The following is a 230,686-nucleotide window of genomic DNA, read 5'->3' as shown; positions in this document are numbered from 1 at the left end:
GCTATTAGTTTTATTTCCGCTATTTAACACTAAAAATGGAATATTTAATTCGTTTTTTATCGGGCTGATAGCCGCTGGTGACCTAGGAAACATGCTTGATAGATTTATCTTTGATGGACATGTAAAAGACATGTTCTACACCCCATTTTTAGAAAATTGACTTGATCGCCAACTTGGAACATTTAACTTTGCCGATGCCTGCGTATTTGTTGGAATGATTTTAATTTTTTTATCAACTTTTATCTTTTTTATAGTTGAATTAGTTTCAAAAAACAAAAAGAAAAAAACTGGCAAAATAATCGATGATGATACTAGTGACGATATTCCTACAATTATTAATTTATAAAAGACGCTTATAGCGTTTTTTATTTTTCAAAATGTGAAAAAAATTATGAAAAATATTTTTTATTTTTAAAAAAATATAAATATAAATCTGCATTTTAATGGAAGCAAAATTTTGGCCATATTAATTTAATTAACAAATTAATAGCCAGCTAATTAATACGCAGAAAAAATTTTATTTTTTTGTTAAATTTTATCAACATCCCTGACATATAAAAGCTCTAAATTACAGAGACAAATACATAAAATAGGAGTTTTATGAAAACAAAGAAACTAAATTTACTTAAAGTTGCTGCATTCGGTGTTTTACCTGTTGCATCAGGGGTGGCTTTAGTATCTGCAACTTCAAGCGTAAACTCTACAAATGCAAGATCAAATAATTTTGGATCTTCTGATGAAGATTTTGAAAATAGAGTTGATTTTACACTTAAAGATGACTGTTGAGGAGTTGGCAGCTTCAACTATGCTGGAGGAAAAAACGCACTGATAATGATGCAGAACGTGCTAAATACAATCGTGTAAGCAACGTTTTCATGAACACAGTTACTAAGTCAGATCACAACTGAGAAACTTGAACAAGTATTCCTGGTGTTGACAATTACGTTAATTTCTATAACGCGCTAAATCCTTCAAGTAAAGTATTTGACAGAAACAACTAACTTAAAGATCAAAAAGAATGAGAATTTACATTAAATTCTGCAAATGTATCAAAAAATACCAATTGATTAGCTTAAGATCAAACTTGAGGATTAATGGTGTCAAGGGATATGCGTATTATTCCAGAATCACTTGAAATTCTTGCAGTTCCCCAAAACTCAAAACAACCAGCAAGTGATTTTGACAAATACGCTTGAAAATTAAAAGATCAAAAAGATCAGTGAAAATACCAAACTCAAAATGACTGAACATATATTGACTACAACGTTGGATTTAAAAATAGCACAGTTAGTTCAATGAGCATGTGACATAAGTCATACTTTGGTAGAAATAAATTCTCTTCAGAAGCTAACCGTTGAGAAGTAGCTTCTTGAGCAGAATCAAGAAAACACCTTCAAGAACACAACGGATTAGGACTATTTTTCTTAAACCGTATGTATAACCTAAACAAAGCATGACAAGAAAATGTTTATAAAAGATGAAAAGCAAAAGACATGCTTCCAACACCTAAACTTTCTTGAAGAAGTAAAAATAGAGAAAGATATTCAAAATATACCGGTGCAGGTAACGGAGACGCTTGAGCAGCTAAAGCACAACAACAACTTAATGACTTCTATTACAGAAGCTTTAATAGCGTTTACTTAGCTGGTGTAGGTGAAACTTTAACATTAATATTAAAACAACACATAGACCGTTACAAAAAAGAACAAGGTTGAAAATACGTTCTTCGTTTCAAAACCGAATCTTCACATAAATATTACACCGAAGAAACCGCGCGTTACTACGATAAATTTAAAGCAGGTTCAAGCGGACAATCATTTGTTGCATTAGGATATTCAACAAACGATTGAAACTACCAAACAAAATACCAATACAAAGCGCTATTTTTATAAAAAGCAGACCGTACAGGTAACGAAAAATTTGACGTTAACGTTAAAGAAATGGTTGATCCTACAAAGGATTTAAACTTCCTAAAGCAAGCTTTAAACTAGTTAACGAAACTCTTAAAGCACTAGCAGTTAAAGATCCATATGTTCCAAAAATGAACAAAAACGACTTTAACTGAGACTTTACAAACCAACGTGAACAAAAAGTTTACGAAACTCAAACACTAAGCGCTAGAAGAGCACAATCAAGTAACTTTAACGTCAAATTCGAAATGATGTGAAGTCCGCTATTATCAGTAGATCCTAATACTATGGAAAAGATGAATGAAACCAAAGAAAACTTCTTTTCAAAAAAACTGATCTACAAGTTACAGTACAAAACCCTGCAGATGGACTTCAATTTGGAGTACGTGTATAAAAAGACTTAGATTTAGCAACCAACAAGTTAAACTATAAAGTTGTTTATTACCCACTTGCAGATAAATACTTTGACAAATACCTAGATTCACTTGGATGAATGCCAAAAATACCTAAAAGATTTATTTGTTGCAAAAGATAAAGGTGCAGATTACTATGCAGTTGAAGCTTTAAAAGAAAAAGCAAAAGATCTAAACTGAAAACTAGGTAAATCATGAGAAAAATGACGTCAAGTTGAATCATGAATAAAATCAGATGAATTTACTTCATCAACAGACACATCAGGAAAATCAAAAGCTACAGATGCACTAGCTAAAGCTAAGAAATTCCTAGAATCAGGAGAAAATGGACTTACTTTAGAAAACTTTGAAACTAAATTAAATTCAGTTTCTTCAACCTTAAATTTAAGTTCACTTAAATTAAAACCAGAACCAAGCCAAAAAACAGTTAGCCAAAAGTCATACGACCAATTAGTTTCAGAAGTGTCAAAACTATTATATTTAAGTAGCCTTGAGAAATCAACCTATTTACAAAAACTAAAACAGTCAGATACCCTACAACAAATGAATTTAGTCGGAGCTAAGCTCTAGAAGTTGACTCTCTTCTACAAAAAGGATTCACAATGAGATTCCAATTATGAAGAGCAGGAAAAATACGCGAATTCTGAGCGGTTCAAAATCAACTAACAAAAAGAGTTAAAGATAAAGGAACTCTTAAAAAAGCAGTTCAAGCTAGTGCAAAAGCATTAGGACAAAAATAAATTCATTTTTCATTTAAATAATATTTAGAGAAGTTACATTTAGTAACTTTTCTTTTTTTATTTTTTTATAAAGAAAAAAATATTTTGTGTTATAATATTTCTAATAGTAGCCATAGCGAAGGTTTGCACCTGATACCATTCCGAACTCAGTAGTTAAGCCCTTTAGCGCCTAAGATAGCTGAAAAGCAAAAATCGGGAGCTGCTTTTTTTTATTTTTTTAAGAAAAAATTCAAAATAATAAAAACATAAAAAAATTAATTTAATAAAATTATTACCATGGCCAGCCTAAATAGAAAAAAAATTGCAAAAACCAGCAATTCTACTGCAAAAAAAACTAAAGAAAAATCTGAAAAACCTAAAAAACTAAAAGACGATTTTTCAATTAATTTTCACAGTAAAAATCAAATTCAAGATAATGCATTTTTAGAAAATATTGAAAAGGTAGAAACTCAACTTAGTAAGTCAAAAATCGCTAAAACTCTAGCCGCAAGAAGAGGGCCTTTTACTTTTAAAAAGTTTTGTAAAAACTACTGAAAAAAATTATTTTTAATCTTTTTAGGAGCTCTGATTTTTAACCTTGGAATTCAGGTTTTCCTTTCAAGAAGTGAAACCATTCCATCAGGGCTTACCGGAGTTGCGTCTTTACTACAATTTTCAGTTCCAGAAACAAAACCATATTTTGCCATTATTTATTTTGCAACCAATATTCCACTATTTTTAATTTTTTGAAGAAAAATTCAAAAGAAAAACTTTTTATATTTAACTTTAATTTTCATGGTGTTCCAAATTTTAATTAACTTCGGACTTACCTTGCCACAAGTTGAAAAATTCATTCACACTGTAATTAATTTCGTTTCATTTGACTGAACTAGCACTAAAGCTTATGAGATGAATTTAACATTTTTAATTTTATTAAACTGTACCATTGGGGCTATTTTTGTTGCAATTGGAATTTCACTAATTTGAAAAGCTGGCGGATCAACAGGTGGAACCGATATCATCGTTTACTACTACACAACAAAATACAAAAAAAGCATTGGAAACATTTCAGTTTTAGTAAATATTATTTCAGGGATAATATTTGTTACTATATTTAACTTTTTACGTCCAAATGTAACTCAAGGTGAATATCCTTATCCTATTGTTTTTGGACTTAGAGAGTTTTCAACCTTTTTATATATTTTTATAGTAGGACAAACCATTAACATTTTATATCCAAAATATAAAAAAGTTACTCTATTAATTATTCCATCAGATATTCACAAAGTCATTGCTTACTTTAGATTAATTAACTATTGACACTCATATAGAATCATTAAATTTAGATCAGGATTTACCGGTAATATATCTTATAAAATTGAAACCACCGTTTTACTTCTTGAATCTAAAGAATTAATTCAAGATTTAAAAATAGTTGACCCTAAAGTTTGAATTACAGCAACTACTATTCATAGTCAAAGCGGAAACTTTTTAACATCTTATGTTGAAGAGTAAAACTTTTAGGCTAATTTTCCTTTTTTAGTTTATTTTAGAAATTATTACTTTATATTATGGGAGGTAATAATTAAAATAAATCAATTACAAAAATTAGATAAGAGTCAGTTATCCGAAATCGATCCAGGACTAGGACCAATCGCATTAGGAATACTTACTAGCATCCCACTAATTGTTCAGTCAATTTCTCCCGTAGTGGGACTTATCAAAACAAGCCTTTCACCATATGGGGAAATAAAAGACAAAATGGTTTCTTTTAAATGAAGCTCTAACAATACTAAGCGCCTAACAAACACCTCAGCTTCTAAGAAAAATAGTGACTTTTTAAACTCATATGTAGGTTTTTAAAAATCTTTTTAGAATAGAAAAAAAGATTTTAAATGCATTATAAAATGCATTTTTTTTATTAAAATTTAACCCAATAAAAATATTTAATTTTGCTATAATAAAAAAGTTACCGAATAGTAACCGTTCTAAAAAGGTTTTCAAGCATTTATGCACCTTAAAGACGAGCCACTTATAAGGAGACATTTTAATGTTTGCAATTATAGAAACTGGTGGTAAACAAATTCTTGTAAAAGAAGGTGATTCAATTTACGTTGAAAAACTAGAAGGTCAAGAAAAAAGCGAAGTTAAATTCGATAAAGTTCTTGCAGTTAACGACGTATTTGGAAAACCATATGTAACTGGAGCTGTTGTTCACGGAACAATAGAAAAGCAAGGTAAAGCAAAGAAAATTGTAGTATATCGTCATAATCCAAAATCAACCCACAAAAGAAAATTAGGACACCGTCAACCTTATACATTAGTAAAGATTACAAAAATCAAAGGGAAGTAATTAAATGGCAACAACCAAAGCCGGTGGTTCTACCAAGAACGGCCGTGACTCTCATAGTAAACGGCTAGGCGCAAAATTATACGACGGTCAATTTGCAAAAGCAGGTGCAATTATTTACAGACAAAGAGGAACTAGAGTTTTCCCTGGTGTAAATGTGCAACGTGGTGGAGACGATACATTATTTTCACTTGCAGATGGTTACGTAAAATACGAGAATAAAAGAAATCGTAAATACGTTTCAGTTTATCCAGCAAAATAAATAAAAATCAAAAATTGGGCTTTTGCCCAATTTTATTTCGCAACAGCTTGGATTTGAGTTATTAAATTAGCTCCCGATTGAATTAAGTGGTTATTACCATCTTTTTCATCAAGCGATCCTGGAAAGCAGTTGATATCTTTCCCTAAATTTAAAAACTCGCTTACAAGATTATTAACTTTACTATCTTTATAGCTAGAAAATATCACTAGGCTATTAGCGATAGCGGCTGATAATACATTAGACTGCCTAAAGTTTATTTTTCTAGGATGATCATCGATTGGATATTGTGAAATAATTAAATTATTTTCTAGATTTATATCATCAAATTTACTTGAATTTAATCCTTCTTTAGCGATATAAATAATTGATGCATTTGCATTTTTGAATTCATCAATTAAATGCTTTTCAGAAGCATATGAATTAGTAACTAAAATAGAATTTTCAGTTAGAGTTTTAATATTTTTACTTAAAATTTCTTTAGAGTATTCTGAATTCATTTCATCAACTAAATATAGCCGCTTTTTAGTTAAATCATTAAGAAGATTGATATTACCTTTGTAATATAAAACAAATGGTGGATAGTGAACCATGAAAAGCGACGAAGGATAATTTAAGTCAAATATACTAATAAATTTAATATCGTTTTTTAAATAGATATTAGTTATTTCATCGATTTCACTTTTTCTGAGTTTTTCTTTATCTTTTAAACCTTTATAAATTAAATAGTTATCACCTTTATGTTTATTAGATAAATATAAAAGAATGTTATTCATATTGCCTCCATGCATTTTTTTCTACTATAAAAAGCAAAAAAGTGCCATAGAAAACAAAATGTGGAAAATCGTTTTGATTTTCCACTTGAATTATTAACTAAAAAAATAGAAAGGAGAAAAGTTTATACTTCGACTTTATGAAATTTAAAGAAAAATATAAATCTAGAAACCTAAAAAATTAACAACTTATAAATTTTTACCATTGGGTAGCTTTTTAAAAAAATTACCCATAATTATTATACAGACAATACTAAAGGATAATTGCTATGGAATCAAAAAATTACGAAATAGTTGCAAAAGAGCTAAATATTACTGTTTCACAGGTAGAAACAGTACTAAATTACTTCAAAGAAGGAGCCACAGTGCCTTTTATTGCAAGATATCGTCAAAGCCAGACCAATAATTTAAACGAAGAACAAATTTATGCCATTCAAAGCCTATATTTATATGCCAGTGAGCTTAGCAAGCGTAAAGAAAAAATAATCGAAAAGCTTAAAGAGCTTAATTTATTAAACAATGATCTTGAGCAAAAAATTAATTCTTGCACCAAAAAAAGCGAACTGGAATCTATTTATGAACCATATAAATCAGGAAAAATAACTAAAGCTAAAATGGCAATTGAATTAGGATTAATGCCGCTAGCTTTAAAAATTTGAAACAATAAAAATTCTAGATTTGATTTAAATTTTGAAGCTAGAAAATTTTTAAGCGATAAACTAAAAACTTTAGATGAAGTTATTTTAAATGTTAACTATATTTTGAGCCAAAAAATTAGTGAAGATTTTGATCTTAGAGAAAAGCTAAAAGAAAATATTTTAGCTTACGGAAAACTCATTTGCAAGAAAACTAAAGAACAAGACGAAAATGATAGATTTAAAAATTATTATCAATATTCAACACCTATTAAATATGTTAAAAATCACAATATAATGGCAATTAATAGAGGAAGCAATTTAAAGAAAATAAAGTGAGATGTTTACCTTAATTTTGAAATTTTAGAAAGAATTTCCTTAAGAAAAATTACTAAATTTAAATTCAATGAAGCCTTATTAAAAGATGCAGTTAACGATGCTTTAAAAAAACTAATTTTACCTAGTTTGAAAAATAAAATATTTAGCGATTTATTCGATGAGGCAGAGAAAAAATCAATTGAAATTTTTTCTAATAATGTTGAAACTCTACTAAGCGCTCCTGCGGTATCTGGGCACAACATATTAGCTATAGATCCTGGTTATGTAAGTGGATGTAAACTGGCCGCTCTTTCAGAAAAAGGAAGCGTTTTAGAAATAGCAACCATTTATCCAAATGAACCTAGAAGTAATGTTTCACAAGCCAAAACCAAAGTTTTAGAATTAATCAAAAAACATAATATTACTATCATAGTAATAGGTAATGGAACCGCTTCAAGAGAAACCGAGCAATTTATTAATAATTTAATTCAAGAAAATAATCTTGATAATATTTACTTTTGCATAGTTTCAGAAGCAGGAGCTTCGGTATATTCAGCTAGTGAAATTGCAATCGAAGAATTTCCAAATTTAAGCGTTGAAAAAAGATCTGCAATTAATATTGGAAGAAAATTTTTAGATCCATTAAATGAACTTGTAAAAATAGATCCAAAGTCAATTGGAGTAGGTCAATATCAACACGATGTAAATCAAAAAGAACTTCAAAATTATTTAAATTTTAAAGTTCAAAAAGTAGTTAATAATTACGGAGTTGATTTAAATAGCGCATCAAGAGAAATTCTTTCGTATATATCAGGTCTTGGCAAAAAAACTTCCCAAAATATAATTAATTATAGAAACAAAAATAAAAGTTTTAAATCAAGAGATGAAGTTTTAAAAGTTGATGGAATAGGCCCAAAAACTTTTGAACAATCTATTGGTTTTTTAAGAGTTTTTAATTCAAGTAATTTTTTAGATAAAACCGCAATTCATCCAGAGTCATATAGCCTTGCCAACAAGATAATTAGTGAATATAAATTAATTCCATCTGAAGAAGGAATTAAAAACTTAGAATTAAATGCTAAAGAATTATCAGAAAAATATAGCTCTTCAATTGAAGAGATAAATTTGATTTTATCTTCACTTAAAAATCCAACTAAAATAATTAGATCTTCAAAGCAAGGATACCTCTTAAAGAAAAATTTAATTAATTTAGAAAATTTAAAAATTGGAGATATAGTAGATGCGACAATTGATAATATCACCGATTTTGGATTATTTTGTTATATAGGTTTAAAGGAAAGTCTTTTTGTTCATATTTCTAATTTAGCTAAAAAAGGAAATATCTACGAATCTTATAACTTAAATAATTTAATTAAAGTTGAAATAACTGAAATAAACAAAGAAAATAAAAAAATTTCTGGCAAAGAAATTTAAAAAGCAAATAAAAAAAGCATAAGCTTTAATTTATTATATTTGTAAATAGAATTTGGCTTGGCTTATTGTGCGCATTCTATATATAATGTATTAAATTAGGTAATCTAGGTGATATTTAAGCCACTAATGGTTTAAATATTTTACAAATATATGATTAAAACTTATACTTTTTAAAATAACATTTAAGTTATTTGAAAGAAATTATAACACAAAAAAATAAAAACAACACATAAATTTTAAAAATTTTTTAAAAATATTTTTTTAGTATTTTTTAGAAAAATTTTTCATGATTTTTATTTTTTATGTTAAAATATTTTCAATAGTAGCCATAGCGAAGGTTTGCACCTGATACCATTCCGAACTCAGTAGTTAAGCCCTTTAGCGCCTAAGATAGCTGAAAAGCAAAAATCGGGAGCTGCTTTTTTTTATTTTCTTTTTTAAGAAAAAATAAAAAATAAAAAATTATAATTTTAAAATCATGAAAAAACTTAAAAAACTATTTCTATTTTCTTTAGCGCCTATAACTGCTTCAGTTGCAGCGTTTTCACTAAGTGCAACTGTGGCATCAAATACTAGCGAATCTGAACTTAGCTCGCTTAAATTTTTATCAAACTCTGATAAAGATGTTTATAGAAAACTAATTGATCAAGCCCAAAGTGATAATGATAAAAAGTCAATATTAAACGAAGCTAAAAGCGTTAATACTGAGCTTTTAGCTTTATCACAAATTACATCAGAAGCATCGCTACTAACCGCTAATGTTTCTAATTTAATAAAAACTATTTCAGAATCAAAAGTTTCAAGTAAATACGCAGATTTATTAAGCGCTTTATATTTAATAAATAATGCTAATAGCGCCTACAATTCAATTAAAGGAAATAAAACTACTTATAACGCATCAAATATTGCTAGATTTACAGTGGAACAAACTTCATTTTTATCAAATTTATTAGAACTTTCAAATTTTGAATTATTTGAAACCCTTCAAAGTGATAATGCGAGTCTAAATGATTCAGTTGCGTTTTTAAATACTTTTAAAAATAAAATCCTACTTGAGCATAAATTTTATGCAAATATGCTTTTAGGAATAGCAACAGGGCAAAAAGCAGTATTTGATCTTAGCGTTGCCGTTTTAAAAGATCAATTTCCAAATCTAAAAGAAAACTTAGAAAAAACCACATATTTTATTGATAGTAAAAAACAATTAAATTCAAATGCTGATGTAGAAAATAGATTAAAAGTTTATGACTCATTAAACGTTGAAGATAATGGTATTTTAAATAGTATTAATTTCAACACTAGCATGGCTATTTTAAATAATAAAACTCTTTTTGATCAAGCAGTTAGATCATCAAATAGTCAAAATAGATACTTTTTAATAATTACTGCAGTGCTGCTTGTTTCTCTTGTTGGATTTGCAATCTTTATTAACGCTAAAAAAAGAAAAATGATGCAAAAAAGAGAACAAGAAACGCTTCAACAACTTAAAGCTGATGCACAAAATCTAAATAAAGAAACTTCAGAAGAAACTTTTTTAGATGAAACAGAAGTTTTACCAGAAGAAAAAGCAGAAAAATCACTAGAAACTAAATCAGAAGAAAAATCAGAAGAAAAATCAGATAAAACTACCGAAAAAAAGAAAAATAAAGCTAGAAAATCGTAAAATCTAGCTTTTTTTTGCAAATTTTTGAAATATTTGGCCTTAAATTTAGTAAAATTTAAAAAGTGGAGTTTGATGAAAATTACATTAATTTCTTTAAATAATTTTAGCGTTAAAAAAGTATCTAATTACCTTCAAGATTTATCAAATCAACTAGATCAAAATTTTGAGGTTGTTTTTTGTTTACAACGACTTTCTAAAAGTTTCGAGGTAATGAAAGAAATTAATTCATTTGCTGCAGGCGATCTTAAAAATAAAATTAAAATTGTTTATTTTTCTAAATCAGTAACATGCAGCGAAATGTATCTACAAGCTTTAAATGTTGCTAGTGGCAATTATAGTGTAGTTTTAAATTCTGATGCTTCATTTAAAAAAGATTTTGTTACAAAAGTATTATCAATAATCAAAAAAACTAAAGCAGATTTAATTGAATATCGTCCTAGACTTTTTGGAGTTAGCAAATATAAACCAAATTCAAGACTTCAAACCAAAGTTCCACTTGATATTGCTCAACATAAATTAATTTTTGCATATAGTTTTCCATTTTTATTTAATAAGATTGTAAAAACTGATCTTGCAAAAGAAGTTAAAGTTAGAAAATTTAAAGATGACTTAGATAATAAGTTTTTAATTGAACTTAATTATTTTTTATTACTTCTAAGTAAAAAATATTATTACTATGATGAAACTTTAACTAAAGAATATGTTAGTGAACATTACATTTTTGACTTTCAAAAATTCAGGCTAAGCTTTAAAAACATTAAAGCTTATTTAAAAGAGTTCAATTTAGATTTTGAAGAAGAATTTCAATATGCTAAATATTTCTTTTACAAGCTATTTTCAATAGCACTTGTTTCTGATATTCATCCATATTACAAACTAAAAAACAAAGCCTTTGATACTGACTTAAAAATAAGTCATTCAATGGAGCAATTTAATAAATTGTTCAAGTTTTTAGAAGCACTTGAAAAATCTAAAAACTTTGACAAGTTTCTAGAAGAAAACAAATACATGCTGCATCCGATACAGGAAACTAAAAACCTTAAAAAGAAATTGCACAAATTAAAAATACATAAACTTTTCCAAGAAATTTAATGTATCAAAACGCAAATTTTTCAAGAAGGTTTTTCGCCTCAATTTTTGATTTCCTTTTAGTTTTATTAATTTGTTTTTTATGTTTTTATTTGACTTCAATTCGCTTTCTTGCTTTAAATAAAAATTTTAATGATTTTGTAATTTACTTGCCTTTTATATTGTGTCTGGTTTTTATTTGACAATACTATTTTATAGTGCCAATAATTACCGAAGGTTACACTTTATTTTTTATTATTTTTAAAATTAAAATAATAAATCAAGAAACCAAAAAATTTAGTGCTCTAGCGCTTACTTTAAGAAATATTTTTGGAGTATTTTACTGAAGTATTTTAATTGTTTTGTTTTTGATTTTTCTAAAGCCAAGTGATTTACTGATTCAAAACAAAAAGCTTTTTTTTGTTGATAACGAAAATACAAAATTAATTCAAAGTTTATTTAAATATTTAAGTGGACTTTGAGGGATGCTTACATCTTTTAATTTTCTATTCATACTTTTTAGCAAAAAAAAGCTTTCTCTATTTGATTTAATGTCAAAATCAAGAGTAGTTATTAATAAGAAAATAATTCCAATTACAGAGGAAAAAATAATTTTCAAACCTAAAGTTTATATTTATCGTAAATATATTTATTTTAGTGACTTACAATTATAGTTAGGAGCATAAATGATAGCTTTTAAGAAAAAAGATTTACTAGATGATTTAAATGAAAAACAACGTGAAGCCGTTGAATATTTTGATTCTCATCTTAGAATAATAGCCGGAGCAGGAACCGGGAAAACAAAAGTTTTAACCAGAAAAATTTTGTATTTAATTTTAGAAAAAAAAGTTGATCCTAGCAAAATTTTAGCTGTAACTTTTACTAATAAAGCTGATAAAGAAATGAAAGATAGAATAAATTCAAAGTACTACGATAAACAAAAAGTACTTTTTGAAAATGTCTTTACGCTTCATTCATTTTGTGCACAAGTTCTAAGAAAATATATTAACTTAATTGGTTTTTCTAGAAACTTTCCAATTCTAGATGAGCTTGATAAAAAACAAGTTCTTCAAGATCTTTATGTGAAAAACAAAATTACAAATCATGAAGTTAGCTATAGCAATATGGCTAAATATATATCATGAGCTAAAAATAATCTACTTGATCAAAAAGATTTAATTGCTGAATTAGAAAAGCAATTCAGCGGAGATGCAGTTTCTAAAACTATTGCCAATGTCTACCAAGACTATCTAAATTACATGGCAGAAAAAGGTGCTCTTGATTTTGATGATTTAATTTTGCACTGTAAAACTCTTCTTGAAATGCATCCTAATGTTGCTGCAAAAATTGCAAGACATTTTAACTACATTTTAGTTGATGAGTTTCAAGATACCAGCGATTTACAATTTGATATTTTAGAAAAAATAATTGATAAATCATCTCAGTTAACTATCGTTGGAGATCCTGATCAGACAATTTATAACTGAAGAGGTGCTTCAGTTGATTTAATTTTAAATTTTGAAAACATTTTTGAAAATTCAAAAACAATTGTTTTAGATACTAATTATCGTTCTACTAAAAAGATATTAGCGTCTGCTAATAAATTAATTAAAAACAATAAAAATCGTTTTTCAAAAGATTTAATTACCAATAATGATGAAGGTAATGATATTGAATTCTACCACGCCTTTAATACTGAGGCAGAAGCTCAATGAGTTATTTCAAAAATTAAGCTTCTTAAAAAACAAAAACACCAAATTAAAAATATTGTAATTTTATATCGTTCAAACTACTATTCAAGAGCATTTGAAGATGCACTTTTAGGTGAAGGAATTAACTACAAAATTTTTAATGGATATAAGTTTTATCAAAGAACAGAAATTAAAGACGTTTTAGCATTTTTAAAAACTATTTTAAATAAAGATAGCATTGCGCTAAAGAGAATTATTAATGTTCCTGTTCGTGGAATTGGGCCTAAAACCGTTGAAAAAATTGAAGCCTTTGCGGAGAAGAATAAAATTTCTTTATATGACGCTTTATTTACTCATTTTAAAGAGCTGCCATTAGGTAAAGAAATTATTCTTAAAAAGATTTATCCATTTATTAAAATCTTAAGAAAATACCAATTAATTTCTGAGAAATATCCACTTCCTGTAATTACTCAAAAACTACTAGAAGAATTAAATTACCTTGAACAAATTAAAGGTAATCAAAATGAAAACCAAAATGCAATTGAAAACGTTAAAGAATTAATCAGCGTTTCAATGAAAAACTATTTTGAAACTAATAAAGAAGCTACTGCTATTGACTATCTAAATCAAGTAAGCCTGCTTTCAACTACTGGAGAAGATGTTGAAGGAGATGATTTTGTTTCTTTAATGACAATTCATGCCTCAAAGGGACTTGAATTCGATAATGTTTTCATAGTAGGATTAACCGAAGGAGTTTTCCCTAACTATAAACATTTAGAAGATGCTAAAGAAAATAAACACAAAACTAAAACAGAACTAAATAAAGGTATTGAAGAAGAGCGTAGACTTGCATATGTTGCAATTACTCGTGCTAGAAAAAACTTATTTGTAAGTGATTCAAGAGGATCAGTTTATGCGCCTATTATTCATGAAAAACAAACTTCAAGATTTATTCGTGAAATGGGAATTGATTTTGAAAGCTTTCTTGTCGATAAAACCAGTAAATTTAGTCACTATCTTAGTGAAGAAGAAAACAAAAATATTAAAATCATTGTAGGTGATGCAGTTAGCCATACTAGGTTCGGCGAAGGTATTGTTCAAGAAGTTAATGATTACGATATTGTTGTAAAATTTGTCCATGAGTCTGCTCCGCTGACTATTAAGAAAAATCACCCTTCAATAAAGGTTTTAGCAAGATAATGAATTCCATTTATATTTTGATTCCATTTATAGTTATTTCGATGACTATTTTTTTATTTATCGTTATTAAATTTATTTACCTAACTAAAAAAATGGAACGTGGAGTTATTTTATTTAAAATTGACTATCTTAATAAAAGAGTTTTAAGATTAAATAAAAAAAGCAAGTTTTTTAACACTGTTTTTGATTCTAAAAAACTTAACTTTACAACTTCAAATTATTTAAGTTTAAATACTTTCTACGATTTAATTAATAAAGAAGATTTAACTAAAATTAAAGACTATTTAGACTTTCAAGTTAACCAAAAAGAAAAAATAGATTTTAGAATTAGTAAATCTGCATCAAAGCATTTAACATTTAAAGAAAAAATTATTTGAAAAATTAAAAACACAAAAAACAATTCTATTTCTTTTGTGCTAACTATTAATCCGTCTCAAGATGCAATTTACTATTGCACATTAAAATGAGAATTTAACAATCAAAACAAAACTAAAAAAATAATAGAAGACAACAGCGAGAGCTACGTTAGAGCAATTAAAACAAACAAAAACATTGCTGTTTTAGCTTTTTCTTTAAAGACTTATTACTATATAAATTCGATTAATTTATTTGATATTTATAAGATTGTTTTCTTTTTAAATATTCCTAAAAAAAGTCTTAGATTCTTTCAAAAAGATGGCTTATTATTTTTTGTATTTCCTGATGTTAAAAGTAGTAAATATAGAAAATTATTAAGCTACGCTAAAAATATTCAAAGTCTTTCGCTTGCTAATAAATATTTTATTAATGGAACAATTTTTAAAAATAGAAATTATAAAACTCTTGATGATAAAGCACTAATTATTAAAAAAGCTCAATTTTGTATTTTTAATTTATTTAATTTAAATATATGTAAAAAAACAAATAACTTATTAAAGTTTAATTCTAAAACAACCGAAGAAATTGAAGTTAAAAATAAAGAGAGTTTAAACGTTTTTTACAATCTTGATTTACATGCAGAAGATACTAATTCATTTTTAGATTTTCATCGTAATTTAGAAGAATATATTCATGAAAATGCAGTAGCTAAAAACTTTCAAATTAAAAAAAGTTATTTATATAAATATGGCAGCGAACCAAAGCAAGAATTTTCACCAAAAGATGTAGGTTATGCTGATGTTGAAATGACTAACATTAGAGAATCTGATCAAAGATTTTTTAGAAACATTCCTTATTTAAATTTTGTATTTGAACCAATTTGATTTGATTTCATTAGAAAAAAACAAATTGAATTATTAAAAGAAGAAAATCTTAAAAAAGATTACGTTAAAAAAACAATGGTTAAAGTTTCTCAAGAAAGTTATTTAAATAATCCAAATAACTATATTGAATCTTCACCATCGGTTGTTATATATAGTTATAAAAATAATTTTGAAAGACAAAAACTTTCTAAAATAATTTCGCAAAATAAACAAAACAAAGTTGCGACTTTTTTATATATAAAAGAAATCGATAGATCAACTCTTCACACCGTTAGTGTTTGTGATTTTAGTGCAGTAATTATTGCTAAAGAAATTTCAGAAAAAATTCATAATAATGAAACGCTATTAAATTGCATTAGTTTAATTTCACTTTGCGAGAAAAAAAATATTGGAATAATTTATGAAAATGCTCCTGAGAAATTAAGCAAAGCTCTAACAAACATGGCAAAAATGAATTTTGTAATCGATAAAATATAAAAAAATTATGAAATGATTTTCATAATTTTTTTATTCCCCATCATCATCTTCATCGTCGTCATCTGAATCTAGTAAATCAAAGTCATCTAAATCCATAAGCTTTTGAAGTGAGTCAATTTTTTTCTTTTGATTTTTAGATATTTTTTTGTTTTTATTATCGAGAATATTAACTTTAGAAACTAAATTTTTTGGTTCAGTTTTATCATTTAAAAATGAAATTCTAAGGTTTTTAAATTCAGGTTCTTTTAATTCATCAACATAAAAGAATTTAATAACTGTAACTGGATCTCTTCTTTTTTTTCTATGGAAAAACGAATAGATTCTATCTTTGACAATATACTCTAAATCTTTTTCTTTAAATTCTGGCGTATTTTTAATGTAATGAAGCACAGCACCATGAGTTATTCTTTTGATTTCTTCAACTTCATCTTTAGAATTTTTCATTACAATTGTACCTTTAGAAATAAAGGTAGGTCTTGCCACAATTGATTTTGTTTTTTTGTTAATTAAAAAAACCATATTAACAAAACCGCTGTTTTTAAGTTGATTTCTTTCAGCAATTACTTTAGCTGAATTTTCAAGAACTTTTTTACCGTCAATATATACTGGTCCAAATTCTACTTTTTCATTTGTTGCAGTAATTTTTTCATTGAGCATGTTATAAACGATTCCTTTTTGAATCACTATAACGTTTTCTGGATTAACTCCATTTTCAATTGCGGTTTTACCATGGACCACGCTCATACGATATTCACCATGGTATGGAAGAAAATATTTAGGACGAGTTAATTTAAAGATTTTATCGTGTTCATGTCTATATGCATGTCCTGATGTATGTAAATATCCATCAACACCATTTTCTTTAATGATTGCTCCTAATTTATATAAACGATTAATTAAAAGCTCAATAACCATTTTATTTCCAGGAATAGGACTAGATGAAAAAATAATTAAATCGTTTTTCATTATTTTAATGCTTGCATGTTTTCCATAACTCATTCTAGCTAGCGCAGCAAGTTGTTCACCTTGAGATCCTGTTGTTAAAATAACAACTTTATTATCAGGAATTGATTTAAGTTGTTTCTTGTCAATAAAAACGTCATCAGGTGCATTAATATAACCTAACTTTCTACCAACTTTAACACCTTGAATCATTGAACGACCAAAGGTAATAACTTTTTTATTTAATTTAGCAGCAAGTTCGATTATTACTTTAACTCTGGTTAAATTTGAAGCAAAGGTTGTTATTATTGTTTTTCTTTTAGCTTGCTTCATGTAATATGAAATATCAGCTAAAATGTCTTTTTCACTTGGTGAATGATTAGGACGCATTGCATTAGTTGAATCAGAAAGCAGCGCTGTTAATTTTTGATTTCCAATTTCATATAATCTTTTAAAATCGGTGTAATTACCAATAGGAGTATAGTCAAATCTAAAATCTCCTGTACACATTATTGATCCATTAGGGGTTGTAATTCTAACTCCAAAAGCATCTGGAATTGAATGCTGTGCTGTTCAGAAATCTACTTTACAATTGTTTGCAAATTTATGAACATCAGATTTATGAATTTCAATAAATTCAACTTTTTTTGTGATTTTATGTTCATCAAATTTAAGTTTTAAATATTGAATTGCAATTCTAGGAGCAAAGATTTTATTTAAGTTAGTTTCTTTAACTAAATAAACCACACCACCAATGTGATCTTCATGTCCATGTGTTATAAAAAGGCCTTCTATTTTTTTACCTTTTTGTTTTAAGTAAGAGTAATTAGGAATAATTCCTTTAACTCCAGTGTTGTATGTGTCGGCAAATTTAATCCCGGCATCTATTATAAAAATATGATCTAAATGCTCAACTAAAAGAGTTGATTTCCCAATTTCTTCAACTCCCCCTAGAGCAACAATTCTAGTTGGATTCATTAATATTTGTTTTCCTATCAAAGAGTAAGCAATTAAAATAAAACAAAAAATTATAAAAATATAATTCTTATTTTTTAAATTATTTAAATGTAAAAATAAAATAATATAATAAAAATTCTCTTGCAATATAATACTATAAAACCAGTTAAATTTAATAAATAACTTTAAAAAAATTACAAAAAATTGCAAAAAAACACTATTTTAAGTGTTTCTTATTTTTTAAAGTTTAATTTATTTCCTGAATCAATAATATTTATAGATTCTAAATAAGTTTTTCACCTGCTATAACCAGTTCTTTTTTTAAGGTCAAAATTTTTAAATGTTGTTTTAAGTGAATTTTGTAATCTTGAAAGTTTGGGATTTGTAGTATTTTTCACATAATTAATTACAAAATTATTAATAGCTTTACCATTTATAGCTGATAAAAAAACTGTTTTATTTTCTTTTCTCAATCAAAAAGAGTTTTTATATTTTGTTTTTAATATTTTTTCTAAATTATCAGTTTTAAAAAATGTTTGTAACAAATCTTTACTATCTTTTAATTTGTTTTCTAAAGATTCAAGTTTTATTTTTTCTTCTTCAGATTCTTGTTTTACAAATTGGGTAACAAAATTAAAAAACTGTCCTCTTGATTTAAAAAGTTTTTTAGAATCATCAACAATTATTTCTTTATTTTTAACTTCTTCAACTTTTTCAGTTTCTGTATTTTGTGTTTCAGAATTTTCAACTAAAACAGCTTTTTGTACTTCGCTAGTTATTTCGTTTACGTTTGCTTTCTTAAGTTTTTTTCTATTTCTTTTTCTTCTTCTTGAATTCTTTTTTTCAGCTTGATTTTCGTTATTAGATATTTGCGCTTCTTGAACAACTAATTGTTTTTCAGGAGCTATTTTTTCTTCGAGTAAATCTAATAAGTAATTTTCATTGATATTTGTTTCTAAATCTTTGTTTGTATCGATTGGGTTTTCTTCGAAAACTTCATGTGCATTTTCTTTGAGTCATGGACTAGCGACACTTTCACATGCTAAAATAACGTATTTATTTTTTGATTTTAGTTTTTGTAAAAGATAAACAAAATCGCTATCGCTTGTTGCAATACAAAAAATATCTATATCTTTTTCATATAGAATTTGCATTGTTTCAATTATTAATCTTGGATCCGCTGTACTTTTTCCGTCTATATATTTTTGTTGATAGACAATTTCTAATTCATGAAATTTATTATTTATTTGACTCTTATCTGAGGTAATTAATTTTACAATTGCTAAATTACCACGAAATTTAAGTCCTTTAATTAAGCTAATTATTGATTTTTCGCTTGATAATAATACTATAAAAAAATAATAAAGAGTTTTGCTTTATTACTTCCATATTGTAAAGTGCAAGTTACCATTTACAATTTTTATTAAATTTTGGGCTATAAAATTTACCTTACAATATCGACGAAAAAATTAATTTTTAATTTTTATGTTTTTTTAAAGTAATTAAATTATATATTTAGTTTAACTTTATTTTCCGCGTAGTTTTAATTTAATAAAAAATGAACAATAAATTGTTCATTAATTTTATTTTTTATAAAAATGAATATTCTGAATTTCTATTCATTGTGCGAATAATAAAATTTAAAAACCAAAAATTAAATATAGAAATAAAAATAATTGGAAAAGCTCAAGCCATGCTAATTTTCTTAGTTAAAAAATGAAAGTTGGTAAATACATCCAATAATGAATAAGGATTAAATAAAGAAAACGGAATTTTCACTAAAAACTTTTTAAAATTTAATTCTGAACCAATAAAATCATGAGCTTCTTTATAAGAAATACTATATAGGCCTTCGCGATCAAAATCAATTCTATTCAATAGTCCTGAAAAATCTAATATTAATGAAATGAAAATAAAAATTCAAATTAACGACAAAATTCATTTATTTAAAATAAAAGAAGCGCTGACAAAAACTATTGCTGTAAAAAAAGATAAAAAACTCAAAATTATGTGACTAAAATATTTGTTATTTAAATAGAAAAAATTATCTATTGAAATTACACAAAAGGTTTATATTTGAAATAAATATTATTTCATTTCCTTATATAAGAGCCAAATAATTGTTTTGGTCTAAAAAAATATTGATCTAGCAATTCGTTGTAAAAAAATCCATTATCTATAAAATTATCGTTATTCAAACTGCTAGATAAATTTAACGGAACAAGAGTAATAGGTGCTCTTTCATAACCAAAAAATTCTAAATCACTTTCTGAAAATTCTTTTTGTCATGGAATTTCATATGTATTAGAAGAATTACCTTTGTATCCTCAAGAATTATATTGCTATAAATAATCAATTGGTCACAGAGAAACTAAATTAATAATTAAAAATACAAAAAATCAAAAAATAACTAAATAAATCCCTAAATACTTAATAGATTTTTTGTTTCCATTTAATAAAATAATTCTTTTGTAATAATCGCTTTTATAAAATTTTCTTAAATAATAACTTCAAATAACTATTGGTAAAAAATAAAAAACAATAAAACAAAAAAAATTAAACTTTTCATATTGAAAAAGTTGAAATGCTAAATTTATTCAAAATAAAACCCATTTAAATTCAAAAGAATCTCTATTGGCAGGAGCAGTAAAAAAGCTTTAACAGAAAGTTGATTATAAAGATAATAATAAGAAAGAGTAAAGAAGAAAAAATATATAAAAATTGCAATAATAGAATAAGCAACTGGAATTGCCATTTTTTTTAAAAAATATTCTATAAAACATTTTTTCTGAAATTTTTTGTTGCTCTAACATGATATGCCATTTAAAAAAAATTTTTTTAATTATAAAATTGCAAAATGCAGTTTTAATTTTATTTTTTAACCTAATTAAATTATATATTTAATTTAACCACATTGTAAAGTGCAATGCACCCCTCTCAAAAAATTTTAATTTTTTTTGGAGTTTTTTGTTAAAACTCACTACTAAAAGAAGGAAAAATAAAATATTAAAAAATAAAAAGCCAACTTTTTAAAAATCGGCAATTTTATTAAATTGTAAGTGGTAAGGTTTACCTTACAATATGAAAATATTTTTTTAGTTAGATCCAGCTTGACGGTATTTGAAGTTTAATGTGTAAGTTCCAACTACGTGTGTATCAACTGCTTGAAGAAAATCTCCAACGTAGTATGGTTTATCTAATTTATGTGATAGCCCATCTGCGTCTTTGTATTCAAGTTCGCTTGCATCTACATCAAGACCAAATACTGTTAAAGTATAAACGTGATCTTTGTCAGGAGGATATGGCCCAAAGTATTGGGCAGCGTCTTCTAGCTCTAATGATGTAAACATTTCAGGAAGAATTCCATTTAAGCTTGATCCTTTTTCTTTATTTTCTGTTACTAAAGTTTTTGAAACTGAAGAGTTATATCCTTGTCATAATAAGTTGCTAGGCATTGCTTTTCCAAGATTTTCTTTTAAGTGATCAAAAGCAAGTTTAGAAGCAGCCTCTGATACAAAGTTTTCTTTAACATTAACTGCAACTCAGTGAATAAAAGGAAAACCAATAACTTTCATTGCATCAAAATCCTCAAGTAAAAGAGCATATGATTTAGCATTTGGCATTTTGTCTCATTTTAATTCAAATGAGTGATCTGGAAAACGAAATGAAGCTTTACCGTGAGCTCCATGAACATCGTGTAGATATCCATGTTCGTTAACTGATTTAGATTTTATTTGTGTTTTATTACCTAATTTATGCATTAGTTCTCCTTATTGTTTATATCAGAAATTAACAGTGTATACATCAACAACGTGATCTAGCATTGCTCTATTTAAATCACCTAGGAAAAATCCTTTTTCTAGGTTTAATTTATCTGTATCAAGACCGTATACTTTTAATGTATAAAGGTGTTTTTTATCAGGTGGCATTGGTGGGAAATAATCACAGGCTTCTTCAAAGCTTGAAGCTTTAAAGGCAGCAGGAATACATTCAACATGAACTCCATTTGAGTTTTCTCCAGCACCTGGAACTCTAGAATTAACTCCCATTACTCATTGAGTTTTTTCTAGGTTTTCACCATGTTTTAAATGAGTGCTTGTAACGTTAGCGGCAGCAAAGTGAACAAAAGGTTGCCCGATTACTCTAGAAGCTTCATAGTCAACTAAAGTTAGTGCGTATGATTTAGCTTTAGGCATCTTTTTTCAGTCTAAATCAAAGACTAAAAATCTACCGTCTTTGCTTTGTACTCCTTCAGGTTTAAGTCAAAGTTCTTTACCTTTAACTTCAAAAAATTTTGAATTTACGTACATTTTTCTCCTTATAATAAATTAAGCTCTCTGGCTTGTTTTTCAAGATCTTCTCTAAAATCTGGATGTGCCAAATTAATTAAAGCTCTTGCTCTTTGGACTGTATTTAATCCTTTTAAATTAACAGCTCCATATTCAGTTACCACTCAGTGAACATCGTTTCTTAAAGTGGTAGTTGGCCCTGATAGCCTTGCAACAATTTTAGAAAATTTTTTATTTTTAGTAGTTGAAGTTAGGGCTATAATTGACTTTCCGCCTTGAGACATATAAGCTCCACGTACGAAATCAACTTGGCCTCCTGTTGCAGAAAATTGGTGACCATTTAAATACTCAGAATTACATGCTCCAGTTAAATCAATTTCAATAGTTGAATTAATAGAAACAAGATTATCTATTTTAGAAATTACGTATGGATCATTTACGTAGTTTACTGGAAAAGATTGAATAGTTGGATTTAAATGAAGCTCTTCATACATTTGCTTGTTACCAATAGCAAATGTAAAAACTGAAATATTTTTATTTATTTTTTTGTATTTGTTGGTAACCACTCCGGCTTTGATAAGACCTATCATTCCGGTGGTTAAAACTTCTGTATGGATTCCTAAATCTTTTTTATTATATAGTTCATTGCAAATTGAATTTGGAAGACCACCAATTCCCATTTGAATGCAAGCTCTATCTGGAATAAATTCACTAACTATTTTTGCAATTGTTTCTTCTTCAGGAGTTGGAGGAAGATCAACTACTTCTTGAAGAGGAGAATCGTGCTCCACTATAGCGCTTACATCACTAACGTGAATTAAATTATTTTCTCCAATTACAAAAGGAATGTTTTTATTTACTTCAACTATTACAGTTTTAGCTAGCCTTACTGCTGTTGAAGAATAATCATTAGAAAGGCCCATTGACATGTAACCATATTCATTCATAGGTGAAACCATTGTCACAAATGAATCAATTTTTAGATTTTCACTAAAAATTCTTGGTGAATCTGAAAAGTGTGCTGGAATGAAAAATACTCTTTTTTCATCTAAGCTTTCTTCTTTTTGACGTTTTAAAATTTTACGCTCAGTATCTTGCATGAAAAAAGTATTAGGCACTATTTGTTTGTTAAGATCAAAGTCTAATATTGTATCTGCGGCATTTTGCTTTGCTGAAAAATAATAAGCGTTGATTTTAAAGTCTTTATCGCTTCTGGCGATATTTGCAATTTCTTCTAGAATTTTTCTAGGTTGCATGAAATGCATTGAAAAAGCTAAATTGGTATTTGATTTAATAAATTTTTTAACTTCAGAAGAAGGTATTAATTTTTGATTGTAAATTTCTTTAAAAATTTTATTTGCCATTAGTAGTTGGTTTGGCTTTCAATTTTATTGTTATCTCTTTTGTAAACTAAAACTGTTCTTTCAAATGAAATAACCACTTCATTTTTTTGGTTAATTCCTTTAGTTAAAACAGTTACAATTCCTTGATCAGGACGTGATTTTGATTCACGTTTTGAAAGCACAGTGCTTTCGGCGTAAATGGTATCTCCTGCAAAAACTGGAGCGGTTAGCCTTACTTTATCTCAACCTAAATTAGCCACTACTTTTCCAGATACAGTATTAACTGACATTCCGGTAACTAGCGCCAAAGTATAAGTTGAATCAACTAGCAGTTTTTTTCACTCAGTTTGAGAAGCATAATGCTGATCAAAGTGAACTTGTTGTGGATTTAAGGTAAGAAGCGTAAATCATACGTTATCTACATCTAAAATTGTCTTACCTGGACGATGTTCAAAAACATCACCAACGTTAAAGTCTTCATAATATAAACCAGTGGTTTCTCTATAACGATTTTCACCAACTTTTTTATATCTTGAAACATTAGTTGCGTCTTGCATTTATTCTCCTAGAGCTTCAAGTAATTTTCTTGCTTTTTTTGCCATTGCTTCATCGACCATTTTGCCATTGTATCTTGCGGCACCTTCTTTCGAAAGAGAAATGATTTCTCTGGCTTGCATAATTTGCTCACTTGAAATTTCTAGCGTAGAATTAACCTCTGCAATTTGCTTTGGAGTAATTATTGCTTTGCAATAAACTCCATTGCGTTTTAAATAATTTAAATTTGCAATTAAGGCAAATTCACTACTTAATTCAAAGGTAGGAGCTTCTATATAATTAAAGTCATTTTCAAGACATTTTTGAATAACTTTTAGTGAAATAGATTCAATTAATTCTGAATAAATTTCAACGTTATAATCGCTTGCTAAATCGGCTTTACCAACCATGAAACCAAAGAATTTATCTTCAGGTTTTAGTAGGGCGATTAAATTATTTAAATCTTTAATTGCTTTTTTGCTTTCTAACATTAAAACTAGTTTGGCCTTTGAATTATATTTAGCTAGTATGTCTTTTAGCGTTCAAAGTTCTGCTTTATCTTCAAATTTAGGAAAAATAATAAAATCAAAATCAAGTCCATTTTTAAATAAAAAAAACAAAGAACTTTCATAGCTTTCTTTACTTACACGTAAAGCTTTTTTGAAGTCTTTTTCTTTAATTTGATTTCAGTAACTTTTTAAATTTTCAAGGGCAATATCTTCTTTTCCGTATTCAATTCCGTCTTCAAGGTCGTAAATGACTACTGAAGGTGATACTTCAAGAGATTTTTCAATCAATTTTGCTTTATCTGATGGACAAAACATTCAAGAATTTAATTTATAAGATACTTTGCTCATAATTTTTATCATATCTAAAATATGATGGTTAAATTATACAACTTAAAAATTGCAAAAAATAATAAAAAAGCCGCATTTAGCGGCGGTTTTGTTAATTTATTAAGCAGCAGGCGCTTTTTCTTTTTCAACTTTTTCTGCTACTTTTTTTGTATTTTGGCTAGCTGGAGCGCTAACTAAAGATCTATGAACTCTAATTCTTGCAACAGCAAATGGTAGAAGAGCCATTAATCTAGCTCTTTTAACTGCTAAAGTAACTTTTCTTTGGTGTTTTGCACAGTTTCCTGTTGCTACTTTAGGTTTAATTGAACCAACTGCATTTACAAATTTCTTTAAATCTTCAACGTTTTTGTAATCAACGTATGTTAATTTATTGTCACAGAAATGACAGGTTCTTTTTTTGTTGTGGTAACCTTTTTTACGTTTATTGTATGCCATTAAAATCCTTTATCTAAATCTATATCATCGTTTAAATCATCGGTTATATTTTCAAAGTCATTTGCTGAAATTGAATCATCGTCTTCTTCAGTTTCTGCTCTAGAAAAAACAGCAGAAGAAGAAATGTCTTTTTCTTCAATACTTAAGTTAACACTTTGATTTAAATCTGAATAAGTATTTGCTTGATAAGAAGCTTTATTTTGAGAATAATTATTTTGGCCATAATTTGTAATATTGACATAGTTTTTACTTGCCAGTATTTGAACATTATCAACAAGAATGTCAATTGATCTAACTAAAGTACCTTCATTGTTGTTGTAACTATTTGACTGGATTTTACCTTCAAGAAGAATGGTATCTCCTTTTTTTACATATTTACATAAAAACTCAGCTTGATTTCTTCAAGCTACAAATGGTAAAAAGTCACTTACTCTTTGAGTATTACTTGTGGTGTATCTTGTTACAGCAATTGTATTTCTTGCATAAGAAATATTGTTTTTAGTTTTTTGAAGTAAAAAATCATTTGTTACTCTTCCAACTAAAATTACTTTATTTAAATCGGCCATTTAGTTTATCCTATTTTTCTTCTTTAGTTTCTTTTGGTTTACTTACAACGGTTTTTTTGGTTACGCTTTTAGAGAAGCTTTTCTTCTCTTTACTGAATTCTGATTGTTCTTTAGATTTTTGTTGAGGTTCTCTTTTTCTAAACTCTCCTGCTTGACCATGATGTGATCTTTGATCTCTAAAGTCATGACCAAATTTTCTGTGAGTTTTGAAAACTTTATTTAAACCTTTTTCAGTATCTAAATTAACAACAAGATGTCTTCAAATTTCTTTGTTGATATTTGATAGACGAATAAATTCTGCAATATTTTTTCTTTCAGTTTCTAAGTTAACTAAAAAATATTGCGCATGTTTGGTTTTATTAATTTCGTAGGCAAGCTCTGTTCTTTCAAGTTTTTCAGCCTTTTTAAAATCGTCATGAAAAACTGATTTTAAAAAACTTTCAACTGTTGAAGTACTTGTCTTAGGACCTACTAAAACCATGATTTCGTATTTAGTTTTAATAATTAAAATCTCCTTTTGGACGTCAGAGTTATCTAAAATAACTAAGGAGTAAAAGTACTCTTATCTATTATAAACTTTTTAATTTTTTTAAGCTGGTAAATTTGAAAATTTATAGGCCCATTTTTTGGTGCTTTTCAATAAAATATTTTTTAAAAAAAGTTTTTTGGTTAAAATATGCATTATATTTAAAATAGTCACTTTAGGAATTTAAATGAATAAATTAGTAATTGTCGAATCACCAAATAAGGTTAAAACCATCCAAAAATATTTAGGAAATGACTACAATGTTATTTCTTGTGTTGGTCATATTTATAAAATGAAAACCTCAGGACCTTTTGGTCTTGGAATTGACTTTGAAAACTGAGAACCATTATATGAATTTGATAGCACAAAGAAAAAAGTCGGTAAAGAATTAAAAGACTCACTTAAAAAAGCGCAAATGGTTTATATTGCAACTGACCCTGACCGTGAAGGTGAGTCTATCGGAGAGAATTTAGTTTCATATTTAAAACTAAATGACAACTACAAAAGAGTTACATATAATGAAATTACCAAAGATGCTATTTTAAAAGCCTTTGATAATCCTCACGATTTAAATTGAGCTTTAATTAACGCTCAAAAATCAAGAAGAATGCTAGATAGAATTATCGGTTTTAGATTATCTAAACTGCTACAAAGCAAACTTCAAAATGCACCAAGTAATGCTTCAGCTGGAAGAGTTCAATCTATCGCGCTAAAACTTGTAATTGATCGTGAAAGAGAAATTTTAGCCTTTGTTCCTACTAAATATTGAAAATTAAACGCGTTTTTATTAAATGAAAATTCACTTAAAGCTCAATATTTTAATGAAGAAAATTCAAGTGGACAAAAAGAGTGAATTTTTGAAAGCCAAATCAAAGAAGTTAAAGAGTTTTTTGAGAAATTAAAAGACAAAAAAGTTAAAGTTACAAAAATTAATGTAACTGAAAAGAAAAATAAAGCTTTAGTTCCATTTAAACAAGCTGCAATTTATAAAAGAAGTCCATATTCAGCGGCAATGACTCAAAGCACACTTCAAAAATTATACGAAGGTTATGGTGATGGCGGGCTAATAAGCTATCCAAGAACCGATTCAACTAGGCTATCTCAAACCTTTGTTAATCAAGCTAAAAAGTTTATCGAGTCTAAATACGGAAGCGAGTTCGTTTCTAGTGAAGTAAAAGGTTTTACTGGTGATCAAGATGCCCATGAAGCTATTCGGCCAACTGATTTAAATCTTTTACCTGAAAATCTTGAAAAACTTTATCCAACAATTTCTAGCAACGAAGTTAATTTATATAAATTAATCTACGAGCATACTTTAAAAGCTTTAATTAAGCCTCCTGTTATTAAATCAAAACAATATATTTATCAAGTTGATAAATACTTATTTAAAAATTCATTTGCTACCGTTACTTTCCAAGGATACTACTGCGTTAGTGCACCTGAAGAAAAACAAGAAAAAGATCCGAATTTCGAAATTAATCAAGAAGTTACAGTTAATAATTTTGCATTTGAAGATTTAGAAACCAAGCCTACTCCTAGATATAACGATGGATCGCTAATTGAAGCTCTTGACGATATTAAAGTCGGAAGGCCTTCAACTTTTGCTTCAACTGTAAAAATAATTAAAGATAGACAATACGTTGAAGTTTTAGATTCAAATGCAATTAAGCCAACTGATTTTGGAATGATTGTATTAGATAAACTAGTTAATAATTTCCCTGAAATAATTAATGAAAAATATACAGCCGAAGTTGAAGGTCAGCTGGATTTAATTTCAGAAAATAAATTAGAAAAAAATCAAGTAATGCATGATTTTTACACTAAATTTAATGAATTATATGATCAAGTTGCTAGCACAATGGAAAAAACAAGGCTAGAAGATAACTTCCTTGATGAAGATTGTCCTGATTGTTCTGGAAAGCTACTGATTCGTTTAAATAGAAAAAAACAAAAATTTATCGGATGTAAATCATTTCCTAATTGTACCTATACAAGAAGCTATGAAGATCCTAATGCTAAAAAAAGATATTATAGAAATTATAAAAATACAAACAAGTCAAATTAGTTTTTATTAATATAATTATTAATATAGGCAATTAATATTAATGAAAGTTTCATTGAAAACATTTAAAAAAATATTACTAATATCGACATTAACTCTAACTTCAATAGTTAGTTTTTCTGCTTATAGCAGCGTTAATATTAATTCAAAGCAAAATGTTTCCGCTGTAGACCTAAATAAAGTTCAATTAAATTCTGAAACTGCAGCTCAAAATTCGCAAGATAAAGTTACTAAAGAAAAATTAAAAAGTCTCTACGATGAAGTTGTAAAACTTGATAAATCTAATTTAGAAACAAATCCTTTAAATTCGATTCTTTTAGTTTTATATAACGAAGCAGATAAAAATACTTACGTTAATTTATTAACTGAAGTTAAGACTTTATTAAGTAATGAAAGCGCTACAGAAGAACAATTAAATTCTGCTTATGAAAGATTAAATGCTTTCAAGAAAAAACTTGATGAAAACTATAAAGATGCACTTGCGTTTTTAAATACATTAAGTTATTTATTAAGCGATGAAAGACTTTATTTTATTAATCAAGTTAATGCTGCAAAAAATAATCCAAATCAAGTAGCGCATTTTGCTCAATACGCAAGCGCGCTAAATTCTCAAGTTAAAGATGCAATAGATCAAATTGCAACTCTTAAAGCATTAAATGAATCACAAGTTTCTAGATTTAATGTTAGTTTAATTGCTAATGCAAAAACTCAAGACGAAAGAAATAAAGTAGTTCAAGAAGCAAGAGAATTAAACGAACAAATAACTGCTTTAGCTAATTTAGTTAATACTTCAAATTTAAATAATTTAAATATCGAACAAATTGAAGCTAAATTAAAAGAAATGCAAACTAAAGGCATTGACACTTCAATTTATTCTTATTTATTAGACAATCAAAAAAAACTTAAATCACTTCAAGATTTATATTCAAATTTAAATAATTATTCATATGAAAGTTCAGAATTTGATTCACTAAGAGAAGAAGTTTTAAATAATTTTTCAAATGGTGTTTTAGTTAAAAGTATTGCATTTGAATATTTAAATAAAATAACAAATCTTCAACAATACCAAGCACAAGTTATAGCTCAAAAAAGTTATGATTACATTCAATTTGTGCAAGCAATTTTTAATGGTAACGAAGAAATATTTAATCAATATTATGAAACTGAATTTAATAAAGATTATCCAGATTTAGGAGAATTTTTAAAATCAAATTCATTTTTTGAACTAGAAGAAAAAGAAAGCCTGCCACTTAGTTATTTTGAAAAATTTGACAAATTAAATTTTAAAAATTCTAATCCATTAGTTGATTCTGCAATTCAAAAAAGAGTTGTTAATTTCAAAGAAAATCAACCAATAAATTACAATTACTTTTACTTTTTATTTTTAGCATTCCCGATAGCATTTTTACTAGCTGGATTTTTAATTTTAAAATTAACAAAACCTAAATTTACAAAAAAGAAATAGCAACATAACCACAAGATGAATAACAAAAAACCTATTTATTTACATTTAAAAACTGAATTTTCTTTTTTAAATTCTGCCATTAGATTAAATAAATTATTTAATTTAATTGAGAGTCAAAAAATTGAATATTTAGCAATAACAGATAAGGAAAATTTATACGCACTTCCTTATTTATTAGAGTTTCGCGAAAAATATAAATTTAAATTAATAATAGGTTGTGAATTCGAATTAGATAATAAACTTGAAGTTATAATTTTAGCTAAAAATTTAGCAGGATATAAATTAATAAACGAATTAATTTATCAAAAATCAAACAATAATTCTATTAATCTTTCTGATTTAAATTCAGAAAATATTTTTGTTATAGATTCAGATACAAATGGTTATTTAAAAAATAAAAAAAGCTTAGAAGTTGAACTTCCAAACTTTTTTTATAATTCAAAATTTCAATTAGAAAACAAAGACAATGTAGTTTATGCGCCTGTTAAAAAAATAATTGATAAATTTGAAAACTTTACCTTAAATATTCTTGACAAAATTAGAGAAGAATTTAAAGAAAATAATAACTTTGACGATTTTTATAGCGAAGAAGAATTTAATGATTTAGATGAAAAAATTTATCAAAATACATTAAATTTAGCTGATCAATGTTTTGAATTAGAAATTGATAAAGAAATTAAGCTTCCTGAATTTTCAAGTAATTCAAAGGAAGAAATCGAAAGCAAAATTAAAGCATCAGAAAGAACTAAATATTTACTATTAAACTACGATAAAGATTTAGTAATTGAAAGAATTAATTATGAGTTTTCAATTATTAAAGAACAAAATTTTGTTGATTATTTTTTAATAATAGCTGATGCATTATCATGAGCTAGAAAAAATAAAATAAGTATAGGACCAGGAAGAGGAAGCGTTTCTGGTTCTTTAGTTGCATACGTGCTTGAAATAACTGATGTAAACCCTTTAGATTTTGATCTGCTTTTTGAAAGATTTTTAAATACCAAAAGAGTTACTTATCCTGATATAGATATCGATATTCAAGACGATAGAAGAAGTGAAGTATTAGATTATATTTTTGAAAAATACGGACAAAAAAGATGTGCTCTAATTACTACTTTTTCAACACTAGGCGCTAAAAGCGCAATTAAAGATGTTGGTAGAATGCTTGGGATTTCAAATTCTGAAGTTAATTTAGTTACAAAAACAATTAATGACTTTGATAAAAACTTAACTTTAGAAAGTGAATACAATAAGAGAAATTCGAAATATAAAGCAATAGTTAGTAAATACGAAAACCTTCATGAATATGCAACTTATATTGAAGGACTATATCGGCAAACTGGAGTTCATGCTGCAGGTATTGTTATTGCAAATAACGATATAACAAATTACTTTCCAATTAATAAAGTTTTAGATAAATATAATCAAGTTCAATTAAGCCTTGAAAACTTAGAAAAATATGGGCTTATAAAAATAGATTTTTTAGGATTAAAAAATTTAACCATTGTTAAAAATATTGAAAATCTAATTAATCCTAAACTTCATTTTGATAATGTTATAAATCAAAACTTAAATAAATTTATTGATCATAAAACTTTTTCAATTCTTAATGATTTAAAAACCGAAGGAATTTTTCAACTTGAATCTGATGGAATGAAAAGAGCTATCTCACAAGTTAAAATAGATAGCTTTGAAGATATATACGCGATTATTTCTTTATATAGACCAGGACCATCACAATACATTCCAATATATGGAAAAAATAAAAAAGATCCAAGTCAAATTGAAAAAGTTCATCCAATTTACGACAAGATAGTAGCTCCTACTTTTGGAATAATCGTCTACCAAGAACAAATAATGCAAATCGCTCAAGAAGTAGCTGGTCTTTCGTTTTCAGAAGCTGATTTACTTAGAAGAGCAATATCGAAGAAAAATTCTCAAGAACTTAAAAGCTATAAAACTAAATTCTTTGAAGGTGGAGCTAAAAATAATGTTTCATCAGATCTATTAAATAGAATCTATAGCAACATTGAAAAATTTGCTGATTATGGATTTAATAAATCGCATGCCGTTGCTTATGCAGTGCTTGCTTTAAAACTTGCATTTTATAAATCTAGATATCCTTTTATTTTTTATAAAGTTTTACTTGACAATTCATTTTCTTCGCAAGAAAATACTTCAAAGTATGTTCAAGAAGCAACTAAACTAAAAATAAAAATAAATGCAGCTGATATTAACATTTCAAGTTTAAATACAGTTGAAGAAAATAATAATCTTTATCTTTCATTTTTAACTATTAAAGGTTTTGGAGAAAACTCTGCAACTAAATTAATTCAAGAAAGAAATCGTGCTGGTAAATTTAAAAATTTTTTTGATGCTGCAATTAGGCTAGGAATGATTGGTATCAAAAAAGCAACTCTGTCACTTTTAATTAATGCAAATATTTTTAGAAGTTTTGGAAATATAAATACTTTAATTAATTCATTAGAAGACGTAAGTAACTTTGTTGATTTAATAAACAAAAAAGTTAAAAAAGCTTTTATGGCTTTAGATAAAAGCGAACAAACTGATGGAAAATGAATTAGTTTATATGAAGACTTTGCAAGAGAAGAACAATTTCCAAATATCTTAGATGAAGTTGAAATTTCAGATAAAGAAATAATGGATTTAGAAACTAAAGCTTATGGAATTTCTTTAAGTGTTATCGATGAATCAAAAGTTGAAAATGAATTCTCGCTTAATTCACTTAATGAAAATGAAACAAGAAATTTTAACGTTATCTTAGAAGAATTTGATGTTAAGTTAAATACCAATAGTAAAAAAGTTAAAATAAATGATGGTAAAGTTTCTAAGTTTGCATTTGTAAGTGATTATTCACTAAGCATATTTAATAAAGAGTTATTAAATAAAAAAATAAATGTAACAGTTACTCTTAAAAAATCAAGAAGTAACTTTAAATACTTGCTATTAGAAAAATGGAGTTTATAATGGAAAAAGCTTTAATTATTGATGGAAATTATTTAATGTTTCAATCATTTTATGCAACATATAGAGGTGATATAAATGTCATTTTAAGAACAAGTAATGGAACTCCTACAAATGCAATTACTTTATTTTTAAAACAGCTAGTTAAATACTTAGTTTTTTATAAACCAGATTATTTATTTATAGCCTTTGACGCAAAAGAAAGAACTAAAAGACACGAACTTTTAGATGGCTACAAAGCTAATAGAATTAAAGCTCCACAAGAGCTATTTATTCAATTTGATTTAATTAAAGAAATTCTAAAAGAAATGAAAGTTTTTTACTATGAATCAACAGGTGATGAAGCTGATGATTTAATAGCAACATTTTGTAAGAATTTCGAATCACTAGAAAAATTTATTTTTTCAAGAGATAAAGATTTGCTTCAGCTAGTAAATAAAAATACAAGAGTATTTTTCAAAGACGAAGAAGTTACATATTTAAATTTTTTTGAAAAATATCAAATTAATCCAGATCAAATAATTGACTTTAAAGCACTAAAAGGAGATTCTAGCGATAACCTTCCAGGAATTAAAGGAATTGGTGATAAAACAGCTATTAAATTATTAAACGAATTTAAAACTTTTGAAAACATTTATCAAAATTTAGATTCAAAATTAATAAGTGAAAAAGTTAAAAATAATTTATTAAAAGGTAAAGAAAATGGAATGCTTTGCTATCAACTTGCTAAGTTAAATTATGAGGTTGAAGTTTTACCTAAAAATTTAGATTTATTTAAATTAAATATAGATTTAAAAGCTTCTGAAAAAATTCTTGATGAGCTTGAACTTAATACAACAAAGAAAATGCTTTTAGATAAAAGATGATTGCAGTAGTTGGAAAAGTATGTTCTGGTAAAACAACATTTTTAAAAAAACTAGAACAAGAAGGCAAAAAAGTATTTATCGCAGATGAATTTGTTAAATCTTTATATGAAAACAAAGATTTCTGCCAAAAAATACAAAAATTAATTAATTTTGATTTATTAACTAAAAATAAACTTGATAAATTTAAAATTAAAAAGTTATTTTCTGAAAATAAAGATCTTTTTGAAGAATTTGAAAAGCAAGTTCATTTAGAAGTTTTTAAATATTTATCAGAAAATAAATTTGATTTTGCCGAAATACCGGCATTAAATTCAAAACATGCTAATTTTTGCAGTCTTATTAGCAAAATTTATGTGCATAAAGTCGACGAAAACACTAGAATAAAATTTTGTAAAAAAAGAAATGTGGATTCTGAAGCTTTAAAAATTTTAGACGCGTTAAATTCTTATAATTGGACAGATTTGAAAAATTATAATGGAATTTTAGTTGTGGATAAGTTGTAAATAATTTTATTTTTTTAAGATTTTTTGAAAAAAAGTTTATAACATTTCCATTTTGTTTTTTATAATCATTAAGACTTAATTTTAGAAAGGGTTTTTTATGGAACAAACTAAAGAATATTCATTGAAATACGATAATTTAAAAATCTATTCAGAAACTGATTTAAGTGAATATGATTTAGTTAATCTTAGAAAACTTTATTCTCCAATTATAGGTAGCGTTGCTATCTCTTTATATTCACATTTTTTTGATGCATTAAGCAGTCCAAATAATGTTAATTCAATAAGCTATAGAGATTTAAGTTTATTTTTATTTGAAACACCAGAAAAAATTCATGATGCAAGAAAAAAACTTGAAGTTTTTAACTTAATTGAAGTTTTTGAAAAACATGACGAATACAGCATCATAATTAAATTAAATAAACCTGAAACTAAAGAAAGATTTAAAAATAATTCACTTTATTCAAAATACTTAAGAAAAGCTCTTGGTTTTGAAAAAGCAAATCAACTTCTTTCTAGTTCAACTTTTAATTTTAATGATAAATCACTTACAAATGTAACATCAGGATGAGTTGACTTTTTAGATCAATACAAAGATTATTCATTCCAACTTGATCAAAACTTAAAAAACAACAAAATTGAATTCATTAAAAGTCAAATGAAGAATTACTCATTTGAGGATGAAAACATTTATTTAAATTCAAATTCATCAAGTTATAACCTAAATTTAGTAACTAATGAAAAAAATAATAATTTATATGAAGTAATCAAAAAAGAAAAAGTTGATTTTTATCTTCAATTCCAACATGGAATTAAACTAAGTGAAGAAAAAAATACTTTACTTAAAAATAAAATTTCATTTTGAAAAAGTCAAATTTTTAATGAACATATAATTAATTTAGTTTTATTTTTAACATCTAAACTTCGTAAGTTTAATAAAGTTGAATCTTGATATTTAGAAGTTGATAAATTAATTACAAAAATTTGTAAAAAAGAAGCTTATTTAAATTTTGAAATGGCAGAAGAATTTGTAATTAAAACTTATTTAGAATCAGATTTAGATAAAACTTCTCTAAACACTTACATATCTGAAAAAAATAATTATTTTAAATTCAAAAAAGCAGTTTAAAAATTTCAAGTCTAACTTGATTTTTTTATTTTTTTAGTTAATTATTTTTATTATAATTAAAGAAGAAATTTAACAATTGGAAACAAAATTATGGATCAGCAGAAAATCATTAAAGAAGAAAAAAATAACTTACTTAAAAACAAATACATTGCAAAAAAAGTTGCTGAATTAAATATAACTGATGATGAAATTATAGAAAACGCACTTAATTTTATTGTTATGGAAAATAGCATAAAAGATAGCGATTCTGCATTTTTATTTGATGTTTATCGTGATGAAAACAATAAAATTAAATTCTATTGAAAAGTAAGAAAAAACGAAGCTGCTCGTCAGTGAAAAATTGAAAGAAATTTAATTCTTACTTCAATTTCAAGTCCTTATAATACAAATTTTATTGATAAAAACTTTTTTGAAAAATATAAAGATATTGCTTCAAAAAGAATTTTAAAATATGCCAAAACTTTTGCTGAAAATCTTAAAGAAAACAAAGAAATTCCAAGTATATTTTTTACATCACAAGGCACTGGTCAAATAAGTGATTTTATGTCTAGTTTTGCTCTTCATTCATCTTTATATGTTAGAACAGCTTACATTAACATAAATGACTTAAATGTTTTTTATAAGAATTCATTTTCTTCAAATTCTCAAAATAATTATTTTGAAGTAGATAAATTAGATGAAGTAATTAAAGAACTTTCTGAAGTTCCTGTTTTAGTTTTAAATGAGCTAGGAATTAGTAAATTTACTATTAATTTTTTAAATGCAGTTTTAATGAAAATTTTAGAAAACCGTTATAAAAATAATAAAACTACATTAGTTAGTTCATATCAACCAATTGATAAATTAAGCAAAAAATTAGTAAATAATGAAACTGATAATTTATTTTTAGAAACTTGTTTTAATAAGTTTTTATTCATCTTAGATAATTTATGCACTCAAAAAGAGGCTTTAAAATGACAAAAATAGTTTTAGCTGGTACTCCAGAATTTTCAGTCCCTATCTTTAAAGAAATAATTAAAAATTTTGAAGTAGTTGCAATAGTAACGCAGCCTGATAAACCAGCTAAAAGAGGACAAAATCTTCAAGAAAGTCCTGTTAAAAAATTAGCTTTAAAATACAATTTAAAACTATTTCAACCAGAAAAAATATCGATGATATACGAAGAGCTTAAAGAGCTTGATTTTGACTATATGCTTACCGCTGCATTTGGTCAATATATTCCTGAAAATATTTTAAATTTACCTAAAAAGTTTCCATTAAATATTCATGGTAGTTTGCTTCCTAAATATAGAGGAGCAGCCCCTATTCAACATGCACTATTAAATAACGAAACTGAAACCGGCGTTCAGCTTATTATAATGACCAAAAAAATGGATGCAGGTGATATTTTAAAAGAAGCAAAAATAAAAATAGAAGAAAGCGATATTTCTTTAACTTTATTTGAAAAATTATCAAATCTTGCTGCTGAAAATATCGTTTCATGAATTCATGATTTAGATCAAAATAATTATCAAAGAATTATTCAAGATGAATCTAAAGTAACGCTAGCTAGCAAGCTTTTAAAAGAAGATTCTTTTTTAGATAAAACTAAAACCAAAAAAGAAAATATAGCTAAAATTAAAGCCTTTGCACTTAATCCTGGAGCTAGATATATAAACGAAAATAATAAACTAGTAAAAGTTTATTTTGCTACTGAAAATAAAATAAAAAATGCGCCAGTTTTTACTTGCGTAGATGGCGACATTTTTTTAAATGATTATCAAATTGAATCTAAAAAAAGAGTAACTCTAAAGTAGATTTTCTGATTTTAAATATTCAAGCACTTGTGTTTCTGTTTCAAGTGATAATGCGTGGTTTGCGATTTCTTTTGCTCTTGCAAAAGTTGTATTTCTAACTAAATCTCTAATAGATAAAACGCTAGATGCTGACATTGAGAATTTATCAAGACCTAGTCCTAATAAAATCATAAATGCTCTTTTATCTCCAGCCATTTCACCACACATTCCAGCTCATTTTCCATATTTATGAGCCCCATCGATTATCATTTTAACTAGTTTTAAAATTGATGGATTTAATGGTTGATATAGATATGAAACATTTTCATTCATTCTATCGCTGGCCATTGAATATTGAATTAAATCGTTAGTTCCTATTGAAACGAAATCAGCGTATTTACAAAACTGCTCAGTTAAAACGGCTGCTGCTGGGGTTTCGATCATTAAACCAAGTTCAATATCTTCTCTTTTTGCGACTTTAGGATTTGCGCTAGAAACTTCTTTATAGCATTCTTCAAATGTATTTTTAGCTCTTAAAAATTCATCTAAAGTTGTAATCATTGGAAACATTACAGAAACTCTACCAAATTCTGATGCTCTAATTAAAGCCTTTAATTGAGTTTTGAATACATCTTCATTTTGAAGGCAGAATCTAATAGCTCTAAAACCTAAAAATGGGTTAAGTTCTTCTGGAAATTTGTAGTATTTTAGAGTTTTATCTCCACCGATATCTAGAGTTCTAATTACAACTCTTTGATTATTCATTTGCTCAATTACTTTTTTATAAGCTAAAAATTGCTCATCTTCTGTTGGTCAATTTTCATTGTCCATGTATAAAAATTCACTTCTAAAAAGACCAATACCTTGAGCGTCGTTTTCTAAAACAGATTCAACGTCATTAGGAGTACCGATATTTCCTTCGATTTCAATTTCGTGTCCATCGGTTGTAATTGATTTTTTACCTTTTAGTTCTTTTAACTTGTTAAGATAGTCTCTATAAAGCTGTTCTTGTTTTTTGAACTCTGCAATTTCAGCTTCGCTAGGGTTAAGTAGCACTTCACCTTTAGTTCCATCTAAAGCTAGAAGTTGTCCATTTTGAGCATGCTTCATAATTGAATTAGTTCCAACCACTGATGGAATTCCAAGGCTTCTAGCCATAATAGCTGTATGTGAAGTAGGTCCACCGATATTGGTTAAAAAACCTTTAACGTATTTTTTATTTAGCTGAACTGTTTGACTAGGACTTAAATCCTCGGCAACAATAATTACTTCTTCGCTAATTTGAGTTAAATCAGTTTCTTCGATGTTATTTAGTGCGTATAAAAGTTTTTTACATACATCACGAATATCAGCTGCTCTTTCTTTCATATAAGCATCATCCATGCTTTCAAAAATAGCAGCAAAATTATTGTAAAAACTTTTAGTTGCATATTCAGCAGTATAGCTATTGATATTAATATCGTTTCTAATAGCCTCTAGCGCTGATGGATCTTCTAAGAAATTTAAATGCGCTTCAAAAATAGCAGCGTGCTCAGAACTTGATGCAAGCTTAGCAGATGCCTGAATTTTAGTTTTAACTAATTCTCTAGCATTGTCATATAGCTTTAGCTCCTCATCTTTGTTATTTGTCTTTTGAGTAATATCAAGAGGAAGTTCTTCAATTTTAAATACTTTGGCAATTGCAATACCTTTTGATGCGGCAATACCTTTTATTAACATAAATCTCCTATTTTTTCTATTTTTTATATTATATAAAATTCGCTCTTTTAAAAATAAAAGCCCTGTTGGGCTTTTATTTGAATTATTAAGCTTTATATTTTAAACCAAGTGCTCTTAAAACTGGAACTAAAACAAAGTTAAATGGTTTGTTAAAGTGAGGAAGGAAAAATACATCAGTTAATGCAAGTTCAGGAAGAGTAAGTCCTCTTTGAATTGCAAGAGCTAGCATATAAATAATTTCAGCATGAGAATCTTGTCCTCAAGAACCAACTTGAGCTCCAACTAATTTAAGTGTTTTTGTATCGTATACGATTTTACATGCCGCTTTTTCATAGTGAGCCATAAATTCTGGACGATCATTATCTTCAAAATAAACCTCAGCTAAGTTTTCAAGGCCATTTTTTTCACCTAATCTTTTTGTAAATCCAGTTGATGCATATTTACAGTCAAATACGCTAACAGCATTAGTTCCAACAACTCCTGGGAATTTAACATCCATTCCAGCAAGGTGCAGAGCTGCTACGATTCCGGTTTTAACTGCGTTTGTAGCTAAAGCTACGTGAGCATAGTCGTTTGTAATTACGTTTTTAAGAGAAGCTGAATCACCAATTACATAAACGTTTTCATCTGAAACTGATCTTTGGTATTCGTCAACTTTAATTGCTCCATTTGGAAGTTTTTCAACATCTTCAACAACTGCAGTTTGTGGTCTAAATCCGATGCAAAGAAGCACTAAATCAGCGTCATAGCTACCTTTGTTGGTTTTAACCCCAGAAACATGCACACCATCTTTTGAAGTAAATTCTTCAACACTTTCACCAAGACGAAGATTAACTCCACCTTTACGCATGTTTTCTTCCATTTTGTCTGTAAATTCAGGATCAAAATAGTTAGGAACAACTCTATCTTGAACGTCGATTAGAGTAACATTTTTTCCTCTAACGTGGAAAGCTTCAACCAGCTCAACACCAATATATCCTGCTCCAACAACTACTACGTTTTTAACGTTTGGATCTTTTGCTTTGGTGATTATTTCCTCAGCATGTTGGAATAACTTAGAAAGTAAAACATTTTTTAAGTCTTTACCTTTAAATGGAGGAACTATAGGTCATGTTCCTCCAGCAAAAACTAACTTATCGTATGAATCTTCGAATTCTCTGCCTGTTTGTAAATCTTTAACAACAACTTTTTTGCTTTTTCTATCGATTTTTACAACGTCGTGTTGTGTGTGAAGTTTAACTCCGTATTCTTTTGTTAAAACTTCTGGAGATGAATAAAATAATCCAGCTGGATCTTTAAACATTCCTCCAACTCAAACAGCAATACCACATCCTAAAAATGATACGTTTGTATTTCTATCATAAGCTACAACTTCAGCTGATGGATTTACTGTTTTTAAGGTTCTTAAAAATGAAGTTCCGGCGTGATTTGCACCAACAACTATAATTTTATTGTTTTCCATAAGGGCCTTTCAAATATTTTTATATTTAACGGTTATATTTTACAACTTTCAACAAAAATTATCACGAGAAAATTTAGCGTAATTATCTTAATTTATGGCAGTTTCTGCATCTTGCTTCATACTCACTATCACCTAGTAAATTTCGCTCATTATTATCTACTTTTCTATAGGTCATATTAGCCACTCCATGGCAGTTCATACACACCGCTTTTAGCTTTTTAATTTTATCAGCAAGGCAGCATAATTGCGAAACAACTTCAAAAGGTTTTCCTAAATAGTCCATGTCAAGTCCTGATACTATGACTTTGTATTTTTTTTCGATTAGCTTTTGGATTTCAGCAACTATTGACATATCAAAAAAATGCACTTCGTCAAAGGCAATCACTTGAGTGTCTTTTTTGATGTGGTTTCATATATCTTTTGGATCTTTTAAATTAATAGTTTTCATTTTAGATCCAGTACGGCTTACTATATGATTAACGCTCCATCTAGTGTCAAAATCGGGCTTAAATGAAAGCGGTTTAAAACCTGCAATTTGATTTACATTTAAAATTCTAATTATTTCATTTGATTTTCCGGCAAACATAGGTCCGGTGATTACTTCAAGCGAACCGATATCGTATTTTCAACGCATATATTTTTCCTTTTGTTATTTTTTGGTTTAATTAATTAAGATACTATAAATGATAAATTGTTATGAGAAAAAAAGCATCTTTTTCTTTTGAAATTAAAAAAGAAATTTCAAATCAAGTTAAAAAGAAAAAAGAAATTAGAACTTTCATTAATGGAGTTATTTATTCCAATTCAATTTTAAAGAATAATTTCTATATTTTAAACTTTAAAAACAAGCAAGCTCTAGATATTATTTTAAAACTATTATCTAAAGCTCAAATTAAATATGAGTTTGAAAATAATTTAATCAAAATCAGTACTAAAGACTTAGAATTAAATTTTGATTCATATTATGAAAATTATTTAACTTTCTTTTTTTCTGGGATATTTTTCGGATCAGGATCGCTTAATTTAAGCGTGGGATCTTTTCATCTGGAATTTTCATCTAGATACTATGAAATTTTAATACAAATTCAAAAAAAATTAAATGAATACGATTTTAATTTTAAGTTGCTTAAAAGAAATCAAAAATATACCCTTTACATTAAAAAGCAAGAACAAATTCTTGATTTTTTAGCTGCAATTAATGCCAAAGAAGCATGGTCGCTAGTTCAGCAGCAAAAAATCGATAAAGATATGAATAACGCTTCAAATCGAATTAATAATTTAGATTTTAAAAATGAGAAAAAAGTAACTAAAGCATCAAGTGAATTAATTAAAAAAATTAATTTTATTTTAAATAAAAAATTAAATTATTTTTTCAATGAAAAAGAAATGCTTTTTCTGCAAGAAAAGCTGCAAAATAAAAATGCATCGCTGGCAAGAATGTGTGAAATTATGCAAGAAAAGCATAATTTAGAAATTACTAAAAGTGGGCTAAACCACTACGTAAGAAAAGTAAATAAAATTTATAAAGAAAATAAAAAAGCTCGCTTATAGAACTTTATTTTGTTAAAATATATACACTTTTTGATTGGAACTAATGAGATTAAAAAGATTTAGAAACTTTATAAAAAATAAACTTTATAAAGTTAATAATTCAGTTAATAGATATAAACTTAGTTTTAATAAAACTATTTATTTATTTTTAGCCTACTTTGTGATCATTTTGATTTTTAGTTTAATTTTATATTCTCCTATTACTCAAAATGAAACCTTTGCAGGGCAAAAAATAACTCCGCTAAATTATTTAGATGTAGTCTTTACTACATCAAGTGCTTTTAGTGATACCGGGCTAGTTATTGCTGATTCATATAATCAATGAAATATCTTTGGTCAAGCTTTAATTGCTACCTTGATTTTTTCAGGTGGAATTGGAGTTTTTGCACTAAAGATTTTTATTATAAATTGAATTTTTAGAAAAACTAAAATTACTCTCACTGATATGAACCTGATGCAATCAGAAAGAGGAGGAAGTGGTTTTAGAAATCCAACTCAAGTGGTTATTACTTCTGTTAAATTTTTAATTGCAGTAACTATTATTTTTGGATTTTCACTAAGTTTTTATTTTTATTTCACTGACGTTAAAATGACTCCCGGAATTAAAGATTATTTAGGAAGTAATTATATAAGTCCTAAAGGATCTTGAAGCCTGGCTTTTAGATTTGGATTTTTCCATACAATCTCGGCTTTAAATAATGCCGGTTTTGACATTATGTCATCAAATTCTATAATGCCTTATTATGGTGCAGTAGAGCTGCAAATTTGTATGATAATTCTACTTATCATCGGTGGAATTGGTTATCCGGTTATCTTTGATATCAAGCTAGCCATTGAACATAAAATAAAAGGTAAAAAAGGAAGACATCGTTTTAGTTTGTTTTCTAAAGTTACTTTCGTTATTTACTTTTTAGTTTTTGCAATTGGTACTCTTTTAACTTTCCTGCTAGAGACTACTTCAAAAGATCCGCATACTTATTGAAATAAAATTTATGTCCCAGATGAGCTAATGGCTGAATACAATCAATATTTATCTGATAGCAGCCTAGTTCCTAGCTCGCAGCTACAACATTATTTGAATAATGGCCAAATGTATGGAAGTGTATTTCAAAAGTCTTTTGGAATAGTGTTTATCAACTTTTCTTCAAGATCAGCCGGATTTACTTCTGTTGTAATTAGTGATTTTAGTTTTCCTACAGTGCTACTTATAGGCCTTGAAATGATTATCGGCGCTTCTCCGGCTTCAACTGGTGGAGGAATTAGAACAACTACTTTTGCGCTATTTATAATGGCCATAATTAGTATGTTTAGATCAAGAAAAGACATCACTTTATTCAAGCGTCAAATTTCAAAAGAAAATACCGAAATGACTTTTAAAGTTATCGCGCTATCGACTATATTAATAATAATAGGAACATTTATACTTTCTACTTCACATAGTTTATATGGCGGAAAATTAAATAATATTAATTTAACTGGAATCTTTTTCAACGTAGCTAGCGCCTTTGGAACTAGCGGCCTTTCCGCCGGTGGAATAAGCAAATTAAATGTCGCCTCAAAGATAATGTTGATTATAATTATGTTTGTAGGACAATTTGGAATTTCGTCAACGCTTCTAGTTTGAAAAAGAAAGAAAAACAAAGAAAGTCAATTTAAATATTTAGAAGAGGAATTAGCAATCGGATAATTATGAAACTAATCAAAAAAAATAATTCACAATCAAATGCAATTTGTGTTATTGGAGCTGGAAGATTTGGTTCAGCTGTTATTACTCAATTAATTGAAATCGGTAAAGAAGTAGTTGCAGTTGATAAATCAGCTGATAATTTAAAACAATTTAAAGACGAAATCGATGAAGTAGTTATTTTAGATGCAGCCGATATAAAAGCGCTAAAGGCTATTAACATTCAAAGATTTGAAACAGTTGTAGTTGCCGTTGCCAATATCGATAACATCGAAATAGTATCAGCTTTATTAGAGCTTAAAGTTGCCAATATAATTGCTCGTGCAAGCACAAAGCGTCACGCTAGAGTTCTGCGTCAAATGGGAGCCAATATTATCGTTAACCCCGAGCAAGAATCAGGAACAAGAACTGCGGTTATTGCAGCTAATGAAAACTTTGCACTTTATTCAGAATTTCTTCACGAACTTGTTGATGATTTTGTTATTGGATTTTCAGATGTTAAAAATCCAACTATATTCGATAAACCTATTAAAGATTTAAATTTCCCTGCGATGGGAGTGACTGTTGTTTTAGTTAGAAGAAACGGACAAACTTATCAAATAACAGGGGATTTTGTTTTAAAAGAAAACGATCAAGTTTCAATCGTTGGAAAAATTCCAAGCGTTAATTCAGTCTTCCAGTGACTAAATAGCGTTAACTAAAAAAAGATAAAACAAAAAGTACTTTTTACAGTACTTTTCTTTTTTGGTTTTTATTAGCTTGTACCTTCAGGTAAAACAACTGGATTTGTAATTGTGCTTCCGTATTTTTTGTTTTGATCTGTTAGCGCTTGAACACCACCACCTGTGTTGGTAATTAATCCAGCTTCTTCTGGGTTAGAGCTATTGGTAAAGTTAATTAAAGCATTAGTTCTAAATTTATATTCTTCAGGAATAACATTTACTCCTGAGGTAAATAGATTTGTAGTTTCGCCATTTTTTAGAATCTTAGCTAAAGCCTCTCTATATGATGTTCTTTGATCTTTTCCACCACCGTAGATTAAATCGTATTGTGGAAGATTATATGATCCATAAACACCACCATAGTTAGCTCCTTCACTTCTAAAAGCTTGAATTAGTGAAGTACCACTACCGGCTCCGGCTCTTATAGCGAAGTTAATTCCTAAAACTTCATTATTTAAATCTCTAAGAGATGATCCTGAAGCTCCAGGAGCAGGTCTTCATGATTCAAGTGAATATGCAAGACCATAGTTTAGATAATTACCTTGTTGATATGATGAAGTTTTATCTTTAATTTGTTTAATGTTAAAACCAACACCTTTATTAATTACTGGGTTTGTAATAAATAAATCGTATATACCAGGATATTGAACAAAGTTTCTTAAAATCATTGAACGATTTAATCTATTTCCAAATTCTTGGTAGAAATTTCTTCCTTTTTGAGGTTTATTTGTTCATAAACTATTATCATTTTCTGCTAATAATATTCCTTCACGACCAGCATATTTAGCAGGAAACTCTGCTCTTAAATTAACTAAATCATCTTTTGCAATAGGATAACCAAGTGAAACAAAGTTAGCAACAATTCTACTTACTTGAAGTTTTTGTTTATTTGCATCGTTTGTTACTGTAACTTTTTCGTTTGTTAAATCTTTGTATTGATAGAAAAGAGAGTTTTTAGCAAATTTAATTTGCTTATCTTGCTTTTCAGTAGATGCATATGCATTAGTCATGACTCTAGCTAATTCTTGAGCTGAATTAACTGTCATTTCTTTTGCAGGTTTATCACCAACACTATTTTTTGTGTATTTAAATTCACCAGTTACTTTTGAAAAATCTATTTCTAAAACTGCAAAATCAGCCATTTCTTGGTTGTTTAAATAATCTTTGTTATGAGTTGATGTTGTGTCTAGATAATCTTTCGGAGAAGTTTTTAGAAAATCGTTAGCTGTATAAACAATATTAACTGCTGAAGCAGGAAGAGTTACAAATTTCATTCTGCTATCAGCTGAAACAGTATTAAGTGATGTTTGAAGCGGAACATCACTATCTAAAATAGCTAATGTTACATTTTTTGTAAGTCCAGAAATTTGAGCATTTAAATCTTTAAGTTTCTTTTGTAAAGGAGGAGCTAATTCAAAATTTAATTGATCTGCTCTTGCTTTAAGAGCTTGATCATTTTCATGTTCTTTTGTTTGAAGTTTTCTGTAAACCTCATTATATTCATTTTGTAATTCATCTATTTGCGCTTTAACTTTTCTAGCTTCTTTGATTAGAGGTTTTTCTCTTTCTTCATCATAGATACTTGTAAAGTCAGATCCAAATGAATCAGTTTGAGATTTAGTAAATGTTAAATCACCTATAACGTGTATGTTAGTTGCGATATATCATTTTGTAGGGTAAGATGAATCAGTTGGTTTTACGTAGTCTAAAATTCATGCTGTACCTTTGTTTGATTTTAATGTATTTTTACCAGTACCTTCAATATCACCTTTAACTTCATTTACATAATCACCTTTAACTTCATTTACATATGAAATTGAATAAGTTTGAAGAGCAGTATTTTTATATAAATCGTTTGGTAGAAATCTTGATCTTCCATCAAAACCACTTTGTTCTGAATTTCAAAATCCTAAAGCAGGGCCCGAAACATTAGGTGAAATTTCTAATCCAGAACCTGAATATGTTGTAAATCCTTTTAAATAAGAAGTTACAAAATCAGGAAGTCCTAATTTAGTAGCTTTATCATCGTAAGCTTGTACTGTTCCAAAACCATTTTTAATATCTGAAGGAACAAATTCTTGCTTTGGATCTATGTCATATTGGCTTTTTAGTCCGTTTAAATATGCTTTGTTGTCGACTTCGTATCTTTTGGCAATTGATAGTTTTGTATAATCGGCTCAACTACCTACTAGTTTAGATTGAACTGGATCGATGCTTCCGTATGTTCGAGGCGAATCACCACCTTCACCGGGCCCTCCAATAGTAGGAGGTAGATCTATAATTCCACCGTCTTTATTTCCGTCTTTAGGATTAGTTGGTTTTTTTTCTTCTTGTGGGGCGCCACAAGACATTGCTGCAGCTGTTGATAATATTGAGGCTGCAATTAAGGATGAAAAAAATATTTTTCTTTTAATTTTATTTTTCATTTTTTACCATTATTTTTCTATGTATAAAATTATAAACTTTTTTAAAATAATGGTTTATTTTTTTGGTTATTTTAAAAAATAAAACACCTTATTTGTGATACTTTAAATTATTTTTAATAGTAAAGGCTCTATATATTTGTTCAATTAAAATTACTCTAAATAGTTGATGAGGAAAAGTTAGTTTTGAAAATGAAATTTTGTTTTCAAAATAACTTTCAATAACTCCATTAGATCCACCAATTACAAAAGTGATATTTGCATCATTAGTAATAAGCTTTGAAAACTCTTCAGAGGAATAATTTTTACCTTTAATGCTAAGTAAAAATACTGTTGAATTTTTTGGGATTTTAGAAAGAATTTCCAGAGTTTCTTTTTCTTTTTTTACTTTTAAATTTTTTAAAGTATTTTCTTTAATTTCAATTAAATTAAATTTAGAAAAAGCAAAAATTCTCTTTGCATATTCATCAAAGAGTTTTTGAAAGTCTTTTTCTAATTTTCCAACTGCAATTAAATTAATTGTCATATTTCTTATAAGTTTTTAAATGGAAAATTAGCATTTGAATATCACTTGGATTAATTCCACTGATTCTATAAGCTTGGGCTATGGTTTCTGGTTTAATTATTTTTAATTTATCTTTAGCCTCTGTTGCTAAATTTAAAACTTTATCGTAGTTTATATTATTTGGAATTTTAATTTTTTCAAGATTTTTCATTCTTGAAGCATCTTGTTTTTGTTTTTTAATATAACCTTCAAGTTTTATTTTAATTAAAAGTTCATTTTGATATTTATAGTTTTTTAAAATATCTTTTGGATTAATTTCAGGTCTAAGAAGAAGTTTTAAATAACTAGTAGCTTCTTTTATGTTGTATTTTTTAGCTATATTAGAATTAGTTGATAAATATTTTTTAGATAAATAATTTATTTTGCTATTTATGTTTTTATATTTCTTTTGAATTTGGCTATATTCATCTTTGCTAATTAGCCCTAATTTATAACCGTATTTGCTTAGTCTATAATCTGAATTATCATGTCTTAAAAGAAGGCGATATTCAGCTCTTGAAGTTAGCATTCTATATGGTTCTTTAGTTCCTTTAATAACTAAATCATCAATTAAAACACCAATATAAGCATCGCTACGGTTTAAAACAAGCGGCTTTTTGTTTTTAAGTTTTAGCGCTGCATTAATTCCGGCAATTAACCCTTGCGCGGCTGCTTCTTCGTATCCACTAGTTCCATTGATTTGACCAGCTGCAAAAAAGTTTTTAATTACTTTAGTTTCTAAAGAATGTTTTAAATCTAAAGAATTTAAAGCGTCATATTCAATTGCATATCCATACTTTTGAATTTTTAAATTTTCAAGTCCTGGAATTGTTTTTAAAAATTGCATTTGAATATCTTCAGGCATACTAGTTGAAAGACCATTTAAATAAATAATGGTCTCATCTAAAGTTTCAGGTTCGAAAAATACCTGATGACGATTTCTATCACTGAATCTAACAACTTTATCTTCAATGCTAGGACAATATCTAGGACCAGTTCCTTTGATAAGTCCTGAATACATTGATGATTTATCTAAGTTATTTAAAATAATTTCATGAGTTTTTTCATTAGTATAAGTTAAATAACAAGATACTTGTTGGTTTAATTTTTTATTTGATCTATTTGAAAAATTTAAATCATTTGTATCTAAAATTTCTTTTTCAACTTTTGAAAAATCAATTGATGATTTATAAATTCTAGCTGGAGTTCCAGTTTTAAATCTTTGAAGTTCAAAACCTAATTTTTTAAGTGACTCGGAAATTTTATTTGTAGTTTTTTGTCCATCAGGACCAGATACCGTTACCGAACTTCCTCTTAAAATTTGAGAGTTCATATAAGTTCCGGTAGTTAGCACGCAAACCTTTGCAAAGATTTCCTCTCCAGTGCTTAATACTACAGATTTAAAAACTTTTTTATCTGCTTTAATTTCGTATACGCCAGCTTCTATTAAAGTAATATTTGAGTTTTTTTGCAAGTCTTCACGAATTAATTTTGAATATTTTTCTTTATCAATTTGTGCTCTAATGGCTCTTACTGCAGGTCCCTTTGAGTCATTAAGCATTTTGATTTGAATCATGGCTAAATCTGAATAATAACCTTGAATACCACCAAGGGCATCTATTTCACGAGTGATTATTCCCTTAGCAGGCCCTCCTATAGAAGGGTTGCAAGGCATCATGGTTATTTTAGATAAATCGAAAGTAATTAATGCGACTTTATTATTACTTTTAGCTAAAGCAAAAGCAGCCTCGACTCCTGCGTGGCCAGCTCCGATTACTATTGCGTCAAAATTATTATTCATATTATTCATTTATAACTCTAGCTCAAAGTTGATAGTATTTTCCTTTTTGTTTGATTAATTCTTTATGGGAACCGCTTTCGATTATTTTTCCATTTTCTAGAAATAAAATTTTATCAACATTTTTAATTGTAGATAATCTATGTGCTATTGTAATTATAGTTTTACTTCGCATTAATTTGTTAAATGATTTTTGAATTATCTCTTCAGTTTTGGTATCGATATTAGAAGTAGCTTCATCTAAAACTAAAATATTAGTATTTAAATAAGATGCCCTAATAATTGAAAGCAGTTGTTTTTGACCTTCAGATAAACTAGATCCTGAATCCTTTAAAAAGTTTTGGTATTTATTTTCTGAAAGATTAGAAAAGTTATTTATTCCATATGATTCGGCTATTGAAAATACTAAATTTTCGTCATAATGCTCTGATCCATAGGTCATATTATTAATTATAGTATCGGTAAATATTGATGATTCTTGCATTACCATACCAATAGATTTTCTTAATGAATTTTTTTCAATGTCTTTGATATTAATTCCATCAATAAAAATATTACCCCTATTGATTTCATAAAATCTATTTAGCAGATTTATAATAGTGCTTTTTCCAGCTCCGGTAGGGCCCACTAAAGCAACTTGTTCACCAGGAGAAACTCTAAAAGAAACTCCATTAATTTGATTACTATTATCTTTGGTATTTTTGTAATTAAAATATACATTTTCAAAAACAATTTCACCACTTACTGGTTTGTATTCAACTTCATCATTTTCTTTAGTTATTTTTCAAGCTGAAATTCCAAATTTATTTTTAGCGTTTGTTTCTTTTCAAGTATTTTCATCAAAAACTATTTTTACAAGAGTTACTTTTCCAGAATTACTTTCTTCTGCAACATCAAATAAAGTGAAAATTTTTCTAGCTCCTGAAACTGCATTTATTCAAAGATTAATTTGTTGAAATACATCAGTTATAGGACGCGAAATTCCTCTAGCAGCTTGTGCTGAAGAAATTACAACTCCTAGAGTTAAACCTTTAACGCTAATCGGGAAGTTTTTATCAAGAATCATAAAAGCACCAAGGATTGCAATTAAAATAAAAGCAAAGTTTGCGATATTAATTGCTATAGGAAATAATAAATTCGAATAAGTAGTAGCTTTACGATCTGCCGATCTAAGTTCGGTGTTTATTTTTTGGTAATTTTGAATTACATTTTTTTCTTGTGAAAAAATTTTAACTTCTCTAATTCCTGAAAAATACTCTTCCGCAAAACCAGTTGATTTATTAATATAGTTTTGTTTTTTAATAAAGTTTTTACTTGAGTGAAATGTAAAAAAACCAGAAATTAGCAAAATAATAAGTAAAAAGAAAATTGTAATTAATGCAAAAAATCAGTTAATAAATAGAAGCGTAAAAAATAGTGAAAATGTTATAAAAATTGTATTAATAACATTAGGAAAAGCCCCAGTTAAAAACTGGCGCATAACGTCAACATTTGCAGTAAAGTTAGCTAGAATTTCACCTTTAGATTCTGAATTAAAAAATTCTAAAGGAAGTCTTTGCATGTGAGCATAAAGTTCTCTACGAAGTTTTCCAATAGTTTTAAAAGCAATGCTTATCATTATTCTTTGATAAAGATATTGACAGCTAGGAACAAGCAAAATAATAAAAAACGAAAGCGTCATTATTAAAATGAAATAGTTATCGTCAAATTTAAAATCAGGGTTATATTTTCCATTTATTAAAAATAAATTATCAGGTTGTTCAAATAAATTTTTAATAATTAAATTACCGATAAAAAATTGTCAATAAACTACTCCACTAGCTGTAATTAAAACAAGAAGAAATACTAAAAATAATTTAAATTTATTTTCCTTCATGATATATTTTGAAATTCTAATTAAACTTTGAAAGTTATTTAGAGGTTTTTTATTTTTAATGTTTTTACTATTCATCTAAATTACCTCAAGTTGTTTTTTGACTTTCGTTTAAATTAAAATATCATTTGCAATTTTCAAGTAAATATTTATGACTTCCTTGTGCTAAAATTTTTCCATTTTGCAGAACTATAATTGAGTCTAAATCTTTAAGTGAACTAATTTTTTGTGAAATTATAATTTTGGTTAAATTATTAATTTCACTATCTAAAGCTTTTTTAATTTGACTTTCTGTTTTAAAATCTATTGCAGAAGTGGCATCATCTAATATTAAAATTTTAGGATTTTTAAGAAGTGCTCTAGCGATTGAAATTCTTTGTTTTTGACCACCGGAAAAGTTGTTTCCTTTTTGTTCGATTTTATGATCAAAACCTTCATCTAAAGAATTTATAAAATCATTAATTTGAGCAATTTTGGTTGCTTTTTGCATTTGTTCTAAAGTTAAATCTTTAGAAGCTCATTTTAAGTTTTCTTTAATAGTTCCTGAAAATAAATTAGTCTTTTGTAAAACTAGTGAAATATTGTCTCTAATTTCATTTAATGAATAATTTTTTAAATCATTATCATCAATTTTAACTTGACCTTCAGTAGGATCATATAACCTAGCAATTAGCGAAATTAAAGTTGATTTTCCTGATGCAGTTTCACCGATTATTCCAAGACTTTGTCCGGCTTTAATTTCTAAATTAATATTTTCTAAAGCGTATTTAAAATCTGCTTCATCATATTTAAATGAAACGTTTTCAAATTTAACGCTTCCATTATTTATTTTTAATTTTGAATTTTCATTATAAGAAAGTGAAGGTTGAAGAGATAAAACTTCTTTGTTTCTTTTTCATGATGGAAATGAAGCAAAAAACACTCCAATAACTGCTATAAAAATTGTAAGCCCTGTAGTTATTTGTCAAATATATGCTGAAAATGAAAGAATATCACCAAACATAACATCACTACTTTGATTTCTAATTAAATTAACTCCATATAACCCGATAAAAGCTAGTGCACCAAAGACTATCCCGAAAAATATTGGTTGGTTAAAAGCTAATATTTTTTCAATTTTTATAAAAAAGTTTATAACTTTTTTATTAATAGCTTCAACTTTATTAGCTTCAAAATCTAGCGTTGCATATGACTTAATAGTTTTAATATTTGCAATGTTTTCTTGAATTTTTAGATTATATTTATCGTATTCTTTAAAAGCCATTCTAAATAAAGGCGCTACAAATTTTAGCGATACTAAAACAAGCACTACAAACGCAGGAATTGAAACCGCAAAAACAATTGAAAGCGTAGGACTTGAAATAATTGCAAGTACAAGCGGACCTATTATTAATACAGGCGCTCTAAAAAATGCAATCATCATAAAGTTATATGAATTTTGGATATTGGTAATATCGTTATTTAATCTATTTAAAAGTGCTCCTGTTGGAAATTTGTCAAATTCTTTAAATGAAAATTCTTGAACGTGACTAAATAATTTATACCTTAAGTTTTTAGCTAGCAAAGTAGAACCTTTAGATAAAAAGAATCCTCTTAAAAGACCAAAAGTTAAAGCAATTAAAGCTACGCCAGCTAGAATTAAAGCGTATTTTTTAATTTGCTCTATATATAATTTAGTTAAACCTAAATCAATGAGTTTAGAAATTAAAAATGGAATTAATATTTGAGTGATACCTTCTATAAATAAAAATAAAATTGTTAAAAAGAAGGTCGCTTTCATATTATAAAAAAGACTAAAAAATGAAATATTTTTAGAGTTAATATCTACTTTATTTGATTTTTTAATCATAAGAGTTAAATTTAAATTAAATTATACTAGTTTAAATTTGAAAATTTATAAAATTCATAATTAAAAAAGCCCTAATTTGTAGGCTTTTTCAACCCGTATTGTAAAGTGCAAGTTACCATTTACAATTTAATAAAATTGCCGATTTTTAAAAAGTCGGCTTTTTATTTTTTATTAGTTATTATTTTTTCTTTTTTGAGTATTTATGAATTTTGTTTCTTGGTACAAATCCTTTAGCTCTGGTATATAGTGGCATATCTTTAGGAATTGATTTCATAAATATTTGTTTCAATTATATTCATGAAACATTTCATTTGGCTGCTTTTAATTTTTTAGAAATTTTCTTCAAGTTAGATTTAATATGTTTTAAACTTTTCAAATTTCAAGGTCATCAATTTTTTCAAAGTTGGGGCTTTTTTTTAAATATCTTCGAATGTATTCGTTGATATTTTAGGTAGTTACTTTTTGATGTGAAGCATGAGGATCAGCTTTATAAATATAAATTTTAACCTATATCCTATATAGAAAATTAAGTTAAATTTTCAGCCTTGATCTATGGTAATGGATTTGACATTAAATTCAATAGCCTTTAACTAAATTCCAAAGTTCTAGATTAATGTTTCATGGATTTTTAGTCATTATTTTTTAATTAAAACAAATCTGGTGAGTCTTTCTTGGAAAACTAGTAAATGAGCCTTAGCTTCTCTTTTACCTTTGATTAAATCCGCTTCATAGTGGCCGAATTTTTTCTTTGAGCTATTTTAAAAGGCCTAACTCAGCGTTTTCTTACTAGTCGCTCTTGGACAGATTTTTGCTTTTTGCCGCCAAATACATAATTACTTCTAAGTAAATTTTTGCGATTTATTTTTCAATTTTTTGAATTAATTCAATTGTAAATCGTTTTAATTGAAGGACATTTAATGTTATAGTTACGCTTGATAAATTCCACAGTCCTTTCAACTGGAATTTCTTTGGCGTTATAAATTTTTAAGAATTTTTCTTCAAAGTCTTGGAATTTATAAATTTTAGATTTAAGTTTAAAGTGGTTTTTAGCGAATTCTAATGTCATGTTTTTTCTGAGCAAACTTGGCACCATAATCATATTCACTTGAGTTTTTCTAATTTCTTTAATCAATGAAGAATGACAAATTTCGAGATCTTTAGCCATTTTTCTAAGAGAAAAGTTAAAGTTTTGTAACAAGAATTCAATTTTTTGCGAATATCATAAGAAATTCGTTTATAATTTTTAAAGGTTTTAAATGAATGCTCTCTTGAGAGCATTTTTCTTTCTTTTAGTAGTGAGTTTTTAATAAAAAAACTCTCAAAAAATTAAAATTTTTTGAGAGAGGGGTGCATTGCACTTTACAATGTGGGATTAAAAAAGCCCTAATTTGTAGGTTTTTTCAATTATTAATTAAGATTTAGTTCTATTGTAGTAATATGAATCAACTAAGCTTTGTAGATCTTGTGAAATAGGTTCTATTCCTTTGTAATCTACTTCATCAGTTTTTACTATTTGGTAAATATTTAAAGCATTTTCGTCTTGACCATCAAGAGCTGATGCGAAATAATTTCTTTTTATAAATTCGTAATCGATATTTTGAGTTGGATCGTAATTTATATGATCGTAGTTATTTAAATTTAAATATTTTTCAGTAAGTAAGTCGCTATATTGATCTTCTGAAATATCAATAAACGCAAGCGCATTTGCAAGAAATTGACTTAGTGATTCTTTAAGTTCGCTATCTTCTGTTGAAGTTGGATAATAATCTTCGCTAGTTAAGTCTTCATAATTTTCATTAACTAAATTTACTAAATATTTATCTTCAAAATTATCTTGCTCTTCTAGCAGATCTTTCAGTGAATTATCTTTGTAAGCGCTAACTATTTTATCTAATAATTCGTCTTTATTGTCTTTTAGATAACTTAAGAAAATGCTTGGATAAGGATTTATTTTTTCTTCGAAATCTGCATCAGGATCATCTTGCATTTCATAAAAACTATCAAATTTATCTTTGTTTTTAGCTAAAGCTAAATTTAACATTGAATAATATTTATCAAGAGTTTCTGTTGCAGCAGATTGTTCAAAGTCATTATCTTCTGCAAATGATTCAAAGTTAATGTTACGGAAGTCTTTTCAATAATCTGCCACGGCGCTTTCGGTTAATACTTTTTGTTGAGTTTCAACTGAATCGCTATCGCTGATTAAATTTTTAGCAAGTAGGTCTTTATATTGAGTGTAGATATTTCCTACGTTTTTAATTCATGAATTTCTAAGCGTATCGTAGATTAATTCATTGGTTTCATCGTTATTAGTTGCTGCCACTACTAGTCCATCAACTAATAAAAGATTGTTTTTAAATTTAACAACTCTAATAGCTCCATCACCAACGCTTTCAAAGTTATCTTCTCCATAGTATGCATCGATTGCATCTCCGTTATACATTAGTGAAGAAGTAATGTCAAATCTAGTAGGATCTAGAAGTGTATTAACAATTTGAAGTCCATCACCTTCGAAGGTAATTTTTTGATTGTCTTTAACGTCGTTAGAGGTTCCATCTTTAATTAAATTAGTAAATGAATCGATTTGATTTTTGTAGTTATCAAAAGTTACATTACCGGTGTAGTTTTTATCAGTTGAGCTTCCATTTTGCAGCCTAGTATAAGCCGATCCATAAAGCATGTTATCTCTAACAGCATCGGTTCAAATTATTTCTTTGTAACCGATGAAATTAAGTATTTTTAAAAGATTAACCATTGAATTTTTATCTCCGGTTAAATTCATATCTGAATAAATTAAATCAAAGTTAGCTGAGCCATCTTCGAGCTTATATTTTTCAGGGATATTAACTTTTTTAATGTTGTATGCCAGAACTGCATCTTGAGAATAATATGGAAACATATATTCTCAAAGATATTGATCTTGGCTTTTGTTTTTGCTAATTTCATTTAGCGCTTTGGTGTAGTATTTATTATTAAAGTGATTTCAAATTTCAGGCTTTAAAATTAGTTGCATGAATTTTTGAAGAGTATTAAAATCTTTTAATTCAGGTACTCCGAAAAGTTTTGAATAATCGATTTTTTGAATGTGGTTATTTTTAACTAAATTAAATGCAAAGAAATCTGAACCAATTCCAGCAACGGCTTTATTATTTATTAAAGCGTTACTGAATTGTGAAATAGTATCAAATTGTTTATAGTCAAAGTTTTTATCAATAACTCTTAAATTTTCATCTGAAATATATGATTTATAGTTTCAAATACTTGGTTTATATTTAAAGTTAATTTTTCCAGCAACAAGACCAGAAATGGTAGCAACTCCAGCTAGGGCTGCACCAGAATAAAGAAGAACTTTTTTATTTAGTTTCATTATTTTTTCTTTCTTGCGTTAATAATAGTATAGATTACATTACCAACTAAAGTAATAATTAAAACTATAGAACCTAAAATTAAACCTCAAGTTTGAAAAGCTCCTTCATATAGTTTTGTTCCTAGTGTTGAAGTATTAGAAACAGTTCTAGCGATAATAAAGTCATCAATACTAAATACAAATGAAACAACAAAAGTCATTAATATTGATGGAAGCATATAAACAAAATAAGTTTTAAATCAAGAACGTAGTTTTGAATATCCTAAATCTTGTGATGCTTCAAATAAGTTGTTATTAAATTTATAGCTTCTAGGTAAACTAAGTGAAATTCCATAAGGAATAACCATTACAACGTGTCCTACTATTACCCGGAAAAATCCTTCTGAATCAGTTGCGGTAATTCCGAAAAATAAACCAAATACAAGTACAAGTCCAATTGCTGTAATGTTATCTGGATTGACAAGTGGAATATTAGAATTACTTAAAACTGCAGGTTTTGCAAGTTTATTTTTTTGACGATATAAAGCATAAACAGTAATTAAAGATAAAAATACGTTTATAAATCCAACGATGAAAGCTAGCAGGAAGCTATTAACAGCTGATGCGTCTCTACCGAAGTCAAAAAGATTACGTCAGTTTTCAAATGTTCCTTTAGTTCAAGTGGTATTGAATTCTCCTTTAGGAGTTTCTTGGTTAAAAGAAAATACAAGTCCAAAAAATAAAGGAATATAAACAGCTAGCAGAATCACATAAATATATGAACTTCTTAAAATAGTTTTTCAGTTTGAAAAATCACTTAAGTAATTTATGCTTCTAAAAACAAAGTTTTGATTATTTTTATTCATATACCGCTCCTTTTTTGAAGTGATAAATTACTTTAGGAACTATTAATATAAGTAGGTAGGTTCCGATAAATATCGCACTAACTACAATAACTAAAGCTGAACCACTAGATAAGTCAAATGGATTTCCAGGATTAATTTTTTCGTTGATTAATTCACCAATTAATTGATTTTGTGAACCATCTGGAAGAAGTTTTCGAGCAACGACAAAAGTAGTGGCGCTGGCTAAAAAAATCATAGCAATTCCACTTAATATAGCTTTAGTAGCATAAGGAATAATTACTTTGAAAAATGTTTTAAAGTTAGAGTATCCTAAATCGTTGGATGCTTCTACTATATTTTTAGGCATGTCTTTAAAAACAGAATATAAAGGCATGATCATAAGAGGTAGATTTAAATAAACTAAACCTACTACTATAAATCACTCTGAGTTTAAACTCTTTGGATCTCCTGCAAATAGTGCAAGGAATAATCCTTTAATTGAATAAATTCTAGCAATTGTAAAAATTGCAAGAGGACTAATTATTAAAGTTAAAGCGTAAATTTTAAAGAATTTATTTTTGCTCTTTGATACTCAATAAGCGTAAATAATTCCAATAAATAAACAAATAATTGAAGCTATAAAACCAAGTTTTAAGCTACGAAGAATAATGTTTCAAGTGTTACTTTTTTTAACTAAAAGTCAGTTATCAAAATTATTTTTAGGAGCAATTGAATTAACTAAAATTAAAACAATTGGCAGAAGAATTAGTAAAATCGCAATTACAAAAAATGGAATAAGTAAAATTAGTTTTTTGTTGAAAAATTCGCCTTTAAAAATTTTTGAATTAAAAATCTTTTTTAGCATAATCTCATTTAGGATCTTTTTTCATTAAATGAATTGAATCAATAGTTCAGCTTAAGTAAACTGTTTCATCAACAGCAAAATTTTTAGCTGTTTCAACAAAAATGTAATTACTGTCTTTTAATTCTACTTTTATATAGTAGTAACTTCCACGGTAGATAGATTCTACGATTTTACCTTTGATTTTATGTTTTGTATTTTGTGTTTGATTTACGATATCGATATCTTCTGGACGAATAAGTGCATCAACTTCTTCGCCAACTGCAAATTCATCTTCATCGTGAATTGTTTTAAATTCTTTATTTAATAATTCTACTTTTGAATCTTTTAAGAATTTAGCGTTAAAGATATTTGAATTTCCTATAAATTTAGCAACTCAAATATTTCTTGGATAGTCATAAATTTGTTTTGGAGTATCGTATTGTTCAATTTTTCCTTCACGAATAACTGCGATTCTATCTGAAAGCTCAAGAGCTTCATCTTGATCGTGAGTAACGAAGATAAATGTAAGTTTTAATTCTTGTTGAATTTGTTTTAAAAACACTTGCATTTTTTCTCTAATTTTAGCGTCTAAAGCTGATAGAGGTTCATCAAGAAGAAGAATTTCAGGTTCAATAATTAAACTTCTAGCAAGAGCTACTCTTTGTTTCATTCCACCAGAGAGTTCTGTAATTTTTTTAGTTTTATTATTTTGTAGGCCAACCAAATTAACAATTTTATCAACTGTTTGGTCGATTTCTTCTTTTGTTAATTTACGTTTGAAATATTTGTTTTTGAATTCTTCTGTTTTTTGTAAAACATAAGATTCTCAATATGAATATTTAAAATCTGAATCATCCAGTCATGTTTGACGTTTTTGGTGTTTATATGTTCCTGGTTTTAAAACTTTAAGCTCGTTTTCGTATTCTTCTTGAAGCTTGTCAAGATTTTTCATTTCTCTTTGAGCTTTTTCAGTTCAAACTTTAATTTTTCTTTCAAGAAGATTTTTGTGTTCTTCTTTTACGTTTTCTTTTGGAACTCTTTTAAGTTTGAGTCCATACATAATATTTCCTTCAACGTTTAGGTGAGGAAATAGTGCGTAATCTTGGAAAATAGTTGATAGATTTCTTTTGTGTGGCGATAAATCCTTAATATCAACTCCATTAAATTTAATTTCACCTCTAGTAGCTCATTCAAAGCCACCAATTAGACGTAAAATAGTGGTTTTTCCAGAACCTGAAGGTCCTAGAAGTGTTACAAATTCACCACGTTTAATATTAAGGTTAACATTGTCTAAAACTAGTTTTTCATCAAATTGTTTAACAATGTCAATAAGTTCAATAACGTTATTATTCTTAACGCTTTTCGTTGTATTATTTTGCAAAAAAAAGCCTCCAATGTTTAAGTTATTTTAGATATGAAAATAATGTACCTTTGGTACGAAATAAAATAAATTAAACTAAAGAGGAGGCTGTATTAAAAAGATCCATGCTATACTCATTTACATCTTGATTTAAATCAGGATAATGTAAATCAGAAAAAACTCACAAAATATTTTTTGTGCGTAAAATTGTCATTACAAGATCTTTCTTCATGATTGCAAAATTATAGCAAAAATAAGATTATAATATATAAAATTACAACAAATTTGTAGTGACTTTTTTAAAAATAAAATATGTGAAAAATTTTTTTAATTGCACCGAAAAAAGCCAAGATTTATTACTTTATTGGTTTAATTTTTGCCTTTATTTGAGCTGGAATTGTAATGATGCTTCCAGTTTTATTAAGTCAATTTTTATCTCTTATTATTCAATCAGAAAATAATGCTCAATTAAGTATTAAATTATTTGCTTATTGAACCATATTTCAAGGCAATAATTTTAAAGATGCAATTGTGTTTTTGATAGGCATAACTTTTGCATTAATAGTAGCTGGATTTATTTCAGCTTTTTTAAGTTTATTAATAGTTACTTGAGCTGGGGAGATGATTTCAGCTAATTTAAGAAATATTTTATTTGCCAAATATCAAAAGCTTAGCATTAAAGATATATCGAATTTAGGTGTTGAAAATTTAATAACAAGAATCAACGATGACGTTGGTGTTTTTTGAGATTTTTTAATGCAGTCAAACAATGCTTTTGTGCGTGCTCCATTTTTTATTGCATTTGGCGTTGTATTTGCACTATTTACTGATTTAGAATTAAGTGTTTCTATTTTTATAATTTTGCCTTTTTTATTTTTCACTTTAACTTTTGTTTATTTAAAAACAAAATCACTAATTGTTAAAAATAAAAAGAACTTAGAATCAATGACCAAAAACGCAAATGATAGCGTTTCTGGAATTAGATTTATAAAGTCATATAACTTACAAAATTATCAATTTTCAAAATTTAAAAATTCAACTAAAAAATGAACTAGCACTGAAATTAAAACGCAAAAATATTTAAATATAACAACTCCTGTATTTTTCGCGCTTATTAATTTAATTAGCGTTATTGTTTATGTTTTTGCAAGTAAGCAATTAAAGTTTAATCCTAGTGACTTAAATTTAATTCCTAAAATAAATGTATTTATTGAATACGTTATTTTAATTTCATTTGGAGTTATGATTTGCAGCCAGTTTCTAGGAGTGTTTTTTAAAGCTAAAGTAGCTTCTAAAAGAATTATTGAAATAATAGATATGCCTTATGAAAATTTAAATGTAAAAAACGGAATTGATTTAACTGATAAAAATAAATATTCAATTACATTTAAAGATTTAAATTATAGATATCACATTGGTTTAAATAATGCATTAAATGATTTAAATTTTTCTCTTCCTGGAGGAAAAGTTTTAGGAATAATAGGCCCTACTGGTAGTGGTAAAAGTACTATTGCTAATTTATTAATTTACAACATGAAATATAGCGATGGCCATATTTATATTGATGATAATGAAATCACAAAAATAAATACAAAATCACTTCATGAAAAAGTTGGAATTGTTTATCAAGATTCAATTTTATATTCAGGAAGTTTAAAAGATAACATGCTTTTTGCAGTCGAAAATGCAACCGATCAAGAAATTGATTTTGCTCTTGAAAATGCCTGTGCTAAAGATTTTGTTTATAAACTTGAAAACAATTTAAATTATGAAATTGAAGAAGGTGCAGTTAATTTATCTGGTGGGCAAAAACAAAGAATTTCAATCGCTAGAGCACTTCTTAAAAATCCTAAAATTTTAATATTAGATGATTCGCTATCAGCTTTAGATAATATAACTACTCAAAAAATAATAAGTAATATTAAAAATAATTACAACTCAACAATGGTAATTATTTCGCAAAAAATAAATGCTATAAAACACGCTGATTTAATTTTGGTTTTAGATAATGGAAAAATAACAGAACAAGGTAACCATTTAGAACTATTATCGAAATCAAAATTATATAAAGAAGTTTATGAAAATCAAATGGAGGAATAATGAAGCTTAAAAAGTTAAATAAATCTTTTTATGATAAGTCTTATTATCAAAGTGAAAAAATTCCTACAAGAAAGATTTTAAAAACTTTATTTAAATACGTTCTTTATTATAAAAAAGAGCTTTACATTGCAATTGTTTATTCGCTACTGCAAACTGTTTTTTATACAATAGGAGCTTTTTTAGTTGGAAAGATAATTGGAATATTTTTCGAGCCTATAATTTATGGTCAAAAAGCTATTTCAGATTTTGGTGATTTAAATTTTTTCTTTTATCTATTAGGTCTTAGTTTATGTTTTATTTTGTATGCTATTTTTAGATATTTAGAACTTAGATCTTATATTGATATTTCTTATAAAACAACGCAAAATTTAAGAAAAGAAATTTATCATAAACTCCAAAATACACCGCTATATTATTTAGATACAAAAAAAGATGGTGATTTAATAACTCTTTTAATTATTGATATCAATAATGTATCTAATTCACTATTTCAAACTATTTCAGGATTTTTTAATAGTTTACTGAGCTTAATATTTGCAATAGTTGCAATGAATTTAGTTTCATCACTTTTAAGTTTGATTGTAATGCCTACTGCCTTTTTAATTTACTTTTCAGTGTTTTTATATATTAGAAGATCACAAAAGCATTTTCATGCAAACACTCAAGCTTTTGCAAGGTTAAATTCTTTTGTTAAAGAAATGCTTAATAACGCTAAAGTTACAAACGTTTTTCATAAACAAAAATTTGTTTATAAGAACTTAAAAAAAATAACAAATGACATTCAAAATATAAGTTATAAAGGTGATGTTATTTCAAGAAGTTTTGATATTTTTTACAGCTGAATATCAAACTTATTAATTTTATTAATATCGGCTTTATGCATTATCTTTTATTTGAATAAAACAAATGTATACGGTGTTTATGGTTTTGGAGTAGATGACGAAGGAAAAGCAACAGTATCTCTTATAGTTACTTATATTGCAATTAATTGAAGCTTCATGGTTCCATTTCAAGGTTTTCTTTCAATGTCATTTACTATTCAAAATGGAATAGCATCTGGAAATAGAATTTTTAAAATACTTGACATTCCTCAAATGGAAAATCAAGACAGTAAAATAAATATTAAAGATGTAGTTGGCGAAATAGTTTTTGATAATGTTTATTTTAAATATCAAAATTCAAATAAGCATCAACTATTAGGAGTTTCATTTACTGCTAAGCCTAATACTATTACTGCGATAGTAGGTCCAACCGGTGCTGGGAAAAGTACAATCATTGGATTAATTAGCCAGTTTTATAATTATGAAAAAGGTCATATTTATTTAGATGGAATAGAGCTTAAAGATATTTCAAATAAATCATTAATTGAAAATACAACAATGATTTTGCAAGATTGTTTTTTATTTAATGAAAGTGTTTATGAAAATCTTAAAATAGTTAATCCTGAAGCTAATAAAGAAGACGTGGTAAGTGCGGCTAAAATAACTAATGCTAATGAATTTATTTTGAATATGGAAGATTCGTATAAAAGTATTATTAAAAATAATGGTCAAAATATATCGCATGGTCAAAAACAACTTTTAAATATAACAAGAGCGTTAGTTTCTAATAAAAAAATTGTTATCTTTGACGAAGCTACTTCAAATATTGATTCAAAAACTGAAATGGCATTACAAAATTCATTTAATAAATTAATGAAAAATAAAACAGTTTTTATAATAGCTCACAGGCTTTCAACTGTTAAAAATGCAGATAATATTTTAGTGGTTAATGACGGTAAAATAATTGAAAGTGGTCCGCATAAAGCGCTGCTAAAGCAAAAAGGATTTTATTTCAATTTATACTACTCTCAATTCAACAAATAAAAAATTTGCTAAATAGCAAATTTTTTCATTTTCTGATTTAAAACAATTTCTTCGTAAGTTTTTAATTCGTCAAGTTTTGATTCAATTCTTAGAGTTTTAGCTTCAGTAGGCTTAGTTACTGGATTTTTAGGAGCAAATAACTCGCAAGCTTCTTTTGATTTTAAAATTGAAATATCATGCGTTTCAATTACTTTAGATAAATTAATAATTTCATTTTTATCGTAAGTCAAAAGGGGTCTTAAAATTTCGTTTTTAATGCTTGATCCAATTACTGCCATTGATTCATTAGTTTGCGATGCAACTTGAGCTAAGTTTTCTCCATTTGAAATCATTAATATTTCGTTTTGTTTTGCAAGCTCTGATGCAATTCTATAAAAACTTCTTCGCATTAAAATTATTTTAAATGACTTAAATTCAGTAAATTCAATATAAGATGAAATTAAAGAAAAATCACAAACATATAAATTAGATTCTTTTTGATATCTACTTAAAACTTTAGTTAAGTTTTTAATTTTATCTATTGTAGTTTCATCTGTTTGAGGAGGAGTTACAAAAGTTAAAAAATCAACTTTAAATCCTCTTTTCATTAAAAGATAAGCAGCAACAGGCGAGTCAAATCCACCGCTTATTAAATGAAGAACTTTTCCTGAAATTCCAACTGGAATTCCACCAATTCCATTTATTGATTTATCAAAAACATAAACACTATTTTTTCTAATTTCAATATTAAAAATTTGATCTGGATTTTTTACATTTACTTTTAAATGTGAATTTTTTAATACAAAGCCACCTAATAAATTATTTAATTGATCTGAATTTAATTCAAAACTTTTATCATTTCTTCTAGCTGCAATTTTAAAAGTTGATGCATTTTTATTTATCAGCTTAGCAATTGCGCTTTGAATATCTTCTAAATTTTTATTAGTTTCTATTACTGGTGAAAATGAAGAAATACCAAAAACGTATTTTAGATTTTTTAAATTTTCTTCTGAATATGGAATATACATTCTGTCAAATTCCATTTCATATTCTGTATTTAAAATCTCTTTAATATTTGAACCTAATTGTTTTATAAAGGTAGTTCTATTTTTACCTTTTAAAACAAGTTCACCATAACGAATTAAAATTTTTTTGTACATACTTAAATATATTTCTTAATTTTTAAATAGGCTTCTTTATATAAAAAGTTATTAATATCATTTTCACTTTGTTTTAAAGATGCTAAAAATTGTTTTTCTTTTTCTTTGGCTTTTTGTTTATCTAATTCATCATTTAAATTTAAATTTTTTGCAAAATTTATTTTAATAAAATTATGCATTTTAAAATAAAATTCATTGATTGCGATCATATTTATAAAGTATTTTAAATATTCAAAATATTCAGTTTTTAGTCTATCGTCTATTTCTTTTTTAGTTTCTAAAATTTTATTTGTTTTGTCAAATAAATAAATAAAGTGATAATACTTATTTTTAATGTTTTCATCTTTTAAATTTATAAATTGTGAATTGGCAATTTGATAAAAAATTTTAATTGATTTTTGAAAATCAAAATTATTATTTTCATTAATTTCTTTTAAATTAATATTTTGAGTTGAAACTTTATTATCATAGACTTCTAGTTTTTTTCAAGTTTCTATAAATAAATCAAATTCATTAAATTTTTCATCTAAATTTGAATTAGAAGTTTCTCTTAAACATAATTCAATTAAAGTATTTAAATTTTGCTCTATAAATTTATATTCGCTTGATTTGTCTAAATACAAATCAAAAACTTTTTTATTTAGAATTTTATATTTTGAATTTAAAACTGAAAGTTCTTCCAAATTTAGTTGCTTTGCGTTTTTCTTAAATTCACTACTTAATATTTCTAAAAGGATGTAATTGATATTGTCAACGCTTAAATTAAAAAAGTTTTTAGCAATGTTTTTTAATTTCTTAAGTTGAGCTTCACTTTTTATATTAAATTCTTTTGGATTTAAAAATATATTTTTTACTTTTAAAAAATAATTAACATGTCTTAAATAAGAAATAAATAAATCTCTTGATAAATCTCAGTTTTCTAAAGCTTCTAAAAGATTGGCTTTATCATTTTGAAAACCAATGCTAGCTATTAATTTTCTAAATTCGTTTTGTTTGTTTTTAAAATAGTTTTTAAAGTGCTTATCAAAGTAATTATTTTCTTTATAAATTTGATCTAAAATTTCAAGTTTTTTATTAGCTTTAAGTTGAACTTCAGTTATAAAATTTGAAAGCTTTAAATAATTAGAAACTACGTTTAAAAATAGCTCATAACTATTCATAAATTCTAAATAATTTTTATGAATTAAATTATGTTGCTTAAATGATTTATAAACATTTCATTTTTTAAAAATGAACAAAACATTTTGTTTTTGTTCGCTGTATAATTCTTTGCTTTCTCTAGCCTTATTTAAATAAAAATTAGCTCTATTTAAATTTATTTTTTCTACAGTATTTCTTTCGTTGAATTTTTCAGATCTCATTAATAAAATTTCTAAAGTAGAAAATTTTTTATTAATTGATTCATGATTTAAGTTAACTTTTTTACCTAAAAACACTGAAAAATATCAATAGAAAAGAATGTATATTGAAATTAAAATAAATAAAACTAAAATTATTATTAGTAAAAGAATGTATCACATTATTTTTTATGATGAATATGGTAATCGCTACGGTATAGATAGTCATCAATAGCTTCAGCCAGTCCGCTTTGCTCTACTGATGATGTATAAAACTTAGCATGACTTCTAGTTAAATCATCTGAATTTTCCATTGCATATGAATAACCAGCTGCGTCAAGCATACTTATATCATTTGGACTATCTCCTATAGCCATAACATCTTTTAAATCAGCATGAATTAAATTATCACAAACTCATTTCATTCCTGATGCTTTTGAAACTCCTTTGTTTGTGATTTCAATATGTGTATTTAAATTAACAATATTTAAATTTGTGTCAAGTTTTACTGCTTCTTTGTAAAATGCTTGAATTTCATCTCTAGTTCCATAAACTTCGATTTTATATAAATCGTCATTTAATCTTCCATCGGTGATTCAATCACTATATTCACAGAAGTCACTTAAAAAATCATAAACTTCTTTTGATGCATTTTTTAAGTAGTATTGATCAATACCAAAATAATATAATGTTTGATTTAATTTATCTGATAAATCAAAGATTTTTTTAGCTTGATCTTTGTCCATATACTCAACATGAAGTGCGCTTTTGGCTTCATTATCATAAATAAGAGCACCATTTGAACAAATCAAATATCTTGAGTTTAATTTAGTTGCTAATTTTTTAATTTTATCTAAAGGTGGATTTCCAGTATTAATAAAAAAAGAAACATTTTCTTCTTTTAATAATTGGCACCTTTTTTTAACAGTTTCTGTTAAATTCTTAGATGGAAATGGATAAATAGTTCCATCAACATCGCTAAATACTGCCCACTTTTTCATAATTATTTTTTATTATAATAAAAAAAATAATTAATGGTAAAATATTTATATTCTAGGCAGATGGTCGCGTAGCTCAGATGGACAGAGCACGAGCCTTCTAAGCTTGTGGTCACAGGTTCGAATCCTGTCGTGATCGCCATATGTATAGACACCAAAAAATAAGGCAATTTGCCTTATTTTTTTTATGAATTATTTTCTAGTTCGTCTTCAACGAAAAACATTTCAGATTGCAGATCTTCTTGGAGTTCTTTAACCATTTCGCTAGGCTCTTCTAAGTTTAAAATATTTGTTTTAACTTTGGGAAGCAGAATTGTTTTATCGTTGAAAATGCTAGGGATGTTAAGTTGCTCTTTTGAGCTGGCTTTAATATTTTCTGGTTTATTTTTTCTAAAACTTTTTAGCGAATTATCTTCGTGTTCTACTATTTGATGAGTTCATTTTTGAAAATCAGTAATTGTAGAAAATATGTAATGTTTTTTAGTTGTAGAAATATCAATCATTTTATTTGCGCTTCATGATTTATAGTTTGTAAGCATTTCAAATTTATGATTGCTTCCTTTTAGAATTTCTTTAACAATTGGATTAATTGGTCTTCTAAAAATTTCGTTTTTATCTCCACCTTCTAAAAATGAATTATTAATAAAGAAATGAATTTGATCACCAAATTTTTTAAGAATATCTAAATTGCTAGTTATTAAAACAGTATTTATTTTAAATAGTTCTGAATAAGATTGAATTTTCTCAATATATAAATTTCAATTCATTTCAGGGCTAAATTCTAGTAAATCTATAAAGATTATTTTTTTACCTTCAATATAAGAAGTTAAAAATTTTGTTTTTATTAAAAAGTCTTCATTGCTTGAATTAAAAACATCAATTAAATCTTTGTATTCAAAATTATTATTTTTAATTAATTTATTTAATTTAAAAGTTGTAAAGAAAATATTTAATTTATCTTTAGTTATTTTGAAACCTGGAAATTTTAAATTGTGAAATAAATTATTTAATTCTTTAACAAAAAATAGTGAAAAGAAATTATTGTTAAATTCTTTTATATATTTTTCAAATTTTTTTTCCTTTGAATCTAAAAATAAATTATATTTTTTAGAAGTATTTTCAAAGATATGTTTTTCTACTCCTAGCACTTTTTCGGTGTATCTAAAGTATCTTAAAAATTCATCAAAATCTTTTTGTTTATTAGCGTTTAATTTAATTGCTATTTTCTCATTTTGATCTTTTAGTCATTGAAGTTCTGCTTTGGTTTTTTCTTCGTCTTGATCTAAATTATGTTTTAAAATTTTAAAGTTATCAGGAAAGTATTTAGAAAAAATTTTATTTTTTAAATTAGTAATATCTTTTTCTAAATTTTTAAGCTTTTCATTTATTTGAATTTTTCTATTTTCTGAAATTTCTAGATATTCATTTATATCTAAAACAAATTCGTAGTTTATTAATCTATTTAAATAAAATAAACTTTCTTGTTTTTTGTGTTTTTTATCTTTTTCAATTAGATTTTTTGCAGCAAAAATATTACCTTCATTATTTAGTTGTTTATGAAGGCTAGCAAGTTCGCTTTCGAAAAGATAATTTAATTTATTTTTGTAATATGAAAAGGTTTTAATTATTTTCTTTTTAATTAAAATTTCAATTTTGATATTTAAAATTTCTTCTCTGTTTTTTAAAAGAAGAAGCTTTCTTTTTATTTTAAGTACTGCAATTTCTTTTTTAATTTTTTCTTTAATGAAATTAATATATTTGTAATTGCTAATTAAAATATCGTCTTTATATTTTGAATAAAAATCTAAATCGTATTCTTTGGTTTTGATATTTATTTTATTTTGAAGTGATTCAGGAGAATTATTTTGAAGGTATTCTAAATACTCTTTTTTTCTTTTGTTTTTATTGACTTCTTTTTGTTGTTCTTTTAAAAGAAAAATATTATTTTCACTTGTATAGCTTTCAATTAAACTTTCTATTTTTTCGTAAAGTTTAAAATAGGTTTTTACTAGTTCTTCATTAGCAGATATAAGGGTATTTCAAAAGTTATATAAGTGAAGCTTATAATCAAAATTATTTTCTAAATTTTTAATGCTCGAATTAAATTCTTTATATTTTAATTTTATGTCTTTAAAAATATTAGTTAAAGGTTCGATGAATTCATGACAAACTTGACAGAATTGATTTTTTAAAATATTGTTTTTAACTTTATTAAAAGAAAAAAAGTTTTCAAGTTTTTCGTTTTCGGTGTTGTTTAATAGCTTTAAAACTTTGTTAGACAAGAAAAGAAGAATATTTTTGTTTTTAGAAAAAATATCTTCTTTTTTTGCAAGATTTCAAATCTCAATATATTTTTTAATTTTATTTTTATCAATAGAAACGATGTTATTGCTTTTTTCGTTTTGATAGTCATAAAATGAAACTATAGTGTTTTTACTATAGTTAAATTTATTTAAATAATTCATCAAACTTTTTTGATTGTAATTATCTGTATAAATTACAGTTTGTAGATTTTTAATTACTTCAAAATAAGGAATGAAAATATTATTTTTAGCTAAATTATTACTAAAAAAGTTTTCAATTGTAATTATTTTTATTTCTTTATTTTGTTTCATTTTTAGCTGCTAGTATTTCAAGATAAATCAGCGTTTTTATTAACAAGTTTAGAAATAATTGAAAATGAATAGTAAATAATTATTATGTTGAATCAAATTTTAACAGGAGCTAAAAATACGTGTTGGAAAATTCAAAGGAATATATCTTTAATAGAACTATTTCCAAGCGCAAATAAATCAGCAAATGAAAGAATTGGAAGGTTAACTATTTCTAGTACTGCGCTAAAAATAATAATTGGAACCATAACTAAATATCTAGATGATTTAATTTTGAATTTTCCATAAATACACAAGCTCATCATCATGATAAGTCCGGTGGTAATTAAAGCAACAATGATTCATCTATTTTTAACCGGCGACTTAACAAGGTAAGCATCAGGAATTAAAAATCCGATTGTAATAATCTCAAATAAGATAATGATGGAAAGAATCATCAGCGCAATAATTAAATTAATATTTTTAATTAAATTAATCGTTCCAAAACGCTTAATATATTCTTTTTTGTTGTTATAGTAAATTATTTTAGAAGCATAGTAATTTGCTTCTTTTTCTGAATCAGGATTAGTAACGGCAACTAAATAACTAGTTGAATAAAGTTGAATTTTGCTTTTGTATAGCTTAGTTCTAAAGTCAGCTCCAAAGGCATAGTTTATAAATCTAAAAAAGAATCATGAAAATAGCCCTGGAATAAATCCATTCATTACAACTACTAAAGTATAAAGCGGATTATAAGTTGTTGGAGGGATATAAATTAAGGAAATTAAATCAGATACAAGTCCTATAAAAATTCCAATCACAGGACCAAAGATAAATCCTGAAATTTTAACCGGTAGGCCTATAAAGGCTACCTTATAAGTAGAAATTCCCGCAAATGGTGCAATTTGCACAGATATGATAGTAAATGTAACAGAAACAGCTATCAAAATAGCTACAAAAACAATTTTTCTAGTAGTTCATTTCCCTGGAAAAGAACTTTTAAAAAATTTTCCTACTTTTTCTGTGAAATTTTTCATAATTTAATTTTTTAATATGTTTTTTAACTATATAGTTAAATAATGTCTAAATAATACTATATTAATTGACAAAAAGGTTAAAAATTATCAAATTTTTACTCTTTTTTCAGGCGCTAAATACATTTTGTCTTTTTCGCTTGTTTGATATGTTTCGTGGAATAAATCAGTATTCATTAAGTTAACGTTAGCTCTAGCTTTAACAGGAGCATGAACGTCGGTGTTTAACAATTGAAGAGCGGTTTCTTTTTTGTATTTTGCTTTTCACATTGAAGCTCATTTTTCAAAGAATTTTTTAGCGTTAAAGTCTTTTTCTTTTTGCGCAGCTTCTAGGGCACATGAAAATCCGCCCATGTCGGCAATATTTTCAGAAACAGTTAACTTACCGTTAACTTTTCCGTAAACATCTTGGTATCCATCGAAGAGCTCAATTGCTTTTTGAGTTCTTTTTTCAAATTCTTTATAGTCAGATTCAGTTCATCAATTTTTTAATGAACCATTTTCATCAAATCTAGCACCGTTATTGTCAAATGCGTGTGAAATTTCGTGAGCGATAACTGCTCCGATTCCACCGTAGTTTTCACTTCTTGAATTTTTAAGGTTATAAAATTCACCATTTAAAATGGCAGCAGGGAAAACTATATGATTTCCAAATGCATTAAAGTAAGCATTTACTAAAGCAGGTGACATTTTTCATTCTTTATTATTAACTTTTTGAGTATATAAAGAAAAGTTATAATCATGCATTACTTTAGCAATATTTACATTATTTTCTCAAAGGCTTTTGCTTGAGTCAATTTTTAAATGATCAAAGTATGGTTGAAATACTTCAGGTCATCCGATCATAACGTCAAGTGAATTTAATTTAACGATAGCTTTTTTAATGGTTTCTTTACTCATTCAAGTATTTTTTTCAAGTCTTGATTTATATATTGAAATCATGTTTTTGATCATGTCTTCAATATCTTTTTTAGCTTCGCTACCGAAGTATTTTTTAGCGTAGTATGTTCCAAAAGGAATATCAAAAAATCCATTTGCAAATTCGTATGCATATTTTTTAAGTTCTTTGATTTTTTCAACACCAGTTATGGTTTTTGAAAATTCAAAGTGAACGTGTCTATTAGCTTCATCTAAAAGTAGAGCTGAAGCAACTAAGTTTTTAACAAAAAACATTGCGTGGTAATTTTCAAAATTATCGTCGCTATATAAATCACTAAAGTGATCTAAATATCTAGGGTTAGTAACTGATACAACTTTAACTTTTTTATCAGTTAAAGATTTAACCATTTCACTAGTATTAAATCTTTTGGTTTTTTCAAAAATTTCTTCAGGTTTAGTTGGGTTATAAAATTTAACGTAATCAGCTTTTTCAAGTGGAGTTTTAACAACTTTTCTTAAAGCTTCATCAAATTTAAGTGCTTTTTCAACTAGTTTTTCGCTAAAGTCTTTATCTAACCCAAAGTCATGACAAAATGTTTTAACCATTTTCTTTCATGCTTCAAGTTGCTTAGTAGCATTTGGTGATGAATATGATTCAACTGAAGGAAGAACAAGTGCTGGTTCACCTAATCAAAACGCATAGTGGCTGCTATCTACAAAATCAGGACTAACTCCAAATTCTAATGGTAGAAAACTATATTTATATTCATTTTTTAGTGTTAATTTTTGAAAGTCATCAAAGTTTTTTAAAGCTAAAATTTCATCAAGATATTTTTTAGCAGGTGCGTAGCCATCTTTTTTTCTTTTTTCTACGTCAAAAACTAAAGAATATAGCTTTACATATTCTTTTACGTATTTATCTTCTGGAAGCTCTTTTGCTTTGGTTGCTCAATCGTAGCTCAAATCAACTAAAAGTTTTTCGATTTCTAAACTTATAATTGAAAATGATCCTATATTTGATCTATCGGCTGGAATTGGTTCCTTTTCAAGTCATTCGTAGTTTAAATGACCATAAAAATCATCTTTTAAATTTGGTTTCATAATTCTCCATTTTCTAACAAAAATATATTGAAATTATTTTTGTAATAATAAAGTATTTTAATACTTTTCAGTTTATAATTTATAAATAATAATTGCAATAATAAAATTAAGAAAGTAATTATGAAAAAAGTAAATAATTTTTGAAAAAAATTAACAGCAGCAAAAACTAAAGCTATTCAAAAACAAAATGAAGCTTCAAAAAATAAAAAACAAGAAAGTTTAATTGAAATGCGTCTTGAAGAAATCAATAACGCAATTTTAGCCTACGAGCATAACGTTGTTGATTTAGATAGCAAAGAAGCTCAAATGGCCCTTCCTTGATATAAAAGGCAGCTATTTTTAAATCTGCTAGGCGCTGGCGTTACTATTTTACTTATGGTTTTTCTTCTGGTTTTAGCTTACTTATTAGGTGGAATTGTTTAATATGAATTCACAAATTGAAAATCTAGCTAAAGACGTTAGCAAGTTAAGCGCTAACAATAATTTAGTTTTAATATTGCTAGGGGTTACTCTTGGTGCTTTTTTACTTTTTTCTGCAATTATTTTAATTGTCTTTAAAAATAATTTTAAAGACTTTTTCAACAAAAAAAATAGACGTAAAAAATATGAGTCTTTAGGAAAAAGCTCTCAAATTAGACTTATAAACCAATTAAGAGAATCAGTTACTTATTTTAGTGAAAATAAAATTGGTGCCTTAATTACTATTGAAAATAGTGAAAAGCTAGATAATCTAAGAACTGATGGAATAATTTTAAATGCCAATATTTCTTCAGCTTTACTAATTTCTATATTTAATAAAAACTCTCCGCTGCATGATGGAGCAGTTATTATTAGAGATAATAAAGTCTATTATGCTTCTACTTTTTATAAAATAACTTCTAAATCGCTTTCTTCTGAATTTGGATCTCGTCATAGAGCTGCGATGGGAATTTCTGAGCAATCAGATGCAACTACTATTGTTGTTTCAGAAGAAACTGGTTCAATTAAAATTTTTAAAAATTCTACAGTTTATACAATTAAGCTTGAATTTTTCCAAGAAAGTTTAATTAAATATATTTCTGAGGAATCTAATGCAAAATAAAACAATTGAATTAAAAGAAGAAATTTTAAACAAAATTAGAGCCAAAGAATTTATTCACATTAGAAACTTAACAGAAGACTATCCAATTGCAGATATCGCTGAATTAATTAGCGATTTTTCTTTACAAGATAAAATTTTATCTTTAAGAATTTTAAGAAAAGATGACGCCGCGGATTTATTTGCATACTTTGACATTGAAACTCAAATTGAAATCGCTAAATCTTTTAGTGAAGATTGAGCGATGAAAATTTTGCAAGAGCTGCAAACTAACGAGCTAGCTAACATTTTAGAAGAGCTTCCTACCAACATTGCTTCATCGATTTTAAAATTAACCCCTCCTGAAAAAAGAGCCGATATTAATTTGATTTTGTCTTTTGAAGACGAACAAATCGGTAGCATTATGCAAGTTGATTTTTTAACTCTTCAACCACAGTGAACTGTTAAAAAATCAATATCAATTATTAGAAAAAAATACAAAATTAATCCTGATATTTCTTCTGATATTTATATTATAGACGGCCAAGGAAAGCTATTAGGCTGCACTACCATTAGTGATGTATTTTTAAATAACGATAGCGTTTTAATTGAAAATATTTACGATCCGGTTAAAAGCGTTTTTGCTTCAGATAATAAAGAAGATGCAGCAGCCATCTTTACCGATCAAGATAGAAATACTCTTCCGGTTATTTTTCAAGATGAAAGAATTGTTGGGATTATTTCATCAGATGATGTTATAGACGTTATTCAAGATGAAGCCACTGAGGATATGTATAAACTTGCGGGGATATCGGCCGCTTCTGCTGAAGATAGCTATATTAAAAACTCTATTTTTAAAGTTGTTAAATCTAGAATTTTTTGACTTATTATTTTAATGATTTCATCGACTATATCACAGTTTATAATTCAAAAATTTACCGATATATCATCAAATGTCGTAGCTAACTTGCATTTATCGATTTCAACAGGATTAATAGTTGGGCTTATTCCAATTATTTCAGGATCAGCCGGTAACGCAGGATCGCAAAGCTCTACAACAATTACCCGTTCAGCGGCAATAGGCGAAATTAGCTCTAAAAGCTTATTTAAAGTTTTAAAGAAAGAATTTTTAGTAGGCCTAGTCATTGGAGCTATTATGTTTTTTGCAAACGTAATAAGGCTAATATTTTATTTTTTAATTTTCAATGAAGGTTCGCAAGTTTGAACAATAGCCTTAATTATTTTTGCATCATCGCTATCGCTACTTATCGTGATATTAATTGCTAAAATCATGGGAACTATAATTCCACTACTTGCAATTAGATGAAAAAAAGATCCAGCAGTTATGTCAGCTCCAATTCTAGCGACCTCAACTGATGCGATTTCAACATTAATATTTTTTGGACTTAACATAGGAGTTTTATATTTAGGAAGTGCTTTAAATGTTTTTGCATAGAATGCCAAACTAATATATAATTTAAAAACATGAACGACAATCAAAATGAAAAAAAAGTAGTCGATCTTGATGAAGTGAAATTTAATGCCAACAAATACGTTGAGGCAAAAAGAGAAGCTTCTGAGTATAATAAAACATTAAAAGAAATGTTTAAAGACACCGAATCTGAGGTAACTCAATATTTAGATAACGGTGGTCAATTAACTTATAAATATGTTGAAGCAAAGCCTGGCTTTGACTATAAAGGTTATAGTGCATTTTTACAAATGCAAGTATCAAGAGGCGTAAAACTTGACGAAGCTCAGCTTGAAGAATACAAAGCGCAATTTGTAAAGCCTGCAGCTTCAAAATGAAAATTAACAATAAAAGCAAAATAAGGAAAATATGGATTTTTTAAAAAATGGTGCACTTTTATACGTTGTTTTAGGGTTTTTAATATTTGGTCTTGTTGGGTGAATTTTATTTACTTATATTAGAGATAAAATCAATAAAAAGAAAATTCATTTAGCTGGTGTTGAACTTGATAAACTAACAAAAAAATATTTAGCTAAATTTGATGTTGAAATCAATGAAGTAATTGCACAAAATAAAAGATATTTAGAAAAATTTGTAGTATCAGTTGGTGAATACAAAATGGGAGAGTTAACTAATTTTTCAAGAAAAAAAGTTATTGAAATTTTAGAAGATTCTGATTTTAAAAACTATGTTTTAGAAAATCCCAAATATGCAGAATTAGTTAAAAACCTTTCTGAACTCAAAGACGTGAAAAGTAATATGTGAGAAAGCAAAGCTCTTCCTAATTTAACTTACTTTTCAAATGAACTAAAAAAATTAACTTCAGTTACTTTAACTGAAGAAGAAGAAAGAGAAATTAAAGAAAGGGTAGCTTTATCTTATGGAGACAACCTTAGAAAGAAAAAGAAAACTTCCTAATTTATTAACACTTTTTAGAATCGGACTTTTTGTTCCGCTTCTTATTTTTATTCTGCTAGCAGTATACGCTGATGTAAAAAATGGATATTTAATTTTTAATTCATTAATACTAGTAACTTTTGTACTTGCAATGGCTACAGATTTTTTAGATGGATATCTTGCAAGAAGATGAAACGTAGTTTCTGAAACTGGAAAACTTTGAGATCCTCTTGCAGATAAAATAATAACTACAACAGTTCTTATTTATTTAGCAGGAGCTAATTTCGTTCCGTTTTGAATCGTGGTATTAATAGTAGTTAGAGATCTGCTAGTAGATGGTCATAGAGTTGCAATGGCGCAAAAAAATATAGAAGTATCCGCTTCTATATTTGGAAAAATAAAAACCATAGTAGTTTCACTTGGAATAGTTATGGTTTTAATGCTTAACTTAATATTTGTTGATTTAATTCAAAGTAATATTTCAAGTGGTAATGTTGCAGGTGCAAAACAATACCTACCTTACATAAATCCAAATCTAAGATCATACCTTGGACAAGCGCTAAATACATTGCCTGTGCCAAATGTTGATATGCCAAATAATGATGTTCTTAGAACTAGTGAATTGCTTCATAACTTTTTAAATGTTAATACAGTAGATCTAGCCGATAATACAAAATACATATTAGTAACAAATCTTGCTCTGCTTTTAGGAATGTTAACTTCGCTATTATCTGGTGGAATTTATTTAGCAGATTTTTACAGAAAAAATAAATCTTAAAAAAATTGAAATCAAACACTTAATAATAAAAATAACGCAAGTAATGCAATTGCCGATATAGAAGTAATTGCCATTCAATAGATTCTTTTTTGTTTTTTAAAAGCCAATTTATCTTCTTCGGTAAATTGGTTTTTTTCTATTATTAATTTAACTATTTCTTTTTTACTTTTTAAAGGAACAGTTTCAATTTTTTCTAAATCAATTAACTGAGTTTTAGTATCAAATTCATTTGAGAAATTTTGGCTAGTTTCTTGACTTGCTGAATTTAAATTATTTTCGCGTTCGTTATTTTTATTCATTTTTTAATTATAAATTTTTATATGCAAATTGTTATAAAAAAATATTACTTTCTGTAAAGAAAATAATATTTAAAAATTTTAAGATTTAGGATTTATAAGTTAAAAAATAACTCGGATAGTAAAAAAACAAAAAGTAATTAAAGTTAATATTTAAATAAAAGGGAAGTTACAAAAACAAATTTATTATTGCTTGATGCCACAGAGCAATTAGATTAATAGATAGTTTTGTATATGTAAATATTTTGCAAAAAATGTAAAATATAAAACTTATAAATCTTGATATTAATTCTAACGCTAAAAATATTTTTATGCAAAAAATGTGAAAAATTTAATTTTTATTTTATATTTTTAGCAATAAATTAATTTCTAAAATTAACCAAAAAAATTTTAAAAAAAGTAATTTAATTTTTAATTTTTGTATTATAATGTTATGGCAATTAATTATGGGGGGGTAGCAAAGCGGCCAAATGCGGGTGGCTGTAACCCACTTTCTTAGGATTCGGGGGTTCGAATCCCTCCCCCCCCACCATTTTGCCTCATAGCCAAGCGGTAAGGCAACGGGTTTTGGTTCCGTCACGCGTTAGTTCGAATCTAACTGAGGCAGCCATATCACCTTTAAGGTGATTTTTTATTTTTATTTGCGTATAATTAGGTAAAAATATGAAGCAATTAGAAAAAATAACACCATTAGAAAAAGATTTTGCACAGTGATATACAGATGTTGTAACAAATGGTAATTTAATGAATTACGGTCCTGCTAAAGGAACTATAATTTATAAACCAAATTCATATGGTATCTGAGAAAATATTCAAAAAACTTTAAATGAAGTGTTTAAAAAACATGGCGTTGAAAATATCTACGCTCCTCTTTTTATTCCTGAATCTTTATTTAAAATTGAAAAAGAACACGTGCAAGGATTTAATCCTGAATTAGCAACAGTCACTCAAGTAGGAAACAAAAAACTTTCAGAAAAGTTAATCGTTAGACCTACTAGTGAAGTTATTTTTGCTAATTTATTTAAAGAAGATATTAATTCATATAATGATTTACCTAAAATTTATAATCAATGAGCTAACGTAGTTCGTTGAGAAAAAGTTACAAAACCATTTTTGAGAACTAGAGAATTTTTATGACAAGAAGGTCATACTTCACATTCTAGCGCTGAAGAAGCTAGAAGCTTTACTGTAAAAATGATTAAAGAATACGAAAAGTTTCTTAAAAATTATTTAGCAATTCCAGTAGTTAGCGGTAAAAAAACTTGCAATGAAAAATTCGCAGGAGCCGTTTCTACTTATACCGTGGAAGCTATGATGAAAGACGGTAAAGCTCTTCAAGCAGGAACAAGCCACTATTTAGGCCAAAAGTTTTCACGTCCTTATGGAATTTCTTTTAAAAATAAAAACAACGAAGAAGATTTTGTATATCAAACTTCATGAGGAGTTTCAACTAGACTTCTTGGGGCTATTATCATGGTTCATGGTGATAACCGCGGGGTTATTATTCCTCCAAAAATAGCGCCAATTAAAGTTGATATTTTAGAAATTCTAGCTGATAAAAATCCAGAAGTTTCAAAAGTAGCTAATAAAATCTATAAAGAGCTAAGTAAAAAGCTTTCAGTTAGATTAGATGCTTCAAATAAATCACCTGGTTTTAAAGCATCACAAAGTGAAATTGAAGGCGTTCCTTTAAGAATTGAAGTAGGTCCTAGAGATTTAGAAAATAATTGCGTTACATTCGTTAGAAGAGATACTTTAGAAAAAACTAAAGTTGATCTAGAAAACGTTAAAAAAGAAGTAAATAATTACTTAAAATTAATTCAAAATAATTTATATCAAGCTGCTAAGCAAAGACTTAAAGAAAATACAGTTTACGCATATAATTACGAAGATTTTAAAAAGCATATTGCTGATAATAAATTTGTAGTTGTTCCATTTTGTTGCGTTACTAAAAAAGAAATTGAAATCAAAGAAGAAACCGGAGCTACTCCTAGATGCATTCTTAAAAAAGTTAAACCTAGAGGCGTTAAACTTGAATGCGTTTGCAAAAGTGATGGTTGCTGCGACGATGATAAAGCAATTAAATATGTAGTTTTTGCGAGAGCTTATTAAAAAAATGCCATTGGCATTTTTTAAATTTACTCTTCTTGGGTTTCGTCTTTGAATTCTAATTCTAATTGCGGATCTTCTTCCTCGTAGGTAAAGTCTTGAAGTCTTTGAGCTTGTTCGATGTTATTGGTTACTTTCAAAATATCGTAGCTTATTATTTTATTTCTAACAGTTGATAGGTGAGTATTTAAAATTATATTAATTGAATCTTGCATCGCTTTAGAAGCTTTAGAAATATCACTTGCTTTTTTTAGAATTATTTCTAAATTTGACTCAATATGTTTTAGCGAATTATTAAGCATGTTTTCTTTAAATTTTTCAAATTCTTCAATAATTATTTTTTTATCTTTGAATACTTTTTGAAGTTTATTTACTTCTGCTTTTTTCTTAATAAATTCGTGAATAATATCTAAAACTAATTCTAAAAATTGATCTCTAACTATAAAAATATTACGGTATTCAATATTTTTATCTTTTTCAATAAAAAAAGTTTTTTCAGGTTCTAACTCAGTAACTAAAATTGCAAAATCACTATTACTTTTCTTTCTTTCTTCTTCAAGTTTTTTAAGGAATTTTTCATTTTTTTGACCGGTATTTTTAACTAAAGATTTAACCTCAATTACAACCTTACCAATCATTTGTTTTTTGTTATTAATTCCACTATTGTTATAAGTAACATAAAAGTCTGGCTTTCCCTTTGAACCGTCATCTTTTTCCATAACTTTAGTTGCTTTTTTAACTTCGGTTAGTTGATCAAATGAATATTTTTTAGAAAGAATATTATTAACTCACATTTCATATTCTTCACCGGCTTGTTTTACATTTGCAGTAAAAATTCTTCTTTGATCTTTAAAACCATCGATATAACCTTCAAGTTTTTTATTTTCACTTTCAAGGTTTTTATTTTCGCTTTTAAGTAATTCAATTTGGTTTTTTAATTCGTTATTAAATTCACTATTCTTTTGATTTAATTTATTTATTTCTTCATTTTTTTGTTTTATTAAATCGTCACTTAAAGCTTTTTTCTCTTTTTCAATTTTATTCATAAGCTCATTTTGTCTTATTAAAAATGATGCATTCATTTTTTTGATTTCATCATTTAATGTGATAATTTGTTTATTAAGATTTTGATTTGTTTGATTTTCTTGCTTTAAAATGTCATTGAATTTTTCGTTTTGCTCTTTTAGTTGTTTTAATTTTTCCTCTGCTTCTTTTTGAGCTTCTGAAAGCGCTAATTTTCTTGCATTAAAAATATCGTTTTGAAATTTTTCTTTTTCTTGAAAGATTTGATCTTCTAAATATTTTTTAGATTTTTTTAAGTTATCAATTTCAAGAAAAATTTCCTTTTCTTTATTTTTATAACTAGCTTCAATTTGACCCTTTACTTTTTCGATTTCACTTTCAAATTTTTGAGCAAATTCTTTTAATAGTTCTTTTTCTTTTTGTTGATATTTTCTAACAAAGCGTACGTTATTTTCAATTGTTTCTTCGAATTCGTTTTCTCATTGTTCTTTTGTTTTCTTATCTAGATTATTTTTAAACTCTAAAACAAACGATGCAATTTTTTCATGCTCATTTTGATCAAGGCTTTTATTTAAAATAAAATAATCGCCAGCTTTGGCGTCTTCTTTTAGTTCAAATTTCATTTCTGTGCCATTGATTTCGACAAGCTTAATGTTTCTAATTTCTTTTTGCATGTTTTTATTTTATAAGATTATATTGCTATAATTTTTAAGTGTTTATTACAAAAGAATTAATTGTAAAAAAATCTCGTTTTGTTTCATATTTAATTGATTTATCGCATATGAAAATTGAAAATGTAAATGCTGAAGTTAAATCAATTATTAATAATTTTAAAATTAAAAATAAAAAAGCAAGCCATGTTGTTTATGGCTTTATTTACAATAAAAATAACACAGAAATAATTGGTTTCTCTGATGATAAAGAACCTAAAAATACAGCCGGTAAACCTATCTATGAACTTTTAAAATTAAAAAACAAAAACAACCTATTGATTGTTATTGTTAGATTTTACGGTGGCATAAAATTAGGTTCAGGCGGGCTTATTAAAGCTTATCGCCAAAGCGCTAATTTATTATTTAGTGAATAATTATTTTTTATTTTTTTGATCAGTATTGGTTTTTAAAATATTTAAAAATGCTTCTTGTGGAACTTCAATGCTTCCAATTTTTTTCATACGTTTTTTTCCGGCTTTTTGTTTTTTAAGAAGCTTTTGTCTTCTAGTGACATCACCTCCGTATAACTTAGCGGTAACGTCTTTTCTATAAGCTTTAATGGTTTCACGAGCAATTATTTTTCCACCAATTGTAGCTTGAACTGGAATTTCAAAGTTTTGTCTTGGAATTTCATCTTTTAGTTTAATACATAATTCTCTAGCATGCTCATATGCTTTATCTTTATGAGCAATAATCGAAAAAGCATCAACTTTTTCTCCGTTTAGTAAAATGTCAACTTTTACTAAATCAGATTCTTTATATCCAATTAATTCATATTCAAAAGAAGCAAATCCTTTTGTATATGATTTCATCTTGTCAAAGAAATCTAGTATGGTTTCTGATAGCGGAAGCTCGTAGACAATTTTAGAACGCTTGTCATCTAAAGCTTCTAGGCTAATATAAATACCACGTTTACTTTGACAAAGTTCCATTAAATTTCCAATGTATTCATTTGGAATAAATACGGTAGCTTCAATGTAAGGCTCTTCAATTTTTTCAATGGTACTTCTATCTGGCATCATTGTTGGATTTGATACAAATTCAATTTCACCATTGGTTTTAAAAATTTTATATTCAACAGAAGGAGCTGTTGCAATAATTCCAACGTTATATTCTCTATCAAGTCTTTCTTGCAAAATTTCCATATGAAGAAGACCTAAAAAACCAACTCTAAATCCAAAACCTAAAGCTTTAGAAGTTTCTTGTTCTCAAACAATTGAAGAATCACTTAAAGAAATTTTCTCAAGACTCTCTTTTAGCTGAACATAGTCTTTAGTATCGATTGGATAAAATCCGGTAAATACCACTGCCTTAATTTTTTTATAACCAGGGAGTGCTTCTTTGGCTGGATTATCAATATGAGTTATTGTATCTCCAACGCTAATTTCTTTAGCGTCTCTAATAGCAGCTGATACTCATCCAACTTCACCAGATTCTAAAAATTCTTTTTTGGTTTCACTTGGATTTTTAACTCCAAGTTCAATTACATGGTAAGTATTACTTTCATCATGTTTACGTGACATAAACATGAATTTATCACCAACTTTTAATTTTCCTTCTTTAATTCTTATAAGAAGCACAACACCTCTATAAGGATCAAAGTAACTATCAAAAATTAAAGCCTTTAGTGGCTTTGAATCATCAGCATCAAGTGGTGATGGCACGTATTCAACAATGGCATCAAGGAGTTTATCTACTCCAAAACCAGTTTTAGCTGATACTTCAATTGCATTATTGGTTGGAATTCCAATTACATCTTCAATTTCTTGTTTTACTCTATCAACATCGGCGCTTGGAAGATCTACTTTATTAATTACTGGAATTATTTCAAGTTTGTTTTCTATCGCTAAATAAACGTTAGCTAAAGTTTGTGCTTGAATTCCTTGAGTGGCGTCTACTATTAAAAGCGCTCCTTCAGAAGCGGCAAGAGACCTTGAAACCTCGTAGGTAAAATCAACATGTCCAGGAGTGTCGATTAACTGAAAAATATAATCTTTATATTTAAGCTGAACTGCATTTAATTTAATGCTAATTCCTCTTTCCTTTTCCAGTTCCATTGAATCAAGAAATTGATTAGTTAGCTCTCTTTTAGAAACCGTATTGGTTAATTCTAAAATACGATCAGCTAAAGTAGATTTACCATGATCGATATGAGCTATTATTGAAAAAGTTTTAATTTTATTTTTCTGCATTTTTAGTAATTTATTATATTATATTTTATACCTAATTTACAGACATAAAAAACTTTTTTATAGCTTTATTTTTGGAAAAGATTGTATAATTTTTGCAGCTTTATATTCAATAAGCATTTTGATTAATAGGAGACTTATGACAAAAACTGAATTTATTAAAGCAGTTTCAGACAAAACTGGACTTACAGTTGGAGAATTAAATAGAGTTTTCGACGGTTTCGTTTATGTTCTGCAAGAACAACTTGTAGCTGGTGAAAAAGTTCAACTTTCAAATCTTGGTATCTTTGATGTTGCTACAAGAGCAGAAAGAACAATTAAAAATCACTTCACTGGTAAAGAACAAGTAGTTGCTGCTAAAAAAGTTGTTAAATACAAACCATCAAAATATTTAACAGACGTTGTTAACGAATAATTATTGCAATAAATTCAACACTCCTGGAAAATTCAATTCAATTTTTATAGAATTTTCTTTAAGCTCTTCAAAATGAAGAGATTTTTTATTTTTCTTAAGTTCGCTATCTATATACATCGGATCGACTTTGTAAAATTCGTTTTGCTTGGAAAAATAAAACACAAAAAAAGCAATAGCTCCATGGCTTTGCATCAAGATCAAATATTCTAATTGGTGCTGCTTAATATTTTTTAAAATAAATTTATCTTCGTTTGAAGTCTTAGCTTCAAAGCAGATGAATTTCCCATTAAGCATTCCGATATAATCGACCGTGCTTTTGCGTGAAATAATCGAATTTTCTAATATGAATTTATTATTTTTTTTTTAACGCTTGCAAACGTTATAGGAAGACCTTTCTTTTCAATGAAAGCTAGGTTATTTTCTCAAAAGAAAGAAATGCTTTTATTAATTATAGTTTCAAGAAACATGCCGCGATTTTTGTTTGTCATCGATAATAAAATTAAAAAAATAAAAATTTGCACATAATTTGGAAATTCCTAATTTTTTTCTTAATTTATTTATTAAAATTATTAAATATAAGGACTTTAAAATAGATGAATAAAAAATTAATCGTTGGTAATTGAAAAATGAATTCAACTTTTTCAACTACTAAAGAATTTTTAAAAGAATTTCAAAGTTTATATTCTTTAAATTCTAAAACTTACAATCAAAAAGCTACCTTTGCAGTAGCAACACCTTTTACAAATTTAGCTGCTTTAAAAGATAATGATTTAAATTTAAAACTAGCAGCTCAAAATATGTCATTTTATGAAAAAGGAGCATATACTGGTGAAGTTTCAGCTGATATGCTTCTTGATTTAAATGTAAGCTACGTTATTTTAGGACATTCAGAACAAAGACAATACCACGCTGAAACCGATGAAAACGTAAATAAAAAAGCAAGACTTGCTTTAGAGAAAAATTTAACACCGATAGTATGCGTAGGTGAGACTTTAGAAGAATACCTAGCTGGCAAAACCAAAGAAGTAGTTAAAGCCCAACTTGCAGCTTCACTAAAAGACCTTGACGTAACTAAAGTAATAGTTGCATATGAACCTATTTGAGCCATTGGTACTGGAAAAGTAGCCACCGCTCAAATCGCACAAGATGTTTGTAAGTATATCAAAGAATTAACTTCAAAGCAAACCGTAGTTCAATATGGTGGAAGCGTTAATGCTAAAAACATTTTTGAGCTTAGCAGCCAAGAAGATATTGATGGTTTTTTAGTAGGTGGTGCCTCACTGAAAGCTACCGATTTTTCGGATCTAATGCTTAATTTAAAATAAACAAAAAATTCTCTTAAAATTGAATTATTTTTCAATTTTAATTTTTTTGTATTTTTTATAAAAAATTTTTTATTTTTTATGTTAAAATTATTTAACTTTGCTGATTTTTATAAATTTTATATATTTTGGCAAAATTTTTTATTTATATCCTAGAAATAGTCAGAGGTGTTTTTATAATGCAAAAAGACAAAAAAAATTATAAGCTTCGTAAATTTGGCCCAATCACAGAAAGACGTGATTATTCAATTACCAAGCACTCTCTACCAGTTGGAGATATTTTAGCTACAAGCAAAAAAAGTTACCAAGATTTTATCAACAAAAAAATTGAAGAACTTTTAAATGAAATTTATCCAATTGAAGCTTCAAATAAAGAAGCTAGCCTTGAATACGAGAAAAAAAGTGTTAAATTCGAGCTTCCATTCAAAAAAGCAGAACACGAAAATCTTCAAATTAAAACCTGTAAAGCTAAAAAAACAAACTTTAGCATGAAAGTTTATATAACACTTAAAAAAGTTGTTTCACAAACTGGAGTTGTTAAAAAAGAAAAAATTCTTTTAGGAGAAATTCCATACATTACTTCTTCTGGAAGTTTTATCATTAACGGTAGTGAAAAAGTTATAGTAAGTCAGTTGATTCGTTCTCCTGGTGCATACTTTGGAGTTTCTGTTAGAAACAAACAATCAGAAGACTTATTTAACAAACTTGAAATTCTTCCAAGAATTGGATCATGAATTGAAGTTTCACATAAAGTTACCTCTGCTAATTTAGATGCTATTAAGATTAAAATCGATAAAAATAAAAATATTAATATCGTTACCTTTCTAGCATCTTTTGGTCTTTTAGCCGACGATATTCGTTACCTTTTTGGTAAAAACGAAGTTCTAGAAGAAACCATTAGAAAAAATAAAACAATCGATATCACCGAATTTTCTAGACAAGAAATCATGGATCTTTGTCAGGAAAAAATCTTTAGAATCATCCGTAAAGGAGATAGAATCTCAGAAGAGTCTAAAAGATCACTTCTTTCAGGAATGCTTTTTGATAAAAAACGTTACAACCTATCAAAAACCGGTCGTTACATGCTAAATAACAAACTTTCTCTTGTGGAAAGAATTACCAATACTTATTTAGCTCAAAAAGTAGTATCGCATTTAGGAAATACCTTTGACGTAGGAACCTACGTTACTTATGAAATTGCTAAGGAAATTCAAGAATCATTCGAAGCTAAAGCTAAAGATAATAAAAGCAATCTTCATTTAGAAAAAATTCCAAATATCAACCCTGATGATGTTTACTACAAAATTAATAAAGACAATAAATCACTAAATAAAAGAATTAATATTGCCAGAATTAAAATCTGACCAACTAAGCGTGCAATGGACGCAAACGTGACTCCTTCTGAAGTTATAGGAAACGATCCTAAAGCTACTGAAGAGCATCTATTGCTATCAGATATCATCGCTGCAATTAGCTACTATTTAAATCTAACCGTAGGAATTGGTCAAGATGATGATCCAGATTCACTTATGAATAAGAGAATCGTATCAGTAGGAGAGCTTCTTGAAGGTGAATTAAGAATTGCTTTATTAAAATTAGAAAAAGCAACTCGTGAAAGAATGGGTGCTAAAGAGCCAGATAAAATTACCGCGAAAAATGTTACAAATAATAAGCTTATAACTAACCAAATGAAGACATTTTTCAACACTTCAAAACTAGCTCAATTCATGGATCAAATTAATCCTTTAGCTGAAATTTCAAATAAACGTAGAGTTACATCCCTAGGGCCTGGTGGACTAAATCGTGACACTGCACAATTTGAAGTTCGTGACGTGCATTCAACTCACTATGGAAGAATTTGTCCAATTGAAACTCCTGAAGGACCCAACATAGGTCTGATTTTAAACTACGCCATTTATTCAACCGTAAATGAGCTTGGATTTTTACAAACTCCATACTATAAAGTTAACGATGGAGTAGTAGATTACAATGACGTTAGATATCTAACATCATACGAAGAAATCGGTTATGCTTTTGCTCAATCTTCAGTTCATGTTAATGATAAAAATGAAATCATTGATGAACAAATTACCATTAAAAAAGACTATAACTATATCATTGGTTCACCAAAAGATATTGACTTTTTAGAGGTTTCTTCTAAACAAATAGTATCCGTTGCTGCTGCTGCAATTCCATTTTTAGAAAACAACGATGCTAACCGTGCACTTATGGGATCAAACATGCAACGTCAAGCAGTTCCTTTAATTGAAGCAGAAGCTCCGCTAGTAGCCACCGGTATAGAAGCTGATATTGCTAAATTTAGTTCATATAACATCGTAGCTAATAACGATGGTGAAGTAATTTACGTGGATGGAACTAAAATTCAAGTTAGAACCGCTAAAAAAATCGATACATATAATCTTAAAAACTTTGAAAAATCTAACCAAGGAACAATTATTCAACAAAAACCTATTGTTAAAGTAGGAGACCACGTTAAAGAAGGTGATTTATTAGTTGATGGATCTTCATTTAAAGATGGAGAAATGGCGCTAGGGAAAAACCTTCTAGTTGGATTTACAACATGAAATGGATATAACTTCGAGGATGCGATTATTATTAACGAGCGTCTTGTTAAAGATGATGTTTTAACATCGATTTATATCGAAGAGCAAACCATTCAATTTAGAATTTCAAAATCAAGTGAAGATATCATGACTCGTGATATTCCAAACGTTTCAAAATACTCAATGAGAAACCTTGATGAATTTGGAATTATTAAAGTCGGATCAGAAGTAGTAGCTGGCGATGTATTAGTAGGAAGAATTTCTCCTAAGGGAGAAGAAAATCCATCTCAAGAAGAAAAACTTCTTAATGCAATTTTCAACCAAAGACCACAAAACTATAAAGACACTTCTTTAAAAGTTAAAAACGGACACAACGGAACTGTAATTCACGTTGAGGTTTTAAGCCGTGAAAATGGTGATATTTTAGAAGACGGACTTGATTCAATTATTAAAGTATATATCGCCCAAAAAAGAAAAATTAAAGTCGGTGATAAAATGGCAGGTCGTCACGGAAACAAAGGGGTTATTTCAATTATTCTTCCAGAAGAAGATATGCCTCACTTAGAAGATGGAACACCGCTTGATATTATGCTAAATCCTCAAGGTGTTCCTTCTCGTATGAACATCGGTCAAGTTTTAGAAATGCACCTTGGAATGGCTGCTAAAAAATTAGGCACAAAATTCGTAACTCCTTCTTTTGATGGTATTAAAAAAGAAACCATAGAAGATCTGCTTCAAGAAGCAAATCTTGATAAATCAGGAAAACAAGTAGTAATTGATCCTATTACTGGTGAAAAATTTGACAATCCAATTTCTGTTGGAGTTATTTACATGCTTAAACTTAACCACATGGTTGATGATAAAATGCATGCTCGTAGCGTTGGGCCATATTCACTTATTACTCAACAACCTCTTGGAGGAAAGAGTCAAAATGGTGGACAAAGATTTGGGGAAATGGAAACATGAGCGCTTGAATCTTATGGAGCTTCAAATATCTTGCAAGAAATTCTTACCTATAAATCAGATGATATTTATTCAAGAAATTTAGTTTATAAAGCGCTAGTTAATGATAGTGCTATTCCTAACCCTGGAATGCCTGAGTCATTTAACGTTTTAAGCAACGAGCTTAAAGGTCTTCTTATGAAGCTAGGAATTACCGAAACTGAAAGCAATAGCGACGAATTAATTCAACACTTTGATCATTTAGGAGTAGAACATGAGTAATACATTTTCAAAAAATAACGTAAAAAAAATTAAACAAATTTCATTATCACTAGCTACTAATGAAGATGTTTTATCATGATCAAATGGTGTTGTTTCAAAACCTGAAACTATAAACTATAAAACCTATAAACCAGAAAAAGATGGTCTTTTTGATGAAATAATTTTCGGACCAGTTACTGATTTTAAATGTCCTATTTGCTTTACAAAATACAAAAAAAGTGACGAAAATACAATTTGTAAAAGAACTACATCTTGTGAAAAAATTCAACCAAAAATTCTTCCTAAAATTTCAAGAAGAAGCAGAATGGGTCATATTGCACTAAATAATCCTGTAGTGCACTTTTGATTCTTTAAAATTAACCACTCTACTATTTCAAAATTATTAGGACTCAAAGTAGCCGGAAGCAATAAACCAGTTACCAAAAGTGATTTAGAAAAAATTATTTACTATAAATCACATATCGTGCTAGAAACCGGTGGATTAAAATCACTACAAAAAAATACCATAATCGATATTAACGACGCTGCCGATATTTACGCTGGCGCTTTAGAAGAAATTCTAGAGTTCAATAAAGATAATAAAGATGGCTACGAAGAAATTTTAGATACACTAAATGATCTAAAAGAATATGCCGCTTCAAAAACCGGTCAAGACTATGGAATTGACTTCTATGAATACAACGAAATCATTGAAGAATATTCTCAAGCAAAAATAGGAACCGGTTCTAAAGCTATTGAATATTTACTTAAAAATATTGATCTAGAGAAAGAATCTAAAGAAATTCAAGATGAAATCGATACCATTAACGATCAAAATAAATATGAAATTTCATCATCTGAAGCTCTTAAAAGAAATAAGCTTTACAAACGTTTAGCAATTATTAAATCATTTTTAAAATCAGGACAAAAACCTGAGAATCTTTTAATTTACAATCTTCCTGTTATTCCAGCAGATTTACGTCCTTTAGTTCAACTAGATGGTGGAAGACACTCAACTAGTGATATCAATGAGTTATACCGTAGAATTATTATTAGAAATAACCGTCTTGAAAAATGATACGAATCAGATGCTCCTGTTTTAATTAAGCAAAATGAATTCCGTATGCTTCAAGAAGCCGTTGACGCACTAATTGATAACTCACGTAAAAAACCAGGGCCAGTTACTTCAAAAGATGGTCACCCTTTTAAATCTATTTCAGATGCTCTTGTTGGTAAAAAAGGTCGTTTCAGACAAAACCTTTTAGGAAAACGTGTTGACTATTCAGGTAGAAGTGTTATTGTGGTTGGGCCTCATTTAAAAATGTATCAAGTGGGAATTCCTAGGGATATGGCCGCTAAGCTTTTTGAGCCTTGAATTATCAATAGAATAATGAAGGAAGAAGAAGGAATTAATTCAGTGAAAGCTGCTAAAAAATTAGTAGACTCACTTAATCCTATCATTTGACCTTATGTAGAGCAAGTTTTAGAAAATCGTCCTGTTTTACTAAACCGTGCTCCTACACTTCATAGGCTTTCTATTCAAGCCTTTCAACCTGTTTTAATTAGAGGAAAAGCTATTAAAATTCACCCTCTAGTTACAACAGCTTTTAACGCTGACTTCGATGGGGACCAAATGGCTGTTCACGTTCCTATTTCTAAAGCCGCCGTTAGAGAAGCGCAAGAATTAATGCTAGCTTCTAAAAATATTTTGGGGCCTAAAGATGGAGAGCCTATTATTAACCCATCTCAAGATATTATTTTAGGTCTATATTATTTAACAATTGAAAAAGCTAACCAAAAAAATGAAGGTAAATTCTATCCTTCATTTAACGAAATGATGCTAGCTTATGAAAACAAATACATTAATCTAGCAACTAGAGTAGTGCTTCCTGTTAGCGCTCTTAAAAAAATTAGCATTCTTCAAAAAACAGATGCTCCTTATATTTATTCAACCGTTGGTAAATTTATATTAAACAACGCCTTTCCTAGAGATTTTGATTTTGTTTTTGGAAAAAGAGTTACTGAAAAATTAACAAGCACCAACGAGCATGGCGAAGAAGTAGTTAGCCTTAAAACTAAAATCGATACTTCTGAGCATGACATTAAAAGATACGTATTTAACTATGGAGATAACTTCACAGCTAAAATTAAAGAAGCAGATGTTAATCTTCCATTAAATAAAAAAGAAATCGCTAAAATCGTTAGAAACATTTACGAAAAATACGTTCCGATTGTAAATATTGAAGATATTTCACAAGTAATTAATAAAATTGATAAAACTCAGCTAGATAAGCTTCACGAGCTATGCTCTGAGCTTAAAGACTTTAACGGAAACAAACTAGAAGATAATAGAATTCATCTAGAACTTCTTGTGCGTTTAATTAAAGAAGAATTTCTTAAAATCCAAGATCAATATTTTGCCAAAGATGAAGAATCTATTTTTAACCACCAATATTGAGAGTTAAAACATTACACAAAGCTTTTAGAAAGAGTTTGATTTAGATATTCAAATTATGTTTCTACTGTTTTAGATGTAATTAAAGATTTAGGATTTAAATTCTCAACTAAATCTGGAATTACAATTTCAATGAATGACATTGTAACTTCAAAAACTACTAAAGAAAGAATTAAAAAAGCTGAAGAAGAAACTGAAACTTTAAAAGATTACTTCAAAAAAGGATATCTAACCGATGACGAAAGATATACCTTAACAATTAAAAAATGATCAGACGTTAAAGAATCAATTGAAAAAGAACTTAAAAAAGTAGTTGATTCTAACTTAGATAACCCGCTATTTATGATGCTTTCATCAGGAGCTCGTGGAACTTATTCAAACTTCACTCAGCTAGCTGGTATGCGTGGACTGATGAATAACAACACCAAAATTCTTAAAGCCGATGCTGAAAACGATCGTGTTGTTAGATCGATAGTTGAAATTCCAGTTAAATCATCATTTTTAGATGGACTAACCGCTTATGAATTCTATTCATCAACCCACGGGGCTAGAAAAGGGCTAACCGATACCGCGCTTAATACCGCTAAGTCAGGATACTTAACCCGTCGTTTAGTTGAAGTTGCTCAAGGTGTTGTAATCCGCGAAGAAGACTGTGGAAGTGACTATGGTTTTGTAGTTAAAGACATTAAAGACACCAAAACTAACACCATTATCGAATCACTTCAAGAAAGAATCGAAGGTAGATTTACCGCAGTTCCAATTTATGATCAAAACGGAAAATTAATAGTTAAAGAAAGCGAATTAATAACTCCAGAAATAGCTAGTGAAATTGTAGTTAAAGGAATTACCAAAGTAGAAATTAGATCTGTTTTATCATGTCATACAAGAAATGGATTATGTAAAAAATGCTACGGTAAAGATTTAGCAACCAATAGAATAGTAAATATTGGAGAAGCCGTTGGAGTTATAGCCGCGCAAAGTATAGGTGAGCCTGGAACTCAGCTAACCATGCGTACCTTCCATACCGGAGGGGTTGCAGGTGGAGAAGATATAACCGGTGGATTTGGTCGTTTAATCGAACTTATCGATGCATATGACCAACCATGAGGAACTCCTGCTGAAATTTCAAGACACTACGGTAAAGTTAAAAAGATCGAAACCCAAAAGAATAAAAAAGGTAAAGAAAGCGGTCAATTTAACATTTCAGTTGAATACTTTGATGAAGATGGAAACAAACAAACTCATCAATACTTAGTTAAATCAAGTCAAAGACTTCGTGTAAAACAAGGTGATGAAGTTGTTGCTGGACAAAAACTTTCAGAAGGACCTATCGTGCTAAACGAGCTGCTTGAATCAGTAGATACCAGAGCGGTTCAAAACTATATTCTTAAAGAAGTTCAAAAACTATACCGTCTTCAGGGAATTGCAATTGCCGATAAATATATTGAAATTATTATTCGTCAAATGCTTTCAAAAATTTCAATAATCGATCCAGGAGATTCAAGTTTCTACTCAGGATCTCTAGTGGATACTTTTGTATACCAAAAAGAAAATGGAATTCTACTTTCACAAGGTAAAAAACCTGCCTATGGTGTGGTAAAAATTAAAGGAGCAAAACAAACTCCGCTACTAAGTGATTCATGACTAGCGGCAGCATCATACCAAGAAACTGCAAAAATTTTAGTTGATGCCTCTATTGCAAAAAGAACTGATAATTTAGAAGGACTAAAAGAAAATATCATTATTGGATATAAAATTCCAGCCGGAACTAATTCCAATTTCGAAGAAAATGGAAAATATAACCTTAAAGAATTTTCAAGTTACTTCCCTAATAAATACGATTCAACTCCAGAGCTAAAACTAGAAGAAATCACCGATGAAAACATCGAAGAAGAATTCGATTATTTAAAAGAAAACACTATCTCAGAAGAAGAATTCGAAAACCTAGATGACGATACTATGTATCACTTAGAAACTAGTGATGAATTCGAAGATGAATCTTTTGGTGAAGATGACTTTGAATACAGCGAAGAATAATCTAAAAATTTGAAAAAACGAAAAAATAGCTATTTTAATGGCTATTTTTTTTATTTTTTTGTATAATAGCAACTATGAGTTCAAGTTATTTAAAACTAGATTTTAAGTTAAAAAATCAAGTAGTGCCTTTTGAAAGTTATCAAAAGCAAGTAAGTCAAATTCACAATGCTGTTAAAAGCAAATCAGTAGAAGAAAAAGACTGACTTGGTTGACTTAATTTAGCTAGCGATTACAACAAAGAAGAATATGCCAAAATGGAAGAAAAGGTAGCGCAATGACTTAAAGATAAAGTTGAAGTTGTTGTAGTTATTGGAATCGGTGGATCATATCTAGGAGCAAAAACCGGATATGAATTTATCTTTGGTAAATATTCAATTAAAAAACCACAAATGGAACTAGTTTTTGCCGGAAATGATATTTCAGCTGAAACTTTAGTTGCAAAGCTAAACTACGTTAAAGATAAAAAGTTTGCAATTAATGTTATTTCTAAATCAGGAACAACTCTAGAGCCATCTATTGCCTTTAGAGAATTTAGAAACCTATTAGAACAAAAAGAAGTTAATCCATGAGAATATATAGTAGCTACCACTGATAAACAAAAAGGAGTTTTATTTGAACTAGCTACTGCTAAAAAATACACCAAATTTGTAATTCCAGATGACGTAGGAGGAAGGTTTTCAGTTCTAACTGCAGTAGGACTATTTCCTTTCTTATGTGCTGGAATTGACGCTAAAAAAGTTCTAGAAGGCGCACGCCAGATGAATAAAGAATTATTTAGCGAAAATGTTATGGAAAACGCTGCCTATAAATATGCCGTTGCAAGACACTATTTACATAAAGAAAAGAAATACGCAGTTGAAATTTTTGTATCTTATGAACCAAAACTAAGATACTTTGCCGAATGATGAAAACAACTCTTTGCCGAAAGTGAAGGTAAAGACGGAAAAGGTCTTTGACCATCATCAGCGATATTTTCAACTGATTTACACTCACTAGGCCAAATGATTCAAGATGGACCTAAAATTTTATTTGAAACTGTATTAACTTTAGAAAATCCAGCTTATGATATTACATTTAAAGACAATGTAATCGACTATGATAAGCTTAATTATCTATCAGATAAAAAACTTTCTGAAGTTAATAACGTGGCATTTAATGCAACTATGGAAGCACATAGCGATGAAGGAAATGTTCCAAATATTTCTATGCTATTTAAAGACTTTAGTGAAGAAACTTTAGGAGCGCTATTTATGTTCTTCATGCGTGCCGTTACCATGAGCGCTTATCTTCTTGGAGTTAATCCATTTAATCAACCTGGAGTTGAAGTTTATAAAAAGAATATGTTCTTTTTACTTGGAAAAAAATAATTTAAGCAATGATATCTAAAAACAAAAAATATTTATCTGCAAAATATTTTGCATTTTTTACAATAAACTTTGTTGTCGGATTTGGATTTATTGCAACAATTTTTAATGTATTAGAAAAGAAAGTTTATGGTTTTGTAGTGCTTGCTGCAGCTAGCTTTATCGCCTTTGGTGTGCTGCTAGTATTTAGCCGGCTTTCAGATACCTATAAAGAAACCTATGGTGGATCTTATGCCTATTCAAAAGATTTAATGTATGAAATCGATTCGAAGGGCAATAGAGTTTTAGGAACTAAAAAAAGCCACCAAGTTTATAAGCATTTAACTTTTTTTACCGGTTGAACGCAATTTATTCAAGGGCCAATTTTATCGGCTACTTCACCTATATTTTTAGTTGCTATATTAGAACCATTTTTTAGAAATAGCGATGGAACTAGCAATGAAGTAACTATTAATATTATTAGAGGTGTTTCATTTTTAGTTTATATTATTTTAATTTTAATTACTACTTTTGGACTTAGAATCAACAGGTGAGTAGTTCTAGCGGCTGCTTCTGTAAAGTGATTAATTTTATTATTCTCACTAATTTTAGGAGTATATCTAATTTCTCAAGGAAATATTTACTCAAGCAATCTAACCTTAACTAAAAGCGATGAAGAAAAAATTAGTTTTTATTTAGTTATATCATCAGTTCTTACCTTTATGTATGCATATGGAGGAATTGAAGGAGTTTCTGCAATTTCTAAAGACGTTAAAGCTAAAAGCTTTAGAAAAATTCTTATGTATTCATTTGTATTTATTTTTGTATTCTACGTGGTGTTTTACTTAATACTACTAGGAATTAAAACTGAATACAATGGACAAAAAATAGATCAAATTAGAAACATTTTCTCAGCTGTATGAGGATTATCTGGTGCCGTATTTTTTGCGGTAGGAATATTCTTCCAACAAGTTTCATCTAAAATTTCAGGAACTGTTACTGTTGCTCGTAGCGTAGCTCCAATGGCTGAAGATAAATTTCTGCCAGTATCACTTGCTAAGACAAATTCAAAAAATGAATTTAAAAATGCAATTTGATTTTCAACTGCTATTACCATATTTTCTTTAGTAATTTTTTATGTAATACCTTTAGTTTTAAAAGCTAACGGTTATGAAGAGCCATCTTCATATTTATCACAAGTAGTAAACATTGGAACCATTCCATTTTTAGTGCAATATTTATTAACCTTTATAATTGCATTTATTCTTGAACATAAAAAAAGAATTACTAAAATTCCACTTTGAGAAAAAATAATTTACGTTTTAGCTTCAATTGCAATTATTGTAGTTTTAGCGGTTTATATTTTCCCAGTTATAGCTAATGAAAAATGAAGCGCAAGCAATACTATAACCTTAGTTTCATATTCAGGATTTACTCTGCTTGGTTATGTATTTTATTTTGCAACTAGAAAATACTACAAAAACAAAAAACTTAAAAATAATTAAAGCTATAAAGAAGACTTATAAAAAAGTCTTTTTTATTTTTATAGTATAATTAAAATATATGAGGCTTTATAAAAGAGTTAAAGAATTATTATTGCCGACACAATTAATTGATAAAAATCTAAATATAAAACTTGGATTTATAATGTGATCGCTACTGATATTTTCATACGCATTATTTGTCGTTAATTGAGGATTTGTAACCGGTCTTAATGGACAAGGTGGAAACGATCCTGGAATTCTTAGCTCTTTTTTTAAAGATGGCGACAAGCCTAGCTCTTTTGAAGTTCAAGCCACCAATTGAGCCATCACTTTGGGCAGAGGATTTGGTTCTATTTTAATAGGCTGAATGATAGTTAAATTTACTCACAAAAACTCAGTTGTAATTGCGCTTAGTTTGTGTTTATTTGCTATTCCTGCACCATATATGCCTAGCTATGCGCTTTTTGTTATTTTTAGAACCATTTTTGCAATTGGTGGATCTACTTTAATGATTTTATTTCAGCCATTGGTTACCGCTTATTTTAAGCAGAAAACCAAAGGAATGCTTTCATCATTTTCAACTTGAGGATATCCGATAGGAGCTATTATAGTTTTAGTTCCTTTCGCTTTTAATATCGAAAGCGCAAAGGTAGTAAGAAGCCACTGGCAGCTTATATTACTGATAAGTTCATCGCTATATTTAATACCTTTGATTTTATATTTAATATTAGGACAAAGATTTGATTTATATAGATCTTATGTAATTTCTTTAAAAGAAAAACATTTAAAGGAATTAGTTGCTAAAGGACTAGATTACCAAAGACCAACTATTAAAATGTTTCTTCGCAAAAAATCAACTTATAAATGAGCGATTTTTTATGGATCATGACTTATTGCCGTAACTCTTCCATTTGTAACAATTAGAGATCAGCTACCTAATTTAGTTTTACAAATTTATAATCACAAAGACGTTTCGATTAAAGAAATAAGAGCGCTAGCGCTACCGATCATTGCTCTTTGACTTATTTTATTTAATGGTGCTATTATTTTAGCTCCTTATACAGTTGGGCTTTGAAATAGGTTAAACGCTAGAAGAAAGCCTTTTATTATTACCATTTTATTAATTGGAATATTGCTATGAATTATTTCGATACTTTGTTTTATTTTTTTAGTAGGACCTAATTTAGATAAAAATGCAATTAATAAAAATATAATTCCATGAAGCGTTTCTATTCCGTTTTTAGTTCTTGGTTTTTTTGCAGGACTATTGCTATGAGGAATTCAAGGAGTATTTTTAAATAATCCTCATGAAATACCTGAAAATACATCAGAAAAAATTGCAATGCAATTTGGTTTTATTTGAGGATTTGGATATTTCTTTTTTACAATGCTTTTGATTATAATCTCGCTTCTAGAAGATTTTACTAATCATAATCTAGCGCCTTGATTATGATTTTCTCTTACTATTATTTTTACAATAATAGCCCCAATAACTTGGTATTTTATGAGCGAAACAAAGCCAGATGCGCCACTAATTCCAAAGCGAAAAAACCAATAAAAAAAATTATGCTTTTTGAAAGGGCATAATTTTTTTTATTGGTGAAAAACATATGGTGGAGATGAGGGGAGTTGAACCCCTGTGCACACTTAAATCCAATTACACGTCTACAGTTTAGCTTATTAAGTTAAATAATAAGCAATAGTGAATTAACTTTTATTTAGGAAAATATTTAACATTAAGCAGCCTAAATTAATTACTTAATGCGAGCCTTTAAACCTATTTTATTACTAAGGCAAATAATAAAACAACTAGATGCAAAAACTATGCGTATGCTAGATTTGAATTAAATGTGTATAAAGAAGGAGAAAACTCTTGAGTTACTTCTTCTACTTGTGATTGTTTGTTTCCGTTTAAGAAAGCCTAGTGGCATTATAGTCTGCCAAACTACTGCAATGTAATTTTCTCTAAATATGGCGAATCCGGTACATCCCCATATTTAGAATTTTAATATTTTTTTTAATTTTTTTTCTACTTCTTCTTTTTTAAGTTTTTCTCTTTTGTCGTATTTTTTAAGCCCGCGACCTAAAGCTAGCTCTACTTTGATAAGTGAATTAGAATTAAAATAAATTTTAGTTGGAATTAAACTTAAATTTTTTTGAAGTTCTTGTTTTATTTTTAAAATTTCTTTTTTGTGTAATAGAAGCTTGCGATTTTTGGTTTCTTCAACTTTAAGAAGCATATATTTTTTAAAGTAAGACTCTTTTAAAAACACTTCATCTTTATAAATACTGCAATATGCATTTTTTAGCTCAACACTAGATGCCCGAGCTGATTTAACTTCTCATCCTTCTAGCTTGATTCCTGCTTCAAAGGTTTTTAAAATTTCATAATTTCTTTTAGCGTTTTTATTAGTTGCTATTATTTTCATGTTTTTTTCTATATTTATCTTTTTGTCTGAAGTATCTATCGTGAAGAGTAAAAGTAAGTTGAGATGAAAATAACACTAAAGAAATAGATTGTCAAGTTAAAGCACCATATAAATTAATTAGATCAAAGTTACCATCAAGTTGTTCTTTTCTAATTAATAAAGATCAATATGAAATTCAAATAAAGTTATTTATAACATAAAGCGCATACATTCAATATGAAACGCCTTGTCATTGTTTGGTTCTTATTGAGTATATATATTGCGGAATAAAAGCTAGCGTAGTAAAAGCAGGAGCTACTAGCGAAAATATTAAAGAGACTTTATCGCTTACCCGAAATTCTTTAATTGCAAAATGTAGCGCCGCAAAAACAATGGCCACCACAAAAGTTAGTAAAATAGAAAAATTAGCTCAAAAGAATTTTTTACTAGTACGATTTACGTCATATTTATGAAGGTAATACATTCCAGCTCCATTGATAAACAATGAAGATCCATCGGCTGCTATTACGTTTCATGTATCTGATTTATTTAGTGACCCATAAATAACTCAAAGCACTATTCCAATATGCGCAACTCAAAAAGAAAAAAAGTTAACGTGCTTGGCTTCTTTTTCTTTAACAACTTTAATTAATTGCGGCAATGAAAGCAGTAAAACTGAGATAATTGTCATTCACTGAAATACTAGTAAAGCATCTTTTAACATAGATATTAATTATAAATTATTTATTATAAAAAACTCTGTTAAAATTATAAAATTTAGTAAAATTAATAGGCATAATTCAGCAGGCTACTACTAGGAAATTAATATTTACATGCTTTAATGCAAATTGAAAGTATAAAAAGCTGTAATTTGAAATCATTGAGTAAATATTAACCCTAGGAAGCAGTCTTACTCTTTTATGCAGAAAAGAGGAAACAATGTCACGTTACACAGGACCTTTGTTTAAAAAATCACGTCGTTTTGGTTACTCTATCTTAGAAACAAATAAAGAATTTTCAAAAGGTAGAAAAAGAACCTACGCACCTGGTCAACACGGTAATAAAAGAGTAAAGCTTAGTGATTACGGGCTTCACTTATATGAAAAACAAAAAGTTAAATTAGTTTTTGGAGTTTCAGAAAAACAACTCCTAAAAACTTATAAAAAAGCTGTTAAATCAAAAGAAATTACCGGTACTGTTTTACTTCAATTACTTGAAAGTAGATTAGATAATTTAGTTTACAGAGCTGGTTTTGCTACCACAAGAAGACAAGCAAGACAGCTAGTAAATCATGGTCATTTTACAATCGATGGTAAAAAAGCAAACATTCCTTCAATGCAAATTAAAACTGGAACAACAGTTGTATTAAAAGAAACATCAAGAAAATTAAAATTAGTTCAAGAAGCGCTAGAAATGCAACCAGCATCTGCTTGAGTTACAAGAAAAGATTTTCAATTCACCTTTGATAGAGTTCCTGAAAGAACTGAAATGCATAAAGATATCAAAGAAGCATTAGTGGTTGAGTTCTACGCAAAATAGGAATAATATGAAAAAAGATCTTCACCCACAATACTATAGCGTTGCTGTTAAATGTGAAACATGTAAAAATGAATTCACATTAAAGTCAACCAAAAAAGAATTTAAAATTGATGTTTGTTCAAAATGCCACCCAGTTTACACTGGAAATAGATCACAGGCAAAATCAACTGGAATGATTGAAAAATTCAACCGTCGTTTAGCAAAAAAAGACCAACAAAAATAATTCAAAAAAGCCATTATTGGCTTTTTTATTTTTCGTTTTTTTAACCTGAGTTTCCAAGTTGGAAGCTCTTTTTTATACCTTTTACCTTATTACTTATATACATAGTATATAAGTACATTTTTTAATTATTTTAATTTTTTACAATGATTACAATGATAATAATTTATAATATAAATATGAGTAACTACATTCTGTATAAAAGAAAAAACCCAAAAGAAATTTACATTGCATTAGGAATATCAAAAGGATACGGTAAAGGGATTGGTAATTTAGTTGGATTAGGTTATTGAGAAGAAATTAAAGAAAAATATTCTCTACAAAACATCGATAATTTAAAACAAATTGCTAGATTGGTCCCTGTTTCTAAAGATAAAATTGAAGTTAAAACCAAATTTTTTCAATTGCTTAACCCGACATCTGTTGAAACAAATGTAAAAAACGTTGGTATTGAATTGATTTATAAAGTAATTAAAGAACTAGATTTATTTAAAAGATTACCGAAAACTAAACACAAATCTTTAGAAGAAGTATTGGAATTTATTGTTGCAACAAGAATAATTCAACCAAGAAGTTATATTTGTCAATACAAAAACAAAAATGACTTTTTACATAAGATAGATATAAAAAAATCTTCAATTTATAACTATTTCGATACTTTTTTAGAATATAAAAATGCAATTTTAGTCAATATTTATAACAAAATGCAAGAATTGACAACTAGAAACGCAAAATTAATGCATTTTGATAATACAACTATTTATTTTCAAAGTTTTTCAAGAGATGCTTTGAGACAAAGAGGTTTTTTCTAAAGATGGAAAGCATGATGAAGATCAAATTGTTGTGGTTATGGCAGTTGATAATAATGGCATTGCTTTTCACTATAAAGTTTTAAAAGGAAATACTACAGATTCTAAAACTCTTGTGAAATTTTTAATCGAAATGCAAAGAATTTACAAAACAAAAGACATAATAATTGTTGCTGATAAAACTATTAGTCAAAATGCGAATTTAAGATATTTAGAACAAAAAGGATATAAATATATACTTCAGAAACGTATTGATATTCTTGGAAAAGAAGATAAAGCATTTATAGTAAATAAACAAGGCTTTGTTCAAGAAAATGAGTATTTTACTAAATCTAGATTCGTTTAATCTATTTGAGCTAAAAACAAAAATAAAAAAAGAGATAGCGATACATTTAGAAAACAATTTGTCTATTTTAGCCCTTCAAAACAAACTTTAGACAAAATAAAAAGACAAAATCTTATTAATAAATTGAAAAAAAAGTCTATTAAAGGTGAATTGCCATTAAGTGCTTTGGCTTCTGAATATAAGAAAAAGTATATGGATGTAGATGGTAAAACAGTAGCAAGATTAAATATTGAAAAAATTAAAAAAGTGGTTAATGAAAATGGCTTTTATATAATTGAAACGAACATAACAAATTTAAATTCAAAAAAAGCCAATGAAATATATAATAGACAATGAAAAGTGGAAGAAAGTTTTAGAAGCTTAAAATCAGCAATCGAAGTTAGACCGATATACGTTTATAAAGACGAGCATATTCAATCTCATGTATTTTTATGCTTTTTGTCTCTAATTGTTTTGAAATATTGCATTTATAAATTAAAGAAGTTTTATAAAGATAATGAAGAGATCCAAAAACTGACAATGAATATGTTTATAGATGCATTGAAACTTATAACAATCACAACAAAGACTGTCAATGGTAAAATTGTAAGTGAAATCAAGAATAATTTAGACCCAGAACATAAGCAATTAAACAAAATATATAGTGATTTTCAATATGCGGTTAATGGTCTATCATTGTAATTTAAAAGCGCAAAAAACGAATACACCTATAAATAAGGCGTATTCGTTTTTTCTTCATTGCAACTTGGAAACGCAGGACGAGTTTGATTCTCGTATTTGACACCATATAAAACAATGGTTTGATATGCTTATAAAGGCTATTCAAACCTTTTTTTATGCTGGAATTGGCAAAAATTAGTAGTTATTTTATATATTCAGCAAATTATATTAGCATTATATTATTAACCTATGAAGTTTTAGTTGTCGATTTTTCGTAAAAAACTTTTTTATCTAAAGACATAGCTTTTAATTCTATTTCTAGTAATAATGTGTAATTTAACATACTTTTATTATATAATTTGGTAAAGGTAATTTTATGCTTAAAGAAATATTTGGTAAAAAGATTAAACAATTAAGAATTCAAAAAGGAATGTCTCAAGATAAACTTTCAATCTTAAGCGGAATTGATAGACCACAAATTTCAAAAATTGAACAGGGCAAAATTAATGTGACTCTAGAAACTATCGAAAGAATATCTATTGCATTAGGTGTTAAGTCATCGAAACTTTTAGATAATAAAACGACACTCCGCCCTTTTGTTAAATGGGCAGGCGGAAAAACTCAACTTTTAGATAAGTTGTATTCATTAATGCCTAGAAAATTTAACAATTATTATGAACCATTTGTTGGCGGTGGCTCTTTTTTCTTAAGTTTGGCTCCAACAAAATCTGTTATAAATGATTTTAATAGTGAATTAATCTGTGCATATAAGTGTTTTCAAAATGAAAAATTATATAATAAATTGATAAATGAATTAATTAAACATGAAAAAAATCATTCAGAAGAATATTATTATCAAATTCGTTCAAAAGATAGAGAAACTAATTTTTTAAATCTACCAATTTATGTTCGTGCTGCCAGAATGATATATCTAAATAAAGCTTGTTTTAATGGTTTATATAGAGTTAATTCAAAAGGTTTATTTAATGTTCCTTCAGGAAAAAAAACAAAAGTAACAGTCTTTGACAAAGATAATTTTAAATCATTGAAAAAATATTTTACAAACAATGATATTACTATTTTAAATGACGATTTTACTGAAGCAGTTAAGAAAGCCAGAAAAGGTGACTTTGTATATTTCGATCCTCCTTATGACACAATAGAAAATAAAAAAACATTTACTTCATATTCAAAAAATAATTTTGGAAAGAATGAACAAAAAAGACTTGCAAACATTTATAAAGAACTAGATAGTAGAGGTGTTAAGGTTATGCTAAGTAATCATAACACTGCGTTTATTAATGAGTTATATTCGAAATTTAAAATTCATATTGTAAATGCAAAAAGAATGATTAATTCAAAAGCAGATGAAAGAGGAAACGTAGAGGAGGTTATTATTACTAATTATGAATAAATCTTATTTTTATCTATAAATAATACTTTTGTTCTTTATAATAGCGAATCATTTAAACTATTAAAATAATTTAAAAAGTGTTGATATGATTTTGCTTACCCAACATATTTTTTATCAAAATCCCATTTTACTCTGGAAATAAGTATCAGTTAATAAAACAGACTTAGATAAAATTTTAGCAATTCATGATAAAACAAAAATTAAATAGAAAGTGAATAGAGACTTGCAAAGAAATTTTAAAAGATGACGTTACATTTAGATTAGCGGTGTCTTTCATAATATTTATTGTATCGGAGTTTTCCTAAAACTAAAAGTTTTTTCAATAATAAACAATATTATTTGAATTAGATCAAATATTGTATCAAATTTAGCGCATAAATGTTTTATTAGTTTAATTTCCGAAACGATTTTTTAGTCTAAAAACAAATAACTTCTAACAAAAAACAGGCATACTCTTAATTATCAATTAATGAAAGATGAAAACAACTACAAAGAAATAAAAGCAGTTTAAATTTTGTTTCCTATTAAAAAATGAAAAAATACAAAAAAATATTCAACTCTAAACTATTGTCTAAAAATTGTCTACAAATAAATGTAGTTTAAATTTTATATCCATTTAATGCTAAGATGTTGGAAAAATTATATTTGAATTGATTATAATGTTAATTATTTGGAAATATCAAAACAAAAATATTTCGATTCGATGAAAAAGTGATAAAAAATGAGAAATTTTAATGAATGATTGTCAACGATGAGAGATAGCATAGCAACCTATGATTATTACACTGATTTTAAAAAAGTTTATACTAATACTGATTCTATAAAAATAGAACTAAACATTTTGAATAGTCTAATTGGTTCATCTTCTATTAGAAATGATTTTTTGACGTTGTTGAAACAATACCCTGAAGTACTAAAAGCAATTCCAATTTTAATTGCTAAAAGAGAATGTGAAATTAAAGTTACTGATATTGAAAGCACAAAAATATTTAATTTTATTAATGCCAATTATTCAGCTGAGGAATACGCTGATTTTATGGAAAATACAGGTCTTTTTGATCTTATCTCGAAGCATCTAATTAATAATCTTTTTGATTATGTAATGGGCGTTGAAGTTGGAATGGATACTAACGCAAGGAAGAATAGAACAGGTGATGTTATGGAAAATATCATAGAATCTTATCTGGTTAAATCCGGCTTTATAAAAAATAAAACCTATTGAAAAGAAATGTGTAAAAGTGATATCGAAAAAATTTTTGGCATTGATCTTTCAAAAATAAGTAATAATGGTAAAACAGAAAAACGTTTTGATTTTGTTTTTATTAAAGCTGAAAAAGTATTTGCTTGTGAATGTAATTTTTATAATAGTGGCGGTTCTAAACTTAATGAAACTGCTAGAAGCTATAAAAATCTAGCTTTAGAAGCAAAAGAAATATCCAATTTCACCTTTGTTTGGTTTACTGATGGAGTTGGTTGAAATTCAGCTAAACATAATTTAGAAGATACCTTTGATGTATTAGACACCATTTATAATTTAAATGATTTAGAAACTGGTAATTGTGCAGTTTTAAATGACTAACGATTTAATTTATAACGTTATTTAATGAATCAAATTTAAAGTTGTATTTGAATAATGTTTTTTATACTTATACCTATTTTTAAGGATAAATCTTATTCTAGAAAGTACATATTTTAAAGTTTTGGGGATTTTTCCTAAGAAAATAGAAAATATTGTTGAATAATATAGATTGATTAAGAGTTAAATAATCGTACTAAAATGATATTTTTTATCATAATAATAGTGGACGATGTGAAATAAATTATTATCAAAGAAAATAATTCTGACAATATTAAACATGGAATAAATACTTTAATAATTGATTCATTATTTTAACAGAAAGTAAAATTTATTTTTATGAATTCAGTTGTGTAAAAATAATTGTTTAACTAAGAGAAAAAATTAGAATAATAACCCGAGTTTCCAAGTTGGAAGCTCTTTTTTATACCTTTTACCTTATTATTTATATACATAGTATATAAGTACATTTTTTAATTATTTTAATTTTTTACAATGATTACAATGATAATAATGTATAATATAAATATGAGTAACTACATTCTGTATAAAAGAAAAAACCCAAAACAAATTTACATTGCATTAGGAATATCAAAAGGATACGGTAAAGGGATTGGTAATTTAGTTGGATTAGGTTATTGAGAAGAAATTAAAGAAAAATATTCTCTACAAAACATCGATGATTTAAAACAAATTGCTAGATTGGTTCCTGTTGGAGAAAATAAAATTGAAGTTAAAATCAAATTTTTTCAATTACTTAACCCGACATCTGTCGAAACAAATATAAAAAACGTTGGTATTGAATTGATTTATAAAGTAATTAAAGAACTAGATTTATTTAAAGGATTACCGAAAACTAAACACAAATCTTTAGAAGAAGTATTGGAATTTATTGTTGCAACAAGAATAATTCAACCAAGAAGTTATATTTGTCAATACAAAAACAAAAATGACTTTTTACATAAGATAGATATAAAAAAAATCTTCAATTTATAACTATTTCGATACTTTTTTAGAATATAAAAATGCAATTTTAGTCAATATTTATAACAAAATGCAAGAATTGACAACTAGAAACGCAAAATTAATGCATTTTGATAATACAACTATTTATTTTCAAAGTTTTTTAAGAGATGCTTTGAAATAAAGAGGTTTTTCTAAAGATGGAAAGCATGATGAAGATCAAATTGTTGTGGCTATGGCAGTTGATAATAATGGCATTGCTTTTCACTATAAAGTTTTAAAAGGAAATACTGTAGATTCTAAAACTCTTGTGAAATTTTTAATCGAAATGCAAAGAATTTACAAAACAAAAGACATAATAATTGTTGCTGATAAAACTATTAGTCAAAATGCGAATTTAAGATATTTACAACAAAAAGGATATAAATATATACTTCAGAAACGTATTGATATTCTTGGAAAAGAAGATAAAGCATTTATAGTAAATAAACAAGGCTTTGTTCAAGAAAATGAGTATTTTACTAAATCTAGATTCGTTTAATCTATTTGAGCTAAAAACAAAAATAAAAAAAGAGATAGCGATACATTTAGAAAACAATTTGTCTATTTTAGCCCTTCAAAACAAACTTTAGACAAAATAAAAAGACAAAATCTTATTAATAAATTGAAAAAAAGTCTATTAAAGGTGAATTGCCATTAAGTGCTTTGGCTTCTGAATATAAGAAAAAGTATATTAATGTAGATGGTAAAACAGTAGCAAGATTAAATATTGAAAAAATTAAAAAAGTGGCTAATGAAGATGGCTTTTATATGATTGAAACGAACATAACAAATTTAAATTCAAAAAAAGCCAATGAAATATATAATAGACAATGAAAAGTGGAAGAAAGTTTTAGAAGCTTAAAATCAGCAATCGAAGTTAGACCGATATACGTTTATAAAGACGAGCATATTCAATCTCATGTATTTTTATGCTTTTTGTCTCTAATTGTTTTGAAATATTGCATTTATAAATTAAAGAAGTTTTATAAAGATAATGAAGAGATCCAAAAACTGACAATGAATATGTTTATAGATGCATTGAAACTTATAACAATCACAACAAAGACTGTCAATGGTAAAATTGTAAGTGAAATCAAGAATAATTTAGACCCAGAACATAAGCAATTAAACAAAATATATAGTGATTTTCAATATGCGGTTAATGGTCTATCATTGTAATTTAAAAGTGCAAAAAACGAATACACCTTATTTATAGGTGTATTCGCTTTTTTCTTCATTACAACTTGGAAACGCAGGAAAAGCAAGCTTTTATGATTGATGATTCATTAACTATTGAAAAATTATTAAGTACTCAAAATTCGCAATTATTAGATGCTGTTAGATATACAGTAGGCGAAGGAATTGAAAAAGTAGTTACTGATTTTGCTGCAGAAGTGGCTCAACAAATGAATAAATAATTACTTTTAATAATAAATTATTAAAAAAACGACTTAAATACAAAATAAAAAAGTCGATTTTTTTGAATTATATATAATTAAATTATCTCAATTAATAATGAAATTATATTATTGATAAAAGGAATAAAATGAAAAGAAAATTTAAATTATTATTAGCTCTTAATGCCTCAAGCATTTTTGTTTTAACTCCTTTGCTTACTGCTTGTGTTAATCGTGAGGCTATAAATGAAGAATTAAAACGTTTAAATGCTAATAATTTTGACTTTAATTATCCTAATAAAAATCAAACTTATGCATTAGATGTTAAAGCAGAACAGTTTACAACTAATTCTAATGATCAAATAGAATTAGTTGAACCAAAAATAATTGAGCAAGTTAATCAGGAAGCTAAAGCAACTTTACAATATCGTTTAAAAAGTTTAAAAACTAATTTAAATGCTGAAATAATTAGTGATATTTTAACTAAAGAAATATCTGGATTTAAACAAGGTTTATCTTTAGAGGAATTAATAACTAATGAAAAAGAAAAATTAAATAAAACTAATTTTACTTTTGATTATCCTGATAAAGAAAACACTTTTACCGAAGAAGCTAAATTAGAAAAAATTCAAATTAAAACAAATAATAATTATCAAAATGAAGAGTTAAAAAATCTTACTCATGATTTAAAAACAAATAGTATAAGTTTTGAATATCAAATTTTTATAGAAAATTTTTATGGACAAAAAATATCTTCAAATGTTAAAAAAGTTACTATTTCAGGATTTAAAAATAAACAAACTTTTGAAAATCAAAATAGTGTAGATACTTTTTTAGCATCTTATACAATTGCTGAAAATCCTTTAATTAATCAAGATTTAAATATTAAACTTTATTCAACTAGTATTTCAGAACAAAATGCTCCTTATTTTTTAAATTTAGTAAATGATAAAGAAATAAATTTAAAAATTAAAAATATCAAAATAGATGATAATAATTTAAATCAAATTAGTTTTACTTTAGTGGCTCAAAAAGGTGATTATACTAAAGAAGAACAAAGAACATTTACTTTTAAAAATGATGTAGCTTCTTTAACTAATGGTTTGAGTTTTAACTCAATTGAAGAATTATATGATGTAGATTATGCTTTTTTAAATTCTCTAGCAGGAAATGATTTAAGAAATAAAACTAATTTGTTAAATAGTGCTTTTAGTAAAAAAGTAGAAAAATTAAATAATTTATTTGATTATGAAATTAATTGACAAAAATCAAAAAATGATATAACACAAGTAGAAAAAAAAGTTAGAGATGTTAATCGTCAAGTAAAAAATGCTAAAGCTTTTGTTTTAAAATGAAATTTAGTTGTTGATGTTAAATTAAATGGTAAAACTATTAAAAGTTTTAATAATTTAAAAACAGCTGATAATCGTAATCAACACGATTATTTTGGTGGTAATTATTTATATACTTATTTACTTAATGATGATTTTAATGTCACATATAAACCTAGTCAATATTATTTAACCAATGCTAAATTTAATAATAATAAAACGGATGAAGTTTTATTAACTTATATTAATAATACTGCTGAAGAAATTAAAAAAACTAACGAAAAATATAAAAATATTACTACAACAGGCAGATATCCTACTTTAAATCAAAATGATGCATTAAGCAGAGAATTATTCAAAGAAATTGTTCTAAAAAGCTTTGATTTTAATCTTAATGGTTGACAAATTGAAGAAGTTGTAAGTTATTTAAATAATGATACTGATAAATTTAATTATTTTTATTTTCAACCAAATAATTTAGTTAAATTATTATTAAAATTAACTAAGAATAATCAAGTTGTTTATTTACCTCTAATTTTTAACAATTTTAATTATGATATTAATCAATTAGAAGATGCTTTTTTTGTTAATTTAGTTACTGGAAATAATATTTCTAAAATACTTTCACAAGTAAAAATTAAAAAAAATAATGATACACATCAAAATTATTTAGCTTCTAAAATTTATGATAATTTAAATGATTTTTATGAATTGCCTGCTAATGGACGCTATCAAATTAAATTTTTAACTAAAGATCAAACTAGACTTGGTTTACCAAATAAACCAGTTCAACACTTTAACGATATCAAAGGTGAAGCAATTGTTCAATTTGGCTTATTTGAAAATGGTAAATATACTGGCATTAGCACTTTAGGTTATACTTTAAAATATTTTAAAACTATAGAAGAAAGTGATTTTTATCCAGCGAGAAATTGATTTAGTGCAAATGATTTTAATGATGCAACCAAATATACAAAACCTCAAGCAAACATTATTAATGAAATAGGTAAAATTAATAGTACAAACTTTATTTATAATTTTGTACAAGGTTCACCAAATAATCAAAATGATTTAAGAACCAGAAGAACTTTGGATCCTAAGTTATTAGTAGAACAAAAAGCTTTTGCACAATTAAATCATTTATTAACTATGGTTAATAACAATAGTTCACAAAAACAACATGATTTAATTAAAAATTCAACAGATTTAGTAAATAATGTCAATATAACTAATTTATTAAAAGATTATTATGTTTATTACTATGATGTTAACAATCCTAAAGAAAATAGTTTAAGTTTTAAATTAGGTTTTATTAACAAAACTAATAGTAATATAAGATATAGCGCTAATAAAGATATTACTTTAGAAAATCTTTATAATGATTATCAATTAGAAGCTTATCCTGAAGCTTTAATAAACAGTATTACTTTGAAAAATTTCAATGTTAAAGTAGATGTTCTTAAAAATCAAACGTCAGCAACATTGTTAAATTATTTTAAAACTAATAAAAATATTAATAATAATTATTTCAATTTAACTGAAATAAGCTATAACAATTGAAAATTACCCAATTGAAATGATTTAAAAATAGCTGAAGTAAAAAATATTGAAAATAGAATTTTTGTCAGACTAAAATATTCAAAATACATTTTTCCACAATATGTCAATAGACCTAAAGATATTTTAGGTGATACATGATATGAAATTGGTCATTTTAGTGATTGAACAGATGATAATTTAACTGATGAACAAATTTTAAACTTTTTAAGTGCTCAATATAATATGAAAAAAGTCTTTTTAGCTAATGGTAAAATTTTAAGACAAAGAAAAATTAAATTAAATTACAAAGATAATTATTTTGATTTAAGCAATAACAAAAAAGAGATTACTTGATTATTTAAAAAAGATTATTATAACCCATTATTAAAACAAGATAAGGTAACTAATGCTAAAATCAATTTTGAATTTTTTACCAATATTTTATATTTAGACGAGAATCGTTACAAGAGAGTTTTAGATTCTCAACAAAATTTAAATATTACTTTAGATTGAAATGAATTAGTAAAACAAAAAACTCTTATTTTTAAAAAAGAAACTCAAAGTGTTAATAATATTAAAATTGATTTTACTTTAACATTTACTTTAAATGAAGAAGGTATTCATTTTAGTTATAGATTAAGTGATGATAATGATTATTTAATAGTTGCAAATAATATAGCTGAAACTCTTTATTATCATCAAAAAACTTTGCCAGAAGTTAAATTCGATAAAAATAAAGCAATTTACTTTAATCAAAATTTTGGAGCTAATATTAACATTCAATACCAAAATGAAATTGAAAACGAGACTTTTAGCAAATATCAAAGTAATAAATTTGATTATCAAAATTTAAGTATAACACCTGAAAATATGCCCTTTTATATTTATAATGAAGCTTATAATCATGGTGAATTATTTAAATATAATCCTAATGAAAATTTAATTTATAAATGACATGAAGGATATAAACCTTCAGTTGAATTTATGCATTTAAGTTATGATGATCAAAGAATTAAAGATATTAACAATCGAGTTTTAGCCTTTAATAATGGTTCTTCTTTAATGCTTGGTAAAGTTAATAAAGATAAACAAGATGGCAAATATTACTTTATTACTAATAATCATGTAGTTAATAACAATAATACAATTGAAACACCTTGAGAAAATGCCTGAAAAACAAATGCTAATTTCACTTTAAATGGAACTAATAAACATGTTATTTCGGCTGATGCTAAAAAAGGTGTAGACAATGAAAACGCTACTTCTACACCAATTTTTACTTTCTGAACAGGATATAAACAATATAATGATGACGGCGAAATACATGTTGATAGTAAAGATAAAAATAAATTAGCTGTTTTACCTGATTTATCTACTTACATGATTGATGTTAATAATATTATTAATAATCTTAAAAAACAAGGCAAATTTAGCGCTGCTTTATGATTTGAAAATCTGAAAAAATTACCAAATTTAGGCATAAGCGATTACAATAAAGATAATATTACTTATTTTTTAGAAATGCACAAAGCTGTTAATAAAAGCCCTAGTTTTGAAAATAAATTGAATTTTTCAACTAATCGTTTAATAACAGGTTTTCCTGGTTATAAACAAATTGGTTATATTTATAATGATAGTACTATAGGAAGAGCAAGAGAAAGTTATCAAAGAACTTCTGTAGAAACTAGTTATGCCCCAATATTCTTTAGAGGCGGTTTAAGTGGTACGGGAGTAGTAGATGATAGAGGTAATTATATTACTAGTTTAAATGCTGCATCATTCTATAATTTTGCTACTTCATATTACAATTATTCTGTAGCTTGAAATAATGATAAAAATAAATATGAAAAATTTAATTGATTTGGTTTTGCTCCTAATATTGAACAATTATATAAATTAGCTAATAAAAATTCTCTTGCTTCAACTTTTTTAAAATTAAGTTCTTGAGATAGTACAATCGAAATACCTGAATGAGTATTTAATCCTAAACAATTACACAAAAATTAATTATTGATATTAAAAAATAAATTAAATCATAATATCAAGTAATATTAATTTCATAAATTTAAATAAAATTTTTAGAAAATTTATTATTAAATTAAATATTTAAATTATTAAAAATACGCATTTTAAAAACTAAAATGTGTATTTTTAATATATTTGACTAGAAATAATTTATTTAAAAATTAAAACCTGAGTTTCCAAGTTGGAAGCTCTTTTTTATACCTTTTACCTTATTACTTATATACAATGAGAAACTTTGGATTTAGAATTTAGAAAAGAATATGATCAAGCTAAAAGACAAATTGATAAAGGTTTTTAGGAACTACAAAACAAATTTCTTTAACACATTTTAATGAAAATACGCCATTAAATCAATGATTAAATGTTAATGATTTAGCTTACACTGCAGAAAAATTTACTTTAAACCAGAACAAGTTAAATTAGTTTATGCTGGTGTAGATTTTCTTAAAACAAGTCCTAAAGATTATATAGATCCTCCTTCTCCAATTAGTCAAATTGAAGAATCGGCCGATTTTGCTGTTCTTGAAATCGATTTTAATCATCCAAGCGGTGTAAATGATACTTACAAATATACTACAAGAAATACCTTACAACCAACAAGCGATCAAGAAAATGTTGTAGAAAATGCCAGAGAATTAGCTAAAATAGCTACTTCAAATTATGCAAATTGAGAGAAAAAAGATCAAATTAGTTTTATTTCTAAATCTTTAAAAGCAACTTATGAAGAAGATCAAAAAGCTATTATTAATGATGTTACACTTACTAATGGTCAAAAAACAAATGCTAAAAAAGCTAGTTTAAACTTTATTTCAGTGGGATTCCCAATTTCTTCAACTGATAATCACTTAGAAAAAACTTATGATACTGTTGTTGATCAATTAGAAGAAGATAGTCAAAGTTTATGAATTAATAAACCAATTTATATAGCTGAAGGTAAAGAAAATAGTATTATCGGAACTAAAGAATACGGCGGTATTTAAGTATTAGAAACTTTTTAAATATGCCCGGAATTACTGATTTTACTATTTCTAATCCTTTAATTCAAGCTGAAAAAAATGTTGGTTATGTTTATAATTTTATAAAAGATACTGAGTCAAATTATCAAGCTAATCAATATACTAATTATGGATTAGGTTATTCTCTTAATTCATGACAACCATTAGGTGGGGCTTCTGGCTCAAGCTTAAGAACAATTGATAATAAAATCGTAGGAACTAATTTTGCTACAGCAGATGGAGCCGGTGTTTCTTTAACAGCATTTACTCAAGCTTTTAGAAGTGAAGGTGAAAGTTACAATGGTTTTTATGGTAAATACCAATTAGAAGAATATGATTTAATTTATGGTGGTGGTAAAAATCAAAGAACTTCATACCGTCAAGCCTTAGAGTCATTAAACGCAAATATTAAAACAGCATTATTCCCTAATGGAATAAATAAAATTCCAGAAGAATTTAAATTCAAAAATTAATAAAATTTTAATATTTTATGGAGGAAGCATGATAAAAGCAAAAAAGATTAAATTATTAATTAATTTTGGTGCTATTAGTATTTTAGGTGTTGCTGGAGCAGTAACGGCTAAAGTTATAATTGATAATTCTAGTGATAAAGCTAGAGACTTAAATGTTATTATTGTTTCAAGAGGTGATAAATCAGTTTTAAATTTAAAAAATGTTGAAACTGATGATATTAATTCCTCAAATAAAGATAACAATTTAAAAGAAATAAAAGAAGAAACAATAACTCCTGTAGTTAACGATAAAGAAGAAAATCAAGTTGAATCTCCTGTGGAACCTGAACCTCCTGTGAAACCTAAACCTGAGCCTGATCCGGAACCTATTCCAGAACCCGAACCTAAAAAACCAACAATAGAAGATATGTTACCTCAATCTTCTGAAGGTATTGTTAATATAAATAATTTACCTGATTTAGATTTTAGTACGCTCAAACCTGTGGAAACTCCTAAAGGTCAATTAAGCGAAACAGAAAAAAGAACTATCAAAACAGCAATAAATAATTTAGTAAGAATTTCTCAAAATATTCCAACTAAATTCACACAAGAACAAATTGATGAAATTAATAAATCAATTAATGATATAAGAAAATTAAACGCTTATACAAAAAATGAAAAAGATAATGATTGAAGTTCTTTATTAAATGGTTTAATTGTAAATGATGGTAGAACTACTGAAGAAAAAGCAAATGCTATTGGCTGACCTTATAAAGATAATTGGCACAATTATTCGTTGTCATTTAAATTAATGTGAGAAAACTATCAAAGAGATCTTGATGCTATGTTAGCTAAAGGTATGGTTCCTAGTTTACAATGAGGTTCATTCGGTAATGTTTGAGGTTTTGCTGATCATAGTGATAACGTAGTAAGAAATAAATTAATTGCAGACAATAATAGAAGATATTTTCCTTACAATACAGAATATAAAAGAACTTCTGGTGTAATTCGTAATTTAGATTACGAAGGATTTAGTAAAACAGATGTAACAAATAGTTATAGAAATTACGGTGCGGAATCAAATAAAGGTATTACTGTATTAGAATATACTCCAACTAGTGATTATGCTAAATCACAAGTTGGCACAAAAAGAGTTATGGCAGTACTTGATGCAACAAATAGAGAAGGATACAATAGTTTCCTTAAATTCTTACAAGATGCAACAAGAGCAGGCAGAAAAATTGATGGTATTGTTATAAGGAACATGGGATTAATTGATAAAACTCAAGATTTTAGCCAAATTCTTTCTAAAATGCCTGATTCAATTCAAAAATTAACGCTATTTTTCGAAGGCAAAGACACTTCATCATTAATTGGTTTGAAAGACAAAAAAATTCAAGAAATTGATTTATATAATTCAAGCAATACTATAGCTGATGATTGAGCTATAAATCCTTATGCACTTAAAGGAGTAAAAAATATTACTTTTGATTATAACTATGACATAGGTTTTCCTGGCATACCTGGTAATAATCGTGATATGCCTGGATCAATAGTATTTAATACTTTAAAATTTGATAAAGGTATGTCATTAAATCAAATTAATGAAGGACTTAAAATTGCTCTTAACGATAGATTTGGTGAGAGAATCTTCCAAGGTCAATTTGGAGATGGCTCATGACCAACTTACTTAGATTTTTCAAATATACCAGAAATAAGAAGTTTACAAGATATGAATTTTTATGATCGTGTTTTTAAGAAATTAACTTTATTTAATAAGACTAATGTTTTCACTGTTGATGCAAAAACGCTTCATTTACAACAATGATCAGCTTTATTAATTAAAGGACCCGATCGTCCTAAGTTAATGTTTGTTTCTCCTCAAAAAGTTGATACACTTTATATAAAAGGTAACGCGGTTGATTTAGGCAATAATTGAGGTCCAGAACTTTATGGATTAATTGAATCAGGCAAAGCAGTTTTCAATACTGTATATGTGGACAATGAAGTAATGGCAAATACATTAAATAATTCTCAAGCCTTTACTACTTTTGGTAAAAGAGCAATTGTAAAACCAAGCAACTTTGATACTAATGGAGGAAATAGTGAAATCATCTCGTTTGAATAATTCAAAAGTTTTAAGATTCAATTGAGAAAAAGAAAATATTTTAAGAGTTATAGCTTTATCTACTCTGTTTATCTTTGTTGTTATTTTTGGCTTCTTATTTGAATTTGCTATGAAGCATTTAAGTGTTAATTTACTTTCTTATGAAGATTTGTTTAACACTTCTTATACTTTACATAAAGGATCAAATTTCTATGTATTTTATACTGTAATTCTCTTTGGTCTTTTAATAATAATAAGTACTATGAAAAGTTATTTTTTAGTCAATAAAAATAACTTAAAATTTTCTAAATATATTACATGGTATGTTATTTATAATTTTTATGCTTTAGCTTTATTAGTTTTATTTGCTTTTAGTTTAAATGTTAATTCTAATACACAAGCTAATACTTTATTAAGAAATTCTTTTGTAATTATTCCATTATTGATTATTGATTTAAGTTATGATTTCTTTAGTTTAAGTATGCAAAAAAAATACTTTACTTTAGATTTAAAAAAGATTATTTTAGAAATAAGTTATTTATTAATTAAAATTGTTTTAATTGTAATAGGTTTTTATGTTTTACAAGTTTTTTTAGCTGATAAACAAATTACCGCAATATTTATTAATAATTCTTTTATTAATCATTTACAAAGAATTTTTGTTGTTACACCAATTTATAAAAATTTAATTATATTTGCTTTAATTTTTGTTTTTGCTTTAATGATTGCACATAAATTTTTTGCTAATAAAAATAAAATCTTTAATTCAGTTATAAGAAATAAAATATTAAAACACTTAGTTCAAAACTTTTTAATGTTATTTTTAGCATCGATAATTTTTGCTTTTTATGCTTTATTCAAAACTAAAACAAAAGAATTAATTTTTAAAATTGAAAATAACAATGAATTAATTATTTTTGTTTTAGTAATTTCTTTAATTATTTTATTATCTTTAAGTTTTATCTTTTTAACTATTTTTTTACAAAAATGATTTAATAATTTCGATCAAAAAAAATATTTTATTTTAAATTTATTAATTAATTCTTTTTTACTATTAATTGCAAATTTATTATTAAATTTTCAAAATCGCTTAATAATTAATATTACTTGTTTAACTTTAGTATTTATTAATTATTTAACTCTACTTTTAAAAAATAAATATAAGTTAAATTCTTTTGAAAATTTACTTCTTTGTTTTTATCTTATAGCGGGTAGTGCAATTTTGATTTTTAGTAATTTATTATATTTAACTACGAATGAAAATAATTATTATTTATTAGTTTGAACACATATTTTTGATATAGCAACCGTATTTGTTTTAGCTTCTTTAGTTATAAGTTTATTAATGGTAATTTCACCAATTATTTATGCTATTTTAACTAAAATAATTAAAAATATCATAAATAAAGAAAACATTAAGAAAGGCAAAGAACATGTTCAAAAAGCATCAAAAAAATCTAACTAAAAGTAAAAAAATAAGCAATAATCAAAAAATTATTCTTGAATTTAATAAAAAGGCTCAAGAATATAAAAACAAAATTTTACAAGAATTTAATAATGTAAAAAATACTAATAATTTTATTGACTATGAACAATTTTGAAATTCTTTTTCTTTAAAATTCAATCATTCTGAAGAAGAATTAAAAAATCATTTATTTACATTATTAAAAAATTTCTTTGTGTCAAAAAAGAATTTAGTTTTGGACCAATTTGTTTTAACTTTTAGTCGTGATCCAAGATTTAATTTGAATGCTTTTGTACCTAAAATAGATTTTAAAGCTAATTCAAATGTTGCTGACATTGATTTAACTTCAAATAATGATGCAATAAAAGCAAATTTAAATACTTTTTTAAACAATTTATTAGATAACAATTTTAAAATTGAGTTTTTAAGAGATTGTATTATCTTTAAAAGTCAATTAGGATATAAATTATTTATTGGGGAAAAATTTATCGATGAATAAAAAATCTATTGAAACTAGATATAATTCCTTAAAAAAAATTTATAAAATTGTTGAATCTAACAAAAATATTACTCTAGTTAATTTATTAAAACTTTCTAGATCAATTAGTTTTTATTTAGATCGTATGAATTATTCTAAATACATAATTGAAGAAGTTTTAAAAAAATTTAGTTCTGATCAAGCTACTTTAAATAAAAAAAATAATTTAATTTCTTTTACTAAATTAAAAACTTTATGAGTTTATATTAGTGAAGAGGAAAAATATAGTACTAATTCATATCAAAAACATGAAAAACATTTAGTTAATGTTATTGATAAAAATAATGATCAAATTATTGTAATTGGTGAAAGAGCAATTAGATTTGCACAAAAACATAATTATCACATATTATTCAGTTACAAACAAAATGAAATTACTTATTTAAGTCAAATTCTACCTAAAATTATTATTAATAGTTTTCAAACTCAAGATTTTGTTAATTTAAATGTTATAATTAATTCTTCAAAAATCAAACAAAAACATATTCAATTATTACCTATTTACGAAAATAATTTTGTCTTAAAACATCATCAATCTTCATCTTTATTTAAATCAAATTTATCTTCTCATAAAATAGGACAGAATTTAGATGAATTTATCAATTCTGAATTAGAATCATATTTAATTTTTGCTTTATATACTTTATTAACTGAATCAGCATTAATTTACGAAAAATATAAATTGGTTGCACAAAATAGTACTTTAAATGACCTTGAAGAAAAAATTAAATTTCAAAAAAGAACATTATTGAAAGCTAAAAGAGAAAAAGAAATTGAAGAAATTTCTATTTTATCTAAGAAAAAAGATTTATTACATGAAAAAGGCGGACAAAAATAATGATTCAATTAAATCTTTTATCTGCTAAAAATATTCAAACAACAGTAAAAGCAACTGATTTTAAAGTTAATTTTAATTTAAATGATAAATGAAATAAAATTGAAAATAATGCTTTATTAAGTTTTCAAAATGTTTTATGTTCTTTAACTTATAATAAAAAAGAATATTTTATTTTCTTTGATTCATTATTAATTCAAAGTAATAAAGGTCAAATAAATTTATATTACAATCAAGAATATTTTGTTTATGAACAAAATGATAAAAACAAAAATGAATTAAAAAAACTTAATCAAGAATATAGTAAATTGAAAAAAGACATTCTTTTAAAAACATTTCAAATTAATGAGAATAATAACGCAAGCAATATTGCTAATTTACTAATTTTAAAACAAAAAGCTTACCGTTTAAAAGCTCAAATTTATTTCTCTCTTTTCGCATGTGAGGAACCATGAAAATAAAAAAACTTTTATCTTTTGCTCCTATTATTAGTACTATTCCAATTGTTTTTGTTTTATCAGCAGAAACAGATAATAATTCTAATAATAATAATAATAATAATGAAAATGCCCCTAAAGAAAAAACTGATTTTGTAGCAGCAAAAGAAAAACAAAAACAAATAATATCAGAGAGATTGCCCGAAATATTAGATAATGCTATTAAAAATATTGATTTAGAAATAGCAGAATTAGAGAGAAAAAACGAAGTAGAACCCAATATTGAAAATTTAGTAAAAATAGCTTATCAAAAGAAAGTCATTCAATATTTGAATAATAATAAAGAAAAAATGGTTGCTGATCCATTGGCAAATGGATTAAATTTTATTTTTGATGATCTTTTATTTAGTCCTTCTTATTATTTTGCTAATGTTAAATATTTAGGAAATCCCTATGATAATGTAATGATTGGTGAAAGCAATCCTTTAGATTATGCTAAAACTAAGGATATAGATAAAAACAGTAAAATTGATTATGGAGAAGAAAAAAAACTTATTGAAAATAATTTAACTCAAGAAAAAATTTTATTGCAGCATGGAACTTATTTAACTAATTTTGCAAATGATTGAAAAACTATTTTTGTAAATGAAAATGATTTTCCTAATTATGAAAATAATCAAAAAAGATTCGAAGTTAAAGCAGATGGGTCAATAGAACTATTACCTCCAGAAGGTTATGAAAATTTTGATAGTTTTATTGCAAATAATATTAACAAAAGATCATTAGAGTTTGACTTAAAACAAAATAAAGAATTCAATGAACCAGAAGAAATGCCACAGCCTCCAATTCCTCCTATTTTACCAATAGATCCAGAACCTGTGGAAGGTATTGAAATTGATGTGGCTCAAGAAAATGTACCGCGGCTAAGTCCTATTTTAAGAGCTGATTATTTATTAAATAGTAATCAAAATTTAATTAATTTATTAAATACTAATAGTACTATTTTTAATCAAGACGCAATTTTCTTTTTTAATCCTATTTTACAAAATATTAGTTATCGTGTTATTGAATTAAGAGAAGATCAAAATGGTAATTTACTTGCAAAAATTCAACTAACAAATAATACCAATAACACACAAACTACTTATGAAAGAACAGTAACTAAATATAATGATAGTAAATATGTACAATCATTAGAAGTTGCTTCTAATGCAATAAATCAAATGATGCAATATTATTACAATGCTTTAAATATTAAAGCCGATTTAGATTTAAGCGTTTTAGGCAATCGTAATTTATCAATAGCAGTTTTTAATCAAATTTTTCTAGCTATACAAACAATAAATTCATCTCAATTTAAAATTTTACAAGATGCGTTAATTCAAGATCAAAAAAATAATACAACTATTAAAGCTAATAATGAAACTTTTACTAATGAATTAACAAATGAAAATTTAATTAGTTTAATGGCGGATTTATTTACTAATTCTATTCATAATCAAACTATTTCTCGTTTATCATACTTTAGTTATTTAACAAGTACTTATCGAGAAATTTATAACAATTACTTAAAACAATTAAAAGATGTTCAATTAAATGAACTTATTACTAAAAATTTTGCCTTATTAAATTTAAATATTGAAAATTTAAATAAAGCAATTAATTCTTTACCACTTTTAATTCTTGATTTAGATCGCATTAATAGTGAAAATAATTTTGATCAAGAACAATTTAAAGCTTTTAATACTAAATTAGCATTATTACAACAACAATTTTTAAATTTAGCAGTTTTAACACAAAATAAAACTTTAGATCAAGATAATTTAGAACAAGAAAGTTCGCAATATTTAAAAGCTTATAATGATTTAATTATCAAACAAAATTTAACATCAAATGCTACAAGCACTACTACTTTAATTACTTTAGGTGTTGTCATTGCCGTTTTAATTGTTAGTGTGATTACATTAAGCATTATGAATTCAACTACTAAAAAACAAAAAATAAAGGAATTAAATAATGGAAAATAAATTATATATTTCAGCTGTTTCTGATTATGTTGTTGAAATAAGCGGCAAAAGTTCTTTTAAACAAAATGAACTTTATCATTTAGCAAATAATAAAGATGCTATTTTAATGGTTATTTCTGCTAGTGAAGATAAAGCTTTTTGTTTAATTAAATTAAATCAAGAAGATTATAAAATTGGTTCTGAAGTTGTTAAAGCAACCAATAGTAACCAAACTATTGAAACTACTAATGATTATTTTGGCAAAATTATTGATATTTATGGCAAAATATTACACCAGCAAGAATTTATTAATTTAAATTTAATTAATTTTCTTCCTCAAAAAAGTCATATTTTTAATGTAAATAATCATTTAATGACTTATTTACCTTTAGAAGAACAATTAAATACTGGTTATTCATTAATTGATTTACTTATACCTATTGGTAAAGGACAAAGAGAATTAATTATTGGTGATAGAAAAACAGGTAAATCATTTATAGCTTTAAATACTATTATTAATCAAAAAGATAAAAATGTAAAATGTATTTATGTAGCAATTGGTCAAAATCAAAATGAAATTGCTAATGTTTATGCTTTATTAAAAGAACATGATGCACATAAATATACCATTGTAATCAATGCTCCAAGTGAAAAACCATATGAACAATATTTAGCTCCATACATAGCAATGGCTCATGCTGAAAATTTATCTTATGAAAATGATGTTTTAATTGTCTTTGATGATTTAACTAAACATGCAAATATTTATAGAGAAATTGCTTTATTAATTAACAAACCAGTAGGTAAAGAAGCCTTTCCTGGGGATATGTTTTATGCTCATGCGAGATTATTAGAAAGAAGTGGTAAATTTAAAAATCGTAAATCAATTACTGCTTTACCAATATTACAAACAGTAGATAATGATATTACTTCTTTAATTGCTTCAAACATTATTTCTATAACTGATGGACAAATTGTAACTAATAGTGAATTATTTGCTTTAAATAAATATCCAGCTATAGATGTTAATTTATCTGTTTCTCGTATTGGCAGTTCAGTACAAAATAAATTAATGAATAATACTGCTAAAACAATTGGTAGTTTATATAAAGCCTTTAAAAAACAAGCTAAATTAGTAGCTGTCAAATACGATTTAAATGATGATATTAATTCTTTAATGCTTTCTGGTGAACAAATTGAAAAAATGTTTAATCAAAAAGGTATTACTTCTTACAATGAAAAAGATATTTTCTTAGTTTCAAAGTTAATTGAATGAAATCTTTTAAATAATTTAAATGATGATGATATTCACTTGGCAATTAGATTTTTAATTGCTTATGAAAAAGAAAATGCTGAATGTGCAAAAGTAATTAACGATTTAATTAATAATCAAGTTAAAGATGAAAATTTAGTTAAAGAATATTTTGTTTATTTACTTGCTAAATTCTCATTAAAATACAAATTAAATTGAAAAATAGTAGCTAAAAAAGTTTTTGCCATTGTTGACGAAAAAACTTTAGATAAAGTATATAAACAATTATTCGGAGATAAATAATGAGTGCTAAAATAACTAAAATTTGATCTGATGTTGTACAAGTAAGTTTTACTAATGAAGCTTTACCAGCAATTAACACTTTATTAAAAACTGCTAATAATGCTTATTTAATTGTTAAAAAAGTCATTGACGAAAAAACTCTTTTAGCTGTTTTAGTTGATTCACAAGATAATTTGGCAATTGGCCAAGAAATTCAAGTTCTAAATCATTCATTCCAAGTGCCAGTTGGCAATTTATCTAAAGGACATATTTATGATATTTTAGGTAATAATTTAAGTAGCCCAGAAATTACTAATGTTACTAAAGTTGAAATGAATTCAACAATTAAAAATAATACTAACTATACTAAAAAACACCAATTATTAGTTACTGGTATTAAAGCAATTGACTTTTTTGTGCCTATTTTTGAAGGGGATAAAATTGGAATTTTTGGTGGAGCAGGTGTTGGTAAAACTGTGTTAATGAAAGAAATTATTTTCAATTTATCAAAACAAAAAGAAAACACTTCTGCTATTTTTATAGGTTCTGGTGAACGTTCAAGAGAAGCTATTGAACTTTATAATGATTTAAGCGAATCTAATTTAATGAAAAATTCAGTAATGTATGTTTCTCGTATGAATGAAAATCCTGGAGCAAGAATGAGCATTGTTCCAGTAGGTATTACAGCTGCTGAATATTTAAGAGATAATAATAAAGAAAATGTCTTATTATTTATTGATAATATTTTCCGTTTTTTACAAGCTGGAAATGAAGTTGCCGCTTCTTTAGATAAAAAACCTTCAATCGGTGGTTATCAAGCAACTTTAAACACTGAAATTTCGCAAGCAGAACAAAGATTATTTAATAATGAAAATGGTTCAATTACTTCCTTTCAAACTGTTTTCTTACCAATGGATGATTTGTCTGATCCTTCAGCTGTAGCTGTATTTAATCACTTAAATTCTTCATTAGTGCTTTCAAGAGAAATTAGTGCTAAAAATATTTTTCCTGCTTTTGATCCTTTAGTTTCTTCATCAAATAATGTTAATCCTGAATTCATCGGTCAAAGGCATTATAATGCCATTTTAGAAACTAAATATATTTTGCAAAAATATAAAGAAATCGAAGATGTTATGTTAATTTTAGGTTTTGATGAATTAGACGATGAATCTAAAACAATTGTTAAAAAAGCTTTACAATTACAAAAATTCTTCTCACAAAATTTCTATACGACAGAACATTTTACACTTAAAAGTGGTGTTTTTGTTAAATTGGAAGATACAATTAGTTCAGTTGAGAAAATTTTAAAAGGTCAATTTTTAGATTTAAATCCAGAAAAATTCTCATATATTGCTTCAGTAGATGATATTAAAATTTAAAAAATAAAAAATTCATTTTAGAACTTTTTACTATATAGAAAATATATTGATTTGATTAATTTTGCTTTTAAAACAGCATTTTGATCAAGAAAAAAAGTAATCTTAAACTTTTTATAATTCATTAGAATTATAATTATAAAAGAAAATTTTTAATTTTCTTAAGGAGTATTATGAAATTAAAATTCAAACATTTACTTTTAGGTAATGTTTTGTTGTTAACTGGATTAACACCTTTGATGGTAGCTTGTGTAAATACAAGTTCTAAAAAACAAATAGATGATAAAACTAATCCTACAACTCCATCAGACGAAGAAAAAAGAGCTAGCGATAAACACGGAGGTTTAGTAGAAGTACAACCAGAAAGACCTTCAATTAACTTACCAGGCACTAATCCAACTAATCCGACAATTCCAACTAATATACCAGGAAAACCACAATTGGCTATTGATAATATTGAAGCATATAGAAAATTATCAACAACTGAAAAAAATAAAGTTGATTTAGAGGGCTATGTTAATGCTTTAAGTAGATTACATGGTGGATTAGAAAATGTGCAAAATATTATTTCTCAACGTTATAACATTCCTGCTTTAAATGAAACTCAAATTCAAACTTATAATCAAAAAGCCGCAGCAGCAAATCAACCTGATTATGCTAGTGCTCTATTAAGAAATTTTTCTATAGTTAATGATAATAATTATTTATATGTAAATCCTATTAGAGATTCATCAAAAGCTGCTTATTGAAATTCAACACCAGGTAATCGTGGTTTACCAAGATATTTACCTAATGAGATTTATAAAAAAGCAGCAATGCAAACATATGCAATTGAATTTTTCAATCGTAATTCAGAATTAGAAAAAAATCCCAAAGGTATCTCAAAAGCTTATTTAACTTACCGTGGTACTGCATGGATTTTAGATTATGAATTAGATAGTAATGGTTATCCTACTAAATGATATTTAGCAACTAACGCTCACGTAGCAGCTGGTTTTATGAAAGCTAAAAGTGATGGTTCAAGATTTACTAACATAGTTGATTTAAATGCTGAAAAAAAACGTTTTGAAAAAGCTCAAAAAACTTTTGATGAAGGACAAACTAAATGAGAAAAAATAAGTAAAAATTATTTAGATAAAATTGAAAGATTGCACGCTGAAGTTAATAGATATCATGGTTTAAAACAACAAGCTGAAACAAACGGCAATGCTGCTAAAGTTAGCGAATATGAAAATTTAATTAAAAAAATCCAAGATAATGATTTACCTGCTGCATATCAAGAAAAAGATAGCAAAACTTTAGAAGAATGAAATAAATTACCTTTTGAATATCGCAAAGCTTGATCAGATTCACAAGAAACTCTAAAAGGAGGTTTCTTGGGAGAAACTACAAGTATTGTTATTAGTCATTTTAATCAAAATACTCCTTTAAACCAATGATTAAGAACTAATGCAGTAGCTCCAACTGTAGAAAAATTTACTTTTAAACCAGAACAAGTTAAATTAGTTTATGCTGGTGTAGATTTTCTTAAAACAAGTCCTAAAGATTATATAGATCCTTCTTCTCCAATTAGTCAAATTGAAGAATCGGCCGATTTTGCTGTTCTTGAAATTGATTTTAATCATCCAAGCGGTGTAAATGATACTTACAAATATACTACAAGAAATACTTTACAACCAACAAGCGATCAAGAAAATGTTGTAGAAAATGCCAGAGAATTAGCTAAAATAGCTACTTCAAATTATGCAAATTGAGAGAAAAAAGATCAAATTAGTTTTATTTCTAAATCTTTAAAAGCAACTTATGAAGAAGATCAGAAAGCTATTATTAATGATGTTACACTTACTAATGGTCAAAAAACAAATGCTAAAAAAGCTAGTTTAAACTTTATTTCAGTGGGATTCCCAATTTCTTCAACTGATAATCACTTAGAAAAAACTTATGATACTGTTGTTGATCAATTAGAAGAAGGTAGTCAAAGTTTATGAATTAATAAACCAATTTATATAGCTGAAGGTAAAGAAAATAGTATTATCGGAACTAAAGAATACGGCGGTAGTTTGAATCCTACTTTAAGTATTAGAAACTTTTTAAATATGCCCGGAATTACTGATTTTACTATTTCTAATCCTTTAATTCAAGCTGAAAAAAATGTCGGTTATGTTTATAATTTTATAAAAGATACTGAGTCAAAATATCAAGGTAATCAATATACTAATTATGGATTAGGTTATTCTCTTAATTCATGACAACCATTAGGTGGGGCTTCAGGTTCAAGTGTAAGAACTATTGATAATAAATTAATTGGTATTAACTTTGCTACAGCAGATGGAGCCGGTGTTTCTTTAACAGCATTTACTCAAGCTTTTAGAAGTGAAGGTGAAAGTTACAATGGTTTTTATGGTAAATACCAATTAGAAGAATATGATTTAATTTATGGTGGTGGTAAAAATCAAAGAACTTCATACCGTCAAGCCTTAGAGTCATTAAACGCAAATATTAAAACAGCATTATTCCCTAATGGAATAAATAAAATTCCAGAAGAATTTAAATTCAAAAATTAATAAAATTTTAATTATTTTATGGAGGAAGCATGATAAAAGCAAAAAAGATTAAATTATTAATTAATTTTGGTGCTATTAGTATTTTAGGTGTTGCTGTAGCAGTAACGGCTAAAGTTATAATTGATAATTCTAGTGATAAAGCTAGAGATTTAAATGTTATTATTGCTTCAAGAGGTGATAAATCAGTTTTAAATTTAAAAAATGTTGAAACTGATGATATTAATTCCTCAAATAAAGATAACAATTTAAAAGAAATAAAAGAAGAAACAATAACTCCTGTAGTTAACGATAAAGAAGAAAATCAAGTTGAATCTCCTATGGAACCTGAACCTGACCCAGAAGAATCTAATAAATATTTTAGTGATGTAACTAAACCAATAGAAAATCCTCAACCTGAACCTCCTGTGGAATCTAAACCTCCTGCGAAACCTGAAAAACCTGATGTAAGTAAATTATTACCTAATTCTAATCCTGGATATGTAAATATAGATAGTTTGCCGGATTTTGATTTTGCTATTGATAAACCTAAAGAAAATCCTGTTGGCAAATTAACAGAAGAACAAACTAAAACTATTAAAACTGCAGTGTCTACTTTAGTTAATTTAACTAAAGATTTACCAGAACAATTTACTAATGAACAAATTGAACAAATTAACGATGCAATTTATAAAATAAGAAAATTAGGTGCAGCAACAAAAAATGAAGGCAAAAAGGATTGAACACTTTTATTAAAAAATTTATATAATAATGATGGTAGAACTACAAGCGAAAAATCTAAAGCTATAGGTTTTCAAATTATCAATGATGCTTACAATTTACCTAAAGAATTTAAAGATATGTGAGCTAATATTGAAAGAGATTTAGATAAATTTTTAGCTAAAGGTATGGTGCCAAATATTCAATGAGGTTATACTGGTAATTCTTGAACCTTTATAGATCATTCAGATAATGTAGTAAGAAATAGAATGATATCAAATCATCAAAATAGATATTTTGCATATGATAGTGAATATAAACGTAATTCTAAAGTTATTCGTGATTTAGATTATGAAGGTTTTAAAAAACAAGACGCAACTAATAGTTTTATTCAATATGGAGCAGGAAGTAACATTGGTATAACTGTTTTACAATATACACCTGAAGGCGAATTTGCCAAAAGTAAAGTTCAAGGCAATCGTTTAATAGCTGTTTTAGATGCATCAAATGTTGCAGGTTATAATAATTTCCTTAACTTTTTGAAAAAAACAGAACAAGCCGGACAAAAATTGGATGGTATAGTTATAAGAAATATGGGCTTAATTGATAAATATCAAGATTTTAGCAAAATATTAGCTCAAATGCCAGATTCAATACAAAAATTAACTTTATTCTTTGAAGCTAAAGACACTTCATCATTAATTGGTTTAAAAGATAAAAAAATACAAGAATTAGATTTATATAATTCAAGCAATACAGTAGCTGATGATTGAGGTATTAATCCATATGCTTTAAGAGGAGTAAAAAATATTACTTTTGATTACAATCATGAATCAATCACTACTTCTACGGTCCAACCTAATAATAAAAATATGCCCGGTTCTATAGTATTTAATACCTTAAAATTTGATAAAGGCATGACCTTAGATCAAATTAATGAAGGACTTAAAATTGCTCTTAAAGATAGATATGGCGAGAGAATTTTTCAAGGAGCATTTGGTGATGGTTCATGACCTACTTATTTAGATTTTTCTAATTTACCTGAAATTAGAAATTTAAAAGACATGAATTTTAACACTAGAGTATTTAAAAAATTAACTCTTTATAATAGAACAAACGTATTTGAAACTGATGCTAAAACTCTGCACGAGCAACAATGAACCGCATTATTATTTAAAGGTCCTGAAAGACCAAAATTGTATTTTCTTTCTCCACAAGAAGTTAATACCTTGTATATAAAAGGTAATGCCATAGATTTAGGCGATAATTGGGGTAGAGAATTATATTGCTTAATCGAAGCAGGAAAAGATGTTTTCCAAACAGTTTATGTAGATAATGAAACAATGGCTCAAGTATTAAATAATTCACAAGCTTTTAGACAATTTAATAAAAAAGCAATAGTAAAACCTGCAGGCTTTAATAATAGCGCTGATAATTCTATTGTTTCTTTCGAATAATATAATTAAAAAACTGCTATATAAGCAGTTTTTTAATTATTGTTTTTCAAAAATAAAATAAAAAAGAATAAGTTTAATACTTATTCAAAATCCATATCAATGTTTATTAATTTTAAAGTATCTTTATGCACTTTAGCCATATGAGATGTTGATGCTTCAAATTGTTTTAATTCATTATTATTAAAATTAGGTTTAACACTTAAATACTCATAACCATTTTTTCCAACAATAACTGGTATTGAAATATAAATTCCTGCGTTTTTGTAATTAGCAGGTAATTTTACACCAATATTCATTACTTGTTTTTTATTATTTAAAATAGCATCAGTAATTTCATATAAAGATGTTCCAATACCAAATTGAGTATTGCCTTTTCTTGAAAAAATATAGAAAGCTTCATCAATAGTTTGTTTTAATATTTGATTTAATTCGTTAGATTTAAGTTTCTTGCTTTTAAGTAAATTTTCTAAAGTAGCATCTCCAATTTTTACAGTAGATCAAAGAGGAATAGCGCTTGAACCGTGTTCTCCTAAAATACTTGCCTGTACAGAATCAGCATTAACATTAAATTTTTGAGCAATAAATTTTTTAAAACGTGCGGAATCTAACAATGTTCCTGTAGAAATAACTTTTTTAAATGGTAAATTTGACGCATAAGTAAATACTGAAGCCATAACATCACAAGGATTAGCCGCAACTATAACTATACCTTTGAATTTAGCTTCTTTTAATTGATCACCAAAAGACTTCATTAATTTTGAATTAGCCTCAGCTAGTTTTAAACGATCACTAAAATCTTTATTAGCAGGAATTGATGCAGTAACAATTACTATGTCAGCGTCTTTGGCTTCTTGTAATAATGTGCCTACCTTAAAAGTAGAATTATTACGAGGCATTAGAGCAATCATATCTTGAAAATCATGTACATGAGCTTGGCAAATTTCTTCATTTTTATCAACAAAAACAAAATTTGCTTGCAAACCTCTAGCTAAAGCTATATTGACAAATGTAGTACCTACATTTCCCATACCTATAACAATAATTTTTTTCATAAAACCTCAGTTATTTAATTATTAATAAAATATCTAAATAAAAATAAAGTTCAGTACTAATTATACTAAATTTATTAATTTATTTATTGTTTAAAAATAATAAAAAAAACTTCGTTTGAAACGAAGTTATACTTTGATATGGTGGCTCCGGCAGGAATCGAACCAGCGACACACGGAGCTTTAGTCCGTTACTCTACCAACTGAGCTATAGAGCCATGGCGGTCCAGACGGGAATTGAACCCGCGATCTTCTCCGTGACAGGGAGACGTATTAAACCACTTTACCACTGGACCATAATGGTGGCGGAGGTTGGACTTGAACCAATGACCTCAGGGTTATGAGCCCTGCGAAATACCAAACTTCTCCACTCCGCGATATATAAATTTGTTTTGGCGTTTTCGTTAGAAAACGAATGACGGGTGATGAGAGATTCGAACCCTCGCGGGCCCGTGAAGCCCCTGACAGTTTTCAAGACTGTTCCCTTCAACCAGGCTTGGGTAATCACCCATGGTGGACCCAACAGGATTCGAACCTGTAACCAACCGGTTATGAGTCGGTTGCTCTAACCGTTGAACTATAGGTCCAATTAACAGTTAGGCATATTCCATAATTGGGTAGCGTCGATGAGATTCGAACTCATATGCTTTTTGTCTCTAATTGTTTTGAAATATTGCATTTATAAATTAAAGAAATTTTATAAAGATAATGAAGAGATCCAAAAACTGACAATGAATATGTTTATAGATGCATTGAAACTTATAACAATCACAAAAAAGACTGTCAATGGTAAAGTTGTAAGTGAAATCAAGAATAATTTAGACCCAGAACATAAGCAATTAAACAAAATATATAGTAATTTTCAATATGCCGTTGATGGTCTATCATTGTAATTTAAAAGCGCAAAAAACGAATACAGCTATAAATAAGGCGTATTCGTTTTTTTCTTCATTACAACTTGGAAACGCAGGTTTTATTTTGCCTTTTTTTAAATTTGTAAACATAACAAAGACAAAAAAACAAAAGCATTTCTGCTTTTGTTTTTGGTTTTAATTATCAGTTTTTGAGTTTGAAGTCGTTTGCATTTTCTGGCATTCTACCAAGCTCAAGAGCTAGATATAGAATGTATGAAACTTTAAATGATCTTCAGTTTCTGTCAAATCTTTTCTTGTTTTCGTAGTATACGTAAGCAAGCATTTGACTAGGACGATAATTATATATATTTACATTTTCAGTGTAACCGAAGATGTAGTATCAGTGGTATCTAGCGTGATTGTATCAGTATTCCATACCGATTGTTTTTAGTTGTCTATCACTTGGACGGCTTCTTAAAATGTTATCTCTATATGATCTACCATTGCTGTATTTACGTTTTAGAACTTCATCTTGTGCTCATCAAAGACCGTATGCTACGAAGTTTGAAACTGTAAACGCATTAGCATATGATCAATACATGTAATTTGAAATTCCAGGTTGAGTTCTAAGGAATCATAAGAATAAAGTAGAAAGCCTAAACATTGCTTTATAGTTGGCATTGTTTTTGTAATCAAAGCTTTTTCTAGCATTATAGCTTAATTTAATATAATCGTTGAATAATCCTTCTCACATAGGAATAAAGAATGTTCCAATGAATTCTTTAAATCCTTGTGATACTGCTCATATTAAGTTGGTATCAAGACTAAGTCCATAACCTTGCGCAGCAGCTGCTCCTCCTGAGTTTGATCCACCTTGATGTGGGCTTGCATATTCTTCAGGAGTTAGAATTCTTCTTAGTTCAGGGAAAATACCTGTGTTTCTTCTTGAGTCACTTCTATCAAATAATAAGTTTATAAATGCAACGTAGTTTTGGTTTCCAATACTTGAAATAATAGTTTGCACTCAATCTTTTTTACGAAGAATAGAATTAAGTGAAATACTTTTTTTGTCGCTTGTTAAAAATAGTGCAACAAGTCCTTCTTTAAGTGAGCTTGTCATGGTTTGCATGATGTTTTCACTCTTAGTATAGTCAACATTTTTTACCGCTTGGTATACTGAATCGATAATTCTACTTGCGTAGTCATTATTTGGTGAATTCTTAGCAACACCTGCTAAAAATCCTTGAACGAAGTTTGAAATTACAGGAATATCTGAATTTCTAAGTTTTCATCTATTTTCGTTTAGTTTTTGAACTAATATTGCAGCAATTCCATCATAAATTTTTTTGTCTTTGCTGGTCATTAAATCACGAACTCAAGCAATAATTTCATTTTTAACGTAATTTGATACTTGTGAATTTTCTCTAAATAATTTATTTATAGCTTCACCAAATGAATTTGCATTGCTAAAGTCGGTAATTCTATCTAGAATGTAATTTGAAAATGTTGTTGCTAAATTTCTAACGTGGCTATCTGATAAAGCACCAGCTACCAATTCGTTAACTCTAGTTTCGTCTTTAAATCCTAAAATTCTAGCTACATTTAATTTAGTTGCAATACGTTTAACACTATCTCTTGAACGTAAAATTTGTTGTAATAAGTCATTAACTGCGTTTTTGTATAATGCTTTGTTATTGCTAAATGTTGCGTTTCTTAAGATTTTAGCCACAAATGAAAAGTCATTAAATGGAAGGTAATCTTTCATTGTAGCATTTACTTGATTTGCAACTTCAGTAAAGTTAGATGATTTTAATACTGCATCTCTTATCATTTTTCCAAGAAGAACTGGAATTTGAGTGCTTTCAAGGAATGAACTTAAATTACTGGTTGTTTTTAAAATTGCATCTGTTAGAGCTTTTGATTTGTTAATTCCTCATTTAGTTAATACACTTCAAAGAGCATCATTTAATGCACCTTGAACTTTTGGATTTTTAACAGCATCTAAAATAAAGTTTTGAAGATCAATTACAAGTGCATGTTGATTATCTTTAACATATTTTTTAAACACTCCAAAGTATGTGGTTACATCTTTTAAAGGATTGCTTTTTCTTGTATTAAATACATAGTTAAAGATTCTATCTGCTTGATCACCAAGTTTAACGTTTTGGAATACTGTATTTACAAATTTAACAAATACGCCTTGATCAAGAGCTTTGTCTTGAACTTGATTTCTTAGATTTGAATCAAGTCCATTTCATAACATGGTTCCTAAATCAAATGTTGATTGCATTTGTTTAATCATGTTTTTCATCAATGTAGAAAGTTGAATTCTATTTAAGAATAACTCTCTTTCATTGATTAAGGTTTTTAATAAATTAACAACTTTAGTTTCGTTATCTTTAGAGAATACATTTTGTAAAGCAGTTAATGATACTTGAACAACTTTGTTTAAATCAGTTTGAGCTGAAGCTTTTGATAATTCTTCAAGTGATTTATTTAAGAATGGTGAAATTAGATTTAATTGCTTATCTACAGGTTTTAATACAGAAAGCAGTGCTCCAACAAGACCTTTTTTATCGTTAATTCCTTTAAATAAAGGTTTTAGTTTAGGATCATTATCAACATATGAAACTAAAAGATTTGAAAGTAGATCTCTAAAACTTGAATCTTGAGTTAATCCAAGAAGAGCTTCTTTAATATCTTTAACTAAAGTAGCATTTACACTTTTATCGTTAAATATTAATTTTAATAAGTCGTTGTATGAACTTGTAGATTTAATTGAATCTGTTGCTGCAAATACTCTATCAACTAAAGTATTAACAACTTTTTGCATACTTTCATTTTTCAGAGCTAATTGAAGAGTTGTTGCAAGTGTGTCTTGTGAAAGGTTAAATTGTGAAACTAATTGTTTTACAAAACCAAAGTTTAATAATGAAGATTTAATAAATTCAGGATTATTTGAAAGGTTTGTAATTAATTTCTTAACAATGTCTTTAATGGTATCTTTTTGACCTGCAAAGAAGTTAGATGAAATAAAGTTTTTGAAAACTGTATAGTCATTTAGATTTGCAAGTTCAACTAATTTAGAAGATAAATTATTGAATGTAGTTAAAACGTTTTTGGTTGTTTGTAAATCTTTAAAGAAGAAATCAGTAACTTTGGTTAGGATTCCGTTTGATTCTATAAAAGGATAGAAGTCTTTAGCTAGTGAATCTACTAACTTATCAACTTTATTTTGTTCTACTTTAACACCGTATTTATTTAAGAAGTTATTTAATACTACTTTCAATACTGCTTTAAGGTTGTTATCACTTACTAGAGTTTTAACTAAGTTTAATGCAGGTGTTTTTAATTTAGTTAAGAAGGTTGAATCTTTGACAAAGTAGTTAAATAATTTAACTGGATCATCAAGTAAATCAACTCAGCTTGAATCTTTTGTTAATACGTCAAATGCACTTTTTACAATTGAATCAAAATCAGAATTATTTAAAAGTGTATTTAACATTTTAACTAATGAATCTTTTGAAACATTTTTTAATAGATCAAGGTTTTTAGTTAAGTTATCAACTTGTGATGAAATTGCATTATTTAATACATGGTTATCTTTTGCAAATACGTAGATTCCATATACTAATTTGCTTAATGATTTTTTGTCTTTTGAAATTTCTTTATTGTCTAATACTCATTTAATTAATGGTTTAAATTGAGTTTTAAACATTACTTCAACTTGAACGCTAACGTCAGATAGCATTGAGTTTCAAGTTTGATCTAATGTTGTTTTTTTGTTTTTTGAATTTTCAAGTGATTTAACAGCAACATCTACATTTAAGCGGAATTTAGTTAATAATCTAGGAAGTTCTCCAATTATAACTTTTAAGTGATTTATAACTTTAGTATCAGAATTTAATTTAGCAGGTGCAAGAAAGTTTTTAGCAACATTTACTAATGCGTTTTGAACTTTTTCATTACCTAAAAGACTGTCAAATAATGTATGCGCATTTACTTTTAATTGATTGAAGTCTAATGCTTTTAATAATGAAGTTAGTAAATCATTAAGGTTTTTAACGTTTTTAAATTCTTTAAAGTTATCTACTAAATTATTTGCAAGTTTTTTAAGTAATTCTTTTGCTGCACCGTTGCTAAATACCGCTTTTAATAAGGTATTTAAATCTGAACTTGAAACAAATTTATTAACTGGATTATCTTTTAATAATACATTTAATAATGCATTGTAGTCAAAGCTTTCTAATTTATCAATTACATTAGTAAATAAAGTTTTTAGAGTATCTTTATTATTTTCTACTGCGTTTGATTTAACAAATGATGAAAGTGCATCTGTTGCAAAGCTAGTTACATTTCCAAATTTTGAAGTAACAGCATTATTTACAAGATGTCATATATCTCAGTTTTTGTTATTATTTCTATCGTTTGCATATAGATCAAGGAATTTATTTATTGCTGAATTTAAAATTTCACCAACTTTATCATAACTTCCAGCTCATGCAAGTAAGTCGCCGCTTAATTTTCCAACTTTTTCTTTAGTTAAATTAGTAGTTAATTGATGTTTGGTTAATAGTTTTCATAAAACATCGTTAACTGCATTTTTGAATTCAGTTAAGTTTAATGATGATTTAACTAAATTATTTAAATCAGTTTTAAATTTTGAATTTTGAGCTTTTAAGTATGTTTTTAGAACGTCAACTAATGAATTTGCATTATCTAATGAATTAGGATTATTTAAGAAGTATGTTGCAAAGTTTGCAACTAAAGTAGCTGTTGAATTATTTCTTAAAACAGCTGATAATAGATCTTTAAATTCTTTTTTAGAAACAAATTCTCTATTTAATAAGTTTTTAGCATTTTGTGGAAGATTATTTCAAACTAATTCTGGAAGATTTAAATTCTTAACAGCATAGTCAACTGCGTTTTTAACAAATTGAACGTAGTTATTTCTTTGTTTTTTAACTTCGCTATCTTTAAGAATAGTTTTAAGTAAATTAATTAATGTTTTTTCATTACTTAAGTCAACTACTGATTTTAAATCGTTTGTAACTGATGCAAGAATTGAATTTAAATTAAGTTTTTGTGGATTTGATAATTTTCCAAGTAGTAAATTAACAACATTTGATACAAGATTTAAGTTTTGATCAAGAGGTTTAAAAAGTCCAATTACACTTGAAAGGAATTGTTCTTGGTTTGTAACATTATTTAATAAAGTTGATAGTTTTGGATCTTTATTAATAATTGAAAGAACCACTTTTGAAACTTCAGATTTAAAGCCTGAATTTTGTGTAAGTGATAATAGCGCATCTTTGAATTTAGATACGAAATTAGTTTTGAAGGTTGAATCATTAAATACTTCTTTTAATAGATCTAAGTATGATTTAGTTTTATCTACTTGTCCTAGTGAAGTAAATACTCTATCAATTAGAAGTTTTGTAGCTTCTGCAAATTTTGAATCGCTAACTACAAGGTTTAATACCTTAGCAGCTGAATCATTTGAAAGTCCTAATGAAGAAACTAGGTTTTTAACTGGTTCAAAGTTAAGTAAATTTGTTTTTACAAAGTTAGCATCTTTAAGAAGTATAGTTGAAGCTTGTTTTACAAGGTCTTTTAGAGTTTCTTTTTGTGATTTAAAGAATTTTGAAGTTACTAATTTTTTAAATAAATTGTAATCAGTTAAATCAAAGAAGCTGCTAAATTGGCTTGTTAAATTATTTAATGTAGTTAATAGATTTTTGGTTTTTGCTAAATCTGTAAAGAAGAAAGTGTTAACTTTTTCTAGAATTCAATTAGATTGTAAGAATGCATATAAATCAGTTGAAAGTGAGTCAACTAATGCTTTAACTTTAGAAGCATCTAAATTAAGTTTGTATTGTTTTAATAGGTTAGTTAATATTTGACTTAAAACTGATTTAAAGTTAGCATCACTTAAAAGAGTTTTAACTAAGTTAAGACTTTGTGTTTTTAAGGTGTTTACAAATTTATCATCACTTACAAAGTGATTAATTAAATCAAGAGGTTTATTTAATTTATCAACTCATGATGAATCTTTGGTTAATAATGCTAAAGCATTTTTTAGAACAACGTTAAATTCAGAACTATTTAATAAAGTAGTTAAAGCACCTGATAAAGCAGAGCTTGATACATTATTAAATAATGGATTGCTTTGTTTTAGTTTTTTTAATTGACTTAATAGAAGTGAATTTAATAAGTTTTTATCTTTTGCAAAAGTAAATAGACCGTATAATAAATTATTTAATCCAGTTTTGTTTTTATTTACTTCAGCATTATTTAGAAGTCATTTTGCAATGTCTTTAAATTTAGTTCCAAGAAGTGAATTTACTTTTTCAGATAATTTTTTAGATAACTCAGCTCATGTTTGATCTAGGTTAAGATTTTTATCTTTTGCATTTTTTAAAGTATTAAATGCAAGGTCGATAAATTCTTTATCTAAACTGAAATGTTTAACTAATTCTGGAAGTTGTTTTACTAAAACTCTTAATGCTTTTAGAGCGTCTTTATAGTTTTCTAATTTTGCAGGTTTTAAGAATCCTTTAACAAGATCAAATAACGCATCTTGCATTTTTGTATCAGAAAGTAAATTAGAGAAGAAGTTTTCTGATTGAGTTTTTAGAGTATCAAAGTCAACTACTTTAAGTAGTTTGGTAAATAAATCGTTTGCACTTGTTGCACCTTTAAGTGAATCTAGGTTATCAACAACGCTTCCAAGAAGTGATTTTAATAAGGTTTTACTTTGTTCTGTACTTAATACTATATTTAATAGTTTATTTAAATCACTATTTGATACGAAATCATTAACTGGTGTATTTTTAACAAGAGTTGATAATAGTGATTCTAAGTTAAATGTTGATAAATTATCAGCAACATTACTTAATAGTTTTTTAAGAACATCTTTGTTTTCAGTTAATGCACTAGATCCAGCAAGAGAAGATAAAACTTCTGCTGCAAAATCAGGAAGATTTCCAAAGCTTGTGCTTAGTGAATTTGTAACTAGTGAAACTAAATCAACACTTGATCCAGCTCCTGTAAAGTATCCATTTACAAATCCATCAACTAATGAATCAAATAAAGTTTCAAATTTAGAATAACTACCTGATCAAGCAAGTACGTCATTGGTTAGTTTTTCTAATTGCTCTTTTGTGATTCCATTTGTTAAATTATTTTTATTTAATAGATTTCAAAGAAATTCGTTAACTGCTTTTTTAACTTCAGTTGAATTTAAAGAAACATTTACTAATTTTGATAAATCAGCTTTTAGAGTATTTTTATTATTTTTTAGATATGTTTTTAATACATCAACATATGTTTTTGCGTCACTAAGTGATGTTGGATTATCTAAGAAGTATTTAGTTGCATTTGCCACTAAATCAACTACCGCTTCATTTTTAAGAACTTTTTCTAATGCATCTTTGAGTGTTCCTTCAGAAACAAATGCTGAAGTTAATGCATTTTTTAATCCTTGAGGAAGCGAATCTCAAACTAGATTTGTAACGTCTAAGTTATTAAGAGCAAATTTAGCTGCGTTTTTAACAAATTGAACATAGTTATCTTTTTGTTTTTGAACTTCAGGATCGTTTAATACAGCTTTTAGCAGATTAACAACTTTTTCTTGGCTTCCTAAATCTAATAATGATTTTAAATTGCTTAATACTTCACTAGTAAGCATATTTAAATTAAGTGATGATGCGTTTTTAAGTTTTGCAAGCACTAAATTTAAAGTAGATGAAACTAAATCAAGATTTTCATCTAAAGGTTTTACTAGTCCTACTAAGCTTGATAAAAATCCTTCTTTATCGGTTATTTTATCTAGAAGAGTTGAAAGTTTGCTATCTGATGAAACTATTGAAGTTAATACACTAGCAACTTGTGTTTTAAATTGTGGATCTTGTGAGAAGTCAACAAGAGCTTTTTTGAAAGCAGTTACGAATTTAGTGTTAAAGTCGTCATCACCAAATATTAATTTTAATAAGTCTAGATATGAATTTGTTGAATCGATTTTATCTAGTGAATCAAATACTTTATCAAGAAGTAAATTAGTTGTTTCTTTAAAGCTTGGTGTATTGAAAACAGCTTTAAGTAGTTTTAAAGCAGCGTCATCTAAAAGCCCAAAACTAGTTGTAGGTTTTTTAACAACGTCAAGGCTTAATAAATTATTTTTTACAAAATCTTCATTAGCTAGTAGTGAAGTTGCAACTTGTTTTGTAATATCTTTAATTGTGCTTTTTTGATTTTTAAAGAAATCTGATTTTACAAGTGATTTAAATACTGAATAATCACTAAAATTAACAAGTGATGCTAAATTACTTGTTAAATTATTAACAGTTTTTAGAAGATTTTGTGTTTTAGCTAAATCATCAAAGAAGAATTTAGTAGCTTTATCTAATATTCCGCTATCTTTTAAGAATGGGAATAAATCATTAGTAAGTGATAAAGATAAACTATTTAATTTAACAGGATCTAAAGTAACGCCATATTGGGTTAATAAGTTAGTTAATAGCGTGCTTGCAAGTGAGTTAAAGTTTGAGTTTGTAACTAAAGTTTTTAGAAGTTCTAAACTTGGATCTTTTAGTGCTGTTACAAAGTCTTTATCTTTAAGTAAATGTTCTACTAGTTTTAAAGGATTATCTAGAAGCGAGGTTCACTCGGTATCTTTAGTTAAGCTTTCAATTACTTTTTTAACTAATGAATCAGTTTGTGGTGAATTTAATATTAAAGTAACTACTTTTTTTAAAGCTTCTTTTGAAAGCCCATTTAGTAGTGGTGTAGTTTTAGAAAGATTTTCAACTTGTGAAACTATTAAATTAGTTAAAGAATCACTATCTTTAAGGTTTTTATATAATCCAAAAATTACTTTATTTAGTGAATCTTTGTCTTTGCTTATTTCGCTATCTGTTAATAGTTTTGTTACAAGGTTAGAAAGATTTCCTTCTAGAACTTTTGTAACTTGAGAATTAGCATTTTCTAGAAGTTTATTTCAGGTTTGTTCTAGTCCTCAATTTGATTGTTTTGCTTCTTTTAATACACCAAAAGTAGTTTCTAGGAATTTTTCATCTAGATTAATTCCTTCAAGTAATGTAGGAAGATTTTTAACTAAACTATCAAGAAGAGTTTTTACTTTAGGATCTTCTGCTAATGTGCTTCCTAAAGCATTACTTAACAATCCAGATACTGAAGATTGGAAGCTAGGATTTTTAAGTAGATTAGAAATAAAATCTTTTGATTCTTCTTGTAGTTTATCTAAGTTAAGGCTACCAAGAACTGCTTTGAATAAATCATCAGTAGTTTTTGCGTTTTTGAATTTATCAAAGTTATCAATTAAATCGCTAACTACTTGAACTAAGATTTTCTTACTTTGATCGTTATCAGCTACTACTGAAAATAGATTTTTTAAATCTTTATTTGTAAGGAATGAATTTAATTTGCCTTCATCTTTTAAGAATAAACTTAGCAGTTTATTTAGTGAAACGTTATTTAATCCGTTAACTAAATTAGCTACTAAAGTTTTTAGTGTTTCTTTATTTTCGGTAACTAAATTAGATTCTGCTAGTGAGTTAACTACTCCAGTGATAGATTCTTCTACAGAATTAAATTCTTTTCTTAATGAAGTAAGAGCTAAATTAGATACAGCTTCTAGTGAAGTGTTAAGTCCTTTGGTTGCAACTGAATCTAGATAAGTAGCAACTACGCCTTTTAGAAGATCGTTAAGTTTGTTGTATGAGTTAGTTCATTTTAATAAATCAGCTACAAGTTTAGTAACTTTTTCTTGGGTTAGATTATTGTCTAATTTTTGGCTTTGTAGGAATTTAAAGACAAATTCTGAAACTAGTTTTGAAAAGCTTGAATTATTTAATGTAGCTTTTAGAAGTTCATATAAATCGTTTGCAATTTTTTGGTTGATTTCTTTATTTCCAAAAATTGCTCTAGCTAAATCGTCATAAGTTTGAGCGTCTTTGAATAATGCTTTATTTGTAAAGACAGCTGAAACTACGTTTTTAAGTAGGCTATTAAAGCTAGGTGAGTCAAAAAATTGTTCAATTAAAAGCTTTAAATCTTCAACTGAAACAAAGTCTCCTACTTGAGATCTAGCGACAAAGTTAGTAGCGATATTAATCGCTAGTCCTTTAAAGTCTCTAGCAAATGCTGTAAGTCAAGCTCCGATTTTTTGTGAAAGCTCATCTGAATTTTGGTCAACGAAATCACTACTTACTACTGCTTTAACTAAAGAAACAACATCGCTTTCTCTAGAAACTGATTTAAGTAAAACTCTAATTAGTGAATTTAAATCTAATTTATTTTGTTTATCTAATTCATCAAGTTCATTTTGAATGTTATTTAAAATGTTTTGAACACCATTAGATCTTGCAATGCTTTCAATTAGTGAGGCAATTTTGTAATTACCAAATTCATCTTTTTGCATTAAGAGCTTAATTAAATCAGCATTTTCTTTGCTTGATGAACCAGCTTTATTGGTGTAGATTAAACTGGTTAAAAAGTCGATAAATACGTAATTTAGCTGTCTACCGATTTCAAAAATACGATTTGGATAATTACCTACATTTCTTTTACTTAATGCTTGCAGCTCGTAGATACCTTTGTTGTTAAGGTATGTTAATGAATTAGCTCCAAAAATTGAATTTAAATTTTTATTATTAACTTGAATTTGATAGTTAAGGGTTGTAAGATCGCTTTTGATGAATTTTTCAGTGAAATCATAACTAGAATTTCCATAGCTTGATAAGTTAGTATTAGCTGTGGTTAGTTTTAGATAAATATCCATTGCCATTCTTTTGTATGAGTTTATGTTTCCATGAATATCAAGGAAAGTATCACTTAATAATCTTGCGTTTTGACTGTAGAAATCACTATTTCATGTATCAACGTAGTAAATATCGTTATTTGGTTGAGCAAGTGATTTTAAAAGGCCATTGATATATGAAAGTAATGTATCAGAAACAGAAATATTCATTCCTGAAAAGTTTCCAAGAATGCTATCGATTGTCTTTTTAAGTCTTAAGAAAGGCATTGTGTAACCGATGATGTTAATGTTAGCTTTAGGAGCTAAAACTCTTAAGTTAGCAAGAAGAGTTACATAACGCTTTTTAATTTCAGGAACGATGGCTTTGTATAAGTTATTAACTGCGCCAATTACATCAGAATATGTTGGATTATCTCCAAGTAGTGATTCAACCAGTGATGATAAATTTAGAGATTTTAGAGATTCAAAAACAAGTGAAAATAAATCATTTCCACCTAAAGAAATAGTTACAAGATTAGCATTTTTAAGTCTAGCTTTTAAATCCTCTGCTACGCTTTGGTAGTCTTTTCCAAAGTATTGACTTAATTGAGTTGCTACTTGAGATGCATCTTGAGTTCCGTAGTTAATTCCAAGAAGATTAATTCAATCTAAAATTCTACTTCCTGAAACTGCATAGTTTTTAAAATCTGTAACTCTGTTGTTATCGCCATTAAGAAGACGAGCTAAAAATGCAGGATATCCAACTCCTGATATTGCTCCTGATTCTTCTTTTTGACCTTGATAGTCTTTATCAAGACTTCCATCAAAACCAGCTGCAATTGAATCACCTAGCGCGATATAGTTAATTTTATCGTTTGCTAAAACTAACTTTTTTGATATTTGCTTTTCTGTTCTTTGGTTATTATCACCGTTGAAAAGTCTATTGGCATCACCATTAAGTAAGTCTTCATATGATCTGCCATTTTTTTCCTTGTCGTCTTTATCAGAACCAGGTTTTTGTACTATGGTTTCATATTCTATTTTGTGTTCCTCTCGTGATCCTGGATCCACTTTAAGAATAGGTTTTGATGAACCTGGCGCTTCTGTTACAGCAATAGCAATAAGTCCTGCTACCCCTCCGGTAGAAAGAAGGGCTAATGCTGTACCCTTAACAAGTTTTTTCTTTTCCATATTATTCTGCCTTTCTTATAGTAATTTATTACTATAAAAAACATATGTTTATTTTTTGAATAAATTATACTAAATTATGCAAATTGAAATAGTATCACAAAATATCGGAAAGCTATGAAAAATTTCAAAATTTATATTTATGCAAAAATGCAGATATTACTAAAAAAATAGTAAAATTAATCTAATGTTAACTCTTGTTATATTTTTAGTTTTAATTGGCGTTTGTGTGATGATAGTTTCACTATTAATGTCGCCTGATTCTAACTCATTTTCTGGAGCGTTAGTTGGTTCTAGTGATTTGGAATTATTTAAAGTTTCTAAGGAAAGAGGAATAAAAAAATTCCTAAAATACTTCATGTTTTTCCTAGGAATTTCACTGATTTTAGGTGCAATTTTACTTAAAATTTACGTCTAAAAAACAATTGAATATAAAAAATTTGCATTGTTGCAAATTTTTATATTACCTTGTATGGCAGGCTTATTTGATTAATGGTTTTGACTTTTAAATCTGGAAAATGCTGATTTAAAAGTCAAGCTAAATCAAGGGCAAAAACCGATTCTTGAAGGTGAGCTATTTCTAAAAAATTTATCTTAGATTGATCATAAAATAAATAATCGCTTCACTTAAAATCGCTGCTTAAAAATAGATCAATTTTGTATTGTCTTTTTAGCTGAGATATCTCGCTAGCTCCGCTTCCGGCAATGATGCAAAATGAATTAAATTTAGCATCTAAATCGCTAACGTTAGTCGCTAAAGAATCAATTTTATAGCTATTTTTTGCTGCTTTTGCAAGCTCACTAACGCTTAAATTATCTTTAAAACAGTAAGCATATTTAGAAACTGTTTTAAGTTCTTTATGTGCAGGACTATCAAATAAATTTAAAAACTTGGCTACTTGATATGAGGTTCCATTTTTATCACTATCGTAGTTAGTATGAAGAGAAAATAAAGAAATTTTATGCTTTTTGCATAATTCATAAATTTCTTTTTTGTAAAAATAAGTATTCAGCTCTTCGTTCAGATCTTCATAGAATAAAAACGGATGATGAGAAACTATGAAATTGTAGTTATTTTCAATTGCAAAATTAACGATTTCTTTAGTAACGTCTAGGCAAGTTATAACGCCTCTAACTAGCATGTTTTTATATGATAGTGAAAATCCAACTGGATCTCATTCTTCGGCGTTATCTTTTGGATATAAATATTCTAAAAATGAGGCTAATTCTTTAATCTTCATTTTTAAATTTTATGAAGTTTTCAAATAACTCAACAACTTCAGGATATCCTCTTAGTTTTTTGTAAATTTTAGTAATTATTTGACGAACTCTTTCTTTAGAAATTTTCTTACCTTCACCGCGGAAGTCTTTTGAAATTTCATCAAGAGTAGCTGATCTTACTGGATTACCTTTTGCATCGTAACCGATTCCGTGATATCTTTTAATTAAATCAGCTTCAGCTTCGCTAAGAAGTTTTTCTACGTAGTAATTAATTTTGGTAATTAGTTCTTCTTTATCGGCAAATTCAACAGGGCTAATAATGCTTTCATCTTTAACAAAGTCTCCAAAGAATGAATCGTTTTCTTTTCCGACTTGTTTATCTAATGAAATAGGACTTGTGTTTATTTTTCTAATGTATCTAATATATGATGCATCATATTTTTTGCTTTTTCCACCAAGTCTTGCTGCGATTTCTTCATCGATTATTTCACCACCATTTTCTTGTTGGATTTCTCTTTCGATTTTATAAATCTTATTAATGGTTTCAACCATATGAACAGGCACTCTAATAATTCTAGCTTGATCGGCAACAGCTCTAGAAATAGATTGTCTTATTCATCAAGTTGCATATGTTGAGAATTTAAATCCTTTTTTGATGTCAAATTTTTGTGCAGCTTTTAATAAACCGGCATTACCTTCAGAAACTAAATCAATAAAGCTAAGTCCTCTATTTTTGTATTTTTTAGCAGCGTTAACTACTAAACGAAGGTTTCTTTTAATAATTAGATCTCTAGCTCTTTTTCCTCTTGAACCACCTTTGTCCATTTTTTCAGCTAAATCTTTTTCTTCTTGAGGAGTTAAAAGTTTTCCATACTTACCGATTCAACGCATGTATCATTTAACGATATCGGTTGTTTCGGTTAGTTTATTTGAAAGATCTTGTTTCTTGTTTTCTTCATCAATTTGAAGATCAATTTCATCAGGTGAAAAGTTATCTAAATCAAGTTCATCTAGATCATCATCAGAGGCTACTAATGAAAAATCAAGTTCGTCATCTTCTTCTAATTTTTCATCTTCTTCTTCGTCTTCTTCTTCGTCGTGATCGTATTCTTCTAGATTAACATCGACTTCTTCATCTTCGATAAAATCATCATCAAATTCTTCGTCATCATAAGAATCAAAAAGTGGTGAATCGTCTTCATCTAATAAATCATCATCAAAATCTGCGTTAAAATTTAATTTTAAATCTTTAGCACTTTTAGATTTTTTTTCTGCCTTTAGTTCTTCTTCAAATTCTTCCTTTAAATCTTTTTCTGAAGACACTATATTTTCATCAGCTTTAAATAAATTCTTTTGCGCAAAGAAGTCAAATAGCTCATCAACTACTTCTTCTTCAATGTCAAGTTTTTTTCTTTCAATGAATTCTAAAACTTCTTCAACTTTTCATTTTTTCTGATGTGGCTTACTTTTTTTCAGCTGATCTAAAATTAAGTTATAGCTAATTTCTTTATCTGAAAGTTCTTCATTTTCTTGTGCTTTTGCAGATGTAAAAACAGAAGCTTTGCTAGCTTTCTTTACTTCTTTTGTTTTTGGTTTTGCAGATGTTTTAGTGTTTAAAGTGCTGTTTTTTGCCTGAGTTTTAGTTGTTTTAGTTTTTAGTTGCTTTTTTTTTGTAGTAGTTTTAGTTTTTTTTTCTTCTTTTTTAGGAGCTACTTTTTTTGTTACGCTAGCTTTAACTGGAGCTGCTTTTTTTTCTACCTTAGCAGTTTTTGCAGAAGCTTTAGTTGCTACTTTTTTTGTTGTTGTAGAAGCCACTTTAGCCTTTGATTTTTCTTTTGCTTCTACTTTAGCTTTAGCAGCTGGTGCAGCTTTTTTAACAGCAGGTTTTACAGCTTTTTTAACTACTGCTTTTTTTGTTGTTTTAACTTCTGTTGTTTTTACTTTTGTGCTAGCTGCTTGTTTTTTAACTGCTACAGGTTTTGCAGCAACTTTTTTAGCAGCTGGAGCTTTTGTTGCTTTAGCTTTTGAAGTAGTTTTTGCAGCTGGTTTTTTAACTTCTACTTTTTTAGTTTTGCTTTCGCTAACTTTTGCTTTTGATGCTGCAACTTTTTTTTCTACTTTAACTGCAGGAGCTTTTTTAACTGCTTTTGTTTTAGCTACAGAAGCAGCTTTTTTACTAAAAGATTTTTCTACTTTTTTACTTGCAACTTTTTTAATAGGCGCAGCTTTTTTAATTTCTACTTTTTTAGGAGTAGCTTTAGTTGTTTTTGCTTTTGAAACAGTCTTTAATTCTTTTTTAGGTTCTGCTTTAACCCTTGCATTTGGAGCTGGAGCTTTTTTAGCTACAACTTTTTTTGATTCTGTTTTTACTTTTGAAGTAGTACTTAATTTAGCTTTCTTTGGTGTTGCCATTATTTTTTGTCTTTCAAATATTTAATATATTTTTCATCACTTTCACAAGCTTCTGCTAGTGATTTGATGTTTTGTAATTTATTTATAAAAACGCTTGTATTAAGCCTTTTTGGTTTTTGAATATCTAAATAACTCATGGTGAGAAGTCTAGTTATTCTTCTTATTTGATTAATTGTATCTATGTTTTCTTTGTCTTTAAGAATTCAATAATCTCAATTTTGATCAACGTAATTTTTAATTAAATCTAATAACTGTTTTTCATCAACTAAATAAGTTTTACTAAGTTCACTATAAATTTTTTTATGTAAAAAATTTACAATACCAGCTTTTATTTGATCGCTTTTAGATTTATCCTTTATGCTTATATTTTTTTCATAATGACTATAAAAGTCATCTGAAGTTCCTTGGGTTAATAATTCTCATTTAAGTGAATCATCAAAGAAATAATTAATCATATCTGGATTTGATAAAAGCATAATTAATAATTCATTACGTTTTTCAGCTTTTAGTTTTATAAGAAGATTTTTCTCATTTATTTTAGGTTTGTATACAGGTTTATTTTCAGAAAAACTTCTTGGAGTAAAACTTGCTTTAAATTTATAATCAAAATTTAGTTTTTCTTTAATTAAAGAAGTTAGATAGTTTTTTATGGATGGTGGCGCAAGGCCAAATGTATCATCAATTTTTCTGCAAAATTCATTGATATTATTAAAGTCTTTTTGTTTATCTAAATTAAAATCTTCAAACAATGAATTAAATGCAAAATCGATGGCGCTAACTTTATTTTCATTTAGCATTTTAATTAAGACTTCTTTACCTTGTGAAAGAAGAATTTCGTCGGCATCTTTGTTATAGGTATTTTTTATAACAGAAACGACATTATTATGATTTGCTAACTTCTTAATTAATTTATATGTTGCAATTTTACCGGCTTGATCATTATCTAAAAATAGATTAATTTTAACACCTTTTAAAAGATTAATATGAGCGCTTGATAATTCAACTCCCATAATTGCAATAACGTTTTCTATTCCGGCTTTATAAAATGCAATTACGTCCATAAAGCCTTCAACTATATAAACTTCTTTTTTATTAAAAATTTCGTCTTTAACATTATGATAGTTATATAAAATGCTTGATTTTTTAAAAACTAAATTTTCAGTTGAATTAACATATTTAGCACTAGAATTATTTGTTAAATCTCTTCCAGAAAATGCAACAATTTTTCCGTCTTGATTTCTAATTCCAAATGTAAGCCGGTTATTAATTATTGAATTGAAATTTTCATTAATTATTCCGGCGTTTTTTAATTCATTTAATTGATAATCATTTTCAATTAAATATTCTTTAGTTTTATTATCCGCAAAACCGATGTCAAATCGCTGTCGGATTTGCGGAGAATCTATTTTTCTTTCCTTGGCGTAATTTCGAGCAAGTTCTGACTTTAGATAATTAGTTTTATAAAAAGTATTTGTAAAGTCAAGTAGATCGTAAATTTTAATTTGATCATAGGTGAAGTTTTGCTTGAATTCTTTATTTAAAAAACTAAATTCAGATTCGTCAATATTTGCCATGGTGGCTGCAATTTTAAGCGCTTCCATGAAACTTATTTTTTTAAACTTTTGAATGAATTCTACAATTCCGCCAGCTTCACCACATGAAAAACATTTATAAATTTTTTTAGTTTCATTAGTAGTTAGGCTGGCGTTTTTATCTTCATGGAAAGGACATAGGCCAATATAGTTATTTCCTTTTTTAGATAGTGAAATAAAATTAGAAATAACCGAAACTATATTTAATTTCTGATTAATTAAGTCTTTTAGTTCACTAATTTTCAATATAAGTCCTTATAAAAATTTTAAAATATCTTTAAAATTTATTCTTTCTTGTTGCATTGAATCTCTATCTCTTAAAGTAACGGTATTATCTTCAAGACTTTGTTCGTCAACTGTTAAACAATAATATGTCCCAATTGCATCTTGTCTCCGATATCTTTTTCCAATTGACGCACTTTCATCAAATGTTACTGATATGTTTTTATCAATTAGATAGCTATAAATTTCATTTGCTTTTGGGTTGAATTTTTTAATTAAAGGAAGAATCGCAACTTTATATGGAGATAGTTTTTTATCTAGTTTTAAAACTAATCTAGTGTCGCTTTCTGATACTTTTTCTTCGCTATAAGCTTCACATAAAATAGCTAGCATTAATCTATCAAGACCAACTGATGGCTCAATAACGCTTGGAATTAATTTTTTATTAGTATTTGGATCTAAGTATTCTAGTTTTTCATTGCTGAATTTTGAGTGAGTGCTTAAATCAAAATTACCACGGTGAGCAATTCCCATAAGCTCGCCTCAACCAAATGGGAAGTTATATTCTAAATCAACTGTCGCTTTTGAATAATGAGCTAGTTCTTCTTGATCATGTTTTCTAACTTTTAAATTATTTTTTGATAATCCTAGTTTAAGCATGAAGTCATAGCTTTTATTTACTAGTTCGTCAAAATATGAATTTGGAGTTTCTTCATCGAAGAAAAATTCAAGTTCCATTTGTTCGAATTCTCTTGTTCTAAAAATAAAATTACCAGGAGTTACTTCATTTCTAAAACTTTTCCCAACCTGAGCTACTCCAAAAGGAAGTTTTGCCCGCATTGCTCTTTGAATATTTTTAAAGTTAATAAAAATTCCTTGAGCGGTTTCTGGCCTTAGATAAATTGCTTTCTTTTTATCTTCAACTACACCTTGAAATGTTTCAAACATTAAATTGAATTTTTTAATTTCAGATCAAGCGCATTTTGAATTGTCATAATTTGTAACATTTTTTTGCAAAAATTCTTGCATCTGTTCATGAGTCATTTTTGCAACGTTTTCATTTGGAAATAATTCTTCAATTACTTTATCTGCTCTATAACGCTTGTTATTGATTTTATTTTCAATTAATGGATCATTAAAATTTCCAACATGTCCTGATGCTTCTCAAACTTTAGAGTTAAGAAGGATTTTAGAATCAAGCATGTAAATATTATTTTGTGAAAATACAAAAAACTTTTTTCAGTAATTTAAAATGTTATCTTTTAGTAAAACTCCAAGAGGCCCATAATCTCAAGTATTGGCAACTCCACCATAAATTTCACTACCTTGAAAAACAAAACCGGCATTTTTTAAATGATTAATTAGCTCTAGCATTTTATTTTGGTTCATAATAGCTCCAGTTTTGATAAAAAAATATAAGTAAAAAAGAAAATTACTTATAGTAATTTCTTAATTATATTTGATTTTTAAATTTTTTGTTAAAAAATTAAAGTATTTTTACTTTATAATTTTTAAAAATGAAAACTAAAAAAGAGCAAAAACTAGTTACTGGTTCTTTAATTGAAAGAACCGCTCTTTACATTACAATTCAATCTCATAATCAGCTTTATAGAGTTTATAAAAACAATCTAGGAAAAGACGTAACTTTACAAAATTGCTATAACTCTTTTGAAAAAGATCAAAAAGTTGAAATATTAGTTGAAATTGGTGTTAAAAAAACAAAATATATTTCAGCTAATTTAAATAAAGCAAATTGTAAAATTACAATTTCAGATGAAACTGAAAATGGATTTTTAAATTTAAAGAAATTTACTGATTTAGAAATAGAAAACTACACTTAAAATGAGCAACGTAAATATTAAAAATAACAACTATGATAAAAACTATCTAATTGAAAATGAGAGATTTTTAAGTCGCCAGATTTCTAAAATAGTTTCGCTAGATTTTGATCGCTCGGAAAATATTGCATTTAACGATATTGCTAATTCTTTTTCTAAAAAAAATAGCGGAATAAAACACATTGTAAATTTCTGTGACAATATCTACAATTTGAATTTAGATTATCTGTTAATTCTTACGCCAAGTGATTTAAAAATTTCGATACTAGCTTGCCTTGATTTTGTACTTGGAAAACAAGATTTCAACGAAGATAAAAAAATAAAATTTATCTTCATAGATGAATCTGAATCAAGTAGTTCTATTGATGAAAAAATTGATTACTTTTTTGAAAAAGTAAGAGATAATCGTGTTGGACTTTTATTTATTGATGAAATAGTAAAAAATGAAAAACTAAAAAAAGTTGGACAAAATTTAATTATTAAATTCAATAAATTTTCTTCACATTTTATTGTTAAAAAATATTTATTTTATGTTGGAAAACGTTCACTATTTTCACAAAATTATGAAAATTTAAATTTATTAAAAGAAAACATATTATTCTCATCAGAAGATATTCACAATGACTATAATATCTTCTCTGAAAACGTTTTAATTTTTCTAGCATTAAAAGGAATTAACATTTCAAAATTAATTGATGGATACGAAATTGAAGTTAATAAAATTTTCTTTAAAACAAGTGAAATGCCTAAGTCTTTAGATCTTGCAGTTTCATTATATGAAGCTAGAAATGAATTATTTGTAGAAGAAGATACACAAAAAATTTTCTTTGTAGCTTATGATGATTTTTTAATTAATATTTCAAAATTATTTTCAATTAAATATCAAAAATTATTATCTAAATATAGAGCATTTTGTGATTATCTTCACTTTCCTCGTCAGATTTATTCTGTTGGGCAAATTGTGCTAAATGGCGCTAAAAATATTTTTATGATTTATCTAACAATTAATAATAAAATTTTTGATTTTCAGTTTTCTTCAAACCTAAATGATAACTATGGTCAAGACTTTGAAAACTACACATTAAATGAAATGAAAAGACATTCAAAAGATGTATTTGACAATAACTTTTTATCACTTAATCCTAATTCTAAATCGATAGAAATTAATCTTGAAAACAACAAAGAACAAACCTTAGGTGAGCTGCTTGCAATTTTATATTGAAGCAAAATATTTTACTCAATGATTTCAAGTCAAAAAGCATTTTAAAAATACCCCGCAAGGTATTTTATTTTTTGAATTTAAAGCTTTGGAAAATTTCTTCAACATCTTTATTTGATGCGCTATTTTCAGGAGTAAAATAATTGCTTTCATCAAAATAATCTTTATAAAAATTATCTTCACTATCATCGTCTTGATAAGTATTTTTTTCTTCTTTTTTTCTTACAAAAAAAGAATTACTTCTATCATCTCATGAATAGGAAATACCTTCATATTCATTTAAATAATTTTCAAGATGAGTCTTCATTGCATAAGTTCCTCTTCCTGAAATTAATACAATTGTTTCATTGTTTTTTAAAACGTTTTCTTGTATTAAATTAGGAAGTTTAGCGGCTACAAATTCTTCTGTTTTTCCATGAAAATCAAAATGCTTAGCCATGTTTTTTAACTAAAATGCCTTTTTGAGAAAGCAGCTCTAAAGATAACTCTTGATATTTTTTATAACTATGATTTTCATTATCAAAAGTTGCAACTAAATCACTATAAACTACAATGTTTTTCTTTAATTTAAGCTTTAATAAATAGGTTTGTAGAGTTAATGCAAATTCTAAAATATCTAAATCAGTGCAAGCCCCAACTAATGTGAATTCATTATATTTTAAATACAAGTTAGGATCTAAATCTCAAAATGCATTTGTTGAATTTTTTTGAAATTTATTTTGCAGATTTACAAATTCAAGTAAAGAAGAATCAATATTTAATTCATCAGTATTTTCATTGCAGTAATATAAATTTTTATTAGTTTCAAATTCCATATCTAAATTTGTATATAAATCATTTACAAAATAAATATCGCTATGATCTTTGTTTTCTAATAAAAACTTTTTAACATTAGAAACTATGGCTTTAATATTTTCATCAAGCTTTGTAAAACCGTTATTTAAATTTAAGACAAAAATTACTTTATTTTTCATTTTGACAACTTGGACAATATGATGTTCCTCTTCCGTTTTGTTTGAAATCTAGTTTTACTTTTTTAACAAAGTTACCGCATTCTAGGCAATTTAATTTTGCTCTTCCATAAACTTTAAGTCTTTGTTGGAATTTACCATCAATTCCATTTACGCTTTGATATGAATGCACTGTAGATCCTCCAAGCTTTATGCTTTCATCCATAATTCTTTGAGCGTTATCCATTAAAGTTTTAAGCTGCGCTTTTGATAAATTTTTTGCTTTTTCCATTGGGAAAATCTTTGATGCAAAAAGAGTTTCATCAGCGTAGATATTTCCAATTCCTAAAACTAGTTTTTGATCTAGCAAAATAGTTTTAATGCTTCTTGTTGTGTTTTGCAGTTTTTTATATAAATAGTCAATGTCAACGTCTTTTGGAAGATTTGCTAAATTTTTAATTTCTTTAACGCTTAATTTATTTTCTTTTGAAATCGTTTCAAAAGAACCAAATCCTCTTGAATCATTATATGCTAGCGATTCGTCATTACCTAAATGGAAATATATATGATCGTGTTTGAATCTATATTTTTCTAAATCGCTGGTTTTTCTAATGAAAAATTTTCCTTCCATACGAAGGTGAACTATAGCTCTTGATTTATCGTCAAAGATAAATTCAATAAATTTACCGGTGTTATTTATTTTTTTAAAAGTTTTATTATTAAAAAATTCTTCAAAATCTTTAACTGAAGAATTTTTAGCAAACTTCTCACTTAATAGCTCGCAATTATTTATTTTTTTTCCTAATAAAAGCTTGCTTAAACTCTGGCAAACGACAGTAACTTCTGGATATTCTGGCATGATTTCCTTATTATAAACTAAAAGATCAAAAGAATAAAAATAATAACTTTGTATAATATTAATTACTTAAGAAAATCACTAAAATAAAGGATTATTATGACTCCACACATTACTGCTCAAAAAGATGAAATTGCCAAAATTGTTTTAATGCCTGGCGATCCATTAAGAGCTAAATTTATCGCAGAGACATATCTGCAAGATTACAAATTAGTTAATACCGTTAGAAATATGTTTATCTATACCGGAACATATAAAGGTAAAAAAATTTCAATAGCAGGATCAGGAATGGGCTGCCCTTCTATTGGAATATATTCATTTGAATTATTTAAGTTTTACGACGTTGAAAAAATCATAAGAATAGGTTCAACTGGATCATATAAAAAAGATTTAAAAAACTATGATTTAGTGCTAGCTAAAAGCGCTTATTCAGATAGCTCAGCTTATAAATACAATATGCTTAGAAAAAAATCAAGGCTAGCTTTCCCTAGCAAAGAATTAAACGAGCAAATTAAAAAAATAGCTAAATCTAAAAAAATAAAACTAAATCTTGGTAGAGTGCATTCATCGGATATTTTTTATTCACAAATTCCTCTCGAAGAAAGAATTTCAACAAGCAAAGCAATTTCAGTTGAAATGGAAAGCTATGCACTTTTTGTTAATGCTGAATTTTTAAATAAACAAGCAGCGTGCCTACTCACCGTTAGCGATAATTTAATCACTCACGAAGTTACATCGGCTCTTGAGAGACAAAATTCTTTTACAAAAATGATGGAGATAGCTTTAGAGATTAAATAAAATGAGAATTGTTGATTTAATCGAAAAAAAAGTTAATAAAAAAGAATTAACTAAAGAAGAAATTTTTTTCTTAATTGAAAATTACACTAAAGAATTTGTTCCTGATTATCAAATGGCTGCAATGCTAATGGCTATTTTATTTAATTCAATGACTTACAAAGAAATAAGTTATTTAACTTTAGCCATGCTAAATTCAGGTAAAGTTTATGATTTTAGTGATTTTGATCAAGTTTTAGTTGATAAGCACTCAACCGGTGGAATTGGTGATAAAACAACTCTAGCCGTAGTTCCTATTCTAGCTTCGCTAGGAGTTTATATGCCTAAGCTTTCTGGAAAAGGACTAGGCCAAACTGGTGGAACTATAGATAAGCTCGAAAGCATACCAGGGCTAACAACTGATATTTCAATTGAAGATTTTAAGGCGCAATTAAAAGAGATTAAATGCGTAATTGCAGCGCAAAGCAATGAAATAGTACCAGCTGATAAAAAGCTATACGCTCTCCGTGACGTTACTTCTACAGTGCAGTCTATTCCTTTAATTGCATCAAGTATAATGAGTAAAAAATTAGCTACAGGAGCTAATATTATTCTGCTTGATGTTAAATGCGGCAATGGTGCATTTATGAAGGATCTAAAAAGCGCTAAAGAGCTAGCTCAAACCATGATAAATATTGGTAAAGAGCTTGGTGTTAAAGTAATAGTTGAAATAACTAATATGTCACGTCCTATTGGTAAAGAGATAGGAAATAAAAACGAAATAATTGAAGCTATTAATATGCTTTCAAATAAAGGTCCTAGTGATTTTTCAAAACTTGTTTTCTCTTCTTGTGAAGCTATTCTTTTGGAAATGGGAATGGTGCAAACTGAAGACGAAGCAAGACAAAAAATAGCTCTATCAATTAGAACTTATTTAGCTTTAAATAAATTCTACGAGCTTGTTAGATATCAAGGTGGAAATGTTGAAGCTTTAAATGATTTGAAAAAGTTTTGAAATCCAAAATACACCTATGAAATCAAAGCTGATAAAGATGGTTATTTAAATGTTTTTAACGCCTTTACTTTTGGGATAGTTTCAATGAAACTCGGCGCTGGAAGACAAACCAAAGAAGATAAAATCGACTACGAAGCAGGAATTACGTTAGTAAAACAAACCAATGAAAAAGTTTCAAAAAATGAAGTTATTTTCAAACTTCATTCATCTAATGTAATTGATCCTTCATTAGTTGAAGAGTTAAAAACCGCTTATAAAATTCAAAATAATAAAGTACAAAATAAAATAATTTTAGAAAGAATGCAATAATGAATTTCAATCAATTAATTGATCATACATATTTAAAACCAGAAGCAACTAAAAAAAATATCGATAACCTTATAATGCAAGGATTTGAACATAATTTTTTCTCAGTTTGCGTTAATTCTATTTGAGTTAAATACGTAAAAGAAAAAATCAAAAAACTTAATTCTAACTTAAAAATAACAGCAGTAGTTGGCTTTCCTTTAGGAGCTAGCATCACTCAAGCAAAAGCTCATGAAGCCAAACTTGCAGTAGAGCATGGCGCAGATGAAATCGATATGGTTATCGCTGTTGGATTTTTAAAACAAAAAGATTATGAATATGTATTAAATGACATTAAATCTGTTAAAAAAGCTATTGGCAATAAAGTTTTAAAAATAATAATTGAAACCGCTCTGCTAACCAAAGAAGAAATTAAAAAAGCGACCGAAATAGTTTTAAAATCAGGAGCAGAATTTATTAAAACTTCAACTGGATTTTCATACCGTGGAGCTAGCCTTGATGACGTAGTTACTATGAAAAGCGTTATTAAAGATCAAAAGCTAGAAATTAAAGCTGCTGGTGGAATTTCAACACTTGAAGATATGCAAAAAATGCATGAAGCCGGAGCTACAAGATTTGGACTTTCTAAATCTGTAGAAATTCTTAAAAACCAAAAAATAGAAACCAAATATTAAATCCATTATTGGATTTTTTATTTTGCAAATTAATAAAAAAATAACCCAAGCAAAGGTTATCCCATATTGTAAAGTTCAAGTTACCACTTACAATATAATAAAATTGCCGATTTTAAAAATCGGCTTTTATTTTTTATTAGTTATTATTTTTTCTTTTTTGAGTATTTGTGAATTTTGTTTCTTGGTACAAATTCTTTAGCTCTGATGTATAGAGGCATATCTTTAGGAATTGGATTTTATAAATATTTGTTTTAATTATATTCATGAAACATTTCATTTGGATGCTTTTAATTTTTTAGAAATTTTCTTCAAGTTAGATTTAATATGTTTTAAACTTTTCAAATTCCAAGGTCATCAATTTTTTCAAAGTTAGTACTTTTTTTGAAATATCTTTAAATGTATTTATTGATATTTTAGGTAGTTATTTTTTTGTGATGCATGAGGATGAGCTTTATAAATATAAATTTTTAACCTATATCCTATATAAAAAATTAAGTTAAATTCTAAGCCTTGATCTATGGTAATGGATTTGACATTAAATTCAATAGCCTTTTACTAAATTCCAAAGTTCTAGATTAATGTTTTATGGATTTTTAGTCATTATTTTTTTAATTAAAACAAATCTGGTGAGTCTTTTTTGGAAAAGCAGTAAATGAGCCTTAGCTCCTCTTTTGCCTTTGATTAAATCCGCTTCCCAGTGGCCATTTTTTTTGAGCTATTTTAAAAAAGGCCTAGTTCAAAAAGGCCTAACTCACCTTTTTCCTACTAGTCGCTCTTGGACAGATTTTTGCCTTTTGCCGCCAAATACATAATTGCTTCTAAGTAAATTTTTGCGATTTATTTTTCAATTTTTTGAATTAATTCAATTGTAAATCGTTTTAATTGAAGGCCATTTAATGCTATAGCTTTGCTTGATAAATTCCACAGCCCTTTCAACTGGAATTTCTTTGGCGTTATAAATTTTTAAGAATTTGTATTTAAATTCTTTAAATTTATAAATTTCAGATTTAAGTTTAAAGTGGTTTTTTTAGTGAATTTTAATGTCATGATTTTCTAGCAAGCTTTGCATCATAACCATATTCACTTAAGTTTTTTTAATTTCTTTAATCAATGAAGAATGACAAATTTCGAGATCTTTAGCCATTTTTCTAAGAGAAAAGTTAAAGTTTTGGAATAAAAATTTTATTTTTTGCGAATATCATAAGAAATTCGTCTCTAATTTTTAATGGTTATATATGAATGCTCTCTTGAGAGCATTTTTCTTTCTTTCTTTCTTCTTCAAGTTTTTAATAAAAAAACTCCCAAAAAAATTTTAATATTTTTTGAGAGTGGTAACTTGGAAGTTACAATGTGGAAATAACCCAAAGTTATGTTTTTATTTTTTTATTTATTTTAAAATAACTAAAAATTATTAAAATACCTAATAACAAAATAAGTCCAGAATATAAAGCATAAGAGTAATAATAATTAAAACTATTATTTAAAGCTGTTAATACTAAAATAAAACCACTTGAAAAAAATAATTCTAATTACTAATGATATTTCATTTTGTTTATGAAATGTATTTTTGTCAAATATTTTATAAGATTTAGACTAAAAATAAGGAAGGCTTAAATTAAAGAAAAATTGTTGAATTATATTTATTGCAAAATAATAACTAAAAATTATTTTTTTTATCTTTTGTAACCTTATTAACGATTAATCAAGAAATTCCAACAAGTATAATAATTGCAATTAATAAACCTAGATTTACTATATTGATTAATAAAAATTAATAAAATACCAGCAATAAAACCGCTAATTGAGATACTTAAAGAAAACCAAAATGATCATTGATCATATTTAAAATCTTTTATGTATTCAAAAAACTGAATTAAACCACTTTGTCTTGGATATAAAAGAATTCCGATTAAAATAGAAAAAGATAAAACAAAAATTTAACCATAAATTTTATTTATTTGCGTTTTTTCATTATTTTGATTTTCATTTACAAAAATAACGGCTTCTTTTGAGGTTTTTAAACTTCAATACAAAAAACCTGATATTAAATAAGTAGCTATGTAAAAGCAATCATTCAATAAAACTGCAAATAGTTATATAAATAAAAAGAAAAAATAGGAGAAAGTACAAAGCCAACAGATAAAGCTATGGAATTAGCTATGTTGAATTTTTTTAAATTATCATAATTACCAGTTATATAATATAAAACATTTTTTAGATGTATAAAACGATAAGCATGAATAGTTTCAAGTATTGTGGAAAGTGTAATTAAAACAACAGAAAATAATTCTTCTTGAAGATATCAAAAAGAAATTCCATAAAACAATACCTAAAAATATAGCGCTTGATATATCACATAATACATGCGCATTTTTATCTTTTAAAATTTTTATTAATTTATTGGAAAAAATATAAATAATAATAGAAGGTAATTGTATTAACAAATATAAAATAGTAACTAACCAAAAACTACCTGTTATTTTAAAAATATACAAAGAAGAAGCTAATTTAAAAGCTTCAGAACCAATTAGCGATATTGAAATTGAATTAAAATATTTAACTAAATTCCATTTAATATATTTTTGTAATAAAATTCCTTGTTATTTTTTATTTTTAAAATCAAAAATTTCCAATAAATAATCAGACAAAATTTTTGTTCTTGTTTCAAAGATTTCTTCCATTTTATTAATTTTCTCAGGGTCTTCAATTCAATTCTTACCAATTTTTTCAGATTCATTTTTTATATTTTCTAATTCTATTTTGTTAACATCTTTGCCTATTGAAATTGTTTTTTTATTTTCATTAATAATTTTTTTAATTTTTTTAATTTTTTCATTAATATGTTTATTTTTTAATTCAGAATTTTTTCCTTGAGTGAAAATAAAATGGTTTCCAATCTGATAACAAATTTTTTCTAATTTTTCGTTTTTTGTTTCTTTTATTAAATCCTGTGATAATAAGTGCTCCAAAGTCATTTTAAAATAAGATTTAACCATTTCTTCTAAAAAATCTGAATTATTTAATTCCATGCTTTTTTCATTTCTAAGATAATAATCAATTACTATCAATAAATTTTTAGAAGTTTTATTATCGTTTAATTTCTCATTTAGAAAGTATTCTTCAATTTTTCTTTTAGAATGATTTATTCATTCATCGTTGTTAGTTAATCCCAGAATTTTTAAAAGTTCCTTAAATAATTGTTTTTCATCTTTAATTTCTTGATTTATTATATCAATTGCTATTTTTTCAATATTTTTTCTAATAGATTGCCCTTCAAAATATATAATTTTTCATACAAAATTAAATTTTTGAATTTCAAGTAAAAATTTATGAAATTTTTTAATTTCTTTATTAAGATCGTTATCGCTTAACTCTTTTTCACTTTTTCATAATTCATTTTTATTTAATATAGCGTAAATTAATGTGGTCATTGTTGTTTTTTCGTTATATAAATTTATATAAATATAAATTTTAGGAAGAATATTTTTAACATTATTTAAAAAATATGAATTTATATTTAAATTTTCAGGATTATCTTTAATTATTTCTTCAATTGGTGTCTTTCAAATTTCAAAATCTTTTTTATTTTTATTTGTAGAACCTATTTTTGTTATTGCAATATAAAATAATAAATGTTGAACTAATATCTTTATTTTTTCATTAAGTTTTATCTCTTTTTTGTATTCATAGAAATAATTTTTGAAGAAATCATATTCTCTATTTTCCTTACTTGAAAATTCAAATTTGAAATTATCGTTTGCTTTTATTTCTATAGCATGAAAATAATAAATAAATTCTAAAATTTTTATGTTGTTTTTTTCTATATTTTTAACAAAATATTTATTGTAATTATCAATATTAGTTTTTGTATTTTGAGAATCAGATTCTTCTGATAAACCAAAAATGTCAGCTCTAACTATTTCTAAAACATTTAATTTTTTTCCAGTAGAATTTATATAACTAAAAATTTTAAAATCTTGATTTTTTTGTTTAGTGTTAATTACACTAAATTCAATATATTTGTACAATTTTTCAGTAAATTTTTCTAATTTATTTTTATCTATTTTATTATTATCGCTTAATATTTTATATAAGTATTGAATTATAAATTTATAATTTTCAAATATTAATGGTAATGTCTTTTTTTCTTCTAAATCTTGACCATTTAATAGAGAATATAAATATTTTAAGGATTCACTATTTTTAATATCAGGAAATTTTGAAATTATATAATTTGAATTTTCATCTTTATTAGAATTAGCGTTTTTATTAAATAGATTTAATAGGTTTTTTTCAATTTTTAATTCTTTATTAGATTTTATGTTGTTAAAAAAAATGTTATATATTGCAAACAATATTAATATTAATGAAGTGATTCTCTGCTGTCCATCAACAATATTAAATTCCATAGTTTCTTCATTATTTGTAAAAAATAAAGAGCCAATAAAATGTGAATAAGTTTTTTCAGATATTGTTATTTCGTTAATATTAGATAATAATGTTTCTAAATTATATTTATCCCAAACATAATTCCTTTGATACGAAGGAATTATGAATGACCATTTATTATTTCGAGAATTTAATAAATATTCATTAATAAAATTATATAAATTAAAAGTTTTTGATTTAAATTGATTTATATCTTCTTTTTCCGCTTCTTTTTTTTGTTCAATATTATAATTTTCAATATTTAATTTATAAATATTTTCTTCATTTATGTTTTCATTTAATAAAACATAATCCTTAATTTTTATTTTGATATATAAATCTTTATCATATATTTCTTTAAGTTTTTCAAATATGTCTACTAGCAATTCATCATTAAATTTTTCATTATTTTCAGAACATTTTTTAATAAAATTTTTGTAATTTTTAACTAACTTATTTTTATTTTTTAGATCAAAATTTTTTAGATCAAAAAATACGCTATAATCAGTTTTTATATGATCATTAATTTCTAAGAAAGAATATCAAATTGAAGTAATTAATTTTTCTTTTTGTTCTCTTAATTTCTTTTTGATATCTTCACAATTTTCATTAGAATTTTGATAGCAATCTTTATATTTTTTTAAATTTTTTATTATTTCATTAGAAATTTTAAAAAATGAATATGAAGCATATTGATAAATTAATTTTTCTAAATTTTCTGTATTGTTATTTTTTTCAAAAAAATCACGAAAATTATATGATAATTCAATATATGATGGATCAAAAGAATAATTTATAAATTCCAAATAATCAAGAACATATAATATTTGTTTAAAAACTGTATCACTAACTTCTGAATTTCCATTGTCATAAAAAAACAAATAATTTTCTTCACTTGTATCATTTGCATCAAAAAGATTTTTAAATTTATTTGTATTTTTATCAAAATAGAATTTTTGCTTTTTATCTTCCAAAAATTTATCAAGAAAATTTTTGCATTTAAATCAATTTATAATTGACTTATCTATATAATTTGATATACTTGTTCCAATTTTTCATATTCCAAAATATTCATCTAAAAAGGCTTTATTTTTTTTCATTTTTTTCTCCATTCATATTATCAATTTCGTATATTGTTTGAAAAACACTTTCTAATACGTTAACGTCAATTGAATTGCCAGCTTGTCTTCACAAAACATTATTATTTAGAATACCTTCTTCTATTGGTATTTTTAATTTGTCAAAATCTTTATCAGTAAAACCCATTATTTTATATGCTTCCCTGGGTGTTATAAATCTATAATTTAAGTAATTTTGTTTTGAATTTGCAAATTCTATATAACCACCATTTGGTATCCTGTCTTGTTTTGTTGTTAAAGTATTTATCACAAAATTATTTTTTATAGATTTATTAATATCACTAATATTTTTGCATTTCTCTATTATTTTTCTTCTTGATGGCGTATCTTTAATTAGACATTTATCGGCTTCTAAGTATTTTTTGTTTTTTAAATCAAAAATTGCGAAAAATTCTTTTTTATTGTTTTCTAAAATTCTTTTTTGACCTATATTATTTATATATTTTTTAAAATCAACGTCATTTTTAAAAGGCACTTTTGTTTTTTTTAAAACACTAATTGCGAAAACTCTTTCTCTTTTTTGTAATGATCCATGATCTCTTGCATTAAGTAAAGCAGTATATGTTTTATATCCTAATTTTGATAATTCCTTTTTTCAAGATTCATATTCTAACTTATATTTATTTACTAAATTTTTTACATTTTCCAATAATAAATATTTTGGTTTATTATTTGTTTTTTTTAAAATTCTTGATATTTCCCACACCAAATGACTTGAACTATCGATTGCACTTATCCCTTTATCTCTTCCCATATTTGCGACGCTAAGTCCCTGGCATGGAAATGAATATGTAAGCAAGTCTATTTTATTTTCATCTAATATTTGACCATCAACTTTTTTAATATCACAATAATTTTTGCTTATTAATATAGATGCAGATAATAAGATTTTTAAATTTAATGATTTTCTTTTTATTTGTAATATTGGATATTTGGAATTTGTAGACAATGTGTACTTTGATAAAAAAATATTAATTTGTTCTTCATTATTTAATTTGAATTTATTAAGAATTTTTTTAGCTTTATTTAAAGTTAAATTGTGATGCATAAAACTATAGGAAATAGTTGCATAAACATCCCAATCACAAGTAGCAACAACTTCGAATCTATCGTCATTGTTTTTTAAATTTACAATTTTTGAACTTTTGTTCTGTGCGCCAATACCAGAAAAAGCTTCAAATATTCTAATTTTTTTCACTTAAGCAAAAAAACAGACTTTTAGTCTGCTTGTTAAATAAAAAATTATTTAAAGGAATAAAAAGGCTATTAGCTTTTTCTTGAAAAAAAATATTAAAGTCTAATATATATATATATATATATATATATATATATACCTAAATTATCATTCCCAGTGCAACACTCTTAAATAGGGTGTTGTTTTTTATAAAATTGAAAAAAGATATAAAAAAAGATCCCCAGCAAAGGAATCCAAAATGAATTATAACACTAAAAAATATTCAAGATTAAATTTAGAAAAAAGATACCAAATAAGTTTTTTATTTAATGTACAAAAAGAATCTATTTCCAAAATAGCACAAACATTAAATATTCACAAAAGTACTATTTCTAGAGAATTAAAAAGAAATTTAGATAATTTTGGTCATTATTTTTGCGAAGTTGCACAACAAAAAACAAATTTAAGAAAAAAATATAGGTCTTTATTTAAACATCATTGAGCATTAGAAAATGAATTTGATCAAAAATTTCAAAAATATTACAACAAAAACATTCACGGTGTAAAAGCTACTATTAATAAAATAAAAACAGAAAATCCAAAAATGAAAACTCCTTCATTTCAAACAATTTATAGGTGAATAAAAACTACAAAATGAATTTTTAGACCAAGCAATAAACTTCGTCAATATTACAAAAAAGGTGGGAAAAGAACTAAAACAATTTCAAGGTTATTAGATGTAAACAAATATGTTTTACCTATTTGAGCAAGAAGAAAATCAATAAATACAAGAAAAGAATTTGGACATTGAGAAATGGATTTAGTTATCGGTAAAAAAGCACATAAAAAACAAAATCTTTTAGTTATTGTTGAAAGAAAATCAAGATTAGGTTTAGCTATAAAAGTTGTTTCTAAAAATCCTTTTGAAATTCATAAAAAATTAAATATGTTAATTAAAAAATATGATTTAACAATAAAATCCATAACAATCGATAACGGAATTGAATTTGAAAAAATAAGTATTTTTGGAAAACAAAAAGATATTCAAATATATAGAGCAGAACCTTATGCTTCTTTTCAAAGAGGTAGCAATGAACATTTTAATGGTTTAATAAGAAGGTTTTTTAAAAAAGGAACTGATTTTAATGATGTTTCTGATGATTTATTAGAAGATGTTGTAAATCAAATAAATGAAATGCCAAGAGAAATTTTTAATTGAGATAATTCTAAAAATTTATTTTTAAAAGAAAAACTCAATCATAATAAAGAAAACTTTATATAATTGAGTTTTTATGTTGCACTAGAAGTGAGAATTTGGGATATATATATATAAGCTATAAATATATGTGGCAACATATGTTTATTTTATCAAAATTTATTTTTTTAGATTAAAGACTATTAAAATATAAACAACAAATAATTAAAATAAATTAGTTTAAATTAAAAATTTCAATTAATTTATCCCATATTGTAAAGTGCAAGTTACCACTTACAATTTAATAAAATTGCCGATTTTCAAAATCGGCTTTTTTTTATTAGTTATTATTTTTTCTTTTTTAAGTATTTGTGAATTTTGTTTCTTGGTACAAATCCTTTAGCTCTGGTATATAGTGGCATATCTTTAGGAATTGGATTTTATAAATATTTGTTTCAATTATATTCATGAAACATTTCGTTTGGATGCTCTCAATTTTTTAGAAATTTTCTTCAAGTTAGATTTAATATGTTTTAAACTTTTCAAATTTCAAGGTCATCAATTTTTTCAAAGTTAGTACTTTTTTTAAAATATCTTCGAATGTATTTATTGATATTTTAGGTAGTTTCTTTTTGATGTGAAGCATGAGGATGAGCTTTATAAATATAAATTTTTAACCTATATCCTATATAAAAAATTAAGTTAAATTTTAAGCCTTGATCTATGGTAATGGATTGACATTAAGCTCAATATCCTTTAACTAAATTCCAAAGTTCTAAATTAATGTTTTATGGATTTTTAGTCATTATTTTTTTAATTAAAACAAATCTGGTGAGTTTTTCTTGGAAAACTAGTAAATGAACCTTAGCTCCTCTTTTGCCTTTGATTAAATTTGCTTCCCAGTGGCCAATTTTTTTCTTTGAGCTATTTTAAAAGGCTTAACTTAGCGTTTTTAAGCAAGCCGTTTTTGGAGAGATTTTTGCCTTTTGCCGCCAAATACATAATTGCTTCTAAGTAAATTTTTGCGATTTATTTTTCAATTTTTTGAATTAATTCAATTGTAAATCGTTTTAATTGAAAGCATTAATGCTATAGCTACGCTTGATAAATTCCGCAGTGCTTTCAACTGTCATTTCTTTGAGTTATAAATTTTTAAGAATTTTTCTTCAAATTCTTTAAATTTATAAATTTCAGATTTAAGTTTAAAGTGGTTTTTTTAGCGAATTTTAATGTCATGTTTTTTTGAGCAAGCTTGGCATCATAACCATATTCACTTGAATTATTTTTAATTTCTTTAATCAATAAAGAATGACTAATACCGAGATCTTTAGCATTTTTCTAAGAGAAAAGTTAAAGTTTTGTAATAAAAATTTTATTTTTTGCGAATATCATAAGAAATTCGTCTATAATTTTTAATGATGATTTTTAAATGCTCTCAAAGTAGCATTTTTCTTTCTTTTTGTAGTAAGTTTTTAACAAAAAAAACTACCAAAAAAATTTTAATATTTTTTTGAGAGTGACAACTTGGAAGTTACAATGTGGGAAAATTAGCGCCGCTAATTTTTTTGTTATATAATGTTAGCTAATAATTATTTTTAAAAATCTTTTGGAAAGGATAAACTTTGCAGAAAAATAATTTAATCGATTCTTGAAAAAGATTATATACACAACATTATTTAGATGTTGAGTTTTTCAAAGAGCAAAGCGCGTTAGAAAAAAACCTTTCCCTTCCTAAGATTAATTTTTATTCTTTAGAATTTAATTCAGATGCCGAAAATAATTTAAGTAATTTAAATTTATTTACACTGCTAGGGATATTAAAATCCTTCTGTGAGCTTAAAAATGTTAAAAATAAACACATTTTTATGCACTTTGATGAAAATATTAGTCCATTTTTAGTTCGAAAAGCAATTTCACTAATTAATTATAATGTGGAAAATATTTATCTATTTAATTCAGAAAATAATGTCTACAAGCTTGATTTAGCAAATGATTTTGTCGTTTATCAAGTTTCAAAGGCCTTTAACTTAGATTACGTTATTTTCCTACAAAAAAATAAAGTAAATAATAAATATTACTTAAAAATTTATAAGAAAAATTTCCTTTTATCTACTTTAGAATACGAAGAAATTTTAGAACACTTTAAAAATTCAAATCACGATTTTGTTTTTAAAGAAAATATCGATAATAACAAAAAAATCGATATCAATAAAATAATCGAATCGGCAATTTTACCTAGCGAAATTAATTTGCTGAAAAAAAGCCAATGAACCAATGACTCATTAATTGTTAGCATGCTAGTAGCATCTAATTTAGACGAAAAAATTCTAACCCAAGCGCTAGAGAAAGCTAATTATAAAGTCATTAAATATACGTGAAATTTACATAAAAAATTATCTAAGTGGAAAAAATATTCACTTCAAAAATTTTTAAATAATTCACTTAATAAAAGCGATGTGTTAGTAATTCTTGATGCTAATCACAAACTAAAACTAGTAATTAGAACCAAAAAAGGCTTTAGACTCTTAAGCGATGATGAAATAATTTTCATTTATGTATCTTATTTCTATCTATCGCTTAAAAAACTTAATTTATTAAATCAAAACTTTATTTATATTCCTTATAACGCAGGCCCCATTGTTCATAAAATCCTAACCAACTATAAAATCAATTACAAATACATTGATCAGGCTAATTTTACAAATGTGCTTCTTGCATATGAAAATGGATTTTATTCATCAGGGCAATCGTTTAATAATCTCCAAAGCAATTATGCATTTCTGATGAATTTTTGCAGCATATTAAATGCGTATAAGGATAGCAATAATTTAATAAATCTAAAATATAAAACTGTTAAAAAATTTGCAAGTTTATTCTGACAAACTACTAAAAAAACAAAATTTAGCGAAGATGGTGTTGAAACTCTTATTAAAAACACCAAACAGTTTGAAAAAGTTGGTAAATATTTAAAGCTAGAAAAAATAGAAACAATTAATTATTTATCAAAAAATTACCACTATTTATTTGATATCTACTATCAATATAAATACAAAAAAACCGCTCATAAAATTAAAATTAATTTGACATACAATTTGATTTCAAAGAAATTAGAAATTAAAATGACTTCAGAAAAAAATGATAATTTCTGAATCAAGATAAAAGAATTTTTTATCAATAAATACATGCTTATGATTTTTAATTTTCTAATCAAAAAGTATAAAAACAATATCAAAAAAACGGAGACTTATTATGAAATATCAAAGAGTTAAAGGTACTCAAGATTATGGCGTTGAAAAAGCATTTCTAAAAGACGCAGTTGAATCATTATTTTTAAAGGAAGTTAGACTACATGGATTTGAATATGTAGAACTTCCTACTTTAGAGCATGCTCAGCTTTTTAAAAGCACAGTAGCACAAAGCGATATCGGAAACAAAGAAATGTATGAATTTCTAGACAAATCACAAAGAGAACTTTGCCTTCGTCCAGAAATGACAGCAAACTTTGTTAGAGCTTTTGTTCAAAATAAATGACATGCAGCTAGTGCTGAAAATAAATATGCATACGTGGGAAAAGTATTTAGATACGAACGACCACAAAAAGGTCGTTATAGAGAATTCACTCAAGCTGGAGTGGAATTTGTCGGTAAGGCTGACTTTTTCAAAGATTTATACGTTATAACCTTAGTACTTAGGCTTTTAGCAAAATTACATATTAAATACACTTTAAAATTAAATTACATATCAAATAAAGAAACTAGAAAAAAATATGAAGAAACCCTTCATAAATATCTTCTAGAATACAAAGACCAGCTTTCAGAAGCTTCACAAAAAAGACTAGAAACTGGAAACGTATTTAGAGTTTTAGATGATAAAGAAGACTCACAAAAAGACTTTGTTAAAAACGCGCCAAAATTGTCAGATTTCTACAGCGAAGAAGACAAAGAATACGTTAAAAACATCAAAAGAGGCCTTGACACTTACAACGGACTTGAATATCAATTCGATGAACAAGTAGTAAGAGGACTAGACTACTACGATGATTTAGTTTTTGAAGTTTCAATTAAAGATTCAAAAGCAGCGCAAGACGTAATAATCGGTGGCGGAAGATATTCTAATTTAATCAAAGACTTAGAAGGACCAGAAACTTCATCAATTGGCTTTGCCATGGGGGTTGATAGAGTAGTAGACTACCTAATGGATCAAGAAGTTTATAAAGAACATCTTGACAAACTAGAAACTGCTCACTCTGAAAATGAATACTACTTCTGAGCTCATCCAGAAGCAAGTTATAAACTTAACTTCTTTGTATGATTTTTTAACTTGCAACTAAACGAACATATTTCTTCATCACTATTATTTGACTATGATTCACCTAATAGAAACAAAGCTTTTGAAAAAGCTAAAAAACTAAATTCTAAAGCTTTTGTTACTTTAGAAGAAGATAATTCGCTAACAGTTTATGACTTTAAATATGGAACTAAAAAAGATGTAGATTTAAAAGAACAATACCATCATTTAGACTTTACAAGCCTTCTTGATTCAAGACACTTTGATAATTTATTTGATTCTAATTTATTTAAACCGTCACCTAAAGAATTAATGTGTATGTGTTCTGCATTTAGAAATAGATTCGGAGATAGCAAGGCTCTGCTAAAATTTGCTAAGCAATTCCACTACTCTGAAGATGATGTGTATTTCTCAGATCAAAAAATTAAAAAATCAAAAAGAAAATCTGCTAAAAGTTAATATAATTAACTAACATATGAAATTTAGCAAAATAAGTAATACTAGTTTAGATGAAAGCTATATTAATAAAAGCGTAACTTTATATGGATGAGTTGCAACCAAAAGAAAATTTGGAAAAATTTCTTTTGTCGATTTAAGAGATCATAGCGGAATTATTCAACTAGTTTTTAGTGAAGATATAAAGCTATCTAAAGAATCAGTAATTAAAGTAACTGGAGTAGTTTCTAAAAGAAAAGATATCAATCCTAGCTTAAAAACAGGAACTATTGAAGTTTTAGTTAGTGAATACGAGCTACTATCTTCATCAAAGGAACTTCCTTTTGAAATTTCAGAAAAAATTTCAGCTTCAGAAGATCTAAGAATGGAATACCGTTTCTTAGATCTAAGAAGAGAGTCAATGCAAAATGCCATATCGCTTAGAAGCGAGGTATTTTTTGCTATTCGTGAATTTTTAAATAAAGAAAAATTTCTAGAAATTGAAACCCCAATTTTAGCTAAGGCTACTCCTGAAGGAGCTAGAGATTTTTTAGTTCCAACTAGAAGTCAAAATAACTTCTTTGCGTTACCTCAAAGCCCTCAGCTTTTCAAGCAGTTATTAATGGCATCCGGATTTGAAAAATACTATCAAATTGCAAGATGTTTTAGAGATGAAGACTCAAGAAAAGATCGTCAGCCAGAATTTACTCAGCTTGACATGGAAGTTTCATTTTTAGAAGTTAGCGCTTTTCAAAAATTAGTTGAAAACTTATTTAAATACGTCTTTAAAAAAGTTTTGAATGTCGATATTCAAACTCCTTTCCAAAGACTAGATTTTGATACTTGCATTAAAGACTATGGAACAGATAAGCCCGACTTAAGATTTGATTTAAAAATTCAAGATATAAATAATTATTTCCAAGAAGATAACTTTGAAATCATTAAAAAGCAAGCGTCAAAAAGAATGCTTTTTATTAACGAGCAAATTACCAAAAAAGACTTTAAAGCTTTGGAAGAAATTGCAAAGAAAAACAGTGCAAATATTTTATTTTACTTTGTACTAGAAAATGGAAAAGTGCTTCATAGCAACTTCACAAATAAAGCGCCTCGTGACGTTGAAAAACTAATTAAAGATCATAACTTTAAAAACGGAACTTGCTTTATAGTTGCTAATAATTTTGATAATGCTTCAAAGGCGCTAGGGGCTTTAAGAGTTGAATTAAATTCAATGTTTAATTACGCAAAAAATGGTTATAATTTCTCTTGAATTATTAACTGACCAATGTTTGAATTCGATGAAGAATCTCAAAGTTATCAAGCCGCGCATCATCCTTTTACTATGTTTGAAAACACAGTAGAAGAATTTAAAAGTCTTTCTAAAAATCAAATCAAAGCGAAAAGCTATGATCTAGTTTTAAATGGCTTTGAGCTAGGTTCTGGTTCTGCAAGAATTTATTCCAAAGAAGTTCAAGAACTTATTTTTGAAAGCCTTGGAATGGATAAAAAAGAACAAGAAGAAAAATTCGGATTCTTTTTAAAAGCATTTGACTACGGCCTTCCGCCACATTGCGGAATCGGACTTGGTCTTGATAGGTTGTTAATGATTCTCGCCAATAAAAGCACAATTAGAGACGTTATTGCATTTCCAAAAAATGCAAAAAATAAAGACGTATTTACTAAAGCTCCTTCAGAGATTAGCTCTAAGCAACTTAGCGAATTATTTTTAGAACTAAAAAAATAAGAAAGATTTATGTCAAAGAATAAAATTTTAAAAAAATCTTGACAAGACGCGAAAGCTAATATTAAAAGAAATAACTTCCTACTGCTAGCTGTTGCCTTTTTACTTGGGGCAGTTACAAATGCAATGATTTCATCATTTGCAAATGACGTAGTACTTAGTTATATCGTTAATGCCTTTGGTATTAAAAACCTACAAGAGTGAAAACTAGAAAACGGTATTTTAATTGGTAAATTTTTAGGAACCGTTATCCAATTTGCAATTGTAATGGTGCTATTATTTGTTGTATTGTTTTTATTTTTTGTAATCAAAAATAATTACGTTGAACACAAAAATAGAAAAAACCCTCCTCAACCTGTAGTTAAACCTTTAACTGTAGATGAATTAATCCTAAAAGAATTACAACAATTAAACTCTAATATAACCAAAAACCAACTTTCACAAGATATGCAAACTAGTTTAAGCGCGCTAGAAACTAGCGCTAGAAAAACTAAATCTAGAAGCGCTTCTTCTAAAAAATTAAACAAAAAGTAATTAAAGTAATATAATTTAAGCGTAAAAAACAAAATTACTTAATTTCAAAAAAGATCTTCAGGGCATTTACCTTGAAGGATCTTTTTTAATTTTCAATTAGATATAAAATTTAAAAATTTATTATATATAATATAAATTAATTATGCTAAAAATTCGTCTTAAAAAAATACTTTTAATCATATTTACTTTAGGTTTTATTTATCGAAAATGAAATAAAGCTTTAGAGAAAAAAGAAAATACAGTTTATCAAAGTGCTAAGCTTCCTTTTGATTTTAAAGAGCTTCTTTTATATTTAGGCGGGCCAGAAAATTTAAAATCTTTAGAAAAAACAACATCAAGAGTTTTAGTTTTCTTTGAGGATAAATCTTTAATTGATCAAAATAAATTAATGAGCCTTAAAGGCATTAATGGAATCTTTTTCAAAAGCGATTCTATTGCCTTAGTTTTAGGTGAATACACTCAAGTTACATACGATAAATTATTGGGGCAAAAACATGAATCAAAATAATAAACCAAGTGATAATGAAATTTTTTCAAGTGAAATTAAAATTGCTCTAGATAATTTATTAAATTTTAGATCAAATGATAGTTGTATTTTTGTAAAGCCTAGTGAGCTTAAGACTTTATCATATTTTGATTTAGCTAAAACTTTAGGTAAAAAAGTAATACACGCCATTTCAAATAGCGCCGAAATGGAAGTTGATTTAAATTCACAAATTTATGATCCTATCGTAGATAAAATCTCAAAAGCGCAAACCTATAAAGATATGATTGCAGCTTTTGCAGAAACCGATATCTTTGAAATTACTGAGCGTGAAAAAGAAAAGCTTGTAATTAACTTTGAAATCATTAAAGAAGATTTAATTACAAGAGTAAAAAAACAAATCAAAGAATGAATTTTTGCATGAAAAGATCTAGCTCAAGATCATGAAAAAAACTACCACACAAATAGCGCGCATACGCTATATTTAGGTTTTTTCTTTTTCTCTTATCAAGACATTAAAAATAAAGCATTTGCACCACTATTTTTCAAACAAGCTAATATTGACTATAGCCGTGGAAAAATTATTTTAAAAGTTAGCGGAAACGTTATCGTTAACGAAAAGCTACTTTTATTTATGGAAAATAAAGGCATTAGCCTTAACTTAGATAATATCGTTGATAGTAAAATTAATGATTTAATTCAAACTATGAAAGTTGAATGAAAAGGTGCATTTAACTTTCCAGATAATTTCGCAAGCAAAATTGAAGATTTTGACTCACTAGAACTTCCTAACGAAGAATTTGAAATTCGTCCAGGATACGTTGTTGGATTATTCCAACCTCAAGGAGCTTATCCTCGTAGAAGAATGAAAGAAATTATCGCAAACGATGAACTTGATTCAATGTTTAATATTTCTTTTGATAAAACTATCTACAAAAAAAGCGTTTCAGAAAAAATTAAAGATCCAAATACCAAGTTAGTTAAAATTCAAAACACTAACTTAAGCCAAGATGCTGCTATTATTTCTTCATTAACTCATGACACTATTATTTGAGGGCCTCCTGGAACCGGAAAAAGCCAGGTTATTTCAAATATAGTTGCCAATAATTTAATTAATGGAAAAACTACTTTAATTTCATCAGAGAAAAAAGTAGCACTAGAAGTTATATTAAATCGTCTAGGAAGCTTAGGAGGATTTTGTCTTAACTTTTATGACTATGGAACAAGTAAAGCTCAAAAACAAAAATTCTATGCTCCCATCATTAACGTATTAAATAAAATTGGAAACTTTGATAACTACTGAGAAAATCTCTCAGAACAAAAGTTAAACGTTTTCACTCAAACAGAAATTGAATTTATAGAGCTTGCTAGCGAATTTGTTTCAAAATCAAATTCTATTAAAGCATTAGAAGCAATATATTACTACGCCGAAAATAATCCTACTTATAAAGTCAGTGATATTGAATTTATTTTAGGTATTTCAGAAAACTATAAAATTCCTGAAAAAATCGATGAGCTTTTTGTTAAAAAATTCCTTAAAGAAAATAAAATTTCTCTTTTATCTTTAAAGAGAAAAAAAGCCATTGAAGTTGCAAATAGCATCAAAAATACGCTCAGTTCATTTGAAGGAAATTTAGCTCTTTTATTCGATAAATTATTCGAATTAAAACTTCTTCAAAGTAGTGATATTAACATTCTAATAGAGTTTCAAAAATTAGCTCTAACTTACGAAAAACTTCTTAAAGAAAAAGCTAAATTCAAACCAGTTTCTTCAGAAGATGAAGTCGTTAACGTGATTTTAACAAGGCTAAAAAACCTAATATCACAATACGATTCATCTAAGATGAATTTATATAAAAAATTCATAGCAAATGCTAATGCTATGAATCTTCCACCTGATAAATTTGTAAGAGTTTTTAAAGAAATCATTAAAGATGTATTTCCTGTAATGATTACCAAAATCGATGAAAACTTAAGTCAATATAATAAAAATGATTTTGACTATGTTTTAATCGATGAGGCATCTCAAATTCAAGCAGAACGTGGAATTCCAGCGCTATATCTTGGTAAGATTAAAATCTTATCAGGAGATGATATGCAAATGCAGCCATATACTCCATTTGTGGCTAGAAAAATAAATGAAACAGTGCTAGGATCTATTAGATCGCTTCTGCACTACGCGATATCACTTGGTATTTATAAAGTCTTTTTAAATAAAAACTATCGTTCTAAATGAGCTAATTTAATTAACTTTTCATCAAAGAATTTTTATTCATCTAATTTAGATGCAATTGATGAAAATTCAAGTAAGCATTCACCTTCAATTGAAGTTTATAACGTTGATGGTGTTTGAGATAATTCAAAGAATTTTAAAGAAGCAGTATTTTCAATTAAAAAGATAATTGAAAGTCTTCCTAAGTACAAAAAAATAATTTTTATTTCACTTAACCAAAAACAAAGTGATTATGTTTTAAGCATAATTTATGAGAAAAATATTGAAGTATTAATTAAAGCTTTAAATAGCGGACAGCTTTTAATTAGAAACATCGAAAACGCACAAGGTGATGAAGGTGATTTAATTATTTTTTCAGTTTCATATGATAGAAACACAATGATTTCATCAACTCGGCTAGGACAAAAAAATGGTCGTTTTGCACTTAACGTTTCTATATCGAGAGCTAAAGAAAAAATGATTGTTTATAAATCAATATACGCTAGCGAAGTTACTGTAAATGAAAATGAAGATTTAAAACTATTTAGAGAATGACTAAATTATTTAGATCTAGCAGAAGATCAAAAACTAGTTTACGTTAAATCAAAAACTCATAGCTACAGTCAACAAAAAACTAGCGAAATTTCTAAATTTAACAATTCATTTTTTATCGATCACGTTTATAGTTATTTAAAAGAAGTAACTTCAAAGCATCAAGAATATAAAATCTATAAAGATTATCAAATTGGATCTATTACTTTAGATCTAGCAATTGTTAAAAATAATTCAATTTATAAAGCCATTAAATTCGATAGTTTTGACTATGAAAAAAATATCAAAAGATATGGTGATATCTACGATGAGGTTAAATACCTTCAAAGTAAAAAATATGATGTTGTAATTTTAGATCCGATTTCATGACTTGAAAAAAACCGTGAAATTCCATCATGATTTAAAGAAAGTACAATGTCATATGAGTAGTATGAATAAAATTTATAAGCTTTTATCTTCTAAGCTTCGACTTGCAATTGTAATGCATTTATATTCATGCTCGATTTCCGATTGCAACGTCGATGACTTAGTTCAACAATTCAAAGTAAAGCAAGCTAATTTAAGTAAAAATTTAAAAATTTTACTTGATTCAAATGTAATTGAATTTACTAAAAATAAGCGTTTTATTTACTATAAATTAACTAATTCTTTTCTTGAAGAATTTCGTGAAATACTCGATTTTACCGCTAGAAGAAATGAAATTAAATCTTATTTTTGCAAATGCAAAAAAAGTCAAAAAGAAACCACTTAAAGTGGTTTTTTCTTTTCAAAAAATCTAAAAAAAAGCAAATAAAAAAGCCCCACCTAATTAAAGGGCTTTTAATTTAGTTAATTGATGGTTCAATTAGCCAAGCCAAACAGGCATTTTCATGCCACTTTGGTACCCAGGACTGGACTCGAACCAGCACGAATTTCTTCAGTAGATTTTGAGTCTACCATGTCTGCCATTCCATCACCTGGGCATAAGTAAGACTAATAATTGTTTTCAAGTCTTTTTAAGTTTTTTTCATTTACTTTAATGTAATCACTAAGTAAATCTGCTTCGGTATAACCTAGCATTTGATATATTCCTAAAATCAATTCAAAGGCTTTAGTTAACTTTTCCTTATTTAAGTCATTGAAGAAATCTACAACGCTTTTTAGTATCTCAATTAACTGTATATTTATATCATCTGAAATGATTTTAGTGGATATATTATAACATATTTTATATTCATTTGCAAAACTTACTAAAAAATGTAGTGCATCTGCAAATTCTTCCCGAATTTTGGCCGAATTATCTTTTTTATTAGCTTTTCAATATTTAAAAGATTCTATCTCATTTGCAAATTCTGCAAGCTCAACTAGTAGTGCAATTGATGCAAGTTTGAATCTATAATTACTATCTAATTTTTCACTTCTCAAGCTATTACTTTTTTGAAGAATTTTTTCATCTAAAGCTTTTTGACGTAAAAAGATTTCTTCTAAATTCATAGATACATTATACCGTAAATTGTATATAATAGTAAAGCTGCCTGGATGGTGAAATTGGCAGACACGCTAGACTAAGGATCTAGTGCGGCAACGCATGCAGGTTCAAGTCCTGTTCCGGGCACCATATGCAAGTGAGAGCTTGCTTTTTTATTTGCCTATTTTGGCCCAAATTTGATATAATTAATTACTAATAAATAAACAAATAGATAATTGAAAAATTGGAGATTTTAATGATTGAAGTTAACAAATTTAAACCTGGAATTACATTTCAAGATTCAGGAAATATCTACGTAGTTTTAGAAGCTACTCATTCAAAACAAGGTAGAGGTCAAGCCAACGTTAAAGCTAAGGCTAAAAATTTAAGAACCGGAGCTACTACTATTCTTTCATTTACCGGTGGAGATAAAGTAGAACCAGCTCACATTGAAAAAAGAAAAATGAATTTTTTATATTCAGATGATTCAAATATTTATCTAATGGATAGCTCTGATTATAGCCAAATTGAAATTGATCTATCAAAAGTAGAATGAGAGATGAATTTCTTAAAAGAAAACTTAGAAGTTCAAGTTAGAATGTTTCAAGATGAAATTCTAGATATCGAACTTCCTGCTAATGTTGATTTAAAAGTAACATACGCTCCTGACGCTGTTAAAGGTAATACCACTACTAATCCACAGAAAAAAGTTACCCTAGAAACTAATTTTGAATTAGAAACTCCAATGTTTATTAAAGAAAATGATGTAATTATCGTTTCAACTGAAACCGGTAAATATGTCGGAAAAAGCAAATAATGAATCAAATTAAGCTTTCAATTAATAATTCAAATTACGCCTTTATTAAAGAAAATGCGATTTTGCAAGTAATTCAAAGCGTAATTTTTAAAATGAATCAAAAATTAAGCCTAGCCTCTGCTATTGAACTTAATTTTGAAGAAGACAATGAAAATCTGTCAATAAATTTATATTTAAAACTAAATATTGAAAAATTTAGCCTTGCTGATATTATGCAAGAGCTAACCAATAGAATCAACGAAAGAGTTAAAGCTTTAATTGGTAAATTTCCAAAGAATTTATCAGTTAGCGTTTTAGAGATAAATCATGTTTAACTTTTTTAAAAAAAAGAAAAAAACACCACCACCAAAGCTAGAGTCTAAAGACTTTGGACTTTATCGGGTTTTATTTATTAAAGAAGTCGAAAGAGTTATTCAAAAATTAATTAGAGCTCAAAAAATAAATTTCTTTTTTAAAGCATCAATTCAACAATCAATTGATTATTTTGTTGATTTAAAAGTACGGCTAGAAAATAATGCTGTTTTAAACGAAGATCTTGAAAGAGAAAAAAATATCTTTAGAAGTCACCAAAGAACAATATCACTAAAAGCTTATTTTATTCAGATATTTGTAGGCCTTTTAGTTTTTTCTGCAATGATAGCTGTAAGTGCAATTTTATTAGGTGGCGCAGAATCGATATTTAGAAAATAAGGAAACATTTTGAAAATACAAAAACTATTTAAATTAATGCCAATAGCCGGCGCGCTAACTACCGCTGCAGTTATTGCCACAAGCTGTGGAAGTGCTTCTTCACAGCCTGAAACAAGTTATGAAACTAAAAAAGCTAACGTAGTTAGCCAATTTTATAGCGATTCACTAAAAACCATTGATGAACTTGAAAAATTCTACTCAAGCGATGTAATGACTAAAGTTAATGCGTTTTTAGCTATGCAAGCTCAAGAAAAAAACCAAACAACTACAGCGGCTGTTAAGGTTGATTTTAGCGAGCTAAAAAATAATGATGGAGAATCAGGTAGCGGAACTACTTCTTCTGGTGGAACTAGCACAGATCCAGATTCACCTACATCTTCAGATGGCGAATCTGGCTCAGTTCCAGGATCAAGCGGTGACGCGGTTCCAGGAGTAGATTCTAGCGAGCCAAATCCAGGAACTCCAGAAACTAGTGCACCTGAAAATCATGCAAACCCTTCAACTCCAGTAACTCCAAGTAATCCAGGAAGCGGTGATTCAACTAGAAAATCTCAGCAAGCTGCAGCTCCTGGACTAACCGCTGAGCAAAGAGAATTTTTAACAACTTTTACATCAGCGGAATCTATTTCAGCTCACACACAAAAAATGCGTGATGAGCTTGCTAAATTTAAAAATTTACTAGAAAGAAATAGTCAACTTAAATATTTAGAAGCTACATATAAATTAGTAACCAATCAAATGAATTCAGAGCTTCAAAGTCTTTTATCACTAGTTGGCGCTTTAAGAAATGAGCTAACTACTTTTTATAAAGATATATTTCCAAAATACTTTTTAAGTTATTCACTTAATCAAAATTATTTAACTGTTTTAAATTATTTAGTTGATGTCGATAAACTTCTAAAAACAGGTGGAAAAGCTGACCTTACAAGTAAAAAAGAAAAATGAAGCAGCTTTAAAACAAAAGCTGAAAAACTTTACAGCTTATACCAAAGCACATATGAGCTTTCTTTATCTGAAAATATAGCTAGCGCTCAAAGAGCAACTAACCTTTCAAGTATTTGAAATTCAATGCAATCATTAAATTCAGCGCTTCAACAAGAATATAGCGCCGATATTTTAAATGATGCTATTGCTGAAAACAGCTTTAGCTCTAATATAAGTTCATTTTTTAGCGTAAGCTTTCCTGATAATTTAGTACCAAATAGCTTTAGCGCGCTTAAAGAAAACCAAAGCGTAGCAGAAACTGCGCAAGTTAATGCAACTTTAAAAAGCATTAAAGATAGCGATTTAAAACTCTATAACGATACTTTTAAAGGTGTTTTTGATAATTTAAAAGCTTTAAAAACTTATGAATTTTCATCAACTAATCTTTTAGGTGATTTTAAAGTAAGAGCTACATTTTATAAAGCCGGAAGTGACGCTAAATTCGAAGTTGATGCAACTAAAGTTAATGCAACATTTAATTTAACTTCACTATCAGAAACTAGCCTTGTAAAAGAAGTTAATAAAACCGGAAACTATCTTGTTAAAGTTTCTATGAATGCCTTTTCAATTCCGCTTTCGATACTTAAAGCTTTTCAAGCTAGAAATCTTGATTTAGACCCTGTTCAAAGCTTAGGATCAGGGTATAGATTTGTGGGACTTATTCCATTTTTTGTTAGAAACTTTGATTTTACAAGCAACCAAAATCAATACACTTTAAAATTAGATCTTGACTATAAATTTGGATCTCAAGAAAAATTCTTAACTGAAAATCAAAGTAATTTAACTGAAGCTAATACTTTGATTTTATTAAGTAATAACTTTTTACAACAAAACGTTGACACCAGTAATGTTAATTTAGATCTTTATTTTGTAGTTACAGATAGTAGCCAAATAAGCAAATTTGATAGCTTTTTAAATAATCAAGAAAAAACAAATCTAAATATTAGTTTTAGTTTTTAGTATTTAACTAATATAATTTTTATATAAAGCGCTTTATTTATCATGAAATTCACAGGTAAAAAGTTTTTCGTATTAACAGCTGGTAGTGTGACTATTGGAGCTGTTTTTACTACCGGGATAGCTTTAATTCAAACCAATAAAACTTTAACCCAAAAAAGAATAGAACTCGCCCAAGAAGCCACAAAAGACCTTAAAAAAAATAATGTTGAATTTCAAGCCGTTTTAAAAGAAAGCATTAACGAATTTAAAAATTCATATCAACAGTTTCTAGAAAAGCTTTCCAAATTTATAAAGCAAAAAGTAAAGCCTGAAGTTCAAGCTACCGTTTTAAAAGTTTATTCTGGCAAAGTTTATATTCCAAAAGAAAACTTTACTTTTTTAAATTATTTTGTAAGCGATGAAACCATTAACGCATATTTAAATGTGCTAATGGAACAAATCCAAAAATATTCAAGTTTATTTTCAAATAACAATAGCATTAAATTAATTAATACTTGAATAAAATTAATTACAAACTTTTTTTCTAATACGCTAATTACTATTGTTAGATACGTTCCAGAGCTGGCCCAAGATGTATTAGACTTTAACACCAAAAGCTTTAGCGCTTTGGGAAGTAATTTTTCATTTACATGATATAAAGTTCACTATCAAAACTTTATAAATGATTCCAAGCTTGTTTTAAAAACTTTTTCAGAAAGCGATAAGCAAAATCCTGAATCAAACTATGAAAAGGTTTTAGACTTTAAAAACAAATCACAAAGTTATTTAAGTGAACTTGAAACTAAATATAATTCCTTAATTAATCTTCCAAAAACAATAGCTAACAATAAACTTCTTGATGATTTATTTGATGAAAATTCAGCGCAACTTAAGGCTCTGCTTCCACTATATGAACAATATGTTTTATCTCAAGCTGCAGAGCAAATGCAAAGCCTTTATTCAACACCAAAACAATTTATAAATTACTTTGTTAATAACGGCGAAATTTTATCGAAAGCGCAAGCGGCAAGCAAAGCAACTAGTGACGCTGAAGAATTTAAAAACAAACTTAATTCTTTATCAGAAAATGGTTTTAAATTTTTATCTAATGATTTTACCAACGATTTAACTCCAACAAAAGAAGTTAAAGCTAGCGCTAATTATTTAAATGAAAATGAAGAGCTAACTGTTTCATTTTATAAAGCAAATGAAAATGGAATTTTTCAAGTAGAAAATTCAACTGAAACAAATCTGCTTAGCTCTAAATTAAAAAATGCTAAGCCTAATTCTTACGTTGTTAAATTTTCGTTTTTATTAAATGAATCATTTCCGGAAAGCATATTTACCAATAGCTTAAATAGCTATCTGCAAGAAGATAAAAATGATTTATTTGTAAAAAATAATTTTGAAATTTATTCGGTTCTGCCTTTTGTAATTTCGAGAATCAATATACAAAATAGCAGTGTTAATTTAAATTTTAATTTTAATTATTTAGATTCACAATTTATATTAAATGAATTTCAATCTAATTATGGAAATTCAAAAAATTTATTTTTAGTCGATCCTAATAATAAAGAAAAATCTCAAGCTAAAGTTGATATTTATCTTTATTTAGATAACACTAAAATAATTGAAAAATTAGACAAATTAATTCAAAACGATAAAATTAATATAAATGTTAAATTTTAAAGGAGCAAATGATTAACAAAAAATATTTATTTCTAATAACCTTTTTAGTTATTTTTGTAAGTTTTACAGTGGCTTTTGTTTCACTGGTATTTCTTAACAAAATAACTGATATGCTAATGGCTATCTTTAGCGGGGTTATGGTTTTTTCATTTGCTGGTGCTTTAATTAGCTTTTTATTTGTGCTATCTAGTTATAGCTATTCAAAGCTTTTAGTTTATGATTCATTTCATCATTTAATCGATGAAGTTATGTCTAATAATAATTTAGGTATTTTAATTTATGACGTTGACATGCGTATTATTTGAATGTCAAAATATCTTAAAAACACTTTCAAAGAAGACTATACTTCAAAGACATTAAATAGTTATTTAGAATTTATAACTAGCGATAAACATAGCGCTGATTTTTTATCAAAACTTGACGTAAATAACAACAGTAGCAATTTAGAATTTGAATATGAAAATACATTCTATGAAACGCAGTTTTGATATTTAAATAATATTGTCGTTATTAGAAATATCAACGTTGAAAAAAACTATAAAACTAATATTTTTCAAAAAAGATCTATAGTTGGTGAAATTGAAATGGATAATTTCCAGCTATATAAAAGTATTTATTCAGATGAACAAATCTTTAAATTAAATAAGGTTTTAATAGATTCTTTAAATACTTGCGTTAATAATTACGATTTTATCTATCGCCAATACTCTGATGGAAAATTTATTATCTTTACCAATGAAGAGTCATTTCAAACACTGGAAAAAGGTAACTTTCACGAATTTTTCAAAATCAAAAACAATTTAGATTTAAGTAGCAAAGACGATGTTAATTTATTAGATGCCAAACTTACTTTATCAGTAGGATTTGCTCGTGGTTGAGAAAATCTAAAAGAAAAGCTAGAAAGCGCTAAAAAAGCGCTAGTGGTAGCGCAAAACCGTGGTGGAGATCAAGTTGTTGTTAATTCATTTAACGAGCCTACCAAATACTTTGGATCAAATACCGAAATTCTGCCAACTAGTTCTAAAACTAAAATTAATTTTATTACCAATCAGCTAAAAGAAAAGCTGCAAGATCCAAAAATTGAAAACGTAATAGTCTACGGACACCAACATGCCGACTTAGACGTTATAGGATCGGCCTTTGCGCTTTGCGAACTTGCTAGAGTTAAATACAAAAAGCAAGCTAATTTATTTATGAAAACCTACGATAGTACTGTCGCTAGAATGCTATCGCTAGTTAAATATAAAACTAAAGATTTAAAAATTATTGAAAAAGAATCAACTGCGAAAAAAAATACTGATTCAAATACGCTTATAATAATAGTAGATACATCTAATCCACAAAGAACAGATTATCCAAATTCGCTAGCTAACGCTAAAAAAGAAAATATATTTATATTAGATCACCATAGAGTAGCCGGAAGCATTAACTTTTGTTACGAAAAAAATACTTATATCGATACTACCGCGTCATCGACTTGTGAAATTATTTCAGAGATTTTATACTTCCTTGAAGGAGAACATAACATCTCTCAAGTTGCAGCGCAGCATCTACTAAATGGTATTTATCTAGATACATCGCAATTTACCAAGTCTATGACTTCAAGAACTTTTCAAGCAGCTGCTTGACTTGAAGCTAAAGGCGCTAAAGCTATTTATGCAATTGATATGCTAAAAATTAATTTCGAAACTAAAAAGTTAGTTAACGAAATTATTAAAAATCCAATTGAAGTTAAAAAAGGATATTTTTTAGCTTATACTAAAGACGAACTTGATAACGATATAATATCTATAGCAGCAGATGAAATGCTAAAAGTTAGAGATCGCTTTGCATCGTTTGTAATTGCAAAGCTTAAAAATACTAATAAATATAAACTTTCAGCTAGAGGAATTGAAACCAATGTTCAAATCATCTGTGAAGCCGTTGGTGGTGGAGGACACTTTAATACTGCAGCAGCTTTTAGCGAAGAAGAATTAGAAGTTTTTGTTGACAATACCATAATGGCAATAACATCAACTGGAAAAGAGATTAAAAATGAAAGTGATTTTAACTAAAGATTCAAAATACGGTAAAGAAAATGCAATCATAGAAGTTGCAGATGGATACGCTAAAAACTTTTTAATACCAAAAGGTTTTGCAATGGCCTACTCTCAAGATAATCTTAAAATTCGTGAACAAAAGTTAAGTGATTTATCAGCACTTGAACACGAAAAAAGATCAAAAGCTAGAGAGCTTCAAAAACAAATCGAAGAGCTAAGCTTAATGTTTACTCTTGACGCTGCAATTGATAAAGCTCAAAATCTTCATGTGCATGGATCGGTTTCAACTAAAGAACTAAAAACCAAGCTTTTAGAGCACAAAATCAAGCTTCACGATCATGCAATTCAACATGTGCATTTAAACGTAGAAGGAACTCATGTTGTTGAAGTTTCTTTATATAAAGATATAAAGGCAAAATTAAGGGTAAATCTTCATATCAATGTCAAAAAATAAGGCCATTTATAGCGTTATTGAAAAATATAACCTAAAGCCAGAAAATGCTACTAAACACCAAAATAAAGAGCTAGAAGAACAACTTCTATCTTTAATTATTGACTCTAAAGAATCTCAAGAATTCGCCCTTAGCGTTATTAAAAAAGAGTATTTCTTTTATACAGAAAATCAAGCCATATTTCAATTAATTGGCGAGATAATTGAAAAAAAAGAAAGACACAAATTCACTGATTTAGTTGATATTTTGCGGGATTTAAAACTCGATGAATATAAACATATTTCATCTAGAGTTACTCCTGAATATATAAACTCACTTTATTCTACTAATTTAAATACAGAAAATTTAATTCCTTATATTGAAGAGCTAGAAAATTTATATATTAAAAGATATTTTGAAGCTTACTTTAAGGAAATGTCATCAACTGTTAAAGAAAAAACCTTTGACGTTAAAACTTTAATGACTGATTTAGAAAATCTAAAATCAGAAACCAGAGAAAAATCGCTTCAATCTAAAAACTTCGTCGAACACGGTAATGTCCAAATGGATGTAGTTATTGAAGTTCAAGAAGTAATCGAAGGGCTCAACAAACACTGAGGACTAACTTCTTCTTTTAAAAATATCGATGACATAGTTCAAGGATTTCGTCCAGGGCAACTTGTTATTCTAGCTGCTCGTCCTGGAATCGGTAAAACCGCGCTAGCTTTAAATATGGCAGCGCATATCGCTAGAAACGTTCAAGACAAAGATAAAAATAATAAAGTTTTATTTATCTCTCTTGAGATGCAAAAAAAAGAACTTGCCAAAAGAGTTATGTCATTTACTCTTAACGTGGATTTAAAATATCTTACTAATCCGAAAAATATTAAAAAGCCTCGTGAATGAAAAGTTCCTGAGCTAGTTTGATCAAATAATCGTAATAACGAATTTAAAAAACTCAACGAAAATTTATTATATGATGATGACGTTACTGGTAATTTAAACGATATTATTTGGAAAATTAAAAACTTTAAAAAAGATAATGAAGATCTTGCTTTTGTAGTAGTTGACTATCTCCAGCTAGTAAGCGCTACTGATATTTCAGGAAATCGTCAAAATGAGGTTTCAGCGATATCAAGAAGCTTAAAACAGCTAGCTATCGAGCTTAATATTCCAATTCTAGCGCTATCACAGCTTTCAAGAAACGTAGAAAGCCGTGAAAATAGAAGGCCGCAGCTTCATGACTTGCGTGAATCAGGATCAATCGAGCAAGATGCCGATATTGTTATCTTTTTATCAAGAAAAGAATCATATGATAAGTTATCGAAAGTATCTAAAGATGGTGAAGTTCAAAAAAATGCACAAAGCATTAGAACTGAAAAAGGTGCTTTTGTAATTAATACAGAAGTAGGAATTGCTAAAAATAGAAATGGTATAATTGGAACTACAAATTTAGCATTTTACTCAAATAGGGTATTATTTATAGATTACAATGAATATAGACCTACAAATAAATTCAACAAAGGACGCAATTAATGGAAACAACAACTGAGCCCAGTCATTTGGGTATAGGCATAAAAATAACAATATTTATTATTATTTTTATTTTATTTTTATTAAGCAGTATTTTTTCAGGATCTGAAACTGCCTATAGCACTATACCCGCAACTCAAATTCAAGAATTAAACGATAAAAAAACTAGATTTGGTAATTTAATTAAAAAACAGCTTTTAAGATATAACCAAATTTTAAGTACCGTGCTAATTGCTAATAACTTAGTTAACGTAGCTTCTTCGGTTTTAACTAGTTTTATCATTGGATCATTTTTTGCCAATGACGATGATCCGCTGGTACTGATAATATCAACGCTAGTGGTAACCCCTATACTAGTTATATTTGGAGAGATACTACCAAAGCTTTTTGCAAAGAAAAAACCTAAGTTATTTCTGCTATTATTTAGCCCTTTTATCGAAGTTTTATATTACTTTTTCTTTGTACTTACTTATCCTATTAGTAAGTTTTCAAAACAAAGTGATCATACGCATTCACAAGACGATATTAAAAAAATTCTAGAGCTGGCTAATTATGAAGGAATTTTAGATACTAAAGAAAAAATTCTAGCTCAAAAAGCGCTTGATTTAAATTCGACAAAAATCAATAAGCACTACATTCGGCTAAAAAACGTTGTCTATTTAGATTCAAGTCTTTCAGTTAATAAAGCGCTAGAGACTTTCAAAGAGACAAACTACTCTAGAATGCCGGTTAAAAAAGATAAAAACTTTATCGGAATAGTTCTACTTAAAGATTTAATCTTTAGTCAAAATAAAAGCCTTTTATCACTGGTTAAAATGGTGCCAAGCATTTCAATTCATAGCTCGCTTGCTAAAGGTCTTGAGATCATGAAGCAAAACCAAATTCAAATGCTTTTTGTCACCCAAAATAATTCAAGCAATCAAGTGATAGGAATCATTACACTAGAAGATATTCTAGAAGAAGTAGTTGGTGAAATCTACGATGAATATGACCAAGAAGAAATAAAAGAAATTCATGAAATTTCTTGAGAAAAATCTCTGGTTAAAGCTAGCACATTAATGGATGCAATCTTCAAGCAACTTGAGCTTAATTTAGAGCTTCTTAGCGATGAAGAAAAAGAAATGTCACTGTATGATTTTATTGTTTCTAAAAGCGAAGATAATAGCTTTAAAACCAATTTAAAAATTTATTTAGATAACAAAAAAATTAGCTTTAAAGTCTTAAAGCTTAACCAAAAAAATAAAGCCAAAACCTTAGTTGAAATTGAAAAATTATAAAATAGCCACTAGTTATTGCTATATTGTAAAGTGCAGCGCGCCACTTAGAATTTAATAAAATTGCCGATTTTAAAAATCGGCTTTTTATTTTGACATTTTTTGAATTTTTTTTAATTTTAACTATTGACATTATTTATTTTTTGTTATATAATTATATTTATCAGATCCTAAAAGATCAGATCTTCAAAGTTTTTTTCATTTTTTGTACTAATATTACCGTCTGAAATTAACATTGTAGTGTTAAAGTGCATAAGTGCTAAATAATGAAAATCCTGTTAAAATAAACAAGACAAATAAATTTTTTTAAATAATTTTTTTCTGTATAAATAAAATGAACAAATTTATTGTTCATTTTATTTATTAAAAAACTTCTAAAAAAATTAACATATTTTTTGATAGCGGTATCTTGGAAGTTATAATGAGCAAATAACCAATGGCTATTTTTTTAATTTCCAAAATGAAAAAAAATAAAAAAGCAGAAATGCTTTTTTATTTTTTAGGCTTAAATTTGTGCATCATCTTGCAGAAAATGCCTTCATGTTTTTCATGAGAAGTCTCTTCATATGATACTTCTTCCTCAGAATCACTTGCGTTTCCTGTATCTTCAATTGTTAGCCCTTCTGATCTTAGTTGTCTTTTAACAACAAAGTAGTTAGTTAGCGCTAAAATAATGCAAAGAGCTAATAGACCGAAGTTAGTTAAACTATTGTGAGCTAAGGTAAAGACAGTGGTTCCTGAGAAAAATAGTCCAGCAGAATCAGCAACGTTTGGGCTTTGAGCTGTTTTTGCTATAAATTTATATACAAATTGGAATCCAATTACTGCTACTATTAATAAAATTGCTAAAACAGAAGCAGGTAGGAATCCTTTAACCTTAAGTTTTGTTTTCTTACCACCTTTAAATCTATCTATTATTCCTAATAGCATTGTATATGCATATATAAAGAAAAACATTATAGTTGGTAAGTTTGTAGATGAATCTATTACAGAATCACTTAGTGATATCGCTGATGGTAAAACCACCACTAGTAAATAAATTGAAACAAAGACAGAATATAATACTAAGCTTCCTAGGTTTTTATATCTTTTGTTTAATTCACCTAGTTTTTTGTAAAACATTACTTGACGATATTCAATTAATCCTTCACTTGATTTTAAAAGCACTATTGATGTAGAGTTTGCTACAAAAAGCGCTCCAAAACCAATTAAGAAGAATACAAATGAATTTAATACTTTGCTTGCTGTTAGTCTTGTTGCAGGATCTTTTGATACAGATAAAACAATGTCTGTAAATAAATTACCAACAAATCCTGTTCCTTTAAGAGCAGCTCCAATAGAAATTAATATATAAACGGTAGCTGAAATTACAATTGTTAAAACAGCAGCAACAGGAACTGTTTTAGGATTTTTAACATCTTTAGCTAAGTTTCCTACAGATAAAAATGAGTCAAATGCAAATAAAACAGCAGGTAAAGCTATAAACATTCCAGCAAAGTTAAAGCTTTTTTCACCTGAGGTTATTCCGTAACTTAATCCTCCAAATAAATAATATGATTTAGCTTCATTTGCTTTATTTACAATTTCTAGCGAAGCTGAATCAGTCGCTTTAGGATCTACTCCTAGATATTTAGTTCCTACAAATCCTAGAATAAATGCAATTGCAAGTGGTAAAAGTTTAAAAGCTGTTGAAAATACTTGTAGTCTTGATGATCACTTTAATGAGAAGTAGTTTAGTGTAGTCATTGCAACTAAAAATACAAGAGAAAGCAGTATTACAACAAGGTAGAATTCTGGGTCTTGACTAACGCTACTTCCTGTTGCTACTTCAAATGCTTTAAAGATAGCTTCCATTCCAAAAACAGGAAGAGCAGCAGTTAATAGCGCGTAGTAAAATCCAGAGTGAAGAAACTTAACAGTCATACCTTGCTTTTTAGAACCTGAAAGTTCTTCAACTCAACCAGCAAGTCCTGATTTTGATTGACGAGAGCTTGAAAGTTCGCTAAAGCTATATACTGTAAGTAGAGAAATAAATGCACCTAATACTCATGCAAGAATAAAACTTCAAAATGCGAAGGTATCTGTTTCTGGAACAGCCTGAGCACCAAGTACAGTAAAGTTTTTAAAGAAAATACCGATACCAATAACTGAACTAATTGAAATACTAGTAGCAGTTAATAGCCCGATTTTTCTCGCGGTTTTTACTTTCATTTTTTTCCTTTCTAATAATTCAATAAATTTATTTAAAACGCATTTTTAGCGCTAATAAAAAAATTTATTAAAGCATATTATACAGAAAAAGAAATTAATTGCGCAAAAAATTTTTAATTTTTACTTTATAATTTGGTTAATTTATTAACTACTAATTAATATAAGGATTTAAATGGATATTAAAGACATTTTACTTAAGCCAAAAAGCTACGATCAAAGCGAGTTAACCATCTCAGGATGAGTTTCATATTTTAGAGGAAATGAAAAAGTTTGCTTTGTAGAAATAAACGATGGAAGCACTATTAAAAACTTGCAAGTTGTATTTAAAGGTTTTGATTTTAAATTGCTAGAAAATCTAAAGCCAGGATCAGCTACAGTTATCAAAGGAAAAATTCTTCACACTCCTGGCAAAAGTCAAGAAGTTGAAATGCAAGCGCTAGAGCTAGTTGACTATAAAAAAGCCGATGAAGACTATCCGATTCAAAATAAAGAAATAAAGCTTGAAACTTTAAGAGAAATTCCTCATCTTAGACATAGAACTAAAGTGTTAAGAGCAGTAATGCTAATTAGATCAACTCTAGCTCAAGAAATTCATAAGTATTTTATCGATAAAAATTTCTACTATATGAACTCTCCTATCATTACTTCAAATGATGGAGAAGGCGCAGGCGAGACTTTTGAAGTTTATGGATCAGAAATTAAGCATTTCTTTGGGAAAAATAATAAAGCAACTCTAGGAGTAACCGGACAGCTTCACGGAGAAAGCTACGCGGTTGGTTTTAAAAAAATTTATACCTTTGCACCTACCTTTAGAGCTGAAAATTCAAATACCAAAAAACACCTTGCCGAGTTTTGAATGGTAGAGCCTGAAGTCGCATTTGCTAATTTATATGACATGATAAATTTAGCGCAGAATCTACTTAAAAACGTACTTGAAAAAACGCTAGAGAAAAATAAATTTGAATTTGAATTTTTAAGCGAGTTTTTAAATATTAATCTTAAAGAAAGAATAGAGCTTTTCACTAAAAGCGATCTTAAAATAGTTGACTATAGAGACGCTATTAAAGAACTAGAAAAACACAAAGATAAATTCGAAAACAAAGACATTAAATTTGGGCTTGACCTAGGAACCGAACACGAAAGATATTTAGTTGAAAGCATTTTCAAATGCCCTATAGCACTGATAAACTTCCCTAAAGCTTTTAAAGCCTTTTATATGCATCAAAATGATGATGGTAATACAGTGGCCGCATTTGATCTTTTAATTCCACAAGTGGGGGAATTAATCGGTGGATCTCAAAGAGAAGTAAGATACGAAAAACTAAAACAAAGAATCAACGAATTAAATATCTCAGAAAAAGACTTCAAATGATATTTAGATCTTAGAAGATTTGGAGATATGGGATCATCAGGTTTTGGACTCGGCTTTGAACGCCTAGTGGTCTACGCTACCGGCATTGAAAACATTAGAGACTCAATTCCATATCCAAGAACTGTTGACAACATCAAAATGTAGTAAAAAAAATTCGCAAGGCGCGAATTTTTATTTTATGAAACTATTATTCAACTGAAACTTCAGCACCAGCTTCAACAAGAGCAGCTCTAATAGGTTCTGCTTCTTCTGGTTTGATGTTTTCTTTAACAACTGCAGGAAGATTGTCAACGATTTTTTTAGCGTCCATTAAGCTTCCACCAAGAAGATCTTTAACAGCTTTAATAATTTGAACTTTTTTACCGTTATCAGCTTTAAGAACCACTTTAACGCTAGTTTTAGCAGCTTCAGCAGCTTCTCCAGGAGCAACAGCAACAGCAACAGCCGCAGTAGGATCAACTCCAAATTCTTCTTTCATTGCTTCTACAAGTTCCATAACTTCTTTAATTGACATCTCTTTTAGAGATTCAACAAAAGTTTCTTTAGTAAGTTTTGCCATATTGATTATCCTTAAAAATTTAAATATTTATTATTATTAATTTGATTTTTGTTCACTAACTAGTTTTAGTCCTAGTGAAAGTTGTTGTAAAGGTGCCATAAGTGAACGAGCAAGAATGGTAAGTGCCTCTTCGTAGCTTGGAAGAGCTGCCACTTTTTTAAGTTCTTGTGTGTCAACTACTTTTCCTTCAAATGTACCGGCTTTTAAAACTACAAATTCTTTGTGTTTTTTTGCAAATTTAACAAGTAATTTTGCAGCCGACATATCATCATCGTTAGAAAAAGCAAAAATATTTGCCCCAACTAAGAAACTTGATAAGTCATAACCTAATTTATCGGTTGCTAATTTAAATAAACGATTTTTATAAACTTTAAGTTCAACGCCTACTTTTTTAGCTTCGACTCTCATTTCTTTTAACTGGGCAACAGTTAATCCGCGATATTCTGCAAAAGCAATTGCTTTAGCACTTGAAATTTTGTTAGTTATTTCGCTAACTGTTACTTTTTTTGCTAATTTTAAGCTAGATTCTTTCATAAACCTCCTTAAATTAGTAGCAATACAGTATACACTCGGTAACAAATTAAGCATAGCAGTTACTGTCTAAATGTATTGCTTTTCTATTATAACAAAAATTTATTTTTTTATATGCACAAAAAATAATTTTTCGGTTATAATGAGCTCATGGATTTTAACAACAAACTTAACCAAAGAATTAATTCAACTTCTGACATGTCATATGTTAATTATGAAAATCTTCAAGTGCTTAAAAGAAGACTAACTCACACTAAAAATTTAATTATTACTGGGCTAGTATTTACCCTTGTTGGTGTAATAATATTAGTAGTAGGAGGTTCAATGCTTGCTGCTGACACATCAGGTTTTGCTTCTATCTCAATTATGTTTTTAGGAGGACTTTTAGCCACAGTAGTTCCTATTGTTTTTAAAGTATACTACACCGGTAGAGTTTGAAGTCTAAGATGAGAAGTAGAAAATAAATACGTAACAAACGATCAAGAAACCTACCATCAAAAAGCAGATGCAGTTAGTGCTTTAATTACTGCTAAAGTTCTTGTTAGTATTTCTTGAATAGCTTTATGATTAATATTGGATTTTGTTGCTATTTTTAATTTACTAAAGGCAAGAAACATTCTTGACACCTTATCAAAGAATTAATTTTTATTTAAATTTTGAAATGGAAAAACTTAGGTTTTTTCCATTTTTTTCTCTTTTTTTGATTTTTAACTTTATTAACTAAAGGAGAAAAATGAATAAAAAAGCCAAAATCTTACTTACTAGTTTCAGCGCTCTTGGCGCAATTGCTTGTGCTAGCGTTTATCCGATATATAAAATAATATCAGATATTAAATTTTCAAAATTTAATTCAGATTCGCAGCTGGTTAATTTAGCGCCACCAAATTACAATTTAATTTCAAGTGAAAACCAAAGTAAAATTAAAAATTTATTAAGCGCTTCAACTAACTTTGATGATTTAGAAAATAAACTAAGCGCTAATATAGAACTTTTAAATGAAAATGTTAAAAAGCTTAATAACGAAAATAATTTAAAAAAATTATTTTTACTTTTATATACTAGAATTTCATCGTCACTAAATCAAGTAGAACTTTTCGATGAATTTTATGAAAATAAATATTTAAAATTTACAAATAAAATTTTGCAAGTTAAAGAAATTAACAATTTAAAATTTGATGAAATAAATAAAGAATTATTAGAGCTTAAAGCTCAAATAAAGGCTTTTATCGATATATTTATATATAACGCAAATGCTAGCATTGATGCAATTAATGAATTTGATTTACAAAAAAGTCAAACTAAAGATATTTTAAAATTAAATCTAGACAATGCTAATGGATTTTTAGCTTATTTAAATCAATTTAAAAATAAACTTGATTCATTTGCATTTAGTTCGCAAAATTTTAAAACTAGCCTTGCACTTTTAAATGAATATGTAGCTAAATTTAAAACTAATCTTCAAAACTATAATTTATACTTTTCATTTTCAGAAACTTTTTATCAAAATTACTCGCTGAATTTAAATAAAAGCGATGAAATAAATTTAGAAAATTTAAGCGCTAAAAAAGAGCTAGATAAACTGGCTAAAAATTTTAATGATTTATATCTTCAAGAAAAAACTTTTTTAAGTAGTTCTTTAATTGAAAAAAATAATATTGAAAGAAAAATTGCAGAAGTCTCTTTAAGATTTAATTATTTAATTAATTTTTATTTTGAAGTATTTAATGTTTATTCAAATGAAGAAAGTGCTTTAAAAATAAATAATCTTTTAAAAGATGCCAAAAAATATGTTGAAGACAATTTTAAATATGTTTTTAATGTTAATTCAAATAAATTTTTAATTAGTGGTTCATATGTAAATTTAATAAATAAATATTCATCTTTTATTCAGGATATTAATTTAGAGTTAAATTCATTTTTACTTTCTAAATTTTCATCTATTACAAAAAATAGCAGTGAAATTTTAAATTTAATAAATAAAGAAAATTCTTTATATTTAGAATTAAATACAAAAAATTTAAGACTAAATAATTTAAATTTAACTTTAATTTCACTAAATAATAATCCAGAAAATAATTCAGTTAGCGATGAATTTATCGATTCAATTGAAGATGTAAATATTCAAAATATTTACAAAGAAATTAATGCTATAAATATTTTAAAAACAAGCATTAAAAATCAAATTTCTAAAAATAAAACTCATTTAGATAAAGCCTTAGAAAATCTTTATTTAAATTCACTAAAGCTAGAATTTATCAATAAAACATTAACTGATAAAAATTTTGACTACATTGCTAAAAGTAAAATTTTAGAAAAGCTTTTAGATAAAAATTTATCTGATAGTGAAATTGAAAATTATTTTATTCAAGCTCAAATTTTGGCTAATAATTTTTCTGCAGATAACGATTTAATTTATTCATATTTAGATGAAATAAAAAGGCTGAGTTTAAATAATTTACAAGATCAAAGTCAACTTGAAAGTTTAAGATTTGAACTTAATACTAATAAGTTAAATAAAAACTTTGACTCTAGCAATTTAGAAAAATTAATTTTAGAAAAAGAAAAAGCAATTATTAAAAACAAAGAAGAAATTAATAATTTAAATTCTTTGATAGACTCGATAAATAATCAACTTCAGAAAAAAATAAATGAAATAAAACTTCTTAAAATTGAAAATTCAAATTTCAAAAATACAATAAATCAAAATAATTTAAATTTAAATAATTTAAGATCGCAGCTTAATCAAAATAATAGTAACATTGCTTATTGAGAGAGGCAAAATCAAGAGCTGCAAAATCAGCTTAATGAAAAAACAAATCTAATAAGAAATGCAACTGAAAAATATAATCTAGCCAAAAGTGAATTAGATAATTTCAAAAAACAAAATGCACTTTTATCTAATCAATATTCTGCTTTAAGAAATGCTGCAATTTCAATTAAAAATAAACTTAGTAAATTTAAAAAATGAATTGATGAAATTAATGATGCCATCGATTTAGCAGCTGAACCTATAAAAACAGATCCTATTAGACAATTAATTAACACTTATAGATTCAACTCGCCACTGCATTTAGAATCTGAAAATTATCAAACTAAAGCAGGCAGAATCAATAAAGCTGCTTTTACCATTAAAAATAATACAAAATGAATTCTAGATGAAACTAGTGAAATAATAAATGTAATTCTAGCTAGAGTATTAAAAAATTAATTTTTTAATAAGTCCAATTCCTCTTTAGTTAAAAATTTATATTCACCTGACTTTAGATTTTCATCTAAAGATAAATTATTCATTTTTATTCTTTTTAAATAAGTAACTTTATATCCAAAGTGAGAAAAAATAATTTTAATTTGATGAAATTTTCCTTCAAAGATAGTAATTTCACATTTGTTATTTGAAATATTATTTAATATCGATTTTTTATATTTAATTTCATCGATTAAAAGTTCTTTTTCAAGTAATTCTTTTATGTTTTTCTCTAGCGGTTTATCTAGCTCTACATAATAGGTTTTTGGAATATGTTTTTTTGGAGAAAGGAGATTATGACTTAGCTTTCCATCGTTAGTAATAATTAATAATCCTTCGGTATCGATATCTAGTCTTCCGATTGTAAAAAAGTCTTTTAGATTCATTTCTAAATCAAGAAGAAGTTCAAAAACAACTTGTTTATTTCAATCGAAATTAGCACAGATATATCCGGCAGGTTTATTCATCATGATATAAGAAAATTCTTCTCTGGCCTCGAGAAGAATTCCTTCTAAATAAATTTTATCTAGCTTAGGATCAATTGACTGTGATTTTTTAATTATTAAGTCATTAACTTTAACTAAACCTTTTGAAATTAATTTCTTAATTTCGTTTCTAGTATATAAAGTAGAATCTGCGATAAATTTTTCAATTCGTATTTTCATTTACTATTAATATACCAAATGTGCTTTATTTTCTCTATCTCATTTTAATCTAAGTGAAACTTTTCAAATAAAGCCAAGTAGAAGTGTAAATAAAATACCGCCAACTACTAATCCAAAATTAATTGCAACTACAATTGCTAAGTTATCACCTTGGTAGAAAAATGGATGAAGAATATTTAAAAATTCATAAATAACGTTATCTACTAGTTTTTGTCCATTTTGGTGATTTATTAAAACATCACTATCTGGAGATTTTTTAAGTCCAGCAAAATTATCTGCTGTATTTTGCCCGATTAAAAATGAAACCAAAGCAAAACCATAGTAAATTACCATTATTGGAATAAGTCCAAAAAATGTGCCTTTAGAAATTGTTATTCTTTTTCTATTGTAAGTAATTAAGCTAAAACCTATAATTGGATTAATAGCATGAACTAGTGTTGTTAAAAATGTTTTAAATGGGCCAATTCCACCTTTAAAAATTTGTGGAAAAATAAGTCCTCAATAAACTAAAAATGTAATTGTTATATATACAGTAATTAAATAAGCAGCTCTTTGGCTATGTCACTTTGTAGGATAAAGCGCAAATAAAATTCAAATAATTCCAAGCGCGTAATTACTCATATGAGTAAAGGTTAAAGTGTTTTTTCATAAAGTAGCTAGCACCGAAGGGGCCGCATCAGCATAAATAATTTCCTGTCTTGCTGAAGCTGATAATTTAGAAAGCGAGTTATTAAGTCCTCTCACATCTAAAACTCAGTTTGATAAAGTAACAAATAAAGCGATTAATAGAATTAAAATCCCTGCAAAAAGAGAAATTTTACGATATTTTTTTCATTGAAAAAATGGGAAATGATTAGTCATAGAATACCTTTCACAAAACGTTAAATTATTTTATCAAAACAAAATTAAAGATGTGAAAAATGTATAATTTTTTCATGCAAAAAATCATCAATATAAATCTAAGTTTATTTAAGCGAGTATTCTTGCTTAATCCAGCACTAATATTTGCCAAAAGCGCTATCGAAGCTGAATTTCAAAATTTAAATAAAGAAGAAATTTTATTAGATTCAAATTCAGATTCAGAACAAGCTTTAGCAGATGATGAAATAGATTTAGGTGATTTAACTTTATATACAGAATTTCTTGAAAGTGATGATGGTTCTACAAAACAAAAATATTTTTCACTTTCAAAAAGCGTTAGTGACAAAATGTTTAAAAAATATGTAGAGCTAGCGCAAAAATGATATTCAAAAAAATACAAATTTAAAGCCAAAGAAATTGAATATATTGGAATTAAATCTAGTTTAGAAAATAAAATAAATTCAACTAAAGAAGCTATAAAAGATGATTCAAAAAAATTAATTTTTAATCCTAGTTTTTCTTTTAGTGAAGAAGAAAAAGATTTAATATTTAATTTTAATTCAACTGCATTTGCATATGATAAAGTAAATAAAAAAATTGTTTTATTAAACTTTTCTAAAACTTCAAAATTTAAGTTTTATTTCGACTTTTTTTATGTATCTAATATCGTTAAAAAATGAAATTTAGACGTTAGAAATTTTTCAGTAATAATAATTGATCCTTTTACTACTATTAAAAGAAATTTTAAACAAAAAGAATTATTATTCTACGAAGCTTTTGGAGCGGCATTTACTAAAACCGCTACTATTTCAAAAAATAAAAACTTTTCAGTTAATAATAAAGAATTTAATTATGCACTAAAACTAACTGGTGATGAGATTTATTTTTACGAATCAAATTATAAAGATCCAAATCCTAGATATAGTTTTTTTAATGCGGTTAATTTATATAAAAGTTTATATACAAATTCATATCAAATAGAAACTCAAAATTTTAGCGAATTTGAAAATTATGATAATTATTTAGAAATTTTAAATTCGCCTAAATTAAAATTAAAAAAATTAATTGATACTGAAAAACAAAATACAAAAAAACCGCTTTTATATAATTTTTTAGATTTTTATATTTATATTAATTTAATTAAAAAAGCTTATCTAATTTTTGGTGAAAATTTAAATTTAGATGCAGCTAGACATTTCTTTGCAAATAGCCAAAATAAATACGTTAGTCAAGCTGATAAATTTAAGCATTTAGAAACTAAAGCTCTAGAATGACTTGAGACAAAAAATAAATTTAATTCAAGAAAAAAAGATTTCTTAAATGAAAATATAGAATTGACTTTTGAATTCGATTACAATGATTCTTTTTCAAAAGAAGAAATAAGTCAATTAACTTCAATCTTTTTAAAAGAAAAATATGAAATCAGCGCGAATTTAATGCGTCTATCTAAGAAAGGTCTTAATAAATTAAGATTAAATGACGTTATAAAATCAAAAGAAATTTTTTCTAAATTTGAGAATTTTGTAAATCCAATTAGCGTAAATTTAATTAGAAATCTTCATTTAAAAGGTAAAAAAATTATCTGATATGACTATGAAGGTTTTAGTAGCATTTTACCGGTTTTAACTTTTACTAATCCGCACCAGCAACTTGTTAATCAAGTTTCTATAATTCAAACCATAAATGGAAATGAAACTTATACTAAAAACTTAGTATTTGATACTTTTGAGTTTAAATATCAAGATCTTGTTGAAATAATTGAAAATATATATTCAGATAAAAGCGATTATTATATTGTCTACAACAAAGCTTATGAAAATACCAGAAACAAAGAAATTGGTAATTTAGTTACAAAAGTTTTAGCTTCAAATTCAGAAGAATTTGATGAATTTAAATTATGATTCAACCAAAAATATTCAGATGTTAGCGAGTTTCTAAAAAAAATAGAACATATCAATTCAAATACAATAGATCTTGCAGATTTTTTCACTCATTCTAGAATTAAATTTAATAGCGAATTTTTAGAAAACCATCTTTCAGTTGATAAAAATCTTTTTAAATTCTTTAAAGTTAGCGAAAATGAAATCACTTTCTACGATAGCGCTTTAAAAGAAGAATTTTTAAAAATTGAAAAAGTATTTTTAACAGATTTAAAATACTTTTATTCAATTAAAAGAATTGAAAAATTTATCACCAAATATAAAATAGAACTTAAAAATAAAATTAAAGAATATAAAAATTTAGAAATTCAAAATGGATATATGGCTATGAATGAAGCTATAAATCGTCATTGAAAAACAACTAATAATGCTACTTGAAAAAGAATTTCACTTTATTTAAAAGAATACTGTGAAAATGACGTTAGAGCCATGATGATGCTTTATGATTTTTTAATGCTTCTGTTTTATAAAATAGATGCAAATTTAAAAAACATAGAATTCAATATCAGCCTATCAGAAAGTCAAAACGATTTTCTCTACAAATACGAAAATGATGGCTATCAAATTTACTATCAAGACAAATTAAAAAACTAGCAACGCTAGTTTTTTAAGAGCAAAATTATTTTGTCATTGAAGCAACTTCTTCAGCGAAATTACTTTGAACTTTTTCAAGACCTTCACCTACTTCGTAACGGCGAGCTGATACTAATTTAGCATTAGCATTTGCTAAGTATTTAGCAACTGTTAGAGAATCTTCCATAACAAATGGTTGTTTTTCTAAAACTACTTCACCAAGTTGTTTGTCAAGTCATCCTGAAAGAATTCTTTCTTGAATTTGAGCAGGTTTTTTATCGAAGTCTTTTGGTGCTTCAAATGCTTTTTTAATTTCTTGCATTCTATCTTCTGGAATATCGCTAACTAAAACGAATTCTGGATTCATAGCAGCAAGGTGCATTGCAACGTTTTTAGCAACTTCTGAATTGCTTCCTGTAACTTCAACTACAGCTGCAACTCTGTTGTTTGCGTGAAGATATGTTCCTAAAACATGACCTTCTTTAGCCTTTGATGCTAAAACTCTTCTTAGAGTAATTTTTTCACCGATAACTGCGGTTGCATCAGTTAGAGCTTGTTCTACAGTTTCGCTATCTGAAACTTTAACTTGAAGAGCTTCTTCTAAAGTAGATGCTCCAGCTTTAAAAACGCTTTCTGTAACGTTTTTAACAAGAGTCATGAATTTTTCATTTTGAGCCACAAAGTCAGTTTCTGAATTAACTTCAAGTAATAATGATTGTGTTAGAGTTCCATGCGCTGATACAACACCTTCAGACGCTAATCTTCCTGATTTTTTAGCAGCTTTAACGATTCCGTTTTCTTTTAATCATTTAATTGCAGCTTCAATATTGTAATCTGTAGCTTCTAAAGCTTTTTTAACATCACCAAGAGCTGAGTTAGTTCTTTGACGTAATTCTTTAATTAATTCTAGTTTGTTTTGTGACATTATTGGCTCGCTTCTTCTGTAAGTTTTTCTTTTGTAGAAGCAGCTTTAACTTCAGATGCTTCTTCAGATTTTTTTAGTTCATGAGGATTTGATAAAACGATTTTATCATCAGGCTGGTAAGCATACATTTGCTTTTTACCTTGTGTTTTAGCAATCGCATCAGCTAAGATGTTAACAATTAAGTTAATTGATTTAGATGAATCATCGTTTGCTGGAATTCCAAAATCAATAACTGTTGGATCTACGTTAGTATCAACGATTCCAATAATTTTAATTTTTTTCTTCTTAGCTTCTTGAATAGCAATTTTATCTTCTACTAAATCGGTTACGATCATAACTTGTGGAAGTCTTCTCATGTTTTTAATTCCATCTAAGTTTTGGTGTAACTTATCTAATTGTTTTTGTAATAAAAGAGCTTCTTTTTTGGTGTAACCTTTGAAACCTTGTTCAGCTTTTTTATCAAGCTCGTTCATTTTTTGAACACGCTTCATAATAACTGAGTTATTGGTTAATGTACCACCAAGTCATCTTTCTGAAACGTAAAGTGAATTTGTTCTTTCAGCAGCTTCTTTAACAGTTTTTTTAGCTTGTCTTTTGGTTCCAACAAAAATAAATGAAACACCTTTAGCTGCTAATTTTTCAACAAGACTATATGCAAATTCAAGATATTTTTGAGTTTTAACAATATCAATAATATGTGCATTTTTATTTAGTCTTTTAGGAACAATAAATTCCTTCATTTTAGGATGTCACATTTGTTTTTTGTGACCAAAGTAAGCTCCGGCTTCTAGAAGTTTATCTCTAGAAACAATAGGAGTTTGTGATTGAGTTTGTTTTTTTTCAACTGTAGCTTCAGGTGAAGAAACTACTTCTTCTTTTTTTGTATTCAAAATGTTTTCCTTTTAGTTTGTTTGATTGATTTTTTCTTTCTAGGCACCTAGCACTACGAATAGCACACCCAAGTGAATCCAGAAAAAATATTTATTATTTAGTTTAAATTGAATTTACTTATATATTTATATATAAAGCAAATAAATTTAGTTTAAATTATATTAAATTTTTCACAAAAAATTATCACTAAATTAATTTTAATAATAAGGAGTAAAATTTAAGTGCTTAATTTTTTTAATTTAAGCTGTAATTAGAGAGTATGTCTATTAAAAATAATTCAAAAACAAAGCTAAAAATTTTTATTAAAAGAAACTTTGATGAAATTTTTTATTTATCTGCTTTATTTTTAGTAAGCACTATTTTGCTAATTACTATAGTTTTTAATTATTCATCAATAATTTTTGGGTATTTACTATCAGGCCTAATGATTTATTTATGAAATAAATACAATAAGTTATTTTATGACGTATTTTTTCAAAAAGTAAATTTTAAATATAGCAAATGAGTAAAAATAATGATTTTTTTATTTCTAAAAAAAGCTCTTGTTTTTATAACTCTAGGAGCGCTAATTTACTTTATCGTAACAATTGATGTAAATGCTGCAATTAATAGTGAAATTTCTGGAAATAAAGTTATAAAATTTATGCATCCAATTAATATATTCGCTTTTATTGTTGGAATAATTATAAATATGATTATTTATTTTTTAGCGCTTCATTTACATGCTAAAAAAAATAGCAAATAAGAAAGAAAAAACATGCAAGAAAAAAATCAAAATGTGATTTTATCAAATCTATGACAATGAGATCAATCACAGATTATCTCTTTGATTTTAACTGTGATTATTATTCTAGTTGTTTCTTTGATTGTCTTTGCTAAAGTAACCAAAGTTAAGCCAAATCAGGCGCCAACGGGAGTAGCTCTTGTTGCCGAAATGTATGTGACAATGGTTGATGATAATTCATATAATGGAACCAGCGGAAATTTTGCTAAAGCTAGGCCTTATTTATTTACATTAATTACATTTTTAACAGTTGGTAACATGATGTCATTTTTTGGACTAGATCCGATTGCAACTTCATATTCAGTGCCGCTAACGCTAGCGATTGCAACTTGAATTGGAATTTTTACAGTTGGAATAATGTATAAAAAATGAAGTTATTTAAAAGAGTTTGTTAACCCACTTGATTTCGTTGGGAAAATTCCGCCAGTTATATCTCTTGGATTTCGTATGTATGGAAATATAACCGGTGGAGGAACTGTTGTGGTTTTAATGTATTTAATCTTTGGGTATTTATGAACACTAGTTTTTAAAAATAGCGAATGATTTTTCTTTGGATCGCTAATAACGCCACTATTTCACTTTTATTTTGACGTATTTGATAGCCTCTTGCAAGGATATGTCTTCTTGACGCTAACTATGGTTTATTGACTTAATGAATCAGGTTTAGATGATGTATCAACTTCACAAGAAGAAAAACAAAAATTAACCTTTAAAGAAAAAATGGCAAAAATGCTTACCTTTTCTAAAAAGGAAAAAGCCTCTCAGGCAATATACTAATATTAAATTAGGAGAATTATGAACCAATTACAAAATTTAGCAGAAGCTCTAAGTGCTTCATCACCAGTTTCAGGAACAGTTCAAACTGTTGTTGATGGTAACACTACCACAACTACTACTACAAATACCGGGCTAGGAGTAGTAGCAGTTGGTGCTGGACTTGCAATGATAGGAGCTATCGGTTCAGGTCTTGGCCAAGGATATGCTGCTGGTAAAACAGTAGAAGCTGTTGGAAGAAATCCTGAAATGATTTCTAAAATTCGTGCAACATTTATTATCGGGGCTGGAATTGCAGAAACTGCTTCAATTTATTCATTTATAGTTGCTTTACTACTTATATTTGTTGGAAAATAATGTCAAGCTCTGTTCAAGTATTAAGCGAAACAATTGAAATCGGAAAAGTAGTAACTGCATCCGATGAAATTGCAAAACGTTTTAATAATTTATTCCCCAGCATTCCAATGATGCTGGCAACTTTTATTGCTTTCGTAATTGTTTTTCTGCTTTTATTTTTCTTTTTATATAAGCCAGTTAAAAAAATGATTCACAAGCGTCAAGAATTCATCCAAAGTCAAATCGATGATAGCATTAAAGCTAAAGAAGACTCTTTAGCAAAACTATCTCAAGCGCAAGCGGAATTAATTGAGTCACACAAGCAATCAGTTAATATCGTTAATAACGCTAAAAGCAAAGCTCAAGAAATTTTAGCTAGTTATAAAAATAAAGCTATCTCCGATGCTAATCGCTTGATTGAAGAAACTCAAATTGACTTAAATGAACGTAAAAAAGAATTTGATAAAAACTCAAGAATATTAATTGCAGAAACTGCAACTGAAATTGCTCAAAGAATTCTAAAAAGAGAAATCTCAAAATCAACTCAAGATGAAATCATTAAAGATTTCCTTGAAGATAAAACTCCAATTGAAGATATCTAATGTATGTTAAAGTAAATCCTAGTTCTTATTCTGTTGCTATTTATGAAATTGCCAAAGAAAGCAACAAAATAAAAACTTTCCATGAGCAATTTAGTTTTGTTAAAAAAGTAATTGAAAAAAATCCACAATTAATTACTTTTTTAAAAAACGATGAAATAGCGCTAGAAAAACGCTTTGAATTAATTGATGAAATCTTTGGCGGCCTTGAAGTTGATGTTAAAAATTCTATTAAAGTTGCCTTAGTTAGAAACATGATTTTCGTGCTAAGAAAAATAATTGTTGACTTTTTAAAAATCACCAATTATGAACTTGGAATTAAATTTGCAAAAGTAATAACTGCCTATCCATTAAGCGCCAGTGAGCTAGAAAAAATTCAAAAAAAATTAAATGAAAAAACTAAAAAAATAGTTGAAATATCAACCGAAGTAGATGAAAAATTATTAAGTGGATATAAAATAATTTTTTCAAATCAACTTTATGAGAGAAACTATAATAACGATCTACAAAAAATTAAGAAAATGATAATCAAAGGTAAAGAAGATGAAAAATAATTTCGATGATATATCAGCAATTATAAAAGATAGAATTAAAAATTTCGATCAAAAAATTGATCGTTCTGAAGTTGGAAAAGTTATATCAATCGGAGACGGTATAGCTTTAGTTTCTGGACTTGATAAAGTTGAAAACTCAGAAGTTGTTATTTTTGATAATGATGTTTATGGACTTGCGCTAAATCTAGAAGAAGAAGTCGTTGGGGTGGCTCTTTTTGGTAATTCAAATTTAATTTCAGAAGGCGATAGCGTTAGAAGATCTGGTCAAGTTATTTCAGTTCCAGTAGGTGAGGCTATGCTTTCTCGTGTAGTGGACTCTTTAGGAAAACCAATCGATGGTAAAGGGCCAATTAAAAGCTCTAAAATGGCTAAGATTTTTAAGCTAGCTCCTGGTGTTATGACCCGGAAAGAAGTTAACCAGCCACTAGAGACTGGAATTATTGCAATTGATTCAATGATTCCTGTTGGAAAAGGCCAAAGAGAGCTAATTATAGGAGACCGTCAAACCGGGAAAACCGCAATTGCAATCGATACTATAATTAACCAAAAAGGTAAAAACGTATATTGCGTTTACGTTGCAATTGGGCAAAAAAATTCAACAGTAGCACAAATCGTCCAAAAGCTTAATGACACCGGTTCAATGGACTATACTACCGTGGTTGTTGCCGGAGCTAGCGAAAGCGCTCCTCAGCAATATATCGCTCCTTATACCGGAGTTACTATCGCTGAAGAATTTATGAGCCAAGGTAAAGATGTTTTAGTAATCTATGATGATTTATCAAAACATGCCATAGCTTATAGAACTCTTTCACTTTTATTAAGAAGACCACCAGGAAGAGAAGCTTATCCAGGGGATGTATTTTATCTGCACTCACAACTTCTTGAGCGTGCTGCTAGATTAAATAAAAAATATGGCGGAGGATCTATAACAGCTTTTCCTATTATAGAAACTCAGCAAGGCGATATTTCAGCTTATATTCCAACCAATGTTATATCTATAACAGACGGTCAAATTTTTACTAAAGAAAGTTTATTTAACTCAGGACAGCGTCCTGCAGTTGATGTTGGATTTAGCGTTTCACGGGTAGGATCAGCAGCGCAAACCAAAGCTATGAAATCAGTAGTAGGTTCTCTAAAACTAGAACTAGCGCAATATAATGAAATGCTAGCTTTTGCGCAATTTGGATCAGATCTTGACGAAAACACAAAAGCAATATTAGAGCACGGTGCTAAAGTTTATGAGCTAATCAAACAAGATCAATATAGTCCAATTTCACAAGCTGATCAAGCCGTTATTTTAATCGGTGTAAAAGAGAGAATTATTAACATAGTTCCTAAAGAGTGAATCAGCGAATATAGAAATCAAGTTATTAAATACCTTCAAAAAGATCCTGATGGAAAAGTAATTGAAAGCAATATCATCAACGAAGGAATTATTTCAAAAGAAAACTATGCAAAACTTGAGCAAGCCTTAGTTAAAATTTGTAAGTCAATTGTATCTTCAATTCCTAACTATGATGCTTCAATGCATAAAAGTCTTCCTGAAAAATATTTAGAAACTAAAGAAGTGGCTAATGTCTAATTTAATAAATATTAAAAATAGAATCAACGTAGTTACTAATACTAGAAAAATAACTAATGCTATGCAGTTGGTTTCTACTTCAAAGCTTCATCGAATTATTAATTTAACTAAAAATATTAAAACTTATCAAAACTTAGTAGAAACTACTTTTGATAACATTGTTTCTAAAATAACTCAAGAAGAATTAAATGAAATTTTTCCGCCAAAACAAGAAACCGACGCTACTTTATATATCATAGTAACTAGCGATATTGGTCTTTGCGGATCATATAATTCAAATGTAATTAATGAGTTAAAAAAAGTAATTAAGCCTAGCGATTTAGTTATAACTTTAGGAACTAAAGGTTTAAATTGAATTAGGGTTTCTAAATTCAAAGATCAGCTTTATAAATCTTATGTGAATTTAGAAGACAAGCTCGATTATTCAATAGCAACCGAAATTGGGAATTTAAACTTTGAGCTTTTTGCTAAAAATAAGATATCAAGTTGCAAAATTATTTATACTAAATTTGTAAATAATTTAATCCAAGAAGTTAGCGTTAAGCAGCTTTTCCCATATGATTCTTCGCATCTTGAAATTAAAAAAGAAAGCGAACAAATGGAAGGTGATATCGAATTTGAGCCTTCCGCAGAAATTATTCTTCAAAGAGCCTTTCCACTTTACGTTTCATCGATGATCTACGTTTTAGTTAGCCTTTCTAAAGTATCTGAGCTAGCTAGCCGTAGAGTTGCTATGGAAAGCGCAACCGATAACGCCGATGAAATAATTAATGATTTAAATCTTGAATATAACTCAAAACGTCAAAGCGTTATAACTCAAGAAATAACCGAAATTGTAGCTGGAGCACAAGCAACTAATTAGGAGATATATGCCAGAAAAAAATAAAGGAAAAATTATTCAAATTTTAGGACCGGTAGTTGACGTTAGATTCACTACTGGAAAACTTCCAAAATTATTAAATGCCTTGCGCGTTGAACTTCCAACTAAGGAAGTATTTACCTTTGAAGTTGCTCAGCATATAGGTGATGATACCGTTAGATGTATTTCAATGGTTTCAACTAATGGTTTAAGAAGAGGGCTAACCGTAGAAGACACCGGTAAAGCCATTATGGTGCCGGTTGGAAAACAAGTTCTTGGAAGAATGTTTGATGTTTTAGGAAATCCAATTGATGAGCTTCCTTTAGAAGAAGGCGGAGAAAAATCAAGTATCCACGGACCTATTCCAACATACGAACAACAAAAAACCACTAGCGAAATTTTAGAAACTGGAATTAAAGTTATTGATCTTTTAATTCCATATGCTAAAGGTGGAAAAATCGGGCTCTTCGGTGGAGCTGGAGTTGGTAAAACTGTTCTTGTGCAAGAGCTAATTAATAACATTGCAACTCAGCACAATGGACTTTCGGTATTTACCGGAGTTGGTGAAAGAACTCGTGAAGGTAATGATTTATACTACGAAATGAAAGCCGCTGGCGTATTAGATAAAACCGCGCTGGTTTTTGGTCAAATGAACGAGCCTCCCGGAGCTAGAATGCGTGTAGCGCTAACCGGGCTTACCATGGCTGAATATTTCAGAGATAAACAAAACCAAGATGTTTTACTTTTTATTGATAACATCTTTAGATTTACCCAAGCCGGTTCTGAGGTTTCAGCTCTTCTTGGAAGAATTCCATCAGCTGTAGGTTACCAACCTACCTTAGCAACCGAAATGGGTGCGTTGCAAGAAAGAATTACCTCAACTAGAAGTGGATCTATTACTTCAGTTCAAGCCGTTTACGTTCCTGCTGATGATTTAACCGATCCAGCGCCTGCTACTACATTTTCACATTTAGATGCAAAAACTGTTTTGGATAGAAACGTAGCTGCGCTTGGAATTTATCCAGCGATTGATCCGCTTGAATCTTCTTCTAGACTTCTTGATCCATTAGTTGTTGGTCAAGAGCACTATAAAGTGGCTCAAGACGTAATTAATATTCTTCAAAGATTTAAAGAATTGCAAGATATTATTGCAATTCTTGGAATGGGTGAGCTATCCGAAGAAGATAAGAAAATAGTAGCTAGAGCTAGAAAAATTAGAAACTTTTTATCTCAACCATTTACTGTTGCAGAAAAATTTAGCGGCATTAAAGGTTCTTACGTTAAATTAAGCGATACCATTAGAAGTTTTAAAGAAATTTTAAATGGTAATTTAGATGACTATCCTGAAGATATCTTTAGATATGCAGGAAGCATTGACGATGTTATTGCTAGATATAAAAAATAATGGCAAAACTCAAACTTACAATTACAACACCTAGCGCTATTTTTTATGATGATTTAGTTGATATAGTAACTTTAAGAGTTAATTTAGGTTATAAAGGTTTCCTGCCAAATGCTAGTGAATTCTTTAGCAACATAGAACCAGGAACCTTAACAATTAACTACGAAAATTCTAGCGATATGATTAAGTGTCACATTGGATCTGGTTTAATTTATTCAAACAAAGAGGCGGTAAATATCATCACCGATGATATTGTAAAAATTGAGGATATTAATCTTGATGCATTAAACAAACAAAAAGAAATGTTAGAAAATAGGCTTAAAGAAAATTTAACAGAGTCGCTACTTAAACAAGTAAAAGAAAAGCTTGAAAATATCAATTCTAGAATCAAATCTTACAATGAATTTAAAAAGTAAAAATTAACATTTTTGTTATTTTTTCTTAATTTAATATATGAAACATTACATAATTTTAATCAACGGTAAAAGACGAAGCGGGAAAGGAATTTTATCTTCAGCTTTAAAAGATCAAATTCAAAAATTTAGCTCAAATGTCTATATTTTTTCATTTGCAGAAAGTATTCGCAAAGCCGCCGAAGATATTATCCAAAAGCTAAATTGAGAAAAAGAACCTAAAGAAACCACAAGGCCGCTTTTGATTGCCATCGGAGACGTTGGAAGAAAAATTGATTCAGATTTTTGATCAATTAAACTTTTTGAACAAATTCAAGAAAAAATAAACCTAGCCGAACAAAATAATCAGGATTCATATTATATAATCGACGATTTAAGAATTACTAATGAATTAAATTTCTTTAAGAAAAATGAAATTTTATTCAATCAAGAAAATTCTAGTAGCGAGCTAAATGTGATTTCAATTCGGATTCAAAAGTATCTTGATGCAAGTAACTTTATTCATGGAACCGATGACAATATCACCGAAACTAGCTTTGATGACGTGGTTTATTCATCGTTCGATTATATAATTGAAGGTAATGTAATTGTCCAAAAAGAAGGACTCGCTGAATTTGATCAAGTCAAAATTCAGGCTAAAAAAATAATTGAAAAATTTTTATAAAATTTTATTGATAGTTAATAAATATAAAAAAAGTAATTTATTATGCTATAATTTTTCAAATTTTTGAAAAGGAATTAAAAAACATGAAAAAATTTGAATTTTTACTACTAGGTAGCGCTACTTTACCATTAATGGCTGTAGCTGCTGCATGCGGTGCACAACAAGAAAAAGTAGAAGAACCAGATTTCGTTCATGAAACTTTAACTGATGCAGAAAAAACTGCATTCCAATCTGCTGCTGGTTCAAACCTAAGAACCATGGGTAGAATGAGACTTGTTGTTAGAGCGGCTCTAGTAAACAACGATAAAACATTAGTAAGTCGTTTCACAACACTTGCTGGTGAAGATGCAACTAAAAAAGCTGCTGTTGAAACATTCAAAACAGAATGAACGGGTAAATGAGGTGCATTATTTGGAACACTAAGCGATGGAGATAAAAATGTCTTCTCAGGTGAAAACAAATATGCAAACGGTACTGCAACACTTGCTGAATATCAAGCTTTAAAAACAGCATTTACTGAAAAAGCTAAAGATCTTTTAGCTAGCGTAGCTAAAGTTATTAAAGTACTTGGTTTAGGTGATTTATCAGATGACTATAAAACATATCTAGATTCAGCTAATGTTTCAGCTTTACAAACAAGATTTAACTACACTGGAGCTCTTGTTCCTGATAGCTCAACACTTAACGATTTTGAAAGATTCTTAGAATCAATCGTTGGTGAAGATACAAGTAAAGATCAAAGCAACCCAACTCCTACAGGAAACATGGTTACTGTATTATCAGGACTAGAAGACAACGCTGTTTTCTCAAAAACTGTAATGTCACTTGTTGCTTTATTAACAGATAGAATGCTTCGTTTAGTTGAAGGAGCTGAAGCTGCTAAAGTTTTAGTTTCAACAGGAACAGCTACTGCTGAAGCTGCAAAAGAAACATACTTAGCACTTAGAAAATACGACAAATGACCTGCATCTACTTTAAAAACTAGAGGTGCTGCTCTTTCAACACCTGTACAAGCATTAGGACCAGTTCTTAAAAACGTTGAAACAGTACTTTCACCATTATTTGCAGAAGATGGAAAAGGCAAATCATTAGTTGATACTTTAAAAGCTAAAGAATCAAAAACAGATAAAGAAACAATGCTTCTTTCAAGACTTGAATCATTAGCTAACTTAGCTAAAGCAAATTCAGAACTTGAAAAATTATCATCATTAGTTTACAAAGATGGTGTAGCTTTAGATTATGAAGCTGCTGTTCTTAAATCAGTTAAAACATATGCAGACTTTTATGCAAAAGTTGGATTAAGCTGACAATGAGCACTTAACGTATTATTATGAGCAAACCCTGCTAAAGATCTTGTAACATACTTTACAGCATCAGGACTAGCTGATAAATTTGCAGATAAAAAAGCTGATGTAGAAGCAGTTGTAGCAGAAGTAACTAAATTAAATGTTGCTGCAACACTTGCTAACTTTGATAAATTCAAAGCTGCTGGTGATACTTTAAACTTAGGATTATTCAACCAAAAAGCAAGAGCATTAACATCACACTTACAAGCAATGCTTGCAGCAACTAAAAAATAGTTGTTAAAATCAAAAAACTAGCTTAAAGCTAGTTTTTGTTTGCCAAAATAAGCACAAAAAAACTAAGCCAAATTAATGCTTAGTTTTCTTTTTTTCTCTAGATGGTGCAGCTTGAACATTCAAAACTTTGACCATCTTTTTCTCAGTCGATGTGTTCTGAATCTTCTAAAACTTCCTGGCGAATTCTAACGTAGTATATCGATGAACATTTGGCTTTAAAAGCTCTAATGTAGGCTTTGTTTAAATCACGAGTTGTAGCTTTATCGTTCATAAATAAGGTTAGCGATATTGCTTGGTCAACGTGTTTTTGTGCCTGAGCTACGATATCAATAATTGGATTAGGCCCAAGCTCGTAGGCTCCATCTTTATAGTATTTGTAATTATTTTCATCAAGCTTATAAGCTAGCGAATATACTCTTCCAAGTTTTCCTTCCTTTCTAACTTCAACAGGAGATACCACTGGTTGAAGCGAAGGAGTACATGATGAAAGATAAGAAATTGAACCAGTAGGAGCTACCGCTAAAACATGAGAGTTAGCTAGTCCATATTTTTTAATGCTTTCAACTAATTCACTTCAGTCACTTTGAGTTGGCAGTGTTACGTTATGTTTTTTAAATAATTCAATTACTTTAGGAAGTTTAGCTGTATATAAATCACTTTCGCATTTGGTGTATTTATCAAAATATTCACCAGTTGCATATTTTGATGATTTAAAGTTTTTATAAGTTTCATTTCTTTCTTTAGCTAAAAGATTAGAAGCTTTATAAGCGTGATACGCCAGTGCATAGAAAAATAAATTAGTAAACTCTAGCGCTTCAGGAGAATCATAATAAACTTCATTAACTGCAAAAAATCCATGTAAATTCATCGCTCCAAGTCCTAGGGCTCTGTTGTTTCTATTTCCATGGTTAATTGAAGGCGCGCAAGATAAATCACAACCTCTAGAAACGTGATCTAAAGACTTAATAGCGTAAAACACTGACTTACCAAAATCGCTTCCGGCATTCATTAATTTATCAACATTCATTGAGCCTAAATTACATGAAATATCTTCACCTAATTTTTTAACAGTTAAATCAGTATCGTATTCAGTAAGGCTAGAAGACTGCACAATTTCAGAACATAAATTCGACATAACAATTCTTCCGGCATTTGGATTTCTATCGTTAACGGTATCGTCAAAAAGTAAGTATGGATATCCAGATTCAAAGTGAAGCTCTGCTACTGTTTGGAAGAATTTTCTAGCTTTAACAAAAGTTTTTCTAATTTTAGGATTGTTAAGCATGTTGTAGTATTCTTTAGTTACTTTAATATCAGAAAATGGAACGCCATAAACCTTTTCAACATCATATGGTGAAAATAGCGCCATATCTTCATTATTTTTAGCGAGTTCAAAAGTAATGTTAGGAACCACAACTCCTAGCGAAAGTGATTTAATTCTAATTTTTTCATCAGCATTTTCTCTTTTAGAATCTAAAAAAGTCATAATGTCAGGATGGTGAGCGTGAAGATACACAGCTCCTGCACCTTGTCTTTGACCAAGTTGGTTAGCATATGAAAAGCTATCTTCTAGAATTTTCATAACCGGAATAACTCCGGTAGCTTGCCCTTGAATTTGCTTAATAGGAGCACCGAATTCTCTAAGGTTAGTTAGGCTAAGCGCTACTCCTCCACCTCTTTTTGAAAGCTGTAGCGAAGTGGTAACCGCTCTTGCAATAGATTCCATGTTATCTTCAACTCTTAAAAGATAACAAGATACATATTCTCCTCTTTGTTTTTTTCCAGCGTTTAAAAAAGTAGGAGTAGCTGGTTGAAATCTTCCTGAAAGAATTTCAACTAAAATGTTTTTAACACTTTCAAAATCTTTTCCACCTAAAAATAGCGCATTCATTAATGCTCTTTCAGAATAGGTTTCTAAAAATTTTGATCCATCAAAGCTTTTAAGGCAATATGAATTGAAAAATTTAACAACACCCATAAAAGATGGAAATCTATGATTATATTTTTCAATTAATTGATATAGCTCTTCGAGTTGAGCTTTTGTTACGTTATTAACTACTTCTTTTTCGTAGTATTGATTTTCTACAAGATACTGCATTCTTTGGTGAATGTTTTCTCATTGCATCATTTTTGGAAGAATTTCAACTCTCATGTAAGCGCCTATTGCTTTTTGATCGTTATCGTGAGAGTCTTTTCCTTCACTTAGTTTGCTCATTGCGTTGTATGCTAAGTATTCGTTAGCAGCTTTGAATTGGTTAGTGTTGTCTTTCATTTTGATTTCCTGAATATTATTTTTTATTTATTGTTTCAAAGTTGATTTATTTTTTGATGAACAACTTCTTCATCATGTTTGGTTCCTAAAAGCTCAAAAACATGAAGCAGTGGAACTTTAAGCTTGGCCTGTAATACGTTTCCAGCTAGGCCATAGGTATCACCAAAGTTGGTATTTCCGCTGGCGACTATCGCCATGCAATGATCACGATTTTTTTTGTTATTTAAAAACTTAATAACTTGTTTTGGAACGCTTCCTTTGACCTCACCAAATCCACCTGAATAGGTAGGACAAAAAAGCACATAATCTTGAGATATTTCAAGACTTGCGTTTAAATCGATTGGAATTCTTGAAGAGTTTATTTTTAATTTATCGACAAATTTTTTAGTATTGCCAGTTTCGGAACTAAAATAAACTATATGTTTTTCGCCTCTAGGCTTTTTTAGTTCGATTAAAACTTCTTGAGGTTTCATTAAAACTCCCAGTCTTCGTCTTGAGTTTCTTCGCTAACTCCCATTACATATGAACTACCATTACCTGAGAAAAAATCGTGATTTTCATCAGCTCTAGCTGATAGTTGCGCAAAAACTTCTGGTGAAATTTTTGTCTCTTCTGGGGTAAATGGCGATTCATAACCACAGTTTTGTAAAAATTTTCCAGCGTTGTATAAACTAAAGGCTATAGCTTCATCAGCTAGCCCAAAACCATCGTAGAGTTCTCTTAAAAAATCCTTTTCCAACTCGATTAATTCATACATGATTTTAAAAGTAAATTCTTTATATTCGGCTTGCTTTTCTTTAGGAAGCTTTTCAACCTTTTGACGGTATTTATATCCTGAATAATAATTGTGCAGAACTTTATCTCTTAAAATTAGCCTGATAATATCGCTGGTATTTGGAAGCTTACCTCTAGCGGATAGATAAAATGGTAAATAAAATCCGCCGTAGAGTAAAAACCCTGGCATTAAAGCTGCCGCTATTTTAGATTTTAGCGGATCTTTAGATGTATAGTAAGGAACTAAAAATTTAGCTCTAGCTTGCAGCTTTTCATTATTAATAACTCACTCGTGAGCCTTTTCAATATCATCGCTATTGCTTAGTGTTGAAAAAATAGTTCCATAACTTCTAGCGTGCACCCCTACCATAAAAGCAAAGTTGGCATAAATTACTTGTTCATGGTCAGTTAGTGAGTTTGGAATTTGAGCAATATCTCCTAAAGTAGCTTGAATGGTATCAAGTAGGGTAAGCCCGGTGAAGGTTCTAACTAAAAGTTCTTGTCATGATTTATCCATTTCATTTCATGACTTTAAATCGTTACTTACAGGAATTTTTTCAGGAAGTCAAAAATTCTGAGTAACTCTATTTCAAACTTCTAAGTCTTTAGGATCGTTTACAAAATTTCAATTAACCGATCTCATAACTCCTTGCAGATTATTTTTTACATAATCAAGCGGACTTAGTGATTGATTGTAGTATTTGTTATTACTGATCATAGTAGAATTCTCCTGTTTTTTAGATGATTTTGGGAAAAATTTGTATAAAAAAATGCCCCAAAAATTTTGAAAAAATAGAGGTGACAAAATGTTGATTTTTTGCACCCGTTTGTTAAGTATTATAAAACATAAAACTTAAAGCACAAAGTAAAAAATTAAACTTTTTTCAAAATTAGTCTAATTTAAAAATTTTTTTAATTTTTTTCAATTTTTTTAAATTTAAATTTGAAACTTTTCATAAAAAATTGTTAAATTAAAAAATTTTGGCTATTTTTTTAATACAATTAAAAGAAACAGGAAATTTTTTATGAAGCAGTATTTACATCTTTTAGAGCATATAAAAACTAGTGGAACTTTTAAAAAAGATCGAACCAATACCGGTACTATTTCGCTTTTTGGACTTCAAGCTAGATATAATCTAAAAGAAGGCTTTCCGTTGCTAACTACCAAGAAAATGGCCTGAAAGGCAATTTGCCATGAACTTTTATGATTTTTAAAAGGTGATACCAACATCAAATATTTAGTTGATAACAACGTAAATATTTGAAATGAATGGCCTTACGAAATTTTTAAAAAATCTAATGACTATCAAGGCGAATCGTTAAAAGAATTTGCGCAAAAAATCAAAGAAGATAGCTCTTTTGCGCAAAAATATGGTGAGCTAGGCCCTGTATATGGAAAACAATGAAGAGATTTTTTTGGTGTTGATCAAATTTCGCAAGTAATTAACGACATTAAAAATAATCCAACATCAAGAAGGCTAATTGTTAGCGCTTGAAATGTAGCCCAAATTGACAAAATGGCCCTGCCTCCTTGTCATGCTTTTTTCCAATTTTACGTTAATGATAATAATGAACTTTCGCTTCATTTATACCAAAGAAGCGGTGATATGTTTTTAGGAGTTCCTTTTAACATTGCATCATATTCGCTGCTTCTTTCAATGGTTGCGCAAGTTACTAATTTAAAGGTAGGCGAATTTATTCACACCATAGGAGATGCGCATATTTATTCTAATCACATTGACCAAGTAAATGCGCAACTAGAGCGCGCTCCTTATAAACTTCCAAAATTAATTCTTAATAAAAATATTAAAAATATTTTCGATTTTACATTCGAAGATATTGAGCTTGAAAATTATATTTCACATGAAACTATTAAAGCAAAGGTGGCTGTTTAATGATAAAACTAATAGTAGCTTTAGATCCTAATAATTTAATCGGTAAAGGTGATCAAATGCCTTGAAAGATTGCCGAAGAATTCAAACACTTTAAAACTACAACTTTAACTCATTCACTACTATTTGGGAGGAATACCTTTTTAGGGCTTCCTGCCAAACTTGAAAATCGAACTATTTACGTGCTTTCTAAAGAAAGAGTTCCAAGAGCTGACTATACGCTAAAAACTGAGCAAGAACTTTTTTCTTTATTTGCTCAGTTTAAAAACGATGACTTTAATACGCTTTTTATTGCCGGTGGAAAAACCATCTACGAAAAATACTATAAATTTGCAGATGAATTAATAATTTCTAGAGTCAAAAAAGCCTATGAAGGCGATGTGTATTTAAATTTAGATTTAAGTCACTATAGTTTAACTAAAGTAGTTGACTATAGTGAATTCGCGGTAGAGTATTACACTAAAAAATAATGAAAAAAAATAGTAAATTAAATAAAGCCATCTCTTGAGATGATTATTTTATGGGCCTAGCTAAACTTTCAGCTTTAAGAAGCAAAGATCCTTCTACTCAAGTTGGAGCTTGTATTGTTAATAGGCAAAATCATATCATCGGAATGGGCTATAATGGAATGCCTAATGGTGAAGATGAGCTTTTTCCATGAGAATCAAATTCCAGCGATGAAAAAGATAATAAATATCCATATGTAATGCATGCAGAAGTTAATGCAATTTTAAATACTAGCGTGATGCTGCAAAACTCTAACGCTACAATTTATACTTCACTATTTCCTTGTTCAAATTGCGCGAAAATTATTGTGCAAAGCCAAATCAAAGAACTAGTTTACGAAGACGATAAATATCACGATACCAAAGATGCTGAGATTTCTAGATACATTCTAGAAACTGGTAAAGTTAAAGTTAGAAAACATAAAACCAGCGTGGAATTTACGCTTAATTTTCCAAAAAATGATTTTTAAATTCATTTTTTTATTTTATTATTAGGAAATAAAAATGGCCCAAAGAAAAATTTATAACAAACAAGATTACACTGTCGATTTGGAAAATAAAATCGTAGTTTTAAGTGATAGCTATTATGAGAAATTAAGCAATTTTTCAAATAAATGAACCTCTTTTAAAAAAATAGGAGGTTCTAGTATAGGTGATGTTTTAGAAGTTGATTCATTTAAATCATCTTTTAGCGCGTATTGTCATATTGCAAGGCTAAAAATGCCTATTCTGCAAACTAAATATATCGATGCCGGGGTTGCGCTAGAACCTAAAATTTTTGAATTTTTTAAAAACTTAGTTCATAAAAAAAATCCAGAGCTAGAAGTTAATCACTATGACGCTGCTGAATATAACTATGATTATTTTTCAGGAATAGATGTAATTGGCGGAGTTCCCGATGGTGCTATTAATAATTTAAAAATGATTTTGGAAATTAAAACCGCTAATGCTAAAAAAAGAAGCGAATGAGATAAAGAAATTCCAAAAGCGTATTTAAAACAAGCACAGCTTTACGCGCATTTAATGGGTTATACTCGGATTAAGTTTTTAACTTTATTTTTAAACGATAGTGATTATTTAAATCCAGAAAATGCAGAAATTAGCAATAGCACTTTTAAGGTTTATGACGCTAGTGCGCTCAACAAATCCGAAATAGTAGAAAATATCGATTTTGTTAAAAACTGATACAACCAATATACCAATACTAAAGTAAGCCCGCAGTTTAAGCCATTAATAGATAAAGATCAAATCGATTACCTGCTTTGCGAAAATCGTGAGCAGTGAAAAGAACTATTTAACCGCTGAAAAGCGCAAAAAAAAGTCGATGAGAACATCGACTTTGAAAGTGTTTAATAATTAAACAAGTTTATTATCTAACATAACTTTTTCAACGGCTTCTAAAGCTTGAGCTTCATCATCACCACTGAATTCTAAGGTAATATGATCGTTGGTTCTAACACCTAGAGCCATAACGTTCATAATTGATTTTAAATTAGCTTTTTTACCATTAAAATGTAGTGAAGCTTCAGATTTAAATCTATTTGCTGTTGAAACAATTAATGTTGCTGGTCTTGCATGTAATCCAATAGGATCAGTAATTTTAAATTCTTTTGTTACCATTTATTTCCTTTGCTATTTAGCGTTTAATAATTATATCATAGTTTGTTTTAAAGCTCTTAAATTAGGGGCTTTATTCAATTTAAAACAAATGTTTTTATTGGATTTGTTTTCTTTAAATATTCCTGTGAATCAAGCAGTCTTGATTTAGATTTATATTGCTCAAAGAGATTTTCGATGAATTTAGTATCTAGCCCTGAAAATATTTCCATGGTTTCAAATTGCATATGCATGCTACGAATATCTCAGTTATTACTTCCACTTCATGCGTATTTATGATCTATTAGCCCCATTTTGGTATGCACAAAATGATCTGAATAAATATAAATTTTTAGCCCGTATTCTTTTAGTTTGAAAAGCTCGTTAAGACTAACTTCGTATGGAATTTTTTTATCGGGCAATCCTGGAATATAAATTTCAACATCAATTCCAGATTTTAGTGTCAATACTATTTGGTTAAATAAAGTTTTTGTAACTGAAAAATATGGAGTTGCAATTTTAATATTATATTTAGCCATTTGCATTAGCTTTGTTCAATAAATTTCACTTTTAGATTCTGGCGAAAATGGATTTTCAGAACAAAACAGCGCTAAATTTTTATATTTTTTTTCAGAATCATCTTTAAATAAAAATTCTTTAATATCGATATCGGTATTTGAGCTAAATTTTCAAAGCTTGGCAAAGTTTAATATGTAATTATTAACATAAGGACCTGAAATTTTGTAATTTAAATCGATTAAATTACCAAATCTTTTTGAAAATCCAGCGTATTCATCAGAGATGTTGCTTCCTCCGTTAAATACCATTTTTGAATCGATGATTATAAATTTTGAATGGTTTCTAATAAAGGTTTTTTTTCAAATAACTGGCCAGTAGATTTTATTTATAAAATAAATTTCTACTCCAACTTTTCTTAGGTCATTTATTTTTTTTCTTTTATATAAAATCGAACCATAGTCATCTATTAGTCATTGAACTTTAATTCCTTGTTGAGCTTTTTCTTTTAAAATTTCTATAAATTTATCAGCAAAAACTCCAGGCTTAATTATAAAAGTAATTATGCTAATTGATTTTTTAGCTTTTTTGAGTTCTTTAAATAAATTTTCAAAAAATTTATTACCAGTGTCTAAAAATTCAAAATCGCAACTTAGCATTTTTGTTTTGAAAAAGTTTTCAAGTTTATAAAATTCATAGTCAGATGTTTTTTTAACGTTTAGCGTTGCTTTATCTAAATATGAATTAACCTCGTATTTGTCAATGCTTTCTAAATATTGAAAGCGATTGCTTTTTGATTTAAGCCCAAAAATTAGATAAAAAATATGACCAAAAATCGGAAGAATTAAAATAAATAAAATCCAGCTAAATTTTGAGTCGCTATAACTTTTGGAATTAATCATAATAATTACAAAAATTAAGTTAATTAAATATAAAAAGATAATAAAAAAATAAACGTAGTTTTGATTTACTCTTGTGATGGCAAATGAAACTCCAGCAAAAATAGCAATCGTTCCTGAAATTCATAAAACGAATATAAGTATTTTTCTAAAATTAAATTTTGAAAAAAGTTTACGCACTATTAAGTCCTATCTATATCGTTTATTCTTTTAAGATGTCTGCCACCTTCAAAGGTGGTATTTATATAATTTTCAATCATTTCTTTGGCCTGATCAAAACTCACTTGACGAGCACCAAAAACTAAAACATTAGCGTCATTGTGAAGCTTAGCTAGATGCGCGTCTTCGTTTGATGTAACTCTCGCAGCTCTAATATGATTATGACGGTTTAATGCATAAGAAATCCCAAGTCCAGTTCCGCAGATTCCTATTCCAAACTCGCATTTATTTTCAAGCATGTAATGTGCTAAATCGTGACCAGCTAATGCGTAGTTATTATCTGAATCCAGATTTGATTTAGCACCTAAATCTACTATTTTATAACCTAATGCTTGAAAGTGTTTTTCAAGTCTTTCTTTTAATTCAAATCCTGCGTGATCTGAAGCTAATGGTATTACTTTATTCATAGTATTAAATTATATTACTTTGATCATAAAAACTAGGAAAAAATATGCATTTTTACTAATTTTGTTTTATTTTTTCAATTTTTACTTTTATATTTGATGGAAAAACAATTTGATTCTAGAGATTGTTCGCTTTATGTATTAAAGTATTTTTACAATCATTTTTATAGCCACAATGTTAATATAAATGATTTAAAAATTAATGCAATTTATTCTGATAGTGGAATTAAATTAACCGATCTTCATAATATTGCAACTAATTTTAATTTAAATTTTGATGCATTTAATTGCAATAAAACCGAGCTATTAAGACTTGAAAAAAATTTGTTTCCTTTAGGGATTATTTTTAAAGAAAATAATGAATACCACATGGTTGTTTTAGAAAAAATTAAAAACGATAAATACTACATATATGATCCGCTTTATGGAAAACAAAAATTAAATGAATTTGATTTTTATAGTAAATTCAGTGAAAAGATTATTTACTTTTCAAAATTAAAAAACGAAGTTAAAGAAAATAAAATTAAAAAATTTGATTTAAATTTTAAAAACTTATTTTTATATAAAATCATTTATTTTATTTTTTTACTGCTTGAAGTTTTTCTAACTTTTATGCTGCCGTTTTTTAATAAATTTGTCTTCGATCAAATCATTCCTAATTTTCTAAAAAAAGAATTATTTTTAAGCTTTATCGTAATAGCTTGAATAGTATTGATTAAAATAATTTTTAAGTATTCTGCAAACTTAATAATTAATAAAAAAATAACTTCAACAATTTGTGAAATTAAATCGCTTTTTATAAATAATTTAAAAAGTAAAAACTTTAAAAAGATAAATTTAATAAATGAAAATGAAATGCAAACCAGACTTAATGCATTTGATGAAATTATTAAATTTAAAATGAGTTTTACTTCTGAAGTTGTTGTTAATTTAATAACACTATTATTTTCATTTATATTACTTTGAAATATAAATTTAATGCTTTTAATTATTTTGCTTAGTTATTCTTTTATTGTTTTTGTAATTAACTTTTTAAATAAAAGATATAACGAAAATAATTATGTTCAAATTTATAATTTATCATTTGATGATGCTAGAAATTTTTCTAATTATTTTAATTCAATTAAAAATATATATCATCCAAAAATAGAAAAACAAATTTATTCAAATTGAAATCTAAAACACTTTAATTTACATAAAAAAGTTTTAGATTATGAAGTTAAAAATTCTTTATTTGAAAGCTTTTTAAATTTTTCAGAAATACTAGCTCCGATACTGATTTTAATTTTTGGAAGCATTGAAATTTGAAACTCAAAATTAACTTTAATTAATTTAATCTTTTTTATAACCGGAGCTAGTTTATTTACTAATCCTATTAAATCAATACTTCCATTAACGCACCAATATGTAAGTTATAAAAAACAGAAAAATATTTTAAATTTTTTTGATTTAAATTTAGAAGAAAAAACTGCAAAATCTAATATTTCAAAAATACAAAAAATTCAGCTTAGTTATATTGATTTCAAATTTACAAACAACAAAAGATATGATCTAAATATAGATAGACTGATAATTGATAAAAATATTATTTTGCAAGGTAATAACGGATCTGGTAAAACTACGCTTTGCAGCATTATTGCAGGTAAAAATAAAATTGATAACGGTGAAATTTTAATAAACGATAGCGTTGTAAATTTATTTGATGACTATGATTTAAAATCTAAAATTTTATATTTAGGTTTTGACAAACATCCAGTAAATATACCTGTTTTAGATTATTTAGACATTAACGAGGAATCTTATTTTAATATTTTAAAAATTTTAAATTTAGAAAAAGGTTTTTCAAACTTGCTTTCTAAAAATTTAACTTCGCTATCAACTGGTGAACTTCAAGTTATAAAACTTTTTAAAATTTTTACAAGTAAATATGACGTTATTATCTTTGATGAAGCTTTCGAAAATGTTTATCTTGAAATCTTTGAAAAATTCAAAATTGTAATTAAGAAATATTTTGTAGAAACTATGTTTATTGAAATAAGTCATAGTCAAAGATATGTCTTTGAGAATAGTGAGGTTTACAATTTACAAGCAATTAATCTTAGATAGTAAATCACTATTTTTTACAGTTTTTGTTTCGATATTTTTATTTGCAATTTTTCTGTTTTTTATTTCATTTGTAAGAATTGATTTTTATAAACCAGCATTAATTAATTTTGATAACGATGAAATTTATATTTCTAATTTTTCTAGTGAAAAATTGCAGCCAAATCAATATATAAAATTTAGTTATTTAAGCAATGAAGAAGTTTTTCAATTTGAAACCAAAATAGAAAAAATTTTAGATAGCAAGATTTATATTAAAGACGCTAGAATAGCTAGCGAGCTAAAATCAAAAAACATAAATTTATTAAATATTTCAATGTTTTTTGAAGAAAAAGTTCTTTGAAAATATATTTTAAAAATTTAAAAATAATATAATTAAATTAATGGTAAAAAATACTAATTTAATTAATATTTCAACATATAAAAATGATGTTATTTATTTTGAAAAAGAAATGCATGAAATATTAAATAACTTTGCAAAGTATTTTAAAATTAACAAACAAATAATTTTAGATGTTAGCATTGTTTCTAGTTATACTAGTAGAAAATTAAATTTTGAATATCGCCAAAAAGATAAAACCACTGACATTTTATCTTTTGGTTATGATGATTTTGATTTATATGACAAAATGCCTTTTTTAAATTTAGGTGAATTAGTTATTTGTAATAATAAAATTAAAAAACAAGCTATAATTTTTAACCACTCTATTAAGAGGGAATTTTTATACCTGTTTACACATGGACTGGTTCATTTATATGGATATGATCACCAATCCGAAAAAGAAAAAAAGGAAATGGATTTTATTGTTGATTCAATTTTTAATCCACTAAAAATTACAAGAAATGACTAAAGAAAAAACATTTTTTAATAAACTTCAAGAATTACTTAAAAAATCTTATTCACCATATTCAAAGTTTCAAGTTTCAGCAATTGCAGTTGATAATAATGATAATGAATACGAAGGCGTAAACGTTGAAAACGCTTCATTTCCATGTACAGTTTGCGCTGAAACTTTAGCACTAAGCGCTTCAGTTTTAAGAGGATCAAAACCTGGCACATTTAAAGAAATACATATATTATCATCAAGTGATAACTATATTTCTCCATGTGGTCTTTGCCGTCAGGTTATGAGTGAATTTATGCATGATGATGCTAAAATTTATCAATACTCTCAAAATGGAGATTACAGACTTGAAACATTATCAGAAATTTTAAAACACCCAGTGAGAAGAGATGACATCAAATCAAAATAAAATCTGTTTTGTAACTATTGTTGGGCGTCCAAATGTAGGAAAAAGTTCCCTACTAAATACTATATTAGGATATAACCTTTCAATTGTAACTCCAGTAGCTCAAACTACAAGAAATCAAATTACCGGTGTATATACTGAAGGTAATTTGCAAATAATTTTCATCGATACTCCAGGAATTCATAAACCAAAGAGTTTATTTGGTGAACATTTAAATAAAGAAGCCTTTGATACATTTTCAAGCGTTGATTTAGTTTTATTTTTATCGCCAGCTGATGAAGAAGTTTTAAAAGGTGATTTATTTATTTTAGAAAAACTAAAAAATGTTAAAAACAAAGTTGCTGTAATTACCAAGTTAGATAAAGTCAATTCAAGGCCACAATTACTTAAAGATAAAGTCAATAGTTTAAAGGAACATGATTTTAAAGAAATTGTTGCTACATCAATTGAAAACGAAGAAAGCATTGACTCGCTTGTTCAGCTTATTGAAAAATATTCATATCCAGGAGATTTTCAATACGCTGAAGATGATGTAACTGATAAAAGCGTTTTATTTATAACAAAAGAAATAATTAGAGAATGCGCAATTAATAATTTAAGCGATGAACTTCCACATTCTATTTATGTTGAAATTGAAAACTTTGAAGAAGATGAAAACTTTCTTTTAGTTGAAGGAATTATCTACGTTACCAAAGATTCACAAAAAGGAATGCTTATTGGTAAAAACGCTTCAATGATTAAAGAAATCGGTCAGCTTGCCAGAAATAAAATTTCAAGCCAATTTGAAAAAAGAGTTAATTTATTTTTAAAAGTTAAAGTAAGCAAAAATTGACAAAAAGATCCTAAAATTCTTAAAAAAATTGGATATTAAAAAAACAGAAAATTTCTGTTTTTTTAATCGCCTATTTTAAAGTTTTCTAACTAGTCTTTGGAATTTAGTAAGTTGTTCCTCACCGGTTGTGCTTGATTCAAAAACATTACTTTCTTTTGTTGGGGTATTAAGATTAAGTAGATCATCTTTTAGAATATCCACTAGCACAGCAGTATTATAGTCACCAACATTATTTGCTTCTTTTACATCGTCATTATTTGTATATTTTAATAACGATTCAAGAGTTACTATTGCTGAATTTAATCTATTTGCTTTAATTAATTTTTCATCAATACTTAGTTTAATTGATTCACGTTTCCCAGAAATAAAACTTTCACCAGAGGCTATTCTTTCTTTGAATGCTTTAAGTTGTTTTCTTCAGTCAGATATTAGCTGGTCTCTAGAAGCTATCATTTTATCTAAATTTTCTTGAGTTACAGCACTTTCCGATGGAAGAATATATCCTGAAAGCTCTGCAATTTTCATTCAGTTAGGAACCTCTTCATCTTCTTCAAAAGTTTTTCTTCCAATAACGGTTCCTGTATAAAGTCAGTTTAAAAACTTAGATGTACCTTTATTTAAATCTTCATCGCTACTTTGAATTGCAACAATACTTGATCCACCTTCTCAATATGCTTTATTGGCATTTTCTTTTGCTAAAAGAAGTTGTGATTTCATGAAAACATCATCATGAGATGCTCAGCTTTTATATTCTTCTGTTTCTTCGGGTTCTTGAACTCCTGATAAAAACTGTGCAACTGATAAATATGATTGTTGTGTTGCATTAGAACCTACAGAAGCTGCATATGAAATTGCAGAACTATATTTTCTAATGTCATAGCTTCCTCAATCTGCATTTTCATTTTTCTTAAATTGAATACTTTGAAACCTTATGTCGTTAGTTCCACCTTCTTTAACTTTTCTTTCAGCTAAAGCGGCTTTTCATTCATTTCATAATTTAACAAAAGTTTTTGAAGCTTCACTTTCAGAATTTTTCAAGTTTTCAAAATTAATTTTTGTAGGTTGATTAGCGTCAGATGTAGTTTCTAAATTTCATAGTCTTTGACTATCTTTAGTTAGTGATTGAAGTTCTTTTCTAAATACATCTTCTTGATAGTCAATTGATAAAACATTAGCAGATAGTTTTAATTCGCCAGTTTTTTCTTGATCAAAATCTGTTGCGTCATAAACTTTTTTAGCAAAGTCTCTAATACCTTTAAAAGTTTTAAAAGTATCTTCAGTTACGTGATATCCATCAAAGGCCGAACTTGATTTAGCTTTAAGAGCGTAAAATGGTGATCTTTTAGGAATATCACTTCCAGTTTCTGAAGCTGCTTTAGCTTTTTGAACTAAATCAAAATCATCAACCTTTCCACCATTACTTTTAATTAACTCAAAAAGTTTATTCATTATATCTAAATTAAATACAACTGAATCAGTATCTGCGATATCGAAAGGCACGTTAAATAATTGCTTTGTATCTAAACTTTGTCCAGCTAAAATGCTATGACTATCTTGAATTTTTTGGCTAAATCTAATGTTAAGTCCATTTTCTTTTAAATCAAGAAGTTTACCTCTTGATTTCATAAGATAAGCTCCAGTTTGATTTGAAAGAATAATATTTGGAATATTTTCTGAATTAGCATCGATATTAGTAATAGTATCGGTGATTAATCTAAGCTCTGAATAAGTTTGAGTTTGAGTTTGAGTATGAAGAGATACCGGAATAAAATCTGGATCTTCAAAAAATGTTCTATTGTAATATTCAATCATTGGTTTTAATGCAACCATTAAAGGTCATGTATCACCTTGTGCGGTTGCAAAAATAATTTGTTTATCTGCTGGTTTTACTTCATCAGCTCCACATGATACTGCTAGCGGAGCAGCTGATAAAATTGCGCTTCCAGATAAAAATAAAAATTTAAGTTTTTTCATGATGTGTTTCTTAAGTAATTGTTTTGTTTATAAATTTTGAAAATACTAGGTAAATTCCAAGAGGAATTGAAATTGCAATTACGCTTCCGGCTGCAAAGACATTTGCAAGAGGTGCAAATTGAGTTTTGGGAAAACTAAATCAAATTGAAATAGTTAGTGTGTTTGTATTGTTTAATAAAAATCTAGGTCAAAGAAAATCGTTTCAAACTGAAGTAGTTGTAAATATTATTAAAAGTAGATAAGATAATTTTAATTCTGAAAAATAAACATAAAATATTTTTTCGTATCATTTTAAATTATCCACCATAATAATTTTATTTTTTTCTTGAAAAGTTTTATAAGCAATTTTAAAACTATATGTAAAAATAAAAAATGAAAATATAGAATTAGTAATTAGTGAAAATGTTCTAGCTGAAGATAAATTTCAATTGTTTAAATTTAATTTATTTTGAAAATATAAAACATATTCAGGCACAAAACTAATAAAGATAAAAAAGTAAATTAAAATGCTATTTATTTTTTTATTATTAATTTTTAACATTCCAGCAATGGCTAGCGAATAGATTAAAATTCTAATAATAATTAAAGTAAATATACTTGCAAAAGTTACCGCTAATGCTTTAATAAAATTATTATTTAGCACCATTTTAAAAGCTTCGTTTGAAGTATTATTAAATCAAAAATTAATAACTCCAGTATCTATATCAGAGCTTTTTGTAAAAGCTAAAACAAGTAAATAATATAGTGGAAATAAAATAATTATGCAAAGCAAAATTATGAAGTTAATTTTTAAAAATTCTTTAGATATTTTTTTTAGCATAAAAAACTCCAAATACTTTTTTAAAAATTAAATAAAGCTTTTTGATAAATTTTGGTCTTAATAAATTTCAAACTATTGCTAAGAAAAATATATAAATTAAAACCAAAATAGAACTTGAATAAATTTGCCCTTGATTTATTTGCACAGCTCTTGGTATTCCTAATCTTTCTAATATATAACTAGCAACAGTATGCCCATGATATAGTTTTAAATCAAAGTTAGTATCTAATATAGCGCCTGGATATAGTAGAAATGCAAAAACAAAATTAGTTAGCATTATTACAAATATTGTATTTTTAAGTTCAACAAAATAAATGTCTTTTACTTTATTAAAAAAACTTAAATTGTCTAATTTTATTAATTTGTAATATTTTCGATTTGCTTTATTGATTGCTGCTGCAAATAAAATAGTATTAAATGGAAGTGATCTTCAGATTTGAAACAAAATGTAATATCAAATAATATTTATTTTTCCAAATCTAAAATTTAAATCATTTAAATTAAGTATTCTAAAGAAAATATTTTTTTCACCAAATAAAACTAAAAACGAAAATCCAATTGCAAATGATGATAAAAAAAACTGTGAATAAATTAAAGTTAGAAAAATATTTTTACTTGACTTTAATATTAAGCTTTCAATAACGTAAGCTAAAACAAAAGCGATAATAAATGAAATAAAAGTTGCTATAAATAAAATTGCTGTGCTATTTTTTATAGCTTCTCAAAAATAAGAATCATTTAATACTTCTTTGTAATTATTTAAGCTTCTTTGAGTTATTAAAAAATTATTTGAATATGGCCTAATTGTAAATGATGCCTCTATTGATTGAATTAGTGGAACTATGTTAAATAGAATTATCATTACAAGTAGTGGGATTAAATATAAAAAACCAATTAGTGACTTAGAATTTAATTTTATTTTTTTAAGAAACAAGTTCTCCTTTTTGGTTGTATTTTAAAATGTCTTTATCATCAAAACTAATATGTAATTTTGATGAAATTTCATAATTATTTTTAGAAAGTAAATTGATTTTAAAATTATTAAATTCTAAGGTGTAGTTTATATTTTCGCCAAGGTGTTTTTTATTAACAACTATAGCATTTGGTTTTAAAGATTTTTCATCTATTTTGATTTTATTATGTCTTATATAGTATGAATAATTTTGATCTTGTTTTATTAAATTTATCTCTGGATAACCGATAAATTTGGCTGCAAATAAATTTAAAGGTTTTTCATAAAGTTCTTGCGGAGAAGAATGCTGAATGATTCTTCCTTCATTTATTAAAATGATTTTATCACCAAGTTTCATGGCATCTTGTTGGTCATGAGTTACTACTATAAGTGATAAATTAAATTCTTTTTTAAGATCTAAAATTCAATTTATAGTACTTTCTTTTATTTTGGCATCAAGAGCTGAAAATGGTTCATCTAAAATAATAAATTTATTTTTTTTAATAATTGCTTTAGCAAAAGCAACTCTTTGTTTTTGGCCGCCAGATAAATTAGAAGCTTTTTGTTTTTCTAAAGATAAGATATCTAATTTTTGAGCTACTTCTTTTCATTTTTTATAAAAAATGTTTTTAAAAAGTAATCTTTTTAAATTTTGATAAGCTTTCTTTAAATTTTTTGAATAGAAAAATATTTTTAGTTTGAATAAAAGTAAATATCAAAAACTAAGTTTTGAATCTTTATAATATTTTTCAATTAAAAAATCTAAATTTTGTTTTTTTGAATTATTAAATGAATTAGAAAGCAGTTTCATTTCATCAACTAAATTACTTTTAACTCATTGGGGATAATTTTTAGCGCTTAAATAAACATTTTTTAAAACTGAAATATTAGGATAAACATTATTACTTTGCATAATGTATCCGATTTCATAAATTTTAGGATTATTTAAAATCTTAATTTCACCTTTAGTTGCTTTATTAAAGCCGCTAATTAAGTCAAGAAGCGTACTTTTTCCGCTTCCACTTGGTCCTAGTATTACTGTGGTTGTATTTTGATTTATTGTTAAATTATTTATTTCTAAAATGGTTTTTTTATGATATTTAAATTCTAGGTTTTTAATTTCAATTAAGCTTTTATTTTTATTATTCATCTAAAATAAAATCTTCAACTATTTTTATAAAAGCTGGGAAGTTTTCATTAAACATCATATGTCCGGTTTTAGGTATTCAACAAGTTTTAATATTTTTAACTTGTTTTTTAAAATAACTTAAACATAAATCGCGATCAATAACACCATCTTTTTCACCTAAAACAAGTAGCGAAGGCACTTTGATTTCCAGGTGAGCATTAGCGATGTCGTTATGTAAATTAATATCAGGTAAACTTTTACCTAATTTAGTTATTGTTTCGTTATTATAATCTTGCGAGTTAAATAATTTTTCTTGTTCTTTTAGTCAAGAAGAATCGTTTATAAAGCTAGGATCATAATAAAGGTTTTTGATAAATTTCAAATATTGTTGAAATGTTTTTGGAAAATAACTATCAAAGTAGTTATCTTTTAAAGATAGTGAGGTTTTATTCATTGGAGCTAAAAAAATTAATTTTTTGATTAAGTCAGGACGCATTTTATAAGCTAGAGAAATAGTTCCTCCGCCCATTGAATGACCAATTAAAATAACGTCTTTTAAATCATTATTTAAGATGAATTCTACTAATAACTCTGCGTATTGATATACGCTAGCCTCATGGTTTGATAATAACTTTAAATTATTATTTCCAGGAAATGCTAAAGCGTAATAATTGCTTTTTTCTCAATACATCTCAAAGTTAGAAAAGCAATTCGGGGATGAATTAAAACCATGCACAAATATCACCGGATTTTTAAAATTATTGTTATTTTTAAAAATATAAGGATATTGGTATTTAATCATTAGTCTCCGATGTTATTTTACTATTTTTTATAAATTTAAGCACAAAAAATGCGATCATTTGCATTTTTAGAAAATTAAAAACCGCATTGAAGCGATTTTTAAAAATTATTCATTTAAATCAATAAATTTTTCATCCATGATTCCAATATAAGGAAGATTTCTAAGCTTTTCTTTATAATCAAGACCAAAGCCAACTAAAAAGTAATTTTCAACTAAAAAACAAGCGTAGTCTACTTTAAGATTTACTTCTCTGTTGTGAGGCTTATCCATTAAAGTTACTATTGAAAGTGATTTTGGATTTCTTTCTTTAAGCATTTTTTCAACCTTAGCAAGAGTAACTCCGCTATCGATTATATCTTCAACAATTAATACGTCTCTATTTTTAATATCGGTATCTAAATCCATTATCACTTTTAAATTACCGGTGTTAGCTGATTTTCCAGCGTATGAACTTAGAGTCATAAAATCGATTGCAAAATCGACTTCTAGTTTTTTAATTAGTGATGCTAAAAATGGAACTGAACCTTTCAAAAGTCCTACAACTAGCAGATCTTTTGAATCTTTATATTTTTGATTTATAAAATCAGCGCAGGCTTTAATTTTTTCTTCGATAAATTCTTGGCTATATAAAACTTTTTTAATTCATGGATGTGTTTTCATATTTTTCTTCTTTGTATTTATTAATTATTTCTATTGCTTTTAATTCAACTTGCTTTGGAGTTAAATTATTGGTATCGATTATTTCGTATTTTATTTCATATCTATTAACGATATCGATAAAGGTTTTTTTATAAACTCCGTGAAGTTTTTTAAAGTATTCTTCATTTTGACTTCAGGTGTTAATTTCAATTTCCCGACCTCTTTTGAAAAGTCTTTCTTTGAAGTTTTCAAAAGATACATCTAAAAAAATAGCTAGCTCTGGAAAGTCGTCTTTAGAAACTAATTCTTTGAAAATTGCCTCATAAGCTTTAAGTATTTTTTTAGGAAGTTTTTCTAGAATAACTTTAGCAAAAACGTAATGCTCTGCTCCAAATCTATCTAGAAAAATAATGTCGGAATTTTTATCTAAATTTTTAGAGTTAAATTCTCTGATAATGCTTTGAACTTCGTTAATGTGTTTTTCAACAACATAAGCTTGAAATGCAATATTTAAATGCGGGCGATTTTTATAAAATCAATCAAGCATGGTATTAAAGACTACATCTTCTTCTTGAAATTCATTTAGTAGCATTGATTTTTTATAATGCTTATTTAAATTTTTTGATAGTGTTGATTTCCCTGAAGAAATCATTCCAGAAATTCCAATTAACATAATTAAAATTAATATAAAAAAAATTACAAATGTTAATCTCTATTGTGAACACTTATAATTTTAATTTCGTATTTCTCCAATCCTTCAACTTCCACAGTGTCTCCTTCTTTTTTTGACATCATTGCAGTCGCAAGCGGAGAGTAATTTGATATTTTTTTGTTAAATGGATCAGCGTCATGAATTCCCATTATTGTAACTTCGTCTTCTTTGTTAGTGCTTAAATCTAAAAAAGTAACTTTGCTTCCAATTGAAATGGTATTTTCATCTTTATGTTTAATTAGTTGAGCTTTATCTAGAATTCCTTCCAGTTCTAAAATTCTAGCTTCTACAACAGCTTGTTTATCTCTAGCTACATCATATTCGGCATTTTCAGATAAATCCCCTTGAGCTCTAGCTTCTTTAAGAGCATTTTGAATTTCAACACGATCAACTTTTACAAGTTTTTCGTATTCTTTTTTATATTTATCTAAAGTTTCCTGTGATAAAAAAATTTTTTCTTGTTCCATATATTCCTAACTATATTAATTTTAATTATATATAAATATAGACATTAGCATTAATTATTTTTTAATTACCATAAAAAAATATTTAGTCCCAAATGGTGAAATTTCATATAAAAATTTATGGTCTTTAGCATAAGCTATTAATTCTTTAACTTCTCTTTTGGTTAGAATTGAATGTTTGATAATAACCAAAGAATCATTTGTAAATTTATCTTTTAATTTATTAAAAATTTCAATTGGGTTATTTTTAGATGAAAAAATCGCAAGCATATTTAGCGGAGATTTTTCATCGTATTTTTTAATATCTTTTTCGAATTTATTTGGCACTTTTTCTTTGATGTAATCTCATGAATAAGAATCAAATTCAGTTTCTAAATATAGCGTATTTTTTTTGTTTTTATTATTTATAGAATAAAAAGGAAAGTGATCTTTATAAGAAATAATTAAACTATTTTCAAAATTATTTTGATAAATGGTATTTAAAATTCCTTCAATGTCAAATGCGTTAGCTTTGGTTTTAAATAATTCAATAAGTGAAAAATCTAGCTGACCTACATCTTCACGAAGTTTGTTAATTTGATTTCAAGCTTCTTGCTGCGTTTTGGCAAAATATCTATTTCTAGTTCTTCTAATAATTATTCAAGTAATAATTATAGACAGCAGCGCTATAAAAAAGGCAATTCCTATAGAAATTGAAAGTCATTTTCTAACATTTTCACTAAAAATCATATTTTCCTTATTTATATAAATCTAAATAGTCTTGCAAAATAATTTTAGCTGCAAGCATATCTTTTTTATCTTTTTGTTTTTTATTTTTTATATTGGCTTGATGCAAAATTTCACTAGCTTTTCTTGAAGAATAAGATTCATTAATTAGCTTTATTTTTTGATCAAAATTTTTTTCTAAATGAATTATAAATTCATCAATTAATAAACAAGTTTTAGTTTTTTCTCCTCTTGAATTTAAAGGATAGCCAATTATAAATTTGTCAATTTTATATTCATCTAAAAATAGCTGGATTTTTTGAATTATTTTTTCATAGCTACCATCATAGTCAAAATTTTCAAGAGCTAGTGAAAAAGAATTTGATTCATTTGAAATTGCAAAACCAATTCTTGAAAGTCCAA

General features: G+C 27.0%; 179 protein-coding genes, 10 tRNA genes, 2 rRNA genes, 1 other RNA gene and 4 pseudogenes (2 of these 196 cut by a window edge). 116 read left to right on the top strand and 80 right to left on the bottom strand.

The genetic code is table 4. The features are described 5' to 3' along the window. The 10 genes from VY93_RS03030 to rpmA form a co-directional block, all read left to right on the top strand. Positions 1 to 346 carry the 3' portion of a signal peptidase II gene (locus VY93_RS03030; RefSeq protein ID WP_020002800.1) on the top strand. Its footprint begins 374 nt before the window's first position, so only the last 346 of its 720 coding nucleotides appear in the window; its start codon lies off the left edge, out of view; its stop codon occupies positions 344 to 346. Between the two features lie 254 nt (positions 347 to 600). Continuing rightward, positions 601 to 864 (top strand): hypothetical protein, encoded by a 264-nt coding sequence (locus VY93_RS03025; protein ID WP_020002801.1) that lies wholly within the window; start codon positions 601 to 603, stop codon positions 862 to 864. 11 nt (positions 865 to 875) lie between these two features. Then, positions 876 to 1,001, top strand: a complete 126-nt coding sequence (locus tag VY93_RS04410) for a hypothetical protein (protein WP_020002802.1) — start codon at positions 876 to 878, stop codon at positions 999 to 1,001. Positions 1,002 to 1,094: 93 nt separating this feature from the next. Continuing rightward, the gene (locus VY93_RS03020; protein WP_020002803.1) at positions 1,095 to 1,892 is read left to right on the top strand and encodes a hypothetical protein; all 798 of its coding nucleotides are present in this window, start codon (positions 1,095 to 1,097) and stop codon (positions 1,890 to 1,892) included. Positions 1,893 to 2,395: 503 nt separating this feature from the next. Further along, positions 2,396 to 2,893, top strand: a complete 498-nt coding sequence (locus tag VY93_RS03010) for a hypothetical protein (RefSeq protein ID WP_020002805.1) — start codon at positions 2,396 to 2,398, stop codon at positions 2,891 to 2,893. 32 nt (positions 2,894 to 2,925) lie between these two features. Then, complete coding sequence (locus VY93_RS04210) at positions 2,926 to 3,063, top strand: hypothetical protein (RefSeq protein ID WP_020002806.1); 138 nt, start codon at positions 2,926 to 2,928, stop codon at positions 3,061 to 3,063. A gap of 102 nt (positions 3,064 to 3,165) precedes the next feature. Further along, positions 3,166 to 3,271, top strand: a 5S ribosomal RNA gene (gene rrf, locus VY93_RS03005). Positions 3,272 to 3,339: 68 nt separating this feature from the next. Further along, positions 3,340 to 4,557, top strand: a complete 1,218-nt coding sequence (locus tag VY93_RS03000; RefSeq protein WP_020002766.1) for a YitT family protein — start codon at positions 3,340 to 3,342, stop codon at positions 4,555 to 4,557. A 535-nt stretch (positions 4,558 to 5,092) separates the two neighbouring features. Next, entirely contained in the window at positions 5,093 to 5,395 is a 303-nt protein-coding gene (gene rplU, locus VY93_RS02995) for a 50S ribosomal protein L21 (RefSeq protein WP_011283688.1), read from the top strand. Positions 5,396 to 5,399: 4 nt separating this feature from the next. Next, a complete protein-coding gene (gene rpmA / locus VY93_RS02990) occupies positions 5,400 to 5,654 on the top strand; it encodes a 50S ribosomal protein L27 (RefSeq protein WP_020002765.1) in 255 nt (84 codons plus the stop codon). A 32-nt stretch (positions 5,655 to 5,686) separates the two neighbouring features. Here rpmA and VY93_RS02985 read toward each other — a convergent pair whose 3' ends face one another. Continuing rightward, positions 5,687 to 6,427 carry a DNA-processing protein DprA gene (locus VY93_RS02985; protein ID WP_020002764.1) on the bottom strand — a complete coding sequence of 247 codons (741 nt, stop codon included), beginning with the start codon at positions 6,425 to 6,427 and terminating at the stop codon, positions 5,687 to 5,689. Positions 6,428 to 6,693: 266 nt separating this feature from the next. Here VY93_RS02985 and VY93_RS02980 point away from each other — a divergent pair, with 266 nt between their 5' ends. The 7 genes from VY93_RS02980 to VY93_RS02950 all read left to right on the top strand — a co-directional run bounded on the left by VY93_RS02980 (position 6,694) and on the right by VY93_RS02950 (position 16,151). After that, complete coding sequence (locus VY93_RS02980) at positions 6,694 to 8,811, top strand: Tex-like N-terminal domain-containing protein (RefSeq protein WP_020002763.1); 2,118 nt, start codon at positions 6,694 to 6,696, stop codon at positions 8,809 to 8,811. A gap of 318 nt (positions 8,812 to 9,129) precedes the next feature. After that, positions 9,130 to 9,235, top strand: a 5S ribosomal RNA gene (rrf, locus tag VY93_RS02975). Positions 9,236 to 9,289: 54 nt separating this feature from the next. Then, positions 9,290 to 10,474, top strand: a complete 1,185-nt coding sequence (locus tag VY93_RS02970; RefSeq protein WP_020003000.1) for a hypothetical protein — start codon at positions 9,290 to 9,292, stop codon at positions 10,472 to 10,474. A 72-nt stretch (positions 10,475 to 10,546) separates the two neighbouring features. Then, on the top strand, positions 10,547 to 11,566 hold the full coding sequence (locus VY93_RS02965; RefSeq protein ID WP_020002999.1) for a glycosyltransferase: 1,020 nt from the start codon (positions 10,547 to 10,549) through the stop codon (positions 11,564 to 11,566). Further along, positions 11,566 to 12,216 carry an RDD family protein gene (locus VY93_RS02960; protein ID WP_020002998.1) on the top strand — a complete coding sequence of 217 codons (651 nt, stop codon included), beginning with the start codon at positions 11,566 to 11,568 and terminating at the stop codon, positions 12,214 to 12,216. The genes VY93_RS02965 and VY93_RS02960 overlap by 1 nt, the downstream gene beginning before the upstream one ends. A 12-nt stretch (positions 12,217 to 12,228) precedes the next feature. After that, positions 12,229 to 14,433: an ATP-dependent helicase gene (locus VY93_RS02955; protein ID WP_020002997.1), complete on the top strand. Its 2,205-nt coding sequence runs from the start codon at positions 12,229 to 12,231 to the stop codon at positions 14,431 to 14,433. Then, a complete protein-coding gene (locus VY93_RS02950; protein WP_408633517.1) occupies positions 14,433 to 16,151 on the top strand; it encodes an MHO_4530 family protein in 1,719 nt (572 codons plus the stop codon). Before VY93_RS02955 ends, VY93_RS02950 begins: the two co-directional genes overlap by 1 nt. A gap of 30 nt (positions 16,152 to 16,181) precedes the next feature. Here VY93_RS02950 and VY93_RS02945 read toward each other — a convergent pair whose 3' ends face one another. From VY93_RS02945 to rpsF, 11 genes are all read right to left on the bottom strand, one after another. Further along, positions 16,182 to 18,071: a ribonuclease J gene (locus VY93_RS02945; RefSeq protein ID WP_020002995.1), complete on the bottom strand. Its 1,890-nt coding sequence runs from the start codon at positions 18,069 to 18,071 to the stop codon at positions 16,182 to 16,184. Positions 18,072 to 18,283: 212 nt separating this feature from the next. Continuing rightward, positions 18,284 to 19,336: an NYN domain-containing protein gene (locus tag VY93_RS02940; RefSeq protein ID WP_258454467.1), complete on the bottom strand. Its 1,053-nt coding sequence runs from the start codon at positions 19,334 to 19,336 to the stop codon at positions 18,284 to 18,286. Positions 19,337 to 19,640: 304 nt separating this feature from the next. Continuing rightward, positions 19,641 to 19,928 (bottom strand): hypothetical protein, encoded by a 288-nt coding sequence (locus VY93_RS02935; RefSeq protein WP_020002993.1) that lies wholly within the window; start codon positions 19,926 to 19,928, stop codon positions 19,641 to 19,643. Between the two features lie 1,217 nt (positions 19,929 to 21,145). Continuing rightward, on the bottom strand, positions 21,146 to 21,811 hold the full coding sequence (locus VY93_RS02930; RefSeq protein ID WP_020002991.1) for a YbhB/YbcL family Raf kinase inhibitor-like protein: 666 nt from the start codon (positions 21,809 to 21,811) through the stop codon (positions 21,146 to 21,148). Between the two features lie 9 nt (positions 21,812 to 21,820). Then, entirely contained in the window at positions 21,821 to 22,360 is a 540-nt protein-coding gene (locus VY93_RS02925; protein ID WP_020002990.1) for a YbhB/YbcL family Raf kinase inhibitor-like protein, read from the bottom strand. A gap of 8 nt (positions 22,361 to 22,368) precedes the next feature. After that, positions 22,369 to 23,703 carry an acetyl-CoA hydrolase/transferase family protein gene (locus VY93_RS02920; RefSeq protein ID WP_020002989.1) on the bottom strand — a complete coding sequence of 445 codons (1,335 nt, stop codon included), beginning with the start codon at positions 23,701 to 23,703 and terminating at the stop codon, positions 22,369 to 22,371. Next, a complete protein-coding gene (locus tag VY93_RS02915; RefSeq protein ID WP_011283673.1) occupies positions 23,703 to 24,239 on the bottom strand; it encodes a MaoC/PaaZ C-terminal domain-containing protein in 537 nt (178 codons plus the stop codon). The genes VY93_RS02920 and VY93_RS02915 overlap by 1 nt, the downstream gene beginning before the upstream one ends. Further along, positions 24,240 to 25,073, bottom strand: a complete 834-nt coding sequence (locus tag VY93_RS02910) for an aldolase/citrate lyase family protein (protein WP_223211459.1) — start codon at positions 25,071 to 25,073, stop codon at positions 24,240 to 24,242. Between the two features lie 99 nt (positions 25,074 to 25,172). Continuing rightward, on the bottom strand, positions 25,173 to 25,508 hold the full coding sequence (gene rpsR / locus VY93_RS02905; RefSeq protein WP_011283671.1) for a 30S ribosomal protein S18: 336 nt from the start codon (positions 25,506 to 25,508) through the stop codon (positions 25,173 to 25,175). Then, on the bottom strand, positions 25,508 to 26,074 hold the full coding sequence (gene ssb / locus VY93_RS02900; protein ID WP_011283670.1) for a single-stranded DNA-binding protein: 567 nt from the start codon (positions 26,072 to 26,074) through the stop codon (positions 25,508 to 25,510). The genes rpsR and ssb overlap by 1 nt, the downstream gene beginning before the upstream one ends. Positions 26,075 to 26,084: 10 nt before the next feature. After that, positions 26,085 to 26,555 (bottom strand): 30S ribosomal protein S6, encoded by a 471-nt coding sequence (gene rpsF / locus VY93_RS02895; protein ID WP_020002987.1) that lies wholly within the window; start codon positions 26,553 to 26,555, stop codon positions 26,085 to 26,087. Between the two features lie 232 nt (positions 26,556 to 26,787). Between rpsF and topA the strand changes: the two genes are divergently transcribed. The 8 genes from topA to fmt all read left to right on the top strand — a co-directional run bounded on the left by topA (position 26,788) and on the right by fmt (position 37,403). Further along, positions 26,788 to 28,665, top strand: a complete 1,878-nt coding sequence (gene topA / locus VY93_RS02890; RefSeq protein WP_020002986.1) for a type I DNA topoisomerase — start codon at positions 26,788 to 26,790, stop codon at positions 28,663 to 28,665. A gap of 40 nt (positions 28,666 to 28,705) precedes the next feature. After that, positions 28,706 to 30,127 carry a GA module-containing protein gene (locus VY93_RS02885; RefSeq protein ID WP_020002985.1) on the top strand — a complete coding sequence of 474 codons (1,422 nt, stop codon included), beginning with the start codon at positions 28,706 to 28,708 and terminating at the stop codon, positions 30,125 to 30,127. Between the two features lie 15 nt (positions 30,128 to 30,142). Then, positions 30,143 to 33,115 (top strand): DNA polymerase III subunit alpha, encoded by a 2,973-nt coding sequence (gene dnaE, locus VY93_RS02880; protein WP_020002984.1) that lies wholly within the window; start codon positions 30,143 to 30,145, stop codon positions 33,113 to 33,115. Beyond that, entirely contained in the window at positions 33,115 to 33,987 is an 873-nt protein-coding gene (locus VY93_RS02875) for a 5'-3' exonuclease (protein WP_169584136.1), read from the top strand. Before dnaE ends, VY93_RS02875 begins: the two co-directional genes overlap by 1 nt. Next, positions 33,975 to 34,481, top strand: a complete 507-nt coding sequence (locus tag VY93_RS02870; protein WP_020002982.1) for a nucleoside/nucleotide kinase family protein — start codon at positions 33,975 to 33,977, stop codon at positions 34,479 to 34,481. The genes VY93_RS02875 and VY93_RS02870 overlap by 13 nt, the downstream gene beginning before the upstream one ends. A 97-nt stretch (positions 34,482 to 34,578) precedes the next feature. Next, positions 34,579 to 35,607: a replication initiation and membrane attachment family protein gene (locus VY93_RS02865; protein ID WP_020002981.1), complete on the top strand. Its 1,029-nt coding sequence runs from the start codon at positions 34,579 to 34,581 to the stop codon at positions 35,605 to 35,607. A gap of 90 nt (positions 35,608 to 35,697) precedes the next feature. Next, a complete protein-coding gene (locus VY93_RS02860; protein WP_020002980.1) occupies positions 35,698 to 36,573 on the top strand; it encodes a P-loop NTPase family protein in 876 nt (291 codons plus the stop codon). Next, positions 36,561 to 37,403, top strand: a complete 843-nt coding sequence (gene fmt, locus VY93_RS02855) for a methionyl-tRNA formyltransferase (RefSeq protein ID WP_020002979.1) — start codon at positions 36,561 to 36,563, stop codon at positions 37,401 to 37,403. Before VY93_RS02860 ends, fmt begins: the two co-directional genes overlap by 13 nt. On the opposite strand, the gene ptsP is transcribed toward fmt, so the two are convergent. From ptsP to VY93_RS02840, 3 genes are all read right to left on the bottom strand, one after another. Further along, the gene (ptsP, locus tag VY93_RS02850) at positions 37,395 to 39,101 is read right to left on the bottom strand and encodes a phosphoenolpyruvate--protein phosphotransferase (protein WP_020002978.1); all 1,707 of its coding nucleotides are present in this window, start codon (positions 39,099 to 39,101) and stop codon (positions 37,395 to 37,397) included. The two genes, fmt and ptsP, sit on opposite strands and share 9 nt — an antisense overlap. Positions 39,102 to 39,186: 85 nt before the next feature. After that, entirely contained in the window at positions 39,187 to 40,563 is a 1,377-nt protein-coding gene (locus tag VY93_RS02845; protein ID WP_020002977.1) for an FAD-dependent oxidoreductase, read from the bottom strand. 82 nt (positions 40,564 to 40,645) lie between these two features. After that, positions 40,646 to 41,197 carry a thymidine kinase gene (locus tag VY93_RS02840; RefSeq protein WP_020002976.1) on the bottom strand — a complete coding sequence of 184 codons (552 nt, stop codon included), beginning with the start codon at positions 41,195 to 41,197 and terminating at the stop codon, positions 40,646 to 40,648. Between the two features lie 62 nt (positions 41,198 to 41,259). Here VY93_RS02840 and whiA point away from each other — a divergent pair, with 62 nt between their 5' ends. From whiA to VY93_RS02825, 3 genes are read left to right on the top strand one after another with little or no spacing between them, the layout of a single operon-like run. Further along, complete coding sequence (whiA, locus tag VY93_RS02835) at positions 41,260 to 42,114, top strand: DNA-binding protein WhiA (protein WP_020002975.1); 855 nt, start codon at positions 41,260 to 41,262, stop codon at positions 42,112 to 42,114. A gap of 43 nt (positions 42,115 to 42,157) precedes the next feature. Beyond that, complete coding sequence (locus tag VY93_RS02830; RefSeq protein ID WP_020002974.1) at positions 42,158 to 43,801, top strand: potassium transporter TrkG; 1,644 nt, start codon at positions 42,158 to 42,160, stop codon at positions 43,799 to 43,801. Positions 43,802 to 43,803: 2 nt separating this feature from the next. After that, positions 43,804 to 44,499 (top strand): potassium channel family protein, encoded by a 696-nt coding sequence (locus tag VY93_RS02825; protein WP_020002973.1) that lies wholly within the window; start codon positions 43,804 to 43,806, stop codon positions 44,497 to 44,499. A 53-nt stretch (positions 44,500 to 44,552) separates the two neighbouring features. Here VY93_RS02825 and mip (VY93_RS02820) read toward each other — a convergent pair whose 3' ends face one another. The 10 genes from mip (VY93_RS02820) to VY93_RS02775 all read right to left on the bottom strand — a co-directional run bounded on the left by mip (VY93_RS02820) (position 44,553) and on the right by VY93_RS02775 (position 59,423). Then, positions 44,553 to 46,946 (bottom strand): Ig-specific serine endopeptidase MIP, encoded by a 2,394-nt coding sequence (gene mip, locus VY93_RS02820; RefSeq protein WP_020002972.1) that lies wholly within the window; start codon positions 46,944 to 46,946, stop codon positions 44,553 to 44,555. Positions 46,947 to 47,034: 88 nt separating this feature from the next. Then, positions 47,035 to 47,469: a 23S rRNA (pseudouridine(1915)-N(3))-methyltransferase RlmH gene (locus VY93_RS02815; protein ID WP_020002971.1), complete on the bottom strand. Its 435-nt coding sequence runs from the start codon at positions 47,467 to 47,469 to the stop codon at positions 47,035 to 47,037. After that, positions 47,459 to 49,297: a tRNA uridine-5-carboxymethylaminomethyl(34) synthesis enzyme MnmG gene (gene mnmG / locus VY93_RS02810; protein ID WP_020002970.1), complete on the bottom strand. Its 1,839-nt coding sequence runs from the start codon at positions 49,295 to 49,297 to the stop codon at positions 47,459 to 47,461. The genes VY93_RS02815 and mnmG overlap by 11 nt, the downstream gene beginning before the upstream one ends. Beyond that, on the bottom strand, positions 49,290 to 51,236 hold the full coding sequence (locus VY93_RS02805; protein ID WP_020002969.1) for an ABC transporter ATP-binding protein: 1,947 nt from the start codon (positions 51,234 to 51,236) through the stop codon (positions 49,290 to 49,292). The genes mnmG and VY93_RS02805 overlap by 8 nt, the downstream gene beginning before the upstream one ends. Next, positions 51,229 to 53,007 carry an ABC transporter ATP-binding protein gene (locus VY93_RS02800; protein ID WP_020002968.1) on the bottom strand — a complete coding sequence of 593 codons (1,779 nt, stop codon included), beginning with the start codon at positions 53,005 to 53,007 and terminating at the stop codon, positions 51,229 to 51,231. Before VY93_RS02800 ends, VY93_RS02805 begins: the two co-directional genes overlap by 8 nt. A gap of 715 nt (positions 53,008 to 53,722) precedes the next feature. Then, positions 53,723 to 54,172 (bottom strand): hypothetical protein, encoded by a 450-nt coding sequence (locus tag VY93_RS03870; RefSeq protein ID WP_051245053.1) that lies wholly within the window; start codon positions 54,170 to 54,172, stop codon positions 53,723 to 53,725. Between the two features lie 246 nt (positions 54,173 to 54,418). Further along, positions 54,419 to 56,374, bottom strand: coding sequence for a type 2 periplasmic-binding domain-containing protein (locus VY93_RS02790; protein WP_020003029.1), 1,956 nt, complete (start codon positions 56,372 to 56,374; stop codon positions 54,419 to 54,421). Then, positions 56,374 to 57,219, bottom strand: a complete 846-nt coding sequence (locus tag VY93_RS02785) for an ABC transporter permease (protein WP_020003028.1) — start codon at positions 57,217 to 57,219, stop codon at positions 56,374 to 56,376. The genes VY93_RS02790 and VY93_RS02785 overlap by 1 nt, the downstream gene beginning before the upstream one ends. Further along, positions 57,212 to 58,063, bottom strand: coding sequence for an ABC transporter permease (locus tag VY93_RS02780; protein WP_020003027.1), 852 nt, complete (start codon positions 58,061 to 58,063; stop codon positions 57,212 to 57,214). Before VY93_RS02780 ends, VY93_RS02785 begins: the two co-directional genes overlap by 8 nt. Continuing rightward, a complete protein-coding gene (locus VY93_RS02775) occupies positions 58,044 to 59,423 on the bottom strand; it encodes an ABC transporter ATP-binding protein (protein WP_020003026.1) in 1,380 nt (459 codons plus the stop codon). The genes VY93_RS02780 and VY93_RS02775 overlap by 20 nt, the downstream gene beginning before the upstream one ends. Positions 59,424 to 59,714: 291 nt before the next feature. Here VY93_RS02775 and VY93_RS02770 point away from each other — a divergent pair, with 291 nt between their 5' ends. Both VY93_RS02770 and VY93_RS02765 read left to right on the top strand, forming a co-directional pair. Beyond that, complete coding sequence (locus tag VY93_RS02770; protein WP_020003025.1) at positions 59,715 to 61,502, top strand: ABC transporter ATP-binding protein; 1,788 nt, start codon at positions 59,715 to 59,717, stop codon at positions 61,500 to 61,502. Next, a complete protein-coding gene (locus tag VY93_RS02765; RefSeq protein ID WP_020003024.1) occupies positions 61,502 to 63,367 on the top strand; it encodes an ABC transporter ATP-binding protein in 1,866 nt (621 codons plus the stop codon). The genes VY93_RS02770 and VY93_RS02765 overlap by 1 nt, the downstream gene beginning before the upstream one ends. 8 nt (positions 63,368 to 63,375) lie before the next feature. Here the strand turns inward: VY93_RS02765 and thiI are convergent, their stop codons facing one another. Genes thiI through VY93_RS02750 form a run of 3 tightly spaced genes read right to left on the bottom strand, consistent with a single transcriptional unit; the run spans position 63,376 to position 66,844 of the window. Continuing rightward, positions 63,376 to 64,506, bottom strand: a complete 1,131-nt coding sequence (gene thiI, locus VY93_RS02760; RefSeq protein ID WP_020003023.1) for a tRNA uracil 4-sulfurtransferase ThiI — start codon at positions 64,504 to 64,506, stop codon at positions 63,376 to 63,378. A gap of 2 nt (positions 64,507 to 64,508) precedes the next feature. Continuing rightward, positions 64,509 to 66,026, bottom strand: coding sequence for a transcriptional regulator (locus tag VY93_RS02755; RefSeq protein WP_020003022.1), 1,518 nt, complete (start codon positions 66,024 to 66,026; stop codon positions 64,509 to 64,511). Next, positions 66,026 to 66,844, bottom strand: a complete 819-nt coding sequence (locus VY93_RS02750; RefSeq protein ID WP_020003021.1) for a Cof-type HAD-IIB family hydrolase — start codon at positions 66,842 to 66,844, stop codon at positions 66,026 to 66,028. The genes VY93_RS02755 and VY93_RS02750 overlap by 1 nt, the downstream gene beginning before the upstream one ends. A 62-nt stretch (positions 66,845 to 66,906) precedes the next feature. Between VY93_RS02750 and VY93_RS02745 the strand changes: the two genes are divergently transcribed. Then, positions 66,907 to 66,983: transfer RNA gene (locus VY93_RS02745), tRNA-Arg, on the top strand. A 43-nt stretch (positions 66,984 to 67,026) separates the two neighbouring features. On the opposite strand, the gene VY93_RS02740 is transcribed toward VY93_RS02745, so the two are convergent. The 3 genes from VY93_RS02740 to VY93_RS02730 form a co-directional block, all read right to left on the bottom strand. Beyond that, positions 67,027 to 69,456: an MAG1360 family OppF-related protein gene (locus tag VY93_RS02740; protein ID WP_020003020.1), complete on the bottom strand. Its 2,430-nt coding sequence runs from the start codon at positions 69,454 to 69,456 to the stop codon at positions 67,027 to 67,029. 2 nt (positions 69,457 to 69,458) lie between these two features. Further along, a complete protein-coding gene (locus VY93_RS02735; RefSeq protein ID WP_026365183.1) occupies positions 69,459 to 70,469 on the bottom strand; it encodes an ECF transporter S component in 1,011 nt (336 codons plus the stop codon). Positions 70,470 to 70,553: 84 nt separating this feature from the next. Beyond that, entirely contained in the window at positions 70,554 to 72,446 is a 1,893-nt protein-coding gene (locus VY93_RS02730) for a M13-type metalloendopeptidase (protein ID WP_020003019.1), read from the bottom strand. 120 nt (positions 72,447 to 72,566) lie between these two features. On the opposite strand from VY93_RS02730, the gene VY93_RS02725 reads away from it, so the two are divergent. From VY93_RS02725 to pgsA, 6 genes are read left to right on the top strand one after another with little or no spacing between them, the layout of a single operon-like run. Beyond that, the gene (locus tag VY93_RS02725; protein WP_020003018.1) at positions 72,567 to 72,869 is read left to right on the top strand and encodes a hypothetical protein; all 303 of its coding nucleotides are present in this window, start codon (positions 72,567 to 72,569) and stop codon (positions 72,867 to 72,869) included. Position 72,870: 1 nt separating this feature from the next. Beyond that, positions 72,871 to 73,527, top strand: a complete 657-nt coding sequence (locus tag VY93_RS02720) for a diadenylate cyclase (protein WP_020003017.1) — start codon at positions 72,871 to 72,873, stop codon at positions 73,525 to 73,527. Further along, a complete protein-coding gene (mgtE, locus tag VY93_RS02715; protein WP_020003016.1) occupies positions 73,517 to 74,959 on the top strand; it encodes a magnesium transporter in 1,443 nt (480 codons plus the stop codon). The genes VY93_RS02720 and mgtE overlap by 11 nt, the downstream gene beginning before the upstream one ends. A 29-nt stretch (positions 74,960 to 74,988) precedes the next feature. Further along, entirely contained in the window at positions 74,989 to 75,336 is a 348-nt protein-coding gene (locus tag VY93_RS02710; protein WP_020003015.1) for a hypothetical protein, read from the top strand. 7 nt (positions 75,337 to 75,343) lie between these two features. Further along, complete coding sequence (locus tag VY93_RS02705; protein ID WP_020003014.1) at positions 75,344 to 75,892, top strand: MHJ_0274 family protein; 549 nt, start codon at positions 75,344 to 75,346, stop codon at positions 75,890 to 75,892. Then, positions 75,855 to 76,649, top strand: a complete 795-nt coding sequence (pgsA, locus tag VY93_RS02700; RefSeq protein WP_020003013.1) for a CDP-diacylglycerol--glycerol-3-phosphate 3-phosphatidyltransferase — start codon at positions 75,855 to 75,857, stop codon at positions 76,647 to 76,649. The genes VY93_RS02705 and pgsA overlap by 38 nt, the downstream gene beginning before the upstream one ends. On the opposite strand, the gene VY93_RS02695 is transcribed toward pgsA, so the two are convergent. Beyond that, the gene (locus VY93_RS02695; protein ID WP_020003012.1) at positions 76,646 to 76,948 is read right to left on the bottom strand and encodes a hypothetical protein; all 303 of its coding nucleotides are present in this window, start codon (positions 76,946 to 76,948) and stop codon (positions 76,646 to 76,648) included. The genes pgsA and VY93_RS02695 overlap by 4 nt on opposite strands. A 445-nt stretch (positions 76,949 to 77,393) precedes the next feature. Here VY93_RS02695 and VY93_RS02690 point away from each other — a divergent pair. The 3 genes from VY93_RS02690 (at position 77,394) to proS (ending at position 79,057) form a co-directional block, all read left to right on the top strand. Then, positions 77,394 to 77,477, top strand: a tRNA-Tyr gene (locus tag VY93_RS02690). 3 nt (positions 77,478 to 77,480) lie between these two features. After that, positions 77,481 to 77,555 (top strand) — tRNA-Gln (locus VY93_RS02685). A gap of 53 nt (positions 77,556 to 77,608) precedes the next feature. Further along, positions 77,609 to 79,057 carry a proline--tRNA ligase gene (gene proS / locus VY93_RS02680; RefSeq protein WP_020003011.1) on the top strand — a complete coding sequence of 483 codons (1,449 nt, stop codon included), beginning with the start codon at positions 77,609 to 77,611 and terminating at the stop codon, positions 79,055 to 79,057. A 26-nt stretch (positions 79,058 to 79,083) separates the two neighbouring features. On the opposite strand, the gene VY93_RS02675 is transcribed toward proS, so the two are convergent. Beyond that, positions 79,084 to 80,751: a DUF2130 domain-containing protein gene (locus VY93_RS02675; RefSeq protein ID WP_020003010.1), complete on the bottom strand. Its 1,668-nt coding sequence runs from the start codon at positions 80,749 to 80,751 to the stop codon at positions 79,084 to 79,086. Positions 80,752 to 80,789: 38 nt separating this feature from the next. Between VY93_RS02675 and VY93_RS02670 the strand changes: the two genes are divergently transcribed. Beyond that, positions 80,790 to 81,164, top strand: coding sequence for a YigZ family protein (locus VY93_RS02670; RefSeq protein WP_020003009.1), 375 nt, complete (start codon positions 80,790 to 80,792; stop codon positions 81,162 to 81,164). Here VY93_RS02670 and lepA read toward each other — a convergent pair whose 3' ends face one another. Beyond that, positions 81,165 to 82,982: a translation elongation factor 4 gene (lepA, locus tag VY93_RS02665; protein ID WP_020003008.1), complete on the bottom strand. Its 1,818-nt coding sequence runs from the start codon at positions 82,980 to 82,982 to the stop codon at positions 81,165 to 81,167. Here lepA and VY93_RS04405 point away from each other — a divergent pair. Continuing rightward, positions 82,891 to 83,394 (top strand): HU family DNA-binding protein, encoded by a 504-nt coding sequence (locus tag VY93_RS04405; RefSeq protein ID WP_257536090.1) that lies wholly within the window; start codon positions 82,891 to 82,893, stop codon positions 83,392 to 83,394. The two genes, lepA and VY93_RS04405, sit on opposite strands and share 92 nt — an antisense overlap. On the opposite strand, the gene VY93_RS04400 is transcribed toward VY93_RS04405, so the two are convergent. Together VY93_RS04400 and VY93_RS04625 are read right to left on the bottom strand one after the other, a co-directional pair. Continuing rightward, positions 83,395 to 83,688, bottom strand: a complete 294-nt coding sequence (locus tag VY93_RS04400) for a Holliday junction resolvase RecU (RefSeq protein WP_258454405.1) — start codon at positions 83,686 to 83,688, stop codon at positions 83,395 to 83,397. Positions 83,689 to 83,732: 44 nt separating this feature from the next. Next, a complete protein-coding gene (locus tag VY93_RS04625; protein ID WP_258454466.1) occupies positions 83,733 to 83,861 on the bottom strand; it encodes a Holliday junction resolvase RecU in 129 nt (42 codons plus the stop codon). A gap of 126 nt (positions 83,862 to 83,987) precedes the next feature. Between VY93_RS04625 and tpiA the strand changes: the two genes are divergently transcribed. The 6 genes from tpiA to VY93_RS02625 all read left to right on the top strand — a co-directional run bounded on the left by tpiA (position 83,988) and on the right by VY93_RS02625 (position 97,360). Further along, positions 83,988 to 84,719, top strand: a complete 732-nt coding sequence (tpiA, locus tag VY93_RS02650; protein ID WP_011283624.1) for a triose-phosphate isomerase — start codon at positions 83,988 to 83,990, stop codon at positions 84,717 to 84,719. A 176-nt stretch (positions 84,720 to 84,895) separates the two neighbouring features. After that, positions 84,896 to 88,504: a DNA-directed RNA polymerase subunit beta gene (gene rpoB / locus VY93_RS02645; RefSeq protein WP_026365181.1), complete on the top strand. Its 3,609-nt coding sequence runs from the start codon at positions 84,896 to 84,898 to the stop codon at positions 88,502 to 88,504. After that, positions 88,497 to 92,975: a DNA-directed RNA polymerase subunit beta' gene (locus VY93_RS02640; RefSeq protein WP_020003006.1), complete on the top strand. Its 4,479-nt coding sequence runs from the start codon at positions 88,497 to 88,499 to the stop codon at positions 92,973 to 92,975. Before rpoB ends, VY93_RS02640 begins: the two co-directional genes overlap by 8 nt. Positions 92,976 to 93,049: 74 nt before the next feature. After that, the gene (locus tag VY93_RS02635; protein ID WP_020003005.1) at positions 93,050 to 94,342 is read left to right on the top strand and encodes a glucose-6-phosphate isomerase; all 1,293 of its coding nucleotides are present in this window, start codon (positions 93,050 to 93,052) and stop codon (positions 94,340 to 94,342) included. 8 nt (positions 94,343 to 94,350) lie between these two features. Further along, complete coding sequence (locus VY93_RS02630) at positions 94,351 to 95,823, top strand: APC family permease (protein ID WP_020003004.1); 1,473 nt, start codon at positions 94,351 to 94,353, stop codon at positions 95,821 to 95,823. 58 nt (positions 95,824 to 95,881) lie between these two features. Beyond that, positions 95,882 to 97,360: a hexose phosphate transporter gene (locus tag VY93_RS02625; RefSeq protein ID WP_020003003.1), complete on the top strand. Its 1,479-nt coding sequence runs from the start codon at positions 95,882 to 95,884 to the stop codon at positions 97,358 to 97,360. 53 nt (positions 97,361 to 97,413) lie between these two features. Here VY93_RS02625 and ssrA read toward each other — a convergent pair. From ssrA to VY93_RS02615, 3 genes are all read right to left on the bottom strand, one after another. Next, positions 97,414 to 97,795, bottom strand: a transfer-messenger RNA (tmRNA) gene (ssrA, locus tag VY93_RS04045). A 4-nt stretch (positions 97,796 to 97,799) separates the two neighbouring features. Beyond that, positions 97,800 to 98,231: an SsrA-binding protein gene (gene smpB / locus VY93_RS02620; RefSeq protein WP_011283618.1), complete on the bottom strand. Its 432-nt coding sequence runs from the start codon at positions 98,229 to 98,231 to the stop codon at positions 97,800 to 97,802. After that, entirely contained in the window at positions 98,212 to 98,934 is a 723-nt protein-coding gene (locus tag VY93_RS02615) for a PQ-loop domain-containing transporter (RefSeq protein WP_020003002.1), read from the bottom strand. Before VY93_RS02615 ends, smpB begins: the two co-directional genes overlap by 20 nt. 215 nt (positions 98,935 to 99,149) lie before the next feature. Here VY93_RS02615 and rpsD point away from each other — a divergent pair, with 215 nt between their 5' ends. The 19 genes and pseudogenes from rpsD to VY93_RS02505 all read left to right on the top strand — a co-directional run bounded on the left by rpsD (position 99,150) and on the right by VY93_RS02505 (position 128,533). Further along, positions 99,150 to 99,749, top strand: coding sequence for a 30S ribosomal protein S4 (rpsD, locus tag VY93_RS02610; protein WP_020003001.1), 600 nt, complete (start codon positions 99,150 to 99,152; stop codon positions 99,747 to 99,749). A 7-nt stretch (positions 99,750 to 99,756) separates the two neighbouring features. Next, positions 99,757 to 99,972 carry a 50S ribosomal protein L31 gene (rpmE, locus tag VY93_RS02605; protein ID WP_011283615.1) on the top strand — a complete coding sequence of 72 codons (216 nt, stop codon included), beginning with the start codon at positions 99,757 to 99,759 and terminating at the stop codon, positions 99,970 to 99,972. A 143-nt stretch (positions 99,973 to 100,115) separates the two neighbouring features. Beyond that, positions 100,116 to 101,805 (top strand): annotated as a pseudogene (locus tag VY93_RS04040) (IS1634 family transposase). A gap of 355 nt (positions 101,806 to 102,160) precedes the next feature. Further along, a complete protein-coding gene (locus VY93_RS02585) occupies positions 102,161 to 103,198 on the top strand; it encodes a Dam family site-specific DNA-(adenine-N6)-methyltransferase (RefSeq protein ID WP_020002750.1) in 1,038 nt (345 codons plus the stop codon). 751 nt (positions 103,199 to 103,949) lie between these two features. After that, complete coding sequence (locus VY93_RS02580) at positions 103,950 to 104,777, top strand: type II restriction endonuclease (protein ID WP_020002749.1); 828 nt, start codon at positions 103,950 to 103,952, stop codon at positions 104,775 to 104,777. A gap of 492 nt (positions 104,778 to 105,269) precedes the next feature. Continuing rightward, positions 105,270 to 106,958: pseudogene (locus VY93_RS04035) on the top strand (IS1634 family transposase). Positions 106,959 to 107,050: 92 nt separating this feature from the next. Beyond that, a complete protein-coding gene (locus VY93_RS04250; RefSeq protein ID WP_020002762.1) occupies positions 107,051 to 107,197 on the top strand; it encodes a hypothetical protein in 147 nt (48 codons plus the stop codon). A gap of 128 nt (positions 107,198 to 107,325) precedes the next feature. Beyond that, a complete protein-coding gene (locus tag VY93_RS02560; protein ID WP_020002761.1) occupies positions 107,326 to 112,053 on the top strand; it encodes an MGA_1079 family surface serine endopeptidase in 4,728 nt (1,575 codons plus the stop codon). A 339-nt stretch (positions 112,054 to 112,392) separates the two neighbouring features. Continuing rightward, positions 112,393 to 113,539, top strand: a pseudogene (gene mip, locus VY93_RS04570) (Ig-specific serine endopeptidase MIP); the annotation flags it as partial. 28 nt (positions 113,540 to 113,567) lie between these two features. After that, a complete protein-coding gene (locus VY93_RS02550; protein ID WP_046128346.1) occupies positions 113,568 to 115,646 on the top strand; it encodes a putative immunoglobulin-blocking virulence protein in 2,079 nt (692 codons plus the stop codon). Then, a complete protein-coding gene (locus tag VY93_RS04030) occupies positions 115,612 to 117,090 on the top strand; it encodes an MSC_0624 family F1-like ATPase-associated membrane protein (RefSeq protein WP_117274826.1) in 1,479 nt (492 codons plus the stop codon). The genes VY93_RS02550 and VY93_RS04030 overlap by 35 nt, the downstream gene beginning before the upstream one ends. Further along, positions 117,059 to 117,589: an MSC_0623 family F1-like ATPase-associated protein gene (locus VY93_RS02540; RefSeq protein ID WP_020002820.1), complete on the top strand. Its 531-nt coding sequence runs from the start codon at positions 117,059 to 117,061 to the stop codon at positions 117,587 to 117,589. The genes VY93_RS04030 and VY93_RS02540 overlap by 32 nt, the downstream gene beginning before the upstream one ends. Continuing rightward, a complete protein-coding gene (locus VY93_RS02535) occupies positions 117,582 to 118,466 on the top strand; it encodes an MSC_0622 family F1-like ATPase gamma subunit (RefSeq protein ID WP_020002819.1) in 885 nt (294 codons plus the stop codon). The genes VY93_RS02540 and VY93_RS02535 overlap by 8 nt, the downstream gene beginning before the upstream one ends. Continuing rightward, positions 118,466 to 118,924, top strand: a complete 459-nt coding sequence (locus tag VY93_RS02530; RefSeq protein ID WP_020002818.1) for an MSC_0621 family F1-like ATPase epsilon subunit — start codon at positions 118,466 to 118,468, stop codon at positions 118,922 to 118,924. The genes VY93_RS02535 and VY93_RS02530 overlap by 1 nt, the downstream gene beginning before the upstream one ends. Then, positions 118,915 to 120,927 carry an MSC_0620 family F1-like ATPase-associated subunit gene (locus tag VY93_RS02525; RefSeq protein WP_020002817.1) on the top strand — a complete coding sequence of 671 codons (2,013 nt, stop codon included), beginning with the start codon at positions 118,915 to 118,917 and terminating at the stop codon, positions 120,925 to 120,927. Before VY93_RS02530 ends, VY93_RS02525 begins: the two co-directional genes overlap by 10 nt. Further along, positions 120,917 to 122,461 (top strand): MSC_0619 family F1-like ATPase alpha subunit, encoded by a 1,545-nt coding sequence (locus VY93_RS02520; protein WP_020002816.1) that lies wholly within the window; start codon positions 120,917 to 120,919, stop codon positions 122,459 to 122,461. Before VY93_RS02525 ends, VY93_RS02520 begins: the two co-directional genes overlap by 11 nt. Next, a complete protein-coding gene (locus tag VY93_RS02515) occupies positions 122,461 to 123,819 on the top strand; it encodes an MSC_0618 family F1-like ATPase beta subunit (RefSeq protein WP_020002815.1) in 1,359 nt (452 codons plus the stop codon). The genes VY93_RS02520 and VY93_RS02515 overlap by 1 nt, the downstream gene beginning before the upstream one ends. 170 nt (positions 123,820 to 123,989) lie before the next feature. Further along, on the top strand, positions 123,990 to 126,380 hold the full coding sequence (gene mip, locus VY93_RS02510; protein ID WP_046128345.1) for an Ig-specific serine endopeptidase MIP: 2,391 nt from the start codon (positions 123,990 to 123,992) through the stop codon (positions 126,378 to 126,380). Positions 126,381 to 126,409: 29 nt separating this feature from the next. Beyond that, positions 126,410 to 128,533: a putative immunoglobulin-blocking virulence protein gene (locus VY93_RS02505; protein WP_046128344.1), complete on the top strand. Its 2,124-nt coding sequence runs from the start codon at positions 126,410 to 126,412 to the stop codon at positions 128,531 to 128,533. 80 nt (positions 128,534 to 128,613) lie between these two features. Here VY93_RS02505 and VY93_RS02500 read toward each other — a convergent pair whose 3' ends face one another. The 6 genes from VY93_RS02500 to VY93_RS02475 form a co-directional block, all read right to left on the bottom strand. After that, the gene (locus VY93_RS02500; protein WP_011283600.1) at positions 128,614 to 129,585 is read right to left on the bottom strand and encodes an L-lactate dehydrogenase; all 972 of its coding nucleotides are present in this window, start codon (positions 129,583 to 129,585) and stop codon (positions 128,614 to 128,616) included. Between the two features lie 139 nt (positions 129,586 to 129,724). Beyond that, positions 129,725 to 129,800, bottom strand: a tRNA-Phe gene (locus VY93_RS02495). A 1-nt stretch (position 129,801) separates the two neighbouring features. Continuing rightward, positions 129,802 to 129,878 (bottom strand) — tRNA-Asp (locus tag VY93_RS02490). A 4-nt stretch (positions 129,879 to 129,882) separates the two neighbouring features. After that, positions 129,883 to 129,959 (bottom strand) — tRNA-Met (locus VY93_RS02485). A gap of 42 nt (positions 129,960 to 130,001) precedes the next feature. Then, positions 130,002 to 130,092, bottom strand: a tRNA-Ser gene (locus VY93_RS02480). 1 nt (position 130,093) lies between these two features. Beyond that, a tRNA-Ile gene (locus tag VY93_RS02475) sits at positions 130,094 to 130,169 on the bottom strand. Positions 130,170 to 130,223: 54 nt separating this feature from the next. Here VY93_RS02475 and VY93_RS04025 point away from each other — a divergent pair. Next, positions 130,224 to 130,475: pseudogene (locus VY93_RS04025) on the top strand (IS1634-like element ISMsy1 family transposase); the annotation flags it as partial. 160 nt (positions 130,476 to 130,635) lie between these two features. Here VY93_RS04025 and VY93_RS02465 read toward each other — a convergent pair. Next, a complete protein-coding gene (locus VY93_RS02465) occupies positions 130,636 to 142,386 on the bottom strand; it encodes an SGNH/GDSL hydrolase family protein (RefSeq protein ID WP_020002871.1) in 11,751 nt (3,916 codons plus the stop codon). 184 nt (positions 142,387 to 142,570) lie between these two features. Between VY93_RS02465 and secG the strand changes: the two genes are divergently transcribed. Further along, complete coding sequence (gene secG, locus VY93_RS04020) at positions 142,571 to 142,801, top strand: preprotein translocase subunit SecG (RefSeq protein WP_041352012.1); 231 nt, start codon at positions 142,571 to 142,573, stop codon at positions 142,799 to 142,801. A 40-nt stretch (positions 142,802 to 142,841) separates the two neighbouring features. Here the strand turns inward: secG and VY93_RS02455 are convergent, their stop codons facing one another. The 4 genes from VY93_RS02455 to VY93_RS02435 are packed head-to-tail and all read right to left on the bottom strand — an operon-like array spanning position 142,842 to position 149,219. After that, positions 142,842 to 143,624 carry a Nif3-like dinuclear metal center hexameric protein gene (locus tag VY93_RS02455; protein WP_020002873.1) on the bottom strand — a complete coding sequence of 261 codons (783 nt, stop codon included), beginning with the start codon at positions 143,622 to 143,624 and terminating at the stop codon, positions 142,842 to 142,844. After that, positions 143,614 to 146,016, bottom strand: a complete 2,403-nt coding sequence (locus VY93_RS04285) for an RNA polymerase sigma factor (protein WP_020002874.1) — start codon at positions 146,014 to 146,016, stop codon at positions 143,614 to 143,616. Before VY93_RS04285 ends, VY93_RS02455 begins: the two co-directional genes overlap by 11 nt. Then, the gene (gene dnaG, locus VY93_RS02440) at positions 146,016 to 147,854 is read right to left on the bottom strand and encodes a DNA primase (RefSeq protein WP_020002875.1); all 1,839 of its coding nucleotides are present in this window, start codon (positions 147,852 to 147,854) and stop codon (positions 146,016 to 146,018) included. Before dnaG ends, VY93_RS04285 begins: the two co-directional genes overlap by 1 nt. A gap of 9 nt (positions 147,855 to 147,863) precedes the next feature. After that, positions 147,864 to 149,219, bottom strand: coding sequence for a glycine--tRNA ligase (locus tag VY93_RS02435; protein ID WP_020002876.1), 1,356 nt, complete (start codon positions 149,217 to 149,219; stop codon positions 147,864 to 147,866). 128 nt (positions 149,220 to 149,347) lie between these two features. Between VY93_RS02435 and VY93_RS02430 the strand changes: the two genes are divergently transcribed. Beyond that, a complete protein-coding gene (locus VY93_RS02430; protein WP_020002877.1) occupies positions 149,348 to 149,671 on the top strand; it encodes a hypothetical protein in 324 nt (107 codons plus the stop codon). 1 nt (position 149,672) lies between these two features. Then, positions 149,673 to 150,935, top strand: a complete 1,263-nt coding sequence (locus tag VY93_RS02425) for a hypothetical protein (RefSeq protein ID WP_011283591.1) — start codon at positions 149,673 to 149,675, stop codon at positions 150,933 to 150,935. A gap of 19 nt (positions 150,936 to 150,954) precedes the next feature. On the opposite strand, the gene VY93_RS02420 is transcribed toward VY93_RS02425, so the two are convergent. Genes VY93_RS02420 through mutM form a run of 3 tightly spaced genes read right to left on the bottom strand, consistent with a single transcriptional unit; the run spans position 150,955 to position 152,696 of the window. After that, entirely contained in the window at positions 150,955 to 151,326 is a 372-nt protein-coding gene (locus tag VY93_RS02420) for a hypothetical protein (protein ID WP_020002878.1), read from the bottom strand. After that, on the bottom strand, positions 151,319 to 151,861 hold the full coding sequence (locus tag VY93_RS02415) for an isochorismatase family protein (RefSeq protein WP_020002879.1): 543 nt from the start codon (positions 151,859 to 151,861) through the stop codon (positions 151,319 to 151,321). The genes VY93_RS02420 and VY93_RS02415 overlap by 8 nt, the downstream gene beginning before the upstream one ends. Further along, positions 151,851 to 152,696 carry a bifunctional DNA-formamidopyrimidine glycosylase/DNA-(apurinic or apyrimidinic site) lyase gene (mutM, locus tag VY93_RS02410; RefSeq protein ID WP_020002880.1) on the bottom strand — a complete coding sequence of 282 codons (846 nt, stop codon included), beginning with the start codon at positions 152,694 to 152,696 and terminating at the stop codon, positions 151,851 to 151,853. Before mutM ends, VY93_RS02415 begins: the two co-directional genes overlap by 11 nt. A 96-nt stretch (positions 152,697 to 152,792) precedes the next feature. On the opposite strand from mutM, the gene deoD reads away from it, so the two are divergent. Genes deoD through deoC form a run of 3 tightly spaced genes read left to right on the top strand, consistent with a single transcriptional unit; the run spans position 152,793 to position 155,462 of the window. After that, positions 152,793 to 153,491, top strand: coding sequence for a purine-nucleoside phosphorylase (gene deoD, locus VY93_RS02405; RefSeq protein ID WP_011283588.1), 699 nt, complete (start codon positions 152,793 to 152,795; stop codon positions 153,489 to 153,491). Between the two features lies 1 nt (position 153,492). Next, a complete protein-coding gene (locus VY93_RS02400; protein WP_020002881.1) occupies positions 153,493 to 154,791 on the top strand; it encodes a thymidine phosphorylase in 1,299 nt (432 codons plus the stop codon). Continuing rightward, complete coding sequence (gene deoC, locus VY93_RS02395; RefSeq protein WP_020002882.1) at positions 154,791 to 155,462, top strand: deoxyribose-phosphate aldolase; 672 nt, start codon at positions 154,791 to 154,793, stop codon at positions 155,460 to 155,462. The genes VY93_RS02400 and deoC overlap by 1 nt, the downstream gene beginning before the upstream one ends. Before the next feature lie 2,600 nt (positions 155,463 to 158,062). Here the strand turns inward: deoC and VY93_RS02385 are convergent. Further along, positions 158,063 to 160,990, bottom strand: a complete 2,928-nt coding sequence (locus VY93_RS02385) for a DUF262 domain-containing protein (protein WP_020002778.1) — start codon at positions 160,988 to 160,990, stop codon at positions 158,063 to 158,065. Beyond that, the gene (locus VY93_RS02380; protein WP_020002777.1) at positions 160,977 to 162,227 is read right to left on the bottom strand and encodes a DNA cytosine methyltransferase; all 1,251 of its coding nucleotides are present in this window, start codon (positions 162,225 to 162,227) and stop codon (positions 160,977 to 160,979) included. Before VY93_RS02380 ends, VY93_RS02385 begins: the two co-directional genes overlap by 14 nt. 235 nt (positions 162,228 to 162,462) lie before the next feature. On the opposite strand from VY93_RS02380, the gene VY93_RS02375 reads away from it, so the two are divergent. From VY93_RS02375 to VY93_RS02340, 8 genes are all read left to right on the top strand, one after another. Next, positions 162,463 to 163,485, top strand: a complete 1,023-nt coding sequence (locus VY93_RS02375) for an IS30 family transposase (RefSeq protein ID WP_020002725.1) — start codon at positions 162,463 to 162,465, stop codon at positions 163,483 to 163,485. A gap of 1,535 nt (positions 163,486 to 165,020) precedes the next feature. Then, entirely contained in the window at positions 165,021 to 166,667 is a 1,647-nt protein-coding gene (locus tag VY93_RS02370; protein WP_020003279.1) for an MAG5620 family putative phospho-sugar mutase, read from the top strand. Next, positions 166,648 to 168,144, top strand: a complete 1,497-nt coding sequence (gene hisS, locus VY93_RS02365) for a histidine--tRNA ligase (RefSeq protein WP_020003278.1) — start codon at positions 166,648 to 166,650, stop codon at positions 168,142 to 168,144. The genes VY93_RS02370 and hisS overlap by 20 nt, the downstream gene beginning before the upstream one ends. A gap of 16 nt (positions 168,145 to 168,160) precedes the next feature. Continuing rightward, a complete protein-coding gene (gene aspS / locus VY93_RS02360; RefSeq protein ID WP_020003277.1) occupies positions 168,161 to 169,861 on the top strand; it encodes an aspartate--tRNA ligase in 1,701 nt (566 codons plus the stop codon). 9 nt (positions 169,862 to 169,870) lie between these two features. After that, positions 169,871 to 170,392, top strand: coding sequence for an MscL family protein (locus tag VY93_RS02355; protein WP_020003276.1), 522 nt, complete (start codon positions 169,871 to 169,873; stop codon positions 170,390 to 170,392). A gap of 142 nt (positions 170,393 to 170,534) precedes the next feature. Further along, positions 170,535 to 170,900 carry a hypothetical protein gene (locus VY93_RS02350; protein ID WP_020003275.1) on the top strand — a complete coding sequence of 122 codons (366 nt, stop codon included), beginning with the start codon at positions 170,535 to 170,537 and terminating at the stop codon, positions 170,898 to 170,900. Beyond that, positions 170,887 to 174,069: a DEAD/DEAH box helicase gene (locus tag VY93_RS02345; protein WP_020003274.1), complete on the top strand. Its 3,183-nt coding sequence runs from the start codon at positions 170,887 to 170,889 to the stop codon at positions 174,067 to 174,069. The genes VY93_RS02350 and VY93_RS02345 overlap by 14 nt, the downstream gene beginning before the upstream one ends. A gap of 1 nt (position 174,070) precedes the next feature. Continuing rightward, positions 174,071 to 174,391, top strand: a complete 321-nt coding sequence (locus VY93_RS02340) for an ArsR/SmtB family transcription factor (RefSeq protein WP_020003273.1) — start codon at positions 174,071 to 174,073, stop codon at positions 174,389 to 174,391. 127 nt (positions 174,392 to 174,518) lie between these two features. Here VY93_RS02340 and VY93_RS02335 read toward each other — a convergent pair. After that, a tRNA-Leu gene (locus VY93_RS02335) sits at positions 174,519 to 174,602 on the bottom strand. A 10-nt stretch (positions 174,603 to 174,612) separates the two neighbouring features. After that, entirely contained in the window at positions 174,613 to 175,113 is a 501-nt protein-coding gene (locus VY93_RS02330; RefSeq protein WP_020003272.1) for a dUTP diphosphatase, read from the bottom strand. A 39-nt stretch (positions 175,114 to 175,152) separates the two neighbouring features. Between VY93_RS02330 and VY93_RS02325 the strand changes: the two genes are divergently transcribed. The 10 genes from VY93_RS02325 to VY93_RS02280 all read left to right on the top strand — a co-directional run bounded on the left by VY93_RS02325 (position 175,153) and on the right by VY93_RS02280 (position 185,486). Further along, positions 175,153 to 175,237 (top strand) — tRNA-Leu (locus VY93_RS02325). Positions 175,238 to 175,343: 106 nt separating this feature from the next. Next, positions 175,344 to 175,904, top strand: a complete 561-nt coding sequence (gene efp / locus VY93_RS02320; RefSeq protein WP_020003271.1) for an elongation factor P — start codon at positions 175,344 to 175,346, stop codon at positions 175,902 to 175,904. Beyond that, on the top strand, positions 175,904 to 176,218 hold the full coding sequence (locus tag VY93_RS02315) for an MMB_0454 family protein (protein WP_020003270.1): 315 nt from the start codon (positions 175,904 to 175,906) through the stop codon (positions 176,216 to 176,218). The genes efp and VY93_RS02315 overlap by 1 nt, the downstream gene beginning before the upstream one ends. After that, positions 176,211 to 176,594: a hypothetical protein gene (locus VY93_RS02310; RefSeq protein WP_020003269.1), complete on the top strand. Its 384-nt coding sequence runs from the start codon at positions 176,211 to 176,213 to the stop codon at positions 176,592 to 176,594. The genes VY93_RS02315 and VY93_RS02310 overlap by 8 nt, the downstream gene beginning before the upstream one ends. Before the next feature lie 9 nt (positions 176,595 to 176,603). After that, positions 176,604 to 178,538, top strand: coding sequence for a hypothetical protein (locus VY93_RS02305; protein WP_020003268.1), 1,935 nt, complete (start codon positions 176,604 to 176,606; stop codon positions 178,536 to 178,538). Positions 178,539 to 178,580: 42 nt separating this feature from the next. Further along, on the top strand, positions 178,581 to 180,206 hold the full coding sequence (locus VY93_RS02300; RefSeq protein ID WP_223211458.1) for a hypothetical protein: 1,626 nt from the start codon (positions 178,581 to 178,583) through the stop codon (positions 180,204 to 180,206). An 8-nt stretch (positions 180,207 to 180,214) separates the two neighbouring features. Then, the gene (locus tag VY93_RS02295) at positions 180,215 to 182,260 is read left to right on the top strand and encodes a GGDEF domain-containing protein (protein WP_020003266.1); all 2,046 of its coding nucleotides are present in this window, start codon (positions 180,215 to 180,217) and stop codon (positions 182,258 to 182,260) included. Beyond that, positions 182,241 to 182,699, top strand: coding sequence for a 50S ribosomal protein L9 (rplI, locus tag VY93_RS02290; RefSeq protein ID WP_011283569.1), 459 nt, complete (start codon positions 182,241 to 182,243; stop codon positions 182,697 to 182,699). The genes VY93_RS02295 and rplI overlap by 20 nt, the downstream gene beginning before the upstream one ends. Then, positions 182,686 to 184,212, top strand: a complete 1,527-nt coding sequence (locus VY93_RS02285; RefSeq protein WP_020003265.1) for a replicative DNA helicase — start codon at positions 182,686 to 182,688, stop codon at positions 184,210 to 184,212. The genes rplI and VY93_RS02285 overlap by 14 nt, the downstream gene beginning before the upstream one ends. After that, entirely contained in the window at positions 184,212 to 185,486 is a 1,275-nt protein-coding gene (locus VY93_RS02280; RefSeq protein ID WP_020003264.1) for a CNNM domain-containing protein, read from the top strand. The genes VY93_RS02285 and VY93_RS02280 overlap by 1 nt, the downstream gene beginning before the upstream one ends. 489 nt (positions 185,487 to 185,975) lie before the next feature. On the opposite strand, the gene VY93_RS02275 is transcribed toward VY93_RS02280, so the two are convergent. Beyond that, entirely contained in the window at positions 185,976 to 187,694 is a 1,719-nt protein-coding gene (locus VY93_RS02275; RefSeq protein ID WP_020003263.1) for an APC family permease, read from the bottom strand. 172 nt (positions 187,695 to 187,866) lie between these two features. Between VY93_RS02275 and asnS the strand changes: the two genes are divergently transcribed. Next, complete coding sequence (asnS, locus tag VY93_RS02270; RefSeq protein ID WP_020003262.1) at positions 187,867 to 189,210, top strand: asparagine--tRNA ligase; 1,344 nt, start codon at positions 187,867 to 187,869, stop codon at positions 189,208 to 189,210. A 43-nt stretch (positions 189,211 to 189,253) separates the two neighbouring features. Here asnS and rplL read toward each other — a convergent pair whose 3' ends face one another. Further along, entirely contained in the window at positions 189,254 to 189,625 is a 372-nt protein-coding gene (rplL, locus tag VY93_RS02265) for a 50S ribosomal protein L7/L12 (protein WP_020003261.1), read from the bottom strand. Positions 189,626 to 189,661: 36 nt separating this feature from the next. After that, positions 189,662 to 190,159: a 50S ribosomal protein L10 gene (rplJ, locus tag VY93_RS02260; protein ID WP_011283563.1), complete on the bottom strand. Its 498-nt coding sequence runs from the start codon at positions 190,157 to 190,159 to the stop codon at positions 189,662 to 189,664. Positions 190,160 to 190,306: 147 nt separating this feature from the next. Here rplJ and VY93_RS02255 point away from each other — a divergent pair, with 147 nt between their 5' ends. Both VY93_RS02255 and VY93_RS02250 read left to right on the top strand, forming a co-directional pair. Then, complete coding sequence (locus VY93_RS02255) at positions 190,307 to 190,798, top strand: hypothetical protein (protein WP_020003260.1); 492 nt, start codon at positions 190,307 to 190,309, stop codon at positions 190,796 to 190,798. A 91-nt stretch (positions 190,799 to 190,889) separates the two neighbouring features. Beyond that, positions 190,890 to 193,364 (top strand): hypothetical protein, encoded by a 2,475-nt coding sequence (locus tag VY93_RS02250; protein ID WP_020003259.1) that lies wholly within the window; start codon positions 190,890 to 190,892, stop codon positions 193,362 to 193,364. On the opposite strand, the gene VY93_RS02245 is transcribed toward VY93_RS02250, so the two are convergent. After that, positions 193,361 to 194,065, bottom strand: a complete 705-nt coding sequence (locus VY93_RS02245; protein WP_020003258.1) for a pseudouridine synthase — start codon at positions 194,063 to 194,065, stop codon at positions 193,361 to 193,363. The genes VY93_RS02250 and VY93_RS02245 overlap by 4 nt on opposite strands. Positions 194,066 to 194,071: 6 nt before the next feature. Then, the gene (locus VY93_RS02240; RefSeq protein WP_020003257.1) at positions 194,072 to 194,926 is read right to left on the bottom strand and encodes an MAGa3780 family membrane protein; all 855 of its coding nucleotides are present in this window, start codon (positions 194,924 to 194,926) and stop codon (positions 194,072 to 194,074) included. A gap of 50 nt (positions 194,927 to 194,976) precedes the next feature. Between VY93_RS02240 and VY93_RS02235 the strand changes: the two genes are divergently transcribed. After that, on the top strand, positions 194,977 to 197,460 hold the full coding sequence (locus tag VY93_RS02235) for a UU173 family protein (protein ID WP_408633516.1): 2,484 nt from the start codon (positions 194,977 to 194,979) through the stop codon (positions 197,458 to 197,460). Positions 197,461 to 197,485: 25 nt separating this feature from the next. Here the strand turns inward: VY93_RS02235 and tsf are convergent, their stop codons facing one another. Continuing rightward, positions 197,486 to 198,364 (bottom strand): translation elongation factor Ts, encoded by an 879-nt coding sequence (tsf, locus tag VY93_RS02230; RefSeq protein ID WP_020003255.1) that lies wholly within the window; start codon positions 198,362 to 198,364, stop codon positions 197,486 to 197,488. Beyond that, positions 198,364 to 199,254 (bottom strand): 30S ribosomal protein S2, encoded by an 891-nt coding sequence (gene rpsB / locus VY93_RS02225; protein ID WP_020003254.1) that lies wholly within the window; start codon positions 199,252 to 199,254, stop codon positions 198,364 to 198,366. The genes tsf and rpsB overlap by 1 nt, the downstream gene beginning before the upstream one ends. 260 nt (positions 199,255 to 199,514) lie before the next feature. On the opposite strand from rpsB, the gene VY93_RS02220 reads away from it, so the two are divergent. From VY93_RS02220 to VY93_RS02170, 11 genes are all read left to right on the top strand, one after another. Then, on the top strand, positions 199,515 to 200,000 hold the full coding sequence (locus tag VY93_RS02220; RefSeq protein ID WP_020003253.1) for a hypothetical protein: 486 nt from the start codon (positions 199,515 to 199,517) through the stop codon (positions 199,998 to 200,000). A gap of 12 nt (positions 200,001 to 200,012) precedes the next feature. Beyond that, positions 200,013 to 200,816: a F0F1 ATP synthase subunit A gene (locus VY93_RS02215; RefSeq protein WP_020003252.1), complete on the top strand. Its 804-nt coding sequence runs from the start codon at positions 200,013 to 200,015 to the stop codon at positions 200,814 to 200,816. 18 nt (positions 200,817 to 200,834) lie between these two features. Beyond that, positions 200,835 to 201,170: an ATP synthase F0 subunit C gene (gene atpE / locus VY93_RS02210; protein ID WP_020003251.1), complete on the top strand. Its 336-nt coding sequence runs from the start codon at positions 200,835 to 200,837 to the stop codon at positions 201,168 to 201,170. Further along, a complete protein-coding gene (atpF, locus tag VY93_RS02205) occupies positions 201,170 to 201,751 on the top strand; it encodes a F0F1 ATP synthase subunit B (protein WP_020003250.1) in 582 nt (193 codons plus the stop codon). The genes atpE and atpF overlap by 1 nt, the downstream gene beginning before the upstream one ends. After that, positions 201,751 to 202,302 (top strand): ATP synthase F1 subunit delta, encoded by a 552-nt coding sequence (gene atpH / locus VY93_RS02200; protein ID WP_020003249.1) that lies wholly within the window; start codon positions 201,751 to 201,753, stop codon positions 202,300 to 202,302. The genes atpF and atpH overlap by 1 nt, the downstream gene beginning before the upstream one ends. Further along, positions 202,292 to 203,884, top strand: coding sequence for a F0F1 ATP synthase subunit alpha (gene atpA / locus VY93_RS02195; RefSeq protein ID WP_020003248.1), 1,593 nt, complete (start codon positions 202,292 to 202,294; stop codon positions 203,882 to 203,884). The genes atpH and atpA overlap by 11 nt, the downstream gene beginning before the upstream one ends. Next, positions 203,877 to 204,746, top strand: a complete 870-nt coding sequence (gene atpG, locus VY93_RS02190) for an ATP synthase F1 subunit gamma (protein WP_020003247.1) — start codon at positions 203,877 to 203,879, stop codon at positions 204,744 to 204,746. Before atpA ends, atpG begins: the two co-directional genes overlap by 8 nt. A gap of 7 nt (positions 204,747 to 204,753) precedes the next feature. Beyond that, positions 204,754 to 206,148 carry a F0F1 ATP synthase subunit beta gene (gene atpD / locus VY93_RS02185; protein ID WP_020003246.1) on the top strand — a complete coding sequence of 465 codons (1,395 nt, stop codon included), beginning with the start codon at positions 204,754 to 204,756 and terminating at the stop codon, positions 206,146 to 206,148. Beyond that, positions 206,148 to 206,561, top strand: coding sequence for a F0F1 ATP synthase subunit epsilon (locus VY93_RS02180; protein WP_020003245.1), 414 nt, complete (start codon positions 206,148 to 206,150; stop codon positions 206,559 to 206,561). The genes atpD and VY93_RS02180 overlap by 1 nt, the downstream gene beginning before the upstream one ends. Positions 206,562 to 206,598: 37 nt before the next feature. Beyond that, a complete protein-coding gene (locus tag VY93_RS02175) occupies positions 206,599 to 207,222 on the top strand; it encodes a hypothetical protein (RefSeq protein WP_020003244.1) in 624 nt (207 codons plus the stop codon). Positions 207,223 to 207,305: 83 nt separating this feature from the next. Beyond that, on the top strand, positions 207,306 to 208,802 hold the full coding sequence (locus VY93_RS02170) for a variable surface lipoprotein (protein WP_020003242.1): 1,497 nt from the start codon (positions 207,306 to 207,308) through the stop codon (positions 208,800 to 208,802). A 97-nt stretch (positions 208,803 to 208,899) separates the two neighbouring features. Here VY93_RS02170 and nrdE read toward each other — a convergent pair whose 3' ends face one another. Genes nrdE through nrdF form a run of 3 tightly spaced genes read right to left on the bottom strand, consistent with a single transcriptional unit; the run spans position 208,900 to position 212,566 of the window. Further along, positions 208,900 to 211,074, bottom strand: coding sequence for a class 1b ribonucleoside-diphosphate reductase subunit alpha (gene nrdE, locus VY93_RS02165; RefSeq protein ID WP_020003241.1), 2,175 nt, complete (start codon positions 211,072 to 211,074; stop codon positions 208,900 to 208,902). A gap of 23 nt (positions 211,075 to 211,097) precedes the next feature. Beyond that, positions 211,098 to 211,547, bottom strand: a complete 450-nt coding sequence (gene nrdI / locus VY93_RS02160; protein WP_020003240.1) for a class Ib ribonucleoside-diphosphate reductase assembly flavoprotein NrdI — start codon at positions 211,545 to 211,547, stop codon at positions 211,098 to 211,100. Further along, positions 211,547 to 212,566, bottom strand: a complete 1,020-nt coding sequence (gene nrdF, locus VY93_RS02155; RefSeq protein WP_011283542.1) for a class 1b ribonucleoside-diphosphate reductase subunit beta — start codon at positions 212,564 to 212,566, stop codon at positions 211,547 to 211,549. The genes nrdI and nrdF overlap by 1 nt, the downstream gene beginning before the upstream one ends. Before the next feature lie 307 nt (positions 212,567 to 212,873). Between nrdF and VY93_RS02150 the strand changes: the two genes are divergently transcribed. Genes VY93_RS02150 through VY93_RS02135 form a run of 4 tightly spaced genes read left to right on the top strand, consistent with a single transcriptional unit; the run spans position 212,874 to position 215,599 of the window. After that, complete coding sequence (locus VY93_RS02150) at positions 212,874 to 213,743, top strand: thymidylate synthase (RefSeq protein WP_020003239.1); 870 nt, start codon at positions 212,874 to 212,876, stop codon at positions 213,741 to 213,743. Beyond that, positions 213,743 to 214,210: a dihydrofolate reductase gene (locus VY93_RS02145; protein WP_011283540.1), complete on the top strand. Its 468-nt coding sequence runs from the start codon at positions 213,743 to 213,745 to the stop codon at positions 214,208 to 214,210. Before VY93_RS02150 ends, VY93_RS02145 begins: the two co-directional genes overlap by 1 nt. Then, a complete protein-coding gene (locus VY93_RS02140) occupies positions 214,210 to 214,716 on the top strand; it encodes a deoxycytidylate deaminase (RefSeq protein ID WP_020003238.1) in 507 nt (168 codons plus the stop codon). Before VY93_RS02145 ends, VY93_RS02140 begins: the two co-directional genes overlap by 1 nt. A gap of 34 nt (positions 214,717 to 214,750) precedes the next feature. Then, complete coding sequence (locus VY93_RS02135; protein ID WP_020003237.1) at positions 214,751 to 215,599, top strand: MAGa7180 family putative nuclease; 849 nt, start codon at positions 214,751 to 214,753, stop codon at positions 215,597 to 215,599. 3 nt (positions 215,600 to 215,602) lie between these two features. On the opposite strand, the gene VY93_RS02130 is transcribed toward VY93_RS02135, so the two are convergent. Genes VY93_RS02130 through VY93_RS02120 form a run of 3 tightly spaced genes read right to left on the bottom strand, consistent with a single transcriptional unit; the run spans position 215,603 to position 217,883 of the window. Beyond that, positions 215,603 to 215,866 carry an HPr family phosphocarrier protein gene (locus VY93_RS02130; protein WP_011283537.1) on the bottom strand — a complete coding sequence of 88 codons (264 nt, stop codon included), beginning with the start codon at positions 215,864 to 215,866 and terminating at the stop codon, positions 215,603 to 215,605. Positions 215,867 to 215,922: 56 nt separating this feature from the next. Next, positions 215,923 to 217,437 (bottom strand): phospholipase D-like domain-containing protein, encoded by a 1,515-nt coding sequence (locus VY93_RS02125; protein WP_020003236.1) that lies wholly within the window; start codon positions 217,435 to 217,437, stop codon positions 215,923 to 215,925. Between the two features lie 2 nt (positions 217,438 to 217,439). Beyond that, entirely contained in the window at positions 217,440 to 217,883 is a 444-nt protein-coding gene (locus VY93_RS02120) for an RpiB/LacA/LacB family sugar-phosphate isomerase (protein ID WP_011283535.1), read from the bottom strand. 96 nt (positions 217,884 to 217,979) lie between these two features. On the opposite strand from VY93_RS02120, the gene VY93_RS02115 reads away from it, so the two are divergent. From VY93_RS02115 to era, 5 genes are read left to right on the top strand one after another with little or no spacing between them, the layout of a single operon-like run. Next, complete coding sequence (locus VY93_RS02115; RefSeq protein WP_020003235.1) at positions 217,980 to 219,986, top strand: Mbov_0121 family peptidase domain-containing ABC transporter; 2,007 nt, start codon at positions 217,980 to 217,982, stop codon at positions 219,984 to 219,986. Beyond that, the gene (locus VY93_RS02110; protein ID WP_020003234.1) at positions 219,949 to 220,347 is read left to right on the top strand and encodes an MAG1140 family protein; all 399 of its coding nucleotides are present in this window, start codon (positions 219,949 to 219,951) and stop codon (positions 220,345 to 220,347) included. The genes VY93_RS02115 and VY93_RS02110 overlap by 38 nt, the downstream gene beginning before the upstream one ends. Before the next feature lie 19 nt (positions 220,348 to 220,366). Continuing rightward, entirely contained in the window at positions 220,367 to 220,834 is a 468-nt protein-coding gene (ybeY, locus tag VY93_RS02105; protein WP_020003233.1) for an rRNA maturation RNase YbeY, read from the top strand. Next, positions 220,827 to 221,237: a cytidine deaminase gene (cdd, locus tag VY93_RS02100; RefSeq protein WP_020003232.1), complete on the top strand. Its 411-nt coding sequence runs from the start codon at positions 220,827 to 220,829 to the stop codon at positions 221,235 to 221,237. The genes ybeY and cdd overlap by 8 nt, the downstream gene beginning before the upstream one ends. Then, a complete protein-coding gene (era, locus tag VY93_RS02095) occupies positions 221,218 to 222,105 on the top strand; it encodes a GTPase Era (RefSeq protein WP_020003231.1) in 888 nt (295 codons plus the stop codon). Before cdd ends, era begins: the two co-directional genes overlap by 20 nt. Positions 222,106 to 222,141: 36 nt before the next feature. Here era and VY93_RS02090 read toward each other — a convergent pair whose 3' ends face one another. The 10 genes from VY93_RS02090 to ruvX form a co-directional block, all read right to left on the bottom strand. After that, positions 222,142 to 224,040 carry a P68 family surface lipoprotein gene (locus VY93_RS02090; RefSeq protein ID WP_020003230.1) on the bottom strand — a complete coding sequence of 633 codons (1,899 nt, stop codon included), beginning with the start codon at positions 224,038 to 224,040 and terminating at the stop codon, positions 222,142 to 222,144. Between the two features lie 10 nt (positions 224,041 to 224,050). Beyond that, complete coding sequence (locus VY93_RS02085) at positions 224,051 to 224,860, bottom strand: ABC transporter permease family protein (RefSeq protein ID WP_020003229.1); 810 nt, start codon at positions 224,858 to 224,860, stop codon at positions 224,051 to 224,053. After that, positions 224,841 to 225,794, bottom strand: coding sequence for a carbohydrate ABC transporter permease (locus VY93_RS02080; RefSeq protein ID WP_020003228.1), 954 nt, complete (start codon positions 225,792 to 225,794; stop codon positions 224,841 to 224,843). The genes VY93_RS02085 and VY93_RS02080 overlap by 20 nt, the downstream gene beginning before the upstream one ends. Continuing rightward, a complete protein-coding gene (locus VY93_RS02075; RefSeq protein WP_020003227.1) occupies positions 225,784 to 226,962 on the bottom strand; it encodes an ABC transporter ATP-binding protein in 1,179 nt (392 codons plus the stop codon). The genes VY93_RS02080 and VY93_RS02075 overlap by 11 nt, the downstream gene beginning before the upstream one ends. Continuing rightward, the gene (locus tag VY93_RS02070; RefSeq protein WP_020003226.1) at positions 226,955 to 227,743 is read right to left on the bottom strand and encodes an alpha/beta fold hydrolase; all 789 of its coding nucleotides are present in this window, start codon (positions 227,741 to 227,743) and stop codon (positions 226,955 to 226,957) included. Before VY93_RS02070 ends, VY93_RS02075 begins: the two co-directional genes overlap by 8 nt. Positions 227,744 to 227,848: 105 nt before the next feature. Next, entirely contained in the window at positions 227,849 to 228,403 is a 555-nt protein-coding gene (gene hpt / locus VY93_RS02065; RefSeq protein WP_020003225.1) for a hypoxanthine phosphoribosyltransferase, read from the bottom strand. Continuing rightward, positions 228,381 to 229,055 carry a deoxynucleoside kinase gene (locus VY93_RS02060; RefSeq protein ID WP_020003224.1) on the bottom strand — a complete coding sequence of 225 codons (675 nt, stop codon included), beginning with the start codon at positions 229,053 to 229,055 and terminating at the stop codon, positions 228,381 to 228,383. The genes hpt and VY93_RS02060 overlap by 23 nt, the downstream gene beginning before the upstream one ends. 32 nt (positions 229,056 to 229,087) lie before the next feature. After that, positions 229,088 to 229,561 carry a transcription elongation factor GreA gene (greA, locus tag VY93_RS02055; RefSeq protein ID WP_011283522.1) on the bottom strand — a complete coding sequence of 158 codons (474 nt, stop codon included), beginning with the start codon at positions 229,559 to 229,561 and terminating at the stop codon, positions 229,088 to 229,090. A 54-nt stretch (positions 229,562 to 229,615) separates the two neighbouring features. Next, positions 229,616 to 230,287: a BC85_0335 family putative methyltransferase gene (locus tag VY93_RS02050; protein WP_020003223.1), complete on the bottom strand. Its 672-nt coding sequence runs from the start codon at positions 230,285 to 230,287 to the stop codon at positions 229,616 to 229,618. A gap of 7 nt (positions 230,288 to 230,294) precedes the next feature. Continuing rightward, a protein-coding gene (gene ruvX / locus VY93_RS02045; protein WP_020003222.1) for a Holliday junction resolvase RuvX crosses the window boundary here: on the bottom strand, positions 230,295 to 230,686 show its 3' portion. It continues 22 nt past the right edge of the window; the window shows 392 of its 414 coding nt (coding positions 23-414); its start codon lies beyond the right edge, outside the window; its stop codon occupies positions 230,295 to 230,297.

This window comes from Mycoplasmopsis synoviae ATCC 25204 (genome assembly GCF_000969765.1).
Classification (GTDB): Bacteria; Bacillota_I; Bacilli_A; order Mycoplasmatales; family Metamycoplasmataceae; genus Mycoplasmopsis; species Mycoplasmopsis synoviae.
Note: the sequence above shows the minus strand (reverse complement) of the source record. Positions and strands in the feature narration are given on the sequence as shown.